198 protein-coding genes, 1 tRNA gene and 4 pseudogenes (1 of these 203 running past the window's edge) are annotated in these 228663 nt (G+C 65.7%); 113 read left to right on the top strand and 90 right to left on the bottom strand.

Annotation, left to right across the window (positions count from 1 at the left end; translation table 11 throughout):
- Positions 1–397 precede the first annotated feature (397 nt).
- On the top strand, positions 398–1072 hold the full coding sequence (locus VAPA_RS23440) for a glutathione S-transferase (protein WP_021012496.1): 675 nt from the start codon (positions 398–400) through the stop codon (positions 1070–1072).
- 10 nt (positions 1073–1082) lie between these two features.
- On the opposite strand, the gene VAPA_RS23435 is transcribed toward VAPA_RS23440, so the two are convergent.
- Positions 1083–1553, bottom strand: coding sequence for a YqaA family protein (locus tag VAPA_RS23435; protein ID WP_021012495.1), 471 nt, complete (start codon positions 1551–1553; stop codon positions 1083–1085).
- A gap of 181 nt (positions 1554–1734) precedes the next feature.
- On the opposite strand from VAPA_RS23435, the gene dusB reads away from it, so the two are divergent.
- The 3 genes from dusB to purH are packed head-to-tail and all read left to right on the top strand — an operon-like array spanning position 1735 to position 4674.
- Positions 1735–2793 (top strand): tRNA dihydrouridine synthase DusB, encoded by a 1059-nt coding sequence (gene dusB, locus VAPA_RS23430; RefSeq protein ID WP_021012494.1) that lies wholly within the window; start codon positions 1735–1737, stop codon positions 2791–2793.
- Between the two features lie 20 nt (positions 2794–2813).
- Entirely contained in the window at positions 2814–3050 is a 237-nt protein-coding gene (locus VAPA_RS23425) for a Fis family transcriptional regulator (RefSeq protein WP_007838304.1), read from the top strand.
- Between the two features lie 16 nt (positions 3051–3066).
- On the top strand, positions 3067–4674 hold the full coding sequence (purH, locus tag VAPA_RS23420) for a bifunctional phosphoribosylaminoimidazolecarboxamide formyltransferase/IMP cyclohydrolase (protein WP_021012493.1): 1608 nt from the start codon (positions 3067–3069) through the stop codon (positions 4672–4674).
- A gap of 173 nt (positions 4675–4847) precedes the next feature.
- Here the strand turns inward: purH and VAPA_RS23415 are convergent, their stop codons facing one another.
- Positions 4848–5744 carry a LysR substrate-binding domain-containing protein gene (locus VAPA_RS23415; protein ID WP_041946220.1) on the bottom strand — a complete coding sequence of 299 codons (897 nt, stop codon included), beginning with the start codon at positions 5742–5744 and terminating at the stop codon, positions 4848–4850.
- A 159-nt stretch (positions 5745–5903) separates the two neighbouring features.
- Here VAPA_RS23415 and VAPA_RS23410 point away from each other — a divergent pair, with 159 nt between their 5' ends.
- Both VAPA_RS23410 and VAPA_RS23405 read left to right on the top strand, forming a co-directional pair.
- Positions 5904–6881, top strand: coding sequence for a Bug family tripartite tricarboxylate transporter substrate binding protein (locus tag VAPA_RS23410; RefSeq protein ID WP_021012491.1), 978 nt, complete (start codon positions 5904–5906; stop codon positions 6879–6881).
- A gap of 45 nt (positions 6882–6926) precedes the next feature.
- A complete protein-coding gene (locus VAPA_RS23405; RefSeq protein ID WP_021012490.1) occupies positions 6927–8327 on the top strand; it encodes an amidase family protein in 1401 nt (466 codons plus the stop codon).
- A gap of 11 nt (positions 8328–8338) precedes the next feature.
- Here the strand turns inward: VAPA_RS23405 and hemL are convergent, their stop codons facing one another.
- Both hemL and thiD read right to left on the bottom strand, forming a co-directional pair.
- Entirely contained in the window at positions 8339–9625 is a 1287-nt protein-coding gene (hemL, locus tag VAPA_RS23400) for a glutamate-1-semialdehyde 2,1-aminomutase (protein ID WP_021012489.1), read from the bottom strand.
- The gene (gene thiD / locus VAPA_RS23395) at positions 9625–10590 is read right to left on the bottom strand and encodes a bifunctional hydroxymethylpyrimidine kinase/phosphomethylpyrimidine kinase (protein ID WP_021012488.1); all 966 of its coding nucleotides are present in this window, start codon (positions 10588–10590) and stop codon (positions 9625–9627) included. Before thiD ends, hemL begins: the two co-directional genes overlap by 1 nt.
- A 110-nt stretch (positions 10591–10700) precedes the next feature.
- On the opposite strand from thiD, the gene VAPA_RS23390 reads away from it, so the two are divergent.
- From VAPA_RS23390 to VAPA_RS23365, 6 genes are all read left to right on the top strand, one after another.
- Positions 10701–10871, top strand: a complete 171-nt coding sequence (locus tag VAPA_RS23390; RefSeq protein WP_007838397.1) for a rubredoxin — start codon at positions 10701–10703, stop codon at positions 10869–10871.
- Positions 10872–10952: 81 nt separating this feature from the next.
- Positions 10953–11351: a response regulator gene (locus VAPA_RS23385; RefSeq protein ID WP_021012487.1), complete on the top strand. Its 399-nt coding sequence runs from the start codon at positions 10953–10955 to the stop codon at positions 11349–11351.
- A complete protein-coding gene (locus VAPA_RS23380; RefSeq protein WP_015867389.1) occupies positions 11352–11717 on the top strand; it encodes a response regulator in 366 nt (121 codons plus the stop codon).
- A 19-nt stretch (positions 11718–11736) separates the two neighbouring features.
- A complete protein-coding gene (locus tag VAPA_RS23375; RefSeq protein ID WP_021012486.1) occupies positions 11737–12270 on the top strand; it encodes a chemotaxis protein CheW in 534 nt (177 codons plus the stop codon).
- 42 nt (positions 12271–12312) lie between these two features.
- Complete coding sequence (locus VAPA_RS23370) at positions 12313–14625, top strand: methyl-accepting chemotaxis protein (protein ID WP_021012485.1); 2313 nt, start codon at positions 12313–12315, stop codon at positions 14623–14625.
- A gap of 188 nt (positions 14626–14813) precedes the next feature.
- Positions 14814–20909 (top strand): hybrid sensor histidine kinase/response regulator, encoded by a 6096-nt coding sequence (locus VAPA_RS23365; RefSeq protein WP_021012484.1) that lies wholly within the window; start codon positions 14814–14816, stop codon positions 20907–20909.
- A gap of 27 nt (positions 20910–20936) precedes the next feature.
- On the opposite strand, the gene VAPA_RS23360 is transcribed toward VAPA_RS23365, so the two are convergent.
- Positions 20937–21569, bottom strand: coding sequence for a helix-turn-helix transcriptional regulator (locus tag VAPA_RS23360; protein ID WP_230558923.1), 633 nt, complete (start codon positions 21567–21569; stop codon positions 20937–20939).
- Between VAPA_RS23360 and VAPA_RS35255 the strand changes: the two genes are divergently transcribed.
- Together VAPA_RS35255 and VAPA_RS35250 are read left to right on the top strand one after the other, a co-directional pair.
- The gene (locus tag VAPA_RS35255; RefSeq protein ID WP_230558922.1) at positions 21550–21768 is read left to right on the top strand and encodes a hypothetical protein; all 219 of its coding nucleotides are present in this window, start codon (positions 21550–21552) and stop codon (positions 21766–21768) included. The genes VAPA_RS23360 and VAPA_RS35255 overlap by 20 nt on opposite strands.
- On the top strand, positions 21762–22340 hold the full coding sequence (locus VAPA_RS35250; RefSeq protein WP_230558921.1) for a hypothetical protein: 579 nt from the start codon (positions 21762–21764) through the stop codon (positions 22338–22340). Before VAPA_RS35255 ends, VAPA_RS35250 begins: the two co-directional genes overlap by 7 nt.
- On the opposite strand, the gene VAPA_RS23350 is transcribed toward VAPA_RS35250, so the two are convergent.
- Complete coding sequence (locus VAPA_RS23350) at positions 22291–23838, bottom strand: cryptochrome/photolyase family protein (RefSeq protein ID WP_021012481.1); 1548 nt, start codon at positions 23836–23838, stop codon at positions 22291–22293. The genes VAPA_RS35250 and VAPA_RS23350 overlap by 50 nt on opposite strands.
- Between VAPA_RS23350 and VAPA_RS23345 the strand changes: the two genes are divergently transcribed.
- The 7 genes from VAPA_RS23345 to VAPA_RS34080 all read left to right on the top strand — a co-directional run bounded on the left by VAPA_RS23345 (position 23839) and on the right by VAPA_RS34080 (position 29383).
- Positions 23839–24438, top strand: coding sequence for a YqgE/AlgH family protein (locus tag VAPA_RS23345; protein WP_021012480.1), 600 nt, complete (start codon positions 23839–23841; stop codon positions 24436–24438).
- A complete protein-coding gene (gene ruvX / locus VAPA_RS23340) occupies positions 24438–24887 on the top strand; it encodes a Holliday junction resolvase RuvX (protein ID WP_021012479.1) in 450 nt (149 codons plus the stop codon). Before VAPA_RS23345 ends, ruvX begins: the two co-directional genes overlap by 1 nt.
- Complete coding sequence (pyrR, locus tag VAPA_RS23335) at positions 24884–25381, top strand: bifunctional pyr operon transcriptional regulator/uracil phosphoribosyltransferase PyrR (protein ID WP_021012478.1); 498 nt, start codon at positions 24884–24886, stop codon at positions 25379–25381. Before ruvX ends, pyrR begins: the two co-directional genes overlap by 4 nt.
- 85 nt (positions 25382–25466) lie before the next feature.
- Positions 25467–26429: an aspartate carbamoyltransferase catalytic subunit gene (locus VAPA_RS23330; RefSeq protein WP_021012477.1), complete on the top strand. Its 963-nt coding sequence runs from the start codon at positions 25467–25469 to the stop codon at positions 26427–26429.
- Positions 26426–27709: a dihydroorotase gene (locus VAPA_RS23325; protein ID WP_021012476.1), complete on the top strand. Its 1284-nt coding sequence runs from the start codon at positions 26426–26428 to the stop codon at positions 27707–27709. The genes VAPA_RS23330 and VAPA_RS23325 overlap by 4 nt, the downstream gene beginning before the upstream one ends.
- Before the next feature lie 16 nt (positions 27710–27725).
- The gene (locus VAPA_RS23320) at positions 27726–28472 is read left to right on the top strand and encodes a lysophospholipid acyltransferase family protein (RefSeq protein WP_021012475.1); all 747 of its coding nucleotides are present in this window, start codon (positions 27726–27728) and stop codon (positions 28470–28472) included.
- 692 nt (positions 28473–29164) lie between these two features.
- The gene (locus VAPA_RS34080) at positions 29165–29383 is read left to right on the top strand and encodes a hypothetical protein (RefSeq protein ID WP_021012473.1); all 219 of its coding nucleotides are present in this window, start codon (positions 29165–29167) and stop codon (positions 29381–29383) included.
- Positions 29384–29491: 108 nt separating this feature from the next.
- On the opposite strand, the gene VAPA_RS23315 is transcribed toward VAPA_RS34080, so the two are convergent.
- On the bottom strand, positions 29492–29764 hold the full coding sequence (locus VAPA_RS23315; RefSeq protein WP_021012472.1) for a DUF4242 domain-containing protein: 273 nt from the start codon (positions 29762–29764) through the stop codon (positions 29492–29494).
- Between the two features lie 128 nt (positions 29765–29892).
- Here VAPA_RS23315 and VAPA_RS23310 point away from each other — a divergent pair, with 128 nt between their 5' ends.
- Positions 29893–30840, top strand: coding sequence for an AraC family transcriptional regulator (locus VAPA_RS23310; RefSeq protein ID WP_021012471.1), 948 nt, complete (start codon positions 29893–29895; stop codon positions 30838–30840).
- Positions 30841–31349: 509 nt separating this feature from the next.
- Here the strand turns inward: VAPA_RS23310 and VAPA_RS34920 are convergent.
- The 3 genes and pseudogenes from VAPA_RS34920 to istA form a co-directional block, all read right to left on the bottom strand.
- Positions 31350–31473 (bottom strand): annotated as a pseudogene (locus VAPA_RS34920) (class II aldolase/adducin family protein); the annotation flags it as partial.
- A gap of 179 nt (positions 31474–31652) precedes the next feature.
- Positions 31653–32417 (bottom strand): IS21-like element helper ATPase IstB, encoded by a 765-nt coding sequence (gene istB / locus VAPA_RS23305; protein WP_021012468.1) that lies wholly within the window; start codon positions 32415–32417, stop codon positions 31653–31655.
- Positions 32414–34027, bottom strand: coding sequence for an IS21 family transposase (gene istA, locus VAPA_RS23300; protein WP_021012467.1), 1614 nt, complete (start codon positions 34025–34027; stop codon positions 32414–32416). The genes istB and istA overlap by 4 nt, the downstream gene beginning before the upstream one ends.
- Positions 34028–34197: 170 nt before the next feature.
- Between istA and VAPA_RS23295 the strand changes: the two genes are divergently transcribed.
- Positions 34198–34824: a site-specific integrase gene (locus VAPA_RS23295; RefSeq protein ID WP_196232524.1), complete on the top strand. Its 627-nt coding sequence runs from the start codon at positions 34198–34200 to the stop codon at positions 34822–34824.
- Between the two features lie 138 nt (positions 34825–34962).
- On the opposite strand, the gene VAPA_RS34580 is transcribed toward VAPA_RS23295, so the two are convergent.
- The 6 genes from VAPA_RS34580 to VAPA_RS23270 all read right to left on the bottom strand — a co-directional run bounded on the left by VAPA_RS34580 (position 34963) and on the right by VAPA_RS23270 (position 43242).
- On the bottom strand, positions 34963–35538 hold the full coding sequence (locus VAPA_RS34580) for a hypothetical protein (protein ID WP_155248093.1): 576 nt from the start codon (positions 35536–35538) through the stop codon (positions 34963–34965).
- The gene (locus tag VAPA_RS34575) at positions 35463–36413 is read right to left on the bottom strand and encodes a hypothetical protein (protein WP_021012465.1); all 951 of its coding nucleotides are present in this window, start codon (positions 36411–36413) and stop codon (positions 35463–35465) included. The genes VAPA_RS34580 and VAPA_RS34575 overlap by 76 nt, the downstream gene beginning before the upstream one ends.
- A gap of 24 nt (positions 36414–36437) precedes the next feature.
- On the bottom strand, positions 36438–39677 hold the full coding sequence (locus VAPA_RS34075) for a type ISP restriction/modification enzyme (RefSeq protein WP_021012464.1): 3240 nt from the start codon (positions 39675–39677) through the stop codon (positions 36438–36440).
- 304 nt (positions 39678–39981) lie between these two features.
- Positions 39982–41328 (bottom strand): phospholipase D family protein, encoded by a 1347-nt coding sequence (locus VAPA_RS23285; RefSeq protein ID WP_021012463.1) that lies wholly within the window; start codon positions 41326–41328, stop codon positions 39982–39984.
- Between the two features lie 126 nt (positions 41329–41454).
- Positions 41455–42165, bottom strand: coding sequence for an NYN domain-containing protein (locus VAPA_RS23280; protein WP_041946217.1), 711 nt, complete (start codon positions 42163–42165; stop codon positions 41455–41457).
- Positions 42166–43005: 840 nt separating this feature from the next.
- A complete protein-coding gene (locus VAPA_RS23270) occupies positions 43006–43242 on the bottom strand; it encodes an AbrB/MazE/SpoVT family DNA-binding domain-containing protein (protein WP_021012460.1) in 237 nt (78 codons plus the stop codon).
- A 247-nt stretch (positions 43243–43489) separates the two neighbouring features.
- On the opposite strand from VAPA_RS23270, the gene VAPA_RS23265 reads away from it, so the two are divergent.
- Positions 43490–46639: an SIR2 family protein gene (locus VAPA_RS23265; RefSeq protein WP_230558920.1), complete on the top strand. Its 3150-nt coding sequence runs from the start codon at positions 43490–43492 to the stop codon at positions 46637–46639.
- 46 nt (positions 46640–46685) lie between these two features.
- On the opposite strand, the gene VAPA_RS34570 is transcribed toward VAPA_RS23265, so the two are convergent.
- Positions 46686–46856 (bottom strand): hypothetical protein, encoded by a 171-nt coding sequence (locus tag VAPA_RS34570; protein WP_196232523.1) that lies wholly within the window; start codon positions 46854–46856, stop codon positions 46686–46688.
- A gap of 558 nt (positions 46857–47414) precedes the next feature.
- Between VAPA_RS34570 and VAPA_RS23260 the strand changes: the two genes are divergently transcribed.
- A complete protein-coding gene (locus tag VAPA_RS23260; protein ID WP_021012456.1) occupies positions 47415–48275 on the top strand; it encodes a tyrosine-type recombinase/integrase in 861 nt (286 codons plus the stop codon).
- Between the two features lie 153 nt (positions 48276–48428).
- Positions 48429–50051: a GIY-YIG nuclease family protein gene (locus tag VAPA_RS34070; RefSeq protein ID WP_080666829.1), complete on the top strand. Its 1623-nt coding sequence runs from the start codon at positions 48429–48431 to the stop codon at positions 50049–50051.
- Between the two features lie 14 nt (positions 50052–50065).
- On the opposite strand, the gene VAPA_RS35450 is transcribed toward VAPA_RS34070, so the two are convergent.
- Together VAPA_RS35450 and VAPA_RS35445 are read right to left on the bottom strand one after the other, a co-directional pair.
- A complete protein-coding gene (locus tag VAPA_RS35450) occupies positions 50066–50191 on the bottom strand; it encodes a helix-turn-helix transcriptional regulator (protein ID WP_268977782.1) in 126 nt (41 codons plus the stop codon).
- Positions 50192–50400: 209 nt separating this feature from the next.
- Positions 50401–50523 (bottom strand): hypothetical protein, encoded by a 123-nt coding sequence (locus tag VAPA_RS35445; RefSeq protein ID WP_268977781.1) that lies wholly within the window; start codon positions 50521–50523, stop codon positions 50401–50403.
- Between the two features lie 251 nt (positions 50524–50774).
- Between VAPA_RS35445 and VAPA_RS23250 the strand changes: the two genes are divergently transcribed.
- Complete coding sequence (locus VAPA_RS23250) at positions 50775–50966, top strand: hypothetical protein (protein WP_329604090.1); 192 nt, start codon at positions 50775–50777, stop codon at positions 50964–50966.
- Positions 50967–50979: 13 nt separating this feature from the next.
- Here VAPA_RS23250 and VAPA_RS34065 read toward each other — a convergent pair whose 3' ends face one another.
- Both VAPA_RS34065 and VAPA_RS23245 read right to left on the bottom strand, forming a co-directional pair.
- A complete protein-coding gene (locus tag VAPA_RS34065; protein ID WP_021012451.1) occupies positions 50980–52821 on the bottom strand; it encodes an AAA family ATPase in 1842 nt (613 codons plus the stop codon).
- Between the two features lie 422 nt (positions 52822–53243).
- Positions 53244–58421, bottom strand: a complete 5178-nt coding sequence (locus tag VAPA_RS23245) for a RecQ family ATP-dependent DNA helicase (protein ID WP_041946215.1) — start codon at positions 58419–58421, stop codon at positions 53244–53246.
- Between the two features lie 139 nt (positions 58422–58560).
- Here VAPA_RS23245 and VAPA_RS23240 point away from each other — a divergent pair, with 139 nt between their 5' ends.
- Positions 58561–59703 carry a protein NO VEIN domain-containing protein gene (locus tag VAPA_RS23240; RefSeq protein ID WP_021012449.1) on the top strand — a complete coding sequence of 381 codons (1143 nt, stop codon included), beginning with the start codon at positions 58561–58563 and terminating at the stop codon, positions 59701–59703.
- A 158-nt stretch (positions 59704–59861) separates the two neighbouring features.
- Here the strand turns inward: VAPA_RS23240 and VAPA_RS23235 are convergent, their stop codons facing one another.
- Positions 59862–60134 (bottom strand): helix-turn-helix domain-containing protein, encoded by a 273-nt coding sequence (locus VAPA_RS23235; protein WP_021012448.1) that lies wholly within the window; start codon positions 60132–60134, stop codon positions 59862–59864.
- Between the two features lie 253 nt (positions 60135–60387).
- On the opposite strand from VAPA_RS23235, the gene VAPA_RS23230 reads away from it, so the two are divergent.
- The 8 genes and pseudogenes from VAPA_RS23230 to VAPA_RS35545 all read left to right on the top strand — a co-directional run.
- Positions 60388–60960, top strand: a complete 573-nt coding sequence (locus VAPA_RS23230) for a helix-turn-helix domain-containing protein (RefSeq protein ID WP_041946214.1) — start codon at positions 60388–60390, stop codon at positions 60958–60960.
- 1208 nt (positions 60961–62168) lie between these two features.
- Positions 62169–62429 carry an excisionase gene (locus VAPA_RS34050; RefSeq protein ID WP_329604088.1) on the top strand — a complete coding sequence of 87 codons (261 nt, stop codon included), beginning with the start codon at positions 62169–62171 and terminating at the stop codon, positions 62427–62429.
- A gap of 27 nt (positions 62430–62456) precedes the next feature.
- A complete protein-coding gene (locus tag VAPA_RS34045; protein ID WP_021012443.1) occupies positions 62457–63272 on the top strand; it encodes a hypothetical protein in 816 nt (271 codons plus the stop codon).
- A gap of 13 nt (positions 63273–63285) precedes the next feature.
- Positions 63286–63700, top strand: a pseudogene (locus tag VAPA_RS23220) (cupin domain-containing protein); the annotation flags it as partial.
- A 517-nt stretch (positions 63701–64217) separates the two neighbouring features.
- Entirely contained in the window at positions 64218–64769 is a 552-nt protein-coding gene (locus tag VAPA_RS35240) for a hypothetical protein (protein ID WP_021012441.1), read from the top strand.
- The gene (locus tag VAPA_RS23210; protein ID WP_021012440.1) at positions 64762–65868 is read left to right on the top strand and encodes a relaxase/mobilization nuclease domain-containing protein; all 1107 of its coding nucleotides are present in this window, start codon (positions 64762–64764) and stop codon (positions 65866–65868) included. The genes VAPA_RS35240 and VAPA_RS23210 overlap by 8 nt, the downstream gene beginning before the upstream one ends.
- A 90-nt stretch (positions 65869–65958) precedes the next feature.
- Positions 65959–67057, top strand: a pseudogene (locus VAPA_RS23205) (IS5 family transposase).
- A gap of 512 nt (positions 67058–67569) precedes the next feature.
- Positions 67570–67719, top strand: a pseudogene (locus VAPA_RS35545) (helix-turn-helix transcriptional regulator); the annotation flags it as partial.
- Here VAPA_RS35545 and VAPA_RS23195 read toward each other — a convergent pair.
- Entirely contained in the window at positions 67661–68701 is a 1041-nt protein-coding gene (locus VAPA_RS23195; protein ID WP_021012439.1) for a PDDEXK nuclease domain-containing protein, read from the bottom strand. The pseudogene VAPA_RS35545 and the gene VAPA_RS23195 overlap by 59 nt on opposite strands.
- Here VAPA_RS23195 and VAPA_RS23190 point away from each other — a divergent pair.
- Positions 68686–71001: a TonB-dependent receptor gene (locus VAPA_RS23190; protein WP_021012438.1), complete on the top strand. Its 2316-nt coding sequence runs from the start codon at positions 68686–68688 to the stop codon at positions 70999–71001. The genes VAPA_RS23195 and VAPA_RS23190 overlap by 16 nt on opposite strands.
- Before the next feature lie 168 nt (positions 71002–71169).
- Here the strand turns inward: VAPA_RS23190 and VAPA_RS23185 are convergent, their stop codons facing one another.
- Positions 71170–73260 (bottom strand): sensor histidine kinase, encoded by a 2091-nt coding sequence (locus VAPA_RS23185; protein ID WP_021012437.1) that lies wholly within the window; start codon positions 73258–73260, stop codon positions 71170–71172.
- A gap of 28 nt (positions 73261–73288) precedes the next feature.
- Between VAPA_RS23185 and VAPA_RS23180 the strand changes: the two genes are divergently transcribed.
- Entirely contained in the window at positions 73289–74002 is a 714-nt protein-coding gene (locus tag VAPA_RS23180; protein ID WP_021012436.1) for a response regulator transcription factor, read from the top strand.
- A gap of 130 nt (positions 74003–74132) precedes the next feature.
- Positions 74133–74948 carry a response regulator transcription factor gene (locus VAPA_RS23175; RefSeq protein ID WP_021012435.1) on the top strand — a complete coding sequence of 272 codons (816 nt, stop codon included), beginning with the start codon at positions 74133–74135 and terminating at the stop codon, positions 74946–74948.
- A gap of 98 nt (positions 74949–75046) precedes the next feature.
- Here the strand turns inward: VAPA_RS23175 and VAPA_RS34560 are convergent, their stop codons facing one another.
- Positions 75047–75208, bottom strand: coding sequence for a hypothetical protein (locus tag VAPA_RS34560; protein ID WP_155248090.1), 162 nt, complete (start codon positions 75206–75208; stop codon positions 75047–75049).
- 348 nt (positions 75209–75556) lie between these two features.
- Positions 75557–76390 (bottom strand): response regulator transcription factor, encoded by an 834-nt coding sequence (locus VAPA_RS23170; RefSeq protein WP_021012434.1) that lies wholly within the window; start codon positions 76388–76390, stop codon positions 75557–75559.
- Between the two features lie 401 nt (positions 76391–76791).
- On the opposite strand from VAPA_RS23170, the gene VAPA_RS33630 reads away from it, so the two are divergent.
- The 6 genes from VAPA_RS33630 to VAPA_RS23140 all read left to right on the top strand — a co-directional run bounded on the left by VAPA_RS33630 (position 76792) and on the right by VAPA_RS23140 (position 88198).
- Positions 76792–82401: a tandem-95 repeat protein gene (locus VAPA_RS33630; protein ID WP_021012433.1), complete on the top strand. Its 5610-nt coding sequence runs from the start codon at positions 76792–76794 to the stop codon at positions 82399–82401.
- A gap of 72 nt (positions 82402–82473) precedes the next feature.
- Positions 82474–83808 carry a TolC family outer membrane protein gene (locus tag VAPA_RS23160; RefSeq protein ID WP_021012432.1) on the top strand — a complete coding sequence of 445 codons (1335 nt, stop codon included), beginning with the start codon at positions 82474–82476 and terminating at the stop codon, positions 83806–83808.
- Positions 83805–85997 (top strand): type I secretion system permease/ATPase, encoded by a 2193-nt coding sequence (locus VAPA_RS23155; RefSeq protein ID WP_021012431.1) that lies wholly within the window; start codon positions 83805–83807, stop codon positions 85995–85997. Before VAPA_RS23160 ends, VAPA_RS23155 begins: the two co-directional genes overlap by 4 nt.
- Entirely contained in the window at positions 85994–87226 is a 1233-nt protein-coding gene (locus VAPA_RS23150; protein ID WP_021012430.1) for an HlyD family efflux transporter periplasmic adaptor subunit, read from the top strand. The genes VAPA_RS23155 and VAPA_RS23150 overlap by 4 nt, the downstream gene beginning before the upstream one ends.
- 55 nt (positions 87227–87281) lie before the next feature.
- Positions 87282–87725 (top strand): outer membrane protein assembly factor BamE domain-containing protein, encoded by a 444-nt coding sequence (gene bamE, locus VAPA_RS23145; protein ID WP_021012429.1) that lies wholly within the window; start codon positions 87282–87284, stop codon positions 87723–87725.
- 83 nt (positions 87726–87808) lie between these two features.
- Positions 87809–88198: a hypothetical protein gene (locus tag VAPA_RS23140; RefSeq protein WP_041946212.1), complete on the top strand. Its 390-nt coding sequence runs from the start codon at positions 87809–87811 to the stop codon at positions 88196–88198.
- Between the two features lie 408 nt (positions 88199–88606).
- Here VAPA_RS23140 and VAPA_RS23135 read toward each other — a convergent pair whose 3' ends face one another.
- The gene (locus VAPA_RS23135; RefSeq protein ID WP_021009208.1) at positions 88607–89302 is read right to left on the bottom strand and encodes a DAPG hydrolase family protein; all 696 of its coding nucleotides are present in this window, start codon (positions 89300–89302) and stop codon (positions 88607–88609) included.
- Between the two features lie 111 nt (positions 89303–89413).
- On the opposite strand from VAPA_RS23135, the gene VAPA_RS23130 reads away from it, so the two are divergent.
- Positions 89414–90073, top strand: coding sequence for a TetR/AcrR family transcriptional regulator (locus tag VAPA_RS23130; RefSeq protein WP_021009207.1), 660 nt, complete (start codon positions 89414–89416; stop codon positions 90071–90073).
- 263 nt (positions 90074–90336) lie between these two features.
- A complete protein-coding gene (locus VAPA_RS23125; protein ID WP_021009206.1) occupies positions 90337–90858 on the top strand; it encodes a P-loop nucleotide/nucleoside kinase family protein in 522 nt (173 codons plus the stop codon).
- 422 nt (positions 90859–91280) lie between these two features.
- On the opposite strand, the gene VAPA_RS23120 is transcribed toward VAPA_RS23125, so the two are convergent.
- Positions 91281–91829, bottom strand: a complete 549-nt coding sequence (locus VAPA_RS23120) for a DUF1003 domain-containing protein (protein ID WP_021009204.1) — start codon at positions 91827–91829, stop codon at positions 91281–91283.
- 347 nt (positions 91830–92176) lie between these two features.
- Here VAPA_RS23120 and VAPA_RS23115 point away from each other — a divergent pair, with 347 nt between their 5' ends.
- From VAPA_RS23115 to VAPA_RS23085, 6 genes are all read left to right on the top strand, one after another.
- Positions 92177–92800 (top strand): tyrosine-type recombinase/integrase, encoded by a 624-nt coding sequence (locus VAPA_RS23115; RefSeq protein ID WP_021009202.1) that lies wholly within the window; start codon positions 92177–92179, stop codon positions 92798–92800.
- Between the two features lie 581 nt (positions 92801–93381).
- Positions 93382–93618: a hypothetical protein gene (locus tag VAPA_RS23105; protein ID WP_051255351.1), complete on the top strand. Its 237-nt coding sequence runs from the start codon at positions 93382–93384 to the stop codon at positions 93616–93618.
- A 310-nt stretch (positions 93619–93928) separates the two neighbouring features.
- A complete protein-coding gene (locus VAPA_RS23100; RefSeq protein WP_021009199.1) occupies positions 93929–94219 on the top strand; it encodes a hypothetical protein in 291 nt (96 codons plus the stop codon).
- A 120-nt stretch (positions 94220–94339) separates the two neighbouring features.
- Positions 94340–94792: a hypothetical protein gene (locus VAPA_RS23095; RefSeq protein WP_021009198.1), complete on the top strand. Its 453-nt coding sequence runs from the start codon at positions 94340–94342 to the stop codon at positions 94790–94792.
- A 73-nt stretch (positions 94793–94865) separates the two neighbouring features.
- Positions 94866–95420, top strand: a complete 555-nt coding sequence (locus tag VAPA_RS23090; RefSeq protein WP_021009197.1) for a hypothetical protein — start codon at positions 94866–94868, stop codon at positions 95418–95420.
- A 194-nt stretch (positions 95421–95614) separates the two neighbouring features.
- Entirely contained in the window at positions 95615–96019 is a 405-nt protein-coding gene (locus tag VAPA_RS23085) for a hypothetical protein (RefSeq protein WP_155248089.1), read from the top strand.
- Between the two features lie 168 nt (positions 96020–96187).
- Here the strand turns inward: VAPA_RS23085 and VAPA_RS23080 are convergent, their stop codons facing one another.
- Both VAPA_RS23080 and VAPA_RS23075 read right to left on the bottom strand, forming a co-directional pair.
- Positions 96188–96409: a hypothetical protein gene (locus VAPA_RS23080; RefSeq protein WP_041946209.1), complete on the bottom strand. Its 222-nt coding sequence runs from the start codon at positions 96407–96409 to the stop codon at positions 96188–96190.
- A gap of 270 nt (positions 96410–96679) precedes the next feature.
- Positions 96680–96922: a ParB N-terminal domain-containing protein gene (locus VAPA_RS23075; protein WP_021009193.1), complete on the bottom strand. Its 243-nt coding sequence runs from the start codon at positions 96920–96922 to the stop codon at positions 96680–96682.
- A 210-nt stretch (positions 96923–97132) separates the two neighbouring features.
- On the opposite strand from VAPA_RS23075, the gene VAPA_RS23070 reads away from it, so the two are divergent.
- A complete protein-coding gene (locus VAPA_RS23070) occupies positions 97133–99481 on the top strand; it encodes an AAA family ATPase (RefSeq protein ID WP_021009192.1) in 2349 nt (782 codons plus the stop codon).
- Positions 99482–99527: 46 nt separating this feature from the next.
- Positions 99528–102041 (top strand): DUF4238 domain-containing protein, encoded by a 2514-nt coding sequence (locus VAPA_RS23065; RefSeq protein WP_021009191.1) that lies wholly within the window; start codon positions 99528–99530, stop codon positions 102039–102041.
- 302 nt (positions 102042–102343) lie between these two features.
- Here VAPA_RS23065 and VAPA_RS23060 read toward each other — a convergent pair whose 3' ends face one another.
- Positions 102344–103765, bottom strand: coding sequence for a serine hydrolase (locus VAPA_RS23060; protein WP_230558918.1), 1422 nt, complete (start codon positions 103763–103765; stop codon positions 102344–102346).
- Positions 103766–104726: 961 nt separating this feature from the next.
- On the opposite strand from VAPA_RS23060, the gene VAPA_RS23055 reads away from it, so the two are divergent.
- The 6 genes from VAPA_RS23055 (at position 104727) to VAPA_RS34555 (ending at position 116040) form a co-directional block, all read left to right on the top strand.
- Positions 104727–105854, top strand: a complete 1128-nt coding sequence (locus VAPA_RS23055) for a VWA domain-containing protein (protein ID WP_021009187.1) — start codon at positions 104727–104729, stop codon at positions 105852–105854.
- Positions 105854–107923, top strand: a complete 2070-nt coding sequence (locus tag VAPA_RS23050) for an SWIM zinc finger family protein (protein ID WP_021009186.1) — start codon at positions 105854–105856, stop codon at positions 107921–107923. The genes VAPA_RS23055 and VAPA_RS23050 overlap by 1 nt, the downstream gene beginning before the upstream one ends.
- A 93-nt stretch (positions 107924–108016) precedes the next feature.
- Positions 108017–111844 carry a DUF4132 domain-containing protein gene (locus VAPA_RS23045; RefSeq protein ID WP_021009185.1) on the top strand — a complete coding sequence of 1276 codons (3828 nt, stop codon included), beginning with the start codon at positions 108017–108019 and terminating at the stop codon, positions 111842–111844.
- Positions 111845–111887: 43 nt separating this feature from the next.
- Positions 111888–113009: an ATP-binding protein gene (locus tag VAPA_RS23040; RefSeq protein WP_021009184.1), complete on the top strand. Its 1122-nt coding sequence runs from the start codon at positions 111888–111890 to the stop codon at positions 113007–113009.
- Positions 113000–115561, top strand: a complete 2562-nt coding sequence (locus VAPA_RS23035) for a DUF5682 family protein (RefSeq protein WP_041946208.1) — start codon at positions 113000–113002, stop codon at positions 115559–115561. Before VAPA_RS23040 ends, VAPA_RS23035 begins: the two co-directional genes overlap by 10 nt.
- Positions 115558–116040, top strand: coding sequence for a hypothetical protein (locus VAPA_RS34555; protein WP_155248088.1), 483 nt, complete (start codon positions 115558–115560; stop codon positions 116038–116040). The genes VAPA_RS23035 and VAPA_RS34555 overlap by 4 nt, the downstream gene beginning before the upstream one ends.
- 216 nt (positions 116041–116256) lie before the next feature.
- Here the strand turns inward: VAPA_RS34555 and VAPA_RS23030 are convergent, their stop codons facing one another.
- From VAPA_RS23030 to VAPA_RS23015, 5 genes are all read right to left on the bottom strand, one after another.
- Entirely contained in the window at positions 116257–116583 is a 327-nt protein-coding gene (locus VAPA_RS23030) for a type II toxin-antitoxin system RelE/ParE family toxin (protein WP_021009181.1), read from the bottom strand.
- Entirely contained in the window at positions 116580–116861 is a 282-nt protein-coding gene (locus tag VAPA_RS34910; protein WP_196232522.1) for a YlcI/YnfO family protein, read from the bottom strand. The genes VAPA_RS23030 and VAPA_RS34910 overlap by 4 nt, the downstream gene beginning before the upstream one ends.
- Before the next feature lie 255 nt (positions 116862–117116).
- Positions 117117–118346, bottom strand: coding sequence for a tyrosine-type recombinase/integrase (locus VAPA_RS23025; protein WP_021009180.1), 1230 nt, complete (start codon positions 118344–118346; stop codon positions 117117–117119).
- Between the two features lie 175 nt (positions 118347–118521).
- Positions 118522–118596: transfer RNA gene (locus VAPA_RS23020), tRNA-Arg, on the bottom strand.
- Positions 118597–118648: 52 nt separating this feature from the next.
- The gene (locus VAPA_RS23015) at positions 118649–118885 is read right to left on the bottom strand and encodes a hypothetical protein (protein ID WP_021009179.1); all 237 of its coding nucleotides are present in this window, start codon (positions 118883–118885) and stop codon (positions 118649–118651) included.
- Between the two features lie 314 nt (positions 118886–119199).
- Between VAPA_RS23015 and VAPA_RS23010 the strand changes: the two genes are divergently transcribed.
- The 4 genes from VAPA_RS23010 (at position 119200) to VAPA_RS22995 (ending at position 123270) form a co-directional block, all read left to right on the top strand.
- The gene (locus tag VAPA_RS23010) at positions 119200–120225 is read left to right on the top strand and encodes a Bug family tripartite tricarboxylate transporter substrate binding protein (protein ID WP_021009177.1); all 1026 of its coding nucleotides are present in this window, start codon (positions 119200–119202) and stop codon (positions 120223–120225) included.
- 117 nt (positions 120226–120342) lie between these two features.
- Positions 120343–120867, top strand: coding sequence for a tripartite tricarboxylate transporter TctB family protein (locus VAPA_RS23005; RefSeq protein WP_021009176.1), 525 nt, complete (start codon positions 120343–120345; stop codon positions 120865–120867).
- Positions 120868–120888: 21 nt separating this feature from the next.
- Complete coding sequence (locus tag VAPA_RS23000) at positions 120889–122418, top strand: tripartite tricarboxylate transporter permease (RefSeq protein ID WP_021009175.1); 1530 nt, start codon at positions 120889–120891, stop codon at positions 122416–122418.
- Positions 122419–122433: 15 nt separating this feature from the next.
- Positions 122434–123270, top strand: a complete 837-nt coding sequence (locus tag VAPA_RS22995) for a cytidylate kinase family protein (RefSeq protein ID WP_021009174.1) — start codon at positions 122434–122436, stop codon at positions 123268–123270.
- Positions 123271–123283: 13 nt separating this feature from the next.
- Here VAPA_RS22995 and VAPA_RS22990 read toward each other — a convergent pair whose 3' ends face one another.
- The gene (locus VAPA_RS22990; RefSeq protein ID WP_021009173.1) at positions 123284–123892 is read right to left on the bottom strand and encodes a Crp/Fnr family transcriptional regulator; all 609 of its coding nucleotides are present in this window, start codon (positions 123890–123892) and stop codon (positions 123284–123286) included.
- Positions 123893–124048: 156 nt separating this feature from the next.
- On the opposite strand from VAPA_RS22990, the gene oxc reads away from it, so the two are divergent.
- The 11 genes from oxc to VAPA_RS22935 all read left to right on the top strand — a co-directional run bounded on the left by oxc (position 124049) and on the right by VAPA_RS22935 (position 136245).
- Positions 124049–125887, top strand: coding sequence for an oxalyl-CoA decarboxylase (oxc, locus tag VAPA_RS22985; protein ID WP_021009172.1), 1839 nt, complete (start codon positions 124049–124051; stop codon positions 125885–125887).
- 26 nt (positions 125888–125913) lie between these two features.
- Positions 125914–127185 (top strand): formyl-CoA transferase, encoded by a 1272-nt coding sequence (frc, locus tag VAPA_RS22980; RefSeq protein WP_021009171.1) that lies wholly within the window; start codon positions 125914–125916, stop codon positions 127183–127185.
- A gap of 73 nt (positions 127186–127258) precedes the next feature.
- On the top strand, positions 127259–127696 hold the full coding sequence (locus VAPA_RS22975; RefSeq protein WP_021009170.1) for a PAS domain-containing protein: 438 nt from the start codon (positions 127259–127261) through the stop codon (positions 127694–127696).
- Positions 127696–128943 carry a formyl-CoA transferase gene (gene frc, locus VAPA_RS22970; RefSeq protein WP_021009169.1) on the top strand — a complete coding sequence of 416 codons (1248 nt, stop codon included), beginning with the start codon at positions 127696–127698 and terminating at the stop codon, positions 128941–128943. Before VAPA_RS22975 ends, frc (VAPA_RS22970) begins: the two co-directional genes overlap by 1 nt.
- 304 nt (positions 128944–129247) lie before the next feature.
- The gene (locus VAPA_RS22965) at positions 129248–129577 is read left to right on the top strand and encodes an HAD family hydrolase (RefSeq protein WP_021009168.1); all 330 of its coding nucleotides are present in this window, start codon (positions 129248–129250) and stop codon (positions 129575–129577) included.
- 8 nt (positions 129578–129585) lie between these two features.
- Entirely contained in the window at positions 129586–130755 is a 1170-nt protein-coding gene (sucC, locus tag VAPA_RS22960; protein ID WP_021009167.1) for an ADP-forming succinate--CoA ligase subunit beta, read from the top strand.
- A gap of 233 nt (positions 130756–130988) precedes the next feature.
- Positions 130989–131888, top strand: a complete 900-nt coding sequence (gene sucD, locus VAPA_RS22955) for a succinate--CoA ligase subunit alpha (RefSeq protein ID WP_021009166.1) — start codon at positions 130989–130991, stop codon at positions 131886–131888.
- Between the two features lie 39 nt (positions 131889–131927).
- The gene (locus VAPA_RS22950) at positions 131928–132701 is read left to right on the top strand and encodes a fumarylacetoacetate hydrolase family protein (RefSeq protein ID WP_021009165.1); all 774 of its coding nucleotides are present in this window, start codon (positions 131928–131930) and stop codon (positions 132699–132701) included.
- A 42-nt stretch (positions 132702–132743) separates the two neighbouring features.
- Complete coding sequence (locus tag VAPA_RS22945; RefSeq protein ID WP_021009164.1) at positions 132744–133757, top strand: 2-dehydropantoate 2-reductase; 1014 nt, start codon at positions 132744–132746, stop codon at positions 133755–133757.
- Positions 133758–133834: 77 nt separating this feature from the next.
- Positions 133835–135250: a pyruvate kinase gene (gene pyk / locus VAPA_RS22940; protein WP_021009163.1), complete on the top strand. Its 1416-nt coding sequence runs from the start codon at positions 133835–133837 to the stop codon at positions 135248–135250.
- A 65-nt stretch (positions 135251–135315) separates the two neighbouring features.
- Positions 135316–136245: a LysR family transcriptional regulator gene (locus VAPA_RS22935; protein WP_021009162.1), complete on the top strand. Its 930-nt coding sequence runs from the start codon at positions 135316–135318 to the stop codon at positions 136243–136245.
- A gap of 65 nt (positions 136246–136310) precedes the next feature.
- Here VAPA_RS22935 and VAPA_RS34905 read toward each other — a convergent pair whose 3' ends face one another.
- The gene (locus tag VAPA_RS34905; protein ID WP_196232521.1) at positions 136311–136472 is read right to left on the bottom strand and encodes a hypothetical protein; all 162 of its coding nucleotides are present in this window, start codon (positions 136470–136472) and stop codon (positions 136311–136313) included.
- Between the two features lie 350 nt (positions 136473–136822).
- Here VAPA_RS34905 and oxlT point away from each other — a divergent pair, with 350 nt between their 5' ends.
- A complete protein-coding gene (gene oxlT, locus VAPA_RS22930) occupies positions 136823–138148 on the top strand; it encodes an oxalate/formate MFS antiporter (RefSeq protein ID WP_021009159.1) in 1326 nt (441 codons plus the stop codon).
- Between the two features lie 43 nt (positions 138149–138191).
- Here the strand turns inward: oxlT and VAPA_RS22925 are convergent, their stop codons facing one another.
- Complete coding sequence (locus tag VAPA_RS22925) at positions 138192–138428, bottom strand: hypothetical protein (RefSeq protein ID WP_021009158.1); 237 nt, start codon at positions 138426–138428, stop codon at positions 138192–138194.
- A gap of 114 nt (positions 138429–138542) precedes the next feature.
- On the opposite strand from VAPA_RS22925, the gene VAPA_RS22920 reads away from it, so the two are divergent.
- Positions 138543–139397: a LysR family transcriptional regulator gene (locus tag VAPA_RS22920; RefSeq protein ID WP_021009157.1), complete on the top strand. Its 855-nt coding sequence runs from the start codon at positions 138543–138545 to the stop codon at positions 139395–139397.
- Here VAPA_RS22920 and VAPA_RS22915 read toward each other — a convergent pair.
- From VAPA_RS22915 to VAPA_RS22885, 7 genes are all read right to left on the bottom strand, one after another.
- A complete protein-coding gene (locus VAPA_RS22915) occupies positions 139394–139696 on the bottom strand; it encodes a hypothetical protein (RefSeq protein ID WP_021009156.1) in 303 nt (100 codons plus the stop codon). The genes VAPA_RS22920 and VAPA_RS22915 overlap by 4 nt on opposite strands.
- A gap of 76 nt (positions 139697–139772) precedes the next feature.
- Positions 139773–143855, bottom strand: a complete 4083-nt coding sequence (locus tag VAPA_RS22910; protein WP_021009155.1) for a translocation/assembly module TamB domain-containing protein — start codon at positions 143853–143855, stop codon at positions 139773–139775.
- Positions 143856–143869: 14 nt separating this feature from the next.
- Positions 143870–145801, bottom strand: a complete 1932-nt coding sequence (locus VAPA_RS22905; protein WP_021009154.1) for an autotransporter assembly complex protein TamA — start codon at positions 145799–145801, stop codon at positions 143870–143872.
- A 73-nt stretch (positions 145802–145874) separates the two neighbouring features.
- Positions 145875–147062 (bottom strand): vWA domain-containing protein, encoded by a 1188-nt coding sequence (locus tag VAPA_RS22900; RefSeq protein ID WP_015867239.1) that lies wholly within the window; start codon positions 147060–147062, stop codon positions 145875–145877.
- A gap of 25 nt (positions 147063–147087) precedes the next feature.
- Positions 147088–147684, bottom strand: a complete 597-nt coding sequence (locus tag VAPA_RS22895) for a GNAT family N-acetyltransferase (protein WP_021009153.1) — start codon at positions 147682–147684, stop codon at positions 147088–147090.
- Positions 147685–147711: 27 nt separating this feature from the next.
- Complete coding sequence (locus VAPA_RS22890) at positions 147712–147963, bottom strand: hypothetical protein (RefSeq protein WP_021009152.1); 252 nt, start codon at positions 147961–147963, stop codon at positions 147712–147714.
- Positions 147960–148814: an AAA family ATPase gene (locus tag VAPA_RS22885; RefSeq protein ID WP_021009151.1), complete on the bottom strand. Its 855-nt coding sequence runs from the start codon at positions 148812–148814 to the stop codon at positions 147960–147962. The genes VAPA_RS22890 and VAPA_RS22885 overlap by 4 nt, the downstream gene beginning before the upstream one ends.
- 162 nt (positions 148815–148976) lie before the next feature.
- Between VAPA_RS22885 and VAPA_RS22880 the strand changes: the two genes are divergently transcribed.
- Positions 148977–149669, top strand: a complete 693-nt coding sequence (locus VAPA_RS22880; RefSeq protein ID WP_021009150.1) for a c-type cytochrome — start codon at positions 148977–148979, stop codon at positions 149667–149669.
- A gap of 69 nt (positions 149670–149738) precedes the next feature.
- Here the strand turns inward: VAPA_RS22880 and pcaG are convergent, their stop codons facing one another.
- The gene (pcaG, locus tag VAPA_RS22875) at positions 149739–150347 is read right to left on the bottom strand and encodes a protocatechuate 3,4-dioxygenase subunit alpha (protein ID WP_021009149.1); all 609 of its coding nucleotides are present in this window, start codon (positions 150345–150347) and stop codon (positions 149739–149741) included.
- 19 nt (positions 150348–150366) lie between these two features.
- A complete protein-coding gene (gene pcaH / locus VAPA_RS22870) occupies positions 150367–151092 on the bottom strand; it encodes a protocatechuate 3,4-dioxygenase subunit beta (RefSeq protein WP_021009148.1) in 726 nt (241 codons plus the stop codon).
- 107 nt (positions 151093–151199) lie between these two features.
- Here pcaH and VAPA_RS22865 point away from each other — a divergent pair, with 107 nt between their 5' ends.
- On the top strand, positions 151200–152195 hold the full coding sequence (locus VAPA_RS22865) for a LysR substrate-binding domain-containing protein (protein ID WP_047787520.1): 996 nt from the start codon (positions 151200–151202) through the stop codon (positions 152193–152195).
- Between the two features lie 111 nt (positions 152196–152306).
- Here the strand turns inward: VAPA_RS22865 and VAPA_RS22860 are convergent, their stop codons facing one another.
- Positions 152307–152738: a DUF1841 family protein gene (locus tag VAPA_RS22860; RefSeq protein WP_021009146.1), complete on the bottom strand. Its 432-nt coding sequence runs from the start codon at positions 152736–152738 to the stop codon at positions 152307–152309.
- Positions 152739–153019: 281 nt separating this feature from the next.
- Here VAPA_RS22860 and VAPA_RS22855 point away from each other — a divergent pair, with 281 nt between their 5' ends.
- From VAPA_RS22855 to VAPA_RS22825, 7 genes are all read left to right on the top strand, one after another.
- Positions 153020–156070 carry a hypothetical protein gene (locus VAPA_RS22855; protein ID WP_021009145.1) on the top strand — a complete coding sequence of 1017 codons (3051 nt, stop codon included), beginning with the start codon at positions 153020–153022 and terminating at the stop codon, positions 156068–156070.
- Positions 156071–156149: 79 nt separating this feature from the next.
- Complete coding sequence (pal, locus tag VAPA_RS22850) at positions 156150–156653, top strand: peptidoglycan-associated lipoprotein Pal (protein ID WP_021009144.1); 504 nt, start codon at positions 156150–156152, stop codon at positions 156651–156653.
- A 78-nt stretch (positions 156654–156731) separates the two neighbouring features.
- A complete protein-coding gene (locus tag VAPA_RS22845) occupies positions 156732–159803 on the top strand; it encodes a glutamate ligase domain-containing protein (RefSeq protein WP_021009143.1) in 3072 nt (1023 codons plus the stop codon).
- A complete protein-coding gene (locus VAPA_RS34030; RefSeq protein ID WP_021009142.1) occupies positions 159800–160081 on the top strand; it encodes a hypothetical protein in 282 nt (93 codons plus the stop codon). The genes VAPA_RS22845 and VAPA_RS34030 overlap by 4 nt, the downstream gene beginning before the upstream one ends.
- Positions 160082–160161: 80 nt before the next feature.
- The gene (locus VAPA_RS22835; protein ID WP_021009141.1) at positions 160162–162006 is read left to right on the top strand and encodes a peptidase domain-containing ABC transporter; all 1845 of its coding nucleotides are present in this window, start codon (positions 160162–160164) and stop codon (positions 162004–162006) included.
- A 38-nt stretch (positions 162007–162044) separates the two neighbouring features.
- Complete coding sequence (locus VAPA_RS22830; protein ID WP_021009140.1) at positions 162045–163361, top strand: HlyD family type I secretion periplasmic adaptor subunit; 1317 nt, start codon at positions 162045–162047, stop codon at positions 163359–163361.
- Positions 163358–164911 (top strand): TolC family protein, encoded by a 1554-nt coding sequence (locus tag VAPA_RS22825; protein ID WP_021009139.1) that lies wholly within the window; start codon positions 163358–163360, stop codon positions 164909–164911. The genes VAPA_RS22830 and VAPA_RS22825 overlap by 4 nt, the downstream gene beginning before the upstream one ends.
- Before the next feature lie 27 nt (positions 164912–164938).
- Here VAPA_RS22825 and VAPA_RS22820 read toward each other — a convergent pair whose 3' ends face one another.
- The 16 genes from VAPA_RS22820 to VAPA_RS22755 all read right to left on the bottom strand — a co-directional run bounded on the left by VAPA_RS22820 (position 164939) and on the right by VAPA_RS22755 (position 181551).
- A complete protein-coding gene (locus VAPA_RS22820; RefSeq protein WP_021009138.1) occupies positions 164939–166372 on the bottom strand; it encodes a sigma 54-interacting transcriptional regulator in 1434 nt (477 codons plus the stop codon).
- 18 nt (positions 166373–166390) lie between these two features.
- The gene (locus VAPA_RS34025) at positions 166391–168400 is read right to left on the bottom strand and encodes a TadG family pilus assembly protein (protein WP_021009137.1); all 2010 of its coding nucleotides are present in this window, start codon (positions 168398–168400) and stop codon (positions 166391–166393) included.
- Between the two features lie 13 nt (positions 168401–168413).
- Positions 168414–168905 (bottom strand): TadE/TadG family type IV pilus assembly protein, encoded by a 492-nt coding sequence (locus VAPA_RS22810; protein WP_021009136.1) that lies wholly within the window; start codon positions 168903–168905, stop codon positions 168414–168416.
- 5 nt (positions 168906–168910) lie between these two features.
- Entirely contained in the window at positions 168911–169378 is a 468-nt protein-coding gene (locus VAPA_RS22805) for a TadE/TadG family type IV pilus assembly protein (protein WP_021009135.1), read from the bottom strand.
- Between the two features lie 30 nt (positions 169379–169408).
- On the bottom strand, positions 169409–169702 hold the full coding sequence (locus tag VAPA_RS34020) for a DUF3613 domain-containing protein (protein ID WP_230558917.1): 294 nt from the start codon (positions 169700–169702) through the stop codon (positions 169409–169411).
- Between the two features lie 126 nt (positions 169703–169828).
- Positions 169829–170761, bottom strand: coding sequence for a tetratricopeptide repeat protein (locus tag VAPA_RS22800; RefSeq protein ID WP_021009133.1), 933 nt, complete (start codon positions 170759–170761; stop codon positions 169829–169831).
- Positions 170758–171723: a type II secretion system F family protein gene (locus VAPA_RS22795; protein WP_021009132.1), complete on the bottom strand. Its 966-nt coding sequence runs from the start codon at positions 171721–171723 to the stop codon at positions 170758–170760. Before VAPA_RS22795 ends, VAPA_RS22800 begins: the two co-directional genes overlap by 4 nt.
- Positions 171720–172700, bottom strand: coding sequence for a type II secretion system F family protein (locus tag VAPA_RS22790; protein ID WP_021009131.1), 981 nt, complete (start codon positions 172698–172700; stop codon positions 171720–171722). Before VAPA_RS22790 ends, VAPA_RS22795 begins: the two co-directional genes overlap by 4 nt.
- Positions 172693–174009 carry a CpaF family protein gene (locus VAPA_RS22785; protein WP_021009130.1) on the bottom strand — a complete coding sequence of 439 codons (1317 nt, stop codon included), beginning with the start codon at positions 174007–174009 and terminating at the stop codon, positions 172693–172695. Before VAPA_RS22785 ends, VAPA_RS22790 begins: the two co-directional genes overlap by 8 nt.
- Before the next feature lie 8 nt (positions 174010–174017).
- Positions 174018–175301 (bottom strand): AAA family ATPase, encoded by a 1284-nt coding sequence (locus tag VAPA_RS22780; protein ID WP_021009129.1) that lies wholly within the window; start codon positions 175299–175301, stop codon positions 174018–174020.
- 35 nt (positions 175302–175336) lie between these two features.
- Entirely contained in the window at positions 175337–176704 is a 1368-nt protein-coding gene (locus VAPA_RS22775; RefSeq protein ID WP_021009128.1) for a type II and III secretion system protein family protein, read from the bottom strand.
- A gap of 49 nt (positions 176705–176753) precedes the next feature.
- Positions 176754–177743, bottom strand: coding sequence for a Flp pilus assembly protein CpaB (gene cpaB / locus VAPA_RS22770; protein ID WP_021009127.1), 990 nt, complete (start codon positions 177741–177743; stop codon positions 176754–176756).
- 74 nt (positions 177744–177817) lie between these two features.
- Positions 177818–178336 carry an A24 family peptidase gene (locus VAPA_RS22765; RefSeq protein WP_230558916.1) on the bottom strand — a complete coding sequence of 173 codons (519 nt, stop codon included), beginning with the start codon at positions 178334–178336 and terminating at the stop codon, positions 177818–177820.
- A gap of 4 nt (positions 178337–178340) precedes the next feature.
- Entirely contained in the window at positions 178341–178529 is a 189-nt protein-coding gene (locus tag VAPA_RS34015; protein ID WP_021009125.1) for a Flp family type IVb pilin, read from the bottom strand.
- A gap of 416 nt (positions 178530–178945) precedes the next feature.
- Positions 178946–180364 carry a L,D-transpeptidase family protein gene (locus VAPA_RS22760; protein WP_041946204.1) on the bottom strand — a complete coding sequence of 473 codons (1419 nt, stop codon included), beginning with the start codon at positions 180362–180364 and terminating at the stop codon, positions 178946–178948.
- Entirely contained in the window at positions 180364–181551 is a 1188-nt protein-coding gene (locus tag VAPA_RS22755) for a tetratricopeptide repeat protein (RefSeq protein WP_047785825.1), read from the bottom strand. Before VAPA_RS22755 ends, VAPA_RS22760 begins: the two co-directional genes overlap by 1 nt.
- Before the next feature lie 351 nt (positions 181552–181902).
- Between VAPA_RS22755 and VAPA_RS22750 the strand changes: the two genes are divergently transcribed.
- The gene (locus VAPA_RS22750; RefSeq protein ID WP_230558915.1) at positions 181903–182622 is read left to right on the top strand and encodes a response regulator transcription factor; all 720 of its coding nucleotides are present in this window, start codon (positions 181903–181905) and stop codon (positions 182620–182622) included.
- 154 nt (positions 182623–182776) lie between these two features.
- Entirely contained in the window at positions 182777–183793 is a 1017-nt protein-coding gene (locus VAPA_RS22745) for a Bug family tripartite tricarboxylate transporter substrate binding protein (protein WP_021009121.1), read from the top strand.
- A 104-nt stretch (positions 183794–183897) separates the two neighbouring features.
- Here VAPA_RS22745 and VAPA_RS22740 read toward each other — a convergent pair whose 3' ends face one another.
- The gene (locus VAPA_RS22740) at positions 183898–184683 is read right to left on the bottom strand and encodes an IclR family transcriptional regulator domain-containing protein (RefSeq protein ID WP_021009120.1); all 786 of its coding nucleotides are present in this window, start codon (positions 184681–184683) and stop codon (positions 183898–183900) included.
- A gap of 153 nt (positions 184684–184836) precedes the next feature.
- Here VAPA_RS22740 and VAPA_RS22735 point away from each other — a divergent pair, with 153 nt between their 5' ends.
- Genes VAPA_RS22735 through soxR form a run of 5 tightly spaced genes read left to right on the top strand, consistent with a single transcriptional unit; the run spans position 184837 to position 188922 of the window.
- Positions 184837–185538 carry a 3-oxoacid CoA-transferase subunit A gene (locus VAPA_RS22735; RefSeq protein ID WP_021009119.1) on the top strand — a complete coding sequence of 234 codons (702 nt, stop codon included), beginning with the start codon at positions 184837–184839 and terminating at the stop codon, positions 185536–185538.
- Entirely contained in the window at positions 185535–186182 is a 648-nt protein-coding gene (locus tag VAPA_RS22730; protein ID WP_041946203.1) for a 3-oxoacid CoA-transferase subunit B, read from the top strand. Before VAPA_RS22735 ends, VAPA_RS22730 begins: the two co-directional genes overlap by 4 nt.
- 30 nt (positions 186183–186212) lie before the next feature.
- Positions 186213–187418 (top strand): 3-oxoadipyl-CoA thiolase, encoded by a 1206-nt coding sequence (gene pcaF, locus VAPA_RS22725; protein ID WP_021009117.1) that lies wholly within the window; start codon positions 186213–186215, stop codon positions 187416–187418.
- Positions 187418–188392: a Bug family tripartite tricarboxylate transporter substrate binding protein gene (locus tag VAPA_RS22720; protein WP_021009116.1), complete on the top strand. Its 975-nt coding sequence runs from the start codon at positions 187418–187420 to the stop codon at positions 188390–188392. Before pcaF ends, VAPA_RS22720 begins: the two co-directional genes overlap by 1 nt.
- 47 nt (positions 188393–188439) lie before the next feature.
- Positions 188440–188922 (top strand): redox-sensitive transcriptional activator SoxR, encoded by a 483-nt coding sequence (gene soxR / locus VAPA_RS22715; RefSeq protein WP_021009115.1) that lies wholly within the window; start codon positions 188440–188442, stop codon positions 188920–188922.
- Here the strand turns inward: soxR and VAPA_RS22710 are convergent.
- A complete protein-coding gene (locus VAPA_RS22710) occupies positions 188903–189154 on the bottom strand; it encodes a hypothetical protein (protein ID WP_021009114.1) in 252 nt (83 codons plus the stop codon). The genes soxR and VAPA_RS22710 overlap by 20 nt on opposite strands.
- 201 nt (positions 189155–189355) lie before the next feature.
- Here VAPA_RS22710 and VAPA_RS22705 point away from each other — a divergent pair, with 201 nt between their 5' ends.
- Positions 189356–189928, top strand: a complete 573-nt coding sequence (locus VAPA_RS22705) for a thioredoxin family protein (RefSeq protein ID WP_021009113.1) — start codon at positions 189356–189358, stop codon at positions 189926–189928.
- A gap of 87 nt (positions 189929–190015) precedes the next feature.
- Here the strand turns inward: VAPA_RS22705 and VAPA_RS22700 are convergent, their stop codons facing one another.
- On the bottom strand, positions 190016–190756 hold the full coding sequence (locus VAPA_RS22700; RefSeq protein WP_021009111.1) for a response regulator: 741 nt from the start codon (positions 190754–190756) through the stop codon (positions 190016–190018).
- 200 nt (positions 190757–190956) lie between these two features.
- On the opposite strand from VAPA_RS22700, the gene VAPA_RS22695 reads away from it, so the two are divergent.
- The 3 genes from VAPA_RS22695 to VAPA_RS22685 are packed head-to-tail and all read left to right on the top strand — an operon-like array spanning position 190957 to position 194629.
- A complete protein-coding gene (locus VAPA_RS22695) occupies positions 190957–191376 on the top strand; it encodes an organic hydroperoxide resistance protein (protein WP_021009110.1) in 420 nt (139 codons plus the stop codon).
- Positions 191377–191425: 49 nt separating this feature from the next.
- Positions 191426–192799: an ATP-binding protein gene (locus VAPA_RS22690; protein ID WP_021009109.1), complete on the top strand. Its 1374-nt coding sequence runs from the start codon at positions 191426–191428 to the stop codon at positions 192797–192799.
- A 21-nt stretch (positions 192800–192820) separates the two neighbouring features.
- Positions 192821–194629 (top strand): cytochrome c biogenesis protein DipZ, encoded by a 1809-nt coding sequence (locus VAPA_RS22685; protein WP_021009108.1) that lies wholly within the window; start codon positions 192821–192823, stop codon positions 194627–194629.
- 43 nt (positions 194630–194672) lie between these two features.
- On the opposite strand, the gene VAPA_RS22680 is transcribed toward VAPA_RS22685, so the two are convergent.
- The 5 genes from VAPA_RS22680 to rtcR all read right to left on the bottom strand — a co-directional run bounded on the left by VAPA_RS22680 (position 194673) and on the right by rtcR (position 198897).
- Positions 194673–194924, bottom strand: a complete 252-nt coding sequence (locus tag VAPA_RS22680) for a hypothetical protein (protein WP_021009107.1) — start codon at positions 194922–194924, stop codon at positions 194673–194675.
- A gap of 142 nt (positions 194925–195066) precedes the next feature.
- A complete protein-coding gene (gene lhpI / locus VAPA_RS22675) occupies positions 195067–196014 on the bottom strand; it encodes a bifunctional Delta(1)-pyrroline-2-carboxylate/Delta(1)-piperideine-2-carboxylate reductase (protein ID WP_021009106.1) in 948 nt (315 codons plus the stop codon).
- On the bottom strand, positions 196011–196847 hold the full coding sequence (locus tag VAPA_RS22670; RefSeq protein WP_021009105.1) for an alpha/beta hydrolase: 837 nt from the start codon (positions 196845–196847) through the stop codon (positions 196011–196013). The genes lhpI and VAPA_RS22670 overlap by 4 nt, the downstream gene beginning before the upstream one ends.
- 54 nt (positions 196848–196901) lie before the next feature.
- Positions 196902–197240, bottom strand: coding sequence for a VOC family protein (locus VAPA_RS22665; RefSeq protein ID WP_021009104.1), 339 nt, complete (start codon positions 197238–197240; stop codon positions 196902–196904).
- 46 nt (positions 197241–197286) lie between these two features.
- Positions 197287–198897, bottom strand: a complete 1611-nt coding sequence (gene rtcR, locus VAPA_RS22660; RefSeq protein WP_021009103.1) for an RNA repair transcriptional activator RtcR — start codon at positions 198895–198897, stop codon at positions 197287–197289.
- 87 nt (positions 198898–198984) lie between these two features.
- Here rtcR and VAPA_RS35440 point away from each other — a divergent pair, with 87 nt between their 5' ends.
- From VAPA_RS35440 to rtcA, 5 genes are all read left to right on the top strand, one after another.
- Positions 198985–199107 carry a hypothetical protein gene (locus VAPA_RS35440; protein WP_268977779.1) on the top strand — a complete coding sequence of 41 codons (123 nt, stop codon included), beginning with the start codon at positions 198985–198987 and terminating at the stop codon, positions 199105–199107.
- Between the two features lie 481 nt (positions 199108–199588).
- Positions 199589–200740, top strand: coding sequence for a slipin family protein (locus tag VAPA_RS22655; RefSeq protein ID WP_021009102.1), 1152 nt, complete (start codon positions 199589–199591; stop codon positions 200738–200740).
- 38 nt (positions 200741–200778) lie between these two features.
- Positions 200779–202002, top strand: coding sequence for an RtcB family protein (locus VAPA_RS22650; RefSeq protein ID WP_021009101.1), 1224 nt, complete (start codon positions 200779–200781; stop codon positions 202000–202002).
- Between the two features lie 56 nt (positions 202003–202058).
- A complete protein-coding gene (locus VAPA_RS22645; protein WP_021009100.1) occupies positions 202059–202436 on the top strand; it encodes a zinc-ribbon domain containing protein in 378 nt (125 codons plus the stop codon).
- Positions 202433–203470 carry an RNA 3'-terminal phosphate cyclase gene (rtcA, locus tag VAPA_RS22640; RefSeq protein ID WP_021009099.1) on the top strand — a complete coding sequence of 346 codons (1038 nt, stop codon included), beginning with the start codon at positions 202433–202435 and terminating at the stop codon, positions 203468–203470. Before VAPA_RS22645 ends, rtcA begins: the two co-directional genes overlap by 4 nt.
- Positions 203471–203495: 25 nt before the next feature.
- Here the strand turns inward: rtcA and VAPA_RS22635 are convergent, their stop codons facing one another.
- Positions 203496–205139, bottom strand: a complete 1644-nt coding sequence (locus VAPA_RS22635) for an adenylate/guanylate cyclase domain-containing protein (protein ID WP_021009098.1) — start codon at positions 205137–205139, stop codon at positions 203496–203498.
- A 30-nt stretch (positions 205140–205169) separates the two neighbouring features.
- On the opposite strand from VAPA_RS22635, the gene VAPA_RS22630 reads away from it, so the two are divergent.
- On the top strand, positions 205170–205913 hold the full coding sequence (locus VAPA_RS22630; RefSeq protein ID WP_021009097.1) for a Crp/Fnr family transcriptional regulator: 744 nt from the start codon (positions 205170–205172) through the stop codon (positions 205911–205913).
- A gap of 12 nt (positions 205914–205925) precedes the next feature.
- Here the strand turns inward: VAPA_RS22630 and VAPA_RS22625 are convergent, their stop codons facing one another.
- Positions 205926–206402 (bottom strand): DoxX family protein, encoded by a 477-nt coding sequence (locus VAPA_RS22625; protein ID WP_021009096.1) that lies wholly within the window; start codon positions 206400–206402, stop codon positions 205926–205928.
- Between the two features lie 227 nt (positions 206403–206629).
- On the opposite strand from VAPA_RS22625, the gene VAPA_RS22620 reads away from it, so the two are divergent.
- A complete protein-coding gene (locus VAPA_RS22620) occupies positions 206630–207388 on the top strand; it encodes a sulfite exporter TauE/SafE family protein (protein ID WP_021009095.1) in 759 nt (252 codons plus the stop codon).
- A gap of 15 nt (positions 207389–207403) precedes the next feature.
- Here VAPA_RS22620 and VAPA_RS22615 read toward each other — a convergent pair whose 3' ends face one another.
- The 5 genes from VAPA_RS22615 to VAPA_RS22595 form a co-directional block, all read right to left on the bottom strand.
- Positions 207404–207763 carry a DUF1428 domain-containing protein gene (locus VAPA_RS22615; protein ID WP_021009094.1) on the bottom strand — a complete coding sequence of 120 codons (360 nt, stop codon included), beginning with the start codon at positions 207761–207763 and terminating at the stop codon, positions 207404–207406.
- 64 nt (positions 207764–207827) lie between these two features.
- Positions 207828–209318 carry a DHA2 family efflux MFS transporter permease subunit gene (locus tag VAPA_RS22610; protein ID WP_021009093.1) on the bottom strand — a complete coding sequence of 497 codons (1491 nt, stop codon included), beginning with the start codon at positions 209316–209318 and terminating at the stop codon, positions 207828–207830.
- A gap of 36 nt (positions 209319–209354) precedes the next feature.
- On the bottom strand, positions 209355–209774 hold the full coding sequence (locus VAPA_RS22605) for a VOC family protein (protein ID WP_021009092.1): 420 nt from the start codon (positions 209772–209774) through the stop codon (positions 209355–209357).
- Positions 209775–209792: 18 nt separating this feature from the next.
- Positions 209793–210320, bottom strand: a complete 528-nt coding sequence (locus VAPA_RS22600) for an SRPBCC family protein (RefSeq protein ID WP_021009091.1) — start codon at positions 210318–210320, stop codon at positions 209793–209795.
- 45 nt (positions 210321–210365) lie between these two features.
- Complete coding sequence (locus VAPA_RS22595; RefSeq protein WP_021009090.1) at positions 210366–210803, bottom strand: VOC family protein; 438 nt, start codon at positions 210801–210803, stop codon at positions 210366–210368.
- Between the two features lie 127 nt (positions 210804–210930).
- Here VAPA_RS22595 and VAPA_RS22590 point away from each other — a divergent pair, with 127 nt between their 5' ends.
- Complete coding sequence (locus VAPA_RS22590; protein ID WP_021009089.1) at positions 210931–211593, top strand: TetR/AcrR family transcriptional regulator; 663 nt, start codon at positions 210931–210933, stop codon at positions 211591–211593.
- 15 nt (positions 211594–211608) lie between these two features.
- Here VAPA_RS22590 and VAPA_RS22585 read toward each other — a convergent pair whose 3' ends face one another.
- The 6 genes from VAPA_RS22585 to VAPA_RS22560 are packed head-to-tail and all read right to left on the bottom strand — an operon-like array spanning position 211609 to position 218366.
- Positions 211609–212100 carry a MarR family winged helix-turn-helix transcriptional regulator gene (locus VAPA_RS22585; RefSeq protein ID WP_021009088.1) on the bottom strand — a complete coding sequence of 164 codons (492 nt, stop codon included), beginning with the start codon at positions 212098–212100 and terminating at the stop codon, positions 211609–211611.
- 40 nt (positions 212101–212140) lie between these two features.
- Positions 212141–213898: an acyl-CoA dehydrogenase family protein gene (locus VAPA_RS22580; protein ID WP_021009087.1), complete on the bottom strand. Its 1758-nt coding sequence runs from the start codon at positions 213896–213898 to the stop codon at positions 212141–212143.
- Positions 213899–213920: 22 nt separating this feature from the next.
- Positions 213921–214910, bottom strand: a complete 990-nt coding sequence (locus VAPA_RS22575) for a Bug family tripartite tricarboxylate transporter substrate binding protein (protein WP_021009086.1) — start codon at positions 214908–214910, stop codon at positions 213921–213923.
- Between the two features lie 45 nt (positions 214911–214955).
- Complete coding sequence (locus tag VAPA_RS22570; protein ID WP_021009085.1) at positions 214956–215720, bottom strand: SDR family NAD(P)-dependent oxidoreductase; 765 nt, start codon at positions 215718–215720, stop codon at positions 214956–214958.
- Between the two features lie 22 nt (positions 215721–215742).
- The gene (locus VAPA_RS22565) at positions 215743–217596 is read right to left on the bottom strand and encodes a feruloyl-CoA synthase (RefSeq protein ID WP_021009084.1); all 1854 of its coding nucleotides are present in this window, start codon (positions 217594–217596) and stop codon (positions 215743–215745) included.
- A complete protein-coding gene (locus VAPA_RS22560; RefSeq protein ID WP_021009083.1) occupies positions 217593–218366 on the bottom strand; it encodes a crotonase/enoyl-CoA hydratase family protein in 774 nt (257 codons plus the stop codon). The genes VAPA_RS22565 and VAPA_RS22560 overlap by 4 nt, the downstream gene beginning before the upstream one ends.
- 104 nt (positions 218367–218470) lie before the next feature.
- On the opposite strand from VAPA_RS22560, the gene VAPA_RS22555 reads away from it, so the two are divergent.
- Positions 218471–219337, top strand: coding sequence for an amidohydrolase family protein (locus tag VAPA_RS22555; RefSeq protein ID WP_021009082.1), 867 nt, complete (start codon positions 218471–218473; stop codon positions 219335–219337).
- On the opposite strand, the gene kefC is transcribed toward VAPA_RS22555, so the two are convergent.
- Both kefC and kefF read right to left on the bottom strand, forming a co-directional pair.
- Complete coding sequence (gene kefC, locus VAPA_RS22550) at positions 219338–221203, bottom strand: glutathione-regulated potassium-efflux system protein KefC (protein WP_021009081.1); 1866 nt, start codon at positions 221201–221203, stop codon at positions 219338–219340. It lies immediately after the preceding gene.
- Between the two features lie 2 nt (positions 221204–221205).
- Positions 221206–221946, bottom strand: a complete 741-nt coding sequence (gene kefF, locus VAPA_RS22545) for a glutathione-regulated potassium-efflux system oxidoreductase KefF (RefSeq protein ID WP_021009080.1) — start codon at positions 221944–221946, stop codon at positions 221206–221208.
- A 90-nt stretch (positions 221947–222036) separates the two neighbouring features.
- Here kefF and VAPA_RS22540 point away from each other — a divergent pair, with 90 nt between their 5' ends.
- The gene (locus VAPA_RS22540) at positions 222037–222657 is read left to right on the top strand and encodes a ParA family protein (RefSeq protein WP_021009079.1); all 621 of its coding nucleotides are present in this window, start codon (positions 222037–222039) and stop codon (positions 222655–222657) included.
- A 67-nt stretch (positions 222658–222724) separates the two neighbouring features.
- Positions 222725–223195 carry a MaoC family dehydratase gene (locus tag VAPA_RS22535; protein WP_041946201.1) on the top strand — a complete coding sequence of 157 codons (471 nt, stop codon included), beginning with the start codon at positions 222725–222727 and terminating at the stop codon, positions 223193–223195.
- An 8-nt stretch (positions 223196–223203) separates the two neighbouring features.
- Here VAPA_RS22535 and trmL read toward each other — a convergent pair whose 3' ends face one another.
- Together trmL and VAPA_RS22525 are read right to left on the bottom strand one after the other, a co-directional pair.
- Complete coding sequence (trmL, locus tag VAPA_RS22530) at positions 223204–223665, bottom strand: tRNA (uridine(34)/cytosine(34)/5-carboxymethylaminomethyluridine(34)-2'-O)-methyltransferase TrmL (RefSeq protein ID WP_021009077.1); 462 nt, start codon at positions 223663–223665, stop codon at positions 223204–223206.
- 29 nt (positions 223666–223694) lie between these two features.
- Positions 223695–224411 carry a ComF family protein gene (locus tag VAPA_RS22525; protein ID WP_021009076.1) on the bottom strand — a complete coding sequence of 239 codons (717 nt, stop codon included), beginning with the start codon at positions 224409–224411 and terminating at the stop codon, positions 223695–223697.
- 23 nt (positions 224412–224434) lie between these two features.
- Here VAPA_RS22525 and VAPA_RS22520 point away from each other — a divergent pair, with 23 nt between their 5' ends.
- The 4 genes from VAPA_RS22520 to ctaD all read left to right on the top strand — a co-directional run.
- Positions 224435–225349, top strand: coding sequence for a class I SAM-dependent methyltransferase (locus tag VAPA_RS22520; protein WP_021009075.1), 915 nt, complete (start codon positions 224435–224437; stop codon positions 225347–225349).
- A 168-nt stretch (positions 225350–225517) separates the two neighbouring features.
- Positions 225518–225994, top strand: a complete 477-nt coding sequence (locus VAPA_RS22515; RefSeq protein ID WP_021009074.1) for a DUF2244 domain-containing protein — start codon at positions 225518–225520, stop codon at positions 225992–225994.
- Positions 225995–226054: 60 nt separating this feature from the next.
- Positions 226055–227233: a cytochrome c oxidase subunit II gene (coxB, locus tag VAPA_RS22510; RefSeq protein WP_021009073.1), complete on the top strand. Its 1179-nt coding sequence runs from the start codon at positions 226055–226057 to the stop codon at positions 227231–227233.
- Between the two features lie 46 nt (positions 227234–227279).
- Positions 227280–228663, top strand: the 5' portion of a protein-coding gene (gene ctaD / locus VAPA_RS22505; protein ID WP_021009072.1) for a cytochrome c oxidase subunit I. The gene runs 248 nt beyond the window's last position; the window shows 1384 of its 1632 coding nt (coding positions 1–1384); the start codon lies at positions 227280–227282; its stop codon lies beyond the right edge, outside the window.

The following is a 228663-nucleotide window of genomic DNA, read 5'->3' as shown; positions in this document are numbered from 1 at the left end:
AATGTCGGTGGGGGTCATTTGTTGGACCGGAGTCTGTGATGAGCGCTGGCGAATTCCTGCTCGATCAGACCGAGGACGGCCGCACCCGCGTGGAGTGCCGCTTCGCTGACGAGACGCTGTGGCTCTCGCAGGCGGGCATGGCGGCGCTGTTCCAGACCAGCAAGCAGAACGTCGCCAAGCACCTGAAGGCCGTCTTCGGCGAAGGTGAGCTGGACGCCGATTCAGTTGTCAACCAGTGGTTGACAACTGCCGCCGATGGCAAGGCTTACCGGGTCGCGCACTACAAGCTCGAGGCCATCTTTGCCGTGGAGATGGCAGACGCGCATGCGCTACGCTCGCGCCGAGCCTGCGCATTGCGGAAAGCTCTAATAAACACTGGTAACCGGAACCATCCACCATGCTCACCGTCCACCACCTCAACAACTCGCGCTCGCAGCGCGCGCTCTGGCTGCTCGAAGAACTCGGCCTGCCCTACGAGATCGTCCACTACCAGCGCGATCCGCAGACCATGTTGGCGCCCGCTTCGCTGCGGGCCGTGCATCCGCTCGGCAAGTCGCCGGTGGTGACCACGGACGACGGCCTGGCGCTGGCGGAGTCGGGTGCGGTCATCGAAACGCTGATCGAGCGCCACGGCAACGGCCGGCTGGCGCCCGCGGCGGGCACGCCGGAGGCTGTGCGCTATCGCTACTGGCTGCATTTCGCGGAAGGCTCGGCCATGTCGCCGCTGCTGCTCAAGCTGGTGTTCGACAAGATCGAGAACAGCAAGATGCCCTTCTTTGTGAAGCCGATCGCGAAGATGATCTCCGGCAAGGCCAAGGCGGCCATCGTCATGCCCAACATCGAGAGCCACCTGGATTTCATGGAAGCCGAACTCGGCAAGAGCGAGTGGTTCGCCGGCAACGAGTTCACCGGCGCCGACATCCAGATGAGTTTTCCGGTCGAAGCCTCGCAGGCGCGCGGCGGCCTCGATGCGAAGCGGCCCAGGCTCATGGCGTACCTGGAGCGCATCCACGCGCGCCCGGCCTACCAGCGCGCGCTCGAACGCGGCGGCCCCTACGGCCTGCTGAGCTGAAGCGTTCGCCTCAGGACGGGAACACGTAGAGCAGCGCGACCGTCATGCAGACATAGCGCAGGAACTTCCCGATGGCCATGTAGCCCAGGCATGGCCAGAAGGGCAGCTTGAGCCAGCCCGCCACCGCGCACAGCGGATCGCCCACCAGCGGCAGCCAACTCAGCAGGCAGGCCTTGGGTCCGAGCCGCTCCAGCCAGCCCAAGACCCGCACATGATGTTTCGAGTGCGAATATTTGTCTGCCACCTTGTGGGCGCCATAGCCCATCCACCAGTCGACCGCACCGCCCAGCGTGTTGCCCACCGTGGCCACCAGGATGGCCGGCCAGAACATTTCGGGATTGAGTTTGAGCAGGCCGAAAAGAATCGGCTCGGAGCCTACCGGCAGCAGCGTGGCCGAGACGAACGCCGCGATGAACAGCGTGGAGAGTCCGTATTGCGGAAGCGCGAGTAGCGCCAGAAGTGCGTCGAGCCAGGCTTGCATAAGGTGAAATGAGTCGACGCAGTATAGGCAGCGGGCCTTCTGCGGCAGGTCGGAGAAGGCGCCGTGCATGGCGGGTGTCCCCGCGGTACCGCGCGCGCAAATCGTTTCAGCGGCCGGAATCGCGCGTGGCTACAATCGTGCCTCATTTTTCAGCAGCCGAACTCGCGACGCTTTCTCCTTCATGACCTTGCAGATCGGCACCCACACGCTGGAAAACCGCCTGTTCGTCGCGCCCATGGCCGGCGTGACGGACCGGCCGTTCCGCATGCTGTGCCGCGAACTCGGCGCAGGCTATGCGGTCAGCGAGATGGTCACCTCGCGCAAGGAACTCTGGAACACGCTCAAGACCTCGCGCCGCGCCAACCACGACGGTGAGCCCGGTCCCATTGCGGTGCAGATTGCCGGCACCGATGCGGCCATGATGGCCGAGGCCGCGGTCTACAACATCGAGCGCGGCGCGCAGATCATCGACATCAACATGGGCTGCCCGGCCAAGAAGGTCTGCAACAAGTGGGCCGGTTCGGCGCTGATGCGCGACGAGCCGCTGGCGCTCGAAATCGTGCAGGCCGTGGTCGATGCGGCGCAGCCATTCAACGTGCCGGTCACGCTCAAGATGCGTACCGGCTGGAGCGAGGAACACCGCAATGCGGTGAAGCTCGCGCGCGATTTCGAATCGGCCGGCGTGCAGATGCTCACCGTGCACGGGCGCACCCGCGAGCAAGGCTACAAGGGCAGCGCCGAGTACGACACCATTGCTGCCGTGAAGGCCGCGGTGCGCGTGCCGGTGGTGGCCAACGGCGACATCCGCTCGCCCGAGAAGGCGCGCGACGTGCTCGCGGCCACCGGCGCCGACGCCGTGATGATCGGCCGTGCGGCGCAGGGGCGGCCCTGGATCTTCCGCGAGATCTCACATTTCCTGGCCACGGGCACGCACCTTGCACCGCCGCTGGTCGCCGAAGTCCGCCGCCTGCTGCTCGACCACCTGGTGGAGCACTACGCGCTCTACGGCGAGTTCAGCGGCGTGCGCACCGCGCGCAAGCACATCGGCTGGTATGTGCGCACGCTGCCGGACGGCGAAGCCTTCCGTGCGCGGATGAACACCATCGAAGACTCTGCCGCGCAGCTGCGCGCGGTCGGCGATTATTTCGACGGGTTGGCGGACCGCATGGACCGCATGCCCGTGCACCAGGCGGCCGAAGAGCTGTCCGGTGAAGAAGAGGCGGCCTGCGCCGCCGATTGAGAGGAAGAGAAGAAAAAAGCATGAGCAAGAAACACATCGAGGACTGCGTGCGCACCAGTCTGGACAGCTACTTTCGCGATCTGCGCGGCACCGAACCCGACGGCATGTACGAGATGCTCGTGCGCGTGGTCGAGAAGCCCCTGCTCGACGTCGTGATGACGCGCGCCGAGGGCAACCAGTCGAAGGCCGCGCAATGGTTGGGCCTGAATCGCAACACGCTTCGCAAGAAGCTGGTTGAACACAAACTTTTGAAATAACTCCACGGCATATCCCATGGCCCAGACCGCACTCATCTCCGTCTCCGACAAAACCGGCATCCTCGAATTCGCGCAAGCGCTGCATGCGCTGGGCATCAAGCTGCTGTCCACGGGCGGCACTGCCAAGCTGCTGGCCGATGCCGGCCTGCCCGTGACCGAAGTGGCCGACCACACCGGCTTTCCCGAAATGCTCGACGGCCGCGTGAAGACGCTGCATCCCAAGATCCACGGCGGCCTGCTCGCGCGGCGCGACCTGCCCGCGCACGTCGCGGCCATCAAGGAACACGGCATCGACACCATCGACCTGCTGGTGGTCAATCTCTATCCCTTCGAAGCCACGGTGGCCAAGGCCGGCTGCACGCTGGAAGACGCGATCGAGAACATCGACATCGGCGGCCCGGCCATGGTGCGCAGCGCGGCCAAGAACTGGAAGGACGTGGGCGTGCTGACCGACGCCTCGCAATACCCCGTGGCGCTGGCCGAACTCCAGGCCGGCGGCAAGCTCAGCGACAAGACCAAGTTCGCGTTCTCGGTGGCCGCGTTCAACCGCATCGCCGACTACGACGGCGCGATCAGCGACTACCTCTCGGCCATCGACTTCGACGCCAGCATCGGCCAGCCTTCGCCCACGCGCTCGATGTTCCCGGCGCAGAGCAACGGCCGCTTCGTGAAGGTGCAGGACCTGCGCTATGGCGAGAACCCGCACCAGCAGGCCGCGTTCTACCGCGACCTGCATCCGGCGCCCGGCTCGCTCGTGTCGGCGAAGCAATTGCAGGGCAAGGAGCTCAGCTACAACAACATCGCCGATGCCGATGCCGCATGGGAATGCGTGAAGAGCTTCGACGTGCCCGCCTGCGTGATCGTCAAGCACGCCAACCCCTGCGGCGTGGCCGTGGGCAAGGATACGGCCGAAGCCTATGGCAAGGCCTTCAAGACCGACCCGACCTCGGCCTTCGGCGGCATCATCGCCTTCAACCGCCCGGTCGATGGCGAGACCGCGCAGGCCATTGCCAAGCAGTTCGTCGAAGTGCTGATGGCACCGGGCTACACGCCCGAGGCGCTCGCGGTGTTCCAGGCCACCAAGGTCAAGCAGAACGTGCGCGTGCTCGAGATCGCGCTGCCGCCAGGCGGCACCACCGACTGGGACAACGGCCGCAACCTCATGGACGTGAAGCGCGTCGGTTCCGGCCTCTTGATGCAGACCGCCGACAACCACGAGCTCGCGGCGAGCGACCTCAAGGTGGTCACGAAGAAGCAACCCACGCCCGAGCAGCTGCAGGACCTGCTGTTCGCATGGAAGGTCGCCAAGTACGTGAAGAGCAACGCCATCGTCTTCTGCGCCGGCGGCATGACCATGGGCGTGGGCGCGGGCCAGATGAGCCGTCTCGACTCCGCGCGCATCGCCAGCATCAAGGCCGAGCATGCGGGCCTGTCGCTGAAAGGCACGGCAGTGGCGAGCGACGCCTTCTTCCCGTTCCGCGACGGCCTCGACGTGGTGGTCGATGCCGGCGCGAGCTGCGTGATCCAGCCGGGCGGCTCGATGCGCGACCAGGAAGTGATCGACGCCGCCGACGAGCGCGGCGTGGTCATGGTGCTGTCGGGCGTGCGCCACTTCCGGCACTGAGCCGGCGGCCCTGCGGGGCCATCGCACACAAGGCCAGGGTCGCTCACGCGGCCCTGGCCTTTTTTGTTGTTGCCCTCGATGGCGCGAGTACCCGCTGAACGACACCAAGGGCACTCGGCAGCGAGGGGGTCATGGAGGGCGTCTTTGCCATCTTGCGAAAACGATGACATCGTTCAGGCAGTCCGCGCCAGGTATTTGCGAAACAGCTCGGCCAGCCGCAGCGCCGCCAGCGACAACGGCTTGCCGCGCGGCGAGACGATGCCCAGTTCGAGCGGCGGCACCGGCATCGCGAGCGGCACGCGCTCCACCAGCTCGGCGTAAGGCGACATGCTGAGCATGCCGGCCGGCCCGACCATCAACGCGTCGCTGCGGGTGAGCAGGCCCCAGCTCACGCCGAACGACGCCACCTCGATGCGGTGCTCCGGCAGCGGCAGGCCCTGCTCGGCGTACTGCTCGAGCAAAAAGGTGTGCTGGCTGCCCGGTGCCAGATGCATCAGCCATTCGGCGCCCGCCACCTCTTCCCAGCGAGTGGCGCGGTTCAGCGGATGGCCGCGCCGGCAGAGCACCGCCATCTCGATCATGTCGAGCCGCTCGAACGCGAAGTCGGCTTCGAGCGCGGCGGCCACCGGGCCCGCCACCGCGAAGTCGATCATGCCCTCGCGCAGCAGCGGCAGCACCTGCGGAATCAGGCCATCGTACAGCTTGAGCTGCGCATGCGGCATCGCCTTGCGAAAGGCGCGCACGACCTCGGGCAGCACGCCCAGGAACACCATCGGCGTCACCGCGACGGCCACGCGTCCGTGCTGGCTGCCTTGCAGGATGCGGATGTCCTGGCGCGCGAGTTCGAGCTGCTGGTGTGCGAGCCGCGCACGCACGGTGAGCTGGCGGCCGCATTCGGTGAACTCGATGCCGCGCGAACTGCGCAGCACCAGTTGCGCGTCGACCTCGGCCTCGAGTTCGCGGATCGCCTTGGTCACGGCCGCCTGGCTCAGGTGCAGGCTGCGCGCGGCGGCGCGGATGCTGCCGGTGTCGGCCAGCCGCAGCCAGGCCTTGAGCTGGTGATCCTTCATGCGGCGCATTCTGCCGGCCGGCACCACCGGGTGATCCCCAGACAAACACAGGTTGTCATCGTGACAAGCGATTGTCTTTTCCGGCGAGCGGCCGGTTCCTAGACTTCGTGCACCGGTCGTCTCATCGTGAGCGGCGGGCTTCTCACAGGAGATACCTTCGTGCCTGCACTGTCATTCGCGTGGACCCGCCGCACCATCCTGGCCGGGTTTGCCGCCATCGCCTTCGGCGCCTCGGCCCAGTACCCCGAGCGCCCGCTGAAGTTCATCGTGCCCTACGCCGCGGGGTCGGGCGTGGACGTCGCCATGCGGCCGGTGGCCGACGCGATGGGGCGCGAACTGGGCCAGGCCATGGCGGTGGACAACCGCCCCAGCGCCGGCGGCATCGTCGGCACGCAGGCGCTGGCGACCTCCGCGCCGGACGGCTACACGGTCGGCTACGGCAACCTTGTCACGCTGAGCATCAACCCGGCCTTCTTCTCGAAGCTGCCGTACGCGCCCGAGAAAGACCTGGTGCCCGTCGGCCTGATCTCGAGCAATGCCTACGTGCTGATCGTGCGCAAGGACCTGCCGGTGCGCACGCTGCAGGAGCTGATCGCCTACGGCCGCGAGCATCCCGGCAAGCTCTCGGCCGGCTCGCCCGGCATCGGCAGCGCCGGCCACCTGACCGGCGAGCTGCTGAAGGCCGAGACCGGGCTGACGATGGTGCAGGTGCCCTACAAGACCGGCACGCAGGCGGTCGGCGACATGGTCAACGGCCAGCTCGACGTGACCATCGAGAACATCTCGGCGGTGCTGCCGTTCATCCAGCAGGGCCGCGTCAAGGCGATTGCCGTGACCAGCGCGAAGCGCGCCGGCGTGCTGCCCGAAGTGGCGACGGTGGCCGAAAGCGGCTTGCCCGGTTTCGAGGTGGTGGCCTGGGGGGCGCTCATGGCGCCGGCGGGCACGCCGCGCAAGACGGTCGACCGGCTCAACACCGCGCTGCGCGCCGCGCTGGCCAACCCGGCCGTGGTCCGGGCCAATGCTGCACTGTCGATCGAGGCGCTGCCTTCGAGCCCCGAGGAGCTCAGCGCGCTGATGAAGCGCGAGAAGCCGCGCTGGGCCGATGCCGTGCGGCGCGCAGGCGTCAAGGGCGACTGACGGGCGACCCAGCCACCGATTTCATTTTTCTCAAGGAGACAACGCATGCAACTCTGGCAACTGGAAGCCGCCGACCTGGCGCAGCGCATCAAGGCACGCGAGGTCTCGTGCGTCGAGGCCGTGCGCAGCAGCCTGGCGCGGCTCGATGCGGTGAACCCGCAGCTGAACGCTGTGGCCGACTGCTGCGCCGACGAAGCGCTGAACGCGGCAGCGCTGGCCGACGCGGCGCTCGCGAACGGCGAGGCGACGGGGCCGCTGCACGGCGTGCCGGTCACGATCAAGGTCAACGTCGACCAGCGCGGGCACGCCACCACCAACGGCGTGGAGGCCTACCGCAGCGTCGTGGCCACGGAAGACAGCCCGGTGGTGGAGAACCTGCAGCGCGCCGGCGCGATCGTGGTCGGCCGCACCAACACGCCCGCGTTCTCGATGCGCTGGTTCACCGACAACGCGGCTCATGGGCGCACGCTGAATCCGCACAACGCGGACGTCACGCCGGGCGGTTCGAGCGGCGGCGCGGCGGCGGCGGTCGCGGTCGGCATCGGTGCCATCGCGCACGGAAACGACCAGGGCGGATCGATCCGCTACCCGGCCTACGCCTGTGGCGTGTACGGCCTGCGCCCGAGCTTCGGGCGCGTGCCGGCCTTCAATCCCTCGGGGGGGAGCGAGCGGCCGATGGTGGTCCAGCTCACATCAGTGCAAGGGCCGCTGGCGCGCAGCGTGCGCGACCTGCGGCTGGCCTTCGCCGCGATGGCGCAGCGCGATGTGCGCGACCCGTGGTGGGCCCCGGCACCGCTCGAATCAGCAACATCGGGCCGCCCCATCAGCGTGGCGCTGTGCACCGAGCTGCCCGGCTACGCCTGCGACCCCGAGGTGGCCGATGCGTTGCAGCGCGCGGCGCGCCTTCTGGAGAGCGCCGGCTACCGCATCGAACCCGCGCAGCCGCCGCGCCTGCGCGAGGCGGCCGACCTCTGGCTGTCATTGACGATGGCCGACAGCCGGCTGCTGGTGGAGGAGGCGCTCCTGCGCGACGGCGACGACGCCATCCGCCAGTCCTACCGCGCCATGGACGCGCACGCGCCCCAGTTCGACATGGCCAGCTACATGCGCGCCCTGGCCGCGCGCACGGGCTTGATGCGCGAATGGGCGCTGTTCCTGCAGCGCCATCCGCTGCTGCTGATGCCCGTGTCGTGGCGCAATCCGTTCCCGGTCGATGCCGACCAGCGCGGCAGCGCCGCGATGCGGGAGATTTTGGATGCGCAGAGCCCGCTGCTGTCCACCGCGATCCTGGGGTTGCCGGGGCTGTCGGTTCCCATGGGCATGCGCGGGCGCCTGTCCACGGGCGTGCAGCTCGTGAGCGACCGTTTCCGCGAAGACCTGTGCCTGGCCGCGGCCGAGGTGCTCGAAGCCGAGGCCGGGCCGGTGGCCGTGGTCGACCCCGCCTGAGCGGGTGCGCGTCAGCGCTTGCTGAAGATCTCGTGCGCTGCCGCAATGGTCGCCGCGATGTCGTCCTCGCCATGCGCGGCGCTCACGAAGCCGGCCTCGTAGAGCGCCGGGGCGATGTACACGCCGCGGTCCAGCAAGCCGTGGAACAGCGTGTTGAACTTCGCGTTGTCGGTGGTCATCACGGTGGCGTAGTTCTGCGGCAGCTCGTTCATCAGGAAGAAGCCGAACATGCCGCCTTCGCTGTCGGCGTTGAAGGGCAGTCCTTCGGCCGCGGCGGCAGCCTTGAGGCCGTCGACCAGCGAACGCGTCTTCTTGCCCAGCGCTTCATAGAAACCGGGCTTGGCGATCTCCTTCAGCGTGGCCAGTCCGCATGCGGTGGCCACCGGGTTGCCCGACAGCGTGCCGGCCTGGTAGACCGGGCCGAGCGGCGCGAGCTGCTCCATGATGGCGCGCGGGCCGCCGAAGGCCGCCAGCGGCATGCCGCCGCCGATGACCTTGCCGAGCACCGTGAGGTCGGGCGTGATGCCCAGCACGCCCTGCGCGCCGTGCAGGCCGACGCGAAAGCCGGTCATCACTTCGTCGAACACCAGCAGCGCGCCGTGCTGCGTGCACAGCTCGCGGCAGCGGGCGGCGAACGCGGGCGTGGCGCGCACGAAGTTCATGTTGCCGGCAATCGCCTCGATCATCAGGCAGGCGATGTCGTTGCCATGCAGCGCGAAGGCTTCTTCGAGCTGCGCGGTGTTGTTGTACTCGAGCACCAGCGTGTGCTGCGTGACCTCGGGCGGCACGCCGGCCGAGGTGGGATGGCCGAAGGTGGCGAGGCCGGAGCCGGCCTTCACCAGCAGTGCGTCGGCGTGGCCGTGGTAGCAGCCCTCGAACTTGATGATGTGCTTGCGGCCAGTCGCGCCGCGCGCCAGGCGCAGCGCGCTCATGGCGGCTTCGGTGCCCGAGCTCACGAGCCGCACCATCTCCATCGACGGCACCAGCGCCAGGATGGCCTCGGCCAGCTCGATCTCGCGCTCGGTGGGGGCGCCGTAGGAGAAGCCCTCGAGCACGGCCTTCTGCACCGCCTCGACGACGGCCGGATGGCCGTGGCCCAGGATCATCGGGCCCCAGGAACCGATGTAGTCGATGTAGCGCTTGTCGTTGGCGTCCCAGAAATAGGCGCCCTCGGCCCGGCGGATGAAGCGCGGCGTGCCGCCCACGGCCTTGAAGGCGCGCACCGGCGAATTGACGCCGCCGGGAATGACCGCGCGGGCGCGCTCGAAAAGAATGTCGTTTTGGTCAGCGTTTGGCATCAGTGTCGGGTGTCGTGAGGTGGCAGGGCAAAGTCTGGGGGCGCGTCGGGATCTTCATCGTCGTCTTCGTCGTCCTCCGGCTCGGCCCAGAACAGGCGGTCGGGCAGCACGTGGCCCATGCCGGGCCGAAAGCCCGCGTCGAGGCAGCGGTCCATGTAGGCCAGGGCTTCGGTGGTGGCGGCCACCAGGTCGGTGCCGCTCGCGAGCAGGGCGGCCAGTGCGGCCGACAGCGTGTCGCCCGCGCCGGCGAAGACGGCTTCGAGCCGCTCGTATTTCTCGCTGGCGAGCACGGACTGCGGGGAGGCCAGTACGTTGTCGATGAACTGGTCGGGCAGCACCATGCCGGTGACCAGGGTGTAGGGCACGCCGAACTCGCCGGCGGCCTTGGCGATGTCGCGCGCGCCGGGCGGACGCTCGCCGCTCCAGTCGGGAAGCAGCCAGCGCCACAGCGTACTGTGGTTTCCAACCAACACTGTGGCCTGGGGCAGGAGCAGTTCGCGAAAAGCGTCGAGATAGCCCTCGATCAGGTTTTCGTCCCACCAGGAAAGATTGGGCATGTAGGCCACCAGCGGCACCTCGGGATAGTCGGAGGCGGTCTCGGCGATGGTGCTCAGGGCCTCGGGCGTCCCGACGAAGCCCACCTTGATGAGCTGGACCTCCACGTCCTCGAGGATGGCGCGCGCCTGTTCGGCGATGGCTTCTTCCTCGAAGGCGAAATGGTCGAATATCTCGGCGGTATCGCGCGCATAGGCGCCCGTGACCACCGGCAGCATGTGCGCGCCGACCGAGGCCATGGCCAGCGCATCGGCGCCCAGGCCGCCCGCGCCGCTCGGGTCGCTGGCATTGAAGACCAGCACGCAGGGCGGGTTCAGGTCGCGCTCGGCCACCTCTTCGGCTTCCTGCGGGGGGTCGTTAAGATTGCCCGGTTTGCGGGCGCTGTCTGCTGGATGTAAGTAGATGGTCATACGCCGGGCGGAATCCCTGGATGGTGGCATAGGCGCGACGTTTACCGCCTGCCAGTGAGATACGCATAGATACACTCGTTGCATTTAATGAACAAGGACTTTAAGCTCCGATGAATACGAAAACTTGGATGTGCCTGATTTGTGGGTGGATCTATGACGAAGCGGTTGGTGTACCGGAAGATGGCATCGCGGCAGGCACGGCCTGGGCGGATGTCCCGATGAACTGGACCTGTCCTGAGTGCGGTGCGCGCAAGGAAGACTTCGAAATGGTTGAAATCTGAAGCATGACATAGGGCTACGCGATTTGCGCCGATGTACGGCGCGGCGGGCATCCAAGTCTCATCTCAGCAGGAGCGTGTGCAATGGGGCCGAATGGATCAGGTTACAAGGTGCTTGTCATCGACGACAGCAATACGATCCGGCGCAGTGCCGAAATATTTCTGAAGCAGGGCGGGCACGAGGTTCTTCTCGCGGAAGACGGCTTCGACGCGCTCTCCAAGGTTAACGACCACAAGCCGCATCTGATTTTCTGCGACATCCTGATGCCGCGCCTGGACGGCTACCAGACCTGCGCCATCATCAAGCGCAACGCTCATTTCTCCAATGTTCCGGTCGTGATGCTTTCTTCGAAGGATGGCGTCTTTGACAAGGCTCGCGGCCGCATGGTCGGGTCGCAAGACTACCTGACCAAACCTTTCACCAAAGACCAGCTGCTGCAGGCCGTGCAGCAGTTTGGCATCGTTCAACAGGAAGTGCAGTAAATGCCCATTCGAAAAATCCTCGTCGTCGACGACTCCAAGACGGAACTGGTGTTCCTCTCGGACCTGCTCCAGAAGAACGGCTTTGCCGTCAAGACCGCCGAAAACGCCGAAGACGCCATGCGCCGTCTCGAGGAGGACCAGCCCGACCTGATCCTCATGGACGTCGTCATGCCCGGCCAGAACGGCTTCCAGCTGACGCGCGCCATTGCCCGCGATCCGCAGTACGCCGCCATTCCGATCATCCTGTGCACCAGCAAGAACCAGGAAACCGATCGCGTCTGGGGCATGCGCCAGGGCGCCCGCGACTACATCGTGAAGCCGGTCAACGCGGCCGAGCTGATGTCCAAGATCAGCGCGCTGGCCTGAGCAGGCGCCTGCCGAGTCCATGGCCAATCGCGACGCTCTCCGAGCCTTCCAGTCCCGGCTTGCGAGCCGCCTGCAGGCTGCGCGCACGACCGGCGTCGCCGCCGCGTGGCTCGCGGTCGAGGCGGGCGAGGGCAAGTACCTGTTCCCACTCGGCCACGCGGGAGAAATCTTCCCGTGGACGCCGCCCCAGCCCGTGCCCTACACGCAGCCCTGGTTCCTGGGCGTTGCCAACCTGCGCGGCGGCCTCTATGGCGTGGTGCACCTGTCGGCATTCGCCTCGGGCGCGCCGGACAACACGGCCGCCACCGAGGCGGCCCGCATGCAATCGCGGCTCGTTGCCTTGAACGAGCTGCTCGAAGTGAACTGCGCACTGCTGGTCGACCGGCTGGCGGGACTGCGCGGCGCCGAGGCCTTCACGGCTTCGGAGCCGCCGGATGCGCAAGCACCCGTCTGGCTGGGGCATCTTTACACCGATGCGGCGGGCGAGCGCTGGCAGGAAGTCAACCTGCAGGCGCTTTCGCAGCAGCCCGAGTTTTTGAGTATTGGCGCCTAGTGCTTCCGCACAGCCCAAAGACAACCACCTGAAGGACCGACCGTGAGCTCGATCGCCGACAAGTTCAAGAAATTACTGCCCGCGAACAGCGGCAACGACAAGGCCCGCGTCGACGGCTCCGGTTCCATATCGCTCGACGACGTCGACACGGTTCAGGCGCTGGAGGAAAAGACCGTCCGGCTGGCCCGCAAGGACGGCGCGCCGGCCGCGCCGCTGCCTGCCGGCTTTGCCGACGAAATGCTCGGCGGCAGCGAGGCGGCCAACGAGGCGGCATCGCCCGAAGGCGCCCAGGCCCAGGCCGCGGGCGGCCGCGCGGGTTCGAACCCGGCGCGCCAGCAGCGCATCCTGGCCATCATGCTCGCGGTGGTGGTGCTGCTGCTGCTGCTGGTGGCCGGCTCCGCCATTCTTCGCGCCGAGCGCCTTGCGCAGCAGGTGGCCGCCACCGGCCAGTCGCTGATGCAGTCGCAGCGGCTCGCAAAATCGATCTCCCAGGCGCTCGTGGGCAGCGCCCCCGCGTTCGTCGAGGTGAAGGACAGCGCCGACGACCTCACGCGCCGCGTGCAGGGCCTGACCAACGGCGACGACGCCCTGCGCCTGGAGCGCGTGGGCAACCAGTACGACGAGGACATGGCCAAGATCAATCCGCTGGTCGTGCGTGCCGATGCCAGCGCCAAGGTCGTGCTGGCCCAGCGCCAGATCCTGACCCAGGTGGGTGCCGCGCTGCGCGACATCAACCAGCAGTCGTCCGCGCTGCTCGAAATGACGGAAACCGTCGCTTCGCTGAAGATGCAGCAGAACGCCACGCTGCCCGAGATTTCCGCAGCCGGCCAGCTGGTGATGCTGACCCAGCGCATCGGCAAGTCGACCAACGAATTCTTCACGGTCGAGGGCGTGAACCCCGACGCCGTGTTCCTGCTCGGCAAGGACCTGAACACCTTCCAGGAAACCACGCGCGGCCTGCTCGACGGCAATGCGCAGCAGCGCTTCCCCGGCTCGAAAGACCCGCAGACCCGCGAGCAGCTCGCAGCCATTCTCAAGACCTACGAGCAGATGCGCACGCAGGCCTCGGCCATTCTGGGCAACCTGCAGGGCCTGGTGGCGGCGCGCGAGGCGCAGGCGTCCATCCTGACCGACAGCGAACCGCTGCGCAAATCGCTCGGCGAACTGCAGGACAAGCTGTCCGCGCGCACCGGCCTGGGCGCCGGAACGATCGTGATGCTGTTCGTGCTCTCGCTGGCCGCCCTGGCCCTGGCCGGCGCCATCGGTTTCGTGCAGGTGCGCGAAGGCCGCGAACGTGCCGCCGTTGCCGAGCGCGAGCGTCTCTCGGCCGAACAGGCCAGCGAAGAGGCCGGCCGCATCAACAACGCCAACCAGGCCGCCATTCTTCGGCTGATGAACGAACTGCAGACGGTGGCCGAAGGCGACCTGACGCAGGAAGCCACCGTGACCGAGGACATCACCGGCGCCATCGCCGACTCGGTGAACTACACGGTGGAAGAACTGCGCTTGCTGGTGGGCAACGTGCAGAACACGGCAACCCGCGTGGCGCAGACCACGTCGCAGGTGGAAAGCACCTCGACCGAGCTGCTCGCCGCCTCGACCGAACAGCTGCGCGAGATTCGCGAAACCGGCCAGTCGGTGGTGACCATGGCCGAGCGGATCAACGGCGTGTCCTCGCAGGCACAGGAGTCCGCCACGGTGGCGCGCCAGTCGCTGCAGGCTGCGTCTTCGGGCCTGCAGGCCGTGCAGAACGCCATCGGCGGCATGAACTCCATCCGCGACCAGATCCAGGAAACCTCCAAGCGCATCAAGCGCCTGGGCGAGTCGTCGCAGGAGATCGGTGAAATCACCGAGCTGATCTCGGACATCACCGAGCAGACGAACGTGCTGGCACTGAACGCCGCCATCCAGGCCGCATCGGCCGGTGAAGCCGGCCGCGGCTTCTCGGTGGTGGCGGAAGAAGTGCAGCGCCTCGCTGAACGCTCCGCAGACGCCACGCGCCAGATCTCGGCGCTGGTGAAGGCCATTCAGACCGACACGCAGGACGCGGTGGGCGCCATGGAGCGTTCCACGCAGGGTGTGGTCGAAGGGGCCAAGCTGTCCGACAATGCCGGTACCGCGCTGTCCGAGATCGACCGCGTGTCGCGCCGGCTTGCAGACCTCATCGAGCAGATTTCGCAGTCCGCCTCCCGCGAAGCCGATTCGGCCAACGTGGTGGCCGCCAACATCCAGCACATTTTTGCCGTGACCGAGCAGACCGGAGAAGGTACCCGCAACACCGCCCAACAGGTGCGCGAGCTGTCGCAGATGGCCGAAGAACTGCGCCGCTCGGTGGCCCGTTTCAAGATCGCCTGATGAAGCTCTCCCCCAGTCTTCGCGCACTTCGTGTCGCTTCGCCAACCCCCTTCCGGGGGCAACACCAGCAGCCCGGCAAAGCCGGTTCTGCGGTGTTTCACGAACGAACGATGGCAGAGGCTTCGTGCATTCGGGGCGCGCAGCGCCCAGTGGAAAACTGACAGTCAAGAAAACGGCGAGCATCCAACGTGTCGACTCAAACCCCTGCCACGGCCCCCCTCGCTGGCAACGTGCCGGCCACCGAAGACCTTGGGCCGCTGGCCTGGGTTCTGGGAGAAATCCAGAAATCCCTCGACAGCGTCGGCAAGTCGCTGCGGCGCTTCGTGCGCGACGTGGGCAATGCATCGGAACTCGAAAGCGGCCCGTTGCAGATGGCCCGCCAGCAGTTGCATCAATCGGTCGGTGCGCTGCAGATGGTGGGCAACAACGCGCCGGCGCTGGTGCTCGGCGCCATCGAATTCGCGGTGCAGGGCTTCATTGCCGAGCCGCAGCGCTGCACCGACAGTGCGGTCCAGAAGATCGAGCGCGCCGGCTTTGCCGTCACCGATTTCCTCAACGCGCTGCTGGCCGGCAAGGCCGTGTCGTCGGTCGCGCTGTTCCCGCAATACCGCGACGTGCTCGAACTGGTCGGCAACGAGCGCGTGCATCCGGCGGATCTGTGGAGCATTGCCTGGCGCTGGGTCGAAGTCCGGCCCGCGCTGACGCAGGCCGCGGTGTCCTATGACCCGGCCGTGCGTTCGCGGCTCGACCGCGAAGTGCTGCAGCTGGTCAAGACCGGCGACCCGCAGGCCGCCCGGCGGCTGCAGGCGCTGTGCCTGGGGCTCGGGCGCGGTGCGCTGCTGCCCCGCGTCGCCAGTTTCTGGACCCTGGCCGCGGGCTTCTTCGAGGCCCTGGCGCTGTCGCTGATTCCTGCCGATTCCTACGTGAAGCGCGCCGCTTCCCGCGTGCTGCTGCAGTACGCCACGCTGGCGCGCGGCGACAGCGTGGTGTCCGACCGCCTGGGCCAGGACCTGCTGTTCTTCTGTGCCCAGGCCGTGCCTGGCGCGCAGGACGAAGCCGCCACCCTGCGCACCGTCCGCACCGCCTGGGGCGTGGCCGGCGAGCAGCAGGTCGACTACACGGTCGAGCAGTTCGGCCGCTACGACCCGCTGGTGCTGGCGCAGGCGCGCAAGCGCATCGAAACCGCCAAGGAAATGTGGTCGGCGCTCTCGGGCGGCGACATCACCCGCACGCGCCAGGTGGCCGACACCTTCGCGCAGCTCGGCGAGTCGCTGCAGAAACTCCATCCGCCCATCCTGCCGATGGTGGATGCGCTCACGCACGCGGTCGAGGCCTCGGTGCGCTCCAGCCAGCCGCCCGATACCGAGCTGGCGATGGAAGTCGCCACCTCGGTGCTCTACCTGGAAGCCGCGCTCGAAGACCTGGACCCGAGCGATCCGCAGCTCACCTCCCGCACCCTGCAGCTGGCCGGCCGCATCGAGCGCGTGCGCGAAGGCGGGCATTCGGAGCCGCTCGAGCCCTGGATGGAGGACCTGTATCGCCGCGTGAGCGATCGCCAGACCATGGGCACCGTGGTCGACGAACTGCGCAGCCACCTGAGCGAGCTCGAGAAATCGCTCGACCAGTATTTCCGCCGCCCCGCCGAGAAGGGCCTGCTGCGCACCGTGCCGAGCCAGCTGCTGCAGATGCGCGGCGTGTTCTCCGTGCTGGGGCTCGACCAGGCCGCCGGCACCGTTCAGCGCATGCGCGACGATGTCGAGCAGATGCTGGTGGGCAACGCATCGCCGGTCGAGGAGATGCAGAGCTTCGACGCGCTCGGCAACAACCTGGGCGCGCTCGGCTTCCTGATCGACATGCTGGGCTACCAGCCGGCGCTCGCCAAGCGACTGTTCGTGTTCGACGCCGACGCCGGCGAACTCAAGCCGCTGATGGGCCGCCAGGCCGACACCGGTGCCGCGGAGACTGCGGCTCCTGGCGCTGCGCCCGCAGGCGCCGAAGCGGTGCTCAGCATCGAGGAGGTCGATGCACAGATCGCCTCCAAGCTCGCCGCGCTCGCCACGCCCAACCGCAAGGCGAAGGTGTCGCCCATCGAGGAATTCAGCCGCAAGGCCGACAGCTGGACCCACAAGATCGCCGGTCCCGCGGCCCTGCCCGATACCGAGGTGACCGAGCTCGAAGAAGACGACCTGCAGAACATCTTCCTCGACGAAGCCCGCGAGGTGGTGCAGAACGGCCTGGCCGCCATCGACGAGCTGGGCGGCCACCCCGACGACACCGAGGAGCTCACCATCCTGCGGCGTGCATTCCACACGCTCAAGGGCAGCTCGCGCATGGTCGGCCTGACCGACTTCGGCGATGCCGCCTGGTCGTTCGAGCAGGTGCTCAACACCTGGCTGGCCGACCAGCGCGCCGCCACGCCCGACCTGCTCACCGGCACCCGCAAGGCACTCGAGGAGTTCAGCCAGTGGGTCGAGGCCATTGCGTCCGGCGCCCAGCACGGCTGGCAGTCGGCGCATTTCAGCCGCGTGGCCAATGCCCTGCTGGCGGGCGAACCCGTGCCCACCGCCCCGGCGTGGGTGGCCGATGCCGACGCCCTGGCCGTGGCCGCACGCCACATTGCCGCGGAGCCGCCCCCGGCCGCTCCCGCTCCGATGCCGGAACCCGCGCAACTGCCGGAATTCGCCCAACTGCCGGAGCTGCCGGAGCTGCCGGAGCTGCCGGAGCTTCCGGAGTTGCCCGACCTGTCGCTCTCCCCCGCAGCGCCGGTGGAAACGGCGCCCGCTGCAGAACCCGAGCTGCCGCCACTGACGCCGCCGGCCGCTGCAAAGCCCGATGCCGACGACGACTTCGCATCGACCGATTTCCTCGACTTCGAATCCAGGCCGGCGCCGGCCACCGAACCGCTCGAGACCCTGGCCGAGAGCGGCGATTTCGATTTCCTGGCGCCCGCAAAGGTGCAGCCGCCGGTCCAGTCCATCGCTCGCTTCACGGCGGAACCCGCCGGCGAGCCCACGCCCGAACCCGCCGCGCCCGAATCGCCGGCCCTGGAGGGGCTGCCCGACCTCGACTGGACGACCGAAGTCGTGCCAGCGAGTGCGGACGAACCCGCCGCGCCCGCCGAAGAACCGGCACCGGTGCCGCCGGAAGAATCCGCAGCGGTGCCCGCGGAAGAACCCGTGGCCGCGCCGGCCTTGCTGCTGGAGCCGGAAGAACAACCCGCCGTTGCCGCAGCTGACGAAGCACCGGCCGCGGTTGCGGAACCTGCGTCCGCCGTCGCCGAAGAAATCGCCCCGCCGCCCGAGGCCGAGGAAACCGCCGAAGCCGCCGCTGCCTCCGGTGCCGAAGACCAGGTCAAGGTCATCGGGCCGCTGCGCATCGGCATTGCGCTCTACAACGTCTACCTCAACGAGGCCGACGAGTGGTCCAGGCAGCTCGCCACCGAAGTGGGCGAGTGGGCGCTCGAATCGCACGAGCGGCTGTCCGACTCGACCGTTGCCCTCGCGCATTCGCTGGCCGGCAGCTCGGCCACGGTCGGCTTCCACAGCCTGTCGGGCATGGCCCGCCTGCTCGAAGCCGCGCTGCAGCATCTGCAGATGCAGGGCAGCGGCTCGCGCGAGCAGGGCGTGGTGCTGGTGGCCGCGGCCGACGAGCTGCGCCGCCTGCTGCACCAGTTTGCCGTCGGCTTCCTGCGCGAACCGTCCGAAGGAACGCTCCAGGCGCTGCGCGACATTGCCGCCGCGCCGATGCCGGCCGAGGCGGCCGCGCGCGTCGAAGCCCGCCCGCTCCAGCATCTGGTGGCGCAGGGCGACGTGGCCGACGTGGCGCTGGACGATTCCGAAGACGCCATCGACATGGCCGATGCGGTCGACGTCGACCTGTTCCCCATCTTCGAGGAAGAGGCCGCGGAGCTGCTACCCCAGCTGGGCCAGGCGCTGCGCCAATGGGCGCACCACCCCGACGACAGCGCGCCGCGCGCCTCGGTGCTGCGCACGCTGCACACGCTCAAGGGCAGCGCCCGGCTGGCCGGCGCCATGCGCCTTGGCGAGCGCGCGCACCGCATGGAGTCCGAGATCGAAGTGCTGGGCACCCAGGGCGGCGCCGACCGGGCCGAAATCGAAAAGCTGCTCACGCGCCTGGATGCGCTGCAGGCCACCTTCGACGCCCTGCGCGCCGCGGACGATGCCACCCAGGCCGAAGTGGCCCAGCTGGTGGCGGCGGCCTCCGTGACCTCGCCGGGCGTGCAGCTGGTGCAGGTTCCTGCCGAATCGGGCGTGTCCGCCAACGACGAGACACTGGCCGCCGGCGAGGAGAGCGCCAGCCCGGCCGCGGAAACCGCCGCCGTGCCATCGCTCCTGCCGCGGCCGGCCCCCGCGCTGCTGGCGCCGCTGCGCGCGGTGTCGAGCCAGGCCGTGCGCATCCGCACCCAGCTGCTCGACCGCCTGGTGGCGCAGACCGGCGAGGTCATCATCACGCGATCGCGCCTCGAGGCCGAGCTCGGCCAGCTGCGCGGTTCGCTCTCCGACCTCACGGGCAACCTCGACCGCCTGCGCCAGCAGCTGCGCGACATCGAGGTGCAGGCCGAAAGCCAGATGCAATCGCGCCTGGCGCAAGCCAAGGATTCGCAGCAGAGCTTCGACCCGCTGGAGTTCGACCGCTTCACCCGCGTGCAGGAACTCACGCGCATGATGGCCGAGTCGGTGAACGACGTGGCCACCGTGCAGCGCACGCTGCAAAAGACGGTGCAGGCCACGGAAGACGACCTCAGCGTGCAGGCGCGCCAGACGCGCGAACTGCAGCGCGGCCTGCTGCGCACGCGCATGGTGGAGTTCGAGGGCATTTCCGACCGCCTCTACCGCGTGGTGCGCCAGGCCTCCAAGGACACCGGCAAGCAGGTGCGCCTGGACATCGTCGGCGGCTCCATCGAAATGGACCGCGGCGTGCTCGACCGCATGACGCCTGCCTTCGAGCACCTGCTGCGCAATTGCGTGGCGCACGGCATCGAGGACCCGGCCGCGCGCGAAAAAGCCGGCAAGGACGCCAACGGCCTGATCGTGATCGACCTGCACCAAGAGGGCAACGACGTCTCGGTGAGCTTCCGCGACGACGGCGCCGGCCTCGACCTCGGCCGCATCGCCGAGCGCGCCCGCACGCTCGGCCTGCTCGCGCCCGGCCAGGAACTGTCGCCCGAGGAAGCCACCGAGCTGATCTTCAAGCCCGGCTTCTCGACCGCCGGACAAGTGTCCGAGCTGGCCGGCCGCGGCATCGGCATGGACGTGGTGCGCGCACAGATCGCGGCGCTCGGCGGCCGCATCGAGACACACAGCGTTTCAGGCCAGGGCACCACCTTCAAGCTGGTGCTGCCGCTCACTACCGCGGTGACGCACGTGGTGATGCTGCGCGCGGGCGAGGTGTCGATCGGCGTGCCGTCGAACCTGGTCGAGCTGGTGCAGCGCGTGAGCAGCACCGAGCTCGAGGCGGCCTATCTGCACAACACCCATCCGTTCGGCAGCGAGCAGGTGCCCTTCTACTGGGCCGGCGCATTGCTGCAGGCCTCCGCGCGCAGCGAGCATCCCACGAGCCGGAACAACACCGTCGTGATCGTGCGAAGCGCGGCGCAGCGGGTGGGCCTGCATGTGGACGAAGTGCTGGGCAACCAGGAAGTCGTGGTCAAGAACCTCGGGCCGCAGCTGGCCCGGCTGCCGGGCCTGGCGGGCATCTCGGTGCTGGCTTCGGGCGCGGTGGCGCTCATCTACAACCCGGTGGCGGTGGCCGCGGTGCATGGCGAACAGGCGCGCGAGCGCCAGGCCGCCGCGCTGGCCGCGCCGGCGCATGCCGCCGGAGCCGACCACGGCGCACCGCAGGAACCGTTGCCGATGCTGGCCCCGGTGGCGCCGCAGGTGCCGCTGGTGCTGGTGGTCGACGACTCCATCACCGTGCGCCGCGTGACGCAGCGCCTGCTGCAGCGCGAAGGCTATCGCGTGTCGCTCGCGGCCGACGGCCTGCAGGCGCTCGAACGCCTGCAGCAGGAGCGACCGGCTGTGGTGCTTTCGGACATCGAGATGCCGCGCATGGACGGCTTCGACCTGGCGCGCAACATCCGCGCGGACGATTCGATGGCGGGCCTGCCGATCATCATGATCACCTCGCGCATCGCCGAGAAGCACCGCGACTACGCGCGCACGCTGGGCGTGAACCACTACCTCGGCAAGCCCTACTCGGAAGAAGAGCTGCTGCGCCTGGTGCGCAGCTACACCAGCGAGCCTGCCGCGCTGGCGGTGGCCTGAGCCGGGCCGCGGCCGGCGTCCCGGAGCCTATGGCGCGAGCAGCGCCTTGCGCACCAGGTCGACCTGCCGCGTGCAGCCCATCTTCGCCATGAGCGAGCCGACCTGGCTGCGCACCGTGTGCACCGACACGCCCTGCGCGCCGGCGTGCTGCTTGGGCGACTGGCCCGCGATGAGCGCGGCCAGCACGCGCGCCTCGGCAGGGGTGATGCCGAAGGCACTGCAGAGGCTGTCGATCGAGGGCAGCGCCTGCGAACGGCCGAGGCGGATGCGTGCCAGTACCAGCACCTCGTCGCCCAGGCTCAGCTGCGGTGCGGCGCGTGCCAGCTCCAGGTGTTCATGGCTCGCCGATCCGCCGGGAATGGGCAGGCAGACCCGCTGATGCGATTGCGCCGCCAGACGCAGGCCGGCCGCCAGCGCCTGCTGCGTCTGCGCATCCGGATGCCAGAGCCGCTGGCCGCGCAGGCGCGGCGAGCGGCTCGTGCCGAAGAATTCCTGCGCGCCGGCCGATGCGCGCAGCACCGTGCCCGCGGGTGTCACCAGCAAGACCGCCTCGCCGAAGGCCGCGAATGCGGACTCGGCGCCGCCGAGCCTCAGCTGGGCGCGCTCGTCGCGGCGCGCCAGCCCTTGGCGCAGCGCATGGGTGACGGCGGTTGCCCTCATCGATCCGGACGCCACCTTCCCGGCCGGCTCGCGGCTGCGCCATCGCCGCGGGGTGGAGCTGACGCAGCCCTGTTCGATCAATCTCGCCAACCCCAGCGAGACGACCGGCTTCGCCACGCTGGAGGCGTTGATCGCGGCCTTTCCGGCCTCGGGCGCGAGCCTGCCTGCCGGCACCGGCACCATCACCTGGGAGTGCTGAACGAGCAGCAGACGCGCCTGCTTCGCGCGGCCTTCACCGGCGCCGGCACGGTGCAGTACTACGCCTGCAACTTCGATCCCGTCACCAGTGCGTACGACACCTGCGCGGCCACCGAGACCGGCACGGTGGAGATCCGCACCGAGGGCGGCGCGCGCGTGCTGGTCTTCAATGGCGGCCATCCACCGACCGGTGTGGGGTCGCTGCGCACCTTCGGCGAGTACGGCGGCGCGGTCTATGTGGTGCGCGGAACCAAGTCCGACACCCAATACAACGTCAACAGGACCTCGCGCATCACGCTCAAGAACGGCCGCCAGGTCGATGCCCAGTTGCAGCTGCAGGCCGCCGGCGGCACCTGGCGCACGCTGGCGCAGAACCCCGGCGATCCCTGTGTCGGCATCCCGACCCCGACGCAATGGCGCCGCGTGGAAAGCGGGGTCTACGAACTGCACTTGCAGGGCAGCAAGGCGCTCACCGGCTGCCGCGACAACCTCATCACCTTCCAGCAGCTCGACGCGGGCACGCTCAGGGGGCGCTCCGACGCCGGCGCGGAGATCGTGCTGACGCGCCGCTGAGCGGCGGCTGGTCGGCGCCGTGCACCGCGGCATAGCGCCGCAGCGTCTGCTCGCGCGCCTCGGCGTGGTCGACCACCGGCTTGGGGTAGGTTTCGCCGAGCTTGATGCCGGCGGCTTCCAGTTCCACCGGCGATGCCGTCCAGGGGGCGTGGATCGCGGCGTTCGACAGCCCCGCGAGCTGCGGCAGGTAGCGCCGGATGAACTTGCCTTCGGGGTCGAAGCGCTCGCTCTGCGTCACCGGATTGAAGATGCGGAAGTAGGGCTGGGCGTCGCAGCCGCTGGAGCTGGCCCATTGCCAGCCGCCGTTGTTCGAAGCCAGCTCGAAATCGTTCAGGTGCAGCGCAAAGTAGCGCTCGCCGCGCCGCCAGTCCAGCCCCAGGTCCTTGCAGAGAAAGCTGGCCACCACCATGCGCAGGCGATTGTGCATGTAGCCGCTCTGGTTGATCTGCAGCATGGCCGCGTCCACCAGCGGGTAGCCCGTGCGGCCCTGGCACCAGGCCTCGAACAGCTGGTCGGCGTGCTTGCCGTGGTGCCACTGGATCTTGTCGTACTCGGGGCGGAAGCTCTTCGATTCGCCGCCCGAATGCACGTGCGGGAAGTGCACCAGGATCTGGAAATAGAACTCGCGCCAGATCAGTTCGCCGAGCCAGCTTGTCGCACCCGCGTCGCCCTGCAGCGAGAGCTGGTGCGCGACGCCCGCCAGCTGCCGGATCGACACCGTGCCGAAGCGCAGGTGCACGCCCAGGTAGCTCGGGCCCCGCACCGCCGGAAAATTGCGCGCGGCGTCATAGCGGTCGATGCGCTGGAAAAAGTCCTCGAACAGCGCGGCGGCACCCTGGCTGCCGGTGGGAATGTCGAGCTCGGAGAGATTGCTCCTGCGAAAGCCGATCTCCTCGAGCGAAGGCACCGGCGTGCGATGGGCCTCGGGCGGCGGCGCCAGCGCGTCGGCATGGCTGCGAACCGGGTAGGGCTTGAGGAAGAAGGAATCCACCTTGGCCAGCCAGGCCCGCTTGTAGGGCGTGAACACCGTGTACGGCTGGCCTGTTTTCGTGAGCACCTCGTCGCGGTCGAAGACGGTGGAGTCCTTGTAGGTGTGGAAGCTCACGCCCGCATTGGCCAGCGCACCGAGCACCTGGGCGTCGCGCGCCAGCGCGTCGGGCTCGTCGTCGCGGTTGGCGAAAACGGCCTGCACGTCCAGGCCGTGGGCCAGCGCCGGGATCTCCTCGATGGCGTCGGCGTGCCGCACGATCAGCCCGCCGCTCAGCGCCCGCAGCTCTTCGTCGAGCTCCGCCAGCGATTCCCGGATGAACTCCACCCGCCGGTCGACCCGGGGCAGCGGGTCCAGGATGGCCCGGTCGAACACGAAAACGCACACCACCTGCCGGCAGGCCCGAAGGGCGTGGTACAGGGCCGCGTTGTCGTCCACGCGCAGGTCGCGGCGAAACCACATGAGCCCTTTGGGATAGGTCTTGTCGACGGCCAGTAAAATCGGCGGCATATGGCTGCCGATTCTGCCCCGATGAACCTCACGCATCACTTTCTGATCGCGATGCCGGGGATGGAAGATAAAACTTTCAACCGCAGCGTCGTCTACCTTTGCGAACACAGCGAGCGCGGTGCGCTCGGGCTGGTGATCAACAAGCCCAGCGACATCAACCTGAAGGTGCTGTTCGAGAAGATCGAACTCCACCTGTCGCGTCCCGAGCTCGGCGACGCCCCCGTTTTCCAGGGCGGGCCGGTGCAGACCGAGCGCGGCTTCGTGCTGCACGAGCCGGTGTTCGCCCATGCCGACAAGCCCGAGGAATCGGTCTACGCATCGACCATGACCATTCCCGGCGGCCTCGAAATGACCACCTCCAAGGACGTGCTCGAGGCCCTGGCCACCGGAGCGGGCCCGCGCAAGGTGCTGGTTTCGCTGGGCTATTCGGCCTGGGGAGAGGGGCAGCTCGAATCGGAACTGGCCGAGAACAGCTGGCTGACCGTGGGCGCCGATCCGGCCGTGATCTTCGATACCCCGGTCGAGCAGCGCTACGACAGGGCGCTGCTGCTGCTGGGCCTGGAGGCCTGGAAACTGTCGCCGGAAGCGGGACACGCGTGATGGCCGCTGCCATGCCAGACGCTCCCGTTCCCCCCGCTGCCCCTGTTGCCGTTGCCGTTCCTTCCCACTTCCAGAGCTTCCTGGCCTTCGACTTCGGCCTGAAGCGCACCGGCGTCGCAAGCGGGAACCGCCTGCTCGGCGCCGCCACCCCGCAGGCCACCATCAAGGCCGAAGGCGATGCCCGCTTCGCGCAGGTCGAGGCCCGCATCAAGGAATGGCAGCCCGACGCGCTGGTGGTCGGCGTGCCTTATCACCCCGACGGCGCCCCGCATGAGAACACCCGCCGCGCGCAGAAGTTCGCGCGGCAATTGCGTGGCCGTTTCAATCTCCAGGTGTTCGAGGTCGACGAGCGCTACAGCACCACCGAGGCGCTGGCTTCGGGCGCGCGCGACGCCGATGCGGCCTCGGCCTGCATCATCCTGGAGCAATTCTTAAGGAGTCTTCCGTGAGTTCAATACCCGATGCCGAAGCGCTCTACACAGACCTCTTGGCCGGCGTGAAAACGCTGATGCGCGCCGACACCAGGCTGGTGGGCATCACGTCCGGCGGTGCCTGGCTGGTCGAACGGCTGCAGAAGGACCTGGGCCTGCCCGGCGCGCCCGGCATTATTTCGTCGGCCATGCACCGCGACGACTTCGCGCGCCGCGGCCTCTCGGCCAGCGCGCAGACCGCGCTGCCCTTCGACGTGAACGGATGCGACGTGCTGCTGCTCGACGACGTGCTCTACACCGGCCGCACCATCCGAGCCGTGCTCAACGAGCTGTTCGACTTCGGGCGCCCGGCCTGCGTGCGGCTCGCGGTGCTGGTGGACCGCGGCGGGCGCGAACTGCCGGTGGCGGCCGATTTCGCGGCCGCGAAACTCACGCTGCCCGACACGCAGCTGCTCGCGCTCGCGCGTGCAGACGACGGCGTCTTCAGCCTCAAGGTCGAGGAAAACTTGTGAACCCCCACACTCATCACTTCGTGTATTCGTTGCCCCCCGAGGGGGTGCGGCCCCCCCTTGGGGCGGCCCGGCGGGAGGCCTGCTGATGCTCTACAAGCGAAATCCGCAGCTCAACAAGAACGGCGAACTGATCCACCTGCTGTCGATCGAGGGCCTGCCCAAGGACATCGTCACGCACATCCTCGACACCGCCGCCAACTTCACCAGCGTGAGCGACCGCGAGGTGAAGAAGGTGCCGCTCTTGCGCGGCAAGAGCGTGTTCAACCTGTTCTTCGAGAACAGCACGCGCACCCGCACCACCTTCGAGATCGCGGCCAAGCGCCTGTCGGCCGACGTCATCAACCTCGACATCGCGCGTTCCTCGGCCACCAAGGGCGAATCGCTGCTCGACACCATCGCCAACCTGAGCGCGATGGCGGCCGACCTGTTCGTGGTGCGCCACAGCGAGTCGGGCGCGCCCTACCTGATCGCGCAGCACGTCGCGCCGCACGTGCACGTGGTGAACGCCGGCGACGGCCGCCACGCGCATCCGACGCAGGGGCTGCTCGACATGTACACGATCCGCCACTACAAGAAGGATTTTGCGAACCTCACGGTGGCGATCGTCGGCGACGTGCTGCACTCGCGCGTGGCGCGCTCCGACATCCATGCACTCACCACGCTCGGCTGCGCCGAGGTGCGCGTGGTCGGCCCCAAGACGCTGGTGCCCGGCGACATGGCCGGCATGGGCGTGCGCGTGTGCCACACGCTCGAAGAGGGCATCAAGGACTGCGACGTCATCATCATGCTGCGCCTGCAGAACGAACGCATGAGCGGCGCGCTGCTGCCCTCGTCGCAGGAGTTCTTCAAGACCTACGGCCTCACGCCCGAGAAGCTGCAGCTGGCGAAATCGGATGCCATCGTCATGCATCCGGGGCCGATCAACCGCGGCGTGGAAATCGACTCCGCGGTGGTCGATGGAAAGCAGAGCGTGATCCTTCCGCAGGTCACCTTCGGCATTGCCGTTCGCATGGCCGTGATGAGCATCGTGGCAGGTAACGAAGCATGAACATACTGATTTCCAACGGGCGAGTGATCGACCCCGCATCAGGCATCGACAAGAAGACCGACATCGCCATTGCCGACGGCAAAATCGCCGGCATCGGCCACACCCCGGCCGGCTTCAGGGCCGAGCGCACCCTCGATGCTGCGGGCTGCATCGTCGCGCCCGGCCTCGTCGATCTGGCCGCACGCCTGCGCGAGCCCGGCTACGAGCACGAAGGCATGCTCGAAAGCGAAATGGCCGCGGCCATTGCGGGCGGCGTCACCAGCCTCGTGTGCCCGCCCGACACCGACCCCGTGCTCGACGAGCCCGGCCTGGTCGAGATGCTCAAGTTCCGTGCCGAGAAGCTGCAGGGTGCGCGCCTCTTCCCGCTCGGCGCGCTCACGCGCAGCCTAGCGGGCGGCGTGCTCACCGAGATGGCCGAACTCACCGAGGCCGGCTGCATCGGCTTCAGCCAGGCCGACGTGCCGCTCGCCGACACCCAGGTGCTGCAGCGCGCGCTGCTCTACGCGAGCACCTTCGGCTACACCGTGTGGCTGCGCCCGCAGGACCGCGACCTTGGCAAGGGCGTGGCCGCCAGCGGCCCGCTGGCCACGCGCCTGGGCCTCTCGGGCGTGCCCGTGTCGGCGGAAACCATTGCGATCTTCACCATCGTCGAGCTCATGAAGAGCACCGGCGCGCGCGTGCACCTGTGCCGCATCTCCAGCGCCGCGGGCGTGGCGCTGGTGCGCGCGGCCAAGGCCCAGGGCCTGCCGCTCACCTGCGACGTGAGCATCAATTCGCTGCACCTCGCCGACACCGACATCGGCTACTTCGACAGCCGCGCGCGCCTCAATCCGCCGCTGCGCCAGCAGGGCGACCGCGATGCGCTTTCGGCCGGGCTGGCCGACGGCACCATCGATGCGCTGGTGTCCGACCACACGCCGGTCGAGGCCGATGCCAAGACGCTGCCCTTTGCCGAAGCCGAACCCGGCGCGACGGGCCTCGAACTGCTGCTGCCGCTCGCGCTGCAGTGGGGCGAGCGCAGCGGCGCGGGAATCGTGCGCGCGCTGGAAGTGATCACTTCCGCGCCCGCGCGGCTGCTGACGGTTGCCGATGCAGGCACCGGCATCGGCCGGCTGGCCGAAGGCGGCGTGGCCGACCTGTGCGTCTTCGATCCGGCCCTCGAATGGCAGGTGCAGCCCGAAGCGCTCAAGAGCCAGGGCAAGCACACGCCGTTCGCGGGCTATCCGCTGCAGGGACGTGCGCGGCATACCCTCGTTGCTGGCCGCGTGGTCCACGGCTAAAAGGGGCCGCGTCTCGATGGTTCATTCACTGAAGGCCTGCTGGCGCCTGCTGCATGCGGTGGGGCACGCGCTGGGTGGCTGGTGGACGATCCGCTTCACCTTTCCGGGCCTTTCGCAGGCGGAGCGCAACCTGCGCGTGCAGCAGTGGTCGCAGCGCCTGCTCGAGATCATGGGCATCGCGCTCAAGATGCAGGGCATGCCGCCCGCGCAGGGGCCGGTGCTGCTCATCAGCAATCATCTCTCGTGGCTCGACATCACGGCCATCCACGCCGCCTGCCACGTGCGCTTTGTCTCGAAGGCGGGCGTGAAGCACTGGCCGCTGATCGGCACGCTGTCCACCGGCGCGGGCTCGCTCTACATCGAGCGCGAACGCCGCCGCGATGCGCTGCGCGTGGTGCACCACATGACCGAGGCGCTGTGCGAGGGCGACCTGATCGGCGTGTTCCCCGAGGGCACGACGAGCGACGGCCGCGGGCTGCTGCCCTTTCATGCCAACCTGCTGCAGGCCGCCATTTCTTCCGGCGCGCCCGTGCTGCCGGCCGCGCTGCGCTTTGCCGATGCGGCCACCGGAGAAACCAGCCAGGCGCCGCGCTACATCGACGACGACAACCTGCTGACCTCGCTGTGGAACACGCTGCGCGCGCCGCCGCTGCTGGCCATCGTGCGCTTCGGCGAGCCGCAGTCCCCGCATGGGCGCGAGCGCCGCGCCTGGGCCCAGGCGCTGCACGAAGACGTGCAGCAGCTGCGCCGCGAGACGCACTAGACACGCCGGCAGGCACCGACAAAAAAAGCGCTCCCGAGGGAGCGCTCAACGACGCACGGAGGCGTCGTGAGGAGGAACCGGAGTTCGTCGTTCTTTCTTCAAAGGATGCCGAAGATCTTCAGGCCGATGATCACGATGAGCGGCACGCCGCAGAGCCAGAGGATGATGCTTTTCATGATCGAGGTCGTCGTGGAGTAGGTAGGCATCGACATTCGCCGTGCTGGCGGCCGCTGCTTGCGGGAGAAATCAATCCGTGCGCGTGGGCGAGTGCCTACAGGGCCGCCTGCCGAGGCGCTGGCTATGCCCGCCATGAGAATTGCCAAACCCGCTCGGGCCCGAAGCGTTGCACCATGAAGGCTCTACGCTGGAGAACCTGATGAGAATGCTTAGGAAAATCGTGGGCGGCGCCATCTCCCTTGCGGGAGCGGTGGTGCTCGTGGCCCGGCACCTGTGACGGCGGCTTGCCGGCACCGTGGAAAGCGGGGGCGCACTCGCCGCGCCGGCCGCATGAATACTATGGTTTGCGGATAAGCGCATAGCAACACTACTGCCCGAGGGGCCGTGCAAGCGCATCGGCATTCGGCGCCCATAATCCGCCTGCGACCGCGCCAGAGGCCGCATCGATACCCCAGGCTCCAGTCCTTTCGAGACGAGCCAGCCACATTCTTTTCTGGCTTTCACGGGATGACATCATGAGCGCATTGCAGATGTTTCTACCGGCGTCCGAGCCAGCGCGCAGCGAGGCGCTGGAGCAGATACGAAAAACGCACCACCTACCACGCCATCTCGTGAGAGGCCCCGGGCGCAGAGGACCGGGCGTGCTGGTCGGGCCATTGCAGAGCCAGCAACAGGCGTCGTCGCAAGGCTTGCAAACCGTGGCTGTGCCGGAAAGCCAGCAGCAGATCGAATGAAGCCGTTGCCTTCCTGATCCGGGCCGCTTGGGGTTCGCCCAAGCGCCCCCATCTTTCCCGCTGCACGGACTCGGGCGAGACACGCATCTCGCGCCACCCCCGCTCGCCTCACTCGGCCGTGGCCGGGTCAATCACGCTGTACACCCGGTCCACCCGGTCGGCCGGGAAGCCGCCGAGTTCCGCGTGCCGGCGCACCAGGGCCTCGTCGGTGGCCTGGTAGACACAGTAGATCCGGTCGTCGGTCACGTAGCTGTGGACCCACTGGATGTCGGGACCCATGCTGCCCAGCACGCCGCAGGACTTTTGCGAGATGGCTTTCAGGTCCGACGGGGTGAACTTGCCGGCGCCGGGGATGTTCCGCTCGATGAGGAATTTGGGCATGGCGATACTCCTGTCTAGAATTGGTCAAAGGCGACCAACACCTATGGTGCCGACGCAAGGCACCCTCGTATTGCCCGCTTCGCCGGACTTATTGACTGAAACCCCGCCCTCGCTTGCCGGAGGTGACCATGGATGTCCTGTCGGACGTGCTTCGGACCATCCGCCTGGAGGGCGCGCTGTTCCCGAACGGGGACATGCATGCGCCCTGGTGTTTCAAGGTACCCAGGGGCGTGCACATCGCGCAGCTGCTCAAGCCCGGCGCGCAGCGGCTGGCCATCTGCCACCTGGTGCTGCAAGGCGAATGCTGGGCCCAGGTCGACGGAGGGGAACCGATCCATGTGTACGCCGGCGAGGTGATCGCCGTGCCGCATGGCGATTCGCATGTGCTGGGCAGCGGCCTGCACCATGCGGCGGTGGACGTGGAACATGTGGTGAGTCCGCGGGCGCCCGAACTGGAGCGCATCCGCTACGGCGGCGACGGTGACCGCACGGTGCTGGTGTGCAGCTGGTTCGCATACGAAGGCGACGCGCCCAACCCCCTCATGGCGAACATTCCGCGCCTGTTCACCGCGTCGTTGCGCAGCAGGCCGGCAGGCCCGTGGATCGAGCAGTCCGTCAACTTCGTATTGGGCGATGCGGCTTCGCGCACGCCCGGTTCGGAGATGGTCGCCGCCAAGGTGGCGGAGGTGTTGTTCGCCGAAGTGCTGCGCGGCTACATCGAATCCATGCCCGCCAACAGCCCTGGCTGGCTGGCGGGCCTGCGCGACCCCCACGTGGGCCGCTGCCTGGCGCTGATGCACGGCGAGCCCGCACGCAACTGGACGGTCGACGCGCTGGCGGACCGCTTCGCCGAACTGGTGGGCGCGCCGCCCATGCACTACCTGACGCGCTGGCGCATGATCCTGGCCGCCGGCATGCTGCGCAAGGACCAGGGCAACCTGGCGCGCATTGCCGAAGGTGTCGGCTACGAGTCGGAAGCCGCTTTCAACCGCGCATTCAAGCGCGAGTACGGGTTGTCGCCGGGGGCTTGGCGACAGAACGGGGCGCGGGTTTCGATGCCGGATGAGACGCCGTGATGCGGGGCGTTGGTGCTTCGACAGGAATCGCAGGCATGTCAAAAATCCGCATGAATACTGGATTCTTTAGGCTGGCAGAAAAAAGATACCGGCAAAAGTACCGATAAATTTCAATGCATGTCTTGGGTGCATGTATGAGAACGCTTGGAGCCGATTTTGTCGGTGCTGCGATCGACGGGACCTACGAGATCAAGCTGTACTGATCTTCCGCGTTCATTTCGACCCGCCGATCTGCGTCAGGAACGCGCGCGCCGCATCGCGCGTGGGCAGGAACTTGATCATGCCCCAGCCGCGATCTGCTCGCGGCTGGGTTTTCAAGAGGATGCGCGATACGCTGGTGCCTGATGCTCCTTTCGACCCGGCCCGAGGCGGCCGGCCAGCGAGGGGGCGGTGGGATCTAGCCCCAGCTTTAACTAAGGCTTTGGCTGCTCAGCCTGTCTCGGAGAATCAATGACTTACCGCTGCGAGCCACGGTTTGTGAATCGCCCCGAGGCGATTCAGTACGCCGTTCTCTGTGCGCTCACCACGATGCCAGTTCTGGTGTGGGAGTGCAGCACGCAATGGATGTCTTCACGCGCGGCATGCTGCGCTGTGGATCACAAAGCCGGCCAGGTTCACCGCGCAGGGCGACTCGATGCCCTTGTACATCCAGGACCCGGTTCGGCACGTGCTGGTGAAGCGCACCTTCCAAGGTATCCGCCGACTCCAAGGCGTCAAGCAGCGGCAGGTGGCTGCCCTCGTCAAGGCCCCGATGGCCACCCCAAACTGCTCCACTTATGGCCGGTCAAACTGCTCCAGGCAGGACGGTCGGATTATGACGATTCGGGCGTGATGGCGATGCGCGCGGCGGCCTCCTTCAGGCGGTAGCTTTTGCCCTCGAACTCCAGCATTGCGCAGCGGTGCATGAGCCGGTCCAGGATGGTGGTGGCCATGGTGGCGTCGGCGAGGTACTTTCCCCAGTCCTGCACCACCCGGTTGGAGGTGATGACAATGGCGCGGCGCAGTTTGTAGCGCTGGTGCACGATGGCCTGCAAGAGTTCGGCGCTCACGTCGGCAATGCGCCGGGCCAGGAACAGGTCATCAAGGACCAACAGGTCCGGCTCGATCCAGCCCTTGAGCTGTTCGGCCTGCTGCGCCGTGCTGGCCAGCCCATATCGGGCGAACTCGGAGTCGGCCTCCACGTAGCGCACGTCATAGCCCTGCAACGTGGCCTGGTAGGCCACAGCCTTGGCGATGTGCGACTTCCCGGTGCCGGGCTTGCCGACGATCAATGCGTTGGCGCCCTCGCCGACGAACTTCAGGGTGTGCAACTCGAAGCAGGCGTTGCGCGGCAGCTTGGGATTGAAGCGCCAGTCGAAGTCCGCCAGCGTCAGGCGTTCGGCCAGGCCTGAGCGCTTGAAGCGGCGCTCCATGAGGCGCGAGCGGCGCCGGTCGAGCTCGTCTTGCAGCATGGCGGCCAACGTCTCCAGGAAGGGCTGCTGGGCGGCCTGGGCCTGCATCACGCGGGTGGACAGGGTGTCGGCGATGCCGGACAGGCGCAGCTCGCGCAGGGCGCGTTCGATCTCGGTCATGTTCATGGCTGGGCGATCTCAGTGGTGGGGGTGGGAGAGGTTGTGCCGCCCGAGGTGGCGGTGGCGGCGTGGGCGAACAGATCGCCGTATTCGTCGGCGCTGCGGATGAGCGCGTGCTGCTGGGTGAGCGTTGACGCCGACTGTGTCGGCGTGCCGGCCTGCAGGGCGGCCAGGGCGTCGGCCACCAGCCGCTCGGTGAGCGCCTTGACGTGGCGGTAGCTGTGCACGCCTTGCTCCATGGCGCCCGCACAGGCCGCGTCGATAAAGTGGTTCGGGTAGCGCTTGGCCAGGTTGACGATGCCCCACAGCTTGCGCTGGCCCACGCGTCCCTCGATGGCGAACAGCATCTGGCACAGCCGCGAGGCCTGCGCCCCGATGGCTCGGGCCTGGGCCAGGATGTAGCGCGTCTCGCGCGAGGGGTTGAACACCCGCTCGGCCATGGGCAGCACCACGCTGCCGGGGCGATCGACCCGCTCGTGGGTGCGCAGCAAGGCTTGCGTGCGCAGCTCGCGGATCTCGATGCGCCGCTCGAACAGCCGCACCAGCACCTTGGTGCCAATCGGGGCCGGACGCGCGGCGTAGCTGCTGTGGTCGATGCGCACGCAGCTGTCGTCGCAGACCGTGCGCTGCACCTCGGTGAAGTACTGCATGCGCGTGGCCGGCAGCGGCTGCAGGTGGGCGCGCTCCTCCTCGAACATGGCCTGCACCTGACGCCGCTCGGCGCCGTGGATGCGCGAGGCGGCCCACTTGGACTCCCAGTGTTCCAGGAAGGCGTTCTGCTCTTCGATGGTCTCGAAGCGCCGGCCCTTGAGCGCGGTGGCCTGGGTGTGTTGGATCGCGTTCTCCACCGTCCCCTTGCGATTCGGATCCCGGACCCGGGCCGGGTCGGCCACCACCTCGTAATGAGCGAGTGTGGCCGCGTAGACCGGATTGAGCGCGGGCTCGTACAGGTCGGGCTTCAAGACGCCTTCCTTGAGGTTGTCGAGAACGACGTAGTGGGTGGACCCGCCGAAGTAGGCCCAGGCCTGCTCGTGCAACTCAGCCCAGACTTGCTGGCTGGATTTCCAGACCACGCGGCGGAAGCTACGCCGCGAGTAGCGCAGCGTGGCCACGAACAGGCGGGGTTTGCGCCAGCGCTCGGTGCCCGGCATCCGCGTGGGGGCGCCTTCACCGTAGTCGACCTGCATCTCCTCGCCGGGCGCAAAGCTCAGACGATCGAACTGCTCGGGCTCCTTGTGGCGAAGCTGGGCGCAGAAGCGTTTGACCGAGTTGTAGGCGCTGTCAAAGCCGTGCAAGTCGACCAGGTCCTGGTAGATGGCGGTGGCGTTGCGGCCCAGGCGCAGTTGCGCGTCGATGAAGGCGCGGTGGGGTTCGCACTTGGAGGTGGCCAGCGGCGGCGCTACCGGCCTTGAAGTCGGTGGCCAGGGTGGAGCAGTTTGACTGGGAAGGTCGGTGGCCACCCCGGGGCAGTTTGCCGGATCGGCGGCGAAGCGCTGCTGGTAGGTCCGGATGGTGTGGCGCGAGATGCCGGTGATGCGTTCGATCTCGCGCTGGGTGGCGCCGCCCTTGAGCAGCGTCCAGATGGTGGTTTGCAGATGTGGCTTCAAGACGTTCACTCCGTTGTTCCCTCGCTCAGAGGGGGTGGAAATTAACGTCCTGCCTGTCGGGCTTCGCGGCGCCCAACGCACCGTGTTCAATGCGTCAGATCACCCGGGCCAGGGTGGAGCAGTTTGGGTGGCCATAAGTGGGGCACTTTGGGTGGCCGCCGGGGGTCAAGGACGATATCGTGGAATTGCTGGTCACCATCGCCAAGCAAAAGCCTTTGAAGGCGGCCCGTGACAAGGCCATCTTGTTGCTGGGCTTCGCATCGGCTTGCCGCCGCTCGGAGTTGGTGGCGTTTCGGGTAGAAGACATCACGCCGCACGCGCACGGGCTGGAACTGCTGATCCGACGCTCCAAGACGGACCCCGAAGGAGAGGGGCGAACGGTATTCGTGCCGATGGCGCATTCCGAAGCGCGGTGTCCGGTGCATGCACTACGCGCCTGGCTCGATCTGGCCGGCGTTGGTGAAGGGCCGCTGTTCCGTCGGGTGAATCGGCACGATCAATTGGTGGGCGCTGAAGCCCTTATGCCGCAGTCGGTTGCTCTGGTGATCAAGACCGCGGAGAGCCGGGCCAAGGGGGCCGAAGCCGCGAAGTCATTCTCCGGTCACTCCTTGCGCGCCGGCTTTGTGACGGCCGCCTCGATGGCTGGATTCCAGGCCCACACGATCATGGGTCAGACGGGCCATCGAACTCTGGAAATGGTCATGCGGTACCAGCGGAAAAGTTCACAAGCTGCAGATTCCGAGCCTGCTGTGAAACAAGGTTTCTCTGTCGACCGACAAAAAAGACTGCGGCGCCAAGCGATCTAACTCCGTGTTTCAGATTACTTCAACCGACTTAGGTGCTGGTATTGGTCTTATGACGGCCTACATGAGCGATCACCACTTTTCCCTCATCCCGGACCCATGCAAAATGAATCGACAAACAGGTGTCCGCTTGCTTCGCTCCTATAATGATGTGGGATGAAATATCAAGACTTGTGCCGTTGTAGCTGGTCGTATATTCTTCCCCCCCCATTTGCCGCGTGAGGTTTGAGATACCTTATCGGCATAGTCAAAGCCGTATTCCTTGAAGAGCTTCTTCAAAGGCCCATGAGATTTTCCGGATTGAAGTGCGTCAAGCCATTTTGCGGCTACTTCATCGATTGCTTGAAGGGCTTCTAGTACACGAACAGGTTGGCGATAAGGGGACGTTTGGGCGGAGTCCATCGCTGATTGGAGATAGACAAGATTGGTCGTTTCAGCTTGAGCTTGAATCAATGCCTTGGCGACAGTATCGGGTTCAACTGCCTGTATCGGCGCACGGTCAACGGATGCTTCTTTAAGAAGGGAAGGCACAGTAAAAGCGGTGGTCGACAGCGCGACCACATTAGCCTTCAATGTTTCATTTTCAACGCGCAGTTCAGCGCCCGCCTGTTGGGTTTCTTTTAAAAGAGCTTCAACTTTGATCAGTTCTTTGAGTAGCGCGTCGGCATCGTTTCCGGCAGAACTTCTCCGTTCTTCACGATCCTCAGCGTCAGCCAACTCACGAAATCGACGACCTGGAACGGCTCAACATGCCGAAACGCTGCTGCCTCGGCCACGGTTTCTACAATTTCCTTGAAGAGCGCGTTGATGCTAGCCTCGTCTTTGAGCATCCAAGGCATCCAACTCCTGTGATGAAATTGATCGTCATCTTTCTTAAAGCGCGGCCAATAGAGGCGAACAGCTCCCGCATAGCACGACAAGGTCTTGCCGATTTCCTCGGTCAGCCTATACGCCGCCCATCGATCAGAGAGTTCAAAAACCTTCGCGATCCCGGCCAAATTTTCTGCAAGTAAATTTGCGTCCACGAGAGGTCTGTCAGATTCGAGCCGTCGAGAGACGACAACTATTGGAAACGGTCGTGTGGGGTTTAATAGTAGGCTTGTCAGGACGTCCACGTCCTCAGCAGTAATTAACTCTGCCGCCAAATGATACGGATGGCCGCCGATGTGTGTTGATCTGAGCCGCGAGACATTGCGAATCAGTCGAGGCGCACCGAACTGGTATCCGGCAGGAAAAATCTGAAAAGTTCGGCCTCGTACGGCCAACTCCAAAGACATAACAAGTCCTATCGATTCATAAACGGCGGAAAGTCGTACAGTCCACCCCAAAGTCTGGTCGTAGTCGTCCGGATATTCCCAAAGCAAATCCAAAAGGACCGACTCGGGCCGATTTTTCAGTGTTCTTCCTTTGACTGAAAGTCTGTGGTGCGGCTTAGGAGTGATTTCAAAATCTGCAGTGGAGGCGGTTGGCCAGTCAATGGTGATGCGAAGACGTCTGTACCAATTTTGAATCCACGTGCCAACCATATCCAGTGCGGCGGTTGCATCAGTTTGCTCTCGAACTGTTAATGTTGTGGTGTAGACAGTTCGCATGTTGGGTCGCCTTATCTCTCTGATTCAAGCAAGCGGCCAGACGGGTGCGGTCTCTTCGATTTCATTTTGTATGTCAATCGTTAGCTTGAGTGCAGCAAGGAGGGCTTGATATGCCTGGAGTTCAGCGAACGTAAGCATATGGCCTTTACGATCCTTAAGCCACTTGAACGCAACTTGATAGCTTCCAACACGATACTCCCAAACCGCTTTTGCTACAGCTTCGAAGTATTGGGTGCCATTTATGAAAATTCGACCAACTACCTCATTGGATATATTTCCCGTTGCAGTGACGTCATCAGCAATAGGTGTAAACCGAGGGTTGAGCACAGTGTTGTCGCCCCCTACAGGATAGGTGGATGACCAAGACGCCTCTTCGATACCGAGATGCAGTTTTGCCAACTTTTCTCCCAAACGACAGAACGTTTTAAAAATTTCAACGTTTGATATCAGAGGGATGCGAGCGAAATCTCGCTTCAGTTGATTGGCGTAGCGGAGCCGATAGCCCGGGGCATATAGCACAGCGTAGGCGTAGTAGTAGACGTCTTCTGGTCCAAAGGTCGATGCAAGATCTCCAGTACCGTGCTCAATGTATGTAAGGCCGAGATTTTTCTCAAGGCCGGCCAGAAACTCAGGCGCTAGGTTTGCTCTGCAGGAGGTTGTGCCTGCAAGACTCGCCTCCTCCAGCAAACTTGCGTTCTCATTGATCGTGAATAGGTAAAGAGGGAACAGATAACCCCGTTCCTTGGTCCGATTGGAAACGTAACAATCATCGATAATCGTGTTCGCTGCCAAAACGTGTTCCCATGGCTCATTCGCAAGTTGCCGAACAGTTGCAAGCCCAAGATTTTCGCCGGCCAACATGTGGTTCATAACGCGCTCGCGACGATGGACGGCTACGTGGGAGTTGTAGACTGTCCAGCGCTTGTCGAAAGGCCGATAGAGTACGGGTTTAACCTGTGATTTCCAATCTTGCTTGGGAAGCTCGGTCTTTGCATCTGCATAATTCCATTGGTCTTGTTTGCAGAGCTTGAATATCTGTCGTGCTTCCTCTTCATTGTTTGTGGAAAGCAGGCGCCCAACTTTTTCGATGGCTTGAGGCTGAGTCCACGAAATGGCGAAATCATCGTGGGTCGTCACCATCCCCGGTGCGGGATCACCATTCTGATTGAAAATTTCCGGCAAGCTCCAGAACGCCGCGAATTCATCCTTGTGTTCGTCGTTGTGCGGGACAAAAAAGTTCGCAGGAGCGGCCGGTACAATTTCAGTCCAGTCAGTATTGAGAATGTCATGGCTATTTAGCCACTCATACTTGCTTTCGCGAACGCCGTAGAGATGAGCATGTCTGAAAATAGGCTTCGCAGATCGCTTTGTTCGCTTCACCAGGATAGCGATTGAAACGCCTTGCTGAATATCGAAGACATTCTCATCTTTGCTGCCATCCGGTGCTTTCTCCTTCTTTTTTGTATTTCCGTGGAGATCCAAAAAATAAAGATCATCAAAGCTGTGCGATAGACTCGCCCGCATGTCGAGAAATGTCGGATTGTCCAAGTACCCGTGATTCGTCACGAACGCCAAGATCCCGTACCCAGTTTGATCGATTCTCCATTGAGAGAATCGAATAAATTTCACGTAGTCGTCGGATAGCCACTTGCCTTGGCCCGGCTTCTTAAGCACAGCACTCTTCTTGTAGTCCTCTACCAGACCACGAATCCATGCGCCTTTATTGACGCTATGTCCGGAGTAGGGCGGATTTCCAAGGACCACCATAATCGGCGCACTCTGCTTCACCTCGCCGGCTTGGGCTGCTTCTTCGGCAAGCCATTGGGTGAAGAGCGGGAGGCCGGCTAGCTCATGAGCCTTTTCTAGGGTGTTCGTCAAATAAACACGAAGTCGCTCCTCGGTTGCAAAGTCATAACCAGTGTTTTTGAGTTGCAAGCCGAGCTTCATGTGAGCCACGGCATAGGGTGCCATAAGTAGCTCAAACCCGTAGATGCGAGGCAAAAGATGTTCAGCCACGTATCCTGGCCACATCCCGGCATTGCCTTTGAAAGATTCGTAAATCTTCTGAATAACACTAAAGAGGAAAGTGCCGGTACCAGCCGCAGGGTCAAGGATTTGAACGCGGTGGGTTTGCACCTCCTCTGTTGCGACAGCCCCTTTGGGTGTCAGCTTTCCGGTCGTACGTTTGATCACTACCTTGCTGTTGTCAGCTAGTCCTTTGGGAAGTGCAAAATCTTTTTTTAGAACAGCGTCAACCGACTGGACGATATAGTTAACTACTGGCTCCGGGGTGTAATAAACGCCTCGCGACTCTCGAAGTGCAGGGTCGTAGGCGGCGAGAAACGTCTCATAAAAATGTACAACCGGGTCTTCTTGCATGGTAGCTTTGCCAAAATCGGCAAGCACCGCGCTCATGTCGGCTTTCGCTAAAAGGTCGGCGAGGTCATCCACTGCCCAGGCGATACGGTCATCCAAGTCAGCCCCAGCTATGTTGGAGAACAGTCGGCGAAGAAATGGATTTGTTTTGGGCAGTTCGTAGGCTGCACCTTGTCGCGTGAAAAGTGTGCCTTCGTCGTGGTTGCAACGGGCGGCAAAAAGCCCGTAGCAAATCGTTTGCGCATACATGTCGGCAAACTGCTGTGGTGTCAGGTCATCACCCAGTAGTACTTTGCGAAAACCTTCATACTGGGTATGGAGGTCTCCATTTGCTTTGCCTTCCTCTTGGGAAAAGGCCTTGCCTATGAGATCGCGGATCAAGCGAGCCATTTGAGCCATGCGTTTTGCTAGGTCGCGTGGGCTTGAGATGCTCGGAAGATTGGATGCCAAGAAGGCTGCTAGAAGGGCCTCTGTCTGCGCTATGCCTTCTGCGTTGGACTTCAACACGCCGTTTTTCTGCCAAGACGCAGCACGTGTGGTCTGGACAAGCTCGCCGCTTCGATACAGCCGAAACTCAAGGTAGTCGGTCAGAACAAGGTTGCGTAGACTTGATCGATAGCGCTGAAGCTGTTCGTCGCCCTCGACCGCGTTCAGATCCTTACCGACATCCTTCGCTTCGATGTACCCGATGGGTACCAACCCTGCTTGGGCCTGTCGGGAAACAATGTAATCCGGAGCTCCGCAGGCAATGCGTTTCGGCTCGTTTGTGGCAACTACATCGCCTGCCGACTCTATGAGGTTTTGAAGTGCGCCTCGGTGTGTATGTTCCGTGGCGTTGCCAGCCTTGAGGTCACTCGATACTCTGGCCAAATAGGTCTTGAAATCCATCCTCACTCCTGGGGTGCTTGTTTTTCCGGTGACTGCTAAGCCGATCTATCATCGTCGATGCGGGCGCGTTGCACGCTTCTACCACCGGGAGGCGGGTGGACTGCGTGGCCGCTGGTTTGCAACTCCGCGCTGGCAAACGAAAACTACTTTATTGTCGATAGCTGGCTAGCCGTACTGGCAGGGTTTCAAAACGCGACGTTGAGCCGGCTTTACAGCGCCATTTCGCATGCCTTCTTGAAGTGCGGAGCGAGTGGCCTTTCCATTGCAGAATGCTGCTCGATCATCGTGCTTTTGTCAGGATCTCTTAGACGCCCCGAACTGGGTAGCCGAGGGCTCGCAGGCCCTTAAGTGTGCGGTCGTTGCGCGGCGGGTAGTCGTCCGCACGAGCCCAACCAACAACCTCGCCCCAAGTGCTGAACTGCAGCCAGGGAAGACGCCACTGCGAGGTTCGTGCCGCATTCCAGATCCGGCGTTCGACGGCGCCGGGACCCCAAATGACGTACTTGAATACCTCTAGCGGTGTGTGACCTGCCTCGGTGCGTGTTTCCCAAAGCTGCCCCGCGTGGGCGAGCGCCTTTGCGTGTCGGTCTTGCCGTTCTGCAGATAGACCAAGTTCAACATTGTCACGTTTGCTCGCGTAGTCGGTGAAGGCGTGCACCATCGACATGGCGGATGAAAACTCCTCGCTAGTAAGCGTTGAAAGCCTGTCCTTCGCCAGCAATGCCCGGAGTTTTGGGGCCCAGTTGAACAGGGTGTTTCGCTCACCTTCATAGTCGAAGTCAGCGGCTTTCCACCAAGCGAGCGCTTCTCTTAGTGCCGCTGCAGGGTTGGCACTATTTTTTGCAAACGCAGCTTTAACGCGCTCTCCGCCTCTGTGGCCCTCGACAAATCTATAGTAGTAGGCGTGGACGAACTGGTCCGCCTGGGCGCCGGCGGGCGTGTCGGCAGGAATCCAAGACGGGCGATTGCTCTCAAGCACGAGATGATCGGCGATGTCGCGCAAGGCTTGCAGTGATTCGCGCCAGCGCCGCTCGAATTCCTGATAGCCCCGCTCGACCGCGCTCTGTTGGTCGACGCTTGCAAGACCTTCGCCCTTGGGAAAGAAACGTGGGGCCTTCTGCTCGAACTCGTACGCGGCTGCGCTGGCTGCCTTTGACAGCTTCTGCAGATCCAGCAAGTGCTTGTGGAATGCCTCGTCGATGACCTCGCCCCGTGCGTCAATCACGTCAAAGAGCGTGCGCAATTCTTCCATCATGGAGGTCTTCTCCATGTCTTCTTCGCGCAGAAATGTGCCAGCCTCGATGTTGGACACCCACGCTCGGTCGGTCATATTGGCAGAGCCGATGTAGGCACCGACACCCACCCACCAGATTACCTTGGCATGGAGAATGTCCGGCACCATACGGCAGGTGAAATTCGGACTCTTCTGATCGAGGAACCATCGAACTACAGCCGGATGAACTGGCACGGTGTGGTCGTATCGGCCGTAGTAGGTGAGAGGCTTGCCTAATCGTTGACAGGCCTCAAGCAGCGCAAGATTATCTCGACCTGCGTATGCAATAGCGGCGCGCACCTCACTGCATTCGGACGTGTGCTGTGCAACCAAGTTATGAAGCCGCCTCTTGTTAATCGCGCCGGCGATGAGTTCCATTGGGTCGTTAGGATGTAGTTGAGGTCGCGCTAACTTGAATCTTTCAAAAAAGTTCAAGCGTATTTCGGGCAAGAGTATTTGCGCTTGGATTCTGGGGCCAAAAATCGCGTCTCGTTGGGAAGAGCTTCAATTCAATCGCACTTCGACGTGCACAAATCCTGTGCCGTCGGGTGCGTCCACGACATCGAGGTATGGCTGGGCACGCACCAGCTCGCTGAGCTTCTTGAACCCATAGTTTCTCGGATCGAACGACGTATGCGTCTTGCTCACGAGGCCGCCGACAGTGGATAGCCTGGACCATCCACTGTCTCTGACCGTCTCTCGAATGGCATGCGTCAGCAACTCTCTGAGGTCGGGCACATCGGGAACCTGCACCGGCGCTGCGGCTTCGACGGGGCGTTTCAGAACCTCGAAGAAGATGAACTTGTCGCACGCGGCGATGAAGGGTTCCGGTGTCTTCCGCTCGCCCAGGCCGTACACGACCTTGCCGGCCTCTCGAAGTCGCGTCGCGAGGCGGGTGAAATCACTGTCGCTGGACACCAGGCAGAAACCATCGACATTGCCTGCGTAAAGGAGGTCCATCGCATCGATGATGAACGCCGAGTCCGTCGAGTTCTTTCCCTGCGTATAGGCGAACTGCTGGATGGGCTGGATCGCATGACGGCGAAGGTGAGCCTTCCACCCGACCAGGTTCTGTGTAGTCCAGTCGCCGAACGCCCGCTTGACCGTAGCGGTGCCGAATTTGGCCACCTCTTCAAGCAGTTCTTTCGCTACCGAGGCCGAGGCGTTGTCGGCATCGATGAGGACCGCCAGCCGGGTGGTATCTGTGCTTGCCAAGTTGCTTCTCGCCCGAGTACTGAAGGGGCACCGATTCTCGGTGGCAATTCCGTGGATGGGAAGCAGATCGAGTTCTTGCGGGGACAACGCATACCAAGCCTGAACACGCGAGCGACCTAGGTAGTCGAGTTACCCAGCCGGCCCTCGGTTGCTCCCGCAGCGCCCGTCGCTGATGGCCGGTCACGGATGCCAGCGGGCGACGCCTCTCTTTCAAGCACGACAAGAATAAGCTGTGGATCGGGTCAGATGGGTCAGTTTAGGGCGGGTGGCGCTGAACGAGAAAACACTGGATATGGTGGGTTGCGTGGATTGCAAACACTAGATATAGTGTTTTTCGCAATGACCAGCGCTTACGCCGCTGAAAGGAATGGATATGGCCAACAACTCTAAACAGACGTCCTCGCGCGTCGCCTCCGTGGCTGGCAAGACGCTTCAGAGCGGATCTGCGAGCGCGGTCCAAAAGTCGCTTGCCGGCTCGGCTTTGCGGCAGGCTGGCTCGTCGGCGCAGACTGGCGCCGCGACGGAACAAAAGGCCTCTCGCGCCTTGGATAGTTCCAAGTCTGCTTCGGTAACCAGGACGCTGGCGGGCAGCGTGGTGTCACAGTCCAACCGCTCGCGCTAGGTGGTTCGCGGCTGGTGACGTTTCGCGCGAAGTTAAGCGACGCGTGCAGCCGCTGGCAAGCAGGGTTTTATCGGTTCACCAGCAAACCAGTGGACCGACCAACATCGTAGCCCGCAACGCGAGGTTCAATGCATCTTGTGCCTTCCCTGCGGGCGTTCGACCGATGAACCAAAGTCCGCTCGGCGGCTGCGATTCGAGAATCAGTTCAAGCATTCGCCTCACCATTGCGTTTCCTTGGCCGCAGCGGCGGGCAATATGGTCTCTGCTGTGCCCACCTCCCCGTCGGCGGTCGGCGAGTGGGCTGGCTGTACGTTCTTCACGGGTCGCACGCGGATGTCGCCCGAGTCGAGCAGGCGCACGTAAACGTAGTCCCCTGGCTTCAAGCCAGCGGCCTGCGCCACCTCGCAAGGCAAGCGAAGGCCGAGGGAATGCCCCCAGCGTGTAATTTTCATCATCTTGGCTCCTTTCGCGCAATGACTAGCCATTGCGTAGCGCCGAAATTGGCAAGTGGCTCGATGGCGATTGCGCACTTCGCATACTCGACCGGCGCCTTCTCCTGGCCTTCGCGGGACGGTTTAGGGCATGTTCAGGGCCACACACAAGCGCAGCCGCAAGGTCAGGGTTGGTATAACGCGCGTTGATCTTTCCGATTGATGCCCAATGACAAGCAACCCGCCGGATCACGTGAACCCAACCCCCTCCATGAGCGTGGACGCCATGATTCGGTCCATCGGGGTTGCGCGAGATCGGCCACTGCTGGTGTTCTTGGGTGCTGGAGCTTCCATGAGTTCCGGCATGCCATCGGCCACACAGTGCATCTGGGAATGGAAGCGGGAAATATTCCTGACCAACAACCCCGACGTCGAGAAGACCCAGTTCAGCGAGTTGTCCCTGCCGTCAGTAAGGCTCCGGATTCAAGCCTGGCTGGATCGCCAGCGCCGCTATCCGGCACTGGATCATCCTGACGAATACAGCACCTACATCGGCGAGTGTTTCGCAAGAAGCGACGACCGCCGAATCTACTTCGAGAAATGGGTGAAGAGATGTTCGCCGCATCTCGGCTATCAACTGCTGGCGGAACTCGCGCGGCAAGGTTTGGTGGCATCGGTCTGGACAACCAACTTCGATGCCTTGGCCGCTCGCGCCGCGACCTCCATCAATCTGACCGCCATCGAGATCGGCATCGATAGCCAGCAGCGTCTGTATCGGGCGCCTGGAGAGGCCGAACTCGCCTGCGTCTCACTCCACGGCGACTATCGATACGATCCGTTGAAGAACACGGCCCCCGAACTCATCAAGCAGGAGAAAGAACTGCGCGAGTCACTGGTGCAGGCCATGCGAACTCACACCGTTCTCGTATGCGGCTACAGCGGGCGCGATGAAAGCGTCATGGCGGCCTTTTCGGACGCCTACGATGCGGCGCATTTCAAAGGCCATCACCCGCTGTTCTGGACGCAGTATGGCGACTACCCAGCATCGGAGCCGGTCGCCGGACTCCTTGCATCGCCCCTCGATCAGGAACCGGCGAAGTTCCACGTGCCCGGAGCTTCGTTCGACGATCTGATGCGACGTATTGCACTGCATGTGTCGGACGGCGAGGCACGCGAGCGTGTGCGCAAAATTCTGGAAAATTTCAAGACAGCGCCGGTCAACCAGAAGTTGCCCTTTGCCCTGCCGTCATTGCCCGTCACCGGTCTGGTCAAAAGCAACGCCATTCCGCTCATTCCGCCGGGCGAGTTGATCGAGTTCGATCTGGTGCGGTGGCCGCCGTCAGGTGAAGTCTGGTCGACCTTGAGAGAGATTGGGGATCGACATGGCTTCGTGGCTGCACCCTTCAGAGGCAAGGTCTACGCGCTGGCCACCATCGAGCAGTTGACCCAGGCGTTCGCTGACAACGTGAAGGATGGCGCGTTCAATCGGGTGCCGCTGAACAATGACGATCTCCGCTACGAGGATGGCACCGCCAACCAACTGATGCGCAGAGCGACTGTGCTTGCCTTGGCCGGGAAGGCTGGCTGCGCTAACGATGGCGACGCCATTGTCTGGGACACGTCGCGATCCAAAACGGAGCGCCTGGACCGTCAATTGTGGACGGTGTACGACGCCGTCCTGCTTCAGATTAGGCCTCTTGGGACGAAGCTCGCGCTGGTGCTCAAGCCCACACTCCGAGTCACTGACAGCACTGGTGAAGTTGCACCGAAGGAGATCGAACGCGCGGTCAAGGTCCGCGTGCTCGGGTACCAGCACAACAAGGAGTTCAACCAGGCGACGGACTTCTGGCGAAAGCGCTTACTGCCATCGCGTGACCTGCTAGTCCGCTTCCCCGATCTCGACGGCGGCATGACCTTCACCATCTCCGGCCGCCCGATCTTCGCGCGACTCACGGACGAGCGAACCGAGACCGTCACGCTGAATGATGCGCAGGAGCGCTCGGCCTCTCAAGTTGGCCTGCAACTCGCCGAGCCCAAGCTGGTATTTGCCCGAACCGTCGGCACTGGGCCTGCAACGGACACGCTTCCCGTTCGCGGTCTTTTGCAGAATCGGCCGTTCGATGCCAATCTGACCGACCTCGGCATTGCCACAAATCTGCGAATCGCGGTGATCGCGCCCGCCCGCGATGCGCGCCGTGTCCACGACTACTTGGGCCAGCTTCATCAGCCCATCGATCCCACGAAATGGGACGCTGACTACTTGATGAGGTTCCCGGGCTTCAGCAGCGCATTTAAATGCCCGCTGGACATTCCACAACCAGGTCAGGCCGCCTTCGTCACGTTGGATGAGCCGCATGACGAATCGCCGCAATCTGCGCGCACGCTCGCAGGCCGCATCACCGCGGCCCTCTCCGCATTGCGGGCCACGGAAAACCCAAGCGTCACCATCATCTACATACCCGCCAGATGGCATGCCCTTCGAGCGTTCGACCTTGAGAGCGAACAGTTCAACCTTCACGATTTTGTGAAGGCCGCGGCCATCCCGGCTGGTTGCTCCACTCAGTTTCTCGAAGAAAGCACTCTCGCCAACGGTCAGCAATGCCGCGTTCGATGGTGGTTGTCTCTGGCTGTGTACGTGAAAGCCATGCGCACCCCCTGGGCCCTCACCGGCCTTGATAGGGATTCCGCCTTCGTGGGCCTCGGCTTCAGCGTCCGCCGAAAGATCGACGGCGAAGGCCATGTCGCGCTGGGCTGCAGCCACCTCTACAGCCCCAATGGTCACGGCCTTCAATTCCGCCTGAGCAAGATCGACAACCCGATCATGCTGCGCAAGAACCCCTTCATGAGCTTCGACGACGCGCGAAAGCTTGGGGAAGGCATCCGAGAGCTGTTCTTCGACGCCCACCTACGCCTTCCCAATCGCGTCGTGGTGCACAAGCAAACGCCTTTCCTGAAGGAGGAGCGCGAGGGGCTGCAAGCTGGCCTGGAGGGCGTGGCCTGCGTCGAGTTGTTGCAGATCTTCGTCGATGACACCTTGCGGTACGTGGCATCGCGCCCGATGCCCAATGGCGACTTCGAGATTCACGGCTATCCGATTCGACGCGGCACAACGGTTGTAGTGGACGATCAGACAGCATTGCTGTGGGTGCACGGAACCTCTACCGCTCTCAACCCTAGGCAATCCTACTTTCAGGGGAAGCGCCGAATTCCGGCCCCGCTCGTGATGCGCCGCCACGCCGGCACTAGCGATCTCATGATGCTGGCCGATGAAATCCTTGGCCTGTCCAAGATGAACTTCAACAGCTTTGATCTCTATGGGCAGTTGCCCGCAACCATCGAAACCTCTCAACGGGTCGCGCGCATCGGTGCCCTGCTTGATCGGTACACCGAGCGTTCGTATGACTACAGGCTTTTCATGTGACTGCCCGCAGTAGCACCCGAAGCACATTGTCCTCGGGCATCGGCGCTTAGGCAGTCAGGCCATCACACGTACCGTCCTGGCGACCAATAGCCGCCCGCTCGATCAACCAGTCCGGCACCGGCACGATGTTTTCGACCGTCAGGATCTCCGACAGGTCGAGTTCCGGCAGCCGCTCCGGTCGACGGTCGCTGAGGATGTCCACCCCGACCTTCGACATGATGGCGCGGGAGTGCCTGGATATCGTCGACGCTGACAGCAACTCGCGCAGGTCGTGCTTGTGCAGCCACAGGAGGTCCGTGATCAGCTCCGCATTCGTGAGCAGCTTTTTCTCGTCTGCGGTGAGCAGCGGCTGTCCACATCGCTGCTCGTGCTTCCCCGATGCGGGCGGCGGTGAAAATCAAAAACAGGAACAGTTGCGCCGCATCTCCGTCGAGCGTTTGCAGGTCAAAGCAAAACGATGGCATCTCGCCGTAGGGAAGCGCTGGGTGGTGCTGCACCTCTTTGACATCCGCCGGCGCTGCCAACAGTTGGTCAAGAAATCCTTTCCAGCGCGCCGGATTGTCCCCTGCCCGACGCCGCGACACGGTCGCCCAAGCGAGGACTGCTTCGATTCGCCCGCGCAAGCGGCTGGCTGTTTCTGTTTTGCCCTTCCAGAGCCAACTACACCGCCGGCGGAAAGCAGAATACAAAGACCTATGGCCTCTATCCAAGGCTGAGCCTGGCCGATGCGCGGAAAGAGCACGCAGCGGCTCGCGAGGGACCTCGGGCCTCCGCGGTGGCGCCGACCTTCGAAACCGTGGCGCGCGACTGGCTCAAGGCGAAGCTGCCGACCCTCTCAAACAGCAAGCATCAAGTTCAGGTGCAGAACACGCTTGAGCGATACGCGTTCCCGCTGCTGGGCTCGCGGCCCATCGACGCCATTCCGCGGTCGGAGTTGGTTGCGGCGGTGCGGGCTGCACAGGCCGGTGGAAAGATCGAAACTGGGCATCGCGTCGCGAGCCGAATTTCGGCAGTATTCGACTTTGCACAGGACACGGGCCTACTTCCGCAACACGGTGCAGCGGGACTTACGCGCGTGCTCATTGCGCGTAAGACGAAGAAGCCAATGGCGAGCATTCCGGCGGAAGAGGCCGGCGAGTTGATGCGGGCCATCGAGGGCTACGAGGACTCCGTAACGCGACTCGGCCTGCAGCTATTGGCGCATACGTTCGTTCGCGTGGGCGAGCTGCGCCGCATGTTGTGGGGAGAACTGAAGGAAAGGGGTGCAGTGTGGGTGGTACCCGAGGCACGCATAAAGATGCGCATTCCCCATGTGGTGCCTTTGTCGCGGCAGGCGCAGCCGATTCTTGCGATGCCGCGGAAGATGACTGGGAACGGCTCGCTTGTGCTCGATTCTTCGATCCACCCCGGACATCCGCTGTCGGAGAACACGCTTCTATTTGCCTTATACCGTCTTGGCTATCGTGGTCGTATGACGGTGCACGGCTTTCGAGCTTTGGCATCAACGGTGCTCAATGAGCGGTCTGGTTTTCCGCACGATGTAATCGAGCGGCAGCTCGCTCACAAGGAAACCGATGCGGTGCGTGCGGCGTACAACCGGGCGGAATACCTCACGCGGCGGCGCGAGTTGATGTAGTGGTGGTCTGATTGGCTGGAGGCCTCTCAATCTCCAGATGCTAGTTCCTAGTCATCTTTCGATGAAGGAATCTAAGCACTATGGGGCGTGCTCTAAAGTAGTATCACTCGATTAAATTGGACGGAGAAAAACTTGGCATCTCACCAAGATCGCATGGCAGAAATCGGATTTTGGACCGTGCCTCCGGAAGGGTCGGATCGCAGAAAGATGCTTGATGCCTATGTGGAAAAACATAAGGACGACCCGAAGCGCAAGAAGCTGATCAAGGAGATGTTCGAAAAGGCGACTGCGCTAGTCACCGTTCAAAAAGAGAGCGGCGCTGGTTTTTCTGCGGACCGACAATTGAGAGAATACAACTTGGAGTATAACGGCCGAGTGTTTAAGGGCTCTTTGCGCGATTTGCCGAGTTCCTTCAATGTGGCCGAAGCTTTTAATAAATTTCTTCCGCGGACGGCGACATTTGAATTGAGAGAGGAGTGCGATCATCTTTTTTCATTTCAGCATTTCATTGACTGGGTTACTAGTGGCGCCGCAGACCAATTTCCTTCGGAAATAGAAAACATCTTGCCGGAAGGAAAAATTCACTCATATAACTCTGTCGATAAGCCCTCCGGTCTGCTTTTTCGCACTGAAGGAAGTGAGGAGTTTGGATTTTCTTCAATTTCACTTATTAGGGTGGAAAAGGAGGTGAGCGTACTGCTTGTAGCGGGTCAGAAATGCAATCTCGAAGAGCGAACGCAGATAATTCGCAAAGATTGGGAGTTTTATGAAGCACTCTCCCATCGGACCCATATTAGGCCTGCTGAGGATTTGGTATTGTGCGCCGAGCCCTTGGCTGAAGATCCTGAGCTATGGAAGACTGTTATTTTGCTCCGGTTCGATCTTGAGACAAAGACTGTCGATGCTCAATATGTCTTTAATGACTGCGGGTCCACGTATTCGGGAAGGACGGACGACTTTTCGGCATTTGTCGATGGAAAAGGGAAATTCTTTTCAGAAGAAATAAAGGGGCGCTACGAGCGTTCCGCAAGTGCCATGCAAGAGTACGCGACATTGATTGAGCTGTGCAAAACCTGCTTGCTGTTGCCAATCTTCTTCGAGGCCCATAATGATAGCCTTGAGATTGAACGCCATCCGACCTCCTTTAGAGAATACAGATCGCATTTAAAAAACAAGAAGATTCTTGAGCGCGTTGATCCCAAGTTTTGGATCACCTATCGGGATGTGCGGCTCATACGAGGACCGTCAAATCGTTCGCCTGATCGAACGGCTTTCACCGCCCCCGAGTACAAAGTTGAAACGAGCGGCTACTGGAAAAAGTTGCCTATCGATGTAGAGGGGCGAGACAAAGTAGGCCGCCCGATCCATGGCCGAACTTGGGTTAGTCAGATTCATTCTTGGGTGGAGGATTCACCTCGGAATTCAACTGTGTTCGCTTCTCGCGAGGGGGGCGAAATTCCTGGTGCCAATCCAGGATTTATATACGTTATGCGCTCCGCGGCGCATCCTAAAGATGTCTTCAAAGTCGGACTAACACGCCGAACGTCGGATGAGCGTTCGGGGGAATTGTCGAGAAGCACAAGCTCCCCTGACCATTTTCTTGTCGTAGAAGAATGGGCGACTGGTGACTGCGTGCAAGCCGAAAAACTGATTCACGAAGAACTGGAATCGTATAGATTCAATCCAAATCGAGAATTTTTTAAGGCGCCGTATCGCACAATTTTTAAAGTGATTGACAAGGTGATTTCAAGCCTTGAGGGCGGTGTGGAGCCCTGAAGACCAGGCGCTACTTAACTAGAAACCACGTCCACAAATCCTCGCAAGTCCGAGACGCGCCACCGAGTGATGCCCGCAATTTTCACCGGCTGTGGGAGCTGCTTGAGCTTCACCTTGTTCCAGAAGGTGGAGCGGTCCATGGAGAGCATCCTTGCAGCCTCTGCTGCTGGGACGAGAAGTTTTTCGTTCACTTGAGTTTTCTGATTCTTGATTGAGGTTGGAATGCACGGCGCGCACACTGCGGGGAAAGGCTTCGTAGGGATGAATTCCGGTAGGCTCATGAGGCTTCCTTACTCGTGGGCAAGTTCGGAGAAGGACGAAGGGTGGAGTCGGTGTTGGTGGCCGCCAATCATGCGAGGGGGCGCTGCATCTGCAACTCGAGAAAGCGGTTGCGGAACTGCTCGCGCCAGTCCTTCCACGTCGCGGCTTCGCGCTCAGGCGTGTCGAGACGAATCCAATCGACGGGTGCCATGGGCTGTCGTTGTAGATGCGCATGAACGCTTCTCCCGCCGGGTCTCCGAAGGGGCACCGGACGACAGCAGGCCGCGAACACCATCCTGAGCACACCGCCTGCCGTGCCTGGCAACGCCTGTGCGAGTGCGCAGGTTCGCGTCGATGGATGGTTGAGGGGAGGGCGCAGCCATAAAGCGTTGTGTGCTCCTGGCAGCTGTCTTGGCCCTTGCTGGCCCACTCGCCGCGTGCGGTGTTGCCCCGATTCAAACGGTGAAGGTGCCGATCCCGGCGGAATGCAGCGTGGAGGTGCCTGCGCGGCCCGCCATGTCGACCGAGGCGCTGTCGCCCGGAGTGGACCTCGACAGATTCAGCGCCTCGGCATTGGCCGAGATCGAACTACGGGAAGATTACGAAATCAAATTGCGCTCTGCTCTCGCCGGATGCACGCGGCCCTTGAACTAATCACGAGACCGGACTAGTCCAAGGCACGTTCTAGCACCAGTCGCAAGTCCGGTGCCATTTCAAATCCCTTTGGAATGCGAAAGTTACTTAAGGAATGCTCGTCGAAACCACTCTTCTTGACGATGGTCTTGAGCGCTTTGTGTAAATTCTTCCCGAGCACAGTGGAGGGTGTTTGTCCACCTAGGCCCGTCCAAAGTGTTTCGCTGTTGGGGCTTCCACCGTCCGGGTAAAGCAATCGCCTAATTAACTCTCGTTTGTTCTTAAACAGTTGCTTAGAGCCGGAAACATTGACTGCCGCCTCTTGAATCCAAGCCGAGGCTGTAGCCAAGTCGACACCGTAAAGTGCGGAGATATATTCGGGTTGGCAATAATACGCTTCGACATCTACATGCTTGGTTACCCATGTAAATGTGTTTTTATTTGGGTAGTTCTTCGCCCAAAGGTCACTCTCCTCCTCGCTCATGAAATCACAATCTCGATGCAATACAATATTGAGTCGAATTTCTCCTTCATTCATTAGTCCTTCTAGCAGTGGTTGTCTTGGGAGATTGTCCACGCCGAAGCATTTGCAGACGGATATTTGCCTGGTTAAGTGGGGCCACTGTCGCAATATTGAACGCACCGCTTGATCGTCTTCATCTTCAATAAATAAAATAACGGACTTATCAAGAGCGCCCCATCCCATAAGAGCTCGAATTGACTTTTCGTCTTCCGAAACGACCTCGCCCCAGCGCATCCACACCAATTGTGTGGCGGCTGAGGCTGCTCGAACAATGTGTTGGCTGTGAGTGGTTAGGATAATCTGCGTGCCGAACTCTTGCGAGGCTGCTTCTAGCGCTTCGATAAGGCGCTCTTGTTTGTCAGGATGGAGGTGCGCATCAGGCTCATCCACAAGCAGCAAGCGGGGACGAAATAAGATGAGATACGCAAAAATTTGCAGGACTTGCAATATGCCCGTGGCTAGGCTCTCGAGTGGTTGAGGAGGTACGCCGATTCCTTCCTCGACGTAGCTTGCGTTGATGTGTATATCTTCACGTTCGTCGAAAGAAACGATTATTCGAAAATACGGATGAATCAAACTCAATAATTCATTGAGCCGGGCCAGGCGGGCAACTGCCGCATCTTCGGATTCCGCCCCTTGCCTGAGTGCCAGATTATAAAGAACGTTCCTAAGGACTCCGCCAGCATCACCACTCGCAGCGTGGCGCCTCATTAATGGCTGAGCAAGGATAGTTTCCCGCTCCGCTAAACCGGCCAGCCCAGGTATATAAGCGGTGATTGGCCGCTGCCGTTGTTTGAACGGCGTTACTGCCACCCCCCCGTCAATATGCGCGGATATGGCGCCTTTATTTCTTGCCGCCCATATTTTTACAGTAGCAACTAAGGGCTGAACGCCGGGCGCAGTATCGTGTACGAATGCTACTGAGGTGTGGGTTTGGTTGTTGCCCGACCCGAGTTCGGCAAAGTAGGCCGTTGAGAGCGGTTTGCTCGAAGGCAGGTAGTCCAAACGGTCAAAAGAGATAACTTCTTTTGTATTTTTGGGCGTAATGTAACTAGCCGCTCTTGCGGCCCAGTGAATAGCCTGCAGAACAGAAGATTTTCCTGAGCCATTTGGGCCAACCAAAATGGTGACGTCGCCAAGAGGAACGGTTGTTTGTCTAATTGTTTTGAAATTGCCAATTGCAATTTCTTTGATCTTATTCCAATCACTTGTTTTTGGCTTCGATAGCTTTGCAGATTTTTTCGCCTCAGCAACTAAATGAAGCGTCGCAGACAATTTGGCTAAGGCCTCCTGTGTGCTACTGGCTAATAGTGAGCAGATTTTTGTCAAAGCAGCCAGTCGTACCTCGTCCATACACGCTCCACTCGTCGACGCCTAAATCGCGGCAGAGGATTCTGCTTTTTCGCACGTCGTGTCCAAGTGTAAGTGTGTCTTGAAATTTCTACCGCAACCGCCTATCCATACAAACGCGAGGGCGTGTAAATGTCTTAAATTGAAGCCACTGGGTAGAAGAGGTCGAATTGCGCTCGCGGGTCCGGCGGTCCTGCGGGCGCTTGCCCGAAGGGCGCGGTGCATGGATGGGGGCGAATCGCCGTGGTGCTGTTGCCCCGAGCAGTGGCCTCTCGACGCTGCCGAGCCGAGCGCCGGGCGGTTGAGGTATTCATGTGATGCGGCCACCTCAGCGAGCTGGTTTTCATTGCCATGGATTCTCCGGTTCAATGTCTAAACTGACGGTCTAAATTCAGGTCGCCTTCGCTATCGGCTACCGGACGTCGTCAATCGTCAGCAACTGGCGTCGCGGATGGCTCCGTAATCCGGACTTCCGCGAGCGGCGTTTCCCAGTGATCGACTTGCAGCGCCGGCCAGTACGCCTCGGGCGTCTGAGACCGGGTTCGCACCATGACTGCAATGACGGAGGAGACCCCTTGCTGGAGAGGTGCCGCATCCACGCTTGCGGCCAGCCGGCCAACGATCTGCCCAGAGGTCGAGTGAACGAATCGGCCTTCTATCTCGACGACATCTCCGGTCCGCAAGGCCGCGATCGCTCGATGAACTGGCTGAGCCGACGACGCCCGTCCAGCAAATCCAATGTCCATGCTGGCCGGGCCGAGCATGATGTAGCGGCGTTCCAGGTCCGCTCGATGTTGTGGGCGGGCTCCGGGCAACTGGTCGTGGACGCCGTTGACGGTTCCAAGGTCTACGAGATAGGGGTTGCGTCCACCCTCTGCGCGCATCAGGGTCAACGATTGACGGGCACGGGTCATCGCCACATAGAGAAGTCGTCGTTCATCTTCTTCGTCCCAACGCCAGTCGGCGCAGTCCATCACGATGACGTGGTCGAACTCCAGGCCCTTGGCGCCATGTGCAGTCATGAGCTTGATGGCGCTTGCGCGGCCATCCCGTCGCATTTCGCCGGCGGCTTCGTAGAACAGGTCGAGCGCTTCGGCTGCTGGAACGATGTCTGCCTGCAGTGTGGCGGCGACGTCATCGACGATGTCGAGGAGATCCAGCAGCGCGGCGTTTCTGGGCTGGGCGCGTTGCAGATAGTCCAGGGACCTGCGCAGCGCGCTGAGTCGCAACATGCGCAGCTGTCGCCGCCTCAGTGCCTGGGCCAAGGCCCAGCCTTCGCGCGTCCGCATCAGCGCGATCTGCCCTTTGGCCGCTTCCGGGCCGGTGATCTCGCAGGGCAGGCCTTCGACATCGCAAATGACCCTCATCTTTTCCAGCGGAGCGTGTGTGCGGCAGAGCACCGCGATCTCCGAGAGCTTGACCGTCGGATCGAGGCGCCGGAGGCGCTCGATCTCCGCGTGGACCAGTTGGACCTGAAGGTTCGGGTCTGCCGGACTGGTGATCAACCGTACCGCGCCGCGGCTTTCCTGGTCGATCGCGGCCCAGCGCCCGCCCGGTGGATCGTCCTTGCGCCGAGCGTCGATCCGGATGGGGTGATCGACCTTCATGCGATTGGCACCGCGCTGGATCACATGGTTCGCGGCCGAGATGATGTTCTGGGTGGAGCGGAAGTTCTCGACCAGGTAGGTGAGTTCCCCTTCATAGTCGGCCCGGAAGCGCCGTATGAACTCGATGTTCGCACCCTTGAAGGAGTAGATGTTCTGGTCATCGTCTCCCACGGCCATGATGCTCAGCTTGGTGTCGGCGTCTGATCGCCGGCGGCCGGCAAGGGCGCTGACCAGCGCGTACTGCTGCGCGTCGATGTCCTGGTACTCGTCGACGAAGATGTATTCGTAGCCCTGCAGCAGGCGATCGCGGACTTCGTCCGCGTCGATCAGGGCCGAGCTCTTGCCTTCGAGCAGATCGATGGCGTCCTGGAGCATCTTCTTGAAGTCGACACTGCTGGAGGTGCGCTCCGCCCCGGCCAGACTGGTTCCGGTCAAGCGCAGCGCCATCGCGTGGTAGGTCATGACCAGCACGCCGCGTGCATCGTCTCCGGCGAGCGCCATCAGTCGGCGGCGCAGCTGGATGGCCGCCCCCCGGTTGTAGGCCAGCGCGATGATGCGCCCCGGATGCACGCGCAATACGCGCAGCAAGTAGGCGATGCGGTGGACGATCACCCGCGTCTTGCCGGACCCTGGACCCGCCAAGACCAGGTGATTGCCTGTCCGGGGCTGCGTGACCAGGGCTTGCTGCACGGGGTGCTGCAGGTCATCAACAATGCGCTGGTAGGATTCGTCCGTGGTCTTGCGCTCCAGCAGGTCCGTGCGTCCGCGGAAGAATTCCTTGACGAACTGCTTATGGGGCAGGGTGAAGTAGGCCTTGACCAGATCAAGCGCTTTCGCCGGATCTTCTGCGCCGAGCTTGGCGTACTCGTGCATGACGTGCGTCTGCAGCGTCCGTTCCTTGTAGAACTCTTCCAGAGGCGCAAACGATGCTTGGTTGAACCGCCTGGCGGTGTCCTCGTCCATCTGGATGGTCATCGCAGAGCGGAAGACGGACCTGCCTTTGTCCAGTTCGAGCACACGCGTCTGGTGAAGGTAGAGCAGCGCATTCTCCAGCCCCACTTCGGGCTCGCGCAGCTGGGTCTTCAGAACCAGATCGTCACCGAGCGCATCGATCAGTGCCTGGGCCTTGCACTCCACCAGGCATGCGCCTTTGACGCCTTCCGGCACCTCTGCAAGCAGCCGCGTGAGCGTGACTTGGGCGACGGCACGGCGCAGTTCGCAGATCCTGCGGATCTGGGACCAAGGCCGACGCAAGGTGACGCGCAGGGTGTCGTCGCCCAGCGACTGCAGCTGGATCATGCTGCGCTTGTCGTTGCCAGAGCCGAAACCGTTGGCCATGGATCGCAAGCAGGCCCGGACCTGAGTGGGGTCGAGTTGCCCCTTTTCGTCGTCGAGCTTCAGACGTTCGCGCAGCTCCGTGCAGACCGCTCGGAGATTCAGGTGTTGTTGCGCTTCGTCCTGATCCGCGTCCGGGGCGTTTTCGGCCATGAGCTCGATGAGCGCCTTCTCCATGGCACTCAGATATTCGAGGCGGGAGGCGGACGCGCCCCTCACGCCACGCATCAGGCGCACCGTCAGTCCGAGGTCATTGACCAGGATGCCCAGCTTGGCCAGCTGGTGAACGATGCGAAAGCACTCCTCCGGTCGGATGCCCGCGTCGAGCATGAGCTCGTCGGTGCTGAGTCCCTCGGGCGTGTCGGAGCGGAACAGGGCAGTGGCGACAGCGAGAAACTTCTGCTGAACGCTGGCGGAAAAATCCGCCTTGTCGATGCGCTCCTTGGCTTCCTGCAGCGAGGCCACCCGAAGACTGGCAGGGAAGACCTTGGTGGCGTTCTCGTTGCGCTTCAAGAAGCCATGGCGCTCAAGCCACGACAGCGCCGTGGTGACCTTGGTGGAGGCGTCGGGGGCATCGACTTCGATGCCGGTCCCGACGCTCTGCGCGAGCAGCTCTTTCGCGGAGATGACGATCTCGTCTTTTCCCAGCTTCTTGGCCTGGAAGCGCAAGGCACGCAGCAGTCCAATGAAATCTCGCTGCGACAGCTGGGAGGTGGAGGACAGGCGGAATTGGGTTTCCACGTCCTTGGGGTCGAACAGCAGGACGCATTTGGCTTCGTCCCCATCGCGCCCGGCTCTTCCAGCTTCTTGGAGGTAGTTCTCCAGGGAGCCGGGAATGTCGGCATGGATCACCAGCCGAACGTTGGGCTTGTCCACGCCCATGCCGAACGCGTTGGTGGCGGCGATCACCTGCAGTTCGCCGTCGAGGAAACGTCGCTGGGTCTCCTTGCGCAAATCAGCGGCGAGCCCGCCGTGGTAGCAGCCGCATGCGATGCCCTGTTGCGCGACGATCTGTGCGATGGTCTCGGCGCTCTTGCGCGTGGCACAGAAGACCACGGCGGCATGGTCTCGTCGCAGGCCGTCGCGCAGCAGTTCCACGATGCGCTGCGGCTTCTCGCCGCCCGAGGTCGGCACCACGGCATAGGACAGGTTGGTGCGCTCGTGGCCACCGAGGAATGTCTCCAGCTTGATCTGAAGGCCTTCCTGGAAGTGGTCGCACAGGTCGTCGATGACGTCCGGCTTGGCGGTGGCGGTGAAACAGGCGATCGGTGCCTGACCGGGAAACTGCTCCCGGATGAAGCGCGAGACGTACAGATAGTCCGTGCGGAAGTCGTGCCCCCACTTGGAGAGACAGTGGGCTTCGTCGAACACCCAGGCCGCGATCTCCCGCATGCGGATGGCTTCGACGAAAGTCTTGCTTCTGAATTGCTCGGGTGAGACGAGCACGATGCCGATGTCGCCCCGGCGGATGCGGTCCAGCACATCTCGCCGTTCCAGTGGGGTGAGCATCCCGTTGACGGTTGCCGCGCATTGGATGTCGGCTTTCATCAGGTTGTCCACCTGGTCTCGCATGAGCGACTGCAGCGGAGAGATGACGACGGTCAGCCGCCCTGAGCGGCGGTAGTGGACGAGGGCGGGGAGCTGGTAGCAGATGGATTTGCCGCCGCCGGTGGGCAGCACGGCCAACAGGCTCTCGCGTGCCAGTCCGGCATTGACGATCGCACGCTGCAGCGATGAGCCATCGGCGGTTGTCGGGTGCGGCCGGAAGCCCGGCTTGCCGAACAACGAGGACAGCAGCGCCTCGGGGTTGTGGTTCTGGCGGCAATATGGGCAGTTGGTCTGGCCGCAGTCGATTTCCCGCAGCTCGGCAATCAATTGCCTGACGGCGGGCAGTTCGTGGAAGACCCAGTGGGGAAGGATCGAGTTTCCTCCCGAGACGCGGATCCAGCCCAGGGCGAACGCGATCGACCAAGGATCGTGGCCGTCGAAGGAAGTCGCGATGTCGGCGACCAGCGCCTGCAAACGGGTGGCGCAGCAGCGACCCGCAAAACGGCTGGCAACGATCGGCCCGACCGCCTCGCCAGCGGGAGCGGTCTCCTCACGCACTTGTGCCAACAGCGTCGCCATGCTCTCGTCGCTGCGAAGCAGAAAGTGCAGCAATGCCAGCCACCAAGGCTCTTGCTCGTTCGTCTCCAGCAGCGCTTCGACGGCCTCTTCGAACACGTTGAGCGCGATCCGGGCGTCCTTGGTCGGGTTGTTGCGTTCGTCGGAGAGCAGCTTGTAGCCCTTCACCAGCCGGTGATAGGGGTTGCTAGGGAAGGCGAGGGCGGACAGCTCCAGCGTGTCGAGGACGGGCCAGCGCAGACATTCCAGCTGCGGGAGCTGCTCGCGCATCAGAGGGATGTCGTGGCGCCTGATGTTGTGGCCGAGAAGAACCTCGCCATCTCGGGCAAAGCTGTTGAGGGATACCGCCACCGCGGCTGCCTTGGCAGGAGAACAGGTGCTTCGGTAGGTATCCGTGCCGTCAGATCGGACTGCGCCGACAGCAAAGATCTGGTCGCCCTTCTCGGGATGGGCCTCCACGTCGACGGAAACTATTCGACCCTCGGCAGCGATGCGCCGAGCACGTGCATGCAAAGAGTCGAGGACGGGCGTTTCCAATGAAGGCCAGCGATCAGCAGCAGGTGAGAGTAAGACGTTGTAACATAAGTGTTGCTTCCACGTTGGCAGGAATGTCTGCCACGTGGCCATCTTGGTCGGTCGGTATTTATCCCGCTGAGGCGGCTCTTCCCAAACGCTGATGGCTGTTGAACTTTCGCGCCTCCAAAGTCCCGCTGCCATTCAAGCCGCACTGGACGAGTTTTCCCGCGTCGGTCGGACGGCGTTTCTGGCGCGATACGGGTTTGGAAAGTCGCGCGATTTTCTGGTTCGCGATGGGAAGACCGGACAGTTGTGCGATTCCAAAGCCATCGTGGGAGCCGCTTTCGGCCATCAATTTCCCGACGAGGGCCCGCTTAAACCTGCGGACTTTTCCGGCGGTGAGGCCACGGTCGTTCCCAAGCTGCAGCGCCTCGGCTTCGAGGTCGTGCGCATCGGCGAGGACTGGACCTCGGACGAGGTGCAGGCCACGGTCACTTCTTATTTCGAGATGCTCCGTCTGGAAGCGGCGCAGCAGCGCTACACCAAGACGGAGTTCAATGCGGAGCTTCGCCAGCATTTGCGCGGGCGTAGCAAAGGTTCGGTTGAGCTGAAGTACCAGAACATCAGCGCCGTCTTGCACGACCTCGACCTGCCCTTTGTCCGCGGCTACAAGCCTCGTAGCAACGCGCAACTCCTGTTGCGGCAGGCGGTCCAGCAATTCGTCGTGGATCAACCGGGTCTGGTGTCCCAGGTTGTCGATGCGATGGAGGAGATCAAGACGCCGGGCCAGCAGGTTTTTCACGCCTCCTTGGTGGGACCTCCGAACCTTGAGACCGTGGTGGAGGTGGCCGGGCGAGGGCCCAAAGTGAGGTTCCCGCGCAAAACGAACTGGGCTCAGCGCGACGAAGCGAATCGAAATCTTGGCCGTGCCGGCGAACAGTGGGTCATCGGGTTCGAACAGCGGCGGCTCGCAGACGCGGGGCATCCGGAACTGTTCCAGCAGTTGGACTGGGTTTCGGACCGTCTCGGTGACGGGATCGGCTACGACATCCTTTCGCATGAGCGGCCCGGCGAGCATCGCTTCATCGAGGTCAAGACCACCAACGGTGGCCACGCCTCCTCCTTCATCATCAGCCGCAATGAGTTGGACTTCGCCGCAGAAGCCGAAGAGGCGTTTCATCTCTATCGTGTGTTTCAGTTCCGCGAGGAGCCGAAGCTCTACATCCTCAAGGGCAGCCTGGCGGACCAGGTTCATCTGGAACCCATTGACTATCGAGCGTCGTTCCGGCGTTTGGTTGGGTGATCTTCAATGACTGAAAAGCCTTGTCCCTTTTGCGGCTTGCCTGCTGAGCGTGTCTTGGGGCAGAACGCCGACGCGCTCTGACTTCGGAGCCGTCAGCGGCATCTACAGAGATGGCTTCAATCAGAGGAGCGATTGCCCTGGATGATCGGCGAGATCTCCTACTCGGCCGCCGACTTAGTCCGCAGCTCTTTCTTGTAGCGCTTCATCAAGGAGGTCATGAGCTCTGCCGGATCTACTTGAAGTCCATTGCACAAGAAGATGAGACTGGTCAATGAAGGGCTGGTAGTGGCCGTCTCCAATTTGGCAATGAATGTGCGATTCAGGCCCGACGCAAAACCGAGCTCTTCCTGATTGAACCCGCGCACTGCCCGCCGAGCCTTCAGCTCGGCCGCAAAGGCTTTCAGTAGTGCGGGATCCTGCGTTGATCGCATGCAACGAATCTCGCTGCATGGACTTCTTTATGCACCCGCTTGTATGGTACATAATGAGTTGCACCGCCGCGCTTTAAGCCTTGAATGAATCGCTTCTCGTGCCGGTTGCCTCAGTTGCCAAGCTTCCCAGCTTTACCGCTGCCAACGAGTTCAAATGACGCGTCGACAAGTCGCTTCGCCTCTGCCAATGGCCCGACCCCTGCGGTTGCCGGTCTCGGTCACGCGAGCCCGACCGCGGCAACCCGCACCTGTCGTGCGCAGCCTGTCCGCCGCCCGCATCGGCGCGCAGGTGAGGGCGCTGCGCATGGCGGCCGAGGTGTCCGGCGGGAAACTGGCGAAGACCTCGGGGATTTCTTCCTCGATGCTGTCGCGCATCGAGCGCGGTCTGGTCTCGCCTTCGGTGGAGACCCTGGAGCGTCTCTCGAATGGTTTGGGCGTGCCGACGTCGCGGTTCTTCGGGGACCAGGCGCGGCGCACTGACTTTTGCCATGTGCGCGCAGGACATGGTGTCTTGGTCGATCGCATCGGCGCCGTGGCGGACTACCGCTACGAGCTGCTGGGCCATCTGCTGTCGGGTAACCTGTTTGTGGAGCCGTACCTGGTCACATTGCTGCCCGGTGCCGATCCCTATGTGACCTTCCAGCATCCGGGCCTCAAGTTCCTGTACTTCCTGTCCGGGGAGGTCAGCTATCGCTATGGCGGCAGGACCGCGGAGGTGAGGGCAGGTGATTCGCTGCTGTTCGATGCGACCGCACTCCATGGGATCGAGGCCATTCAGACCCAGCCGGTCTCTTACCTGTCAGTGGTGTTCACGCTGCGAGAGTAGGCTGTTCTTGGCGGCCCTGGCGCGCAGCGGGGGACGCGGATGCCCATTCGACAGTTCCCCCGAATTCGCTAGGTGCCGAATTCGCCTCTCTGTCCGGCTCTATTTCTCGGTGTTCGGCATGCCGAACATTGAGAAAATCTCGAACGGTAGTAACAGCGGAGGTCTTCTGTTTGATGGAGCCGTGAGGAAATGCATGCAACGGCCGTGTGGGCTCGCTGTGCGAGCAGAATGAATTTTCGGGTTCGGTAGCCTGGACGCGGCGGTCGCGGGACGACGTCGAAACTCCGAGGGCAAAGTCCTTGTGCGGCCATGAGGGCGGGAATTAACCGGACGCTGCTGCGCGTCGCATGAATCCTCTGCGCCGAAGCATGCCTCCCTGTCAACTACCATAATCATGCGACCTCGATAGTTCTCACTCCACGTTAACAAGCGATTTTTATATGGGGACATTCCCGGGCTTCGTGGCATCGCATGTGCATTGGATTGGTCAAGCGCCTCACACTGCGCCTGCAGTCAATCTGGCTGCGCCACCAAGAGGAGATGCTTATGGCAGGAGTTGGAACCACGGCCAAGACCGGCGAACATTGCCCGGAGAGCGGAATTTGGCAATCAATGGATTCGCCATCGACCACAGCCCCTATTGCCAAAGGAAATGTGATGCCACCGCATAACAACAAGGCGGTTACCTGGAAGCTCACGCAGTTGGCGTAGCGTCATCGAGCCGAGCGATAGGGGTCGCCGGCTTTTTCCCCCTTCAATCCACCATCTGGGGAAGTGTTCCTTCGTAGCAGGGAGTGCGCTGCTGGGGCTTGGCCACCGCGGGATGCGCCGCTCGCAGAATTACCGGTCGTGCGCATGACCGTTGATGCGCCGGCATCTGCAGCCGCGGTCGCCTCGGGCCGGTCGAAATTCCTGCGGTTCTCGCCCAAGTGGCTAGTAGCTGCTAGCAATTCGGTGGCATACCCCGTCACTTTGGCCCTGCACTCGGAGGCAATCACCCTCCATTGTTCACCGGACCTGTGAGAAAGTTGCCCACGGCTGTGTCGTGACGACTGACTGCGAGTGATGTGCGCCCAACAGTAGCCGTCAAACGGCTGGATTATTGAGCGGCCAAGCGTTCGGCAATGCCACGTGCCCCAAGGCTTCGCACCGCTCCCAGGATTTCAAGCTGAGCCGCCCGTGGACGCGCCTTGCCTTGTCGAAAGCTCATGCGGCAGGATCGGCCCGATGATCTCGATCAAGGAGCCCTTGGAATGCCTCGCAAAATTACATTACCTGCGTGGGCTGCCCAGCAGTTCGATCCTGCGCCGACCGAAAACACACTCAGGGCCTGGGCGCGTAGCGGGCGGATTGTGCCGGCGCCATTGAAGATAGGCCGAACCTACTGGGTTGAGCCGACAGCAAAGCACATTGCTGAGGTCATGGCAGACAACCGATTGGTGAGCCGGCTTCGGCTATCAAAGCCATGAGATACGCTCTGGGAAAAGGAGAGAGAGATGGACGAAAAAGCGGCTCGCACCATTCAGGCCATCATCGTGGACGGCACATTTACTCTGGCAGGCTTGGCAGCGGCGGCACTTGGCATCTGGTACGTCTGGGAAGGAAATGCCGGACTGGCCGCTACGGGGCTCGGAGGAGGTTTGGTGCTCCTGTTCGCTGCGACCATCCACCGCTTCGAGTCGCTGAAAGGCCTTGGCATGGAGGCCAAGACCAAAGAACTGAAGTTCCAAGTTGACAAAGCGGAACATGCTCTCGCGCAATTGCGGGATCTCGCGGAATTCACCGGAACAAATCTCCTGCGGATGGTCAGTGCTGGCGGCCGGCACGGCAGCGCTACCAGCATGGACAACTCCTATAAGGTTTCGCGAGACGTGAAGAAGCTATTTGCGGACGCGTCAAGTAAACCACAGACCGTTCGCACGGCACTCGAATTCTGGGCCCGATACGCAGCCATTGACATGTTCTCTACGAAACTTCGGGACATGCAGAGCACGTTCGAAAGTCGTATTCGACAGATGGGGGAAGACGCAGCCAAGCTCCAAGGAGATGACTGTGCAGACCTTGTGCGTCGCAGCCAAGCTCTCCGCGAGTTTCAACTTGGCGCGCAGAAAGGGCTTGGCTCCTGGGAGCTTCACGAGTTTCCGAGCCGGCTGCGGCGGATTGTGGAAGAGGCGCCTGATCTTTTATCCGTCCAAAGAGAACAGTGGCGTGCCGATTTCGCACCTGCGATTACTCAACTCCAGTACCTCGCGGACAACCTGGACTATCGGGACCACGAGTACTGGGGCGAGATTTCGCGTAAGCGCGGTTAGCCGCCATCGGCCGTTGGAGCGCCTCGCGCAGGGCCTGCATGTGCCGACCCCACGCTTCTTCAGTGATCAGGCGCGGCGCACTGACTTTTGCCATGTGCGGCAGGACATGGTGTCTTGGTCTATCGCATCGGGGCGGTGGCGGACTACCGCTACGAGCTGTTGGGCCATCTGCTGTCGGGTAACCTGTTCGTCGAGCCGTACCTGGTCACGCTGCTGCCCGGCGCAGATCCCTATGTGACCTTCCAGCATCCGGGCCTGAAAGTCCTGTACTTTCTGTCCGGGAAGGTCACCTACCGCTTGGCGCGAAGTCGGTTGCTGTGAGGGCAGGTGACTCGCTGCTGTTCGATGCGACCGCACTCCATGGGATCGAGGCCATTCAGACCCAGCCGGTCTCTTATCTGTCGGTGGTGTTCACGCTGCGAGAGTAGGCTGTTCTGAGCGGCACAGCCGCGCTGCGGGGGCGATGCGAATGCCCATTCGATGGTTCCCCCGCGAATTCGCTGCGTGCCGAATTCACCTCTCTGTCCAACTCTATATCTCGGTGTTCGGCATGCCGAACACCGAGAAATCCTCGAACGGTAGCAACAGCGGAGGTCTTCTGCTTGATGGAGCCGTGAGGAAGTTGATGCGGCCGTGTGGGCTCGCTCTGCGAGCGAGATGGATGCTCGGTTTCAGCAGCCCGGACGCGGCGGTCGCAGGACGACGTCGAAACTTCGAGGACAAAGTCCTCGTGCGGATATGAGGGCGGGATCGTTCCGTCTACCTCCGTAATGTTCGGCATGCCGAACATCGATGGGGGGATCCGAATGCCGATCGACGGCAACGTTCCGGAGCCGCGAAACGGCGAGGTGAGTTCGACGCTGGAATTCCGAGGGCAAAGTCCTTGTGCGGCTATGAGGGCAGGATAGACTGACGTCAGACATTGTTAACAGCCATGGCGTTGCGATGACTAAGACCTCTCTGTCGAGCGTGATTGGGACCCGGGTGCCGCCCGAAACGAAGGCTCGGTTTGCCGCGCTGGCTGCGCGCCATGAACTGAGCGAGTCGGGGCTGCTCGCCAAAATGGTCAACGAAGTGCTGAGATCCAACAGCGCGGGGTCGTGCGATTCGACTGCCGACGGTGTTGCAGCGGATCGCATCACGCTGCGGTTTCGCACCGGCGATCGAGCGCTGGCGACACAGCGAGCCCATTCCCGTGGAATGAAGACAGCCAGCTACCTCGCCCTGCTGATCCACAACCATGTGCGTGACACGGCCGTGCTGCCGCCGAACGAACTCGATCACATCAAAGTGACCGGCGCCCGACTGGCCGCATTGGGGCGGCAGCTTCGAATGTTCGGCATGCCGAACACGCTGCCCGAGCCGGTGGCACCGGACCTCGGCGAAACGATCGCGCGGGTCCGGCGGGAAGTCGAGGTGGCACGCGAAGCCACGGCCGCCATCGTGTGGCGCAACCTCCTCAGCTGGGAGACCGGCGCGGGGAGCCGCCATGCCTGAACAGACGGCGCGCATCGGACGAAGCGGCCGCGGCGCGGCCGATGCGCCGCGCGACATGACCCTGGACATCGTGAGCTACGGTCGGCGTGGACCCGGCGGCACGCTGCGCCTCGGCGCCGACCAGATCGCGCAGATCCAGCGCACGGTGGGTCGCGCGCCCGAGGTGATGGTGAAGGTTTCCGGCGGCGGACGGGACGTCGGCGGCGTCGAGGCCCATCTGCGCTACATCGGCCGGCACGGCAAGCTGCCGATCGAAACCGACGAGGGGCTGGCGCAGCAGGGCCGAGGTGCAGCCAAGGAGATCACGGCCGACTGGCAGCTTGAGCTTTGCAGAAGCCAGTACAAGCCGAAACCCGCTCCGGGGCAGAAAGACACGCGTGCGAAGTTGGTCCACAACATCGTCCTGTCCATGCCCGCCGGCACGCCGCCGGACAAGGTACGGGCTGCCGCCCGCGTCTTTGCGCGCGAGAACTTCGCGCTGCAACATCGCTATGCCATGGTGCTGCACACCGATCAGCCACACCCGCATGTGCACCTGGTGGTCAAATGCGAGCACGAGTTCGAGCCTGGCAAGCGCCTCTACATCCGCAAGGACACGCTGCGGCAATGGCGCGAGCAGTTCGCCGCACTGATGCGAGAGCAGGGGGTGGCGGCCAATGCCACACCGCGGCAGGTGCGAGGGCAGACGCGCAAGCCCTACAGGGATGCGATCCATCATCGGCTGCGCGCGCTCCGGGCATTCGGCCAACTGCCCCCGAACGACCGGGCCAGGCATCGGCCGCCGAAGACTTCGACCTTCATGCGCGCCAAGCTGGAGAGCGTGCTCCAGGCTCTGAGGTCGGGGCGAGGCGCCGCGGATGACGGACAAGAGAAGATGCGAAACACCCGGCGGGAGGTGGTCGCAGACTGGTGCGCCACAGCAGATGCGCTTCGAAGACGGGGCGAGGCTAATTTGGCAGCCGAGGTGGATCGCCTTGTCGACCGCATGCCTCCTGTACAGACAGATGGGCAGCGCATGGCTGAGCGCTGGAGGGAGACCGAGAGAATTCGAGCGCTGGAGCGTTCGGATGCCAAGTCACCTGGGGCACCTGCTCGGTGAGCCTAGCAGGCTGCTGAAATACCTCCCTTGAAGGGTCGCCCGAAAGCGGGCCTGAGGCGTTGTCTTTGCAGACCCACAAAACCTGCTCCGATGCGCGGCCCTGACACATTCACCGAAGGTTTGTTCACCATGAGACGGCTGGACGACTTCGTTCCCGCCGACCATCCGCTGCGCCGCATCCGGGTGATGGTCAATGAGGCGCTGGCCAAGATGGACGAGTTGTTCTCTCGGATGTACGAGGCCGACATCAAGGGCGGCCGCCCGAGCATCGCGCCGGAGAAGCTGCTGCGGGCGATGCTGTTGCAGATCCTGTTCAGCATCCGCTCGGAGCGCCAGCTCATGGAGCAGACGCAATACAACATGCTGTTTCGCTGGTTCATCGGCCTGGCGATGGACGACGCGGTGTGGGTGCCGACGGTGTTCAGCAAGAACCGCCAGCGCCTGATCGAGCACGACGCGGTCGTCGCCTTCTTCAACGAAGTGCTGGAGACGGCGGAGAACAAGGATTGGTTGTCGGGAGAGCACTTCAGCGTCGATGGCACGCTGATCCAGGCCTGGGCAGGACACAAGAGCTTCGTTCGCAAGGACGGTGACGACGATGCCGGCAGCGGCGGGGACTTCAAGGGGCAGCGACGCAGCAACGAAACGCACGAGTCGAAGACCGATCCCGATTCGAGGCTGTACCGCAAGGGCAAGACTGCCAGCGAGTTGCGCTACATGGGGCACACGCTGACCGACAACCGTCACGGCCTGGTCGTCAACGCCATGGTCACGCAAGCCGACGGCTTTGCCGAACGCGAAGCGGCCAAGGTCATGCGTCAGGGACGCACGTCAAGCCACCGCGAGCCCGGATACCGAGGTCACGCTCGGTGCCGACAAGGGCTATGACGCGGCCGAGTTCATCGAGGCGCTGCATCGCATGAACGTCACGCCGCATGTGGCGCAGAACAAAGCGGGGCGTCGTTCGGCGGTGGCCGACGAGATCGCCCGGAGCGAGGGCTATGCGATCTCGCAGCGCAAGCGAAAGCTCATCGAGCAAGGCTTCGGCTGGGCCAAGTTCGTCGGCCCCATCCGGCAGGTGATGGTGCGCGGCATCCAGAAGGTCGACCAGTTGTTCGTGCTGACGATGGCCGCCTACAACCTCGTGCGCATGCGGACCTTGGCAGAAGTCCGTCCGTTGGCCTCGTAGCGGGGCAACGAGAGCCGAAAACGGGCCCTCGAAACGGGAAAACGGCGACGGCAGCGAACCTGGAACGCAGAAATCGCCCAATCGCCTTCTTCAGGCCGCAGGATGTCGTCGGCGCGCTTGGTACTTCAGCAGCCTGCTAGGACTCTCGGGCCGACGAAACCTAACGCAGGGCGGTGGCTCTGCGCTTCCAATGAGCGCTGTCGACTTCACTGGAGGGTTGCAGTGGCAGTCTCGCCGCCTGAGCGTGGTGGCTGCTGTGCCCCGGCCGGCGCTTTGCCCCTACCAAAGTTGCTAGTTGTCTGAAGTCGCGAGTCGTTGGACGCTCGGCGCATCCATGCGGGAGACAGGTTTCGGGGGGCGCTGGATTGGACTGCAACTGGCGAACTGAGTCCGGAGGACAACGCCGCTCTGGTTTCGGTGCCGGTTGTGCTCTCGTCCGGGTTCTTCGGGCCAGAAGTTCACCGTTGGTACGCACCGCCGCTTGAAGGCTGAATCTAATTCAAGGAGTTGTCATGCAATTCGAACCCCATGCCGATCACCGCCATGTTGATCTGTCGAGCGTGGCAGGCCCCGCGTTTTTTCGCATGGCCGATGTGGTGCGCATCACCGCACTGAGCCGCGCCACCGTGTATCGAAGAATTGCCGAAGGCAAGTTCCCGCCTCCCGTGCACTTGGGAGGACACGCCTGTGGATGGCCTCGTGCAGCGCTCGAGCGCTGGGTCGAAGATCCGGAGGGGTACTCGGAAGCTTCCGGGACCCGCTGATCTCGAAATTGGAGCCTGGCCACGTCCTGGCTGGTTGGCGTCTACCGGGCAGGATCAGGCCGATGGGCGCTTCTTCACCCGCCTGCCGTTCATGTTGTTTGTCCAGCCACTTCAGGTACAGCTCCATCTGGCCCTTGTGCGCGGCCTTGAAGCGGCCGAGTTTGAGTTCGATGGCCACGGGGCGACGCAGCCGGCGGTGGAAGAACAACAGGTCGAAGTAGAAGTCTTCCCCGTCGATGACCATGCGTTTTTGCCGTTCGACGAACGCAAAGCCGCGCGCCAGCGCCAGGATGAAGGCTTCGAGCTGGCGCAGGAGGGCGGCTTTCAGGTCGGCTTCGTCGTGGCCTTGGTGCAAGCCCAGGACGTCCAGAAAGTACGGGTCCTTGAAAATCAGCGCCGGTGATGCGGCCAGTGCGGGCGACCGGGCGGCGGCGATTTCCGTGCGCTCGAAGGCCTTGCGGCCGATCTGGCGGTTCAGCTCCCGCACACGCCACCCGTCCTGCACAGCGTGCTGGGCATCAAAGGCGCGGGCCTCGGGTGTCTTGAGCGCCACGATGGCTACCAGGCGGCTCCAGCTCAATGGTGTCGACAGCGTCGACACAATCTCCACTTCAGGGAAAGCCTCTGCGAACTTCACCATTCGGCGCAGGTTGCGGGATTCGAACCCGCGGCCGGATTCCTGTGCCAGCTGCTGGCCCAACGGGTCGAGCAAGCGGGCGCCGTAGCCGGCACGCTCGCCGCCCAGCACTTCGGAGGCCAGGCGCTGCCCGGCGGTCCAGTACAGCCGGGTGAGCTCGGCATGGACCGCGCCGGCCAGGCGCTGGCGGCTGGCGGTGATCAGCGCGCGTCTACTAGAGTACGCGCATGTCCTTCTGCCCATGCGATCTCCTCGCCCGTTCCCTGGCCGTCAGCGCGCTCGCCCTCGGGTTCGCCGTGGCGGCCCATGCACAGCCGACGCCCTTGGACGATGGCGAAACGCTCCCCGCCGTCACCGTGGATGCCAGGGGCCGTTCGGAAGCCGCCCAGCAAGTTCCGATCCCGCTGACCTCGATCGATGGCGAGGCCCTCGAGACGCAGCAAAGCTGGCGGCTCGAAGACCTGCAGCAATGGTTGCCGAGTACCAGCATCACCTTCGGCGATCCGCGGCAATCGGCCATCGCGGTGCGCGGCGTCGGCAGGAATCCATCGAACGACGGCCTCGAGGGCAGCACGGGCATCTACCTCGACAACGTCTACCTGGGCCGCGCGGGCATGGCGACATTCGACCTGCTCGACATCGAGCGCGTGGACCTGCTGCGCGGGCCGCAAGGCACGCTTTTCGGCAAGAACACGACCGCCGGCGTGCTGGCGTTGCACACGCGTGCGCCGAGCCGCGAGACCGAGCGCAGCCTGCAACTCTCGATCGGGCAGCGCGGACTTGCGCAGGGGCAGGCCATCTTCTCGGGCGCCCTGTCGGAAGAGACGGCGGGCCGGCTGCTGGTGTACGGCACCCATGAACGCGGCAACATCGAGAACATCCACGATGGCGGCAGCGTCAACGGAGGCCATCGATCCGGCATTCGCGGCCAATGGCTGCTGCGCCGTGGCGACGCCTTCAGCCTGCGCCTGATCGCCGATGCGCACCGCGAGCGCTCCACGTACGGCACCCGCGTCATCTATTCGTTGGGAAGCGGACCGGCGGCGGCCCGCGCACGGGCCGGCGGCGCCACCGGCATCGTCACCGACCCGCGGCGCTATGCGGTCAATACCGACGGCGTGGAGCGCGTCGATCTCGACCAGGGTGGCGTGTCGGCCGAAGCGAGCTGGAAGCTCGGGTCCGGCGCCACCGTCACGTCCATCACCGCCGGCCGTTCATGGAAGTTCGTGCCGACGGCCAACGACAACCTCAATGTCCCCGTGCTGATCGACGGCGGCTCCCGCGTGCGCCAGCAGCAGTTCTCGCAGGAGCTGCGCTACGCGGGGCCCACCGGCGGTGCGGTCGACTATGTGGTGGGCGCGTTCTACATGCGCCAGCGCATGCGCAACGAGATATTCACCGTGTTCGGTCCGCGGGCGGACATCGTTCTGCAGGGAACGTCCTTGCCGGTGCTCGCCAACGCGAGCACCGTGAGCTTCGGCGCGCTCGACACGGAGAGCTTCGCGCTCTTCTCCCAGGCCACGTGGCACGCCACGTCCAGGCTCGACCTCACGGCCGGCCTGCGCATCACGCAGGAGCGCAAGGACGGGCGCACCCATCGCGGCGACTCGACCGGTGGTGCCGCTGCCACCGCGTTCCTGCGCAATCGTCCGATCGTGCTGGGTGCCTACGACACAGGCCCGCTGGCCATCCGGAAGACCAGCCCGTCGGCGCTCCTGGGTGCGAGCTACCGGCTGGATGACGACGTGATCGGCTACGCGAGCTTTTCGCACGGCGAGCGGTCGGGCGGGATCAATCTGGCGGGGCCGGGTGCCGCTCCCGGCCCGCTCGGCGCCTCGTCGCTGATCATCGGGCCCGAACGTGTCGACAGCCTGGACGTCGGCGTCAAGAGCAGCCTGTGGAATGATCGCCTGACACTGAACCTGAGCGCCTTCCTGGCAGGCGTGCGCGGCTACCAGACGTCGATGTTCGTGCCCGCCGGCGCAGGCGCGGGCAACTACGTCGAGATCCTCACGAACGCGGGCGATCTCCGCAGCCGGGGACTGGAGCTGGATGCCACTGCGCGACCGGCGCGCGGGCTGACCGTGTGGGCCAACGCCGCCTTCAACGATGCACGCTATCGACGCTATGAGGACGCGCCTTGTCCGTCGGAACGCGCGTTCGTGCCGCAGGGGCGCTGCAGCCTGACCGGACGGCAGGTGGCCGGGACGCCGCGCTGGACATTCAACGTGGGCGCCGAATACCGCAGGCCCGTGAGCCCCACCACCCAGCACTTCGTTTCAGCGGCGTACGCGTGGCGGTCCGCACAGGACGGCACGCTCGACGGGTCGGTCCACTCGCGCATCCCGGCCTATGGCCTGCTGAACCTCGCCACCGGTTGGAAGGTCGCACGGGGCAATGAAATCTGGAGCATTTCGCTGTGGTTGCGCAACGCGCTCGACAAGAAGTATTTCCCGACCGTGGCCGCCACCGCGAACGGTGCCTACGTGGCATCGGTCGGGACGCGGCGCACCCTGGGACTGACAGTCCGGCTGGACTACTGACCTGCTGGATTCCGCCGATCTCTGACCCCAGTACCTGCACGAACCTGCTGCACGGACAGCCGGAAGGCATTGATGTGAGAACGCCTGTGCGAGGCGCTTGGCCCTTCCCAAGGCCGCAGTCGGTGCGCAGGCCGTGTTCGTTCCCGTTCCCGCATGCCGTGCGACGGATCACGTGACTGGTTCGGACGGCGCAGCCGGAAGCGCGAGGCGGAATGTCGACCCGCTGGTGCCTGTTTCGTGCAGTGTCACGTCGCCGCCATGGCGCCTCGCGATCTCGCGCGACAGGTGAAGCCCCAGTCCGGTGCCGGCCACTGCGCTCGCCGTTTCGGCGCGGAAATATTTCTCGAAGATGCGGGCCTTGTCGGGCATTGCGACGCCGGGTCCGCGGTCGATCACGTCGACCTGCACGATGTCGCCCGTGTGCCGCAGCACGACATGCACCGGTCGCTCCGGCGGCGAGTACTTCAATGCGTTCTGCATCAGGTTCTGCAGCGCGATCTCGAGCAGCGCTCGATCGCCGCGCACCTTGGGCAGGGGTTCGCGCACGTCGATGGACAGGCGCGAAGCGCCGGGAAAGTGGAAGCTCTCGCACAGGCCACGCGCGAGCGCCGCCATGTCGACGACTTCGAGGCGAAGCATCCGGTGCTCGGGCTGGAGGCGGTCGGCCAGCAGGATGTTCTCGATCAGCATGGTCAGGCGCTGCACGGCGCGCCGGATCCGCTCGGTGCGCTGCTTCACCACCGGCTCCCCGCCGAGCTTCGAGATGTCGAGCGATTGCGCCGCGCCGTCGATCACTGTCAAGGGCGTGCGGAACTCGTGCGACACCATCGAGACGAACTCGCGCTGCTGCACGATCGCCTGGCGCTCGACCTCGAGCGACTCACGCAGCCGGGCCTCCAAACGGGTGCGGGCCGCGATCTCCTCATGCAGCGCGGCATTGGTCTGCTGCAGTTCGGCGGTGCGTCGCACGACCGTGCCTTCGAGCGCCTGTTCAGCTTCCAGCCGCACTGCGAGCACGCGCTCGCGTTCGGCGCGGTAATCGCGCTCGGCGCGCCGCGTCCGATCGGCCACGGCCACGTTCAGCAGGACGAGGTGGCACAGGGTGCCGAGCCAGTAGATGCGATCGGGCGTCGCGCCGGGCACCTGGTCGCCGAGCCAGAGCTTCAACAGCCCGTAGAGCCCCAGCACCGTTCCCACCGCGAAGGCCGAGGCCGGAAGCAGGTACTGGAACTGGCGCCGCACGAAGAGCAGGTAGCAGACGAAGACCGCGCCGAACAGCGTGGACGCGGCGCTGCCCGCGCTGACCCAGGGGGCGATGGCGGCGTGATGGCCGGCCAGGGCCAGCACGAACGCAACGAAGTTGTACACCACGACCGCGTTGAAGAAATGTGCCGCGGGCGGCCAATGGCGCCGGAACTGGAAGATGCGCGCCATGAACGCGGTACCCACCATGTTGAAGAAGCAGTTGACGACCAGCAGCGTCTGCGCAACGCGTTCGGGGCGAGCGTCGAGGAACCACTGCGCTGCGAACCCCTGGCGGTTGACCGACAGCGCCGCGATGCAGAGCACGTACAGCGCGTAGTGGGCGTAGAGCCCGTCCCGCAGCCAGGCCCCGAAGATCAGGTTCATGCAGACGGCGAGCAGGACGGCGCCGAGCAGCACGCCCATGATGGTGTAGTCGGCCGTGCGGTCGCGCTCGAAGCCAGCGGGCTGCCACAGGTCCAGTTCGGCCCGCAGCGAGGGTCCGTCGTTGCGCAGCCGCAGGAAATAGACAGCCGGCTCGGTCGAAATGTCGAGCGGGAACACGAAGTTGTGGTCGGGGATCTCGCGCGCCGCGAACGGGCGGGCGTCGCCGAGCGGCGTCTCGACGAAGCCGCCGCGCCCGTCCGGTGCATACAAGGTGGCTTCGTGGATGCGCGGCGGTCGCACGCGCAGCAGCCATCGTGCGGGCGCGTCGACCGTGCGCGCGAGCGAGAAGCGCAGCCACACGGCGTCGCGGCTGAAGCCTTCCTCCACCGGCCCATCGAGCGGCGCGAAGCCGCTTCGCTGCGCCCCGCGCGCGACGTCGGCGATACGCCACCTGCCCGAGGGGTCGCGCTGGATCTCCAGGTCGCCGGAGAGTGGGATGCCGCTGTCGAGGCCATCGGAAGCCGACAGGACCACCGCTCGGGCCGGCATCGCCAAGCACCACAGCAGCAGGAACAGAAGAACAAGCAGGCGGCCCGGACCCGCCCGGGTGGTTTCGACGTCGAGGCGCATTGGGACGCGACTTTATACTTTCCGCGCCATGCCATCCCCGAGCCCGCGTACCGGTCCTCTCGTCCATGTGATCGAGGACGACGAAGACATCCGTGCAGAAACCGTCTTCGCACTCGGAGAGCTCGGCTTCGACGCGCAGGGCTTCGGCGACGCCCCGTCGTTCTACAAGGCGTTCGCGGTCCAGCCCTGCGACATCGCGGTGGTGGACATCGGCTTGCCAGGCGAGAGCGGCCTCGCGGTCGTTTCACATCTGCGCGCAATGCAGCGACGGCTCGGCCTGGTGTTGGTGACCGCGCGGGGCGAGCTCGAAGACCGGCTGCTGGGGCTGCGCGAAGGTGCAGACGCCTACCTGGTGAAGCCGGTGAACATGCTGGAATTGGCGGAGACGCTGAACGCCGTCGGTCGGCGGCTCACGGTCGCACCGCAGGGGAACGCAGCGACCTTGCCGCCCGCACCCGCCGCCTGGCGCCTGCTCGAGGGCGACTGGATCCTGGGCGACCCCGAAGGCCGGCAGATGGCCCTCACCACGAGCGAGCGCGCCTTCCTCGGCTGCCTTTTCGGGCAGCGCGGCACGGCGGCGAGCCGCGACGACCTGATCCGCGCGCTCGGTGGCGACGTGTTCGACTTCGACGAGCACCGCATCGATGCGATCGCCAGCCGGCTGCGGCGCAAGGCCGCGAAGCTCGGCATGCGCCTGCCGCTGCATTCGGTGCGCGGCACAGGGTACGTGCTCGCGATCTGACGCTGCCGGGGCTGCCGAGCTCGCAGGGGCCAGGCACATGGTCAGGAACCGTCAGAAAAGGTCAGGAAGGGCGCATGAAACAAACGATCGGGGCTTGGACCATGCGGCACGCGCAACGCGCCGCATTTTCATGTCCTACTGGTTCCAATCTTCCAAGCCTGCGCACATCATGGTCATCGACGACAACGTCGAGGAACTCCAGGTGCTGCTTGCCGCGCTGCGTGGCGCCGGCCATCGCATCAGCCTTGACTTCGACGCGCTCGGAGGCTATCGCCGCGCCGGGGAGCTGCAGCCGGACTTGATCCTGCTTGACGCGCACTTGGGGGCCACCAGCGGCTTCGAGGCGTGCCGGCTGCTGAAGGCGGACCCCACCACCGCGCACATCCCGGTGATTTTTCTCACCGCCGGTGCGACGCTCGAGGAGCGGCTGACCGGTCTGCGAGAGGGCGGCGTCGACTACATCCTCAAGCCCTTCGAACCCGAAGAGGTGCTGGTCCGCATCTCGGTCCATCTCGCGCTCGCACGCCACGGCGCGCAACCGCCCGACGGTGCCGCCGAGGCGCCCCGCAGGCCGCTGGCGTCCGGAGACGAAGCACCCCACGACCTGGACCGCGTGATCGCCAGGGCTGCGCAGCGGCTCATCGAGAGCGACCTTGCGAACATTCCACCGCTGCCGGCGCTCGCCGCGCGCGTGGGCACGCACGAGAAGCGGCTGACGCGGGCGTTCCGTGCCCACACGGGGCGCACCGTGCTCGAGTTCGTGCGCGAGGAGCGGCTGTCGCGCGCGCAGCATCTGCTCGCCCAGACGCCGCTCAGCATCGAGGACGTGGCGCATGCGATCGGGTTCTCGGGTGCCGCGAACTTCACGACGGCGTTCAAGGAACGCTTCGGCAGCACGCCTGCGGCGTATCGGCGGCTGGGTCGCGACTGCGCGTGCGCCGCCTGAAAAGCGGCGTTGCGCTCGGCAGCGCATGGCTGCGTTCGATGCGACGCCACGCCCCTCGGTACGCAACGCCATCATCGGCCCGATCCGGCCCGTGCGCATCACACGCAATGGCTGTACAGGCGCCCCGGCGGCAGGTCGATCGGCAGCGGCGGAATGCGACCGCAGCGGTGCGCAACATCCGTCGGGTCGGACACGCCGGCCTGCGTGTGCGTCCCACGCGGCTTGCCCGTCGCGCGTGCGCAGCGAATGAAAGTCGACATGCGGCAGCCACGTCACGTCGAGCCCGAGCCGCGCGGTGCGCACCTCCTGTGCGTCGTTGACCAGCCACAGGCGCAGCCAGACCGCCGCTGCCGGGGATCCCCGCACCCGCTGGCCTGGCGGGCGCGAACCCGTTCGCGCCACCGGTCGGCAAGGCGCGCGCCGCGCTGGCCGAGGGGCGGGCCGTGGGGTCCTCCAGCACTTCGGCGGTCCGTTCGACGACAACCTCGCCCCGGCCGAGCGCGCTCGCCTTGACCGCTTCCGCTGCGCCGGCAGCGCAGACCCCCAGGCCCAGCGTCAAGCCCGGCAGCAGGCCGCTTGCCCGTCGGGGTGTGCGCGCAGCGGGCGCGTCACGCGTCGGGGGCGCGGCGGGCCACGCCGGCCTGGCGGCAGGCGGACGGCGTGCAGTTGAAGTACTCGCGAAATGCCGTCGCAAAATTGGCGGCGCTCGAGAACCCCACGGCCGCGGCGATCTCCTCGATGCGCATGGCCGATTCGCGCAGCAGGCGGTGCGCCTCGTGCAGCCGTGCCTCGCGCACGAACTCGAAGACCGTGCGGTTCGCGAGTTCCCTGAACACGCGCGACAAGCGCTTCTCGTGCGTGCCCACGCGCGCAGCCAGTTCGCGCAGCGGCGATACCTGGCGCAGGTCGGCGAGGATCAGTCGCTCCGCCGCCTGCATGAGCATGCGGTCCGTGCCCGGGCCTGGCGCGCCGTCACCGTTCGTCGCAGGCCGCTCGGGTGGGGCCGCAGATGGTGGGGCAGGGGCCATGCGCGACCTGCGGGATTCGGCCAGTGCCAGATGAATTTCGACCCGGGCCATCCCCTCGGCCGGATCGAAGGGCTTCACGATGTAGTCAACCGCGCCGGCCCGCAGGCCCGTCAAGCGCGCTTCCAGGCCGGCCGACGAGGTCAGGAAGATCACCGGAATGTCCGCCGTGGCCGGGTCGGCCTTCAGCAGGCGGCAGGCGGCGAACCCGTCGGTGCCGCCCGGACCCACGTCGAGCAGCACCAGGTCCATCTGCAGTGTCGTCGCGCGCCGGTAGCCCTCCATCGCGTCGAAAGCGTGGGTGATGCGGTAGCCGGCGCCCCGCAGCGTTTCCAGCAAGGGCTTGAGTTCGTCGACGCCTTCGTCGACCACCAGAAGATGAACGCTCCGGGGCTCCGGGGGTGACCAATATGACATGGAAGAACGGGCACGGCCGTGGGACCGCGCTCTCTGGGTGAAGGCGATGAAACCAGGAAATTAACTGGTAATCATTCTCACCATTGCCCGCCTGCTCCGGTTTTGCTCACCGGCGAATTGGCCACTTTATCTCGCAATTTGTGTGAAGTAATTGACGTTTGGATACCTTTGTAAACGGTTGTCCGATACGGCAAAAGCGGCGACCTCTCCGGCAAAAGCCCGGCTCGCCCCCCGCACCAAGAATCCCGCCTCGTGCAAGCGCAAGCCGCGTGACCCCGGTCGGGTCCTGCCGGCGAGTCCTCGAGAGCCCCGGCACTCGAGATTTCCCCAATGTGCGACCCAGGTTGTTCGTCCAGGACGAAGGCGCCCCGGGGTCTGAAGTCAAGAAGCAAGGACAAATCATGGAAGCTGTTTACAAGTCTGGTGGCGCATCCCGCAAAGCGGCGGCAGACGCCCCTCTGGTTCTGGATCGCCCATCGATCGTGTCACTGAAGATCGCGCCCGAGAGCGTGCTCAGGTTCGAGCGTCGCGGCGGCGACCTGGTGCTCGTGTTGCAGGGCGGCCAGGAAGTCGCCGTGCGGGGCTTCTTCGCCGAGTACCCTGACGGCGGCCGCAACGACCTCGTGCTCGAAGACGGCGCCGGCGTGCAGTGGTGGGGCCAGTACACCGCGCCCTGGAAAGACTTCCACTTCACCGAAATCGAATGGAACGACGCCGGCGCCGCGCTGCTGCCCGACGGTGTGCCCGGCTGGCTGCTGGGTGCGCTCGGCGTGCTGGGTGTCGGTGCCGCCGCGAGCGGTGGTGGCGGCGGCGGCGGTGGCGGCCCGGCCTTCATTCCGCCGCTGCTCCCGCCGCAGAACCGCGGCCCCGAAGGCAAGGCCGAGCCCGTCGCCACCGAGCAGGACAAGCCCATTTCCGGGCAAGTGCAGGCCACCGACCCGGACCGCGACACGCTGAACTTCACCGTCGCCAAGGGCCCCGAGCACGGCACCGTCACCGTCGACCCGTCCACCGGCCAGTTCCTCTACACGCCCAACCCCGGCTACGAGGGTCCCGACAGCTTCGAAGTGACCGTCAGCGACGGCAGGGGCGGCACCACCACCGTGACGGTGCCCGTGACCGTCTCGCCCGTCAACGACGCGCCCACGGCGCCCGACTACACCGAGACCACGAACGAAGACACGCCCGTGAGCGGCCGTGTGACCGGCAGCGACATGGACAGCGGCGACACGCTGACCTACGTGAAGGGCAGCGACCCGGCCCACGGCACGGTGACGGTCAACCCGGACGGCACGTACACCTACACGCCCGGCGCCAACTTCAACGGCACCGACAGCTTCACCGTCACGGTGAGCGACGGCCACGGTGGCACGACCACCAGCACCGTGACCGTGACCATCAACCCCGTCAACGACGTCCCCGTGTTCGTCGACGGTGGCGGCACCCCGGTGAACACGACAGACGGCTACGTCTTCGGCTACGACGAGAACCGGCCCGCAGGCACCGTGCTCGGCACGGTCCGCGCCACCGACGTCGACAGCGCGACCGTGACCTACAGCATCCTCTCGGGCAACGACGACGGCTACTTCGCCATCGACCCGGTCACGGGCGCGATCAGCCTCACGCCGGCAGGCGCTGCGGCGTTCGTGAACGACTACGAGGCAGGCGCCAACGCGCACGCACTGGTGGTCGGCGCGAGCGACGGCACGGTCACCACGAACATCCCCGTCACGCTCAACGAGCAGAATATCAACGACGCACCGACGGCGCCCGACGACACCAAGACCACGGACGAAGACACGCCCGTCAGCGGCCAGATCATCGGAAGCGATGCCGATGGCGACACGCTGACCTACACGAAGGGCAGCGACCCGGCCCACGGCATGGTGACGGTTAACGCCGACGGCACCTACACGTACACGCCCGGCGCCAACTTCAACGGCACGGACAGCTTCACCGTCACGGTGAGCGATGGCCACGGCGGCACGACGACGAGCACCGTGAACGTGACGGTCAACCCGGTGAACGATCTGCCCACGGTCCCGGACTACACCAAGACCACGCCCGAAGACACGCCCGTCAGCGGCCAGGTCATCGGCACCGACGTCGACGGCGACACGCTGACCTACGTGAAGGGCAGCGACCCGGCCCACGGCACGGTGACGGTCAACGCCGACGGCACCTACACGTACACGCCCGGCGCCAACTTCAACGGCACCGACAGCTTCACCGTCACGGTGAGCGACGGCCACGGTGGCACGACCACCAGCACGGTGAACGTGACCGTCAACCCGGTGAACGACGCCCCCGTGTTCGTCGACGGCGGCGGCACGCCGGTGAACACGACGGACGGCTACGTCTTCGGCTACGACGAGAACCGTCCTGCAGGCACCGTGCTCGGCACGGTCCGCGCCACGGACGTCGACAGCGCGACCGTGACCTACAGCATCCTCTCGGGCAACGACGACGGCTACTTCGCCATCGACCCGGTCACGGGCGAGATCAGCCTCACGCCGGCGGGCGCTGCGGCGTTCGTGAACGACTACGAGGCGGGCGCCAACGCGCACGCGCTGGTGGTCGGCGCGAACGATGGCACGGTCACGACGAACATTCCCGTCACGCTCAATGAGCAGAATATCAACGACGCACCGAAGGCGCCCGACGACACCAAGACGACGAACGAAGACACGCCCGTCAGCGGCCAAATCATCGGAAGCGATGCTGATGGCGACACGCTGACTTACGTGAAGGGCAGTGATCCGTCGCATGGCACGGTCACAGTCAATGCCGACGGCACGTACACCTACACGCCCGGCGCCAACTTCAACGGCACCGACAGCTTCACCGTCACGGTGAGCGACGGCCACGGTGGCACGACCACCAGCACCGTGACCGTGACCATCAACCCCGTCAACGACGTCCCCGTGTTCGTCGACGGTGGCGGCACCCCGGTGAACACGACAGACGGCTACGTCTTCGGCTACGACGAGAACCGGCCCGCAGGCACCGTGCTCGGCACGGTCCGCGCCACCGACGTCGACAGCGCGACCGTGACCTACAGCATCCTCTCGGGCAACGACGACGGCTACTTCGCCATCGACCCGGTCACGGGCGCGATCAGCCTCACGCCGGCGGGCGCCGCAGCCTTCGTGAACGACTACGAGGCAGGCGCCAACGCGCACGCACTGGTGGTGGGCGCGAGCGACGGCACGGTCACCACGAACATCCCCGTCACGCTCAATGAGCAGAACATCAACGACGCACCGACGGCGCCCGACGACACCAAGACCACGGACGAAGACACGCCGGTCAGCGGCCAGATCGTCGGCAGCGACGTCGACGGCGACACGCTGACCTACGTGAAGGGCACCGACCCATCGCATGGCACGGTCACGGTCAATGCCGATGGCACCTACACCTATGTTCCTGGCCCGAACTTCAACGGCACGGACAGCTTCACCGTCACGGTGAGCGACGGCCACGGCGGCACGACGACGAGCACCGTGACCGTGACCGTCAACCCCGTCAACGACGCCCCCGTGTTCGTCGACGGCGGCGGCACGCCGGTGAACACGACAGACGGCTACGTCTTCGGCTACGACGAGAACCGGCCTGCAGGCGCCGTGCTCGGCAGGGTCCGCGCCACCGACGTCGACAGCGCGACCGTCACCTACAGCATCCTCTCGGGCAACGACGATGGCTACTTCGCCATCGACCCGGTCACGGGCGAGATCAGCCTCACGCCGGCGGGCGCTGCGGCGTTCGTGAACGACTACGAGGCGGGCGCCAACGCCCACGCGCTGGTGGTCGGCGCGAGCGACGGCACGGTCACGACGAACATCCCCGTCACGCTCAACGAGCAGAACCTCAATGAAGCGCCGACGGCGCCCGACGACACCAAGACCACGGACGAAGACACGCCCGTCAGCGGCCAGATCGTCGGCAGCGACGTCGACGGCGACACGCTGACCTACGTGAAGGGCAGCAACCCATCGCACGGCACGGTGACGGTCAACGCCGACGGCACCTACACCTATGTTCCCGGCCCGAACTTCAACGGCACCGACAGCTTCACGGTCACGGTGAGCGACGGCCATGGCGGCACGACCACCAGCACGGTGAACGTGACCGTCAACCCGGTGAACGACGCGCCATCGGCCACGGTGACTGCGCCCGAGGCTGTCTCCGAAGGCAGCCTGCCCGGCGGCATTCCGGCTGCGGGAGAGCCGCCGCTGCAATCGACCGGCACCATTTCCATCGCGGACCCGGACAGCGCGGCCAGCGACCTGTCGGTGTCGCTGAGTGGCCCCAACGGCGTCACCTCCGGCGGCCAGCCGGTGTCGTGGACCTGGGACGCGGACACGCACACGCTCACGGGCAGCGTCACCGTCGGCGGCGTCACCACCGAGGTGATGACCGTGGCGGTGGGCAATGTCGCTGCCACCGGCACGGGGCAGTTCGAGGCGGGCTACACCGTCACGCTGAAGGCGCCGATCGACCATCCGCCGGGCAACGGCGAGGGCGTGTCGAACCTGCACTTCGAAGCCGTGGTGAGCGATGGCCAGGCCAGCGGCGCGCCGGTGGGCTTCGATGTGCCCGTCAAGGACGATGCGCCGGTGCTCGTGAGCGGCGAACAGGCCGTCGACGTGGCGCCGATCGATACCAACCTCATGGTGATCCTGGACCTTTCCGGGAGCATGGGGCAGGAAACCCCGACACGCCTCAGCCGCGCGAAAGAGGCGGTCCAGAATCTGATCGACGGCTACGACCTGTACGGCGACGTGCGGGTGCAGCTCGTCACCTTCAGCACGACCGGGGCGTCGCAGCAGGCCTGGATGACGGCGGCCGAAGCCAAGGCGCTGGTGCAGAACCTGCAGGCTTCCGGCAGCACCAACTACGATGCGGCCCTGGCTGCGGCGATGAACGGCTTCTCGGCCACCGGCAAGCTCGACGGGGCCCAGAACGTGTCCTACTTCCTCACGGACGGCGAGCCGACCCTGGGCGACGGCAACACGGAGCAGTTGGCGAACAGCAGCAACAGCAGTACGGCCGACAGGGGCATCCAGGCCGGGGAAGAAGCGATCTGGACGAACTTCCTCAGCACCCACCAGATCAACTCGTTCGCACTGGGCCTGGGCTCGAGCCTGAACGCGGCGGCACAGGCTTTCATCGACCCCATCGCCTACAACGGCAGCACCGGCACGAACACCAACGGCCAGATCGTCACCGACACGAGCCAGCTGAACGACATGCTGCAAGGCACGATCAGCGTGCCGCCCACGGTCAGCAACCTGCTGACCGGCGGCCTCGGCGGCTCGTCGGGCTTCGGCGCCGACGGCGGCCATGTGTCCGAGCTGAGCATCGACGGCACCACCTACGCCTTCGACAGCAGCACGGGCCTGATGACCAAGACCGGCCCCGCCGCCGGCAGCGACTACAGCTACGACGCGGCGACGCACCAGGTCACCATCGCCACGGCGCAGGGCGGCAAGCTGGTCGTGGACTTCGACTCGGGCGAGTTCAGCTACCAGGTGGCACCGCGCACCAGCGGCTCGCGGAACTACGACGAGACGCTCAGCTACCAGGTGGTCGACCGCGACGGCGATGCGAGCAACGCGGCCACGCAGACGCTGCACGTCAACTACACGCCCGCAGCCGGTGCGGCGGGGGCGGCAGCGCTCTTCACCTCGGCCGACTCGCTGGGTCTGGCCGGCGTCGAGGATGTGACGGTGTCGCTCGAGCAGCAGCAACCGCAAGATGCGCCGCATTTCCCCTTCGCCGACAGCCCGTGGGGGGGCACGCAGCTGTCCGACATGCTGCATGCCTACAACGCGGCCGAGTCGCTGCAGGCGCTGTTGCAGGCCGCGTTCCCGCCGGCCTTCGCGAGCACGCAGGCATCGCCCACGGGGCTGGCCCTGGCGTCATCGGCCGACTCGCTCACGGCCTACGCACCGCCCGTGGCCCCTTCGCTCGACGACGAGCTTCACATGGGCCTCGCGCTTCACCACTGACCGACCGGGGCGTCGGCGCCGCTTGCGGCGCCGACACCTGGTGGTCCACACGCTGTCCGCACGTTCTTACGCATGTCTGCTTCCCGTCTTCTTCCGTCCGCCGCCGCGGGCCTTTTCTTGCTGCTCGCCGGAACGGGGGCGTTTGCGCAAGCGAGCGCCGCCACCCCGCTGGGCATGACCGAGGCGGTGCGCCTGGCCGCCACATCGCACCCGACCGTGCGCAACGCCGTCGGGCAAGCGCTGCAGGCGGGCGAGGGCATTGCGGACGCGCGCTCGGGCTACTACCCGCAGGTCAGCGCGGGCCTCAGCGCACGCACGGGCAACCGCCAGCTGCAGACCGACGGGCGCCGCCAGGTGCACCAGGCCTCGCTGTCGGTGACCCAGATGCTGTACGACTTCGGCAAGGTGTCGAGCGCCGTGAACGAGGCCGAAGCCTCGGCCACGGCCGCGCGCGCCAAGCTGCTGTTGGCGGTCGACGACGTGGTGCGCGACACCGCCCAGGCGTGGATCGAAGTGCATCGCCAGCAGGCGCTCGGCGAAATCGCGCAGGCCCAGGTGAAGGGCGTGCAGTCGCTGGCCGGCCTGGTGGGCGAGCGCCAGGCCAAGGGCGCGACCAGCCAGTCGGACGTGGCGCAGGCGCAGTCGCGCCTGGAGGCCGCGCGTGCCCAGCAACTCAACACCGCGTCCCAGGCCGAGCGCTGGCGCCTCAACCTCATGCATCTGACCCAGGGCCGCATGCCGGTCGACATTGCCGGCGAAGCGTCGGCGCCGCTCGCGAGCGCCTGCGCCGCGCACCCGCAGACGGCCTTGCCCGCACCGACCGTGCAGATGGCACAGGCCGAGCGCGACATGGCACAGGCCGCGCTGCGCGGTGCCGATGCGCAACTGCTGCCCACGCTGTCGCTGAACGCCGGCGTCAACCGGGGGCTCGAATCCGGCGCGCGGCTTGCCGGCCAGTCCGCCACCGAAAGCACGCTCACCGTGAACTTCAGTGCGCCGCTGTACGAAGGCGGGCGCAGCCAGGCCCGCCAGCGCGCCGCCGCGCACGCCGTCGAGGCGGCCGAGGCCGCGCTGGGCTATGCACAGCTGAGCGTGCGGCAGCGGCTCGAAGACGCGCGCGTGCAATCGCAAGGCCACGCGCAGCGCCTGCCCGTGCTCGCCGCGCGCGTGCACAGCACGCAGCGCACGCGCGACCTGTACCGCGAGCAGTACTTGCAGCTGGGCACGCGCTCGCTGCTCGACCTGCTCAATGCCGAGCAGGAGTTCCACGGCGCGCGCTTCGAACAGGCCGAGAGCGCGCACGAAGTGCAGCGGCTCGCAGTCGAGTGCCTGTACCAGTCGGGCCGCCTGCGCGAAGCCTTCGGGCTGGTCGATGCGGGCGACCTCGTGGCCGGAGGCCGGCCATGACCGCCACCACGATGCCCGAGCTTTCTGCCGCGCGCGGCCCCGAGCTGCTCGCCGGCTGGGTCGACGCCGTGCTGGCCGTGGCCGCCCACTACCACCTGGACACCTCGCGCGAGCGCATCCGCGGTGCCGCCGCGTGGAGCGACCACGAAGACCTCGGCGAGCGCGTGCGCCAGATGGCCCGCCAGGCCGGACTCACCGTGCGCCAGGTCGCGCCGCGCCTGGACACCCTGAGCCCCTGGCGGCTGCCCGTGGTGCTGCAGCTGCGCGACGGACAGGTGGCCGTGGTCACCGCCATCTCGGCGCAGGGCCTGCGCGTGATGCTCGGTGGCGACCAGGGCGCAGAAACTGTCTGCACGATCGACGAGCTGCAGCCCGCGCTCGAAGCCATGGCCGTGCTGCGGCCCGCGCAGTCCGCGCCCGACTCGCGCGTGGACACCTACATCCGCCCCGTCGAGCCGCACTGGCTGCGCCAGATCGTGCTGGCGGACTGGCGGCCCTATGTCCACATCCTCGTCGCATCGCTCGCCTACAACCTGATGGCGCTGGCTGGCACGCTGTTCTCGATGCAGGTGTACGACCGCGTGGTGCCCGCGCAGTCGCTGCCCACGCTGCATGTGCTGTTCGGCGGCGTGCTGCTGTCCATTGCGTTCAGCTGGGTCATGCGCGGCGCGCGCATGCGCATCACCGACGTGGTGGGCAAGCGCGCCGACCTGCGCATTTCTGACCGCGTGTTCGGCCACGCGCTGCGCGTGCGCGGCTCGGCGCGCCCGCGCGCCACCGGCACCTTCATCTCGCAGCTGCGCGAGCTGGAGCCCGTGCGGGAAATGCTCACGTCGACCACCGTGGCGGCCGTGGCCGACCTGCCGTTCTTCTTCGTGTTCTGCGTGCTCTTCTGGTTCATTGCCGGCTGGCTCGTGCTCGTGCCGCTGGCCGCGTGCGTGCTGCTGCTCGTGCCCAGCCTGCTGGCGCAGCCGCGCCTGCGTGCGCTGGCCCAGGCGGGCATGCGCGAATCGTCGCTGCGCAACGCCATGCTGGTCGAGGCCGTGCAGGGCATCGACGACATCAAGGTGCTGCAGGCCGAGCCGCGCTTCCAGAACCAGTGGAACCACTACAACGCCGTCAACGCCGACTCGGGCCTGCAACTGCGCGCGCTGCTCAATACCCTGAGCAACTGGACGCAGACCGTGCAGGGCGGCGCCTTTGCCTTCGTCGTGTTCTTCGGCGCGCCGCTGGTGATGGACGGCCACATGAGCACCGGCGTGCTCGTGGCCGCGTCGATCCTGTCGACCCGCATGCTCGCGCCGCTGGCCGGCGTGACGCAGGTGCTCAACCGCTGGCAGCAGGCCAAGGTGGCCGGCGAATCGCTCGATCAGCTCATGAAGCTCCCGGTCGACCACCCGCCCCATGAGACGCGCGTGCACCGGCCCGCCGTGCAGGGCGACTACACGCTGCGCGACGCCGCCTTCAGCCACGACGGCCAGACCACCGCGCTGCACGTGAAGGCGCTGCACATCGGCCCTGGCGAGCGCATTGCCGTGCTCGGGCGCAACGGCGCGGGCAAGTCGACGCTGCTGCAAGCGCTGTCGGGTCTCATCGAACCGCGCGCGGGCAGCGTGGTGCTCGACGGCGTGTCGATGGCCCACATCGACCCCGCCGACGTGCGCCGCGACGTCGGCCTGCTCGCGCAAGACGCGCGCCTGTTTCACGGCACCCTGCGCGAGAACCTCCAGATGGGCACGCCCCACGCCACCGACGCCGAACTGATCGCCGCGCTGCAAGCCACCGGCGCCTGGGCCTTCGTGTGCCGCCTGCCCACCGGGCTGGACCATCCGCTGCTGGAAGGCGGGCGCGGCCTCTCGGGCGGGCAGCGCCAGAGCCTGCTGCTCGCGCGGCTCATGCTCCGCCGCCCCAGCGTGCTGCTGCTCGACGAGCCCACGGCCTCGCTCGACGAAGTGGCCGAGCGCGAAGTGATCGAACAACTGCGCGCTCTGTCCGCAGGCCGCACGCTGGTGCTGGCCACGCATCGCCCGGCCGTGCTCGATGCGGTGGACCGCATCCTCGTGGTGGACGGCGGCGCCGTCGTGCTCGACGGGCCGCGCGACCAGGTGATGGCGCGGCTGCGCCAAGGCGCGGCGGCATCGCGCGAGACAACGGCCCTCGCGGGCCGCGGCAAGGAGGCACAGGCATGAACGCCGTGACATTGACCAAGGCACCGGTGCCTGCGCAGGTATCCACCGCCACCGTGTGGGGCCCCGGCGGCGCCGGCGACTTCGACGAGGCGCGCGCCAGCGGCTCCGCGCGCGTCGTGTGGTTCGTCGCGCTCTTTCTGCTCGCGTTCTTCGTGTGGGCCTGGTGCTTCGAGATCGACGAAGTGTCCAGCGGCATGGGCAAGGTGATTCCCAGCTCGCGCGAGCAGCGCATCCAGTCGCTCGAAGGCGGCATCCTTGCCGAGCTGCGCGTGCACGAAGGCCAGATCGTCGAGAAGGGCGAGGTGCTCGCGCAGCTCGACCCGACGCGCGGCGAGTCGAGCGTGGAAGAAACTGCCGCGCGCTACCGCGCCGCGCTGGCCAGCAGCGTGCGCCTGCGCGCCGAGGTGGAAGGGCGCAGCACCCTTCAGTTCCCCGCCGAGCTGAAGGCGTACGCGCAGCTGGTCGACTCCGAAAGCGCGCTCTTCCGCTCGCGGCAGGGCAGCATGCGCGACACCGCTTCAGGTCTGGGCCAGGCGCTTGCGCTCGTGCGCAAAGAGCTCGACATCACCCGCTCGCTGCAGGTGAGCGGCGCGGCCAGCAACGTCGAGCTCATCCGCCTGCAACGCCAGGCCGCCGACCTGGAGCTGAAGATCTCCGAGGCGCGATCGAACTACATGGTGCGCAGCCGCGAGGAACTCGCCAAGGCCGATGCCGAGGTGAAGTCCTTGTCGTCCGTGGTGCGCGGGCGTGCAGACTCGCTCGAGCGGCTCACCCTGAACTCGCCCGTGCGCGGCATCGTCAAGAGCTTGCAGGTCACCACCATCGGCGGTGTCGTGCCGCCCAACGGCTCGCTCCTGACCCTGGTGCCGCTGGACGACCAGTTGCTGGTCGAGGCGCGCATCTCGCCTCGCGACATCGCCTTCATGCGGCCCGGGCAGGAGGCGCAGATCAAGGTCACCGCTTATGACTACGCCGTGTACGGCGGCCTCAAAGGGCGTGTGGTGACCATCGCACCCGACACGCAGCGCGACGAGGTCAAGCCCGAGATCGTGTACTACCCCGTGCTCGTGCGCACCGACTCCGACGCACTGACCGACAAGGCCGGCCGCCGCATGCCCATCGTGCCCGGCATGGTGACCACCGCCGACATCCGCACCGGTCGCAAGACCGTGTGGGACTACCTGACCAAGCCGCTGAACAAGGCGCGCGAAGCCATGCGCGAGCGCTGATTCGCGCGCGCTCATCTCTCCCAAGAATCCCATCCGACCCAAGAGGACGCCAGCCATGAAAAAGACCCCGCACGCATCACCCACCGTTGCCGCCTTCGCGCTCGCCGCCGCGCTGCTCGGCGCCGCCACACATGTGGCGGCGCGCGATAACCCCGTAGACCCCGTGAGCAACCCCGACAAGCTGGACTATCGCGACGTCGAGGCGCGCCGCCCTGACTTCAAGGAGCCCTTTCTGCGCGACGGCATCGTGTCGCGGCCCGAGCGCTTTCGCGAAATCAAGCCCGGGATCAATCAGGCTCAGGTGCTCGCCGTGCTCGGGCAGGCGCTGAGGCAACAGCGCGGCGCGCTCGGCACTGAGTGGGACTACCAGTTCAAGTTCCAAATGCCGCAATCGGCCAACTACCTCGTATGCCAGTACAAAGTCGTGTTCGACGACAGCCAAACCGTGCGCAGCGCCGCGTGGCGCCGTCGGCAATGCCTGGATCTGATCCCGCACTGAACTGCCAGCCGGCGATCGGGCCGTCGAATCCTCGCCTGGGTCAATCGTGGCCTTGGCTTGTGCCGTTTGATGCAAAACCTGCAGTGCGTCCCTACGAAGCCTTCGTGTACGGACACTCTGCAGATGAGCCGAACAAGTTGGCCGAGCGTTGCTTGGAGGTGATCGAGCACACGCTCAAGAGCGTCGAACGCGTCGCAGCCTGCTTACGGGCCGCCGAACTGGAACATGGCATCGGAATCGCAGCCATGACGCGCACGGAAATCGCCGACGCTGCCGAATGGCACCGCGCCAAGCTACAAGGTCTGCTGGCTGTGAAGCTGCGACGCACCAGGTGTGGTGATCTCCAACTGGTGGAAGACCTTCACCTGGTCGTGCGGATCAAGCCCAGACTCACCGCCGCACCAATACCCGCAGTGCCCGTCTTCTCGCCAGGTGACTTGGTTCACCCGAGGCCAAATGATCAAACTGGCTGAGTCGGCACGTTGTATTTGCATTTTGCCGCTGATTGTTCGCATGCCCCTTTGGGGAGATGCACCATGATCCGTCGCACCCAGCGGCTTCGAAGAAACCTCTTCCGATCGAGCAACATCGCGCTGTGGTTGTACGCCGTGTTGAATTCCGCCGATCTCTGACGCGTGTCAGGCAGTTGGCGGTGTTGAGATTTGAAGTGTCACGGCTTGACCATGATCCGGACTTCATGTTGTTCGTCGGCGTTGCGAGTGAGTCGGACCACCTGCCGCCGCACGAGCTTCGCAGTCAGTGTGCGCCAGCCTGGCTAGACGTGCGCGTGCCACTGGTCGGGTCTTCGACATGGCACGCATCGCTGTGTTCAAGAGCGTAGTGAGCTGAGGCTTGCGTATGTATGTACGCACGGCGCCCGATTACCAGGGCAGCGGCGCGGCCTCGCCGTTGGCGTGCTCGCCGTAGTACAGCGACGGCAGGAAACGCGAGAGGTACGTGAACTCCGAATAGCAGTGGCGCAGCAGCCCCAGTCCCAACTCGTCCGGCAGGTCGACCGCCGGTTGCGCGCTCGACTGCCCCAGCAGGAAGCGGCTGCGCAAGACGCAACCAAAGGGCGTGTCGCGGGCCAGGTGAATCATCTGCCCATCCTGCGGATCGCCGTTGGCGTCCAGCGCGATGTGCTCGCCAAAGCCGATGCGCGCATAGACCGCCGCCGACGCGCGCTTCTGCGCGAAGGCCAGGTCGAGCTGTTCGGCGTCGAACAGCTCGCGCGGGTCGTGGAACTTCAGTTGCGCGGCCACCGGCGGAATATCAGCCAGCGACTCCACCGCGCGAATGGACGCGCCGATGTAGCTTTCGCCTTTCTTCCAGTGCTTGTCCCAGCCGCGATGCTCGACGTGGTCGTGCGGATGCCACCACTTGATGTGCTGTGTGGTCTCGAAGAACTTGAACCACCAGTCGAGCATACGTCCGGTGCAGCCATGAAGATCGGTGCGCACCGCCACGACGAGGCAGCCGCTGGGCAGCCGGGAGATGCCGGTCTCCAGCCGCAGGGGCGTGATCTGCAGCAGGTCGTCGATGCGGGAAATCTCTGGATGGAAGGGATGCTCGATCATGTGTTTTCCGATCATTTCTTGAAGAGGAAAAATGATCTTACATTAAAGAAACGTATGTCGTTTCGTTAAACTGGATAATGCCCCACGGAAGGCTCCGCAACGAAAGACCGCATGGAACACGCAACGAAACCCACCGCCCGGCCACGCGGGCGGCCGGCAAGGCCCGAGCACGAGATGGGCGAGGCTGCAGTGGCCGCCGCCACCTGGCTGCTGCTGAACGAAGGCTATGCCGCCACGACGATGGAGGCCGTGGCCAGGCGCGCCGGCCTTGCCAAGAAGTCGCTCTACCGGTTCGCGGCCAACCGCGAAGACCTCGTGGCGCTGGTCGTGCGCAGTTGGACCGACGAATTCAAGCCCGTGCTGGCGACCGAAGTTCGCTCACAGGCGGACGTGTTGCCCGCGCTGGCGGAAATACTGCGGGTGATCGCGGCGCGCGTGCTGTCGGCCGACGCGGTTGGCCTGTTCCGCCTGCTCACCACCGACTTTCCGTCCAAGGCGGACCTGCTGGAGGTGTATGAACGCAATGGCATCGAGCGCGGCCGGCGGATGCTCGGCGACTGGCTCAAGCGCCAGCACAAGAACGGGCTGCTGCAGGTGAACGAACCCGAAGCGGTGTGCGACCTGATGCTGTCGATGGTCGTCGCAGAGCCCTTGCGGCAGATGGCGCTGGGCGTGACGCCATCAGTGCCGGTATGGGACCCGGCGCCGCGCATCAAGGCAGCGCTTCGTCTGATGAACGGAGTGGCGTTCTCGGTGACGACAGGCGCCTAATGTAGGGCTGTTACGGCCAACAGCGGAAGTACGAATCGAACCTCTGGCCTGACCTTGGTGCATAGGCGTCCCACGCGAACGGATTGCTGAGACCTCTGGAACTCGCTATCCTTGCTCTCCATGGCTTGCTCGCAATTCGCGTCCATTATTCGCACCATCCGAAGGATGGTGGGTTAGCGCGCGGCCTGAGTAGCCAAGCAACCCGCCCCATGAGGCGGGTTTTTTCTGTCTCCTGGGGCTCCTCAGAGTTACAGGAGATTGGAATGCTCGAAACCGAAACTTCGCGGACTGCCGCCGCTTCTTCCTTGCCAGGGGTCCTGCACATGATCTGCGGGAAGATCGCTTCCGGAAAGTCGACGCTCACCAAGCACCTCGCAGCGCAGCCGAAGACGGTTCTCATCAGCGAGGACGATTGGCTCGCACGCCTTTACCCGAACGAGATTCAAGCCCTCGCGGATTACGTGCGCTGTGCCGGTAGATTGCGCGAAGCGATGTCGGGCCACATTGCAGCACTGCTCGCGGGGGGCACGTCCGTCGTACTCGACTTCCCCTCGAACACCCCCACCACAAGAAATTGGGCCCGAGGCCTTTTCGAGAAAGCTGAAGCAGCGCATCGCCTGCACTACCTGGAGGTTCCCGACGAAGTTTGCAAGGCGCGCCTGCGTGCTCGCAACCTTTCGGGGGAACACCCGTTCCAAACAACCGATGCGGAGTTCGATCAAATCACCAGCCATTTCATCCCGCCTGGGGCGGAGGAAGGCTTCAATATAGTTCGCTATGGTTGAACATGTGGCCGTCGGCTCTGCCGCCGCGCATTTGAAGTCGGCCGCAAAAGGCAGAATACGGCCACAAGCGGGTGCTCACGACCGTCTGGTCCGGGCGTGCGCATCTTCGGCCCGCACCCATTGCGGTGGAACTCGGACTTCATTGAAGTCCCGTGTCGGGCGCCACGAAGCAGGTGCCACAAAGGGCAGTGGCGACACGCGCTCGGAGCGAGACCGGATTCAGGTTCGACCGATGCGACTGCCATGTGATGCTCCCATTCAGCCCAGTGCAGCCCCCCGGGTTCGCCCCGGCGTAGCGCCTGTGCCTTGCGCTACGGCTTGGTGAAGAAGGAACTCGACCGCCTGTTGCACGACGCGGTGGCTCGCCAGACCTGCCCGTCGTACGACTCAACGTGGCGTGGAAGCCGCGGCCGTAGCGCGACTCAGGTCGGGCGTGCCGACAACCCTTCGATCCGCCGGGTCAGGGCGTGCACCGCGTCGGTCAGCGCCAGCAGTTCACGTTCCTTCAGGAGGTCGATCTTCTCGTGCAGCAGTTCGATCTCCAACTCCGCCTTGACATTGATTTCGTAGTCGGTTTCGGCGTGGCGCCGGTCCTGCTCGGACTGCCGGTTCTGGCTCATCATGATTACCGGCGCGGTGTAGGCCGCCTGGAACGACAGGAGCAGGTTCAGAAGGATGAACGGATACGGGTCCCAAGCGCCGTTCCCGGTCATCGCGTTGCCGACGATCCACAGCACGATGGCCGTGCTCTGGAAGATGATGAAGCGCCACGACCCTACGGTCGCGGCCACCGCGTCGGCCAGGCTTTGACTGCGAGTCGGTTCGCGTGGAAGGAAATGCTCGGGAGCCGTCGGCGGCTTGGCCGATTTGGCTTGCCGGTGGGCGCGTCGGTGCTTGCGAAGCGACTCCAGCCGAAGCCGATCTTCGGCTGCCAGGATCGTCGCATTTGGGGTGAGGTGTTTGTCGTTCATACGGGCTCCGATGGTGAAGTCAAGGGCGATGTCGATGGCCCGCGTCCGCCAAACGCCGCAAGCCCGGTTGCATCATGGGGCAGACAGCACGTGGATGTTTGAAGACACCGAGAAGCGTTGCACTCGTGCCCACGCCAGTGCATTCCTAGCCGCGGCTGGGTGCGCCGGCGCGCGGCTTGCGAGGGCATCAAACCGTCGATCGAATTCGACTGGACGTTGACTCCTTGACCCGCCGAGTTCCACCGACAGCTATGCGGCGCCAAATCTGGACGAGCGATCGTCTGTGATGGGCCCAGCTGAGACCCTTGGCGCAAAGTGTCGGTCCCTAAACTGCATAGGAGATCGACATGGACGCTTGCACAATCGCTGCACCGCGCTCCCCCTGGAACAAGGACAAACTCGTCGGGCAGAAGCGGCCATTCAAGCTCAAGGAAATCTGGGCGATCCGGACACGGCTCCAGTTGTCATGCCGAACTCGCGACCTTGCGCTCTTCAACCTCGGTATCGACAGCAAGCTTCGAGCCTGCGATCTGGTCAAGATACGAGTGCGCGACGTGGCCAATGGCGATAGGCCGGCGGCCCGCGCGAACGTGATCCAGCAGAAGACCGGACGACCGGTCCAGTTCGAACTCACCGAGCCAACCCGCACTGCGGTGTCCGGTTGGATTCATTCGGCGCATCTTCGTCCCGAAGACTTCCTCTTCCCGAGCCGGGTTCATGCATCGCCACACCTCGGGACACGGCAGTACGCGCGCATCGTGGATGGCTGGGTGGAGGAGATCGGCCTGGATTCTGCCGACTACGGCACCCATTCGATGCGCAGAACCAAGGCTTCCTTGGTCTACCGCCGCACTAGGAACCTTCGCGCGGTGCAGTTGTTGCTCGGGCACACCAAGCTTGAAAGTACCGTGCGCTACCTGGGGATCGAAGTTGAAGACGCCCTGGAAATAGCCGAACAGACGGAAGCCTGACCTTCTCTGGTGCCCCAAGGCAACGGGGCGCCGGAGAGGGCAGAATGCGGCCAGCAGCGGACGCTTGCAAAGCATACTAAACGTGATGAGTAGATACGACGACAACCCATTTTTGAGGCTCTTGGACTGCTACATCCTGAATGCTATTGGAGAACTCGACGACGACCAACGAGACGTCCTTGTCGCTCTTGAGCCCAAGCTCCATCAAACACTTGGTGCGAGCGGTTCATGGCATGAGGTAGTCGCGACACAGATGGGTTTCGTCGATACCGTCCCCGACAAGATTCGTGCTTTTTGGCTCGGTTACATCGAAGCCGCGAGGGTGCAGGGACTCCCAGCCGTACCCGGCGAGTTCGTGAAGTCATTCGTGAATCAGAACTTCCCACATATGGAAAGCGGAGACTCTGCTCTCCATTAGCCGTATTTCTCTACGTCTGCTTCGGAGAAAAACGTGGGACTGCTTTGGGCCCAAACCTCCAACGCCGTGACCGGCTACAGTCGGCCAGAACCGGACATTCGCAGGGCCTCGCGTTGCTGCTGCAAGGTCTAAAACTTCAATAATTCACGAAAATCACACATCGATGTCAAGCTTGGTGGAAGGTAGTCGGATCCAACTGATCAACGTAAACCTTGAGCGGGTTGGCCAACGGGATTGGATGAACGAACGCGAACCTGGTGTCGGCGACGTTGCAGTGGTGGAGGAAGTGTTCGTAGTAGACACGGTGCCTTTTGTCAGATTGGTCTGCGAGCCTGAAGCCGGATTTCTCGTGTGGCGTGCTGATATCCGGGAAGATGGCTTTGAGTACGTCAAGATGTAGTTGCCCGATGTATTCGCGGGCTGTTTTTTGGGAGGGTGATTTCATGAGGTTTGAGCTGTACCTGCCTCAGGAAGCGCCACGCGATGCGTTGGTCCTAACCGAGGCTCGCGTAGACGTGTATGACGCCCGCGTCGATTCAGTCAGGGTATTTGAAAACGCTTTTAAGAGCGCCGTATCGGGTCTACGGTAGCGTGCGCCCAACGGCTACAGTCGGCCAACTGCGGACTTTCGACTCCAGCTCCCGAAGCCCGTGCGCACTGACTGGTAGTCTCAGAACTCCAACAGAGCAGCGAAAGGAGTCTTGCTGAAAATGCCTAGCAATCCCGAGATTGTTGTATCCATCGTCGCCGGCGTCTTCCTCCTTATCTTCGGGGAGGCCATCGCGAATATCTTTGGACTGCTTGTGTTCGCCATCTTGACACTCGGTTTCATCAGAGTGCAGGGCCCAGAAGACCGCGAACGGGTCTTTCCATGGCATGGCTTCGCAAGGAATGAAGCCGGCAAACTCCTCGTTCAGACTGAGATGGCAGGAGGAATCGGAATGATTACGGGAATAGCTGTGTGTGTGTTTCTTTGGCGGTACGGGGTCTTTACGCGCTAGCGGCCATAAGCCGACCTTCGTGATGCCTGTTCAATTTTGAGGGTGGATGCTCGGTCGGCCTGGCCGGCGACGGCTAAAGTCGCTATCCATCGACCGGCCTGGAAAATCTGTCGCAAGAAAATGACTCTGCCCAAACTGCTCGGGAAAAAGCTCAAGGACGACGAGGTGCTCCAGCTACTGGAGGACTGTCAGGCGGGTCCGGTCACTTACGAATTTGACCGCCTGCATGAGGGCACGCCGGATTCATACTGGCTCGAAGCTGCCGACGAGGGCTTCGCGATTCGGTTTGACGAGCAGCAAACGCTGAAGACCATCCATTGCTACGTCGTGCCTGTGGATGGCTTCTCGGCAGTCGATGCCGGGCTTCTAGGGGTTCCGCTTTATGCCACGCGCGACGAGGTGCAGCATGCATCGACCGACATGGGCCTTCGCGTAGTTACGGGTGATGCGGATATTCCCGCGCTCCGTCTTCAAACGGCGTGGGCGCGCGTTGAGGCGGAGGACTTTTGGACACACTATGAGTTTCGGGCCGGAGTTTTATGCATGGTGAACCTGTCCCTCCCTCGTCGGTAAGCGGCCAGCACCGGACATAGCCCGGTGAGCTCAAATTAGCTAGTAGAAACCTGCAAACAATAGCTCCTTGACCATGGCTCCCGACTTCGCCTTCCACTATCTCAGCTCGCCTCTTGGGGTGGGGCTCCTTCTCGCGATCCTTGTGCTCCCGACTGCCTTCGTTCGCGGCGTCGCCAAGCGGTCATTCCAGCGATTGGGGCTTCGCTTGATCGCTCAGGGCTACTGCGCAGTCATCGCTGCGAGTTTCGTGCTGTCAGTGCTTGTGGTTCTCCTCGGCGGAGGCAGCATGGAAAGAGCCCAGTACGTGTTCATCTTGTCTCTCATCTTTGTGCTGCCGTTAGCGTCGTGTGTTGTGATGCCCATCTCCGTTGGCCTTGCTCGCGTGGGTGCAGCGACGGTTGCGCTGATGGCCGCAGCTGGCGTCATGTCGGCGCTCGCTCTTGGGGCCTTGAAAGCCGCATATCCTTCAAACGAATGGGGCCGCGCGCATCGCTTCGAAGCGTTTATCGACACCACCCTCACAGTCGGTGCCATCGCGACTGTCGTGTTCTGTGCTTTCGCTCTTGGCGCGCGAATGCCACTCTGGCGCTTCCCACCGCGCCTACCTGAGGGATCAGAAACGACGTAGCCTCAAGGCGGAATTCGGCCAAGACCAGTCGTTCGTGCAAGGGCACAATCCGGTCAGGAGGTATGGGCGCGAAGCGGAAGTTCGTAGCGCTCGATAGCTGCCGTTCAATTCCCGCATGGTCGCGCAATATGGCACCGGGTACGGTGCGCACGCCAGAATAGATGGTCATTGCCTGTCAAAGGAGGAGCCCTGTCTTGCCTTACTCCATGATTGTTTTCGTCCCCCCGGTGTCTGAAGACGATGAAGCTGCTGTGGAAATGATCCTCGACTATGACGACGATCCCAAAAACGAAGGGCTTCCACTCGATCGACGCCTGCATGCATTGATTGATGAGCTTGCGCAGATCTACCCGCGCTCTGCGTCTCTCCCGCCGGAGCGGTGCGACGAATGCATTTGGGCGGAGGAGCCGCTGGAGCTGAATGGCCGTGGCCGTCTGTGCCACTTCGCCCTTTCTGGCCGACACGACATCGATCCGCTGATAGAGCGGATTTCAGAAGTAGCTCTCCGACGTGGCCTCGTCGTCTTCGATCAGGATCGTTTGCGCAGACCGTCCAAAGCGGACTTTGGAACAGATACCGACCCTGGAATTCTGCACTGACGGCGACCTAACAGGTCAAGAAGGGGCCGTAGCGCGAGCGCGGCAGAATGCTCCGTTGGCAGCACTCGGCCACAACCAGTCGTTCGCCGTACCGGCACAATGCGACGAAATCCGGCCGTGCTGTGGCCGGGAGGCGTTATGAACGACCCAGTTCGCATCAAACAGCTTTCATTGGCTCACGCGCATCTCCGCTCTGCAAAGCGGTACGTTTCCCTGCGCCTGCCATTGGGCATACCGGACAACCATGTCGCTCTGGCGGAGGTCGAGAAGAAAGTTCCCGAGGAAGTACTCGTCCAGTGCATGGACCTCCTGGCGGCGTGCGGTGTTCAGGAGTGCCCCCGAGGCGGCTTCTGGCGAGATATGGAACGAGCGGCTGAGACGCTTGGTCACATGGAGCGAGCCTCAACGTACCGTGCCCGCTTCCTATTCACCCTGGGTAGTCCACCCGACGAAACGAGCGGGGTACGTGATGGCTAAGATTTCCGTCTCGGGGCACGAAGCTCTGAAACGACGACGGGCTACAGTCGGCCAAGTCCTGACGCTCACGAACGACCGCTCTACGGAAGTTCAACCGATGGGGCGCCGTCCGGCTCGCGATCTGGCGGTTCAGCGCCCTGGCTCAGTCGCAGATCTCGTAGGGGTCGTCCACAGGATGGCCGGCTAGAAGATCATGGATGTGGTCAGGCAGTCGTCACCGAAGACGTTCTTAGCTGCGCTCGCCGGCCACGATCTCGTAAGGTCGATTCCCGGGATCGATCGCACGAAGATGGGCTGGATGACCCGGCCCACTGCTCGCAGCCCCGCCTCCAGGTCGGCCATCTCGTCCGGGTCGAAGCATTCGCAGGGGTCCTTACCCTGCACGATGCGGCGCAAAGCCAGGGTGAGGCTGACAGGTGTGGGCATGGCGGCCCCGGTGTGGATGAAACCATGCTCCCGGGGAGCAATCCGCGTTCACGGGCGCGCCCACTTGCCCCGCTGCCAGGGGACAATCAGCGTCCAGAACGCCTCAAGCGAGCGGGCGACAGACCATCCGTCATGGAGCGGCCCCGATGCAGGCTAGCGTCTACAGCACGAGAGGCGCTCCGGCACGAGACGGAGAACTAGGGAGATCGGATGAGGATTGCACGCCTTGCGAAGGCCCACGGCTATCGCATTTTTCGGGACTTCAGCTGGCCGGCGACGGGCCTTCACGACTTCAGCCGCTACAACGTCATCTACGGATGGAACTGTGCGGGGAAGACCTCGCTGTCCACCATCTTCCGGCACCTCCAGCGCAAGCAGCCGCTTTCCGAGGGCCAGGTGCAAGTGCTCGTCGACCAGGCGATCGTCAACGGCGCTGACTTCGGCACCGCGCCCCTGCCCGCGTTGCGCGTCTTCAATCGGGATACGGTCGACCGCAGCGTCTTCGAGTCCGCCGGCCAGCAACTGCCGCCCGTGTTCTTCCTCGGGGAGGATGGCGTCGAGAAGCAAAAGCAGATCGAGCAGCTCACGATCAAGCTGAACACGGCGCTGGAACAGGCGGTCGAGCATCGCGGGGACGAGGCCACCGCCAGCACGGCTTTCGAGTCGTTCTGCTCCGAAGAAGCCAAGGGCATCAAGAACCTGCTGACGGTCGCCGGCGGTGGACCGTACAACAACTACAACGCTGCCAACTTCAAGGCGGACCTCGCGAGCCTCGCCCAGGCCAACCCCGAGCCTGCCATGCTGTCGGAAACCGACCGGAGTAAGCACCTCGACGCGAGGAACGCCGCCATCATGGACACCGTCGAGGAGCCATCGGTGGGTTTTCCCGATCTTGTTGATCTGACCAACAAGACGCGAGCGGCGCTTGAGCGCTCCGTCGTGTCAAAGGTGGTGGATCGGCTGGCAGCCAACCCGAGCCTTGCCACCTGGGTTGGCTCCGGCCTGACCCTACACACCGGGGAGAACGCGACCGACACCTGCGAGTTCTGCGGCGGCCCGTTGAAGCCCGAACGCGTCGAGCAGCTTGAAGATCACTTCAACGACGAGTTCAAGCGATTCCAGTCAGAGCTTGGCCAGTTGATCGCCGAGGTCCAGAAGGCCCAAGCGTTTCAGAAATCGCTGGAGATCCCGCCCAAGGAGGCGCTTTACGCCAACCTGCGCACCGCCTACGACGAGGCGCTCAAGTCCCTCAACAGCCAGGCGAGCATGATGTCGTCGGCGCTGGATGTCCTGCTTCGAGCACTGCACGCCAAGCGGGATGAGCCTTTTAAGAGCATGGAGCTGATGCCGTTCATCAGCAGCCACAAGCCTGATGACGCACCGGCCAGCGGGTGGAAAACGCTCTTCCGTGGCCTGTACACCGGCATGGCGGTCGTCGGCGCGGCGCTCGGGCAAACCGCGTTCGCGAAACTCAGCGAGTTGATCACCGAGCACAACCGCCAGACCGCGAACTTCGAGACCATCGTCGCTAACGCGAGAAAGTCGCTGGCCCGCGATGAGCTGCTCCGCGCCCTGCCCGACTGGAGGACGAGATCCGCCGCGGCCTCCACCGCGACTGCCGATCAGAAGACTGCGACGGATACCGCCAATGACCTCAAAAGGCAGATCGCCGCGCTGGAGCAACAGGTACGCCAGCACCGGCGGCCCGCCGAGGAGCTGAACAAGGAACTGGCCTCGTACCTCGGGCGCGACGAACTGCGCTTCGATGTGGAGCAGAACGGCTACAAGATCATGCGCGGCGACCAGCCCGCGCTGCACCTGAGCGACGGCGAGCGTACGTCCATCGCGTTCCTGTATTTCCTGAAATCTCTTAAGGGCACCGACTTCGATCTGGAGAACGGCGTCGTTGTCATCGATGACCCCGTCTCCAGCCTCGATGCGAACTCCCTCTTCAGCGCGTTCGGCTACATGAAGGCCCGGACGGCTGCGGCGGGCCAGCTGTTCGTCCTGACCCACAACTTCACGTTCTTCCGTCAAGTCCGGCTCTGGTTCGACAAGCTGCCGCAGCAGAACAAGAAGGATGCCGTGCTCCACCCCGCGAGGTTCTACATGTTGTCCACGGAGGTGAAGGACGGCACGCGCGGCGCGAAGCTCTCCGAGCTAGATCCCCTGCTCAAGGGCTACGAGTCCGAGTACCACTACCTCTTCAAGCGTCTGCAGGAGGAGTCCAAGAAGCCCAACGCGCCGGCGCTGGAGGCGTACTACGCGCTGCCCAACATGGCCCGACGCCTGCTTGAGGCGTTCCTCGCCTTTCGGGTTCCTCACCAGACCGGCGACCTCTACAAGCAGCTCGACGCCGTCGACTACGACAACGCCGCCAAGACGCGCATCCTGCGGTTCCTGCACGCCTTCTCGCACCTGGACCAGATCGCGGATCCGGAGCACAACCCGTCGATGCTGGCCGAGACGCCGTCGGTGCTCAGGGATCTGTTTGCCCTGATCGAGCACAGTGACGCGGCTCACTTCAAGAGTATGAACGACCTCGTCGCGAGCGCATGAGGCGCCCACGCCCACCGTGGTCGTTGGCGCCCAAGGGACAATCAGAATGCCGAACGACCCAAGTGAGCGGATGACCGACCAGCAGACCCGGAACAACCACTACGTCCCGCAGTGGTACCAACGCGGCTTCCTCGCCCCGGGCCAGTCTCGTCTCTTCCACCTCAACTTCGATCCGGACCGCAAGACGCTGCCTGATGGCCACCAGGTTCCGCGCAAGGCGCTCCACGAATGGGGCCCTGTGAATTGCTTCGTGGAGTACGACCTGTATTCCACGCACTTCGGCTCGATCGTCAACGACGACATCGAGAAGCACCTGTTCGGCGCCATCGATGACCAAGGTGCCAAGGCGGTGCTCGCCTTCGCGAAGGGCGATCACGCCGACGTCCATGACTCGTTCGAGGACTTCTTCGAGCACATGGCCGCGCAGAAGCTACGCACGCCCAAGGGGCTGGACTGGATCCGATCGTGCTACGGCAAGTTGGACCAGATCGACCTGATGGTGGAAATGCAGGCCCTGCGGACCATGCACTGCACGATGTGGGCCGAGGGCGTGCGGGAGGTCGTCTCGGCGGCTGACTCGGACGTGAAGTTCATCGTGACGGACCACCCGGTGACGGTCTACAACCCGCAGATCGATCCCACGGCGCCGGACTGCGCCTATCCGTTGGACCCGATGGTGGCGTTGCTTGGCACGCAGACCGTGTTCGTGCTGGACGCCAACACGTGCCTGATCTTCACGCACCTCGAATATGCCAAAGCGCCCGACCGGCAAGACCTGACGCGCCTTCGCACGAACGCCCGGCACCAGGGCATGGGCATGGTGCGCACGGACGCGTTCATCCGCGACCGTCGCCTGACCCGCGACGAGGTGATCGCGATCAACCACCTGCTCAAGTCGCGCGCGAAGCGCTGCATCGCGGCGGCCCACAAGGATTGGCTTTACCCTGAGCGGCGCTACCGCGGCACGTGGACCGAGATCGCCCAGGTGCTCATGCCGAAGTCCGACCTCTGGCAGTTCGGCGGCGAGATCTTTGTCGGCTACAAGGATGGCAGCTCCGGGTACTGGGACGAACACGGCCGCACGTCCAAGGTCCACGAGTTCCTGACCCGCAAGTCGCCGCGCAAGAACATCGCGGCCAACGACTACTGCGGCTGCGGCAGTGCGTACCCCTTCAAGGACTGCTGCCAGCGCCTGCCCTTCGCCGAGCGCCCGCCGTGGGAGGTCTACGGCCTGCGCGAGCGCAACCTGATGTTCTGCAATGTCGTCACCGGCATCCTCGGCATGCAGGATGGTGCGACCTGGGATGACGTGCGCCGCACCCTGAGCGACGACCAGGTCCAGCGCATCAACGGCGCCTTCTCGTCCCTCTGGCCTGACGACACCGACCTCGCCGCGCTGCTGCCGCGTCCCCACCCCAAAAAGCTGCGCTCGGTCTTCCTCGGTCTGGCCGATCCACGCACGGTCGAAGCCGCGGTGCTGGGCTGGCTGCCATACGTCGATGAGATCGTGCTCGTGAACCCGTTCTTCGTGGCGCGGAACTTGAAGCCCGAGTTCAGTCCCATCGACTCGCCCGCCGGCCACAAGATGCAGACGCTCAAGAACGTTCTGCTGCTGTTCAAGCTGGAGCCGTACATCCGTGCCGGCCTCGTCCATTTCGTGCCGGATCCCGGCGAGGTCTGCGCCCCTCTCGGCCAGCACGTAAGGCAAGTGTTGACCCGCCGCACCGCCGGGTGGAAGCCGCCCGAGGGCGGCCTGCACCAACGGCTCAAGCTCGCCGAGGACGAGGGTCGCCGGATGATCCGGATGCTGCCGCAAGACTCCCTGCGCCGCCACATTGCCAAGCACGCACCCGACGCTGGCGACGCGATGGTGGATCAGATGGTCGCGTACTTCCGGCGCCAGGCCGAGGCCGACCCATACCTGCTTCTGCAGCCGCTGGCCGTGGGAGAAGCCGGTGCGCAGCACCAGATCTACAAGGGCCTGAACCTGGAGTCCGCGCTCTACCTGGCCACTTTGACCGGATCGGTGATCCACGTCGATACCGACGCTCACTGGGAACAGCTGCTGATGGACGCACAGCCCGCAGGCGCGGCGTCACAGCACGGCTGGGCGCCCGTTCGACAGGCCCTGGCGGCGATCACCTTCCCGGTGGACCTGAATCCGGTCCGCGTGGCTGAGCGGTTGACCGAGCGAGAACTGCCGCCCATCAATGCGCTGCTGCGACGCCTGGCTGATTCGGTCGTGTCCCCGGGAAAAGGCGCCACACCCCAAGCCCTGGCCACGCAGCTGCGGCAGGCCCGCGGCAAGGCTGAGCGCAAGGATCCCGCTATCGACGACAACAACCTGCTCACAGCGCGGTTGGAGCTGCATGTGCCGCCGGCGGGCTTCTTCCGCCACGAGGTGCAGCGGCTGCTGGTGATGTTCGCGGGCGCGACCCGGCCCCGTTCGGTGCCGTATGCGCTGCGCCTCGTGTTCGATGAAGCCGACGACGCAGATGCTCCGGAGCCGGCCAGTGGAGCTGGCGGAATCCCCGCCCCACACGCAGCGTTGCGCCGATAAAGTAGAGACCGCAGCCCACCTTGAATTGCGTGTGTACTGTCATTTCTACGGCGCGCATCAGCGCGAGCTAATCTCTGAACGGCAGGTTTTAGGCGCCCAGTCCATGCAACCCGAGGGCTGGAATGGGCCCGTTGCGGTAGTTCGCCAATGCAGAAAGCAGACATCAACCTCAATGGTCGCGGCGCGCGGCTTAATTCGGCTGTCCGCGATACAGCGGAGTGAGTCATTGGCCAAGGGCTCTTGCGTCGCCCAAAGCAGCTATACGCGTCCGTGAGAGTTGTCGCAAGAATCCCGCCGTGGAGTCAATCGCAAGGCTGGAAGCGTACGCACGGGGGAACGGCGCGGATAGTAGTCAAGAAGTTTTCTCCATCGATGCGCTCGGCTCGAAACTTTACATGGGTGCCCTCGCGCAACCCAGCCAGAATCGATTTGTCGCGAACACTGAAGCGCAGAGTCGTGAACGGCAAATTTGCCCGCGGCACGACCTTCAAGTGCACATATACACGCGCACCTCCATCTTCCTCGGTCACGGAGCGAAATGTGGCGCGCGTCTCGACCGGTGCGACTTCCTGCGCCGCTGCAACGGATGGGGCGGACGACTCTGCTAGTTCGCCCTCGTGTTCCCGAGTTGCCGCCACCACTAGCTGCAGGAGGTACCGTTGCGCACGACCGATGCTCCCATCGTCGTACTCCCCGGCGGTCATCACAACCACCATGTCCAGGGAAGGGACGATGAACAAGCGCTGGCCGCCGTTGCCCTGTGCTGCATGCCAGCGGACCTCCTTGCCGCGGACAAATACATTCCCGGACCACCAGTGGTAGCCGAACTCCTCGCCCGCAGCGCAAGGAGAAAGCAGCGTGCGCACCCAGGCCTGCGGAACAATCTGCCGACCCTGCCACTCGCCCCCTTGCAGCATGAGACGCCCCAGCCGCGCGAGGTCACGCGGACGCAACCGCAGACCGGTGAATGCCCGTGCGCGGCCACGCAAGTCTCCTTCCCACTCCCAGTCCCGGATGCCGAGCGGCGTGAACAGCCATTGACCGGCGTACTCCTGCAAGCTTGAGCCGGTTTGTTTCTCCAGGAGTTGTCCTAGCACGGCGGAGAGTCCGCCGTTGTAGTTGAACAGCGTTCCAGGGGGCGCTGCGAGCGGCCTTTCAAACACGTAGCGGGGGCGGTTACCCCGCCAGAGGAGACCTTTCTCGTCATTCGCCCAGCGGCTATAGCCGCCGCTTTCGTCCCAAGTCAGACCGCTGCGCATGCAGAGCATGTCGGCCACCGTGATGCGCTCGCGACCACCGCTGCGCAGGTCGGCCAGGTCAGGCAACAGGTCAAGAACGGGGGTGGTGAGCGGAGGGACGACGCGACTGCCATCGGTGATGCCCCAGAGCACAGCCACCACTGACTTCGTTATGGAGCGGACATCATGGAGCTGGTCTTTATCGAACTGCGTCCGGCTTGCCCATATAGAGTAGGTGGACCGGTCCGCTCCAGTTCTATAGGCATCGATCACTAGTTTGCCGTGACGTTCGACCACAAGAGCGTGCCGATTGCGCGTGCTCTCAACGAAAGTCCGCACCGCATCACAAAGAAGGTCGGGACTGAAACCCGCGAGACGCGGTTCCTGTTCGATGCTCCAGCCGTCGCGGCCAGGTAGAGGTGTGCCGCAAGGTTCAGCCGTAGCCGCACGCCCCGCTGCGGATGCGCCACACAGGGCGACGAACATGGCAAGCGCACCCAATCTCAAGCGCAAGTGACTCTCCTCCATAGGCGCCGCGTGACTCCGGCGGAACTCCTCGGCCCGACGCCGATGCTCATGTCTGCTCCTGGCCGATAGTGTTGAAAAACTCCCTCGGGCAAGTCTTGGCCGCGTTTTCGAGGGTACTTCGCCCCTTGCCGTGGGTGAGATCGTCGATCCTAGGCCGTTCTATGAGGTCGATTTTTCAATCACCGCAGGATGCCCAGCAACCTTCGAGTTTTTCAACACAATCGGCCGACTGTAGCCTCACGACGACCGGTCAGCGCAAAGGGCCCGAACGAGACATTCCGGGCTGCTCCAAAGCAGCCGCACGGCGAGCCGCAACTACCGCTCGCTCGACAGCCCGCGGCTACCCAAGGGAGATGCCCTTGCCCACCATGCATTTGTTGAACGCGTAAAGAGCCGGCATCTCGCCTTGATAGCACACGCTGTTTTGCACGCGGCCGGAAATGGGGTTGTAGTGGGCATCGAAGCTTTGGTCATCGAGCCATCTGAATATTGTGGGGGTGGGACGGCTCGGCCGACCTGCACACAAGCTTCGATGGCAGCTTTCAGGGTGGCGATTTCCTGTGGCCCCAACGCTGTTGGTGACGGCGGCACGCTCGGCGCCTTTGTCGCTTGCGTTGCCTGCATTGTTTCAACGGCAGCAACGCGGTCGTACATGCCCGTTGCTGCCGCCGCTCCCGCAAATCGACGATCACTGTGTCGCCGCCGATTTCCGCGGCCTGGTACCGGCCGTCGGGCGAGGTGAATGCGTAGGCCGCCACTTGCCCGGACAGATGTGCGATCAGTGCAACGGACGGATGAAGCCTGGTCATGAGGAAAAGAGACGAGGAAGGCGTGAGCATGACGCGCGCTGCCGTCGGATAAGCTGCCGGCGCTCCTCCCCCGACTGTTCCTTCCACCCGTCCTTGCGAACGCATTGCGCATGTCGTCCGAAGAAACCCTGCGCCGCTGGCGCCTGATCCTCGGCCGCTATGCGGCGCAACCCCTGTCGCAAACGCAGTTCTCGGCGGGCGACTGGAAGCTCGACCAGGCGCTCGAATATCTCTACGGCCGTGAATACGAAGGCCGCGGCCTGGCCCGGCCGAGCGGCGGGCCGGGTTCGCTCGACCCGAGCCAGTTGCGCGCGGTCGACTGGCTCAACCGCTCGCGGAGTCTCTTTCCGCAAGAGGTGTTCGAGCGCATGCAGACGCAGGCGATCGATCGCTACCAGCTGACCGACCTGCTCTCCGACCCGGCGGTGCTGCGCTCGCTCGACGCCACGCCCGGCCTCGCCAAGGCGCTGCTGGGCATGCGCGGGCGGCTGTCGGGCCAGATGCGCGACGCGGTGCGCGAGGTGATCCAGAAAACCGTCGACGAGATCACGCGCAAGCTCAGGAACGACTTTGTCAACGCGCTCGTCGGCCGGCGCAACCGGATGCGGCGCTCGCACATCAAGAGCGCGCAGAACTTCGATGCGCGCGCCACCATCGCGGCCAACCTGAAGCACTACGACGTGGAGCGCAGGCAAATCGTCATCGAGCATCCGCGCTTCAATGCGCGCGTGAAGCGCAACCTGCCCTGGGACGTGGTGCTTTGCGTCGACCAGAGCGGCTCGATGATGGATTCGGTGATCTACAGCGCCGTCATTGCCGGCATCATGAGCTCGCTGCCCGCGGTGCGCGTGAAGCTGGTGGTGTTCGACACCAGCGTGGTCGATCTCACGCACCTCGCGCACGATCCGGTCGAGGTGCTGCTCACGGTGCAGCTCGGCGGCGGTACCGACATCGGCCGTGCGGTGGCGTATTGCGAGTCGCTGGTGGGCAACCCGCAGCGCACGGTGTTCGCGCTCATCAGCGACTTCATGGAAGGCGCCGCGCCCGGGCCGCTCCTGGCCGCGGTGCAGCGCATGGCACAGTCGCGCGTCAAGCTGCTCGGGCTGGCCGCGCTCGACGAATCGGCCAACCCCGTGTACGACCGGCAAATGGCGCAGCGCCTGGCCGACAAGGGCATGCACGTGGCGGCCCTCACGCCCACGCATTTCGCGCAGTGGCTCGCGGAAGTGATGAACTGATGGCCTGGTACGACGGCTATCGCGCCTACGACGACGACACACTGGCCACGCTCGCCAACCCTGGCTTGCTTCGGCGCGCCGCAAAGGACGTGGAGGCGGGCAAGATCGCATGGGCAGAGCAGGGCACCGAAGCTGGGGTGGTGACGGCCGACGGCCAGCGCGTGCAGCTCGATGCACGCGGCCCGCAGCAGGCGCGCTGCGACTGCCCGGCACCGGGCATCTGCAAGCACATACTTGGCGCGGCGCTGTGGCTGCGTGCATTGGAGCCGGTCGCGCCAGGCCGGCCAGCCGGCGCGCGTTCAGACGAGCAGCAAGACAGACAGGCACCGCCCGGTGCCGACCCGCTCGCGGAAATCCTCGCGCTCGATGCGGCGGCGCTTTTCAAGGTCGCGGGCGTGGCTGCCGTGCGCCGCGCCGCAGCCGCCGCCAGCAGCGTCGTCGAATGGCGGGTGCAGGGCGGCGCGCTCGTCATGGACTTGCCCGAGCTCGGCGCCTCGTGTCGCTGGGTGGCGGGCGCGGGCTATGCGGGCATGGTGTCCGAGGTGCCTGCCGCGGAACGCAAGGCGGTGCACCTGATCGCCATTGCCGCGCTGCGCAGCGCGCACGGGCAGCCCTTCGCATGGCCCGAGAGCGCGCGGCCTGCGCCGGTCGAAGACACCGTGCGCCTCGGCGAGCGGGAGCGTGCGTTCCTGCTGCAGGTGGAGTCGATGCTGGAAGAGCTGCTGACAGGCGGCCTCTCGCACGTGAGCGAGTTGACGTCGGCGCGCCTCCTGGCACTCAACATGTCCGCGCGCGGCGAAGGCTTGCCGCGCCTGGCCGCCTTGCTGCGCAACCTTGGCGGCACGGTCGACCTGCTGGTGCGGCGCGACCACCGCGCCGAGGAGCGCGACGCCTTCGCGTTCATGGCGCGCATCCATGCACTGTGCGCTGCGCTCGCGCGGGCCGAGGGCGAACTCGCCGTGGCACTGCGCGGCCGGCTCAAGCGCGACTTCGACGAATCGGCCGCTCTCGACCTGCTGCCGCTCGGTGCGCACTGGTGGCAGACGCGCGGCGGCGCGCGCGGGCTCACCGTGGCGTTCTGGGACTTGGCGGGTGCGCGCGTGCTGCAGGCCTCGCTCGCACGGCCCGATGGAAGCGACACCGCCTTCACGCGCAGCAGCGCATGGTCCGCAAACGCGCTGTGGTCCGGCGCGGGCGCCGCGCAGAGCGTGTGCGAAGCGGCCCTGCGCCTCGAACACCCCCGCCTCGCCGAAGACGGCCGGCTGGCGCTCGGCGGCGCCACGCGTGCCCAGCCCCTGCCTGCGTGGACGGCCGACGACCCGCGCCTGAAGTCGATCGGCTGCGGCAACTGGTCCGAACTCGGCGAGGGCCTGCGCGCCGCCACCGGCCTTGCGGCCGAGCCTTTCGATGCAGTGCTGCTGCGGCCTTCGGACACGCGCCCGCCCGTGCTCGACGAAGCACAGCAGCGCCTCGACTGGCTGGTGCAGGACGATGCGGGCCAATGGCTGCGGCTTGACATCCCCGTTGGCCCGGAGCACCGGCAGCGCATCGACAACCTCGACCGCCTCGCCGCGCGCCGTGCCCCAGTGCATGCGGTGCTGGTGCGCATCGAGCGCTCTGCCGCGAGCACCGAACTCATGCCCATCGCCGTGCTGAGCAGCAACGCGAAGAAGGCGCTGCAAACGGTGTCGCTCGACTTTGCCGACGAGGTTGCGCGCACCACGTCGCTCGCCAACCGCATCCTGCGCATGCTCGAGGCACGGCAGCAGCAGCGGCAGGCGGCGCCCGTGGGTGCGCCCACGCTGGCGGCGCGCCTGCTCGCTCCAGTGACAGAAGTGACCGAGACGCAGGCCGCCACCGGGCGCATGGCACTGACCGCGGCACAGCGGCAGCGCCTGCACGATGCACTCGACCGCGCAGGCTCTGTCGGCCTGGAGGTGCTGTCGAGTGCGCTGCGCACGCACCTTGCTGCGCCGGCCGCGGTGCCGTTGCTGAAGCTGGGCTTTCTGTGCCAGTTGCTTGGCGAACTCGACAGCTTGCCGGAGCAAAGGAAAGCGCAGCCGGCTTAGAACCTTTGGCTTCGGTTGTTCTGCAGGCCGCGAACTGGCCGAAGCGTCACGCCCACCTGCCAAAATCAGCGCGCAGGAGAACGAGGAGAACGCATGGGATTTCTGGACAAGATCTTGGGCGCCGTCACGGGCAGCGCCGGCACCGCAGCCGCCAACGGCCTGACGCGCGAGCAGGCGCAGCTGTTGAAGCAGGCCTTCGAGCCGCTCGAAAAAGCAGGCAAGGAGCTGCCCCAAAAGGGCGCCGCGTTCCTGGTCGACGGCACGCAGGAAACCGTGCTGCTCGACCTGCAGGCTGCCAAGTCCTTCGAGCCAGGGCAACTGCTCGGAGCCCCCGGCCGCCTGCGTTGGGGTTTCAGCAACTACCAGAACAAGGCGCTGGAGAAGATCGGCAACCAGAGCCTCGAGCAGCGCGGCCGCTTCTACGCCAGCGTGGATGCCAGTGCTCCTGCGCTCGACGTGCTGGTGCGACTGGGCAAGCTGCTGGCTGCAGCCGACGGCGGACAGTCGCTCGAGCATCCCGGCGCGCCGGTGCCCGACTGGCTCCAGTACCTCATCAACGACGCGGTGTTCGCGAGCTTCAACAAGAGCAGCTCCAGCAACGCTGCCGAGCGCGATCTCGCCAAGCAGCGGCCCGCGTGGAACGTGCATCTCATTGCGGCCTTGCTCGCGCACGAAGGACTCGATCCGCATATCGCCCTGCAAGAGGTCTTCGAGCGCAAGGGGCTGGACAGCTGGTACCACGACCGGCTCGACGGCCTGGTCGAGGCCCCTGCCGTCGCCGACTACATGCGCAGCCAGCGCGATGCCACCGAGGCGTTGCCCGCAAAGCTGTCGGCTGCGGGCCGCGTTCTGCTGGCCAGGCGCATCGGCAAGGACAAGGCGCTTTTGAACGACTTTGCGCCGCTGTTCCTGCGCCTGGCCATCGACGGCAGCAAGACGGTGCGCGCCGAGGCGACGCCGCACCTCGAAGGCATTGCCGAGGCGCAGCGGCTCGAACTCCTGGGGCAACTGCTGAAAGACGGCGACACCACGCAGCGCACGCAGGCCGCCGAACTGCTTGCGCGCCTGCCGGGTGACGCCGCGCGCGCGTTGCTCGACGTGGCGGCCGGCACCGAGACCAGCAAGGCCGTGCAGCAGGCCATCCGCTCGGCCATGTCGCGGCTCGACGCCGCGGGCGACGCGGGCGAGCTCGAATTGCCCGAGCCGCCGGCCTGGCAACCCTTCGAGGACATTCCGCTGGGTGAAGAGGCGGTGCAGTTGCTCATTGCCAACCGCATCGAGCTGCTCGAGAAGAACCGCGTCGCGGCCGAGGCCGAGATCGAGGAGAACAAGGCCTCCAAGCAGACCTACCGGTACAAGTGGCGCCAGGACAACTACGCCGCCCACAAGAAGCTCACCGACGAGGACATGCGCGTGGCCGTGCGCGTGCTCAACGGGCAGGGCAGCAAGAACGACCAGAACCGCGCGAAGAACGGCCAGCTGCAGCAGGTCGTGGGTTTCGGCAATCGCCTGCAGTCGATGCCGGGGTTCGGCATGCCGCACCTGATCCGCTGGCTGGCCGTGTCGCGCCACTGGACCAGCTTCTGGTTCGACGACGGCTTTCACAAGTGGCTCGGCCGCCAGCCCGTGGGCTCGGTCGACCTGCGCGCGCTGGCCGAGCTGCTCAAGCGCTCCGGCATGCCGATCGACGATGTGGCCCACACCGCGCTCTTTCAATACTGGAACCAGGCCTCGGCGGTCGACGTGCTGCCGGCCGACCGTGTGTGGCCCTTCTTCGCGGAGCACCCCGAGTACATCGACGAAGGCCTGGGCCTTGTCGCGCCGCCAAAGCGCGAAGGCCGCCAGACCCAGCTCGACCTGAATGCCACGCTGCGCACGCTGGCGGTCTTTCCGACCGTGCAGGCACGCTGGCTGCCGCGGGTCATGGAATTGGCGCTCGGCGAAGGCAAGACGCACCGCGCAGCCGCGCAGAAGGCACTGTCGATGCTGCCCGACATCGGCCGGCGCGTGGTCGAGTCGCTCGGCGCCACCAAGAGCGAGGTGCGCATCGAGGCTGCCAACTGGCTGGCCGAGCTCAAGTACGCCGAGGCCGTGCCCGCCATCACCAAGGCGCTCGAGAAGGAAACCCGCGAGACCGTGCGCGCGGCCTACCTCACGGCGCTCGAGGCGCTGGGCGACGACATCTCCGCGCGCCTTGCACCGGCGATTCTTCTGGCCGAGGCGAAGAAGGGCCTGAAGGCCAAGCCCCCGGCGGGCCTTGCGTGGTTCTCTCTCGACGCGCTGCCCGCCTGCAGATGGCTGGACGGCAGCCCGGTAGAACCCGAGATCGTGCGCTGGTGGGTGGTGCTCGCCTGCAAGCTCAAGGAGCCGGGCGGCAACGCGCTGTTCACGCGCTACCTCGGCCTGCTCGATGCGGCCGGCCGCCAGGCCGTCGGCAGCCTGGTGCTGCGCCAGTTCATTGCACACGACACGCGCCACCCCACGCTCGACGAAGGCATTGCGCATGCCAACGCCCATGCACCGCAGCGCTACCAGGGCAACCAGCAGCGCTACCAGAACGCAAAGGCCGAGCACAAGCAGTACTACGAAGCCGACTTCCAGAAGACGCAGGAGCAGGTCTTCGAGGAGTGCAAGCGCGAGAAGATGAGCGAATACCTCGGCAGCGCGATCGGCGAAAAAGGCACGCTTGCCCTGACCGCCTATGCGCCGGGGCACGAGGTCGTCACGCTGCTGCAGCAGTACATGCGCGACCATTACCAGCGCCGCTCGCAGATCGAAGCCATGCTCGAAGGCGTGGCACCGGGCAACGACCCGGTGGTGATCCAGTTGCTGCTGGGCATATCGCGCCGCTATCGCACTGCCTCTGTCCAGGAGAAGGCGCGCGCGCTGGTGCAGCAGATTGCCGACCGCAACGGCTGGACGCAGGACCAGCTCGCCGACCGCACCATTCCCACCGCGGGCCTGGACGACACCGGCAAGCTCGAGCTCGCGTACGGCGACCGCATCTTCACCGTGGTGCTCGACGCCGCGATGAAGCCCGAACTGCGCAACCCGGAAGGCAAGGTCGTCAAGGCCCTGCCCGAGCCGCGCCAGAACGACGACCCCGTGCTCATCAAGGATGCGAAGGCCCAGTTCTCGACCAGCAAGAAAGAGCTCAAGCAGGTCATCGATCTGCAGTCCGCGCGCCTGTTCGAAGCCATGTGCACCGGCCGTATCTGGCCGCAGGCCGAGTGGCGCGAATACCTGCACCGGCACCCGATTGCCGGGCGGCTGATACAGCGGCTCGTGTGGCTCGAACTGGACGCGGAAGGCGCGGTGCGCGGCAGCTTCCGCCCCACCGAGGACGGCAGCCTGATCGACACGCAGGACGACGAGGTCGAGCTTGCGGCCGACAGCCAGCTGCGCCTGGGCCACGCCTCGCTGGTCGACGAAGGCACAGCGGCCGCGTGGAACAGGCACTTCAAGGACTACAAGCTGGTGCCGCTCTTCGCGCAGATGACGCGCAAGCCGCCGGCGGTTGCGTTCATCGACGACAAGGGCCAGCCGGTGAGCGAAATCAACGACCGGTTGGGCTGGATCAGCGACACCTTCACGCTGCGCGGCAGCTTTGCCAAGCTCGGCTACCAGCGCGCGCAGGCCGAGGACGGCGGCTTCTTCTACCAGTACACCAAGGAGTTTTCGTCGGCCGGCGTGCGCGTGGCGATCGAGTTCTCGGGCAACACCTTGCCGGAGGAGAACGTGCCCGCGGCGCTCAAGACACTGGGCTTCGAGGACATGAAGACCCGCGGCTACAGCGACCGGGCACTGCCGCTGTCGAGCGTGCCGCCGGTGCTCCTGGCCGAGGCCTATGCCGACTACCTGGCCATCGCACAGGCCTGCGCCGGGTTCGACGCGGGCTGGGAAAAGAAGATGCCGTGGTAAGCCGGCCGCGCCGACCCGCAGAAAAACCAGCAGCAACATCATCATGAGCACCGGCACATCACCGTCTTCTTCCCCCGCGACCCAGGCCGTGCGCCTTGCCCCCGAGGCGCGCTATGCGGACGAGCTCGCGCGGCTGCATGCGGCCGACACCGATGCGCGGCCCACCGGATGGAAGCTCTCGCCGCGCGCGGTGCGGCGCTTCATCCTCGGCGACGAGAAGCTGCAGGTGAGCCGCAAGTTCTACGGCGACGATCCGCTGGTCGACCGCGCCATCGTGACGCTCATGGGCCACCAGGGCCTGATGCTGGTGGGCGAGCCGGGCACCGCGAAGTCGCTGCTCTCGGAGCTGCTTGCAGCCGCCGTCAGCGGTGATTCGGGCCTCACGGTGCAGGGCACCGCCGGCACCACCGAAGACCACATCAAGTACAGCTGGAACTACGCACTGCTGCTGGCCGAGGGGCCGAGCCAGCGCGCGCTGGTGCCTTCTGCGCTCTACCAGGCCATGCGTGCGGGCAAGCTGGTGCGCTTCGAGGAAATCACGCGCTGCCCGCCCGAGATCCAGGACGTGCTGATTTCGTTGATGAGCGACAAGCAGCTCATGATTCCGGAGCTGGGCGACGATGCCCGGCTCTATGCACAGCGCGGCTTCAACATCATCGCCACGGCCAACCTGCGCGACCGCGGCGTGCACGAGATGTCGTCCGCATTGAAGCGTCGGTTCAACTTCGAAACGGTCAAGCCGATCCGGGACCATTCGTTCGAGGTCGAACTGGTGATGGCTCAGCTGAAGCGCGAACTCGACGGTGGCGGCGAGTCGCCGGTCGAGGTGCCGCGCGACGTGGTGGCGCTGCTGGTTACCACCTTCCAGGAGTTGCGCGCGGGCCAGACGCAGGACGGCGCCGCCATCAAGGGCCTCGATGCCGTGATGTCCACCGCGGAGGCCGTGAACGTGGCTTATGCGGCGGCCCTGCAGGCGCGCCATTTCAACGGCGGCCGGCTCACCGTGCGCGAGATCGCGGGCCAGCTGCAGGGCGTGGTGTTGAAGGACAGCACCGACGATGTGAAGCGCGTGCGCCACTACTTCGACACCGTCGTGCGCGAACGCGGCAAGCGCGACGCGCAATGGAAGACCTTTCACGACGCGGCACGTGCGCTGTGGCAGTAGTTGCAGAAACCGGCAGCGTTCTGCCTGCCGGGCTGGAGGCCGCGCGCGGCCGGCTGTTCGGCGAGGACGGCGGGGGCGTGTTCTTCGTGCCCGTGAGGCACCACAGCCCGGCCTGTGCATTCGCATTGAGGGCGCTGCTGCGCGAGGTCAGGCCGGCGGCTGTGCTGATTGAAGGACCGGACGACCTGAACGCACTGCTGCCGCTGCTGCAGCACCCGCAAACCACCGCCCCCGTTGCATGGCTGTGCCAGAGCACCCGGCAGGTTCCGGTCGATGACCCCGACTCGGAAGAGAAGACGCGCACGGAGTCGCGCACGTCGTTCTTTCCGTTTTGCGACTACAGCCCCGAGTGGATTGCGGTGCGCGAAGGCGCGGCGCTCGGCGCGCGCCTGGGGCTGATCGATCTTCCCTGGAGCGACAAGGCCTGGCATCGCGACGAAGGCGACGAAGGCGATGCACGCGACGCAGCGCGCAGCCTGATGGAAGAGCGCCATTTCGCGCACAGCCGCTACCTCAACGCCATGGCCGCCCAGCTCGGCTGCGTCGACCATCAGGAGCTGTGGGACCGCCTGTTCGAACTGCGCACGTCGGCCGCTCTCGGCCACTGGCGCGCCTTCTTTTCCGACGTGTTCAGCTGGTGCGCCATGGCGCGGCTCGACTACGAGCCCGAGGTGCTCGAGGCCGAGCTGAGCCTGCCGCGGGAGCGCCACATGGCGGCGCACATCCGTCGCTGGCGCGACGAAATCGAGGGGCCGATCGTGGTCGTCACCGGCGGCTTTCACACGCTCGAGCTGGTCAACCAGTGGCAAAAGGCCCAGCCCTCGAAGGCGCCCGCCGGCAAGGACGCACCAGACAACGCATGGCTGATCCGCTACAGCTTCGAGCGGCTCGACGCGCTCAACGGCTATGCCTCGGGCATGCCGTCGCCCGGCTATTACCAGCAGGTGTGGGAACGCCTCGAGGCCGGCGAGGCCGACCCCTTCACCGCAGTGGCGCTCGACAGCCTGACCCGCTTTGCGCGCCAGACCCGCGCGCAAGACGATGCCGATGCGGTGTCTACAGCACTGGTGCAGGCCGCCGCCGCGCAGGCCATGCGGCTCGCGGCGCTGCGCGGCAATGCCGGTCCGGGCCGGCAAGACCTGCTCGATGCCATCCGCTCCTGCTTCATCAAGGGCGCCATCGACGAAGGCACGCGCGGCTTTACCGCCGACCTGCGCAACTTCTTGAGCGGCACGCGCATCGGCGACGTGCCGCCTTCGGCAGGCTCGCCGCCGCTGATCGAGGACGCGCGCAGGCTCGCCCGCCAGGCCGGCGTGCGGCTGGACGACAGCACCGCGCGCATGGCGCGGCTGGATCTCTATCGCAAGCCTTCGCACCGCGAGCGCAGCCGCTTCTTCCATGCCATGACATACCTCGACACGGGGCTCGGCACCTGGCTCGCGGGGCCGGATTTTCTTGGCAACAGCCGTTTGCATTTGCTGTTCGAAGAGTGGCGCGCCGCCTGGTCGCCGCTGGTGGAGGCGCGGCTGATCGAGCTGGCGGGCGATGGCGCCAGCGTGGAGGCCGTCTGCATGGCCAAGCTGCGCAAGGAAGAGATCGCGCTGTCCGACGAGGGCCGCGGACGCAGCGCGAGCGCGGCCGTGGCGCTGTTGCTGCGCGCCTGCCTGGTCGGGCTGCAGTCGCGCCTGCCCCAGCTGCTCTCGATGCTTTCCACCCACCTTGACGAAGATGCCTCGCTCGGCTCGGTGGTCGAGTGCGGGCATCGGCTCGTCACGCTCTGGCGTGCGCGGGAGCCGCTGGGCGTGCAGCAGCATCCACAGCTGCGCAGCCTGCTGGAGCGCGTGTGGCCCGCGGCGCTGTTCCTGCTGCCCGACGTGGGCGGGTGCCCCGAAGAAGGTGAGGCGGGCGCGGTGAAGCAACTGCTTTCACTGCGCGAGCTTGGGCGCCTGCTGGCCTCGCTGCAAGGCGAACCGGGAGAAGCCGGTGACGGTGCCATCGACCTCGACCTGCTGCGTACGCAACTCGAACGATTCGCGACCGGTGCGTCGGCCGCGCCCGCGGTGGCCGGCGCTGCTTCGGCCCTGCTGTACCTCGATGGACACTGGGACGAGAACGCACTCGATACCGTGGTGCGGCAACGCTTCGGCGCGGGCGCACAGCCGCGCGAGGCGGTACGTTTTCTCAACGGGGTGATGGCCGCGGCGCCTGAACTGCTGCTGCGCCTGCCCGCGCTGCTCGAAGGCCTCGACGGCCTGGTGCAGGGCTGGGACGCCGAGGCTTTCGTGGCGCATCTGCCCGATCTGCGGCAGGCCTTCACGCGCCTCAAGCCGCAAGAGACGTCCGACCTGGCCGGCCGTATTGCCGCGCTGCATGACATGGGCGAAACAGAGGGCCAGGCGCTCTACCAGATGCACTACGAAACCACCGAACAAGACCTGCACGAAGGCGCGCAACTGCAGCTCGCGCTGGCCGAGTGCATGCGCCGCGACGGGCTTGCCGCGTGGCTGACGGCCCCGGAGCACAAGAAGAACAACATCGAAAGCGCGACATGACCATCGATCTCCAGACGCTCAGGCGAGCTTTCCCTGAGAGGGAGCACGGGGGGCAGTTTGTCGTGTCGCCTGACACCTTCGTTGCTCGGTCCGAATTCAGTCATGTGCAGTCGACTGGTGGAGCGATCCAACGGGCATCATTCTTCGGCCCCGCTTGGCCGGTAAGCAGTCATTCGAGAGTAAGCGCGATGCAAACGTCGACACCTTTCCGAGATCGTTTCTGTCCCAAATGCAAGAGCGAAGCGAGCGTCGTTCTCAAAACATTGCTCATTGGAAAGCAGAGTCCGCTTGAAGAAAAAGCTGGTGGCCGCAGGCCGGATCAGCTCGCAACAGATGAATGCCTGTCCGAGTCGCTGCAGCCCGTTCCGCTTGATCAATTTGTCGCTGCTTGCTATTGCACGAGCTGTGGCATCGGGTTCGTCCCCGAAGATCTCATCAAGCCAACTGTGATTGCGTCCAGAAATCGAACGAGAACTTGATTCGACGCGCGACCTTTTCTCAGGTTTCGGCCACTTCCAGACGTTGACGACGGTTGGCGCTCGGGCTGCCTAATCAGCAGTAGGGTTCTGATGAAAACCTTCGACCTCTATGCCCGCGTCTATGTGGCTGCCAGTGGCGGCAGGTCAGCCTGACTCCAGTCACAGACCGGTTATTCAGTCCGGGTCGGACCACAGCGACCTACAGCCGCATTGGGCTCAGTGGTAGTCCTCTTCGCGCTGATGACGAATTGCCAACACCCTGACTTCCCGCCCTGGAAGGATTTCGTAGAGGGCCACATAGCCTGTGGAACCAAGGCCTACGATTAACTCTCGGCGCGTTGTACGCCTGCCGTCGCTCGCTTTCCGATACGCCCAAGGATTCTCGGCCAGCCGCTTCTTGATACTGGTGCGAAGCTGGTGCAGTACATGCTGAGCATGATCCAGTTCCTCCAAGGTCTCTGACCGTGCGACGAGGAACTCAAACAACCGCTCAAGGTCATCCTCGGCTTGCGGGGTCATCTCAACCCCGAACAACTCAGTCACGTGCCGGGGCCTTGCAATTCGCGACGTCGTGCATCAATGCGGGCCTGGACGCGGTCAAACACTTCGTCCACGGGGTGTGAAACACCGGTTCGCAGGTAGTCCTGCCAAGCGGACTCGCCACGCGCATGGAAGTCCGTTTGGACGCGACGGAAGTCAACTGCTCGGCGCACGGCATCGGCCACAAAGGTGCTGATGGTTTCCTCTTCACCCAGGACCGCTTCGAGCTCGGCACGCAGTTCCGGCTCAACGCGAACGGCAGGTAAGGTGCACGATTTCATGGCCGTAAGCGTAGCACATTTGTAATGCGTTTGCCACTTTGTCCCGGCGCCGACATTGGAAGGTGACTTCGAGTGTCTAGTCCTGGCTGAGCCGGCGGTAGTCAACGCGCGGCGTCGGAACGGGCGCGCGGCGCGCTGCGAGCAGCACAGTAGTTCGCGGCAGGCGTCCGAAGCGGTTTGCCGCAGACTGCGGCGCACCTGCGCGATGTCGTGGCACTCATCCAGCTGGCTTGGCAGGAGCGCGCGGACTTGGCGCTATGTCATCTGGCGCGGCTTCAAGGGAGTCACGTCGGCACCGATGCGCAGCTTGTCCAGGTAGTCCGCCCAGCGCTGCATCATTTCCCGGCGCGCGGGGAGATGTGCGGTGCGGTTGTACGCACGACCGTTGGTATCCCTGACCACGTGGGAGAGCTGGTGCTCGATGAAGTCCACGCGCTCGCCAAGCACCTCATCCATGATGGTCCGCGCGGTTGCCCTGAAGCCGTGGGCCGTGTGGACTTCAGCGCTGTAGCCCATCCCGCGCAGGGCGGCATTGATCGTGTTCTCGCTCATGGGGCGTTCCCCCGTCCGTATGCTGGGAAACACGAACCGTCCATGCCCCGTGATCGGGTGGAGGTTGCGCAGGATCTCCACCGCCTGGGTGGCCAGCGGCACGACGTGGTCGACCTTCATTTTCATCTTCGGGCCGGCGATGCGCCACTCGGCCGCGTCCAGGTCGATCTCGGCCCATTCCGCGGTGCGCAACTCGCCAGGCCGGACAAACAGCAGCGGGGAAAGCTTCAGCGCGGCAACGGTCGTGGGGTGGCCGCTGTAGGCATGGATCGAGCGCATCAGGTCTCCGACTCGCTTGGGCTCGGTAATGGCGGCGAAGTGCTTGGTCGCTTTCGAGGCCAGAGCTTCGCTCAGATCGGCGGTCACGTCCCGCTCTGCCAGCCCTGACACCACTGCGAAGCGAAACACCTGCCCGCAAAGCTGCTTGACGCGATGGGCGGTATCGATAGCGCCGCGTGCTTCCAGCTTGCGGACCACTCGCTCCAGAATGTCGCGCGGACCGATGGTGGACATGGGCATCTTGCCGATGAAGGGGAGCACGTCCTTCTCGAGCCATGTCTTGACCTTGAGCTGCGTTCCGCTCGCTCGTTTGGCCGCGGTCTTTCCCAGCCACTCGCGCGCAACCGTCTCGAACGTATTCGCCGCCGCGTCGGCCAGGGCTCTCTTTTTTTCGCGCTTGGCCGCGCTCGGGTCGGTCCCGTCTGCCAGCAGCTCGCGGGCGGCGGCGCGGCGATCCCGAGCCTTGGCCAGCGAGACCTCCGGGTAGGTTCCCAGCGCCAGCGTCTTCCGCTTGCCGGCGAAGGTGTAATCCATTCGCCAGTATTTCCCGGCAGTCTTCACCAACAGGTACATGCCGGCGCCGTCGGCATATTTGTCGCCGTTGGCCTTCCCGGTGGGCTTCACCTGCCTAACAAACGTGTCCGTCAGCGCCATCTCTACTCCTTAACGGTATCTCGTCACGGGGATTTCCGGGATACCGACAAAAATGACGGTATTTCCGGGTGATGGGATGCTATGCCGCGTGTCGCCGCGAGGCAAAGAAAAACCCGCTACGCCTAGGGAGCGTGCGGGTTTTTGATGTCGGGAGAGACGCCGTGAATCGGGTCCTTGGTGCCTTCGACAGGAATCGAACCTGTATCTGAGTCTTAGGAGGACCCCGTTCTATCCATTGAACTACGAAGACGGAGGGCGGCCCGGACTTTACCAGTTCGGGGCGCTACCGCGCAGCCCGTTGCTCAGCGCAGGCCGATGCGCGAGGCGTGCCAGCGCAGCACGTCGGCGCGCAGCGGGTCGGAGGCTTCGATGCGGTTGGCGCGCACCTGCAGTGCGCGCATTTGTTCGACTTCGTCGATCACCTTGCTGGGGCGGAGCAAGGCCTGAACGAGCACGCTGGCCTCTTCGGCAAGCGCCTTGAGCGCGCCAGCCAAGCCACCGAATGCGCTCGTGCTGGACGATCGGTCAAGGGTAGACATACGGGAACTCCTGGGATTTGGTTGGTCGGGAACAACCGCTATTTTAGGGTTTACCCGAATCCTCCCTGGATGCAAGGAAAAAAGCGCACGCCATCGGTGCTGCTGCATGCGTTTGCCTGCGTGCCGTTTCCCTCGATGGCTCGCAGGCCAAGCCTCGTTCGCCCGTCGCTCGGCGCGGGCTAACCCCAAGACAAAATCTTTGAAAAGTTGACCATGGTCAAGCAGGCTGAGTTCTTCCTGCGCGCACCATCGGCCCTGTTCGCATCTCGGCTCAGATCCACCAAAAAAAGAGCGCACCTTACACAGGAGACAACATGATGAAGAACTTCTTTTCGCGCACCCGCGCTTGTCGGGCAAAAGTCTTCACCGCGGCCATGTTGGCGCTCGCGGTCGCCACACCAGCCTCCGCATGGGAACCCACCAAGCCGGTGGAGTTCGTGATTCCGGCGGGCACCGGCGGCGGCGCCGACCAGATGGGCCGGCTGCTGCAGGGCATCGTCATCAAGTACAAGCTGATGAAGGAGCCGCTGATCGTCGTCAACAAGTCGGGCGGCGCGGGTGCCGAGGGCTTCCTTGCCGTGAAGGAAGCCAAGGGCGATCCGCACAAGATCATCATCTCGCTGTCCAACCTGTTCACCACGCCCATGGCCACCGGCGTGCCCTTCAACTGGAAGGACATGACGCCGGTCGCGATGATGGCGCTCGACCAGTTCGTGCTTTGGACCAACGCCGAACAGCCGTACAAGAACGCCTCCGAGTTCATTGCGGCGGCCAAGGCAGCGGGCCCGAGCAAGTTCAAGATGGCCGGCACCGGCTCCAAGCAGGAAGACCAGATCATCACGGTGGCGCTCGAGAAGGCCACCGGCACCAAGTTCATCTACGTGCCGTTCAAGGGCGGCGGCGAGGTGGCGGTGCAACTGGTGGGCGGCCACGTGCAATCGACCGTCAACAACCCGATCGAGGCAGTGGCCCAGTGGCGCGCGGGCAAGCTGCGCGCGCTGTGCGTGTTCGACGACCACCGCATGCCGTTCAAGGCCAAGGTGACGGAGACGCAGTCGTGGAACGATGTGCCCACCTGCAAGGAAGCCGGCGTTCCCACCAAGTACACCATGCTGCGCGGCATCTTCATGCCCGCCGGCGTGACGCCCGACCAGCTCGCCTTCTACGTGGACCTGCTGACCAAGATCGCCGCCACGCCGGACTGGAAGGAATACATGGAGAAGGGTGCCTTCAACCCGACCTTCATGACCGGCGACGCGTTCACCAAATGGCTCACGGAAGCGGAAGCCACGCACCGCACGCTGATGACGGAAGCCGGCTTCCTGGCCAGCAACAAGTAGCAATCATCGAGCGTCGCGCGGCGCTCCTCGCCTGAAGAGACGGCCGCCCGCGGAGGGGCGGCGGGCGGAGCGCTGCACTTTGGTTTTCACGGCATACACACGAACGATGGGGACTCCATGGAGCACGACGAGAATTCAGCAGACGGTCCGGTGCGCACGGGCGTAGCGACCAACGTGGTCGAGGCAGTGGTTGCACTGGTCCTGGTGGTGATAGGGCTGGTGGTGATCTACGAGAGCCAGAGGCTGGGCTCCGGCTGGACCAGCGACGGTCCCGGCGCGGGGTACTTCCCCTTCTACATCGGCGTGATCATCACCATTTCCGGTGCCGGCATCCTGTACCAGGCCCTGCTGGGCAAGAACAGGAAGACCGAGGTCTTCGTCGACTCGGTGCAGCTCAAGCGCGTGCTGTCGGTGCTGCTGCCGGCCACGGTCTACGTGATGGCGATTTCATTGCTCGGCCTCTATGTGGCATCGGCGATCTACATCGCGCTGTTCATGGTGTTCCTGGGCAAGTACTCGTGGGTGAAGAGCGTCATTGCGGCGCTGGCGGTCAACACGGTGTTCTTCTGCATGTTCGAGGTGTGGTTCAAGGTGCCCCTGTTCAAGGGCGCACTCGATCCCCTCCGGTTTCTCGGCTACTGAATCTCACGGAGCAAATGCGAAATGGATGAAATCAGTGCCCTGATGCAGGGCTTCTCGGTAATCCTCACGCCGATGAACATCGGCCTGATGTTCGTCGGCATCATCCTGGGGGTGCTGATCGGCGTGCTCCCCGGGCTGGGCGGCGCCAACGGGGTGGCGATTTTGCTGCCCCTCACGTTCACGATGTCGCCGACCTCGGCGATCATCATGCTGTCGTGCATCTACTGGGGGGCGCTGTTCGGCGGAGCCATCACCTCCATCCTGTTCAACATCCCGGGCGAGCCGTGGTCGGTGGCCACCACCTTCGACGGCTATCCGATGGCGCAGCAGGGCAACGCGGGCGCCGCGCTGACCACGGCCTTCACCTCGTCGTTCGTCGGCGCGCTGCTGGCGGTGATCATGATCACCTTCCTGGCGCCGCTGGTGGCCAAGTTCGCGCTCAAGTTCGGCTCGCCCGAGTTCTTTGCGGTGTACCTGCTGACCTTCTGCAGCTTCGTGGGCATGGGCAAGGGCTCGCCGTTCAAGATCCTGGCGTCGATGGCGCTTGGCTTCGCGTTGGCGAGCGTGGGCATGGACACGGTCACGGGCCAGCTGCGGCTCACCTTCGGCCAGTCGGAGCTGATGCGCGGCTTCGACTTCCTGATTGCGGTGATCGGCCTGTTCGGCATCGGCGAAATCCTGCTGTCGATGGAGGAGGGCCTGAAGTTCTCGGGCAAGAGCGCGAAGATCGATCCCAAGGTGGTGCTGCAGACCTGGAAGCAGCTGCCGCAGTACTGGGTGACTTCGCTGCGCAGCTCGCTGATCGGCATCTGGATGGGCATCACGCCCGGCGGTGCGACACCGGCCTCGTTCATGGCCTACGGCCTGGCCAAGAAGATGTCCAAGCGCGGCTCCAAGTTCGGCACCGGCCAGATGGAAGGCGTGGTGGCCCCTGAGACCGCGGCGCACGCCGCGGGCACCAGCGCACTGCTGCCGATGCTGGCGCTGGGCATTCCGGGTTCGCCCACCGCCGCGGTGCTGCTGGGCGGCCTCCTGATCTGGGGCCTGCAGCCCGGACCGCTGCTGTTCGTCGAGCAGAAGGACTTCGTCTGGGGCCTGATCGCCAGCATGTACCTGGGCAACATCGTGGGCCTGATCGTGGTGCTGAGCACGGTGCCGCTGTTCGCGTCGATCCTGCGCATTCCGTTCTCGATCATTGCGCCGGTGATCATCGTGATCTGCGCCATTGGCGCCTACACGGTGCACAACGCGATGCTCGACATCTGGTTCATGCTCGGCTTCGGCGTGGTGGGGTATCTGTTCAAGAAACTCGATTTCCCGCTGGCGCCGCTGGTGCTGGCGCTGGTGCTCGGCGACAAGGCGGAAGACTCGTTCCGCCAGGCCATGTTGGTCTCGCAGGGCGACGTGATGATCATGTTCTCGAACCCGCTGGTCGGCGGCATCACCACCCTCGCGCTGCTGCTGCTGTTCTGGCCGCTGATCTCCAAGGTGCTGGCTTTCGTCAAGCCCAAGAAGCCCGACGAGTTCGCCGTCGAGCGCCCGGTGGACTGAACGGAGAACAACGACATGCCAGTGATCGCACTCACCCAGGAGATGGGTTCCCTCGCCAAGGACGTATCGCTTCGGCTTGCCGAAACGCTCGGGCTGGAGGTCATGCGCCACGAGACGATCGAGCGCGTGGCCGACCGCATGCAGGTGCCGACCAGCTTCATCGGTCGCCTGCGCGACGGCAAGGCCGGCTTCGTCGAACGGCTCACCGCCGACCGGCGCAGCCTTGCGCTCTACACGGCCGAGGAACTCTTCGCGCTGGCCGATCGCGGCAACGTGGTGCTGCGCGGCTGGGGCGCGACCTGCCTGCTGCGGACGGTGCCGCACGTGGTGTGCGTGCGCATCACGCGCTCGATGAAGAAGCGAGTCGAATGGCTGATGGCGCACCTCGAAACCGACGATGCCGAGTTCGCCGAAGCCGAGATCCGGCGCAGCGACGATGCGCACGCGGCGCGCATGCATGCACAGTTCGGTGTGACATGGGGCGACCCGGTGCTCTACGACCTGGTGCTCAACACGGATCGCCTCTCGGTGGACAGCTGCGTGGCGCAGATCCGCGCGCTGGTGGAGCGCCCGGAGTTCGCCGAGACACCGGCCTCGCGCGCGCTGTTGGCCAACATGGCGCTCGCGGCGCGGGTGAAGTCGGCGCTGAAGGACAACGAGGCGACCGGCGACATCCGCGTGACCGTCGAGGCCGACCAGGGCAAGGTAACGCTGAGCGGCATCGTGCTCGATGCGCAGGAGCGCGTGCTCACGGAGGATGTGGCTTCCAAGGTCGACGGCGTGAGCGGCGTCGACAACGCGCTGCGCCTGATGACCGTTCCGCGCCGCTTCGCGTCGGCGAAGCAGACCTGAGTACGGCGCCTGCCTAGATCTTTCCGCGTTTTCGGAGCCGGCTCAGGGTTTCTGCGGAGAGATTGAGATACGAGGCCAATTCCTTGCTTGGAATGCGGTCTTCCAGCTCGGGGTGCTTGCGCATGAACCGGTGCACGCGGCCCGGCGCGTCGAGCAAGTGAAGGGTGATGGTGTGCGCCATGATTTCGCTCATGCCGCGCATCACGCAGTACTCGAACAGTTCCTTGGTCTCGGGGTGGCGGTTCAGGAACGCGATCCATTCCTTCAGCGGCAGGCTGGCCACCCGGGCCTTGGTGACGCAGACGATGCCGTAGGGCGTGGGCGTGCCCAGCCGCAGCGCCGCATAGCTGGTTTCCATGTCGTGCGCATCGGCAAAGCGCAGGATCATTTCCTTGCCCTCGGGGTTGCTCACCACCCGCTTGAGGATGCCGTCGAGGATGAAGTACTGCTCCATCTCGCGCACGCCCTGGTGCAGCAGGAAATCGCCCTTGTTGCCGTCCACGATGACGAGATGGGTTTCCAGCTCGGCGCGATCGCTCTCGCTCAAGTCCTTGAGCAGGATGTTCTGCCGGAGCTGCGCGCGAATGATGTTTTTCTCCGGGTGGTTTTCCAACAACGTCATGGGTCCCGTCTTGCTCGAATGCGCAACAACAACTTCTGGTTCATCTGGCCGGTGCCGTTTTACGGAAAGTTGACCGAGGTCAACGCCCGAAAGCATGCCCCCGAATCATAGTCCCGGCTCGGGCCTCGGCCATTCACCCAAGCAAGAAGGAGAGACATGTCTTCAGTAAGAACGGACAAAGAGGCATCCACGACCCTGGACGACGCCCTCAAGCCCAAGAACAGGGCGAACGACGGCGATGCGGTCGTGCTCGCCCTCAAGCAGCCCACGGAGGAGGCATCGCCGGCGCACGAAACGACCATCGATGGCTTCCACCTGGTCATCGATGCGTTGAAGCTGAACGACATCGACACCATCTTCGGCCTGCCGGGCATCCCCATCACCGACCTCACGCGCATGGCGCAGGCAGAGGGCCTGCGGGTCATTTCGTTCCGCCACGAGCAGCATGCGGGAAACGCCGCCGCCGCGGCCGGCTTCCTCACGCAGAAGCCCGGCATCTGCCTGACGGTGTCGGCCCCCGGCTTCCTGAACGGCCTGACGGCGCTGGCCAATGCCACCACCAACTGCTTCCCGATGATTCTCATCAGCGGCTCGAGCGAGCGCGAGATCGTCGACCTGCAGCAGGGCGACTATGAGGAGATGGACCAGCTCGCGATCGCCAAGCCGCTGTGCAAGGCGGCCTTTCGCGTGCTGCACGCCGAGGACATCGGCGTGGGCATCGCCCGGGCGATCCGCTCGGCGCTGTCGGGCCGCCCGGGCGGCGTGTACCTCGACCTGCCGGCCAAGCTGTTCGCGCAGACCATGGACGCCGAGGCCGGCCGCCGCTCGCTCATCAAGGTGGTCGATCCCGCGCCGCGCCAGATTCCCGCGCCCGACGCTGTGAAGCGCGCGCTCGACCTGCTCAAGGGCGCGAAGAAGCCGCTGATCCTGCTGGGCAAGGGCGCAGCCTACGCCCAGGCCGACGCCGACATCCGCGCACTGGTCGAGAAGACCGGCATCCCCTACCTGCCGATGTCGATGGCCAAGGGCTTGCTGCCCGACACCCATGCGCAGTCGGCCGCTGCCGCGCGCTCCTACGTGCTGCAGGAAGCCGACGTGGTGATGCTGGTGGGCGCGCGCCTCAACTGGCTGCTCTCGCACGGCAAGGGCAAGACCTGGGGCCAGGACAAGGGCGCCAAGCAGTTCATCCAGATCGACATTGCGCCGACCGAGATCGACAGCAACGTGGCCATTGCCGCGCCGGTGATCGGCGACATCGGCTCCTGCGTGGCGGCGCTGCTCGCGGGCGTCGATGCCAAGTGGGCCAAGCCGCCGGCCGAATGGACCGGCGCCATCGCCGAGCGCAAGGACAAGAACCTGTCGAAGATGGCCGCCACGCTGGCCGCGCGGCCCTCGCCGATGAATTTCCACAGCGCGCTCAGCGTGATCCGCGACCAGGTGAAGGCCCGGCCCGATGCCATCGTGGTGAACGAAGGCGCCAACACGCTGGACTTCGCGCGCAGCATCGTCGACATGTACGAGCCGCGCAAGCGCCTGGACGTGGGCACCTGGGGAATCATGGGCATCGGCATGGGCTTTGCCGTAGCGGCCGCGGTGGTCACCGACAAGCCGGTGATCGCCATCGAGGGCGACAGCGCCTTCGGCTTCAGCGGCATGGAGGTGGAGACCATCTGCCGCTACAACCTGCCGATCTGCATCGTCGTGTTCAACAACAACGGCGTCTACCGCGGCACCGACGTGAACGGCAGCGGCACCGCCGACGTGGCGCCCACCGTGTTCGTGAAGAACGCGCGCTACGACAAGCTGATGGAAGCCTTCGGCGGCGTGGGCGTGAACGCCACCACCGCGGATGAATTGCAGAAGGCGCTGGCCGAGGCCGTCGCCTCCCGCCGTCCGACCCTGATCAACGCCGTCATCGACGAGACCGCCGGAACGGAAAGCGGCCGGATCACCAGCCTGAATCCGAGCACGGCAAAGAAAACGCAGCAGCAGTAATCCAAGGCAACCCAGGAGATATCCATATGAGCAACAAACCCCTCAACGGCATCAAGATCATCGACTTCACGCACGTGCAAGCCGGTCCGGCCTGTACCCAGATGCTGGCCTGGTTCGGCGCCGACGTGATCAAGGTCGAGCGCCCGGGCGCCGGCGACGTCACCCGCAGCCAGCTGCGCGACATCCCGAACGTCGACGCCCTGTACTTCACCATGCTCAACAGCAACAAGCGCTCGATCACGCTGGACACGAAGAAGCCCGAGGGCAAGGCCGTGCTGGAAAAGCTGATCCGCGAATCCGACGTGCTGGTCGAGAACTTCGGCCCCGGCGCGCTGGACCGCATGGGCTTTACCTGGGAACGCATCCAGGAACTGAATCCCAAGATGGTCGTCGCCTCGGTCAAGGGCTTCAGTGAAGGCCACCACTACGAGGACCTGAAGGTGTACGAGAACGTGGCGCAGTGCGCCGGCGGCGCCGCCTCCACCACCGGCTGGTGGAAGGGCGAAAACTCCGTCCCGACGATCTCGGCCGCCGCGCTGGGCGACTCCAACACCGGCATGCACCTGGCCATCGGCATCCTGACGGCCATCATCGGCCGCCAGCAGACCGGCAAGGGCCAGAAGGTGGCCTGCTCGATGCAGGATGCCGTGCTCAACCTGTGCCGCGTGAAGATGCGCGACCAGCAGCGCCTGGACAGCGTGGGTTACCTGGAGGAATACCCGCAGTACCCGCACGAGATGGAGGCGTTCAAGGACAAGGTGGTACCGCGCGGCGGCAACGCGGGCGGTGGCGGCCAGCCGGGCTGGATCCTGAAGTGCAAGGGCTGGCAGACCGACCCCAACGCCTACATCTACTTCACGGTGCAGGGCCACGCCTGGGACCCGATCTGCGACGCACTCGGCAAGCCCGAGTGGAAGACCGATCCGGACTACATGACCCCCAAGGCCCGCCAGCCGCACATCGACCAGATCTTCGCCACCATCGAGGACTTCATCAAGGACAAGACCAAGTTCGAGGCGGTGGACATCTTCCGCAAGCACGACATTCCTTGCGCCCCGGTGCTGTCGATGAAGGAACTGCTGCACGACGAGTCGCTGCGCAAGAGCGGCTCCATCGTCGAAGTTCCGCACAAGGAGCGCGGCAGCTACTGGACCATCGGCAGCCCCATCAAGTTCTCGGACCTCAAGCCCGAGGTCACCGCATCGCCGCTGCTGGGCGAGCACACCGAACAGGTGCTGGCGGAGCTGGGCTATACCAAGGCGCAGATCGACAACCTGAAAGAATCGAAGGCCGTCTAGCGGATCCACCCCAGCTCGCCGCCTGACGACAGGCGGGCGGGCTGGGAATTGACATGAAGCGCCAGAGGTAAACATGCAAGCGAACGTTGATTTCAAGCAGCTCGTCGAAGGCGCCGGCGACGCGATCATGGTGTGCAATGCGCAAGGAGCGATCACGCTCTGGAACCGCGCGGCCGAGCGCATCTTCGGCTTCACCGAAGCCGAGGCGCTGGGCCAGTCGCTCGACATGATCATTCCCCAGCGCCAGCGCCAGCGGCACTGGGACGGTTATCAGAAGACCATGGAAACCGGCATCACCAAGTACGGTGCCGACCTCTTGCGCGTGCCGGCGCTGCACAAGGACGGGCACACGCTGTCGATCGCCTTCACGGTGTCGATGCTGTTCTCGCAGAGTCGTGAAGTCACGGGCATCGTCGCCATCGTGCGCGACGAAACCGTCCGTTTCGCCGAAGAGCGTAAATTGCGCGCTCGTCTGCAAGAAGCAGAGGCCACGATCAAAGGAGACAGCTGATGAGCAAGGCACTTGAGGGCGTTCGCATCCTCGATTTCACCCATGTGCAATCCGGTCCCACGTGCACCCAGCTGCTGGCGTGGTTCGGCGCGGACGTGATCAAGGTGGAGCGCGCCGGCGAAGGCGACGCAACGCGCGGCCAGCTGCGCGACATTCCCGGCGTGGACAGTCTCTATTTCACGATGCTGAACCACAACAAGCGCTCGATCACGCTCGACACCAAGAAGCCCAGGGGCAAGAAGGTGCTCGATTCGCTGATCAAGACCTGCGACGTGCTGGTGGAGAACTTCGCGCCCGGCGCACTCGACCGCATGGGCATCACCTGGGCCCACATCCAGGAACTCAACCCGCGCATGATCGTGGCGTCGGTCAAGGGCTTCGGTCCCGGCAAGTATGAGCATTGCAAGGTGTACGAGAACGTGGCGCAGTGCGCCGGCGGCGCGGCCTCGACCACCGGTTTCGAAGACGGCCCGCCGGTCGTCACGGGCGCGCAGATCGGCGACAGCGGCACCGGCCTGCACCTGGCGCTGGGCATCGTGGCGGCGCTCTACCAGCGCAACAGCACGGGCCGCGGCCAGCAGGTGCTCGCGCCCATGCAGGACGCGGTGCTCAACCTCTGCCGCGTGAAGATGCGCGACCAGCAGCGGCTGGAGCGCACCGGCACCATGCACGAATACCCGCAGTACCCCGACGGCAAGTTCGGCGACGCGGTGCCGCGCGCGGGCAACGCCTCGGGCGGCGGCCAGCCGGGCTCGATCCTCAAGTGCAAGGGCTGGGAGACCGACCCCAACGCCTACATCTACTTCATCACGCAAGGGGCGGTGTGGCCCGCGGTGTGCAAGGTCATCGGCGAAGAAGGGTGGATCGACGACGAGGCCTACGCCACGCCGGCCGCGCGCCTGCTGCACCTGAAGCCGATCTTCGCGCGCATCGAGCAATGGACCATGACCAAGACCAAGTTCGAGGCCATGGACATCCTCAACCAGTACGACATTCCGTGCGGGCCGATTCTTTCGATGAAGGAAATCGCCGCCGATCCGTCGCTGCGCGAGACCGGCACCATCGTCGAGGTCGACCACCCGACGCGCGGCAAGTACCTGACGGTGGGCAACCCCATCAAGATGTCCGACAGCCCGACCGAGGTGACGCGCTCGCCGCTGCTCGGCGAGCACACCGACGAGGTGCTGATGCAGCTGGGCTATACGGCCAGCGACGTGGCGGCGCTGCGCGCCGAGGGCGTTATTTGACCACCCCCGAAGCGGCTCACTTCGTGTAGCCGCCTCCCCCTCGAGGGGGCAACACCGGTGGCCCGGCGGAGCCGGTCCACGGTGTTCCCGGTATGGGGCGGGGGCGTTTGGGCTGCGCGGTAATTGAACGGTGCAGGAGCGCAATGCCTGTAAGAGGAGAATTGCGGTCTTCTATGTATAACTTATCGTGAATGCGTTCAATAAAATAGTTTAACTATTATTTATCGATCATCGAATCTACATTTTGATCATGCCGATCCACAAAACATTTGATGCCAGGCATTCAATTTCTAGGAGAAATTTCATGATCGATGATTTGCCAGTTCAATACTGGAGCAGCGAAACCGAGCGCAACGCCTACAACGCGGCGTTCTACGAATTGGGATTCCGCTGGCACTGGGACCGCGAAATCTATTGCCAGCTGCTGCGCGAGAGCCAGGATGGCGTCGAGCGGGTCTGCCAGTACCTGAGCGCTCATCAGCCGCATCTTCTGCGCGCCTACGACGCCAAATTCCTGGCCGAGGTAATCGAGCAGAAAAAGGAAGAGCATCAAAAGCGCGAGCTGGATGCCGGCGCCATGAAAAGGCGCTATTTCAATTGGGCCGAAACCCGCGGCGCCGAACTCGGCGCCTGAAAGCCGCCATGAATATCCACGAATACCAGGGCAAGGACGTATTGCGCAAATACGGCGTTCCCACGCCGCGTGGATATGCGTGCTTTTCGCCCGACGAAGCGGCCGATGCCGCCGCGCGGCTCGGCGGCAGGGCCTGGGTGATCAAGGCGCAGATCCATGCCGGCGGCCGCGGCAAGGGCGGCGGCGTCCGGCTGGCATGGTCGGCGGCCGAAGTGCGGCGCCATGCCGACGAGCTGCTCGGCATGACCCTGCGAACGCATCAGACGGGCCCGCAAGGCCGGCTGGTGGAGCGGCTGCTGGTGGAGGAGAGCGTCGAGATCGAAAAGGAGTTCTACCTTGGCATGGCGGTCGACCGCGAATCGCGCCGCGTGGCCTTGATGGCCTCGAGCGAAGGCGGCGTGGACATCGAGGACGTCGCGGCGCGCACGCCGGAAAAAATCCGCAAGCTGTTCATCGACCCCGCCACGGGTGTGAAGGCAGCCGAGGCGGACGGGCTGGCGCGCGACATCGGCTTCTCGGGGAAGCTGCTGCCGCAGGTGCGCACGCTGGTGCAGAACCTCTACCAGGCCTTCGACGCCTGCGACGCGTCGCTGGCCGAGATCAACCCGCTGGCGCTCACGCGCGACGGCCGCGTGTTGGCGCTGGACGCCAAGTTCAACTTCGATCCGAATGCGCTGTTCCGCCAGCCCGAGATCGCCGCGATGCGCGACCTCGACGAGGAAGACCCGGCCGAGGTCGAGGCCTCGAAGTTCGATCTTTCCTACATTGCGCTGGACGGTGACATCGGCTGCCTGGTGAACGGCGCGGGCCTGGCCATGGCCACGATGGATTCGATCAAGCTCTATGGCGGATCGCCGGCCAACTTTCTCGACGTGGGTGGCGGCGCCACGGCCGAGAAGGTGACGGAGGCCTTCAAGCTGATGCTGCGCAACCCGAACCTGCGGGCCATCCTGGTCAACATCTTCGGCGGCATCATGAAGTGCGACGTGATCGCGCGCGGCGTGGTGGCTGCGGCGCGCGAGGTTCAGCTGGCCGTGCCGCTGGTGGTGCGCATGAAGGGCACCAACGAGAGCCTGGGCAAGACCATCCTCGGGCAGTCGGGCCTTCGGATCATCAGTGCGGACGACATGGCGGAGGCGGCCGGGCTGGTGGTGGCTGCTGCTAGGCGGGGGGCCTAGGACCCATGAAGTCTTTTGTGCATCGCGTTGTGTTTGGCTTGCCTTGTTCGGGGCGCGCTCCCGCCGACGGGGTACGCGGCTCCGCGAATGTCCTCCGGCCTGCGGCCTCCCCCTTAATTTTGCTGCGCAAGGCACCCCATCGACGGGAGCGTTATGCGAAGCGGTCGTTGATCAGCGATACACCGGTGGCCTGTGCACGCGCCCCGAAATAGAACAAGGGCAGGAGACCTGAAATGTCGATCCTCATCAACAAGCACACCCGCGTCATCACCCAGGGCATCACCGGCAAGACCGGCCAGTTCCACACCGCGATGTGCCGCGACTACGCCAACGGCCAGAAGTGCTTCGTCGCCGGCGTGAACCCCAGGAAGGCAGGCAAGTCGTTCGACGGCATTCCGGTGTTCGGCACCGTGGAGGAAGCCAAGGCCGAGACCGGCGCCACCGTGTCGGTGATCTACGTGCCGCCTCCCTTCGCGGCCGCGGCCATCGACGAGGCGGTGGATGCCGGACTCGACCTCGTCGTGTGCATCACCGAAGGCATTCCGGTGCGCGACATGATCCGCACCCGGTACCGCATGGAGGGCAGCAAGACCCTGCTGCTCGGGCCCAATTGCCCGGGCCTCATCACGCCCGAGGAAATCAAGATCGGGATCATGCCCGGCCACATCCACCAGAAGGGCCGCATCGGCGTGGTGTCGCGCTCGGGCACGCTGACCTACGAGGCCGCGAGCCAGCTCGCGAGCTTCGGCATCGGGCAGTCGACCGTGGTGGGCATCGGCGGCGATCCGGTGGGCGGGTTGCGGCACATCGACGTGCTGAAGATGTTCAACGACGACCCGCGCACCGACGCCGTGATCATGGTCGGCGAGATCGGCGGCAACGACGAGGAAGTCTGCGCGCGCTGGATCAGCGAGCACATGCGAAAGCCCGTGGTCGGGTTCATCGCCGGTGCCAGCGCGCCGCCGGGCAAGCGCATGGGCCACGCGGGCGCCATCGTCTCCGGCGGCAAGGGAACCGCGCGGGAAAAACTGGCGGTGATGAAGGAGTGCGGCATCCACGTGACCGACAACCCGGCCGAGATGGGAAAGCTGCTCGCGTCGCTGGTGATCCCCGACTACCTGCCCTTCGACTGAACGCAGAACCATTCCAACAGCAACCAAGGAAGGCGAGACATGCAGCAGCAACAACGATGGGTCCGTTTCGAACACGGCGGCGAAACGGGCTTCGGCACGCTCGAAGGCGATGCCGTGCATGAGCACCGCGGCAACATGTTCGATCGTCCCGAGCCGACAGGCCGCGTGTTCGTGCTCTCCGGCGTGCGGCTGCTCACGCCCACAGAGCCGACCAAGGTCATCGCGCTGTGGAACAACTTCCACGCGCTCGGCGAGAAGCTGAAACTGGCGGTGCCGGCCGAGCCGCTGTACCTGCTGAAGGCGCCCAACTCCTACCTTGCGCCCGGCGCGCCCATCCGCAAGCCGCTGTGCGATGGCAAGGTGGTGTTCGAGGGCGAGCTCGGCATCGTCATCGGCAAGGCGTGCACCGCCGTGTCCGAGGCGGATGCGCTCGGCCATGTGTTCGGCTACACCTGCGCCAACGACGTGACGGTGGCCGACATCCTGAACCGCGACGCCTCATTCGCCCAATGGGTGCGGGCCAAGGGCTTCGACACCTTCTGCCCGATGGGCCCGGTGGTGGCCACCGGCCTCGATCCCGCCACGCTCACCGTGACCACGCTGCTCGACGGCGAGGTGCGCCAGAACTACCCGATCAGCGACATGCGCTTTTCGGTCCAGCAACTCGTGAGCCTGATCTCCCAGGACATGACCCTGCAACCCGGTGACGTGATCCTGTGCGGCACCTCCATCGGCGTCGGCTCGATGAAGCCCGGCAGCCTGGTCGAAGTGGAGATCGGCGGCATCGGCAGGCTCGGCAACCGCTTCGGCTGAGACCGACCCGCGCCGGAAGAATCAACAACCTTGGGGATCGACATGAAGATAGCAGTCATCGGAGCGGGCGCGATCGGCGGCCTGGTGGGCGCGAAGCTCGCCCTGGCCGGCGAGGACGTGACGTTCATCGTGCGCGGGAAGAATCTCGACGCCATCGCCACCAACGGATTCAAGCTCATCGGGGCCGATGGCACGGAACAGGTCGCGCGCAATGTCAAGGCCACCGACCGCTACGACCAGGCCGGGCCGCAGGACATCGTCATCCTCGCGATGAAGGCGCACCAGGTCGAGGCGGTGGCGAACGACGTGCCCAAGCTCTTCGGGCCCGAGACGGTGGTGGTGACGATGCAGAACGGCATCCCGTTCTGGTACTTCCACAACCACGGCGGCGCGCTGGCGGGCACGCCGGTGCGCAGCGTCGATCCCACCGGGATGGTGGCCGCGAAGATCCCGGCCGGGCGCGTCATCGGCTGCGTGGTGTACCCCGCCTCCGAGCTGACGGCGCCGGGCGTGGTGAAGCACATCGAAGGCGACCGCTTTCCGGTCGGCGAACTCGACGGCTCGTCGAGCGAACGCGTGAACCGCGTCTCGGCCTGCCTGGGCGCGGCCGGCTTCAAGGCGCCGGTGCTCGACAACATCCGCGCCGAGATCTGGCTCAAGCTCTGGGGCAACCTGACCTTCAACCCGATCAGCAGCCTGTCGCATTCCACGCTGGTCGACATCTGCCAGTACCCGCCCTCGCGCGAGCTGGCTGCCGCGATGATGCGCGAGGCGCAGGCGGTGGCCCACAAGCTGGGCATCGAGTTCCGCGTGACGCTCGACAAGCGCATTGCCGGTGCCGAGAAGGTCGGCAAGCACAAGACCTCGATGCTGCAGGACGTGGAAGCCGGGCGCGCGCCCGAGATCGATGCGCTGGTGGGCGCCGTGGTCGAGCTGGCCCGGCTCACCGACACGCCAACGCCGCACGTCGACACCGTGTATTCCCTCGTCAAGCTGCTGGCGCGTACGATGGAAGAACAGCGCGGCCGGGTTTGCCTTCACGAGATGACGGGCTAGCTCCACTCAGGCTGCGCAATTCGGCGCCGAGGGGCGCCGGTCGTGCGCTGTGATCGATCGATGAAATGGAACGGATGATGCGACGTACACGCAGCGCGAAGATTGTGGCCACACTGGGGCCTGCCACCAGCGACGAGCCGGCCATTCGTGCCCTGTTCGAACGCGGGGTGGACGTGTTCCGGCTCAACTTCAGCCACGGAACGCAGCATGACCATGCGCGCCGCCTCGACACCATCCGGCGGCTCGAGAAGGAGTTCGGCCGGCCCATCGGCGTGCTGCTCGACCTGCAGGGGCCGAAGCTGCGGCTGGGCACCTTCGAAGGCGGCCGCGCGCAGCTCGACGCTGGCGCGCATTTTCGCCTCGACATGGACGCAACCAGCGGCAATGCGCGCCGTGCGCCGCTGCTGCATCCCGAGATCTTCGCGGCGCTCCAGGTGGGCACCGATCTGCTGCTCGACGACGGCAAGCTGCGGCTGCGCGTGGACAGTTACGGCGCCGACTTTGCGGAGACCACGGTGCTGGTCGGCGGGCCCATCTCCGATCGCAAGGGTGTCAACGTGCCGAGCGTGGTGCTGCCGATCTCGCCGCTGACACCCAAGGACCTCGACGACCTGGCCTGCGGCCTGGCCATGGGCGTGGACTGGGTGGCGCTGTCCTTCGTGCAGCGCCCCGAGGACATCGAGGAGGCGCGCGCCATCATCGGCAAGCGCGCGTGGATCATGGCGAAGCTCGAGAAGCCCGCGGCCATCGACCACCTGGACGCGATCGTCGACCTGTGCGACGGCGTCATGGTGGCGCGCGGCGACCTCGGCGTGGAGCTGCCGCCCGAGCGCGTGCCCGAGCTGCAGCGCCTCATCGTGCGTGCCTGCCGCAAACGCGGCAAGCCAGTGGTGGTGGCCACGCAGATGCTCGAATCGATGATTGCCGCGCCGGTGCCCACGCGCGCCGAGGTGTCCGACGTTGCCACTGCCGTGTACGACGGCGTGGACGCGGTGATGCTGTCGGCCGAATCCGCTTCCGGAAAGTATCCGCTGGAGGCCGTGGCCATGATGGACCGCATCATCTCGCGCGTGGAGGCCGATGCGTCGTACCGTATCGGCATCGACGCCACGCATGAGGCATCGCTGTCGACCACGGCCGATGCGGTGTGCGCCTCGATGCGCCAGGTGGCCGCGCTGCTTGCGCCCGCCGCCACCGTCACCTACACCTCGTCGGGCTTCACCAGCCTGCGCGCGGCGCGCGAACGGCCGGCCGTGCCCATCCTCAGCCTCACGCCCGATGTCGCCACGGCGCGCCGCATGGCGATGGTGTGGGGCGTGCATGCGGTGCTGGTCGACGACGTGCACGACGTGGCCGAGATGATCGAGCGCGCCTGCCGCAACGCCTGCACCGAAGGCTTCGCGAGCAGCGGCAACGACGTGGTGGTTGTCGCGGGCCTTCCGTTCGGGCTGTCGGGAACGACGAACCTGCTGCACGTCGCGCGCATACCCTAGACCCTCCTTGAGAGCGGCCTCGGGCGCAGTACGATGCCCGCTCGATTGCAGCCACCCTTTTCCGAATGAAGCACGCGACCCTGCGCCAGTTGAAAGTCTTCGAAGCGGTCGCGCGGTTGCTGAGCTTCTCGCGCGCCGCGGAAGAGCTTCACCTGACGCAGCCGGCGGTCTCCACGCAGGTGCGCAAGCTCGAGGAACACGCAGGCAATGCGCTGTTCGAGCAGTTCGGCAGGAAGATCTACCTGACCCCCGCCGGCACGGAGCTGCTGCAGATCAGCCGCGCCATCATCCAGCAGTTCGAGGCGGCCGAGAACGCGATGCTGCAGTTCAACGGCGTCTCGGGCGGTAAGCTCAACGTGGGCGTGATCAGCGCGGGCGATTACTTCTTTCCGCGCCTGCTGGTGGAGTTTGCGAGCCGGCATCGTGGCGTCACGCTGAACTTCACGGTGCACAACCGCGAAGGGCTCATGACCCACATCGCGGAGAACCTCACCGACCTGGCGATCATGGTGCGACCACCGACGGACCTGGACACCGTCAACCAGCCCTTCGCGCCGCATCCCTACGTGATCGTCGCCGCGCCCAGTCATCCGCTGGTGGGCGTGCCGCGCATCCCGCTGGCGCGGCTCATGCGCGAACCCTTCGTGGTGCGCGAGAAGGCCTCGGACACCTGGCATTCGATGGAGGAGGGTTTCGGCGGCGACCTGAGCGGCATCAACATCGCGATGGAGATCCGCAGCACCGAAACCATCAAGCAGGCGGTGATCGCGGGCATGGGCGTGAGCTTCGTGTCGGCTCACACCATCAGCCAGGAGATGCGCGCCGGTAGCCTGCGCGTGCTCGATGTGCAGGGCTTTCCTCTGATGCTCAACTGGTACGTGGTGCACCGCCGCAGCAAGCGGCTGCCGCCGGTGGCGCAGGCCTTCAAGGACTTCCTGCTGGCCGATGGACCGGCGCTCATCTCGCAGATCGTGCCGTTCGACGCTGCGGCTTGATGGATGAAGAAACATGCGGGAGAAATGCCTTGCGCATTCTCCCGAGGGGCTCGAGGCCCGGGCGATCAGCGTGCGCGGACGCCTGCTGCGGAACGCTGCAGCGCGGCGCGCGCGGCCTTCGCGAAGATCACGATGGGCATCGCGGCGATGAGGCTGCGCAGGGTCTCGTTCGTGCCCAGCGAAGCGGTGTTCTTGAGTGCGTTGGAATTCACTGCGGTGTTGTTCATGGGGCGCTCCGAAAAGTTGAAGTGACTGCTTGTGATTATAGGGTTTACCCCTAATACCGGCAAACCCCCTCTGGCGAGTGCGCACATGCATTGCCTGCTGGGGAAATCACGGGTTCATCGGGAGGCCGAGGTTGGATGGAACTTGACTGCGGTCAAGAGCTTTTGAGGCGCTACGTCCGACAGTCATTCACCCGCACAAGGCAGGTGGTTCGGCTGCCGATGCGCATCGATTGCGTGCTGTACGGCGTGGCATGGTCCGCGTCTTGTCTCATGTGCCGATCACTCGCGACAGACCGGGCCGCACCGACATCGTCGGACCTCAAACACAACATGAAGACAAAGGACAACCCATGACTCGGCCAACCACCTCGATCGCCGGTTCCAACCCGGCGCTCTATTCCCCCGCAGGAACGCACGGCGCCACCGCGACCCGATCGGAGGCCTATCGATGGGGCCAGCTGCTGATCGGCATCGTGTGCATGGCGATGATCGCCAACCTCCAGTACGGCTGGACGCTGTTCGTCAATCCGATCGCGGAGAAGCACGGCTGGAGCCGCGCCGCCATCCAGGTGGCCTTCACCATCTTCGTGCTCACGGAAACGTGGCTCGTGCCCATCGAGGGCTATCTGGTCGACCGCTTCGGTCCGCGGCCCGTGGTGCTGGTGGGCGGCATCCTGTGCGGCCTGGGCTGGGTGATCAATTCGGTGGCTTCCACGCTGCCGCTGCTCTACATTGCGGCGGCCATCGGAGGCATTGGCGCGGGTGCGGTGTACGGCACCTGCGTGGGCAATGCGCTGAAGTGGTTCCCCGACCGGCGCGGCCTTGCGGCGGGCATGACGGCCGCGGGCTTCGGCGCCGGCTCGGCGCTGACCATCATCCCCATCTCCGCGATGATCCGCACGAGCGGCTACGAGTCGGCCTTTCTCTACTTCGGCATCGGACAGGGCCTGATCGTCTTCCTGCTGGCCTGGGCGCTGACCCGCGCGCCCGACCATGCCAAGAGCTCGAACAGCCGCAACGTGCAGCAGTCGCAGCGCGACTACGCACCCTCCGAGGTGCTGCGCTCGCCGGTCTTCTGGGTGATGTACGCGATGTTCGTGATGGTGGCTGCGGGCGGGCTCATGGCTACGGCCCAGCTCGCGCCGATCGCGCAGGACTTCAAGATCATGGACGTGCCGGTGAACATCATGGGCCTCGTGCTGCCCGCGCTGACCTTCGCGCTCGCGATCGACCGCGTGCTCAACGGGCTCACGCGGCCCTTCTTCGGCTGGGTGTCCGACAAGATCGGTCGCGAGCAGACGATGTTCATTGCGTTCGCGCTCGAATCGGTGGGCATCCTGATGCTCTATCACTACGGCCACAACCCGATCCTCTTCGTCGTGCTCACCGGCATCGTGTTCTTTGCCTGGGGCGAGATCTACAGCCTCTTTCCATCGACCTGTGCCGACACCTTCGGCTCCAAGTACGCGGCATCCAATGCCGGCATGCTCTACACCGCCAAGGGCACGGCCTCGCTGCTGGTGCCGCTCTCCAGCGTGCTCGCGGCAGCCACCGGCAGCTGGCAGGCCGTGTTCATTGCCGCCAGCGCGGTCAATGCGGCCGCGGCGCTGATGGCGTGGTTCGTGCTGCGCCCGATGCGGCGCAAGCACATCGAGCAGAGCCGGCTTTCCTCGTAATTCGCTCACAGGTTGCGGCAAGCAGCCGCGCCGCTCGCCGCCTTCAGCGCAGGCCGATGCGCGAGGCGCGCGAGCGCAGCACCTCGGCCCGCGCCGGATCGGTGGGCTCGATGTCGTCAGCCGCCACCTGCAGCGCACGCATCTGCTCCACCTCGCCGATGATCCTGTTCGGGCTCAGCAGGGCCTCGGCCAGCATCAAGGTTTCGTCGACAAGCGCCTTGAGCGCATCTACAAGGCCTTCGGCTGCGCCGGCATGGAATGGCTCGCGAAGAGTGGGCATCGATCAACTCCTGGTTGCTTTGGATGCCTTTATCTTGGGCCTGCCTTCGCATCAAGTAAAACGATATTAATTGCCAGTTGAGTGCAAAATTAATGCACTCAAACAGGATGCGGCATGGACATCAACCTGGCCCGGACTTTCCTCGAGATCGTGGAGACGCGCAGCTTCCAGCGCGCCGCGGAGCGGCTGCACGTGACGCAGACTTCGGTGAGCGCGCGTGTGCGGACACTCGAAGAGCTGCTGGGCCGGCCGCTCTTCGTTCGCAACAAGGCGGGCGCAGTGCTCACTGCGGCCGGCGAGCGGTTCCTGCCGCACGCCACCATGCTGGTGCAGGTGTGGGAGCGCGCCCGCCATCAGGTCGCGGTGCCCAGCGGAAGCCGCGCCGTGCTCGCCATCGGATGCGAGATCAGCCTGTGGGACCCGCTGCTGCTGCAATGGCTGCTGTGGATGCGCACGGCCGCGCCGCAGCTGGCCATCCGCACCGAGGTCGGCTTTCCCCATGACCTGCTCGACAAGGTGGCTGCGGGCGTGCTCGACATTGCCATTGCCTACGCGCCGCAGCAGCGACCCGGCCTGCGCGTGGAACTGCTCATCGAGGAGAAGCTGGTCATGGTCACGACCGCGCAGCATCCGCGCGTGCCGCGGCCGGCGGACTATGTGTATGTGGACTGGGGCCCGGAGTTCGCGGCGCAGCACGGCCTTGCGTTTCCCGAGCTCTCCAACGCCGCGGTGAGCGCCGGGCTCGGACCGCTCGGCCGCGAGTACCTGCTGGCCGCGGGCGGCACCGGCTACTTTCGGCACGACGTGGTGCGCAGCCACCTCGAATCGGGCCGGCTGCGCCGCGTGCCCGGCACGCCGGAATTTCTCTATCCGGCCTATGCGGTGTATGCGGTGGGGGCGGACGCCGCCATCGTCGATCCCGCGCTCGCGGGCCTGAGGCAGGTGGTCAAGACGAAGCCGGAGGCCTAGGTGGCCAGCATGTGCCTTGCGCGTTCCACGCGCTCTTCGTGCGACTGGAGCAGCGACTCGTAGTAAAGGCACAGCGGCATGGCAACGAACACCATGCCGGCGACGTAGATGATCAGGCCCATCAGCGGAAAGTCGTCGCCTCCCCAGTAGGGAATGGACGCCACCACGGCGCCTGTTGCAATGGCTGCAATCACGCACTGGAGCGCGTTGCGCAAGAACGTGGTTCGCGAGTAGCCCGGCGGGTCGTACTTCTGACGGTCCAGCGTGGAACACTCGCCCTTGTCTCCATCATCGTGCATCGTCGTTCCTTGTTAGAAGGGCGTTAACGATTTTTAACCCTGCGAATTACCGCGGTCAAGGCGGCAGACCCGGACCTCAGTCGTACTTCAGCGTGTAGATCAGGTCGAGCCCGCTGGTCTGGCCGGCCTGTCCGCGCAGCGTGAGGCGCTGCGTCAGGTCGTAGAAGATGAAGATGGTGCCGAAGGTGCCGCCCAGGCTGCGTTCGTAGGTGAGATAGAAATCCTTCGACAGCCGCTTGCCGAGCGTGACGGCCGACTCGCGCAGGTCGCCGCCGTTGCCGGGGCCCTTGAAGCCGAGTTCGTCGAGGCCGAAGCGGCTGGCCAGGCTGCCGCCGCTCGTGCCCTTGCTGACGTGGCCGATCAATGCGAGCGCCGCCTGCTGCAGCAGCGCCGATTCGCCGCCGCTGGTGGCCGAGGCGCGGCCGAGCACCACCCATGACAGCGCCTCTGCGTCGGGCAGCGCGGGCTCGGAATAGAGCTTGACGCGCGGCGACTGCGCGCTGCCCGTGATCTGCACGCCGGCGCGCTGCGAGATGTTGGGCCGGATGGCCAGGATGTCGAGCGCGGGATTGTCGAAGGGCCCGTTGAAGCGGGCCACGCCGGTTTCCACGTCGAGCTGCTGGCCATAGGCGCGGTACTGGCCCCGCACGGTCTTCACTTCGCCGGTGATGCGCGGCGGCGCATCGAGGCGGGTGCTGCGGATCTCCAGGTCGCCTTCGAGCCGCGTGGTGATGCCGCGCCCCTGCACCGCGAAGTCGTCGCCCAGGTCGAAGTTCACCGCGATGTCGGGCGGCTTCGCGGTCTGCGGCTTGGCGGCCTGCGCCTCATTGCGCGCGGCATCGCGCCGCGCCTGCTCGGCCATCTCGCGGTCCTTGGCGGCGGAGCGCACCACCACGTCGGTGCCGAGGCTCGGCGCGGTCTCGTCGGGCAGGATGATCACCGCGCGGTCGGTCCTGAGCTTGCCGCGCACGTTGAACTGGCCGCCGTCGAGCCGCGCCTGCAGGTTGCCCGAGAGCGTGACCTGCCGGTCGGTGCGAACCAGCACGCGCAACGCGCGCAAGTCGGCCTGCAGCGCCATGCGGATGCCCGTGCCCGATGCGCCGGCCGCGCCCCAGGCCATGTCGCCGCGTGCCGAGAGCGAGCCGCCATCGCTCGCGGCTTCGCTGGCCGCGGTGCTGCGGTTGCCGCTCTGGCCCGCGATGCGCACCGTGCTGCCGGTGCCGCCCTTGAGCGTGAATTCGGTGATCTCGATGCGTTCGCCCGTGAGCGTGGCGCGCAGGCGGCCGTCGCGCAGGTCGAGTCCTTCGACCGGCGCGCGCAGTGCGAGCTTGTCGGCGCCCAGCGTGCCGTTCCAGCGCGGCGCTGCGCGGTTGCCCGAGAGGGCGGCATCGGCGTCCAGCGTGCCCGCCACGCGCCAGCCGGGCGGCGCGAGCATCGACCACACGCCGAGGTTCGGCAGCGTGGCCTTGACGTTGCCGGCCAGCTGCGCATCGGGCGCCCATTGCCAGCCGCCTGCGCGCTGCTGCATGCGCGTGTTGAGCTCGGCGTTGATCTTGCCCGCACGTTCGCTGTCCCAGGCCAGCGTGGCGCGCACGGCCTCGCCTTGCGCGTCCAGCCGCAGTTCGGCCTGGCGCAGGCCTGCCGGCGTGCTGGGCGCGGTCGTTCCTTGCGCGGTGGCGGAGTTCATCGTGCGCTCGCTGGCCGTGCCGGTGCCGCGGCTCGTGATGCGCGTGACCAGCGCGGCCTCGCCCGCCTGCACGCGGATGTCGCCGCTCTGGCGCGCGAGCCGCGCATGGGCGCGCAAGGTGTCGCCGGCGTCGATGTCCCAGTCGCCGTCGAACATGAGGTCGCCGCTCACGCCGAGCTCGTTGAAGGTGGCGCTGGCGCCGAAGGCTTCGGCCCAGGCCATCGGAAGGCCCTGCAGCTTGCCTTGCGACTGCACGCGAAAGGCCTGGTTGGGCGCCACGCCGCTTCGGCTGAAGCGCAGCGGCTGCCATTCGATGCGCACGGTACCTGGTGCCGGCCCGCGCAGCGTGGCGGCGGCGGCCGAGGCTTCGAGATCGAGGCGGCTGGCGGTGCCGCTTCCGCTGGTCTTGATGGTGGCGGTGACCTCGCGGCCGAGCTCCAGCGTCCAGGGCGCGCTGGCCGTGGCGGGCCGCGCGCTGTCCTGGGCCTGCAGGCGCAGGCTGGCGAGCGCCGCGCGCCATTGGTTGGTGCCCGCAAGGCCGCCGCTGGCGCGCGCGTCGAGCGTGAGCTTCTGGGTGCCGGTGGTGGCTTCGCCCTGCAGTGCGAGCGTGGCCTGGGCCAGGCTGCCGGCAAGGTCCGCGCGCAGGTCTTTCAGCTGGACCGTGGTGGCCGCCGCATTGCCAGTTGCAGCCGGCATGCGCAGCTCGAGGCGCGGCACGCCGAGCGATGCCTTCAGGCTGGGTTCGACGACGCCGCGCTGGGCCGGCGCATTGGGGTTCTCGAGCCGGCGCTGGATGGTCTGCCAGCCGCCCTGCCAGCTGGCGTCGAGCCGCGCGGAGCCCTTGGCGGTCTTGCCCGCGAACACCTTCGACAGTTCGGGCAGGGCTTCGATCCAGCGCTGCACGGTTTCGGCGTCGTCGATGCGCGCCTTGATGTCGCCGGCTCCCTGCGCCGGTGCGATGCGGCCTTCGAGCTGCGCGACGCCGCCCGGCAGTGCGAGGTCGAGCTTGCCGCTCGCAGCCTGCTCGGCCACGCGCACCTGCAGCCGGCCCTCGATGCTGGCGCGCTCGGCTTCGAGGCGCAGCGTTCGCAGGTCCAGCACCTGGTTTTTCCACTGGCCTTGGGCGAGCACGCGGCCGAGGCCGAAGCCGGGCATGGCCGCGCTGCCGGCGCCGCCTTCGGCCCGCAGCGCCAGTTCGAAGCCGATGGTGTCCTCGCGCTGCTGCGCCGTGGCCGTGCCGTTGATCGGTGCGCCCGAAAGCTCGCTGTGCAACAGGCCGGGCCGCACGCCGCGCACGGTGGTGCGCGCCTGCCACGGCGCGGGCGCGGGGCTCCAGCGGCCTTCGGCGTCGATGCGCCCGCCGCCCGCGCGCAGCGTGGCTTCCGGAATCGTCCAGTTGGTGCCGTCGAAACCCACGCGCGCCTCGACCTGTTCGAGCGGCAGCGCGCCCTTGTCCCAGGGCCCCGGCAGCGCGTTGCGGATACTGGCCGAGGCCTGCCAGGCGGCGGGGCCGGTGGCCGCGTCGGGCTGCAGCTCGACCGTGCCGGTCAGGCGGGTCCGCGGCGCGCCGGGCCAGAGGCTGGCCGCGTCGACGTTGCGCAGATCGGCCTTGGCATCGATGACGGGCTGCGGCAGCCAGGGTGCGATGCGGGCCTGCAGCTTGGCTTCCATGGGCGCCTCGGCATCGGGCTCGGCCGGCTTCAGCTCGGCAGCCACCTGCAGCCGCGCGTCGGTGCCCGCGAGGTTGCCCTTGATGGCGGCTTCGGCCAGCACCTCGATGCTGCGGTCTTCGGCCAGCGGTGCCTTCACGCGGCCGTCCAGCGTGGCGCCGAGCGCCATGGGTGCCGGCCCCTGCAGCTTCACGCGCGCGCTGTAGTGGCCGTCGGCAATGTCGACGCCCTTGACCTCCAGTTGATGCTCTGTGCCGGTGTAGCGGTAGCTGCCCTTGAGCTGGTTGGCCTGGAGCGCGGGCGGACCGGCCCAGCGCAGTTCGTCGATGCGGAACGGCAGCTCGACCTCGATGGGCAGCGCGAGCTGTTCGAGCGGCTCGGTGGGCGTGTCGCTCGGCGGGCCGCGGCGCTCGATCAGCAGCCGCGCCGCGTGCACCTCGCCGAGCTGCAGCTTGCGCTGGAACAGCGGCGCCAGCTGCCAGCCGACGTCCGCCTCTTGCACCTCGACCGCCAGTTTCTCGCTTTGCCAGCGCAGCCAGCCGATGCGCCCGCCGGTGCGCAGCGAGCCCGTGACTTCGCGGCTTTCGAGGGTCTGGCCGGCGGGCAGGTAGCGCGCGGCCTTGGCGAGCGCGAAGGCCAGCGACTGGTTGGAACCGATCCACCACCACGCACCCGCGCCGATCGCGAGCACCAGCGCGAGCAGGCCCGCGACCATCCACCCCAGCGCACGCAGCGCGCGCCGCGTGCGCGAGCGTCGTGCGCGCACAGGAGGCTTGGGCTGGGGTTCGGCGTCGGTCTGCATCGATGGGGGAACGGTCAGAAAGTGAAGCCCAGGCGGAAGTGCAGGCGGAACTTGCGCGTGTCCACGCCGTAGGCGAGATCGGCCTGCACCGGCCCGACCGGGCTGCGCCAGCGCGCGCCCACGCCCACGCCGACCTTCGGCTTGAGTTCGCCGGGCTTGTCGGCCACGGCACCGGCGTCGACGAACACCACGCTCTCCCATTCGGTGAGCTTGTCGTTGTAGACGAAGGGCCGCTGCCATTCGGCGCTCACGACGCCGAGGTAGCGGCCCGCCACGATCTGGCCGTCGCTGCGCACGGTGCCGATCTGGCGGTAGCTGTAGCCGCGCACCGTGGTGTCGCCGCCGGTCAGGAACATCAGCGTGGAGGGAATCTGCGCGCTCTCCTTGGCGGCCACCGCGCCGGCTTCGGCGCGCAGCTGGAGCCGGCTGCGGCGCGCCAGCGTGGCGGCGTCCTGGCCCTCCGCGAAGCCGAGCGGCACCACGCCGAGCCAGCGCGCATAGGTGCGCGTGAAAGGCAGGCGTTCGCCGGTCAGCGTGTAGCCAGCGCCGAACTCGAGCGCCAGGCCGAAGCCGCGCGTGGGCCTGGCGTTGTCGTCGAAATAGCGCCCGGTCCAGCCCCAGTTGGCGCTCACGGCGGAGGCCGAGGGCGGGGCGTTGGTGCCGCGGTTCTGTGCGTAGTCGTACTGCAGGAAGTAGCTGCGGTCGATATGGCCGCTCGACTTGCTGCGCCCGCTGCGCAGGCGGCCGCTGTCGACCACGTAGCTGCCGGAGGTTTCGCTCTTGAGCCCGGCGCCCGCGAACCATCGCCATCCCCGGTCATTGGGAATGGCGTTCCACTCGGTGCCCAGCGACTTGATGTCGCGGTCGACCGACAGGCGCGACACGGCGCGCCAGCCGAGCAGCGGCAGCCGGTTGTGGATGTGGTCCACCGACAGCCGCGGGCCGTTGTCGGTGGTGAAGCCGGCCCCCAGCACCACCTTCTGCATGGGGGCTTCGCGCAGCTGCGCAATCACGGGCGCTGCCAGCGGCGTGCCGCTTTCGGTGTCGAGCGTGAGGAACACCGAGTCGTAGTAGCCGCTGCTGGCCAGGCGCTGCTGGGCGTCGAGCAGCTTCTGCTGGTCGTAGTCGGTGCCGGTGGGAAGCTGCGCGATGCGGCGCGCGCCATCGGCGTCGTAGCGCTCGGTGCCGCGCAGCACGAGCGGGCCGAAGCGGTACGCGGGCCCCGACTGGTAGGTGACGCTGAGGCGGGCCTCCTGCCGGTCGGCATCGACCTCGGCCCGGCTCATTTCGACGCTGCCGGTGGGAAAGCGCCTGGCCGTGAGGCTGCGCAGGGCGATGGTCTTGGCGTTGTCCCAGCCCTGCTGCGTGAAAGGCTGGCCCGCCCGCAGCGCCCAGGCGGTGCGGATCGAATCGCGCTGGGCCTCGGCGGTGGGATCGTTTGCAATCGCGCCGCCGTAGCTGATCTGCACGTTGCTCACGCGGGTGAGCTCGCCGGGCTCCACCGTGATGACGATCTCGCGCGGCGCCTTGGTGCCTGCCGGGGTTTCGTTGAGCTCGAGCGTCAGCGTGGGCGTGAAATAGCCCAGCGTGCCGAGCAGTTCGCGGGCGTTGGTCTCCGCTGCCACCATGAGCCGCGAAATCTCGGTGGCGCCCAGGTCGTCGAGCGTGCGGTAGCGCTGGATGTCCAGGTGCAGCGCGAGATATTCGCGCACGGCATCGGGCCCGCGGACGTCGACGGTGAAGGCGTCGCGCCGCGGCGCGCTTCTTTCGCCGTCCTTGCGGCCTTCGTCGGCCGGCGCGTCACCGCTGCGCACCAGCGCGGGGGTGGCCGTGTCCTGGGCGGTTTCCTTTTTCGGCAGCAGGCTGCATCCCTGCAAAAGCAGGACGCCGCAAAAAAGCAAGGCCGGCAACCACGCCGGCGCAATGACTGGAACCACCCTGAGCATGGGCGGATTTTGACAGCAAGGCGCGCCGGCTCCGGAAGCAGCCCGAAACAGGACCGGGCCCCGCACGCCGCCTTTACTTCGAAAGCATTCGCATTGCTTCTTCGAGGCCCCGCAGCGTGAGCGGGTACATGCGGTTGGACATGAGCTGCTGCATCACCGCGATGCTCTGGCGGTATTGCCACACGCCCTGCGGCTCGGGGTTGATCCAGGCGAACTTCGGGAAGGTGTGCGTGAGGCGCTGGATCCACTCCGCGCCGGCTTCCTCGTTGTTGTATTCGACGCTGCCGCCGGGCTGCAGGATCTCGTAGGGGCTCATGGTCGCGTCGCCGACGAAGATGAGCTTGTAGTCCTTGTTGTACTTGCGCAGGATGTCCCAGGTCGCGAACTTCTCGGAGAAGCGGCGCTTGTTGTTCTTCCACATGAAGTCGTAGACGCAGTTGTGGAAATAGAAGAACTCCAGGTGCTTGAACTCGGTCTTGACGGCCGAGAACAGCTCCTCCACGCGCTGGATGTGCTCGTCCATGGTGCCGCCCACGTCCATCAGCAGCAGCACCTTGACGTTGTTGTGGCGCTCGGGCCGCATCTTGATGTCGAGGTAGCCCGCATTGGCCGCGGTGGAGTGGATGGTGTCGTCCAGGTCCAGCTCTTCCTCGTGGCCCTCGCGCGCGAACTTGCGCAGGCGCCGCAGCGCCACCTTGATGTTGCGCGTGCCGAGCTCCTGGCTGTCGTCGTAGTCCTTGTAGGCGCGCTGGTCCCACACCTTCACGGCGCTCTTGTTCTTGCCCGCGCCGCCGATGCGCACACCCTGCGGGTTGTAGCCGCCGTGGCCGAAGGGCGAGGTGCCGCCGGTGCCGATCCACTTGTTGCCGCCCTCGTGGCGCTCCTTCTGCTCCTCGAAGCGCTTCTTGAGCGTTTCCATGAGCTCGTCCCAGCCCATCTTCTCGATCTTGGCCTTTTCCTCGGCCGTGAACTCGCGCTCCAGCGTCTTGCGCAGCCAGTCGAGCGGCACTTCCTTGGTGAAGTCGGCCAGCATTTCCACGCCCTTGAAGTAGGCGGCGAAGGCGCGGTCGAACTTGTCGTAGTGCTTCTCGTCCTTGACCAGCGCGGTGCGCGAGAGGTAGTAGAAGTCGTCCAGGCCGAAGGCGCCGTCGGAGTTGGGGCCCACCACGTCGGCCTGCAGCGCCTCGAGCAGCGTGAGGTATTCCTTGACGGAGACCGGCAGCTTGGCCGAGCGCAGCGTGTAGAAGAAATCGATCAGCATGGTCGGGCTTTCCTTGAGCTTGTCTTCAGCTTCGCGGCTTGTCGAGCAGGTAGAGCAGCTGGGCCTTTACCTCGGGCCACTCGCCCGAGTGCAGGCTGTACATGACGGTGTCGCGGATGGTGCCGTCGCGGCGCATGGCATGGCCGCGGATCACGCCGTCTTTCTTCGCGCCGAGCCGCTCGATGGCGCGCTGCGAAGCGAAGTTGAAATTGTCGGTGCGCCAGCCCACCACGTTGCAGCCGAGGGTATCGAAGGCATGGGTCAGCAGGAGCAGCTTGCAGGTGGTGTTGACGTGCGTGCCCTGGCAGCGCCTGGCGTACCAGGTGTAGCCGATCTCCACGCGCTTCACGGCCGGCAGGATGTCGTGGAAGCTCGTGGTGCCGAGCACGGTGCCGCTTTCGGCTTCGGTCACGGCAAACGCAAAGCGGTGGCCGGCTTCGCGCCCCTGCAGCGCGGTTTCGATGTAGGCGCGGGTTTCGTGCGGCTCGGGCACCGAGGTGACGCGCAGCTTCCAGAGTTCGCCGTCGGCCGCGGCGGCGCGCAGGCCTTCTTCATGGCCGAGCGACAGCGGCACCAGGGCCAGGTCGCGGGCCTTCAGCGTGACAGGTTCGACGAACGCCATCTTCAATACCCCCAGCGATTGTTCTTTTCAGCCTCTCGGCTTGCCGTACTTGCGGTCGTACCAGGCCCGGGCCAGCTGCACGCCGCCACCGCCGCCCACGCCGATCAGCAGGATGCCGAAGATCTCGCGGTTGCCGTAGCCGTTGGGGCCGAAGGCATCGAGCCCCAGCTTGAGCCCGATCCAGCGGCCGAGCAGCGCACCCGCCACGAACAGCACGGCCTGGGCCACGCCCAGCTTGAGCAGCTGCCCGACCGGATGCGGCGCCTGCTGCTGGCTCATCGATTGTTGCGCTGCATGAAGACGAGCTTTTCGAACAGGGTCACGTCCTGTTCGTTCTTGAGCAGCGCGCCCACCAGCGGCGGCACGGCCACCTTGTCGTCCTTGCTCTGCAGGGCCTCGAGCGGAATGTCCTCGGCCACCAGCAGCTTGAGCCAGTCGAGCAGCTCGGAGGTGGAGGGCTTCTTCTTGAGGCCGGGCAGGTTGCGCACGTCGTAGAAGGTCTTCATCGCGGACGTGAGCAGCTCCTGCTTGAGGCCGGGGAAGTGCACCGCCACGATGCTCTTCATCGTTTCCGCGTCGGGGAACTTGATGTAGTGGAAGAAGCAGCGGCGCAGGAAGGCGTCGGGCAGCTCCTTCTCGTTGTTGGAGGTGATGAACACCACCGGCCGGTGCTTGGCGCGGATGAGCTCGCGCGTCTCGTAGCAGTAGAACTCCATGCGGTCGATCTCGCGCAGCAGGTCGTTCGGGAATTCGATGTCGGCCTTGTCGATCTCGTCGATGAGCAATGCCACCGGCTGGTCGGCCGTGAAGGCCTGCCAGAGCACGCCCTTGACGATGTAGTTCTGGATGTCCTTGACGCGCTCGCCGCCGTCCACGTCCTTGAGCTGCGAGTCGCGCAGGCGGCTCACGGCGTCGTATTCATAGAGGCCCTGCTGCGCCTTGGTGGTCGACTTGATGTGCCACTGCAGGAGCGGCAGGCCGAGCGATTGAGCCACTTCCTCCGCCAGCATGGTCTTGCCCGTGCCGGGCTCGCCCTTGACGAGCAGCGGTCGTGTGAGGGTGATGGCGGCGTTGACGGCCAGCATCAGGTCCTGAGTGGCGACGTAGTTGTCTGAGCCCTTGAATTTCATGAGTGAACGCGAGCAGGATGGAGGAGGCGGGGTGGAGAAAAGAACACACTCGATTCGCTTCGCGCAGCCACTTGGGCAGCTTGAAGGGGTTCCCGGGGGACCCTTGCATATAATCGAATGTTGATTCGAAAAACTGTATCTCCACGAGATTGTGCGCGCAAAATGAACAAGTTGTTGACCACGATGTTTGCCTTCGCTGTCGCTTGCGTGACGGTCTCGGCGCAAGCCCAGCAAGTCACGGGCAATGCCCAGGAGGGCGCCAAGAAGGTTGCCATGTGCGTGGGCTGCCACGGCATCATTGGCTACCAGGCCAGTTTTCCGGAGATCCACAAGGTGCCGATGATTGCCGGCCAGAGCGCCAGCTACATCACCTCGGCCCTTACCGCCTACAAGGGCGGCGATCGCAAGCACCCCACCATGCGCGCGATTGCCGACACCCTGAAGGAGCAGGACATTGCCGACCTGGCCGCCTACTACAGCCAGCTGGGCCTGAAGGAAGGCGACGCACCCCCGGCCGCGCTCGCCAAGCCCATGCCCGAGAACGTGCTGGCCCTGGTGTCGCGCGACAAGGACAACAGCTGCACCAAGTGCCACGGCGCTAACTTCAACACGCCCAATGACGGCACGGTGCCCAAGCTGGCCGGCCAGCATGCCGACTACCTCTTCGTGGCGCTCAAGTCGTACCGCGTCAAGAACAACCTGCACCTGGGCCGTTCGAATGCGGTGATGGCACAGCAGGTCGAGCCCAAGAAGTTCACCAACGCCGAACTCAAGACGCTCGCCAGCTACATCAGCTCGCTGCCCGGCGATCTCAAGACGGTGCCGGAATCGCGCATCCATCGCGCCGCGCAGTAAGCGTCTCGGGCGCCCCATGAAGAAAGCCCGCATCGAGCGGGCTTTCTTGTTTGCGGGGCCGGTTCTTGTTCAGACGTCGAAGAACACCGTCTCCTGGGGGCCCTGCATCCGGATGTCGAAGCGGTAGCTCACTGCGCCGCCTTGCTCCACGCGCTCGGCAATCAGCGTGTGGCGGCGCTCGGCCGGCACGCTGGCCAGCACGGCGTCCTTGGCGTTGGCTTCGGCCTCGTCGCTGAAATACACGCGCGTGAACGCATGCAGCAGCAGGCCGCGCATCAGCACGATCGCATTGATGTGCGGGGCTTCGCCCGGCGATTCGGCGCCCGGCTTCACGGTGTGGAACACGAAGCGGCTCTGCGCATCGGTGCCCGTGCCGGCGCGGCCGAAGGCGCGAAAGCCCATCTCGCGCGCCTCGGCGGGCGTCTGCGGATAGCGGCCTTCGCCGTCGGGCTGGCTGATCTCGACCAGCGCATCGCCAATGGGGTTGCCGTCGCCATCGATCACGCGGCCTTCGAGGCGGATGCGCTCGCCGGTGGCGTTGTCCAGCGCCACGACGGCGTCGAAGGGCTGGTCGAAGTCGTAGCCGTACTGCGTGGCGGTGAGGCCGTAGGCGAAGTAGGGGCCCACGGTCTGGGAGGGGGTCTGGCCGAAGTCGGCTTCCTGTGCGGTCATCAACATGGTGTGTGCTCCTTCTGGCTCAGCGGTTCTCAAAGGGTGTTTCGTCGGCGCCGCGCAGCACGATGTCGAACTGGTAGCCCAGCGCGTAGCCTTCCTCGGTGATGTCGAGGCTGAAATCGGCAATCAGCCGGTTTCGGTAGCGCTCGGGCGTGCCGGTGACCATGGGGTCGTACTGCAGCAGCGGATCGCCGGGGAAGTACATCTGCGTGACCAGCCGGCTGGCAAAGCTCTGGCCGAACAGCGACATGTGGATGTGCTGCGGGCGCCAGGCGTTGGGGTGGTTGCCCCAGGGATAGGCGCCGGGCTTGATGGTGAGGAAGCGGTAGCGGCCCTCGCTGTCGGTCAGGCAGCGGCCCGCGCCCAGGAAGTTGGGGTCCAGCGGCGCGTCGTGCTGGTCGACCTTGTGCACGTAGCGGCCGGCGGCATTGGCCTGCCAGAGCTCGACCAGCGTGTTGGCCACGGGGCGGCGGCGCTCGTCGAGCACCTGGCCGGTGAGGATCATGCGTTCGCCCAGCGGCTCGCCGTTCCTGCGCGCATTGCGCGTCAGGTCATGGTCGAGCTCGCCGATGCTGTCGTGGCCGTAGACCGGCTGCTGCAGCTCGCCGAGCGAGGCCTTCAGCGGGACCAGGGGCTTCTGCGGGCCGCGCTTCGCGGTCGACTTGTAGCCGGGGTAGATGTACGAGGGATGGGCTTCCCAGTCGCGGGGGGTGAGGATGGCGGGGGAAGCCGATGTTTTCGTCAACATGTCGTTGTCTCCTGTCGTGGGACGAATCGAATCTGGAAACCGAACTTTAGAAGTCCCGTTCGATGATGTAAATTGAAGATTGGTCTGTTTTACATAACTCACAGTAATTGAAAACCTCCGCCGATCTTCGCCAGGACTTTGTGCGCAACGTGCAGCTGCGCCACCTGCGCTGCCTTGTCGCGGTGGCGCAGGAGCGCCATCTCGCGCGCGCCGCGGAGCGGCTGTCGCTGAGCCAGCCGGCGGTGTCCAAGACGCTGGCCGAACTGGAGGCCATCGTCGGGGCGCGCCTGGTCGAGCGCGGCAAGGCCGGGCGGCGCGGCGTGCAGGGTCTCGCGCCGGCCGGCGAGCAGTTGCTGGTCCACGCCCTGCGCGTGCTCGAGGCCATCGACGCCAGCGCACAGGCGGTGGCGCCGGCCTCCGGCGAGCGCGTCGAGCGGCTGCGCATCGGCGCACTGCCGAGCGTGGCGCCGGCGCTGCTGCCGCTGGCGCTCGCACGCTTTCGCGAGCGCTGGCCTTCGGTGCAGGTGGTGGTGAAGAGCGCGGCCAACCCGGTGCTGCTGGACGAGCTGCGCGCCGGCGAGCTCGACCTGGTGGCGGGCCGCATGAGCGATCCGCGGCTGATGGGCGGGCTCAGCTTCGAGCTGCTCTACACCGAGCCGCTGGTGTTTGCGGTGCGCGCCGGCCATCCGCTGGCGTCGCGGTCCACCCGGGCGGTGTCGGTGCAGGCGGTGCTGGACTTTCCGCTGGTGGTGTATGGCGAGGGCACCATCCCGCGCCACAACACCGAAAGTTTTCTGTCGGCCCGCGGCCTGGCGCTTCCGGCCCACGCACTGCAGACGCTCGACGTTGCGGTGGCGCGCGGCCTGGTGGCGGTTTCCGACGCGGTCTGGATCACCCCTCTTGGCGCCGCGCGCGGTGAGTTGGCCGACCAACGGCTGGTTCGCCTGCGCATCGAAACCGCAGGCACCGACGAACCCGTGGGCCTGCTGCTGCGCAGCGATGCCGAGCCTTCGGCGCTGCGCGGCGCCATGGCCGCGCTGCTGCGCGAAGGCGCGAAGCAGCAGGGCGCACCTCCCCAGTCCACAAGGAAACGCTCGGCTTGAAACGCGCCCGGTCGTGAGACACCGTGGAACCGGCTTCGCCGGGCCACCGGTGTCGCCCCCGGTAGCGGGTGGGAGCAGCGGCACGAAGTGCGCGAAGCCTTGGGGGCGAGCCTATTTAGTTGCGCGGCGCTGCACGCAGGCCACGTAGCTGTCGCCATCCGGCGGACGGCCGGCGCGCTGGCTCTCCCACATCATCTGGCCCAGGCACTCCATGGCTTCGTGATGCGCATCGAGCAGCGAGCCGCGCCGGGCGGCCAGCAGTTCGACGGCCTGGCGGATTCCCCGCGGCTGGTCGATGGAGCATTGCTCGCTGATCGAAAGATGCATCGACAGGTGCAGGAACGGGTTCTCGCGCCCGTTCGAACCGTCGTACACGCGGGCCACCGCGGCATCGGCGTCGGCCAGGTCCTCGTGGTATTCGGGATGCGCGTCGATCCATCCCGCGGCAATCGTCTCGAGCGCTTCCATCGGCAAGCCTTGCCGGTGCTTCGCGTACACGTCGCAAAAGAAGCGGCGCACGTCTTCCTGGGAGGGATTGAACATATCTATATGGAGAAAGCTGGAAAAAAGAGAAGGGAAATCCGCGTGCCCGCAGCCTCGAAAGGCGTCCGATGTTCCGGTAGCGGGACGTTACATCGTTACGTAACGAACAGCCAAAACGGCGCCCAAAGGGCTGTTTCCATCGAGCGCACGTGCATCGCGTTTCAGAAAAATATCCATAGAAATCAATAGCTTGTGCTGTTGGTGGGTCGGTGGCTCAAAAGAGTTGGCGGCACGGCACGCTAGTTGCCCCTGTACATGCATCTTTTGTCACAGAGGCTGTCATGAACGCACCACAAGCACCGACCAATTCGACCGAAGGACTTGCCGCCAGTGGCGTTGCTCCTGTGGTCATCGCCCAAGCCACCAGCACACCGCTCGGCGCACCCGCAGCGATCGGCTCGTCGGCGCCTGCCGCCGCCGCGGCCCCCGCCAGCGTGGGCACATTGTCCAATGCTACGCCGGGTGTCGCGGTGATGCGCGAGGGTGTCCGCATCCCGGTGGACGGCAACCAGACCCTGATCGCGGGTGACCGCGTGATCGTTCCCGAAGGCGGCCAGGCCAACGTGCTGTTCCCCGGCTCGGCCACCAACAAGGCGCCGCTGGCCGGCGTCTTCACTGGCGGCACCGATGCCACCATCGGCTCGACCAAGCTGCCCGGCGGCCTCGAACAAGTGAATGTGGACGTCGCCTCGGGCGACCTGCAGGTGACCCCGCCGGACAGCGACGCCGATGCGGCCGCACTGGCCGTCACCAAGAAGCTCGCTGCCGGCAGCGGCATCGGGCTCGGCGAATTCGCGCTCGGCGCACTGGGCGCCGCTGCGCTCGGTGCTGCGCTGGGCGGCGGTGGCGGTGGCGACGGTGGAGTGATCCCGTTCTTCGCCGGCGGTGGTGGTGAGAGCGATGCGGATGCAGACGCCGACGCGGATGCTGATGCGGATGCCGACGGTGATGCCGATGCCGATGCCGATGCTGACGCTGATGCCGATGCCGATGCTGATGCTGATGCTGATGCTGATGCCGATGCCGATGCCGATGCTGACGCAGACGCTGATGCCGACGCAGACGCAGATGCCGACGCAGATGCCGACGCAGATGCCGACGCAGATGCCGATGCCGATGCCGATGCCGATGCCGACGGCGACAGCCTGCTCGATCCGGGCGACGGCGCAGCCGGCGGCCTGGTCGGTTCGATCGGGGACGCCGCGGGTCTCGGCGACTCGCTCGACCCCGTGCTCGGCGTGGTCGACGGCGTGACCGATGTGGTCGACGACGTGCTGGCTCCGGTGCTCGGCTCCGACTTCTCGGAGAACGATCCCAACCAGTTCGATCCGGCGGACGATTTCGTCGAAACCGTGGCTGGGGGCGTGGGCGGCGTGGCCAGCCCGATCGTCGACGGCCTCCTGGGCGAAGGCGCAACGGGCGCCCTGGTCGATCAACTGGTCAAGCAGGTCGACTACGTCACCGACGCCCTGCAGAACGGGCTGGACAACCTGGTGGGCGATGAAGGCATCGTGAGCGGCCTCACCGGCAGCCTCGGCCTGGACGGCGCCCTCGACGGCCTCGTGGGCGAAGACGGCGTGGTCGGCAACGTGGTGGAAGGCCTGCTCGGCCAGGGCAGCCTCCTCGCCGGGCTCGTCGGCGAAGAGGGCCTGGTTGGCGGCTTGCTCGCCGAAGGCGGCGCGCTCGACGGCCTCATCGGTGAGGGCAGTGCCATCGGCAGCCTGCTGGACAACGTGATCGGCGACGAAGGCATCGTCGGCGGCCTGCTGGGCGACGACGGCGCCCTTGGCGGCGTGCTCGGCGGCGTACTGGGCGAAGAGGGCCTGCTGGGCGGCCTGATCGGCGAAGGCAGCCCCGTGGGCAGCCTGCTCGGCGGCGACGGCGTGGTCGGCGGCCTGCTTGGCGGTGACGGCGCGCTGTCCGGCTTGTTGGGCAGCGACGGCCTCTCCGGCGGCCTGCTGGGCCAGGACGGCCTGGTGGACAACCTCCTGGGCGCCGACGGCGCGGTAAGCGGCCTGCTCGAAGACAGCCCGCTGGGTGGGTTGCTCGGGGGCGAAGACAGCCTGCTCGGCGGCCTGACCGATGGTGTGCTGGGTGAAGACGGCCTGCTCGGCGGTGTGCTTGGCGACGACGGCTTGGTCGGTGGCCTGCTCGGCGAAGACGGCTTGCTCGGCAGCGGCGGCGCAGTCGGCAGCCTCCTTGCCGAAGACGGCCTGCTCGGTGGCGTGCTCGGCGACGATGGATTGGTCGACAACCTGCTGGGCGATGAGGGCCTGCTGGGCGGTGTGCTCGGTGAAGACGGCTTGCTGGGTGGCCTGTTGGGCGAAGAGGGCCTCGTGGGCAATCTGCTGGGTGGCGATCTGCTCGGCGGTGATTTGCTGGGTGGCATCCTGGGTGAGGACGGTCTCCTGGGCGGCCTGCTTGGTGGCGACCTCCTGGGTGGCGACTTGCTCGGCGGTGACCTGCTCGGCGGCGTGCTGGGTGAAGACGGCCTCGTCGGCGGCCTGCTCGGTGGCGATCTCCTGGGTGGCGATCTGCTCGGAGGTGACCTGCTGGGTGGCGTGCTGGGCGAAGACGGCATCGTCGGCAACCTGCTCGGTGGCGATCTCCTGGGTGGCGATCTGCTCGGCGGTGACCTGCTGGGTGGGGTGCTGGGTGAAGACGGCCTCGTCGGCGGCCTGCTCGGTGGTGATCTCCTGGGCGGCGATCTGCTCGGCGGTGACCTGCTGGGTGGGGTGCTGGGTGAAGACGGCCTCGTCGGCGGCCTGCTCGGTGGTGATCTCCTGGGCGGCGATCTGCTCGGCGGTGACCTGCTGGGCGGTGTGCTGGGTGAAGACAGCCTCGTCGGCGGCCTGCTCGGTGGCGATCTCCTGGGTGGCGATCTGCTCGGCGGCGACTTGCTGGGTGGCGTGCTCGGCGAAGACGGCATCGTTGGCGGCTTGCTCGGTGGTGACCTCCTTGGCGACGACGGCCTCGTCGGCAGCCTGCTCGGCAGCGACGGCCTGCTTGGCGGCCTGCTGGGCGGCAGCGGCCCGGTGGCCAACATCCTGGATCCGGTGCTCGACACGGCAAGTACCGCCGGCGAGGCGCTGGCGCCCGCTGTCGCCGCTGTGTCCGAGGTGGCAGAGCCCGTGACCGACATCCTGGCCGGCGCAACCCCGACGCTCGCCCCGGCGATCGAGACCGTCCACAGCCTGGTGCACACCGTGGAGGACGCCGCTCCGATCGTGACCGACGTGGTGACCCCGATCACCAGCCTGGTGGATCAGGCCGCCGGCACCGGCAGCGTTCTCACCCCGGTGACGAACATCCTGCACGGCCTGCTGGGTTAAGGAACAAGAGCAGTAGAGGAGAAGAAAAACAACGCACCAGGGCCAGGCCGCCGCGGCCTGGCCCGCGAAAGGAATTGATATGAAGAACAGCAGCTACCGGATACTGACCATCGTCGCCCTCGCAGCAAGCCTTGCCGCTTGCGGAACGGCCTCCAAGAGCGGACGCGAGGACGCCACCTACTACTACTCGAACAAGGCGGCCCCGGTGGCGAAGGTGGAACCACCCCCGCCCGCACCGGTGCAGAACGGCCCCGTCGCGCTGAAGATCGTGTACTTCGACTTCGACAAATACGACATCAAGCCGCAGTACCGCAACGTGGTGGAAGCGCATGCGAGCTATCTCAGGAACCGTCCCGCGAGCAAGGTGGTGATCGAGGGGCACACCGACTTGCGCGGCGGCCGCGAATACAACCTCGCGCTGGGCCAGCGCCGGGCCGAATCCGTGCAGCGCGCGCTCACGCAGCTTGGCGTGCCGGGCGAACGTATCGAGGCCGTCAGCTGGGGCATTGAAAAACCCGCGTCGCTCGAAACCACCGAGGAGGGCCATCAGCTCAATCGCCGAGCCGAATTCAGCTACCGCTGAAACACGGAGAAACGCGATGCCTTCGATGGGAGTTCCCGGTCCGGGTGCGACCGGCCTCCCGCATTCGACTGGGGCCGAATGATGTCCTTCTCCGACCAGCTCCATGCCTGCCACGAGCGCCTGGTCTCGGTGTGTGCGGCGCTGCCGGCGCCTTATCCGGCCTTTACGCTTTTCTTCTCGGTGAGCGACGGGTCGCAGCGCGCGCACATGGTGCACGCGCGCGCGGCCGATTTCGAAACTGCGTGGCACGAAGGCGCCGAGGCCGTGGAGCGCTGGGTGCGCGACTGCGGCATCGTCTCGCCATGGCTGCGCATCGACTGGGTCGAGGGCGCGAGCCCGATGGACTGGGCGCAGTTCAAGGCCCAGCTCGCCGGCGTCAAGCGCAACTATTTCCGCCTCGGCCTGGCCTTCGACCAGGACTTCGAGACCGCGTTCACCGAGCAGGAGCTCAACGCCAACGCCATGCTGAGCGGTGATTCGACCATCGCGCATGCGGTGGTGAATGCACGCAACTTCGAGGCCTATGGCCAGGCGCGCTTCGCACGCGCGCTCACGCTCGAGCTGCCGGCCGACCAGCGGGTCTACCTGCTCGCGACGGTGGGCGTCTTTTGCCAGGCCGACTGCGTCGTGCACAAGCTCGTGGGCACGGGGCTCGATGCCGGGCGGCGCCAGGCGCCGGCGCTCACTCCGCAGTCGGCGCTCGACCTGGTGCGCAGCGGCGCGTCGTACCTCGCGCGCCAGGTGCAGGACGACGGGCTGTTCGTGTACGGCTACTTTCCGTGCTTCGACCGCCGTATTCCCACCTACGACGCGATGCGCCACGCGAGCGTGCTGTGCGCCATGATCGAGGCGTGGGAGCTCATGCGCGACGACAAGCTGCGCTTGGCCATCGACCGCGCGCTCGACCATCTCGCGAACACGCTCATTCGCAGCTACACGCTCGCCGACGGCACCGAGCTCGCTTTCCTCGTCGACACCGGCGAAGAGATCAAGCTGGGCGGCAATGCCGCCTGCGTGCTGGCCCTGGTGAAGTACTGCGAGGCGACGGACACGCGCGACTGGCTGCCGCTGCTGGAGAAGCTGGCGCTGGGCATCGCATCGCTGCAGGATGCCGCCACCGGCAGCTTCAGCCACGTGCTCCATGCCGGCGACCTGCGCGTCAAGCAGGCTTCGCGCGTCATCTACTACGACGGCGAGGCCGCCTACGGCCTCATGCGCCTGTACGGCCTCACGCGCGATGCACGATGGCTCGCCGTGGTCGAGAAGGCCTTCGACCACTTCATTGCAAGCCAGCACTGGCAGGCGCACGACCACTGGCTGAGCTGCTGCGTCAACGAACTCACGCGCTGGAGTCCGCAGGAAAAGTACTTTCGCTTCGGCCTGCAGAACGTGGCCGGGTACCTGGACTTCGTGCTCGACCGCAAGACCACCTTCCCGACGCTGCTCGAACTCATGCTCGCGGCCCAGCAGATGCTGCAGCGGCTCGAGGCCACGCCCGCCATGCGGCACCTGCTCGACGAGCTCGACACCGAGAAGTTCTACCGCGCGCTGGAGTACCGCGCCCACTACCTGCAGAACGGCTTCTTCTGGCCCGAGATGGCGATGTACTTTCGCCGGCCCTCCACCATCGTCGGCTCCTTCTTCATCCGGCACCACGCGTTCCGGGTGCGCATCGACGACGTGGCGCAGTATGTGTCGGGCTTCGCGGCCTATCGACGCTACCTGCTGGAGCGTCCGGCGGTGCCCGGCACCGGCAGCGCGAGAGACGACGGCGCGGCCTGGACCGCGAGCGAAATGGCGCGGGTGACCGGCGGCGAATGGGTGGTGCGCCCGGAAGACGGCTGGCGCGCCAGCGGCGTGACGCAGCGCTCTTTCCTGCGCAAGGGCCGCGTGGTGTTCGAGCACCAGACGCGGCCTTCGAAAACGCCGCTGGCCGCGGTTGCGCTCAAGGGCGTGCTGCAGCCCGCGGCCGCCGTGCTGTGCACCGATCCCGCACCGCATCTCGACAAGCGGGTTCCCGTGCTCCAGGTGCCCGACGTGCTGCAGGCCGTGCTTGCGCTGGGCGCGCATGCGCGCACCGAGTTCACGGGGCGCGTCTGCGGCGTGCTGGGCAGCGGCACGGCCGGCAGCACCGTGGCCGCGATGCTGGCCGACGCCCTGGCCGTCTGGGGTGAAGTCGGCCGGCCCGAAGGCAACGTCAGCCTGCCTTCGGGCATGGCCTGGAACCTGACCTGCATGCCGCGGCACGCGGCCTACTGGGTGCTGGAGATGGGCTCGCCGCACATGCTGGCTTCGACGCAGCTGGTGCGGCCGATGCTGGCCGTGGTGACGGGGCTTTCGGCCGCTTCGCAAAAGCACCGCGGGCCTTCGGAGGCCGCCGCGCGCATGGACAGCCGCATCTTCGAGGGCATGGCGCCCGGCGACAGCGCGGTTCTGAACCGCGACCTTCCTGAGTTCGCGACCTTCGCCGAAGCCGCCATGGCGCACCAGCTCCAGATCGTGACCTATGGCGAGCACAAGGACGCCGACGTGCGGCTGCTCGCGTTCGACCACGGCGAGGTGCAGGCGCAGGTGCTCGGCGAGCCGTTCCAGCTTCGCCTCAACGCGCCGGGGCGCCACATGGGCGTGAGCGCCGTGGCCGCGCTGGCGGCCCTGCAGGCGATGCGCCTGAAGCTGGCCGCCGCGGTCGAGCCCTTCGCGCACTTCGAGCCGCCGGGCGGGCGCGGTGCGCTGCACACCATCCATATCGGCGGGGGCAGCTTCAAGCTGATCGACGAGACCTACGACGCCAATCCAAGCTCGATGCGCGCTGCGCTCGAACTGCTGTCGCAGGCGCCCTGCGAGCCGGCACGGCGCGTGGCGATCCTCGGCGACATGCAGGAGCTCGGCCCCGCCGCGCAGCGGCACCACCTCGACCTCGAACCCGAGCTGCTGGCATCCCAGCCCGACCGCGTGCTGCTGTGCGGCCCGCTGATGCGGGCGCTGCATGCGCGCATCCGCACCAAGGTCCGGTCGCACTGGTTCGTCGATGTGTCCGATCTGTCGACCGCGCTGGGCGGTCTGCTGCAGCCGGGCGACTGGGTGCTGGCCAAGAGTTCCGCCGGTATTGGCCTGTCCAGGCTGGCCCGGGTTTTGAAAGCATTGCCATGAAACTGAACGTTCATCCGTCTCTGCCCTATCAACGCCGCGCCGCGCCGCAGCGCAGGTGGTGGTTGGGCTGGCTGCAGCTGCTCTGCGCATGGCTGCTTTGCATGTTGCTGTGCGCCAACGTTGCGCTGGCGCTGGCCCAGGGCTTGCCGAAGCAGGAGGCGACCCCGGTCGCGGCAAGAAAAGCGGTGGACTGCAGCCTGCCCGTGGAGGCCGCTGCGGCCCACGCGGAATCGGTGTCGCACACACTGCGACGTATGTCACGCTGCAGCGGGGCGTAAGAATTGATTTTGCCTTGTAACTGCGAGGTAACAGTCGATAATGACGCAGGCGTCATTGCCGGACGGATCGGCCCTTTCCCATGATCAAGTTTCTCTTGCCCAGCCAACTGGTGGCCGAGGTGCCCGAAGAATCAGGTGCGAGCCCGTACGCGGGTGCCCTGCACACTGCGTTCCGGGCCGCCTATCCCCTGGTCAAGAGCGCGGCCTGGCGTTCGCTGCCCATCAGCCTCTTTGGCCTGCTGCCGTCGATCTTCCTGCTCCAGGTGTACGACCGCGTGCTGTCGCGAAGCGGCGTCTCCACGCTGGCCGCGCTGGTGTGCGGCATCCTGTTCTTCCTCTGCATCGAGTTCTGGCTGCGCACGGGGCGCTCGCGCCTGCTGCGCAATGCGGGCGCCATCATTGACCACGGCGTGTCGGGTGCGCTGCTGCATTCGATGCTGAACCGCCCGCTGCGCGCGCTCGAGGCGCGCCCGGCCTCGATGTGGCACCAGTTCTTCCGCGACGTGGCCTCGGTGCGCGGCACCGTCACGGGCGGCCTGGCGCAATCGATCTTCGATCTGCCGATGGCGGTCTTTGCACTGGCCGTGATCGGCATCGTGGCCTTGCCGGTCCTGCCGGTGGTGGTGCTGTTCCTTGCCATCATGGTCTTCCTTGCCTGGTGGTGGGCCGACGAGGTGCGCAGCGGGCGGGTCGAGGAAGTGCAGCGCGGCCGTGGCCTCGACCGCATGACCTCGGAAATCTGCAACGCGCGCGAAACGCTCAAGACGCAGTCGAACGACGGCCCCACCATCGAGATGTGGCGCCAGACCTACAACGCCTGGCTGAGCGAAAGCTTCAGCAAGAACGGGCAGATCGAAACCGCGCGCGACGGCACCACCGTGCTGATGATGGTCTTCTCGGTCATCGTGGTCACGGTGGGCGCCATTTCGGTGATGGAGCAATGGATGACGGTGGGCGGCCTGGTCGCCTCCAACATGCTGGCCCTCAAGGCGCTGCAGCCGGTGGCCGGCCTGGTCTCGAGCTGGCGTTCGCTGGCTGCCGCCAAGGAAGCGGCGAAGCGGCTCGAGAAGGTGCTCGGCGAGCCGGTCGAAAAAGCGCCCACGGGCATGACGCTGCCGCAGCCGCTGGGCCGTGTCACGCTGAAGGACGTGAGCTTCAGCTTCACGGAAGACGCGCACAGGCCGGTGCTCGAGAACGTCGACCTCGACATCGGGCCGGGCGGCCTGCACGTGATCGTCGGGCGCAACGGCGCCGGCAAGTCGACGCTGGTCAAGCTGCTCTCGGGCCTGTACACGCCCACGCGCGGCGTCATCAGCATCGGCGAGTACGACCTCTCGCAGTTCGGCCGCGAAGAGCTCTCGCGCTGGATCAGCTATCTCTCGCAGGAGGTCTACTGGTTCGGCGGCCCGCTGATCGACACCATGCGCCGCACGGCCCCGGGCCAGACCGACGAGCAGGTGGTGGCGGCCTGCAAGCTCTCGGGCGCGCACGACTTCATCTCGCGCATGCCCGACGGCTACCGCACCGTGGTGGGCGAGGGCGGCACCGGCCTTTCGGTGGGCGAGCGGCGCAAGCTCGCGCTGGCCATGAGCTTCCTGCGCAAGCCCTCGGTGCTGGTGCTCGACGAGCCCAGCAACGACCTCGACTTCCAGAGCGAGCGCACGCTGCTTGCCACGCTGCTCGCGGTGGCCAAGGTGCGCACCGTGGTGGTGGTCACGCATTCGCTGCGCATCGTGTCGGCGGCCAGCGTGGTCTATCACGTGACGGGGCAGGGCAATGTCGAGCAGGGAACAGCCGCCGTCATGGTGCCGAAGCTCTTCGGCGTGAAGAAGGCACTGGTGGCGCTCCCCGATTCCACCGCGGGCGACGACGATGCCGAGGCGCATTCGCAGCAGGGTGTCGCCGCCAACCGTTCCATGGCTTGAGCAGCCGATCGATTCGAAGAGTAATTGGGGACCGCGACTTGAAATCAGATTTGCCGCAGATACTTCAGGACGAGGATCAGAAGCGCGCAGCGCACACATCGCCCGAGGGCAGGCGCCGCCAGTGGGTGATTGGCGGGGTGGTCGCGGTGCTGGCCGTTGTCGGCCTGGGCTTTCCCATGGAAACCGTGGTGGTGGCGCCGGGCCGCGTGATTCCGTCGGACCGCGTCAAGTCGATCCAGCATCTGGAAGGCGGCATCGTCAGCAACGTGCTGGTCAAGGAAGGCGACAGGGTCAAGCAGGGCCAGCCGCTGGTGGAGATCGACCTTGGCGGCAGCGGCCTCAATTTCGAGGAGCTCACCGCGCGCTATGCCGCCACCCAGGCCACCCGCATCCGGCTCATGGCCGAGAGCCGCGGCCAGCCGCTCAAGCGCGAGAGCTTTGCCGCCGACATCGACGAGAGCGTGCTCGACGGCGAGACCGGTGCCTACGAGGCGCGCGCGCTCGAGCAGCGCGGCGTGATGGCCGGCGCGGTGTCGGGCCTGGAGGGGGCGCGTAGCAAGCTGCTCGAGCAGCAGGCCAAGGTCAAGGGCCTGAACGACCGCCTCGCATTGATGCAGAAGGAACTCGAGATCTCGGAACAGCTGCTCAACGAAAAGCTGGTCGGACAGGTCGAGGTGCTTGAGAAGCGGCGGCAGGTCGAAGGCGTGCGAAGCGAGCTGGCCGTGGCACGCCAGGGTGCCATTTCCGCGAGCGCCGCCATCACCGAGGCGCAGGCCAAGATGGCCGAGGCCGAAGGCCGCTTCCGGCGCCGCGCGTCCGACGAACTGGCCACCGTGGAGCGCCAGTTCGCAAGCCTGAACGAAGACCTCGCGCGTGCACGCACCCAGCGCTCCCGCACGATGGTGAAGGCGCCCGCCGACGGCATCGTCAAGGGGCTACGCAGCGCCAGCCCGGGCTGGGTCATCAAGCCCGGCGAGGCCATCATGGAAGTGGTGCCCGACAAGGACGAGGTCATGATCGAGGCGCGCCTGAATCCGAACGACCGCGGCTTCGTCGAGGTCGGCCAGGCTGCGCGCGTGAAGATCACGGCCTACGACTACCTGCGCTACGGTGCGGTCGAAGGCAAGGTCACCCTGGTGGCCGCCGATGCCGACCGCGACCCGGCCATCGCCAACTCGGCGCCGTACTACCGCATCCTCATCAGCACCGACCAGGCCTACGTGGGGCGCGAAGAAAACCGCGTCACCGCCGGCATGGAGTCCGAGGTCGACCTGAAGGTGGGCACCGATCCGTTCATCTGGTACATCCTTCGTCCGGTGCTCAAGCTGCGGCGCGAAGCCTTCCGCGAACCATGATGGGCAGCAACGTGGCTGGCCGGCGCCGAACGGGCCCCGGTGTTCTTTGCGCAGTGCTGTGCGCGAGCTTCGCGCTTCCTCCTGGCGCCATCGCGCAGGAGGCGCCGGCGCAGCTTGTGCCGGCGCGCCGCCTTTCCGCGCCATCGCTCGGCGCCGCGAGCTATGCGCAGCGCGTGAAGCAGGCGCTCATTGCGTTGTCGCAGGACTACCCCGAAGTGCAGACCGCGCAAGCCGCCGCCAACACCAGCAGCTTTGGCGTGGATGCCGCCAAGAAGGCCCGCTACCCGCGCTTCAAGATGGGCACCGCGTCCGGCACCTACAACAGCGGCGCGGACAACGCCAAGACCGAGAACTACACCGTGCTGACCGCCGAGGCGCGCCTGAGCCTGATCGACGGCGGCGCCATGAATGCGGCGGTGCGTGCCGCCGAGGCCGGCAACCAGGCCGACGACGAGGCCGTCGTGACCACCTCGCAGAAGGTGGTGCTCGATGCGCTGACCGCCTACCTGCAGGTGCAGCGCTTCGATCTCAAGAAACAGATCGCGCGCAAGTCCACCGAGGTGGTGGCCGAGCTTTCGAAGGCCGAAGCCCGCCGCGTTGCGCTTGGCGCTGCCGGCGAGAACGACCTGAACATGGCGGCTGCGCGCCGCGCCAGCGTGGCCGCGCGCGAGTCCGACTTCCAGGCGCAGCGCGACGAGGCGCTGGCCAAGTTCAACACCTACTTCAGGTTCACGCCCAATACCGACTCGCTGCCCGTGCTGGCGGCGCCCGCGTTCTGGCGCATCGCTTCGCAGGAAGAGGCCTTGCGCCGTGCCGAGGAGCGCAGCACCGAAATCGCCGAAGCCAAGGGCCGCGTGGCACGCGCCCAGGCCCTGGTCGACCAGCAGGAGGCCAGCATCTGGCCGACCGTGGACGCGGTGGTCGTCAAGAGCAAGGACCCGCGCGGCGTGTCGCCGCAGGACCCGACGCGCGCGGCCTTCGAGCTCAACTGGAACTTCGGCAACGGCTTCGACCGCCAGCTGCGCCTGAAGTCGGCCCTGGCCGAAGTCGCCAACCAGGAAGCCAAGCTCGAAGGCGTGAAGCTCAATCTGCTGGAGCTCACCTCGGCCTCATGGGCGCGCACCGTGTCCGGACGCGAGCGCGAGCGGCAGCTGATGGAAGCCGTCAGCACATCGGGCCAGGCCTTTCGCGGGCGCCGCCGGCTGATGGAATTCGGCCGCGAAACACTGCCCGCCGTGCTCGACGCGCAGCTCGACTACTACAACCTGCTGTTCGACTACGTCGACGCCGTGTTCGACCTGCGCATCACCGAGCTGCGCCTCGCGCGCACCACCGGCGAACTGCGCATCGACCCCGATGCGAGCAATGCCTGGATCGACCGCATCTTCGGCCCGCCGAACCGCCCCGCCTTGAGCGAAGACGGCCTGCTCACCGCGCTGTGCATCTCGAGCAACGCAGGCTGCGCCAGCGAGCCTGTCACCGACCGCGGTGCCACCGCAACCGCGGCGAACCCGCCGCTGCGCCGGGCCGCACGGCTGGCGAACCGCTGATCGCTAGTCAGTCAGACCAAAGCGAGTTCAGACATCCTCGGGGATGCCTGGCTCGCCGTCGAGGATCTGGTACTTGCGCATCTTTTCCCACAGCACCTTGCGGCTGATGCCCAGGTGCTGCGCGGTGTCCTGGCGCTTCCAGTCGTTGATCTCCAGCGCCGCGATGATGCGGTTGCGCTCGCTGCTGTTCCATCCCTTGCGGTCGCCGTTGCTGTCGAGCGCCACGCCGTTCATGGTGCCTCCGCCATGGCCGTTGCGCTCCGCCGCGCCTGCTGCCAGCGTCGGCGTGCCGCGCGTGAGCGCAATGGCGCGCTGGATCAGGTTCTGGTCCCAGCTGTGCAGCTGCCGCGCAATCACGCCCACCCGCTCGGCCAGGTTGCGCAGCTGCCGCACGTTGCCGGGAAAGTAGGTCTCCGCCACCGCATCGCTGAGCCAGTGCGGCGTTTCTCCAAGCGTCTCGAGTTCGTCGCCCAGCACATTGGCCAGCAGCGCCTTGAAGATCGCGATCTTGTCGATCTCCCCGCGCTCCTCCAGGCTGGGCACGTGCAGCTCGATCACCGCGAGCCGGTAGAACAGGTCGGCGCGGAACTCGCCGCTTGCCACCATCTCGCGCAGGTTGCGATTGGTGGCCGCCACCAGCCGAAAGTCGACCCGGATCGGCGCCGTGGCGCCCAACCGCGTGACCGCGTTGTCTTCCAGCACGCGCAGCAGTTTCACCTGCTGGTAGCGCGGCAGATCGCCGATCTCGTCGAGGAACAGCGTGCCGCCCGTGGCCTGCTCGAAATAGCCGCGGTGCGCATGCACGGCGCCGGTGAACGAGCCCTTGGTGTGGCCGAAGAAGAGCGATTCGAACAGGCCATCGGGAATCGCGCCGCAGTTCACCGCCACGAACGCGCCCTTGCTGTAGTGCTGGTGCCCGAGGTGGAGCTGCTGCGCGATGCGCTCCTTGCCCACGCCCGTTTCGCCGCGCACCAGCACGCTGTGGTTGCAATCGGCAAAGGCAGTCACTTCGGCCAACAGCGATTTCATCGCATCCGAATGCGCCACCAGCACATCGGGCGCCTGCGGCGCCACGTCGCGCGCGCGCAGCTGCCGAACCAGCTTGGCCACCATTGTGCGCAGCTCGGCGCAGGTGAAGTCGTAGGGCAGCACGTGCAGGTACTCGGGCGGATACGTGCGCGAATCCCGCTCCCGCGAGGCCGCCGCCACCCAGATCACCGGCATGCCCTGCAGCAGCTCGGTGGCGTGCGCCAGGCCACCGCTGTCGATCACCGTGACACTGAGGATGGCAACCGAAGGCCGAAGCGCAGTGCCGCGGTCCTGCTGCGGCGGCGGCAAACCATCGGCCCGGATCACCTCCACGTCGAAGCTCGCCATGCACCGCGCGATACGGTCGAGGATGTCGGCCTTGCCTTCCCAGACAAAGAGGTCGAGTTCGTCGAAGTTGGAGGGGGAGCTCATCTCGAAGGAATCGGCATTTCAGTAAACAAGCTCGGCACTACCGGCGCATGTCAGTCGCGAGCCCACTTCGGTTTGTGCCAAGTTTGTTCCAAGCACATCACGAAGCAGAGTATTGACGAGCGGATCGAGCAAGGGGGTAAGCACGCCGGATATCACGCCCTGCAAGACGTCAATGACTGTACCCAGGACATTGGTCAGGGCCGTAAGTACGCTTTGCAAGCCCCCATTGGGGCTTCCTGTTGGTGGAATGGGATTCAGAAGATTGAGTCCCTCAAGGGTGGAGCTCAAGCTATTAACGATGTTCTGCGATGAAACGGGGAGGTATGGCGTCTCACGTTCCAGATCCGCGAGATCTGGTGGGTCTGAAAAGACCTGTGCTGCAGTCGTTTCAGCAACAGGTATTTCCGCTTTGATCCCGAGCCCGCCGCCATAAAAGGCTTTGCGATGTGCCTCGTCGCAGGACACAGGAATTAGGCCAACCAGAAGGCGAGTGCACTTGAGAGACCCGATGTCGATTATGGGAACAGAACTCACGGCCGGTGGAGCATTTGATGCAAAGACCTTGTTCTTGGCATCTTCGGCAGAGTCCCCCATTTTCCCGATGCGAAGCGTGGCTGCTGCTGTTGTTGTTTGGGTCACCAGAGTCTTGGCCGCGGCAGGGCAGCTGAAATCCGTGACGCGAGACTCGCCACCTCCTGCATCGAGGTTGATGTCCAGGCGCAGTGGTGCAGGAAGGATATCAACGTCAGTGACGTCTTTCGTGCATGCGATCAGGCAACTAAGAACGTCGGCAAGGACATCCAGCTTCAGACTCAACAAGCTATTCAGAAGATCTGTGACGGGCGAGATCAGCGTCGTTACCGCATTGACCAGATTCGACACACCATTGAGCGCAGGCAACTCAATGGAAACCAATGTCCGAATCTGAGCTGTTCGCACATAGATTTGATTGGGGCCGGTAGGATCAAGTTTGGCCAGCGCAGGATTACCAATGGCAGAGACTTGAGGAGGTTCGATAACCCTCAGATTGGTCGTGACCGTCAAGGCGCCCGGAACGGCGAGAGGGATGCTGGCCACCAGCGCATTCTTGCCGTTCGCAATCTGAACGACTCCCTGAATCAGCTGAAACAATTGAAGGTCGGCATTGAGCCCGGCGGCCGTTGAACCGGTCTGCACACCGAGCAAATCTCCAAGCTTGACAACGACCGGTGAGGCTTCTGCGGCGAGTTGAATCAGGCCGAGCGCCTGGATTGCTGCGGTTGCCGTACTGCCGCTTTTCTCTAGCGCGTGGATCATTGCCTTGATCAGAACGCCGACACTGACGTCCGTGCCAAGAACTTGGTCGTACTTGCCGACACCGATGCCAAGGTCGATGCCGAGTTGGTCCACGAATGTGAGCAACTTGATATTCGTATCGACGAGTCCTTGCCACCCTCCGATTCCAATGGCGAGGCTTCCACCGCCGAGAAGACCACCAAAGACACTATTCAGTAAGGCCGAACGCGTCGAGTCTACAGTCAAGAGGGTGCTGCGAATCGACAGCAATGCGGCGGGATCTCGCAGTGCAGCGAGCGCTTCGACACTAATCGTCTTGCCTTGATTTCCCGAGATTCCGGAGAGAAGAAGCGGTGGTGCTCGCGAGATGCTGACGCGAACCGCATTGAATTTCTCGCCACCAATGGGAGCGCCGAAGTGAGGTGCAGTAGGCCGTAGCGACGGATCCCAGCGCCCGCATGTTATGTCCGAGGCAGTGAGCGCAAAGCCCGTTGGCAGATTCTGCGAAGCGTTATTGATTGCAGCGGAAATGGCATCAACACAGCTGTCCGGCTGAATCGACTGTGCTCCGGCCAGCGCTGCCAAGTCCGCAGATTTCTGAAACTCGCGTTTCATGTAGAAGAGGTAACCCAATTCCGTTCCGACCAATGTGATGATGATCAAGCTCAACGCAATTGCAGTGTTAATGAGGACCGAACCTCGATTGCGTCGGTGCGCTGCTTGGCGGAAGGCGGCGATGGATCTCGTAGTCATCTTGTTGGATATCTCACGACGGTCGAAGCGCCGCGGTGGCGCTGCTCCGTAAGTTGTCCGGCACCCAACTGGTATCCAGCAACGACACAGAAGGCAGGATGCGATTGTTCTTATAGAGGTAGGTGACAGTCACTACACAACTCGTAGCGCCCGGCGTGGCCGAGCAAGGGGTGACCGTGACGTTGGTAGAGAGCCAAGTCTTTCTGCTGGCCATGTCGGCATTGAAGGAGATGGGAACGACAAGTGAGCGCGCAAGCGAATCGAAAACGACTTGGCGAACGCTCTCCTGATCCGGTGGTTGCGGCAGCAGCATCGCCGCGCGTGCGCCATCTTCTGCGGCGCGTGAGACGGCTTGCTGCGTGTAGAAGATCGCGCCAAAGGTCACCAGTCCGTACATCACAAGAAAGAGAAATACGAAAACGAAGGCGAACTCGATAGCGGCAACACCGCGCTGGAGGCCGAGAGCGGTGGTTCTGGTACGCAGTCGGATGCTTGTGGCGGACATGACTTTCACCTCAACTCAAGCAGCATGCTCGCTTTGCCGGCGATCTGGGTCGGCACGGCGAAGCTCGGCAAAGGAGGCAGCAGCGATCCAAGGTTGTTGGCTTGTACGAGAACTTCGACTTGGCATCGTTGGCTCCATGACGGTCCGCAAGTGATAGGGGAGCATTGGTTGACTCCTTCAACTCGACAGATCTGTGCCGACACGGTGGGCTTCACTACTTGCGGCATCCAGTTGCTTTGAGAGGTTGCGACATCTGCTGCGTGCTTTCTTCGGTCCTCCAGACTGCTCTGATATTGAAGCGCCGCTCTCGCGCCGTCTTCGGCCGCGTTCTGCAGGCCGAGCCGGAACGCGAACAGCATCCCGTAGCAGATGACGGCATAGAGGATGCTGAAGAAGACCATGAACACCACCGCGAACTCAATTGCATACACGCCGCGCTGGCGGCGTGGTGAGAGTGCGCGGATGGTCTTCATTGGGCGCAATGAGTCAGGTGCTGTGGCGGCTTACTTTGCGCCGCCGCTACCGGCGGTGGTCTTGACCGTCGAACTCAAACGTTCCGGTATCGGAAACTCGAAACTCTTCAGATAGCGTTCATAGCTACGCTGCGCCACGCTTCCCCCGATGGGGCGCGGTGTTTTGGACGCGATATCGCCACTGCGCTGCCAAGCCAGCAAGCCTTGGGTGGCGTCACCCACTTGTAGCGGCGCATAGTCAAGCTCCTCGGCATCCTCTGCGTTCGCGGCTTCGTTCTGAGGCGGATTGGTCGACGCTTTAGGCGTGGCCTGCGTGGTTTCCACCGTGGAAGAGAGGGGCGAACCGGAAGTTGCCGCGCTCTGCGCCATCGCTGCTGACGAAAAGGCAAGAATTGCGATGAGCCAGCTGCATGCTGACAAGGCGCGGAAAACGGTGTCGATTTTTTTTGTTCATGGTGTACCTCGCGAAGTCGAGATCGGTGACAGGGTTGTCGAGGGGGCGTTTGCTGCTGGATTCGACTGAATGGCGGTGCGCACACCAATCATGTTGGACGAGCGCGAGGCCTTGAGCACGAGTGGCGGAGCAACTTCGTCGCGGACTGTCATCCCGGTAGCGAGGGCTGAGGTGGCAGTCACAGCACCGCCACGACGGAGTTGCTGCGCGGCCTCCTTGATCGCCAGACGTGCGGCGGGAGACATCCGGTTCGCATCCATCATGGCGGCCGCCTGCTCTTGCTGATTGCTGAGTTCGAGATACAGCGCAAGATTGGCCTGTGCCTGTGCACTGTCAGGGCGAAGCTGCAGAGCCTGCATCAGCGGAAGCCGGGCTTCGTCGATCGAGCCCGCACGCAATTGGGCATAGCCCAGGTCGCTCAGCAGCAAGGCATCTGTTGGCGCTCGGTGCTGGGCTTGTCTCAGAAACTGCACAGCTTCGGGGTAGTTGCTGCGCGCTCCGGCCAGGAGTCCTAATCCACGGTAACCGGCCCCCTCAAGCGGTGTACCCATCAGCCGCTTGTAGGAAGCTTCGGCAGCGGTGGCCTGCCCCGTTTGGCGCAGCGCTTCCGCGCGCACGCGTGTGGACTCGGGCGATACGCCCCACCGTCGTTCGAGTGCGTCGATGTGCGCGAGCGAGGCAAACCACAGGTCTTCCTTCTGCATCTGCTCGACGAGCTTGAGATAGGTCGCTTGGGTGTCTACGGTCGCCCCTGCCTTCGTGTCCGCAGCCGCTTCGGCGGCCATGCGTTGTTGCGCGTCCGCACTGGCGGCGTACTGATCCTTGATGCTCGTGCAGCCGGTGAAGACGAGAACCACGGCGCCTGCGGAGGCGAAAGCCAGCAGGCGACGCACGGCGGGCGAGCACATGCAAAAGTCCAGCGTTTTCATTTGGCGACAGCTCCCAGTGATCGGAATATCGCGATGAAGCCCGGTCCTGCCGTGACGATGACCAGCGCCGGCATCAGCGTGGACACCATGACGGCGGTCATCTTCACCGTGATCTTCCCGATTTTTTCCTTCATTTCGGAACGCCGGTGCTCGCGCAGCCGGTCGCTGAAGATGCGCAACGGTTCCTGCACGGCGCCGCCGTGCCTGTCGACCTGCACCAGCAAGGACACGAGCCCTCGGAGGTTCTCGTTCTTGTGCAAGGTCGCGAGGCGCTGCAACGAGTGCTCGCGGCTGCGACCGCGGCTGTACTGGTTGTTGGCCAAGGTCAGCTCGTAGCCGAGCACGCGCAGCACGTGCGAGAAGTCGCTGGCCATGATCTGCAGGCTCTGGTCCAGGCTCAGCCCAACGCCTTGGAGAAGGCGCAGCAAATCGATAAAGAGCGGAAGCTCCTGATTCGCCCGCTCGCGCCGCGTGGCAGCAAAACGGCCGAGCACCCATTTCGGCGCCATGAAGCCAATGGCGAACGCGGCCGCAAGGACGATAACGACGGTGCGCTGTGAATGGCCCGCGCTCCATAGAAGATAGGCGAGAAATGGAAGAAGGAGCGCAAGAAAGACACGGGCCACCAAGAAGACCAATTGCGCCCGCTTCGAGGAAAGACCACACTGGTCGATGAGATTGCGGTCTTCATCTGCCACGAGCGTCCGGCCGAGCCGTGAATCGAGCCAGTGGAACGGTAGCTCGATATCGGACTTCGTCGAGGCGCCAGCCTCTCCCTCCACATCGGCGGGAGCTTTCGACAGGTCCGGAGCTTCCACGACTTGATGAATGGCGCGGCCGATAACCTTTCCGCTGCGCGCGCGACGCAGTTCGGCCGCAATCAGTGCGCCTGCTCCTGCCATGAGCCCTAGCGCGAGTAACGCCAGGCTAAGAACGGCGAGTTGATTGGGCGACAACGTCATGACAGCCTTGCCAATCGATAAAGGAGGGCGGCGCCGATCAGCTGAAGGCCCGCCGAGGAGAAGATCAGCATGCGACCTGTATCGTCATTCCACATCCCTACGAAGTAGTCGGGATTGGCCATGATGAGGAAGGCGCCCACGCCCACGGGCAGCAGCCCCAGGACCCACGCCGAAAGGCGGGTTTCCGATGACATGGCAACCAACTCGTGCTCCGCCTGCTCGCGGTCGCGCATGAAGTTGCCTACACGCTCCAGCAGCAGATCGGCGCGGCCGCCATAGCGTACACCCAGGCCGAGGATGGAGGCCAATAGGAACATCTCGTCGATGCGGACACTGCTGGCTGTCTGGTGCAGCGCGCGGTCCAATTCCATGCCCGCGCGCACCAGTGATGCCGCGCGTTCCAACTGGCCGCGCAATGGAGCCTCCGTGGTGGCAATTGCCAATTGGAACGCCGCCTGAGTGGAGTTGCCGATGGTGATCAGTCGCACCATCGCGTCGATGTATGCAGGCAACTGACTGACCAGCTTGCGGCGGAACTTCTGCAGCCGCAACCAGATTGCGAAGACCGCGAGGAGTGCCAACAAAGTGAGCGCACTCAACCCCGCAATCCAGCCGCCGAACAGACCGGCAAGTGCGGCCAGTGCCACGACGACGGCCAAGCCCAGCGCGATCACGCGCGGCTCGATCACGCCAATCAGGCGGTCGGGCATGGCCTTTTCAAGAAGCCCAACGGGTTCAGAAGCCGCGGCGCTTGCATCGGTCTCGAGCCACGGGTCAGTCATGAGCCCATCGCTGGGCAGATCCCTCAAAGGCATGGGCGCTTGCACTGCAGCCGCGGTGCTGGCCAGAATCTGCTGGTTCAGATGCCGTCCTGCCGCCTGGCGTGCCTGGCGCCCTTTCGCCCATTGCCACAGCAGCAGCCCCGCGGCTGCAAGCAGCAGCGCGATGCAAGCCACCGTCAGCAGGACCTTAGCCACGGTTGTCTCCCTGCTGCGCGCGCGCCAGCGACTGGCGGAAGCGCGTGATCTTGGGCGAATGCGGTGCTATGCCCAGCGATATCCAGCGATCGCGCTCCTCGCCGTCGGGCGACGTGATCGGCTCGTAGCGGTAGAGCTCCTGCATTGCGACCACGTTGTCGTTGACGCCGGTGACTTCGCTCAATGAAAGGATGCGGCGCTGCCCGCTCGAGAGGCGTCCGATCTGCACGATGAAATCGATGGCATTGGCAATCTGCCGGCGCAGGCTTACTTCGCTGCCCTGGTAGCCCGCAAAGCCCGCGAGCATTTCAAGGCGGTAGAGGCATTCGCGCGGCGAGCTTGCGTGGATGGTGCCCATTGAGCCTTCGTGGCCCGTGTTCATCGCCTGCATCATCTCGATCACCTCGGCGCCGCGCACTTCGCCCACGATGATCCGGTCGGGCCGCATGCGCAGGCTGTTGCGCAGCAGGTCGCGGATCGACACCACACCCGTGCCGTCGAAGCCGCCGGGGCGGCTTTCGAGCCGGACGACGTGGCTCGTGCCCAGCGACAGTTCCGCCGTGTCTTCGATGGTGATGACGCGCTCGCGCGCGGGAATGAAGGTGGCGAGCGCATTGAGCAGCGATGTCTTGCCCGAGCTGGTGCCGCCGCTCACAAGGATGTTGCAGCGCGCACGCACGGCAATCTCCAGCAACTGCGCCATGCCTGCGTCGAAGGTGCCGAGCTTCACCAGGTCGGCCGGCGTGAGCGGCTCCTTGCGGAACTTACGGATCGAGACCGAGAGTCCGTCGATGGCCAGCGGCTCGATGATCACGTTGATGCGGCCGCCGTCGGGCAGGCGCGCATCGACCATCGGGTTGGATTCGTCGAGCCGGCGGCCCAGCGGTGCGAGGATGCGGCGCACGATGCGCATCACATGCTCCGCATCGGCAAATCGCACGGTCTCGCGCTCCAGCATGCCGTGGCGCGATACGTAGACGTTCTGGTAGCCGTTGATCAAAATGTCTTCGACCGCGGGATCGTTGAGCAGATCTTCCAGCGGCCCGAAGCCCGCAAGTTCCTTGGTCAGTGCATCGGAGATGAGCTGCATCTCGCGGTCGTTGATCGGCACGCGGCGCAGGCGAACGAAGCTGTCGACCTCCAGTTCGACAAACTGCTGGATCGAGGCACGAGACCAGCGGCCGAACTCCGCGCCAAGCTCTTCGATGCGGCTCAGCAGATGGTCATGCGTCCAGCTCTTGATGTCCTGGAACTGCTGGGAATTGATGAACGCCTGGTCGTCGTCGGCGAATTCGAGATCGTTGGACATGGGGCGGTTCAACCTTGACTAGAGCTTTTCCAGAAGCCGGCAATTTGGGACATTCGCGCGACCCAGCTGGATTCCTTGGCTGGCGCCTGGCCCGCTTCGGACGTGTATTCCTGGTTCAGTCCGCGTGCGAGGCCGGCTACGGCCTGCGAATACGCGTCGTTGCGTGCGGTGCGCACCAGCATTTCGCCGCGGCTCGCTGCCGCCAGGAGTTGCGTGCTGCGCGCCGGCAGGACATGGTGCAGCGGCAGTTCGAGCCGATCGGCAATGTCCTTGGCTGGCAGGCCGACGTGGCCGTCGAACTTGTTGACCACGAGCGACAGCCGATCGGTATCGATGCCGCGGGTGCGCAGTTCCTTGAGCATGTTGGCCGTGGAGACGATGGCACCGATGCTCTGGTCGCACACCACCCAACTGCGCTGGGCGGCCTTCACGGTCTGGGCGACAAAATCGAGCGTCGAAAAACCGCCAAGGTCGGCGATCTGGAAATCGTAGAAGTCGCCGAGCCGCTTGATCAGCGCCACCGAATCCGCATGGGAGATCTCGCGCACTTGGGCAAGACTCGCGGGCAGCGGCAGTACGGCCACGCCGCTCGTGTGGTGAGCCAGTGCGGTGTGCAGCAGCGTCTGGTCGAGGCGGCGCAGGTTTCGCACGCCATCGACAAAGCTGAAGCCGCTTTGCGTGTCGAGATACAGAAGACCATCGCGAGCCGGCAATCCGAGGTCGAGCAGCGCCACTCCGCGGCGCGTGTTGCGGCCGTGAGAAGGCGCGGCCGCCTGGGACAGCTGGTCGTTGAGCATCAGTGACAGGCTGGCCGCGAGCGTGGTCACGCCAATGCCGGGTCTGGCGCCAAGCAGCGCAAGCGTGCATCCGCGGGCGCGGCTTTGCAGACTGCTTTGCCGATCGAGAAGCTTGCGCAGCGTGTTGACCGCATCCGTTGGCGGTGCGCTCATGTCGACGAAATCGTCCACACCGGCGCGCAGCGCGGCGAGCATGGAAGCCGGCTCGGCCGAAACGCCAGTCGCCAGCACCGGCAGCGTGGGCCACTCGCGCTTGAGGCGCTGGTGAAGCTCGCTTGCGGCAGCGGCGTGGTCGCCCGAGAAATCGAGAAAGACCGCCGCCGGGCTGAGCATGGCAATGCGCTCGTCGATCGACTTGGCCTCGGCGGGAAGGATCACCACCGCGCCCAGTTGGCCGAGTGCGTCGGTCAGCCACGTGATGTGGCTGCTGTTCGGCGATGCGAAGAGGTAGGTCTCCGCACCGGTTTCAGGAAGGTTGTCGCGTGGAGCGTTCATGGCATCGGCCACAGGCTTTGCGTGGTTTGTTTCCGTCAACGCGAGAAGCCCGGCACCGTCGTGCCTGAAGCCGGCCCCAACAGATGCACGCGCCACACCGGGCCATCGCGCTGCTCGGCACCACCTGGCAGGTACGGGGCGAGATCGGTGCCACGCGCGATGGGCTTCACCAGGTGCGGCGTGACAAGGATCACCAGTTCCTTCTCGCTCATCTGATACTTGTTCTGCTTGAAGAAGGTTCCGAGCACCGGAATGTCGCCGAGCAGCGGCACCTTGTCGGCGTTGGAGGTCGTGGTGCGGCTCACGAGGCCGCCAATGATGAAGCTCTCGCCGTCGCCGAGTTCCACCGTGGTGTCGGCCCGGCGCGTGCTGATGGCGGGCACTGCGACACCACCGATGCTGAGCGAGTTCGTGTAGTCCAGATCACTGGCCTCGGGCGCCACCTTGAGCACAATGCGGTCGTTCGACAGTACGGTGGGCGTGAGGGTGAGGCCAATGCCGAAAGGTTTGTATTCGATGCTCGTGGTGCCCAGGCCCTGCGGTGCGGGCACGGGCAGTTCGCCGCCGGCCAGGAAGCTTGCGCTCTGGCCTGAGAGCGCCACCAGCGTCGGCTCGGCAAGCACGCGGGCCATGCCGTTGCCCTCGAGGAATCCGACGTTCAGGCCTAGTCCCGCCTTGCCGAAGTTGAACAAGAGGCTGAAGGCTTGTGCGAGCGGGTTGTTGTATTCACCGCTGATCGAACCATCGCTCCCGAACGTTGCGGAACGCAGCGACGACGGTGTGAACACGCCGAAGCTGAAACCGTTGGAGTTGGCGCGCGTGCTGAAGATGTTGAGGCCGGCCTGCTTGAGCACGCTGCGGTTGAACTCGACAATCTTGACTTCGACCTGCACGGTGTTGCTTCGCACGTTGACGACGGAGCGGTCGACCAACGCCGATTTTTCTCCGCCGGCGGCCATGGCCGCATCGCGCGCTTCCTGGTGCGCAGTCATGCTGTTGAGCGAGCCGGAGAGCGTGGAGGCGCGGCGCCGCACTTCGAGTGCATAGACCGTCGCGGTCGGCTGGCCTTTTTCCCAGATCATGAGCGTGGTCCGGCCCGCGGCCTTGCCGGTCACGATGAGGCGCGCGGCCGGCGAGTTGGGCGATTGGCGGGTGAGCGCGACGCCGGCGACGGTCTCGTCGGCAATGGCCATGCGCTCGATGCCCTTGATGATCAGCAGTTCCTTTTGCGTGCCGGCGTCGATCCGCAGTTGCAGTGCAGGACGGGCAGATGCTGCTTCTGCTGCGTCGGCCGCTGTGGCCGCCACGGGCCATGCCCCCTGGGCCAGCAGGCACAGCACCGCGAGCGTTGGACGCAGAGGACGTGCCGGACCGGCTGTTTTCGCGCGAAGGGCGATCGTCATGGTGTTCGTTTCCTGCGTGGCGTGCATGGGCGTGCCACTTGTTTGCTGATCAGTAGTTGATGGTTTCGCTACGGTCGCCGCGAATCACTTCGACCTTGAGCCCGCCGCGTGTTCCGCCAGTGGCGGTCGTCGCAACCCGCGCAGAAGCGACGGCCGGAGCGCGCACGGCGCCCGGCTTGCCGCCGGTCACGAAGTCGGCCGTGGTGACGCCAGCCTGCGCGCGGTCCAGACCTTCAAGCGGTGGGCGGCGCGGTTCGCCGGCTTTCGGCGGAAGCGGCTGCAGCGCGGTGGGCAACTCGGCAAAAAGCTTTGGATCGGGTTCCGACATGTCGGTGGGGTTACGCAGCGCCAGCAGCAAGCGGCCGCTGTTCTCGGCGAGCGTCAACCGGTTGATGTCGTCCACCGGCACTGCGAGCACCGCCGTCCGGGCTGACTCGGCGCGCTGGGCCTGCTGCTGCGCGGCACCGTTCTTGTCCATCTTGGATGGCAGGCCATCGACGGAAGCACTGCCGTAGGCCAGCACGCGCTTGCGCGACAGGAGCAGGCGCGCCTGGCTGCGGTCGATGTCCTTGCTGTCGGACTTGAGCATCAGGAACACGTCGACGAAGTCGCCGGGCTGGACCTTGTTGCCCACACCCATGGTCTCGTCGGCCTTGATGGCGATGGCACGCTCGCCTTCGGCGACGCGCAGGGCCAGGCCGGAAACGAGCTGGCCTTCGAGAAGCGGCGAGCCTTCGCCCAGGTCGATCACGGGTACACGACCTGCGAGCGGCGCAGTCTCCTGGAACGCGCCCGCGGGATTGATCGTCAGGTGCTCGATGCGAAGTGCGTCGGCTGGAATTGCCTGGCCCGCAGGCAGCGGCTTGGCTGCGACGACCACCGCAAAGGTCTGCGCTTGGGCGGCCTTGCCGGGAGCGGTTGCGGACGGTACGACGGCAACCGGCGGTGGGGGCTGGCGGCTAAGCATCCATGCATAGCCGCCGAGCGCGAGGGCCAGGAGTACGAGGATGGCGGCGACTATTTTCGTGAGATTGATCATGAGCGGCGGACTGAAGAAGAGGAGCAAGCAACCATGTGGGACGGGAAGGGCCTGCGAGACAGAGATTGCAGCGGCTAACTCTGTCGCCCCCAAACAATCCATGCCGCAGTGGCCATTGCGAGATAGGCCGCATAAGGGATGAAGCGCGTGCGAATGCCTGACGACGCGATGTCATCAGGGGCCTGCGATCGGCCCCTAAGTGCCACGGCAACCTTGGGAAAAACAGCCCAGCGTTTCAATACGAGCCAGAGCACGCCGTGGGCTCCGGCAAGCAAGCTCGCAGCGATCCAGATCGGCATGAGGCCCGGCAAGCCCACCCAAAGCCCGAGAGCGCCTGCGAACTTCACGTCCCCTGCTCCCATGAGACCGAGGACATAAAACAGCAGAAGAAATCCGAACCCGATCGCTGCGCCCAGAAAGGCTGCAGTCCACGAAAGTCCGAAAGGCTGCCGGTCAACAACCAGTGCTGCCAAGGCCAGCGCGGCCCCGCCAAGCACCAGCCAATTGGGGACGCGGCGCTTTCGGAAATCGTAGACGGCAACAAACAACAACCAGACAAGAAATGAAGACTCGGCGAGAAAGTGCAGAGACAACGTTTTAAGTAGCGGCGCCGCCCAGCGTCGTGGAAATTCGCGAAAACACGCCACGAAGTGCGGCGGCGAGAGTCCCATCGGTATTGCTGAAAATTGCAGCCAAAACAATAGCCATCAACCCCGCAATAATTCCATATTCAATTGCAGTAGCACCTTCTTCATCGCGCAGAAAACGAGTAATAGAGCGAAGCATGATTTCCCTTTAAAAAAGTGTTAACAAGAGAGGCTGGCCAGGTGGATGTTATACAGCGTAACTCCGTGTATCAACAACCGTAACCCGTGGGTTCGAGGCCTTCCTGTGCTAGGCCATACGGTCTAAGCAGGAAGGCGGCCAGCCCTTCGCCGTCCTCAGGAAGACCTACGCTTGGGAGCAGAGGTAACAGTCCTGAGACACATTTTTCCCTCTGACACGATGTGTGCGCATCCCATGAATGGGGGAACAACGTTACGTGCCAGCGGAACATTCGAACGGCGTTTGTTACGGGAACAAAGTCGTTACGCGTTACGTAGCACGAGAGTTGTAACTGAATGCATAACGCCCAAGATAGGCGTGGCGTCCGTGCAAAAAGTCACACCTGTGGGGTACCTACCCCGGCTGCCGAGAGGGTCTCAGCCGAGGATTTCTTCGTGGAAAAGCTTCCACTCGCTGCCTTGGCGCAGCCAGTACTGGCGCCTGGTGCGCCCGCTTTTCTCGCCTTCGAAGACTTCGCCGAAGGTGGCGACCATGGTGTCGTCGCCGTCGCGCCAATGCAGGAAGGACATGTCCTTGAACTGCACGCGTTTGCCCTGGGCGTATTCCACTTCGTCGTGGAGCACCGAAAAACCGTCGATGTTTTTCTTGCTGTTGCGCTGGAAATCGGGCAAATAGAATTTCTTCAATTGCGCTTCATTGCCATTGGCCCTGGCATCTTTCCAGGCCGAAATTGCGCTGGTGAAGGTCTGGGCTTCCTTTTCGGCCTGCGGGCGCGAAATCCACTGCAGGCTGGGCGCCGTGACCACGGGGGTGGCGCCGATCTGCACCTTGCGCAGCAGCTGCTTCAGGTCGGGGTTGGCCATGACGACGCAGCCGTCGCTGGCCAGCGGCGCGCGCGAGAACTGCTGGGGCGGGGTGCCGTGTAGCCAGATGCCGCTGCCGGTCTTGCCGCGCCGCACGTCGTAGGGGTTGGGGTAGTTGATGGGCAGCGCGCCGGCGCCGTAGAAGTCGCGCAACGACTTGGGGTCGAGGCTGCTGGTGACGTAGTAAACGCCCAGCGGCGTGCGCGCATCGCCCTCGGTGGCCTTGCCGATGCCCGACTTGCCGACCGACACGTAGTAGTCGGCCACCAGCTGCAGGCCCTTGTCGGAGTTCTCGAGCAGGTAGAGCCGCGAGCGCGAGGCGTCGACCGCAATGGCATAGCGGCTGCGCGTGGACAGCGCCAGGAACTGCGAAGGCACGGTACCGGCCGGCGGCCTGTCGCGCAGGGCCTGCAGGCGCCGGCGGGATTCCTCGCGCAAATCGGCCATGGCCGGATCGCTGCGCAGCCGCGCGATGCCGGTGGCGTCGGAAAAGGCGTGCGCGGGCGGCACCTGCGTGGCGAGCAGGTCGGCATAGACGAGCTGCGCGAGCTGAAAGTTGGGATAGTCCCGCACCAGGTCGCGGGCCTTGGCCAGCGCGGGCCGCGCCTGGCCGCGGCCGAACAGTTCGTAGACCGCGATCAGGCGGGCTTCGGCGCTGCTGGCCTGCTGAATGGCTGCGGCGGAAGATGCAGCCGCCGCCTTGTTGCGGGGAGTGCCCTTGGCTGCGGCGGTTCTTGCGTCTGCCGCGGCAGCCTTTTTTGTCCTGGCTTTGGCTTCCCTGGCGGCCGGGCGGCTGTGCGCAGCCTTTGCCTTGGCGCTGCTGGTTTTCGCGCTCGCGGGCTTGGTCGATGCGGCGGCCGCGCCGGGTGTTGCCAGCAGCAGGGCCGATGCCGTCATGAACGCGGCAAGCATGTTGGCGCTGCGCCGCAGCGAAGGGGGCCGAAGCCGGCTGCGCCGGACGATATCTGCCACTACCCGCCGACGCTTTCCTTGCGAATGTGCCACTGGTTGCCGGCGCGCTGCAGCTCCAGCGTCTTGCGGCTCGAGATGTTGAGGTTGTCGGCGCGATAGATCTGGCGGAACTTGGCGGTTGCGGCCTGCCCGTTGACGCTGATCACCAGGTTCTCGATGTTCACGCTGATGCTCGACTTGCCGACGATGCGCGCACGGCGTTCTTCTTCCCAGCTCTTGCGGCTTTGTCCGCCGCCGGGGTTGAACTCGGAGCCGTAGGCGGCAAGGTAGCGGTCCATGTCCTGGCCGGCCCATGCGGCAGCCCATCCGCGCACGGCCGATTCGACTTCGGCCGTCGAGGTGGAAGAGGACGCAGCGGCCGGTGCCGGCGCAGGCGCGGGCGCGGGCGCCGCTGGCACCGGAGCAGCCTCGGGTGCCTTGGCCACCACCGTGGGCGGCGGCGCAACGGGCGCCGGCGCTGCTGCGGGGGCCGCTGCCTTGACGGGTGCCGGCGCCGGTGCAGGCGTGGGCGCTGGCGCGGCAGGCGCCTTTGCGACGGGCGCGGGTGCCGGAGCGGGCGCTGCAGCCTTCGCGGCCGGCGCTGGACGGGGCGTTGCCTCGGGCGTCGCCGCCGCCACCATTGCGGCCGACTTGCCGCCAGCCGGCGTTGGCGTGAACAGGGTGCGGATCACCGCCAGCTTGGGCTGCACCGCGGTGTTGTTCTGGTCGAGTTGCAGCGCCTTGCTGTAGGCCTGGCTGGCCAGCCGCGCATACACGTCGCCGAGGTTCTCTTGCGCCGTGGCATAGCTCGGGTTGGTGCGAATCGCGCTTTCGAGCGCGCCGCGTGCCTTGTCGAACTGGTTCTGGCTGGCGTAGATGACGGCGAGGTTGTTGTACGGCTCGGGCAGTTCGGGCGCGTCCTGCGTGAGCTGGGTGAAGGCGGCAATGGCCTCGGCGCGCTTGCCGGTATCGAGCTGGATCACGCCCTTCAGGAAGCGCATCTGCGGGTCTTTCGGCTTGTCCTTCAGGAACGCATCAGCGCGGGTCATGGCCTCGTCGAGCTTGCCGGCTTGCATGAGCCGATCGACTTCATCGTGCTCTACCGCGGCGAGCACGGGCAATGCCATGCCACAGGCGGTGGCCAGGAGCAGGGCACGCACGGTGGGAGAAAAGCTGAAGCGCGCGCGCGGCAGGGGGCTCTTGGGCATTGCGGACAAGACCTCGTGTGGGGGGAAGGGAAGATGCGGCAGGGATTGTAAGTGGGGGAGTAACCTTCAGACACAGTGCGGGCACTCGAAATGGCCGTGCGGGGCGGCGGCGCGCTACGTAACGCGCGCAGCCGCCGATGCGTAACGCAGGGCCCCAAACGGAGGTTGCAGCCGCGCCTTCCCAGCCCCCGGGAAGCGGGTGTGCACGCGGTTCGCCAATGAAAACAAAGTACTGCATGCGGCGCGGCGCGGAGCGTCGCCTTCGGCGCTTCGGCCGGGCATCGTTCATGCAGTGTTCAAGGCAAAGATCATCCATCTCGGCTCGCCTTGTGCGGCCGAAAGAAAGTGCGCGTGTCCCATCCGATATTCCCCGGCGGCCCTGGTGCCGGCATGCGTGGTGGCGCCCTCATCGTCGAGGGCAGCCGGAGCGTGTCCGAGCGCATGCGGCGCATCCTTGCCACGGTTGCGCCGGGCTTGCAGCTGGCGATCGCGTCGACGCAGGCCGAGGCCTGCTCCATGCTGGCCGCGCAGGCCTTCAGGTTCGTGCTTGTCGGCATGGATGGGCCGGATGGCGATGGCGCGGCATTGATCCGCCACGTGCGCAGGGATCTTCCACACATCGAGGCCATCGCCATGTCGGAAACCGACGATGCCTGCCTGGTGGCCTCCGCCATTGCCGCGGGTGCGGTGGGCTACCTGCTGACCGAAGCCGACGATGCCGAACTTGCGTTCCTGCTGCGCGCCATCGAACGCGGCGGCGCGCCGGTGGACCCGCGCGTGGCGCGCCGCATCCTCGGCTTGTTTGCCGCCTCCGCCCGGCCGGAGCCGATCGCCATCCAGCCCCTGCCGGCCGTTGAGAACCCGGCGCGGGGCAAGCCGCTGCTGTCGCCGCGTGAACTGAAAGTGCTGCGTCTGATTGCCCAGGGCTGGAGCAACCGGCAGATCGCCGAGTCCGTGTCTCTTTCCGTGAACACCGTCGAGTTTCACGCCAAGAACATCTTCCGCAAGCTGTGCGTCAAGTCGCGGACGCAGGCGGTTCATCAGGCAATGCAGCAGGGCCTCTTCAACTGACGCGAACCGGGGTGAACCGGCGCGCAGAAGTCGCGGCAGGGCCCTGCCTGCAACGCGGTCAATGGCTTGCGCAATGCAGCATGATCATGTAACGTTATGTAAGTGCAATGTGAACAATGTTGCCGGACTCCCTCCCACTCTTTCTGGAGCCATCTTGAAGATCACCAAACGCCGCTTGCTCGAAGGCGGCGCAGCAGCAGTTGCCGCATCGCTTTTTGCACCCGGTTCGTGGGCCCAGCGCGCCGGCACGGCCGCTGCCGGCGGCGACTCCGCCTGGCCGACCAAGCCGGTTCGCATCCTGGTGGGATTTCCCGCCGGCGCATCGCCCGATCTCGCGGCCCGCGCCATCGCCGAGCCGCTGTCGAAGATCCTGCGCCAGCCGGTCACGGTCGAGAACAAGCCCGGCGCCAGCGGGAACCTCGTGGCCGACCAGGTGGCCAAGGCGACCGACGACCACACCATCGGCGCGCTGATCAACGGCAATCTCACCATTGCCAAGCTGCTCAATCCCAAGCTGAGCTTCGACCCCGAGAAAGACTTTGCGCCGGTCGGCATGATCGGCACCGCGCCGCTGGTGCTGGTGGTGTCGGGCAACGCCCCGGGCAAGACATCGGCCGAACAACTGCTGTGGGTGCGCAACCTCGGCAGCGGCGGCAAGTACGGCACGCCGGGTGTGGGCACGGTGGGCCACCTGGGCATGGAGCTCATCAAGAGCCGCGCAGCCATCACCGCGCAGCACAAGCCCTATACGGGCAACCCGCAGGTCATTGCCGGCCTGCTGGCCAACGAGATCCAGCTGGCGTTGCTGCCGCCCGGCCTGGCAATGCCGCACATCAAGTCGGGAAAGATCAAGGCCATCGGTGTGACCTCGCCCGAGCGCAGCCCGCTGGCCAGCGAACTGCCTACGATCCGCGACGCCGACGTGCGCGGCGCCGACCTCGAGATCTGGACCGCGCTGGCCGCACCCGCCGGCATGAAGCCCGCGGCCATCGCCAGGCTCAATGCCGTGCTGGTCGAGGTGCTCGGCTCGCCCGAAGTGAGCCAGGTGCTGCTGAAGACCGGCTGGCAGGCGCAGCCCGGTTCGCCCGACGCGCTGGCCAAGCGCATGCGCGCCGACACCACGCGCCTGGGCGGCGTGATCATCATGAAGGGCATCCACTCAGAGGCTTAGGACGCCCCCCGAAGCGCCTTCGGCGCCTCCCCCCCACGTGGGGGCGCACCCGGCGGCCCGGCAAAGCCGGTTCCGCGGGTGCACTTGATGAGGCCGCTTTCTCTTTACAGCAGTTGTGAGACCTTCTTTGCGGCATCCATCAGCGCCGGCAGCATCGTCTCCTGCATCACCTTGGCGCTGGTGCGGTTGGCCTGTCCGCTGATGTTCAGCGCGGCCACCATGCGGCCCTGGCGGTTGACGATGGGCGCGGCCACGGAGATCAGGCCTTCTTCCAGCTCCTGGTTCACCAGGCACCACTGCTGCCTGCGCGCCTGCGCCACCTTGGCCATGAGGGCGTCCACGTCGGTCACCGTGTGCTTGGTGAGCGCCTGGCGATCGGAGGCCTCGAGCCGCGCGCGCACCTCTTCGTCGTCCAGGTCGGCCAGCAGCAGCCGGCCGAGCGAGGTGCAGTACGCCGGCAGCCGCGAGCCCACGCCCAGGCTGATGTGCATGATCTTCTTGGTCGGAACGCGCATCACGTAGACGATGTCGGTGGCGTCCAGCACCGCGGCCGAGCAGGACTCCTGCACCTGCTGCACCAGCGCTTCCATCACCGGCTCGGCGCGGTTCCAGATCGGCATCGAAGAAAGATACGCAAAGCCCAGGTCGAGGATGCGCGGCGTGAGCGTGAAGAGCTTGCCGTCGCTCACCACGTAGCCCAGCGTCTGCAGCGTGAGCAGGATGCGCCGCGCGCCCGCCCGCGTGAGCCCGCTGGCGGCTGCCACCTCGCTGAGCGTCTGCCGCGGCGCGCTTTCGCTGAACGAGCGGATCACCTGGAGCCCGCGCGCGAACGACTGCACGTAGCTGTCGCCGGGGGCGGGCGTTCCGGTTGGTGGAGTGTGGGTTGCCATTTGGAACGATCCTCTTTAGAATTCATTATACGAACAAATGTTCTTCAGACGAACAAATCGGCGATTCGCAGAATCGACCGGTCGGGTCGGATGGTTCGGGCAGGTCGTTCGCACGGTTCGATTTCTCTTTCCTCACTCCCGGAGACAGGCTTCATGATCAACAAGATCGCGCGCTCGGTCGCCGATGCCCTTGCAGGCATCCAGGACGGCGCCACGGTTCTCATCGGCGGCTTCGGCACCGCCGGCATTCCCGGCGAACTCATCGACGGCCTCGTCGAGCAGGGCGCCAAGGACCTCACCGTCGTCAACAACAACGCCGGCAACGGCGAAACCGGCCTGGCTGCGCTGCTCAAGGCCGGCCGCGTGCGCAAGATCATCTGCAGCTTTCCGCGCCAGGCCGACAGCCAGGTGTTCGACGGGCTCTACCGCAGCGGCAAGATCGAACTCGAGCTCGTGCCCCAGGGCAACCTGGCCGAGCGCATCCGCGCCGCGGGCGCCGGCATCGGCGCCTTCTTCTGCCCCACGGGCTACGGCACGCAGCTCGCGGGCAACCGCGAAACCCGCGAGATCGACGGCAAGCAGTACGTGCTCGAGTACCCGATCCACGGCGACGTGGCGCTCATCAAGGCCGAGCGCGGCGACCGCTGGGGCAACCTGGTCTACCGCAAGGCCGCGCGCAACTTCGGCCCGGTGATGGCCATGGCCTCGAAGAAGACCATCGCCACCGTGCACGACATCGCCGAGCTCGGCACCCTCGACCCGGAGACCGTCGTGACCCCGGGCATCTTCGTGCACCAGGTGGTGCGCATCGAACGCGTGGCCACCCAGGCCGGCGGTTTCAAGAAGGCAGCATGACCATGACCTACACACGTCGCACCAAGGACCAGCTCGCAGCCCGCGTGGCGCAGGACATCTTCGACGGCGCCGTCGTCAACCTCGGCATCGGCCAGCCCACGCTGGTGGCCAACCATCTGCCGAAGGGCCGCGAGGTCATTCTGCAAAGCGAGAACGGCATCCTCGGCATGGGCCCCGCGCCCGAGGCCGGCGAAGAAGACTACGACCTCATCAACGCCGGCAAGCAGCCCGTCACGCTGCTGCCGGGCGGCTCGTTCTTCCACCATGCCGACAGCTTCGCGATGATGCGCGGCGGCCACCTCGACATCTGCGTGCTCGGCGCGTTCCAGGTGTCGGCCACCGGCGACCTTGCCAACTGGCACACCGGCGAGAAAGACGCCATCCCGGCGGTCGGCGGCGCCATGGACCTGGCCATCGGCGCGAAGCAGACCTGGGTCATGATGGACCTGCTCACCAAGCAGGGCGCGAGCAAGCTGGTGCCGGAATGCACCTATCCGCTGACCGGCATCGCCTGTGTCAAGCGCGTGTACTCCGACCTGGCCACGCTCGAATGCACGCCCGAGGGCCTGAAGCTCGTCGACCTGGTCGATGGCCTCAGCCGCGAGGAGCTCGAGAAGCTGGTCGGCCTGCCGATCGCCGCGTAACCCGTTCACCCCATTCCAGAGACAACTCACATGACCACCCAAGCCTTCATCTGCGACGCAGTCCGCACCCCCTTCGGCCGCTACGGCGGTTCGCTCAGCAGCGTGCGCACCGACGACCTCGGCGCCGTGCCGCTCAAGGCGTTGATGGAACGCAACAAGAACGTCGACTGGCAGGCCGTGAGCGACGTGCTCTACGGCTGCGCCAACCAGGCCGGCGAAGACAACCGCAACGTCGCGCGCATGTCGGCGCTGCTGGCGGGCCTGCCGCTCGAGATCGGCGGCGGCACCATCAACCGCCTGTGCGGCTCGGGCCTCGACGCGCTCGGCACCGCCGCGCGCGCCATCCGCGCCGGTGAAGCCGGCCTGATGATTGCCGGCGGTGTCGAAAGCATGAGCCGCGCGCCCTTCGTCATGCCCAAGGCCGAGAGCGCCTTCAGCCGCAACAACGCGGTGTACGACACCACCATCGGCTGGCGCTTCGTCAACAAGCTCATGAAGGCGCAGTACGGCGTCGACTCCATGCCCGAGACGGCCGAGAACGTGGCCACCGACTACAAGATCGAACGCGAGGCGCAGGACCTGATGGCGCTCAACTCGCAGCTGCGCGCCGTGGCCTCGCAGAAGTCCGGCTTCTTCGACGCCGAGATCGTGCCCGTGACCGTGCCGCAGAAGAAGGGCGACGCGATCATCGTCAGCAAGGACGAGCATCCGCGCGAAACCAGCCTCGAGTCGCTCGCCAGGCTCAAGGGCGTGGTGCGCCCCGACGGCACCGTGACGGCCGGCAATGCCAGCGGCGTGAACGACGGCGCCTGCGCGCTGCTCCTGGCCAACGAAGCCAGCGCCGCCAAGCACGGCCTCACGCCGCGCGCCCGCGTGGTCGGCATGGCCACCGCCGGCGTGGCGCCGCGCGTGATGGGCATCGGCCCCGCGCCGGCCACGCAGAAGGTGCTGGCGCTCACCGGCCTCACCATCGACCAGATCGACGTCATCGAACTCAACGAAGCCTTCGCGGCCCAAGGCCTTGCCGTGCTGCGCCTGCTCGGCCTCCAGGACAACGACCCGCGCGTCAACATCAACGGCGGCGCCATCGCGCTCGGCCACCCGCTGGGCGCCAGCGGCGCCCGCCTGGCCACCACCGCGGTCAACCAGCTGCACAAGGGCGGCGGCCGCTATGCGCTGTGCACCATGTGCATCGGCGTGGGCCAGGGCATTGCCGTGATCCTGGAACGCGTCTGATGGATCGCGCCCGACGCGGCCTGCTGCTGGGCCTGTTGGCGGCGGCAGGGCTGCCCGCGCACGCGCAGAACGACGCCCGGCCGATCCGCATCGTCGTGCCCTTTGCGGCCGGCGGCGGCAACGACGTGTTCGCGCGCCAGATGGCCAAGGGCCTGGGCGAGCTGCGCAAGCAGGGTGTCATCGTCGACAACAAGCCCGGCGCGGGCGGCAACCTGGGCGCCGAGCAGGTGGTGCGCAGCGCGCCCGACGGCAGCACGCTGCTGCTGGGCCACACGGGGACCGTGTCGATCAACCCGGCGCTCTACAAGGGCCTGAAGTTCGACGCGCGCAAGGACCTGCTGCCCGTGGCCATGTTCGCTTCGTCCGCGCTGGTGCTCGTGGTGCCCGCGGCATCGAAGATCCGCACCGTGGCCGACCTCGTCGCGGAGGCCAAGGCCCGGCCGGGCCTGCTCGACTACGCCTCCAGCGGCAGCGGCACCGGCGGCCACCTGACCGGCGAGCTCTTCGCGCAGCGCACCGGCACCCGGATCAATCACATCCCCTACAAGGGCACCAACCCCGGCCTTACCGATCTGGCGGGCGGGCAGGTGCAGATGATGTTCAGCGTCATTCCGCCCGCGCTCGCGCTGGTCAAGGGCGGACGGCTGCGCGCCATTGCGGTCACGGGCGCAAAGCGCCTGCCTTCGCTGCCCGACGTGCCCACCGTGGCCGAGTCGGGCCTGCGCGAACTCGCGGGTTTCGAGAGCACGCTGACCTACGGCATCCTCGCGCCGCGCGGCACGCCCGACGCTTTCGTGAAGGAGCTTTCGGCGCAGATGCTCCAGGTGGCGGGCAGCGCTGAATTCCAGTCGCGCCTGGGCGTTGAAGGCGCGGTGCCGCTGCTCGGCGGCCCGGCCGAATACGCCGCCCTCATTGCGAGGGAAAGCGCCCTGTGGGCCGGCATCGTCAAGGCTTCCGGCGCCACCGTCGAGTGAGCACGCGGCCTCTCAACCTCAACTAAAGTCGAGGTCGAGAGGTCTCGATGAAATCCAAGCCAGCAGAACCGCCGCACGATTTTCCCGCCACGCTTTCGGTGGGCGAGGTCGCGCAGCGCAGCGGGGTGCCGGTGTCCACCCTTCACTTCTACGAAGCCAAAGGGCTCATCGCGAGCCACCGGGCGCCGAGCAACCACCGCCGCTATGCGCGCGACGTGCTCCGGCGCGTGGCGTTCATCCGCGTCGCGCAGCGGGTGGGCATTGCGCTGGCCGACATTGCCGATGCCCTTGCGACGCTTCCCACTTCGGCTGCGCCCAGCCGCGCTGACTGGGCGCGGCTTTCCGCCGGCTGGCGCGCAGAGCTGGACGAACGCATGGCCCAGCTCAAGAAGCTGCGCGACACGCTGGACGACTGCATCGGCTGCGGCTGCCTGTCCATCGACCGCTGCCGCCTGCGCAACCCGGCCGACAAGCTGTCGTCGGAAGGGCCCGGCGCCCGCCGCCTGGTGATCAGGCGCGCGGAAGACTGACAGCCGGCGGCTCTCCGTCGGCGGGGAGCAGCGACATCAGCGCGGTCTTCTCTGCCGAAGACATCGCCAGCGCCAACCGGCCGAACTCGGCGCGGTAGCAAGGCAGCATCAGCGCCGCCGTCAGCGCATGGACATCGTTGTTGCGCGCGAGGTACGCATGGCATGCCGCAATGCTTCGATGGATGCCGAGCGCCTGCGCGACACGGCCGGAGGGTTGCTGGTCATAGTTCATGCAGCGCAATGTGCAGCCTCAACCTAACTTGAGGTCAAGCGGAAAATCGATGAAGTGCGGGCCGCCGTCCTGTGAAACGTAGTGTGTCGGTTTCGAGCCTCGACACAGAGGCATACGCAATGCGCGCCGTGCGGCCGGTGGGCGGAAAACAATCCGACCGTCATCAACCCACGCCGTTGCGCATCGCCCAAAGGAACCACCATGAAGCTCTTCCGCATTGCCATTGGCGCGGCCATCGCCGCATCGGTGGGCGCCCTGACGTTTGCGGCGCCGCAGCTCGGCGGCCACACGCCTGCGGACGTGGCGCGGCCGGCGCCGGAGTTCCGGAACATCGACACATGGCTCAACTCGCCGCCGCTGAAGCTCCAGGAGCTGCGCGGCCAGGTGGTGCTGGTCGACTTCTGGACCTACACCTGCATCAACTGCCTCAACCATCTGCCCTACGTGCAGCAGTGGCATGAAAAGTACAAGGACAAGGGCCTGACCGTGGTGGGCGTTCACACGCCGGAGTTCGCGTTCGAGAAATCGACCAGGAACGTGAGGGACGCCATCCAGCGCCTGCAGATCAGGCATGCGGTGGCGCAGGACAACAGCTACGGCACCTGGAAGGCCTTCAACAACCAGTACTGGCCCGCGGTGTACCTGATCGACAAGGAAGGGCGCATCGCCTACTCCCACTTCGGCGAGGGCAGCTACGCCGCCACGGAGAAGAAGATCCAGGCGCTTCTTGCGGGGCCTTTTCCTGCCGCCGCCGCGAGCGGGGCCGCTAAATGAAGAAGCTCTGGTTCGCGCTGCTGTTCCTCGCGGGCGGGCTGGCGCACGAGGTGCGCAACCCGGCCAGCTGCCAGTGCATTGCGTCGGTCAGTCTCTCGCCTCGACGGCCGAAGCGAGGACGTAGCCTTCGCTGCGAACGGTCTTGATGTAGCGGGGCTCGCGCGCATCGTCGCGCAGGCGCTGGCGCAGCCGGCTCACGAGCAGGTCGATGGAGCGCTCGAAGAGCTCGGCTTCGCGGCCCTGGGTGAGGCTCAGCAGCTGATCGCGGCTCAGCACCTTCTGCGGATGGTCGAGGAACACGCGCAGCAGCCGGTATTCGGCGCCGCTCAGCGCCACCATCACGCCGCCGTCGTCGATCAGGTGGCGCGCCACCGTGTCGACCTGCCATTCGCCGAACCCCAGCTTCTGCGAGGCCTCGACGGTGCCCATGTTCGGCGGCAGCATGCGCGTGCGGCGCATCACGGCGCGCAGGCGCGCGAGCAGCTCGCGCGCGGAAAAGGGCTTGGCCAGGTAGTCGTCGGCGCCCATCTCCAGGCCCAGGATGCGGTCGGCTTCCTCGCTGCGCGCGGTCAGCATCAGGATGGGCGTGGCCTTGTACTTGCCGGTGCGCAGGTCGCGGCAGAGCGTGAGCCCGTCTTCGCCGGGCAGCATCAGGTCGAGGATGATCAGGTCGAACGGGCCCGACTCTTCGAGCGCCGCGCGCATGTGGCGGCCGGTGGGCACCGCGACCACGCGCAGGCCGTTCTTCACCAGGTAGGTCGTGAGCAGTTCGCGGATTTCCCGGTCGTCGTCGACGATGAGGATGTGGTCGGAGGTCTTTGGCGTCATGGCAGTGAGCAAAAAGGGTGAGTGCGGGAAGCGCCCGCAGCCGCAATGTAGCCGCCCGCCCGCTTCGGACCGGCGGTTTTGTATTCGCAAGTATCTGGCGCGGCGGGCGCCGTACACAGGCATACGCAATGTGCGCGGGCAGGGGGGAGGCGGGCCAACAATCCGTGCGTTCCGAACCCAACTCACCCAAGGAAACCACCATGGCCCGCATCGAAAAAGTTCTCTACACCGGCAAGACCCGCACCTCTTCGGGTGGCCGCGACGGCGAGGCGCGCAGCTCCGACGGCCGCCTGGACATCAAGCTCTCGTCGCCCGGCAGCGCCGGCAGCGGAACCAACCCGGAGCAGCTGTTCGCGGCCGGCTGGTCGGCCTGCTTCATCGGCGCCATGGGCAAGGCGGCAGGCAGGATGAAGGTCGCATTGCCGCCCGACCTGGCCGTCGATGCCGAAGTCGACCTGGGCACTGCGGGCAGTGAATACTTCCTGCAGGCGCGCCTGAACGTGAGCCTGCCGGGCCTGGACCGCGAAGTGGCGCAGGCCCTGACGGACGCGGCGCACCAGACCTGCCCCTATTCAAAGGCCACCCGCGGCAATATCGACGTTTCCATCCACCTGGTGTAAACCGGCCGCGGCGCGCACGGCCGCGCTGCATGAATAGAAGAAGGTGTCCATGTCCACTCTCGCGAATCCTCCCGCGAACCCGGCCGGCGCTGTGCGCGGCTGGCGCCGGCTGCTGCCCGGCTCGCTGTTCTACCGCGTGACGCTGATCATCGTGGTGGGCCTGGCGATCGCGCAGCTGCTTACCTTCGCGGCGATCCGCTACGAGCGGAACATGGCGCTGCGCGAGCTGATGATGATCGGCATCGAGCGCGACATCGCGAGCTCGGTCGCCATCCTCGACCGCCTGCCCGCGGCGGAGCGCGCCGGCTGGCTCGACCGGCTGGAGCGGCGCAACTACCGCTTCGTGCTGGGCGGCAGCGCAGAGGGCACCGAGCCCGGCTCGCTGCAGTCGCGGCAGTTTGCCGCGGCCATCGTCGATGCAATGCGCCCGTTCGAGATCGTCAAGGTCGGGGAGGTGGCCTGGCCGCCCGAGGGCTTGCAGATCCAGGTGCGCCTGAGCGACGGTTCTTCCGTGGTCGTTCATGCCATGCGCGTGGGCATGCCGGTGTCGGGCTGGGTGATGTGGCTGCTTGCGGCTCAGCTGCTGGTGCTGGCCGTGTGCGCCTGGTATGCGGTGCGGCTGGTGACGCGGCCGCTCGCGCAGCTTTCCGCGGCGGCCGATCAGCTCGGGCCCGACCTGAAGGGCCGCACGCTCGCGGAAGAGGGCCCCACCGAAGTGGCGCATGCGGCGCGCGCCTTCAACGCCATGCAGCAGCGCATCGCCGGCTACATGTCCGAGCGCGTCGAGATCCTCGCGGCCATTTCGCACGACCTGCAGACGCCCATCACGCGGATGCGGCTGCGCACCGACCTGATGGACAACGAACACGACCGCGAGAAATTCCGCCAGGACCTCGACGCCATGCACTCGCTGGTGCGCGAAGGCGTGACCTACGCGCGCACGCTCCACGGCGCCGCGGAGCCGCCGCTGCGCATCGATGCCGACGCGCTGCTCGAGAGCATGGTGGCCGACTACGAAGACGTGGGCCAGCAGGTGCGGCTCGAAGGCAGGGCCGGCGCGCCGATCGTGAGCCGCCCCCATGCGCTGCGCCGCATCCTGATGAACCTGATCGACAACGCGCTGAAGTTCGGCAGCGATGTGCGCCTGTGCGTGCATGCCGAAGACGGCCGGATGGTGGTGAGCGTGCTCGACAACGGCCCGGGCATTCCGCCGGACGAACTCGACGCCGTGCTCAAGCCCTTCTACCGCGTCGAGAGTTCGCGCAACCGCAGCACCGGCGGCACCGGCCTGGGCCTGGCCATTGCACACCAGCTGGCCATGGCCATGGGTGCCGAGCTCACGCTGAAGAACCGGGCGGAAGGCGGCCTCGAAGCCCGGCTCACCATGGCCGCCGCGCCCGCCCGCGCCACCCTCCAAGGCTGAACCCACCTTCCCCCAAACATCATGCTCATCCTCCTCATTGCCTACCTGGGCGGGGTGCTCACCATCCTGAGCCCCTGCATCCTGCCGGTGCTGCCTTTCGTGTTCGCGCGCGCCGATCGCCCCTTCCGCTCGCATGGGCTGCCGATGCTGCTGGGCATGGCGCTGGCCTTTGCCGCCGTGGCCACGCTGGCGGCGGTGGGCGGCGGCTGGATCGTCGCGCTCAACGAATACGGGCGCCATGCCGCCATTGCCATGCTCGCGCTGTTCGGCGTGACCTTGCTGTTCCCAAGCGTTGCCGACCGCATCAGCCGGCCGCTGGTGGCGCTGGGCATTCGCATGTCGGAGCCGCGCGGCGATGGCGGCGCGGCACCGGCCCCGGTGTTCTCGCCGTTGTTGCTGGGCGTGGGCACGGGGCTGCTCTGGGCGCCGTGCGCGGGGCCGATCCTCGGCCTGATCCTGACGGGCGCGGCGCTCAATGGCGCAAGCGTCGGAACCTCGCTGTTGCTGCTGGCCTATGCGGCCGGCGCGTGCACCTCGCTCGCGGCCGCGCTGCTGTTCGGCGGCCGGCTGTTCTCCGTCATGAAGCGTTCGCTGCATACCGGCGAATGGGTGCGGCGCGCCGCCGGCGCGGCCGTGCTGGCGGGGGTGGGCGCCATTGCACTGGGGCTGGACACGGGCCTGCTCGCCCGTCTTTCCCTGGGCACCACCTCGGCGCTGGAGCAGGCGCTGGTGGACAGGATCAAGCCGCGCAATGCGCAGCCGGCGCGCGAGCCGCAGGCGGAGCCGGTCGCGCTGCGCGAAGACGCTGGCCTCGTGCGGGTGTCGGAAAGCCGCACGGCGCCGGTGCCCGCGCGCGAACTCAAGGTCGAAGGCCGCTTCCCTTCACTGGCCGGCGCCACCGGATGGCTCAACTCCGCGCCGCTCGCGCCCGAGGCCCTGCGCGGCAAGGTGGTGCTGGTCGACTTCTGGACCTACTCGTGCATCAACTGCCTGCGCACGCTGCCCTACCTTCGTGCATGGGCCGAGAAGTACAAGGACGCGGGGCTGGTGGTCATCGGCGTGCATTCACCGGAGTTCGCGTTCGAGAAGCAGCCGGCCAACGTGCGCAAGGCCGTCAGGGACCTGGGCATCGGCTTTCCGGTGGCGATGGACAACGATTTCGCGATCTGGCGCGGCTTCGACAACCAAGCCTGGCCCGCGTTCTACTTCATCGATGCCGAGGGGCACATTCGCCACCATCAGTTCGGCGAGAACCGCTACGACAAGGCCGAGCAGGTCATCCAGCAGCTGCTGGCCGAGGCGGGGCAGACCCGCATCGCCGCCGGGCTGGTGGCGCCGCTGGGGCAGGGTACCCAGGCCGCGCCCGGCGCCGAGCCGGCGCTGTCCGGCGAAACCTACCTGGGCCACGAGCGCGCGCACGGCTTTGCCTCGCCCGGCGGCATCGCGCGGGACCATGCGAAGGTCTACCAGCCCGCGTCTTCGCCGCTGCGCACCAACCAGTGGGCGCTGGCCGGCGACTGGACGGTGGAGGCCGAGCGCGCCGTGCTGAACAGCGCCAACGGCCGCATCGCCTATCGCTTTCAGGCGCGCGACCTGCACCTGGTGCTGGGACCGGCGGCCAATGGCAAGCCGGTGCGCTTCAGGGTGCTGGTGGACGGAAAGCCGCCGCTTGCGGACCACGGCTCCGACACCGATGCGCAGGGCCACGGCGTGATCGATGCACAGAAGCTGTATCAGTTGGTGCGGCAGGCGGCGAGCGGGAGGGAGCGGCTGTTCGAGATCGAGTTTCTCGACGCCGGCGCGCAGGCCTACGCGTTCACTTTCGGTTGAGCGCTGACGCGGCTCGGGCGGGGCGAGTGGCCGAGCCTGCGTGTCAGGCGGCCCAGGCGCTCAGCGAAAGCCGCCGCAGCATGTCGGTCTGGCGCGATTCCTCGGCATCCCGCAGGCTCTTGGCCGCGCGGGCAGCCACGTAGCTGACGTACAGCGTCTCGATGGCCTTGGCCCAGTCGTGCATCTTCTGGGACACCGCGCTGGTCGAAGTGGCCGAGGAATCCTCGGCCGGACAGGCGGGCACCTCGAAACCGGCTTTGCTGAGGATGGTGGCTTTCTGAAAAATGGTGAGCATGGGGCGGGCCTCCGGGCCTTTGGGTATGGGCATCAGGTTAACGTTGGCGCAAGAGGCGTGCCATCAGCTGCATGACGTATGTGTCTGTCGGTAAATGGCTCTCTCCGCGTGCCGCCGGCCGCTGTTTTCTAGGCCTTAAGCCTTAGGCCGCGACCGATTCGGCGTGCTGCCAGACCAGCGTGGCGGCCGCCAGGTCTTCGAGCGCGCTGCCCACGGCCTTGAAGACGGTGCGCTCCCCGCTGCCCGTGCGGCCCGGGCGTTCGCCCCGGCAGAGTGCGGCCAGCGTGCCTTGCACCGCATCGGCGCGCAGCGTGCCGGCCGCAATGGCGTCGAGCAGCTCGCCCGCCTTCTGCAGTGCCTCGGTGGTGTCGACGAAGGTGCGCGCACCCTCGAAGCAGCGCACGTCGGCCTCGCGCATGGCGGGCGTGAAGCTGCCGATCAGGTCCAGGTGAGAGCCCGGCGCCAGCCATTCACCGTGCACCAGCGGCGCGGTGGCCAGCGTGGCGCAGCTGACGATGTCGGCCTGGCGCACGGCCGCTTCGAGCTCGGTGATGGCCTGCGCGTTGAACCCTTCGGCCCGCCATTGCGCGGCCAGGGCCTGGGCGCCTTCGGGCCGGTGGTTCCACACGAATACCTCGTCGATGGGCCGCACGCTCGCATGCGCGGCGGGCAGCAGCCGCGCGATGCGGCCGGTGCCCAGCACCAGCAGCCGGCGGGCATCGGCGCGCGCCAGGAACGAGGCGCCCAGCGCCGATGCGGCGGCCGTGCGGCACGCGGTGAGCTCGTTGCCGTCCATCAGCGCCAGCGGCACGCCGGTGTGCGCGTCGTACAGCACATAGGTCGCATGCAGGCCGGGCAGGCCGCGCGCGCTGTTGCCCGGAAAGACGTTGATGGTCTTGATGCCCAGAAAGCCCGCATCGCTCCACGCCGGCATGATGAGCACGGTCCCCTTGTCGGCGCCGGCGGTTTCGATGCTGTGCACATGACGCGGCGGCACGTGCGCCTCGGCCGCGAAGGCCGCGCGCAGGGCGGGCACGAGCCGCGCAAAGGCCAGCGGCTCGCGGGTGGTGGCTGGGTCGAAATGCTTCATGGTTGGCGTGGACGCAGCGAGGCGTCGAAGAATTCCACCAGCGCCTGCTGACAGGTGGCGCCGAAGCGCTCGGTCATCGGTTCGAGGTGGCCGGCGCGGGGCACCTCGAGCAGGCGCTTGGGCTCGCGCGCGGCCTCCAGCAGGCGCCGCGAATGGGAATGCGGAATGATCAGGTCGGCCGTGCCGTGGATCAACAGCAGGGGAATGGGTGCGACGGCGGCGACGTATTTCGATGCGGCGTAGTCGTCGCTCACCAGCAGCCCGGCGCCCGGGAGCTTCTCGTTCGCAATCGAGGAATACGAATAGAAGGTCGATTCGATGGCCGCCGCCTTCACGCCGGTCCGGTTGCCCGAGCCCAGCACCGCAATCGCGTTGGCGCCGCCCAGGCTCTGGCCGAAGACGAGGAGGCGCCCGGGGTCGACATCGCCGCGCGAGCGCACGTGGTCGAGCGCGGCGCTGGAATCCTCGAACACCCCCTTGGGCTCCGGCTTGCCGGCCGATTCGCCGTAGCCGCGGTAGTCGAACACGAACACGTTGAAGTCCTGCTTCGGCAGCCAGGCCACGAAGCGCCAGTGCGTGCTCATGTTCTGGGCGTTGCCGTGAAAGTGAACCACCGTGCCTTTGGCTTCCTTCGGGTTCTGCCGGCTCACGGCAGGAATGAACCAGCCGCTGAGGCGCGTGCCGTCGGCGCTGGCGAACTGCACCGCCTCGTAGCGCAGCCCGAGCGCGTCGGGCGTTTCGTAGCGCACGCGGTCGGGGTAATAGAACATCGACTGGACGCAGCCGGTGAGGAAGGCGGGCAGGGCGGCGAACAAGGCCAGCTTCCAGTTCATGGGGAGTGCTTTCCGTGGCGCCCGGCCGCGCGGGGCGTCTTGCGGATCGGCCGCTCAGGCCTGCTGCCGGAATGCAAGGTGGTAGCCGTTGCAGTCCACCACCGCGAACTCGCTGGAGCCGTACGGCATCTGCTGCAGCGGCCACGCGATCGAGGCCTTGTCCTTGACGGCGGTGTAGTAGGCCGCCGCATCCGGCACGGCGAAATAGAAGGTGCCGGAGCAGGTGGGCGGGCTCTGCCAGAGATCCTGCTGGGTGAAGATGAGCTTGCCGCCCTGCTTCTCGACCGTCAGGGTGCCCTCTGCCGAATGCGCAGCCGCGAAGCCGAGGACATCGGCGTAGAAGCGCTGGGTCTGGGCCAGATCGTGGCAGCGCAGGAGCAGTGTCAGCGACATGGGTTTCCTTCCTTGGTTGGATGCGGCCGTCCCGGCGGAGGATAGCTCAGCCCGCGGCGATGCGGCTCCATTCGAGCCCGTGCTTGGCCAGGTACTTGCGCAGCCGGTCGGCATCGTTCACCACGCTGCGTTGCGCGCGGGAGGCCTGGAAGAGCTGCCGCCCCGCATCCGACAGGCTGCGCGAGTCGCGGCACACGCGCACCACCGCTTCGAGCTGCAGCCGGTCGAACAGGTCGAGCGCGGCCGCGCGGTCATCGCCGAGCAGGCTGCCGAGGTCGACGTCGGCGGCGCCTGCGCCTCGCTTCGCCGGGCCTTCGCGGTTCCACAGCCAGCGCAGCCGCGCGATCTCGGCCTCGACCAGCGCCACCGGGATGCGCCCGCCATCCGCCAGCGTGGCCAGCCGCGTCACGCTGGCCGAGAGGTCGCGGAAGTTGCCGCACCACAGTGCCTCGCCGCTCTGCGCGAAGCGCAGGTAGGCCGCGCGCGCCTCGGCGTTGAAGCGCACCACGCGGTGGTTCTCGGCCGCATGGATGGCCAGCAGGTGGTCGATGTTGGGTTCGATGTCCTCGGGCCGCTGCGCCAGGCCGGGCAGGCCGTAGGTCCAGAGGTTGATGCGCGCGAACAGGTCTTCTCGGAAACGCCCCTCCGCCACGTCGCTGCGCAAGTCGCGGTTGGTGCCGGCGATCAGCTGGAAGTCGCTCTCCACCTCCTTGTCGGCGCCGACCGGGAAGAAGCGCTTCTCCTCGATGGCCTTGAGCAGCATGGCCTGCTCGTCGAGCCCGAGTTCGCCGATCTCGTCGAGGAACAGCACGCCCTGGTTCGCCGTGCGCAGCAGTCCGGCCCTGTCGCTCGCCGCGCCGGTGAAGGAACCCTTCCTGTGGCCGAACAAGGTGGAGGCCGCGCCGTCGCCGCGCAGCGTGGCGCAGTTCACTTCGACGAACGGCCCGGCCATCTGGTGCCGCGCCTGCTTCAGCTCGAACATGCGCCGCGCCAGGAACGACTTGCCCGCGCCCGTCGGCCCCACCAGCAGGATCGGCGCGCGCGAACGCACGGCCACGCGCTCGATCTCGTCGATCAGCGCGTTGAAGCGCGCATTGCGCGTGGCGATGCCGCTCTTCAGGAAGGCGACCGCGTCGCGCTGCTCCGCATCGAAGCGCCGCGCGATCACGTCGTAGCGCGACAGGTCGAGGTCGATCAAGGTGTACTTGCCGGCCTCGCCTTCGCGCTGCTTCCTGGGCGGCGAGGTCTGCGCGAGCACGCCCGGCACCACGCGCGATTCCGAGAGCAGGAACATGCAGATCTGCGCCACGTGCGTGCCGGTGGTGATGTGCGTCCAGTACTGCTCGCGCTCGGTGTCGAAGGTATAGGCGCGCGCCCAGTCGTACAGGCGCGTGTAGACCTCGCCGAAATCCCACGGGTCCGCGAGGTCGAGCGGCACGAGGTTGACCGTGGTCTCGGGCGACACGGTCGCGATGTCGGCCTTCACCACCTCGGCCAGCGCCTTGTGCTTGTGCGTGTAGAGCAGCTCCATGCGCGAGACGACCATGTCCTCGTGCTGCGCGAGCGAGACCGTGGGGCGCCACTTGTTCCAGCGGCCCGCGCCGTGGCCGGCGTCGAGCTGGGTACCGAGGAAGCCGATGACGACGACTGGTTTCATGGATAAAAAACTAGCTGAATTTCTATACTGATTGGAATGCTATCAGGGTCGAGGGTGAAGCGATGCGCGAACAAAAGAAAAAACTTCATGAATATCAATGACTTGCATTGCTTCTCAAGAAATTTCGGCGCCGACCGGCATCACCTGGCACGCCGGCTGCAATGGATGAACCGTCCGGATGCAGTTCATCCGCTCGCAGGTGCCGTATGAAAGCGGCCCGGTGCCGCAGGCCAGATCCTGTCTTGGGTCCGCGGTATGCCGCTGTTGAACTGGCTGGCGACTGAACTTGATTCAGTTCTGCTCATGGTTGAGCACCGTGCTAACCACATGGCGTTGCGGGTTCGATTCCCGCGAAAAACCCGGCAGTGCTTGCACTGCCATCTGATGGGGCGAAAGCCCCCCGCCCCGGCACACCGGAGCGTGCGGCGCAGGGCGAAGAGGCCTTGCGGACGCGCGACACCGTGCCAAGCGCACGCGGCTTGCGCATCGCGCGTGCGGCAAGGAACTGCGTGCAGTCATCTGACGGCGAGGGAGGTGACGGCGTTGCACATGCGACGCAGGGCACGGACCGAACCCTGCGACCGCTGCACGAAAGCCTGGCCCACCGCAGTGCCCGCCGCCTGCCCTTTCGAGGGCCTGGATTGAACTAACGAAACGAACAACTGAACCGAACAACGAGTGGGAGAAAAAAATGCTGGGTTTCAATCAATACACCGTCAAGAAGAACGAACGTGCGCTGCTGCTGCGCAATGGCGACTTCGAGCAACTGCTCGGCCCGGGAAAGCACCGGGTGTTCTCGGGCTTCGATGCCCTGAAGCTGGAGCGCTTCTCGCTCGCCGAGCCGGCCTTCGACCACGAGCTGGCCGACTACTTCCTGGCGCGCGAGCCCGAGCTGGTCGAACGCGAGTTCGTGCAGGTGTCGCTGGGCGAAACCCAGGTCGGCCTGCGCCATGAAGACGGTGTGCTGGTGCAGATCCTGCCGCCTGCCACGCGCAAGTTGTACTGGCGCGGCCTGCGCGAGCAGCGCGTGGACGTTGTCGACGTGGCGGCCGATGCGCGCCTGCCGGCTGAATTGCTGGCAAAGCTGCAGAGCGTGGCCCTGCGCCCACGCGCGGTGCAAGGGCTCGACGGCGTGCTGCTGGTGCAGGTGCCCGAGTTCCATGCCGGCGTGCTGACGCTCGAAGGGCAGATGCAGGCGATGCTGCCGCCGGGCAACCACGGCTTCTGGCGTTTCAACCGTCAGGTCGCGGTGACTTGCGTGGACCTGCGTTCGCAGATCGCCGAGGTGAGCGGCCAGGAGATCCTGACCCGCGACAAGGTGGGGCTGCGGCTGAACCTGTCTGCGGTATGGCGCTTCACCGACGTGCGCCAGGCGCTGGCGCAAATGCCCAAGCCGGCCGAACATGTCTATCGTGAACTGCAGTTCGGCCTGCGTGCCGCGGTAGGCGAGCAGACGCTGGACGCACTGTTGGAGAACAAGGCGGCCATCGATCAGACGGTGTTGGCGCAGATGCGCGAGCGGCTGAAGGATTCGGGCGTCGTGCTGGAGAGCGTGGGCGTGAAGGACATCATCCTGCCGGGCGAGATGAAGACCATCCTGGCCCAGGTGGTGGAGGCCGAGAAGTCGGCCCAGGCCAACGTGATCCGCCGCCGCGAGGAAACCGCGGCCACGCGGTCGCTGCTGAACACCGCCAAGGTGATGGAGGGCAACCCCGTCGCGTTGCGGATGAAGGAACTCGAGACGCTGGAACGCGTGGCCGAACGGATCGACAAGATCTCGGTGGTCGGTGGTCTGGACCAGGTGCTCAACGGATTGGTGACGCTGCGGCCGAACGCATCTTGAGGAGCACTGAAGAACGAACGATGGAAGAGAGAAAAAAAATGAAACAGAACTACAAACTGCACGAAGTGGCCAACGGCGTCCCCGTGAAGATGTGGACGAACGGCGTGCCCGTGGAAGACGAGGCGCAGAAGCAGCTCGAGAACGCTGCGCGCCTGCCCATCGTGTTCAAGCACATCGCGGCCATGCCCGACGTGCACTACGGCATCGGCGCCACCGTGGGCTCGGTGATCCCGACCTTCAAGGCCATCATCCCGGCCGCAGTGGGCGTGGACATCGGCTGCGGAATGATGGCCTGCAAGACCACGCTCAACGCACGCGACCTGCCCGACAACCTGGGCCCGCTGCGCGCGGCGATCGAAAAGGCCGTGCCGCACGGGAGCAATCCCAAGCGCATGGGCCGCGACAAGGGATCGTGGGAAACGCCGCCCGATGAAACCGATGCCGCCTGGGCGAAGCTGGTGGATGAGTTCGACCTGATCTGCGAGGACTACCCGCGCATCAGGAACACGAACAACCACAAGCACCTGGGAACGCTGGGTACCGGCAACCACTTCATCGAGGTGTGCCTGGATGAAGCGGGCGCCGTGTGGTTCATGCTGCACTCGGGTTCGCGCGGCGTGGGCAATGCCATCGGTACGCACTTCATCGAACTCGCGAAGAATGACGCCGAACTGCACCAGCGCAACCTGCCTGATCAAGACCTGGCGTACTTCGAGGAAGGCGCCAAGTACTTCGGCGACTACGTGCGCGCGGTAGGCTGGGCCCAGAAGTTCGCGCGCGCCAACCGCGAGGTGATGATGCAGCGCGTGGTCGCGGCCGCGCGCAAGGTGATTGCCAAGCCTTTCGAGGCGCACGTGGAAGCGGTGAACTGCCACCACAACTACGTGAGCCGCGAGACGCACTTCGGCGAAGACGTGCTCGTCACCCGCAAGGGCGCGGTGAGCGCCAAGGCCGGCGAGCTCGGGATCATTCCCGGCAGCATGGGCGCCAAGAGCTACATCGTGCGCGGCAAGGGCAACCCCGAGAGCTTCATGAGCTGCAGTCACGGCGCCGGTCGAAAGATGAGCCGCACCAAGGCGAAGAAGCTCTTCACCATAGCCGACCAGATCGCCGCGACCGAGGGCGTGGAATGCCGCAAGGACGTCGACGTGATCGACGAGATCCCGATGGCCTACAAGGACATCGACGCGGTGATGGAAGCGCAGAAGGACCTGGTGGAGGTGATCTACATGCTCAAGCAGGTGGTGTGCGTGAAGGGATAGGCAAAGGCCGCGGGCGATTGCCCGCGGCCTGGCATTGAGGAAGAAGAAGAGGGGCCATGAAAAGCAACAAGCAACGCCGCGCCGAAATCAAGGCACATCGGCTCGAACGCGCCGCGCGCAGGGTGGCCGAACAACGGCTGTCCGCCGGCGAGCGGCCGGTGGCTGGTGCCGGCCTGGTGGTCGCCGATACGGCGCTGCTGGCCGCGCACAACAATACCTACGGGCTGCTGCCCACGTTCTATGTGGACAAGGCTTTCACTTGCCGCGACTGCGGTGTCGGCGAAGTGTGGACGGCAAAGCAGCAGAAGTGGTGGTACGAGGTGGCGCTGGGAAACATCAACAGCACGGCGGTGCGCTGCCGTGCCTGCCGGCTCGCAAGGCGCGCGCTTCTGCGCTCCGGCGCGGCCGCGGCGCAGGAAGGAGGCCGCGCATGATCGAGCTCGACGGTTCGCAAGGCGAGGGCGGCGGGCAGATCCTGCGCACCAGCCTGGCCCTGTCGGTGGCTACGGGCCAGCCCGTGGCCATCGAGAAGATTCGCGCGGGCCGCGTCAAGCCGGGCCTGATGCGCCAGCACCTGGCGTGCGTGAATGCCGCAGCCCGGATCAGCGGCGCGCAGGTGGAAGGGGCCGAGCTCGGTTCGCAGTCGCTGCGCTTCGTGCCCGGGCCGGTGCGCGCGGGCGACTACCGCTTCGCGATTGCCAGTGCGGGCAGCTGCATGCTGGTCCTGCAGACGGTGCTGCCGCCGCTGCTGCTGGCCGATGCGCCGAGCCATCTGCATCTGAGCGGCGGAACACACAACCCGATGGCGCCACCCTTCCATTTTCTGGAACGCGCCTTTGCGCCGCTGGTGCGCCGCCTGGGCGCGGACCTGCAGCTGGTGCTGCGCCGCTGCGGTTTCTATCCCGCCGGCGGCGGCGAGGTCGAAGCGACCATCGTGCCGGCCGCCGCTGGGCTGCGGCCTTTCGATCTGGCGACCCGCGGCGCGCTCCTGTCGGGCCATGCGGAGTGCCTGGCGCCGGGGCTTGCGCGCCACGTCGCCACGCGCGAGCTGGAAACGCTGGGCAAGGCCATGGGATGGTCCGGCGAGCAGCTGCGCACCGGAACGGCGCGCCAGAACGAGGGGCCCGGCAACGCGCTGCTTGCCACGCTGGCGTACGAGCAGGTCACCGAGGTCTTCACGGCCTTCGGCGAAAAGTCGCTGAGCGCCGAGCAGGTGGCGCACGGGCTGGTGAAGGAGCTGCGCGAATTCCAGAACAGCCAGGCGGCCGTGGGGCCGCACCTTGCCGATCAACTGGCCCTGCTGCAGGGGCTGGCGGCATGGCGAAGCGGCCGCGGCGGCACCTTCACCTGCAGCGAAGTGACCGAGCACACGCGTACCAACTGCGCGGTGATCGAACGCTTCCTGCCGGTGCGCTACGCCATCACGCAAGCGCCCGGTGCGGCCACCGTGAAGGTGGCGCCGGCCTGAAGCGCACCGCGTTTGCCGACGGCTGCTACTCGGAGCAGATCACCGCAAGCGGCTCGGAGCGGCCGCGCACGGCCAGCATTTCGACCTGTCCCCCCGCATGCGCGAAGCCGGCCTGCTGCGCGGCATACACCGAGACCACCAGGCGCGATGCGGCCGTCTTGGAATGGTCCTGAAGCCGGCTCGCGGTGTTGACCACTTCGCCGATCGCGGTGAAGGTGGTCGTGTCGAGGTAGCCCACTTCACCCACCGCCGCGCGTCCGGCGTGCAGGCCCATGCCGAAGTCCAGCGGCTGGCCGAACTGGGCTTCGAAGCCTTCGCTCCACGCATCCATGCGCTGGCCGATGAGTTCGGTCGCGCGCAGCGCCTGCCGGCAGGCAGTGGGCAGGTCGGTGTCGAGCCCGAAGATCGCCATCACGCTGTCGCCGATGAACTGGTTCGGCACGCCGCCGCATTCGCGCACCGCGGCGCCCACGGTGGCGAAGTAGCGGTCGAGCACATAGGCCAGGTCGAAGGGCCATTGCCCTTCCGACAGCCCCGACCAGCGCCGCAGGTCCACGAACAAGATGGCCACGTCGCGCTCGCGGCCGAAGCTGCTGGCCGGCGCCGGCTGCCTTCCGTGGCTTGCCGGCGCGAACAGCGGGATGACCTCAATGTCGCCTCGCGGGCGCAGCTGGCAGGCCAGCCGCACACCGCCCGGTGCGCGCACGCGCTCGAGCGTTCGCTGCTCGTCGCGGTCGGGCGGGTCCGTGTGCTGTGCGGGGCCGAGCACGCGCACGCGGCAGGTCGAGCAGCGTGCCCGGCCGCCGCACACCGAGAGATGGGCGATGCCGTGCGAGCGGCTCGCCTCCAGCACGCTCCAGCCGCGCGGCACGTGCACCGTGCGGCCGGGGTAGCGCAGCGCGATCGACAGCCCGCGCGCGCGGCGCGCGAACCAGTTGCGCGCCCCGTACGCCGCCAGCAGGGCGGCCAGGCCGAGCGCGTAGAAGAGCTTGATGCGGCCTTCCGCCGTGTCGAGCGCACGGCCCTCGGCCGGGGTTGGCAGCGCCGCAGGCGGCACGCCGGTCCACTGGAACTCGCGCCCCATCGAGACGAAACCCATCATCGCCGCGAGCGGCAGCACGACGGCAATGGCCAGCAGCAGATAGGAAAAGCGGCGGTAGGCCGGCCGCGCCCGCAGCGCGAAGTGGATGCCGAGGCAGCCATGGGTCCAGGCCGCAAGCAGCATCGTGAACTGCGCGCCGGCGCCCGGCAGGCTCCACAGGCCCGAGACCACGCGGACGTAGGAACCCTCGATGCCGTAGGCGAGGTAGGCGCCGCGCATGGCGGTCAGGTGGGTGGCCAGCAGCAGCGGCAGCACAAAGCCCAGCAGCACGCGCAGGCCCTCGAGCGGCGGCATGCGCAGCGTGCGGCGCTCCCACAGCGCGGCCACGGCCAGCGCCAGGTGCACGCTGGCCGCACCATACAGCAGCAGCGTGCCCGGCAGGCTGTGCCAGAAGACCTGCACGCCGCGCAGCACCGACTCGGCCGCCGCGAAGGAGGCGATGCCCAGCGAATGGTTCAGCAGGTGCGCCGTGACATAGGCCATCAGCACCAGCCCGCTCGTCCATCGGAGGTTGCGCCGGGTCGGCGATCGCGGCAGCAGGGCGATGGGTGGAGAGCGTCTGTCCATGAAGGGCTTCGAAGGGGGCACCCGAGCATAATGCGCGCGCCCCTACCCACCGGCATGGCCCCAACTTCAAGCACCCCCCGTTCCAGCCTCGCGCTGCGCCGCATCGCGCTTTTCGAAGGCCTTTCAGACCAGCGGCTCGACCTGCTCGCGCAGCAATGCCTGTGGCACAGCGTCGAGGCCGGTAAACCCCTGCTGCTGCGCGCCGAGCAGCAGGGCGAGGTGTTCATGCTGGTTTCGGGCCGGGTCCGCGTGACCACTTATGCGGCCAATGGGCGGCAGGTGACTTTCAGGGATTCGGAAGCCGGCGAGCACTTCGGCGACATTGCCGCCATCGACGGCGGGCCGCGTTCGGCCGACGTGGTCACGCTGCTGCCCAGCGTGCTTGCCAGCCTCGACCGCGCCGCCTTCCTGGGCCTGCTGCGCGAGGAGCCGCTGGTGGCCGAGCGGGTGATGCAGCGGCTGGCGTCATTGGTGCGCCAGCTGTCGGAGCGCGTGATCGACCTGAGCACGCTGGGGGTCCAGAACCGGCTGCATGCCGAGTTGCTGCGCCTCGCGCGAACCGCGGGCGTGGCGTACAACCAGGCGCGGCTGGAGCCGGCGCCCAGGCATGCGGCGCTGGCGAGCCAGATCAGCACCAACCGCGAGCAGGTGACCCGCGAGCTCAACGTGCTGGCGCGCAGCGGCGTGTTGCAGAAAGAGGGCAAGGCCCTGCTGGTGGCCGACGTCGCCCGGCTCGAGGCGATGGTTTCACAGGTACGAGGCGACGCCGGCTGAGCCGGCGGAGGCTCAGTTCCAGCGGCCGCGCAGACCGCCGAGGCTGAAGCGGCCCGCGCCCAGCAGCACCACTGCCAGCGCGCCGAACAGGTACAGGCCTTGCAGCTCGAGCGCCCAGCCGCCCTGCTTGGTCAGGGCGAACAGGTCGGCCATGTGCACCAGGCCAAAGGCTGCGAGCATGTTGATGACGACCACGCCGGCGGCGGCGCGGGTCCAGAAGCCGGCGATCATGAGCAGCGGCGCCACGATCTCGCCCACGTACACCAGGTAGGCCAGCCCGCCCGGCAGGCCGGCCTTCACCAGCATCGCGCTCACGAAGCCCACGCCGGCGGAGATCTTGAAAATGCCGTGCAGCAGCACGAGCACGCCGATCGCCACGCGCAGCAGCAGCTTGCCGGAATCGTCCAGCGTGGCGGGGGAGACGGAGGAAGCCTGCGAAGGTGCGATCGGCGCACGCGCGGAGTTGGCGGCTACGGCCTGGGTGTTCATGGCGGATCCTGAAAAAAATGGGAGGGCCGCCGCGGGGTGCGGCGGTTGTACTTGCAGTGTGCGGAGCCGCCGCCTGCCGGTATGTGCGTTTACGCACAGTTTCCGAAGATGGCCCATGGCCGCGTAAGTGCCGTGCCGCGGCGCCTGCAGGGCCCGCGCCATCCTGCTACGCTCGCACTGCCCGCCAGCCGACTCGGCGGGCTTTTTTCTGCGCCGTTTCCTTCCCCATGGTCTTTCCCCTCATCACCGATCCGCATTTCTATGCGGTTGCCGTTCCCGCCGTGCTGCTGCTGGGCATCAGCAAGAGCGGCTTCGGCGCCGGCTTCGGGTCATTGGCGGTGCCGCTGATGGCGCTGGCGGTCACCGTGCCGCAGGCCGCGGCCATCCTGATGCCGCTGCTGCTGTTGATGGACCTGCTCGGCCTGGCCGCCTTCCGCAATGACTTCGACCGCGCGCTGCTCAAGTTCCTGATTCCCTTCGGGCTGCTCGGCACGGTGATCGGCACGCTGCTTTTCCGCACGCTCTCGGCCCACACCGTGGCGGGCATCGTCGGCGTGTTCACGCTGCTGTTCCTGGCGCAGCGGCTGGTGTTTCCGCCCAAGCCGGACGACCCGCTGCCCTCGCGCGCCGTGGGTGCGGCGCTCACCGCGGTCTCGGGGTTCACGAGCTTCATTGCGCATGCCGGCGGGCCGCCGATCAATGCCTACGTGATTCCGCTGCGGCTCAAGCCGGTGGTGTTTACCGCCACCATGGCGTACTTCTTCTTCGTGGTGAATTTGAGCAAGTGGATCCCCTACGCATGGCTCGGCCTGATCGACCTGCGCACGCTGGCCACTTCGCTGGCGCTGATGCCCCTGGCGCCGCTCGGCGTGTGGGTGGGCATTCGCATTGCCCGGCGCATCGATGCGACGTGGTTCTATCGCTTCGTGTACCTGGGCATGCTGCTGACCGGCCTCAAGCTCGTCTACGACGGATTCTTCGCCTGAGGCCGGGGTCTCAGGTCAGAACTCGACGATCGACTTGAACCCGCCGAAGATCATCCGCTTCCCATCGAAGGGCAAGGTCTTGGGGTCCATCGCGGCAAGGCGCGGGTCGGCCATCACCTTGGCGTTGACCGCGTCGCGGTGCTTGCGCGACTTGTAGATGATCCACGAGAACGCCACGGTTTCGTCGGCCTTCTGTTTCACGCTCTGCGGAAACGAAGTGAGCTTGCCGGGCTTCACGTCGTCGGCCACGCACTCCACGTATTCGAGTGCGCCGTATTCCATCCAGATCTTGCCCGCCTTGCGCGCCAGCTTGCGGTAGGCCTCGATGTTGTTCGAGGGAATGGGAACGATGAAGCCATCGACATAGCGAGCCATTGGAAGTCTCCTTGAAAGAAACGGAAGAAAGGAAAGAAAAAGGGGCCGCCGGCCGGGCGGGCCCTCAGGACGCCGCTGCACGGTTGGCCGTGCCTGCGGATGCCGCGGCCCCCTTGTTGTTGTCTTTGTTGTTCTGGGTGGACCCTGGCGATGCGGTGCGAAGCAGCACGGCCCCGAGCAGCCCCGCCACGGCCGCGAAGACCGCCCCGATGAGGAACGCGAGGTTGTAGCCGCCGGTGAGCGCGAGGGCAAGCGTTGCGCCGGCCGCCTCCATCGACGCGGTGCGCGCAACGGCGGCGCTGGCCAGCACCGCCAGGCCCAGCGCCCCGCCCATCATGAAGGCCGTGTTGACCACGCCCGAGGCCAGACCCGACTCGGTCGGACTCACCTCGCTCATGGCCGCGAGCAGCAGCGGATTCAGCGCCATGCCCGCGCCGAGGCCGAGCAGCAGCATGCCCGGCAGCACGTCGACCACGAAGCTGCCGTTCACCGGCGCTCGCGCGAACAGCGCGAGCCCGATGGCCGCCAGCCAGAGCCCCACGGACAGCGGCCTGCGGATGCCGAAGCGCATCACCAGCCTGGCCGAGATGCCCAGCGAGAACACCGCCATGATCAGGTTGGCCGGCAGGAACGCCAGGCCGATCTGCATCGGCGTGTAGCCCAGCACCAGCTGCATGTAGAGCGCGGAAATGAAGAACCACGCGAACATGGCCGCCGCCCACAGCACGCCCACCACGTTGGAGACCGAAACGCTGCGCAGCCGGAACAGGCCCAGCGGCATCAGCGGATGCTGCACCCGGGCCTCGATGGCGATGAAGAGCACCATCAGCACCACTGCCGCACCCAGCAGGCCGAGCGTCTGCGCCGACTGCCAGCCGGCCTCGTTGCCGTTGACGATGGCATACACCGCGAGCATCAGCGACAGCGTCACCGCCACCGCGCCGGCCACGTCGAGCTTTTCGCCATGGGCATGGCCGCGCGCGGAGGGCAGCAGCGCAATGCACAGCGCATACACCGCCACGCCGATCGGCAGGTTCACCAGGAAGATCCAGTGCCAGCTCAGCGTGCTCGTGAGCAGCCCGCCCAGCAGCACGCCGATGCTGCCGCCGCCCGCGCAGACGAAGCCATAGACGCCCATCGCCTTGGCGCGGTCGGCCGGCTCGGTGAAGATGTTCATGATCAGCGAGAGCGCCACCGCCGAGACCACCGCGCCGCCCAGCCCCTGCACCGCGCGCGCCGCGACCAGCAGGGCCTGAGAGTTGGCGAGGCCGCAGGCCAGCGAGGCCAGCGTGAACAGCACGAGGCCGATCAGGAAAAGCCTGCGGTGGCCGTACAGGTCGCCCAGCCGCCCGCCCAGCAGCAGGAAGCCGCCGAAGGTCAGCATGTAGGCATTCACCACCCAGACCAGCGAGGTCTCGGTGAAGCCGAGGTCGGTGCGGATCGAGGGCAGCGCCACGTTCACGATCGTGGTGTCGAGCACGATCATCAGCACGCCGAGGCACAGCACCATCAATGCGAGCCAGCGCTTTCGGTTGTTGTCGAGTGTGTCGGTCATGAAGAGCGATTCCTGCAAATTGCGAGTGAGGTGGATTCAGACCAGCGGCTTGCCGCCGTTGATGAGCCACGGCGTGCCGAAGCGGTCGGTCACCATGCCGAAGCCCTCGACCCAGAAGGTCTTGTCGAAAGGCATGGAGACGGTGCCACCCTCGGCAAAGGCGTCGAACACGCGGCGCGCTTCGGCGACGGTCTCGAGGGTCAGCGCAACGCCGAAGCCTTTCATGCCTTCGTAGGTCTGGCCGGGCACGGTGTCGGAGGCCATCAGCATGCCGTCGCCGTAGGCCAGGGACGCATGCATGATGCGCCTCTTGGCGTCGGCGGGCATCTGCTCGGTACCGGGCGCTTCGCCGACGGTCATCATCATCTGCATGGTGCCGCCGAGCGTCTTTTCATAAAAGCGCATGGCCTCGGCCGCGTTGCCGTCGAACGTGAGGTAGGCGTGGATGGGAGACATGGTGTTTCCTTTCGGTGGTTACTTTTCGGAGGCCGTCTTGAGGTTGGCAAGGCCGGTTTCGAAGTCCTTGCCGATCATCTGGTCCATGTTGAAGAAGATGCCCATGAGCTTTGCGATGTAGGGGCTCGGGCCGTGCATGGCCCAGGTCACCTGTGTCGCGCCGTCCTCTGGCTGCAGCGTGAACTCGGCCATGTTGCGAGCTTCGAAGGGCTTGATGAAATCGAGCCGGATCGCGATCTTCGAAGCCGGCGTGGACTCGGCGATTTCCATGCGGCCCGCGCCCGCCTTGTCGTTGCCCTCCCACGCGTAGGTCGCGCCCTGGCCGGCCGGTGCGCCGCCGAAAGTGCGCTTCATGGCCGGGTCCAGCTTCTCGTAGGGCGACCACTCGCCCCAGCGGTGGAAGTCGTTGATCAGCGGAAAGATCTTCTCGGCCGGCGCCGCGATGCGCGCCGTGCGCTCGACGCGAAAGCTGCCGGGCCGGACGGCGGCGTAGATGAGCACGATCGCGATCAGCGCGACGACGGCGAGGGCGATTTTCTTGAGCATGAGGGTTCCTGGAGCGGGGGGCGGACCGTCGCGATTGATGATGGATTACTGGCCGGCGTGCACCACCAGCAGCCAGCCCACGCCGAAGCGGTCCGCGAGCATGCCGAAGCTGGAGCTGAAGAAGGTCGGCGTGAGCGGCTGCATCACCTGGCCGCCATCGGCCAGCGCATCGAACCACTGGCGCGCCTGGGCGTCGGTGGCGGCGGTGAGGGCCAGCATGACGCCCTTGAACTCCGGCTGGCCCGAGCACCGGCCGTCGGAGGCCATCAGCTCGGTTTCGCCGATGCGCACCACCGCGTGCATCACCTTGTCGGCCGCCGGCGCGCCGCCGCCGCAGCTGGCGTCGGCATCGGACGAGGGCGGCATTTCGGGCGCCTCGCTGTAGCGCATGAGCTGCACGACTTCGGCGCCGAGCGCCTTCTTGTAGAACGCGAGCGCTTCGTCGCAGCGGCCTTCGAAGGACAGATAGGACTGGACTTTCATGGCGTTTCCTTGGACTGAGGATGAAAGGATGCGCAGAGACCTGCGCGCATACGGAATAACTAAGTTTGTGTACACCGTCCACAAAGAATAGCAGACATAATGGACACTGTCCACATGGAGATTCCTGATGAGCCCCCGCATCGTCCCGCCAGCCCCCAGCCCGCCCGCGGCCCGCAGCACGTACCGCCACGGCGACCTGCGCCGCGCGCTGCTCGATGCGGGCATCGAACTGGCCCGTGATGGCGGCCCTGATGCTGTGGCGCTGCGCGAGGTGACGCGGCGCGCGGGGGTGGTGCCCAATGCGGCGTACCGCCATTTCGCGAGCCGGCGGGAGCTGCTGCTGGCGGTGCGCGCGGCCGCGCTGTCGGCGGCGGCCGGGGCCATGGAAAAAGAGCTGGCGGTGCTGCCCTGCGACCAGCCGCCCGCCGACTTCGCGCGGGCGCAGGTGCGGGCCATCGGTACGGCCTATCTGCGCTTTGCCCAGGCCGAGCCGGGCCTGTTCCGTACCGCCTTCGTGGTGTCGTCGGAAGACGCCGAAGGCGAGGTGGGGCCGGGAAAGGCGGGGGCCAGCGGCAAGGACCCGTTCCAGCTGCTGGGCGCTGCGATCGACCGGCTCGTGGAAGCGGGTGCGCTCGACCCTTCGCACCGCCCGAACGCCGAATACCTGGCCTGGTCGGCCGTGCACGGCCTGGCGCTGCTGATCATCGAAGGACCGCTCAAGGGCATGGATGCGCAGTCGAGCCACGCGCTGGGGCAGCGGCTGATCGACATGGTGGAGCGGGGGCTCTAGCCTGGGCGGCCGAGGCTACAGATAGATCTTCTGCAGCAGCCGGATCAGCGTTTCGCGCTCGCGTACCGTGAGCCGGGCGCTGGCGTCGGCCTCGAGCTGCGTCACGGTCTGCTCGGCCTCGCGAATCAGCTTTTCGCCGGCTTCGGTGAGGTGCAGCCCCACCGCGCGGCCATCGTGCGGATGCGGGCGGCGCTCGATGAGCCCGCGGCTGTCCAGCGTGGCGACCAGGCTCACCAGGTTGGGCGGCAGGATGTCGAGCGTGTTGCAGAGCTGGCGCGAGGTGGCGCCCGGGTTGTGCGCCAGCAGCGACAGCACCGAGAAGTCGATCTGCTTGAGGCCGTACGGCGCCATGCGCTCGGCGAACACGCCGCTCACGATCAGCCAGGCGCGGCGTGCGTTGTAGCCGACCAGGGCTTCCAGCACCCGGGCATCGAGCCGGTCGGGCTTGCCGTTGGCAGCCGTGGCCGGCTCTGCTTTTGCGGGACTGTTTTTGGATGGACGAGGCATGGCGCAAGCGTAACCCGCGACCGGCCTTGCCGGTCGCCTGCTAGCTCGCGGATGCCGGAGTTTTTGCGGCGTCGTGCGACATGGCGATGCCCTCGCAGGCGCGCTTGACGATGCCCAGCCGCATGTCGAATTCGGGCAGCACCCAGCGCCGGAACGCCGCTGCCGGGCCTGTCCTGGCGGCGCGCTCGGCCTCCGATGCCTCGGCCGCGTCGATGCGCGCCCAGGCCCAGGCCATCATCGCGAGCATCACCACGCGCAGGTAGTCGTCGGCCACTTCGTACGGCAGCACGGGGTTGGCGTGCGCGGCCATCGCGATGGTGGTGCCCAGGTAGCGCAGCTGCGCGAGCCGGCGCTGCGCGTCGGCATCGGCCTCGCGCGAGGCGTCGAGCGCGTCGCGCAGTTCGAGCAGCACGGCCGACATCCCGGCGCCGCCGTCGGGCAGCACCTTGCGCACCAGCAGGTCGATGGCCTGGATCTCGTTGGTGCCCTCGTAGATCATGGTCACGCGCGCGTCGCGCACGATCTGCTCGATGCCCCATTCGCGCACGTAGCCGTGGCCGCCGAACACCTGCAGGCATTCGCTCGCGCCATGGAAGGCCTGGTGCGTGCACGCGGCCTTCAGGACGGGCGTGACCAGCGAGCACCAGCGCTGCGCGCGTTCGCGCGCCTTGGGATCGGCGTCGTGCGAGGCCATGTCGAGCATGAGCGCGCTGCGGTAGGCGAGGGTGCGTGTGCCGTCGATCCAGGCGCGCTGCGTGTCGAGAATTCGGCGGATGGCGGGATGCTCGGCGATCAGGTCGGCCGCTTCGCCGCCCCGGCTTGCCGGCACCGCGCCGGGGGCGCGCATCTGGCGGCGCTCTGCCGCATAGGCGTCTGCCTTCTGCCAGGCCGCGTCGAGCAGGCCGATACCTTGCAACGCCACGTGCAGGCGCGCCGAATTCATCATCACGAACATCGCGGCCAGGCCGCGGCCGGGCTCGCCGACCAGCCAGCCGGTGGCGCCGTCGAAGCGCATCGTGCAGGTGGGGCTGCCGTGCAGGCCCATCTTCTCTTCGATACGTTCGCAGTGCACCGCGTTGCGCGCGCCGTCGGGCAGCACCTTCGGCACGAGCGCCAGCGACAGGCCCTTGGGACCGGCGGGCGCATCGGGCATCCGGCACAGCACCAGGTGCACGATGTTCGGCGTCAGGTCGTGTTCGCCGCCGGAAATGAAGATCTTGCCGCCGTTCACCCGCAGGCTGCCATCGGCCTGCGGCACGGCGCGCGTGCGCACCTGGCCCAGGTCGCTGCCCGCGTGGGCTTCGGTCAGGCACATGGTGGCAAGCCATTCGCCGGTCGCGATCTTCGAGAGGTAGCGTGCCTTCAGTTCGTCGCTGCCGTGGTGCTTGAGGCAGGCATAGGCGCCGTGCAGCAGGCCGGGCGCCATCGTGAGGCCGTGGTTCGCCGCGCTCAGCCATTCGTAGAGGATGGCTTCGAGCACGGCCGGCAGCCCTTGGCCGCCGTCTTCAGTCGCGGCCGACAAGCCGGGCCAGCCGCCATCGACGAAGGCCTGGTAAGCCTCGCGGAACCCGGGTGGCGTGACGACCTCGCCGTCGGCGAAGCGGCAGCCGATCTCGTCGCCGTCGCGGTTCGACGGCGCCACCGCCTCGGCCACGAAGCGCGCCGCCTCCTCGAGCACCTGGCTCTGCAGCGCCTCGTCGACTTCTGCGAAGGGCGCCAGCGCGCGCAGCCTCGGCGGCGCATCGAGCACTGCGTTCAGGATGAAACGGCTGTCTTCGGGGCGGGGCCGGTAGTTCATTGGTGGTGCGTGCGGGGCAGTGTCAGGACTCGGCGGTGAAGCCGATCTTCTTGACCAGCGGGCCCCAGCGCTCGTATTCGGACTGGAGCGATTTCTTCATGTCCTCGGGCGAGGAGCCGTGGGCGACCAGGCCGACCGACAGCAGGCCCTCGGCCACGGCCTTGTCCTTGAGCGCGGCCTGGATCGCGGTGCTCGCGGCGGCGATGACGGCGGTGGGCGTCTTCGCCGGCGCGAAGAAGCCGAACCATTCGTCGGCCACGATTTCCGGGAAGCCCTGCTCGGTGAAGGTGGGCACATCGGGCAGGTAGGCCGCGCGCTGTGCGCCCGAGGTGGCGAGCACGCGCAGCTTGCCGGCCTTGGCGAAAGGCAGGTAGTCGCCCACGGGCGTCATGCTCGAGGCGATCTGCCCGCCCACCACGTCGTTGATGGCCGGCAGCGAGCCGCGGTAGGGAACGTGGCGCAGGTCGGTGCCGGTGTTCAGGCCCAGCAGCGCACCCAGGAAGTGCGGCGTGGAGCCCGCGCCCGGCGAGCCGTAGCTGGCCTGCCCGGGGTTGGCCTTGGCCCAGGCGATGTAGTCCTTCAGCGTCTTCACGCTGGCCGGCACCATCGGGCCGACGGCCAGGCCGTGCGTCATCACGGCGCCGATGGAAACCGGCGCGAAATCGGCGATGCCGTAGCTCAGCTTGGTATAGATGTGCGGGTAGGTCGACAGCGCGGAGGCCTGCGCGAGGCACAGCACCGAGCCGTCGGCCGGCGAAGTCTTGAGCGTGTCGAGCGCAATGCGCCCGCCCGCGCCGGGCTTGTTCTCGACCACCGCGTTGATCTTCGAATAGGGCGTGTCGCCCAGCTTCTCGGCCACCCGGCGCGCCACGCTGTCGCCCGCGCTGCCGGCCGGAAAGCCGTAGTAGATCTTGGCCTGCTGCACGGCCTGGGCGAGTGCGGCAAGCGGATGCAGGGCGCCGAGCGCGGCTGCGCCGCCGAGTGCCTGCACGAATTGGCGTCTGTTGGTCATGGTGTTGTCTCCTTGTTTTCCGGGGCGGTTTGCTGGGGCTGAAAATCAGCGCGGCGCCATGCGCAGGGCGCCGTCGAGGCGGATCACTTCGCCGTTCAGATGACCGTTGGTCACGATATGGCAGGCCAGCTCGGCAAATTCCGAAGGCTTGCCCAGGCGCGGCGGAAACGGGATCGATGCGGCCAGCGATTGCTGCACGGCTTCGGGCAGCTCCATCAGGAGCGGCGTGGCAAAGAGGCCCGGCGCCACGGTGCACACGCGGATCGCGTGCTGCGCGAGGTCGCGCGCCATCGGCAGCGTCATGCCGACCAGGCCGCCCTTGGAGGCGCTGTAGGCCTGCTGGCCCACCTGGCCGTCGAAGGCCGCGACGGAGGCGGTGAAGAGCATCACGCCCTTCTCGCCGTTGTCCAATGCCTCGAGCTTGGCGCAGCGTGCGGCAAAGAGGCGCGCCATGTTGTAGCTGCCGACCAGGTTGATGTTGACCACACGCACGAAGTCTTCGAGCGGTGCGGGATTGCCGTCCTTGCCGACGATGCGCTTGGCGCTGCCGATGCCGGCCACGTTCATCAGGATGCGCGCGGTGCCGTGCGCGGCCTCGGCCTTGTCGAGCGCGGCATTGACGCTGTCGGTGTCGGTGATGTCGCAGGCGCAGGCGACGCCGCCGATCTCGGCCGCCACCTTCTCGGCGAGCTCTGCATTGCGGTCGAGCACGGCCACCTTGGCGCCCAGGCGCGCGAGTTCGCGCGCGGTGGCTTCGCCCAGGCCCGATGCGCCGCCGGTCACGAGTGCGGCTTGTCCTTCGATCTTCATGGTGTGTGTCTCCTCGGATGGTTCAGCGGGGCTTCAGGGTGAAGGGCAGGGTGTCGGCATGCAGCGCCTCGACGATCTCGGCGCGGTGCTTGAGCACGGCGCGCTGGTTGATGGAGCCCTTGTCGGTCACTTCGCCCTTGTCGATGGAGGGCGGCTCGGCCATCAGGTGCAGCCGAGCGATGCGGTTGGCGCTGCCGGTGCCCATGGCCGCCAGCGCGCTGGCCACCTGCTGGAAGTGCGCCTGCACCGGTGCGCTTTCGAGCACCTGCTGCATGGCGGCGCCTTCGGGCAGGCCGGCCAGCTGCCGCACCTTCTGCGTCGGAAAGACCAGCGCGCCGACTTCCTTCAGGTTGATGCCGGTCAGCACCGCGTCCTGCACATAGGGCGCGCCGGCCGCGATGATCTTCGCGCGCAGCGGGCCCACGCTCACGAAGGTACCGGTGGCGAGCTTGAAGTCTTCGGCGATGCGGCCGTCGAAGCGCAGCCCGCGGTGGATGTTCTGGTCGTCGATCCACTTCACCGCATCGCCGGTCGAGAAGAAGCCCTCTTCGTCGAAGGCTTCGGCCGTGGCCTCGGGCGCGCGCCAGTAGCCGGGCGTGATGTTGGGGCCGCGGTAGCGCACCTCGGTCTTGCCGTCGACCTCGATCAGCTTGAGCTCGATGCCGGCCGCGGGCAGGCCCACGTCGCCCGACTTGACCTCGGGCCCCGTGACGTAGAGCGCGAACGGGCCCGACTCGGTCATGCCGAGGCCCGTGCCCATCACGATGCGCTCGCCGACTTCGGACTCCTGCGTTCTGTGCAGGCTGTCCCACACGGGCTGCGAGAGCGCGGCGCCCGAGTAGAAGAACATCTTCACGCGCGACAGCAGGTTGCGGCGCAGCACCGCGTCGGTTTCCATGGCGTGCGCAATGGCCTCGAAGCCGGTCGGCACGTTGAAGTAGATGGTGGGCGCGATCTCGCGCAGGTTGCGCAGCGTCTCGGCCATGCCGCCGGGCGTGGGCTTGCCATCGTCGATGTAGAGCGTGCCGCCGTTGTCCAGCACGATGCCCACGTTGTGGTTGCCGCCGAAGGTGTGGTTCCAGGGCAGCCAGTCGACCAGCACCGGCGGCTCCTCGCCCAGGGCGGGAATCGACTGGCGCAGCTGCTGCTGGTTGGCGCACCACATGCGGTGCGTGTTGATCACCGCCTTGGGCATCTTGGTGGAGCCCGAGGTGAAGAGGAACTTGGTGATGGTGTCGGGGCCGGTGGCGCGCATCGCGGCGTCGATGGCGGGCGTGGCGGTCGTGGCGGCCAGCGCATCGAACGCTGTGACCGCGCGGCCTTCGGGCGCGCCTTCGGCGATCACGACTTCGGTGTCGGCGGACACGGCGGCTGCAATGGCACGGCCGTAGCGCGCGGCGTCGGCTGCGAACACCAGGCCCGGCGTGAGGGTGTCCAGCACGTGGCGCAGTTTCTCGAAGTCCTGGCTCACCACCGAGTAGGGCGGCGACACCGGGCAATACGGCACGCCCGCATAGAGGCAGCCGAGGGCCATCAGGGCGTGTTCGATACCGTTCTCGCTCAGGATCGCGACCGGGCGCTCCGCACTCAGGCCGCGGTCGAGCAGGGCCTGGCCGATGCCGCGCGCCTTCTGCAGCGCCTCGGCGTAGCTCACGCGAATCCAGTCGCCGGTGCTGCCGTCGGCCAGGCGTTCGCGGCGGGCGATGAAGGTGCGCTCGGGCGTCTGCTCGGCCCAGTGCGCGAGGCGGTCGGTCATGCGGTCGCGATAGGGCGCGAGCTGGGTTTCGGCCCGCAGGTACTGCGTGCCCGGCGCACCTTCGCGCAGCACGGCGCGCGTGACGCCGAAGGCCAGCGGACGGTATCGGATCGTGGTCATCCCTTGCTCACCTTCGCGCCGCGGCCTTCGAGGAAATCGCGCACGCGCTCCTTGGCTTCGGGCGCGGCCTGCACGATGCCGGACATCAGCGCCTCGGTGAAGAAGCCGTGGTCGGCCGACTGCTCGGCGATGCGCGGCAGCGCATGCATCAGCGCGTAGTTGGTCAGCGGCGCATTGGTGGCCACGCGCCTGGCAAGTTCGAAGGCCTTGTCGAAGGCCGTGCCTTCATCGACCAGGTACTGCGCGAAGTTGGCGCGCTCGCCGTCCTCGGCGTTGTAGACGCGGCCGGTCATCATCATGTCGGTCATGCGGGCCACGCCGATCAGCTTGGGAATGCGCACCGAGCCGCCGCCGCCCACGAAGATGCCGCGCGAACCTTCGGGCAGCGCATAGAAGGTGCTGCGGTCGGCCACGCGGATGTGGCAGGCGCTCGCCAGCTCGAGGCCGCCGCCTACCACCGCGCCGTGCAGCGCCGCGATCACCGGCACCGGGCCGTGCTGGATCAGCTCGAGCGCGCCGTGCCACAGGCGCGAGTGCTGCATGCCCTGGCCCGCGTCGCGCTCTTTCAGTTCGCTCAGGTCGAGGCCGGCGCAGAAGTGCGGGCCCTCGCCGTCGAGCACCGCGGCGCGCACCGTGGAAGGCAGCGTCTCGAAGGTGTTGCGCAGCGCGAGGATCAGGCCGTCCGACAGCGCATTGCGCTTGGCGCCGCGCGTCAGGCGGACGATGGCCACGTCGTCGCGGATGTCGAGTTGGAGGTCGGGATTGGTCATGATTGCATTCGAGTGTGAGTTGGATTATGGTTATGATAAATAATCAATTCAAGGCACTTGAGCCCCCCGATTCCTAGGGACTTACCCGTACTGGAGACAACGACATGGACCACCAGAACCTGATCGCCATCGACATCCACACCCACGCCGAAGTGAGCTGCTGGAACCCGTTCGACAACTACGGCGAGGAATACGACCGCGCCGCCGACAAGTACTTCGGCTCCAGCGGCCGGCCCACCATTGCCGAGAGCGTGGCCTACTACCGTGAACGCAAGATCGGTTTGGTGATGTTCATGGTCGACGCCGAATCGAACATGGGCCGCCGGCGCATTCCGAACGAGGAAATCGCCGAGGCTGCGCAGCAGAACAGCGACATGATGATTGCCTTCGCCAGCATCGATCCGCACAAGGGAAAGATGGGTGCGCGCGAGGCGCGTCGGCTGATCGAGGAGCACGGCGTGAAGGGTTTCAAGTTCCACCCGACGGTGCAGGCTTTCCACCCTTACGACAAGATGGCCTGGCCGATCTACGAGGTGATTGCCGAGCACAAGCTGCCGGCCATCTTCCACACCGGCCACAGCGGCATCGGCTCGGGCATGCGCTGCGGCGGCGGCCTCAGGCTGGAATACAGCAACCCGATGCACCTGGACGACGTGGCCATCGACTTCCCCGACATGCAGATCGTGATGGCGCACCCCAGCTTCCCCTGGCAGGACGAAGCGCTGAGCGTGGCTACGCACAAGCCCAACGTGTGGATCGACCTGTCGGGCTGGAGCCCCAAGTACTTTCCGAAGCAGCTGGTGCAGTACGCCAACACGCTGCTGAAGGACCGCATCCTGTTCGGCAGCGACTACCCGCTGATCACGCCCGACCGCTGGATGAAGGACTTCGAGGCGGCCGGCTTCAAGCCCGAGGTGATGCCGGGCATCCTGAAGGGCAATGCGGTCAGGCTGCTGAAGCTGGAGGGCTGACTAGCCGTCAGCTTCTTCTTTCTTCCGTTCCTCTTCCTCCCCGATCCGGTCCCAGTCGCGCCCCGAGCGGCGCTGCCTTTCCTCGCGTTCGCGCGCCATCTGTTCCTCGAACTGCTGGCGGCCCGCCTTGTTGGCCGCGATCAGCTTGGCGCGGTCCTTGTAGTGCGGGTAGATCTCGTCGCTGAGCTTGATGTTCCGGCGGCGGAACCGCATGGCCGACTCGCGCGCCTCGTGCGCCGGCCAGCCCAGCGCCTCGAGCGTGGTGCGCGCGCTGCGCAGCGACGACTCGAACACCTCGCGTTCGACATCCGTCACGCCGCGGTCGCGCAACTGGAAGAGATGGGTCACGTTGCGGGCCCGCGCGATGATGCGTGCCTGCGAAAAGTGCTCCTTCACGAGGTCGACGATCTCGAGCGACTGCTCGATGTCGTCCACCGCCACCACGATGGCCTTGGCCGTGCCGGCGCCCGCGGTGCGCAGCAGGTCGAGCCGCGTCGCATCGCCATAGAACACGCGAAAACCGAACTGGCGCAGGCCTTCGACGGTGTCGGCATCGTGGTCGAGCACCGTCACGCGCAGGCCCTGCGACATCAGCATGCGGCCGACGATCTGGCCGTAGCGGCCGAAGCCGCAGATCAGCACCTTGGCATCCTGCTGCTCGGAAATTTCTTCGAGCTGCGGGCCGTTGCTGCGGCTGTAGCGCGGCAGCACGAACTTGTCGAGCAGCACCAGCAACAGCGGCGACAGCAGCATTGACAGCGCCACCGCGCCGATCAGGAGCGAGGTGATCTCGGGCGGCAGCACGTCGGGCCCCGCGGCCTGGAACACCACGAACGCGAACTCGCCGCCCTGCGCCAGCAGCAGCGTGAACACCGGCCGCTCCTGGTAGGCCAGGCCCATGGCCTTGGCCAGCGCGTAGATCACGGCCAGCTTGATGGCCATGAAGCCGACCACCAGCATCGCCATCAGCCCCGGGCTCGCAATCAGCACGCCGAAGTCGATCGACATGCCCACGGCGATGAAGAACAGGCCCAGCAGCAGGCCCTTGAACGGCTCGATGTCGGTTTCGAGCTCGCGCCGGTATTCGCTTTCCGCCAGCAGCACGCCGGCAAGGAAGGCGCCCAGCGCCATCGACAGGCCCACGAACTGCATCAGCGCCGCGATGGCCACCACCAGCAGCAGCGCCGCGGCGGTGAAGATCTCGGGCGTGTCGCTGCGCGCGATCCAGCGCAGCAGCGGGCGCAGGGCAAGCCGGCCGCCGAGGATGATGCCGGCGATCACGCCGACGATCTTCAGCGCTTCCAGTGCGCGGTCCAGCCCGCTGAGCGACTGTTCGGCCGCCGTGGCGCCTGCCAGCAGCGGCAGCAGCGCCAGGATCGGGATGGCCGCGACGTCCTGGAACAGCAGGATCGAGAAGCCCGCCTGGCCGCTCGGCGTCCTGAGCAGGTTGCGTTCGCCGAACACCTGCAGCGCAATGGCCGTGGACGAAAGCGCCAGGCCCAGCGCGGCCACCAACGCCACGCGCCATTCGGCGCCCACGGCCCAGCCGACGGCAAACAGCACCGCGGCGCAGCTCAGCACCTGCGCGGTGCCCCAGCCGAAGATCGGCCGGCGCAGGTTCCACAGTCGCTTGGGTTCGAGTTCGAGTCCCACGAGGAACAGCATCAGCACCACGCCGAACTCGGCGAAGTGCAGCACGTCTTCCACGCTGGAGACCAGCCCCAGCCCCCACGGGCCGATGGCGATGCCGGCCACGAGGTAGCCGATGATGGAGCCCAGGCCCAGGGCCCTGGAAAGCGGCACCACCAGCACGGCGGCGCCCAGGTAGATCAGGCTGTTGGTCAGCCAGGCGGGTGCGTGTTCCATGCTCAGGCCAGGCCTTCTTCGTTGTTCTTTTCTTCGTTGGCGGCGGACATGGAGGCAAGGCCCCGGGCCGTCGCGGAGTGGAAGGCGCCGGACGCCACCTTGTCCATGTCGTCGGGTTCGGCCGGGCGGTCGGTTTCGGGGACGGGACAGGCCACGCAGGTGTCGAGTTCCTCGAGCTCGGGCCATCGGGGGTAGCTGCCGAGCCGCTGGGTGAACACGTCGACGTGCGCCGCCACCTCGGCCTCGGCGGCGCCGCGTGCGCCGTGGAAGACCAGCGGCGGCAGGAAGCGCATGCCGCAGAGCGCCGCGGTCTGCTCGTAGGGCGGCAGGAAGGCGTCGAAGAAATGGCGGTGGTAGCTCTGGGGGTGGTAGCTCGCCTCGGGGCTTCCCGTGGTGGCGACCAGCCAGAAGTCCTTGCCCTGCAGGGCCGTGCCGCCGGGCCCGTAAGCCCATCCGTAGCTGAGCACGTCGTCGATCCAGAGCTTTTGCAGCGCCGGCATCGAATACCACTGGATCGGGTGCAGCAGCACCACCAGGCTGGCCTTCGCGAGCCGGGCCTGTTCGGCTTCGACGTCGATCGCGAAGTCGGGGTAGCTGCCGTAGAGGTCGTTGACGTCCACCCCCGGCACGCCGCGCGCGGCGGCCAGCATGCGCCGGTTCACGCGCGAGTCGCGCCAGTGCGGATGGGCCGCGAGCACGTAGATGCCGCCGGTGTCGCCGGCGGCCGATGTTGTTGTCGTCATGCCGCGAACATAGCGCAAGATTGGCTCTCCCCCAGTCTTCGCGCACAGGCACTACGATGCGGGCCTATTCCCGCTCTGGAGGAGAACTTCATGCCGGTGGTTCTGGTCGCCAACCCCAAGGGTGGCGTGGGCAAGTCGACGATCGCGACGAACATCGCGGGCTACTTTGCGAGCCGCGGCCATGCGGTGATGCTGGGCGACGTGGACCGCCAGCAGTCGTCGCGCCTCTGGCTGGGCCTGCGCCCGCCGCAGGCGCGGACCATCGCCACCTGGGAAGCCACCGGCGACAGCGCCGTGGTGCGGCCGCCGCGCGGCACCACGCATGCCGTGCTCGACACGCCCGCCGGCCTGCACGGCTGGTGCTTCAAGGAGGTGCTGGCGCTGGCCGACCGGGTGATCGTGCCGCTGCAGCCGAGCATCTTCGACATCTATGCCACGCGCGATTTCCTCGACCGGCTGATGGAGCAGCGCCGCGCCGAAAAGACGAGGATCAGCCTCGTGGGCATGCGCGTGAACGCCCGCACCCTGGCGGCCGACCGGCTGCACGAGTTCATCGCCGGCCTTGGCGTGCCGGTGCTGGGCGAACTGCGCGACACGCAGAACTACGTGCAGCTCGCGGCGCGCGGCCTCACGCTGTTCGACATTGCGCCGGGGCGCGTCCAGCGCGACCTGGAGCAGTGGCAGCCGATCTGCGAATGGCTGGAAGCCTGAGCCCCCGGTTTTCCCTGAGCCTGCTTGTCGCAAGCCCGACAGCCGCGCCGCCGGCCTTGGCGCCAGAATGCCCCGCATGACCATAAAGACATTCCAGACGCTTCAGGATCTTGCGGCCTGCGTCGGCCAGGAAGTTGCCGTGAGCGACTGGATCACCATCACGCAAGAGCAGGTGAACCAGTTCGCCGAGGCCACGGGTGACCACCAGTGGATCCATGTCGACGTCGAGCGCGCCAAGGCCGGGCCCTTCGGCGGCCCGATTGCCCATGGCTTCCTGACGCTGTCGCTGCTGCCGCGCTTCTATGAGACGGCGCTCGAGGTGGTCGAGTCGCGCATGGGCGTGAACTACGGGCTGAACCGGGTGCGCTTCATGTCGCCCGTGCCGGTGGGCAAGCGGCTGCGGGCGCGCATGAAGCTGCTCACGGCGGAGCCGATCGCCGACGACGGCATCCAGATGACCTGGGAAACCACGATCGAGCTCGAAGGCGCGGCCAAGCCGGCCTGCGTGGCCGAATCGGTGGTGCGCCGCTACCGCTGAAAAGCGGCTCAGCCGAACCCGTTCTGGCGCCAGGCCTCGAAAACGGTCACCGCCACGGCGTTCGAGAGATTCAGGCTGCGCTGCCCTTCGCGCATCGGCAGCCGCAGGCGCTGCGGTTCGGCAAAGCCATCGCGCACCGCGGGCGGCAGGCCGCTGGTTTCCGAACCGAACACCAGCCAGTCGCCCGGCTGGAAGCGCACGTCGTGCACGGCGCGCGTGCCGCGCGTGGTGAGCGCGAACATGCGCTCGGCGGCCGGCCGCTCGGCATCGAGCAGCGCCTGCCAGCCGGCATGGCGTTTCACCTCGGCATATTCGTGATAGTCGAGCCCGGCGCGGCGCAGCAGGCGGTCGTCCATCGAGAAACCCAGCGGCTCGACCAGGTGGAGCGTGCAGCCGGTGTTGGCGGCAAGGCGGATCACATTGCCCGTGTTCGGCGGGATTTCGGGCTGGACCAGGACGATATGGAACATGCGCCGATTGTCGCGGCGGCGCGGGCCGCTCAATGCGGCGGATCGGTGCGCGCGAACACCAGGGCCGTGACATGCACCGCGCCCGCCAGCCGCAGCGCCGCAGCGGCCGAGAACAGCGAGGCGCCGCTGGTCATCACGTCGTCGACCAGCACCACGCGCCGGCCTTGCAGCTCGTGGGCGCGCAAGGGCTCCACCGCGAAGGCGCCGCGCAGGTTGTGCAGACGCTCGGCGTGCGCGAGGCCGCTCTGCGCCGGTGTTTCGCGGGTGCGCAGGAGCGGCGTCGCGTCGGTCTTGGCGGCGGCCAGCTGGCGCGCCAGTTCGAGCGCCTGGTTGAAGCCGCGCTCGCGCAGCCGGGCCGGTGCCATCGGCATGGGCAGCACCCGGTCGCATTGCTCCAGCGCCGGCTCCACCCACGGCACGCTGCGCATCAGCGTGGCGAGCGGCCCGGCCCAGCCGGCCTCGCCGCGAAACTTGAATTGAGCGGTGCAATCGGGCCATGGCCACGCATAGGTGCAGGCTGCGAAGCAGGCATCGAGCGGCGGCGGATCGCGCATGCATTCGCTGCATCGGGCCACGCCCTCGGGCACGGGCAGGGCGCAGCTGCCGCAGCGCGCGGCCGGCGGCGCGAAGCGGGCCACGCAGGCATCGCAGACGCGGCGGGAAGGCCATGCGCAGCACACCTCGCACTGGCTGGGCAGCCGTGCGAGCAGAGAGGTCAAAGGCCGATCGGCCCAACGGCTGAACATGGGCTCAATATACTCACGGCCCCATGGCCACCGACCCCGCAAGAAGACCGCCGACCATCGATCCCACGGCGGCCGCGCGCTGGAGCCGGCTCGCGCCTGCCGACGGCTCGCCCTGGCTGCACGAGGAAATCGGCCGCCGCATGGAAGACCGGCTGCAATGGATCAAGGCGCAGCCGCGCACCTGGGCCGACTGGGCGCCGCTGCGCGGCGGCCTCGAGGCGCATGAGCTCGTGGCCCGGCGCTACCGCGAAGCCACCTGCTTCGTGATCGAACCCGAAGCGGACCTGGCCGCCGCGGCCGGCGAGGCGCTGGCGGCGCCCTGGTGGAGCGCGCGCCGCTGGCAGGGCGGCAAGGCGCGCTTCGATGTGCCGCCCGAAGACGGCGTGGACCTGCTCTGGGCCAACATGTCGCTGCACATGGCGGCCGATCCAGAGGCGCTCATCGCGCGCTGGCACCGGCTGGTGGCGACCGACGGCTTCCTGATGTTCTCGTGCCTCGGCCCCGACACGGTCCGCGAGCTGCGGGCGCTGCACGCGCGCCTGGGCTGGCCGGCCGCGGGCCACGAATACACCGACATGCACGACTGGGGCGACATGCTGGTGCACGCCGGCTTCGCCGAGCCGGTGATGGACATGGAACGCATCGTGCTCACTTGGGCCACGCCCGAGGCGGCGCTGGCCGAGCTGCGCACGCTCGGGCGCAACCTGCATCCCGCGCGCTTCCCGGCGCTTCGCGGCAAGGCATGGCACCAGGCGCTCAAGCATGCGCTGCCCGAGCTGGCGCCGGCGCAGGAGGGCGGCGGGCGCATCGCGCTGACCTTCGAGGTCATCTACGGCCATGCCTTCAAGCCCGCGCCGCGCGTGGCGCTTTCGGCCGAGAGCGCGGTGTCGCTGCGCGAGATGCGCTCGATGCTGCAGCGCGGGCGGCCCGGCGCCTGATCGGCGCGGGCGGCCAGCTGCGCATCCGCGACCGGGCGCCTGTGTCTACCCGCTACAATCCGCCGTTGCGTGAAACTCGCGGGTAGTGTTCCGCGAACGAGGTCTGTCCGATCCTGTGGAGACAAGGGGTTGGGCAGCCGTCGACGCACCGATTTGCTGAACTCGCCCGTGTCGAATTCCGTGTTTCGTTTTGCCACTGTTTCAGGCCAGAACATCCACTGGTTCCTGAAGCGGAACTGCTCGGTGACGCCGAGCCAGCTGGGCTGGCTCTACGCCTCGCTGTGCGTGGTATCGCTCGGTATCGGCGCGGTCTTCTGGATGCTCGGTGCGCCGCTGGTGCTGCCTTTTGCCTGGCTCGAACTGGCCGCGGTGGGTTTTGCGTTCATGCTGTACGCACGGCACGCGACCGATGGAGAACGGATTGCGCTGCAGGGCGGCCGGCTGGTGGTAGAGCTCGAGAACGGTGGAGACTACGAGCGCACGGAATTTCTGCCGCACCAGGTGCGGATCGAACCGCAGGCCGGCGATCGTTCGCTGATCGAGGTCTCGGGTCAGGGTCGATCGGTCAGGGTGGGGCGCTATGTACGCCCGGAGTTGCGAGCCGCATTGGCGCGCGAGATTCGCATGGCGTTGCGTGGCGCCTGAGGGCTCGCGCGGCGCTGCACGGTTGGGTTTGTTGAAAAAAATTGAAGAAACGTGAACACGATGAAGAGCATTTGGCGCAATAAGTACAGGCCGGCGAATCTGTTGCTGGCGGCCGGCGCGGCTTTCAGCGGCGCGGCGCACGCAGTCAACGATCTGCCCGGCGGCCCCTCGGTGCGCCAGCTGAATCTTCCGCTGGGCGTCACCAAGATTGCGCAGGAACAGCACTTCCTGCACACGGTGATGATGATCCTGTGCACGGTCATCTTCGTTGCCGTGTTCGCGGTCATGTTCTATTCGATATGGAAGCACCGCAAGTCGGTCGGCCACAAGGCGGCCAACTTCCATGAATCGGTGGTGGTCGAGGTCATCTGGACCATCGTGCCCTTCATCATCGTGATCGTGATGGCGCTGCCCGCCACCAAGGTGCTGGTGGCCCAGAAGGACACCACCAACGCCGACCTCACGATCAAGACCACCGGCTACCAGTGGAAGTGGGGCTACGACTACCTGAACGGCGAAGGCGAGGGCCTGGCCTTCATCTCCACGCTCGACAGTTCGCAGCGCGCCATGTCCGACGCCGGCGCCAAGGGCGCCATGCCCGACGACTACCTCTTCAAGGTCGACAACCCGCTGGTGGTGCCGGTCCAGAAGAAGGTCCGCATCATCACCACCGCCAACGACGTGATCCACGCGTTTGCCGTGCCACAGCTCGGCATCAAGCAGGACGCGGTTCCCGGCTTCGTGCGCGACACCTGGTTCCGCGCCGAAACCGTGGGCGACTACTACGGCCAGTGCCAGGAGCTCTGCGGCAAGGAGCATGCCTACATGCCGATCCACGTGAAGGTGGTCTCGGCCGCCGACTACACGGCGTGGGTCGATGGCAAGCGCAAGGAAGCCGCTGCCAAGCTCGACGATCCAGGCAAGGTCTGGGCCCTGCCCGACATGATGACGCGCGGCGAGAAGGTCTATGCCGCCAACTGCGCGGCCTGCCACCAGGCCAACGGCAAGGGTGCCGGCCCGATCAAGCCGCTGGACGCCAGCCCCAAGGTGGTCGACGCGGACCACAAGGTACAGCTGATGGTGCTGCTCAACGGCCAGAACAATGGTGCGATGCCCTCCTGGAAGCAGCTGAGTGACACCGACCTCGCAGCGGTCGCCACCTATACCAAGAACAGCTGGTCGAACAAGACGGGCCAGCTGGTGCAGCCGGCCGAAGTTCTGGCCCTGCGCGGCAAGTGACCGTGCCCCAGCGCCCCGCGACGAAGAAATTGCAAGGAACAACGAAATGAGTGCAGTCCTCGACCCCCACGGTCACGCCCACGACGGCCACGCACACGACGAGCACCACGCAGCGCCCACCGGCTGGCGCCGCTGGGTGTTCGCCACCAACCACAAGGACATCGGCACGCTCTACCTGCTGTTCAGCTTCACCATGCTGATGGTGGGCGGCGTGCTCGCGCTGCTGATCCGCGCCGAGCTGTTCCAGCCCGGGCTGCAACTGGTGAATCCGGAGCTGTTCAACCAGTTCACCACCATGCACGGCCTGATCATGGTGTTCGGCGCCATCATGCCGGCCTTCGTGGGCTTCGCGAACTGGATGATCCCGCTGCAGATCGGCGCATCCGACATGGCGTTCGCGCGCATGAACAACTTCAGCTTCTGGCTGCTGATCCCCGCTGCGCTGATGCTCGTGGGCTCGTTCTTCATGCCTGGCGGCGCACCCGCTGCGGGCTGGACGCTCTATGCGCCGCTCACGCTGCAGATGGGCCCCTCGATGGACGCCGGCATCTTCGCGATGCACATCATGGGCGCCTCGTCGATCATGGGCTCGATCAACATCATCGTCACCATCCTGAACATGCGCGCCCCCGGCATGACGCTCATGAAGATGCCGATGTTCTGCTGGACCTGGCTCATCACCGCCTACCTGCTGATCGCCGTGATGCCCGTGCTCGCAGGCGCCATCACCATGACGCTGACCGACCGCCACTTCGGCACCAGCTTCTTCAACCCCGCCGGCGGCGGCGACCCGGTGATGTACCAGCACATCTTCTGGTTCTTCGGCCACCCCGAGGTCTACATCATGATCTTGCCGGCCTTCGGCATCATCAGCCAGATCGTGCCGGCGTTCTCGCGCAAGCGGCTGTTCGGCTATGCCTCGATGGTGTACGCCACCTCGTCGATCGCGATCCTGTCGTTCATCGTCTGGGCGCACCACATGTTCACGACCGGCATGCCGGTCACGGGCCAGCTCTTCTTCATGTACGCGACCATGCTGATCGCGGTGCCCACGGCCGTGAAGATCTTCAACTGGATCGCCACCATGTGGCAGGGCTCGATGACCTTCGAAACCCCGATGCTGTTCGCGGTGGGCTTCATCTTCGTGTTCACGATGGGCGGCTTCACCGGCCTCATCCTGGCCATCGCCCCGATCGACATCCAGCTGCAGGACACCTACTACGTCGTGGCCCACTTCCACTACGTGCTCGTGGCCGGTTCGCTCTATGCCATGTTCGCGGGCTACTACTACTGGGCGCCCAAGTGGACCGGCGTGATGTACAACGAAACGCGCGGCAAGATCCACTTCTGGTGGTCGCTGATCTCGTTCAACGTCACCTTCTTCCCGATGCACTTCCTGGGCCTGGCGGGCATGCCGCGCCGCTATGCCG

It is taken from the genome of Variovorax paradoxus B4 (assembly GCF_000463015.1).
In the GTDB taxonomy this organism is placed as follows: Bacteria; Pseudomonadota; Gammaproteobacteria; order Burkholderiales; family Burkholderiaceae_C; genus Variovorax; species Variovorax paradoxus_E.
Note: the sequence above shows the minus strand (reverse complement) of the source record. Positions and strands in the feature narration are given on the sequence as shown.

Excerpts from the sequence above, each read along its gene's own strand:
- VAPA_RS23440 (WP_021012496.1), top strand. The coding sequence starts at position 398 with ATGCTCACCGTCCACCACCTCAACAACTCGCGCTCGCAGCGCGCGCTC.
- VAPA_RS23435 (WP_021012495.1), bottom strand. The coding sequence starts at position 1,553 with ATGCAAGCCTGGCTCGACGCACTTCTGGCGCTACTCGCGCTTCCGCAA.
- dusB (WP_021012494.1), top strand. The coding sequence starts at position 1,735 with ATGACCTTGCAGATCGGCACCCACACGCTGGAAAACCGCCTGTTCGTC.
- VAPA_RS23425 (WP_007838304.1), top strand. The coding sequence starts at position 2,814 with ATGAGCAAGAAACACATCGAGGACTGCGTGCGCACCAGTCTGGACAGC.
- purH (WP_021012493.1), top strand. The coding sequence starts at position 3,067 with ATGGCCCAGACCGCACTCATCTCCGTCTCCGACAAAACCGGCATCCTC.
- VAPA_RS23415 (WP_041946220.1), bottom strand. The coding sequence starts at position 5,744 with ATGAAGGATCACCAGCTCAAGGCCTGGCTGCGGCTGGCCGACACCGGC.
- VAPA_RS23405 (WP_021012490.1), top strand. The coding sequence starts at position 6,927 with ATGCAACTCTGGCAACTGGAAGCCGCCGACCTGGCGCAGCGCATCAAG.
- hemL (WP_021012489.1), bottom strand. The coding sequence starts at position 9,625 with ATGCCAAACGCTGACCAAAACGACATTCTTTTCGAGCGCGCCCGCGCG.
- thiD (WP_021012488.1), bottom strand. The coding sequence starts at position 10,590 with ATGACCATCTACTTACATCCAGCAGACAGCGCCCGCAAACCGGGCAAT.
- VAPA_RS23390 (WP_007838397.1), top strand. The coding sequence starts at position 10,701 with ATGAATACGAAAACTTGGATGTGCCTGATTTGTGGGTGGATCTATGAC.
- VAPA_RS23385 (WP_021012487.1), top strand. The coding sequence starts at position 10,953 with ATGGGGCCGAATGGATCAGGTTACAAGGTGCTTGTCATCGACGACAGC.
- VAPA_RS23380 (WP_015867389.1), top strand. The coding sequence starts at position 11,352 with ATGCCCATTCGAAAAATCCTCGTCGTCGACGACTCCAAGACGGAACTG.
- VAPA_RS23375 (WP_021012486.1), top strand. The coding sequence starts at position 11,737 with ATGGCCAATCGCGACGCTCTCCGAGCCTTCCAGTCCCGGCTTGCGAGC.
- VAPA_RS23360 (WP_230558923.1), bottom strand. The coding sequence starts at position 21,569 with ATGAGGGCAACCGCCGTCACCCATGCGCTGCGCCAAGGGCTGGCGCGC.
- VAPA_RS23350 (WP_021012481.1), bottom strand. The coding sequence starts at position 23,838 with ATGCCGCCGATTTTACTGGCCGTCGACAAGACCTATCCCAAAGGGCTC.
- VAPA_RS23345 (WP_021012480.1), top strand. The coding sequence starts at position 23,839 with ATGGCTGCCGATTCTGCCCCGATGAACCTCACGCATCACTTTCTGATC.
- ruvX (WP_021012479.1), top strand. The coding sequence starts at position 24,438 with ATGGCCGCTGCCATGCCAGACGCTCCCGTTCCCCCCGCTGCCCCTGTT.
- VAPA_RS23330 (WP_021012477.1), top strand. The coding sequence starts at position 25,467 with ATGCTCTACAAGCGAAATCCGCAGCTCAACAAGAACGGCGAACTGATC.
- VAPA_RS23325 (WP_021012476.1), top strand. The coding sequence starts at position 26,426 with ATGAACATACTGATTTCCAACGGGCGAGTGATCGACCCCGCATCAGGC.
- VAPA_RS23320 (WP_021012475.1), top strand. The coding sequence starts at position 27,726 with ATGGTTCATTCACTGAAGGCCTGCTGGCGCCTGCTGCATGCGGTGGGG.
- VAPA_RS34080 (WP_021012473.1), top strand. The coding sequence starts at position 29,165 with ATGAGCGCATTGCAGATGTTTCTACCGGCGTCCGAGCCAGCGCGCAGC.
- VAPA_RS23315 (WP_021012472.1), bottom strand. The coding sequence starts at position 29,764 with ATGCCCAAATTCCTCATCGAGCGGAACATCCCCGGCGCCGGCAAGTTC.
- VAPA_RS23310 (WP_021012471.1), top strand. The coding sequence starts at position 29,893 with ATGGATGTCCTGTCGGACGTGCTTCGGACCATCCGCCTGGAGGGCGCG.
- istB (WP_021012468.1), bottom strand. The coding sequence starts at position 32,417 with ATGAACATGACCGAGATCGAACGCGCCCTGCGCGAGCTGCGCCTGTCC.
- VAPA_RS34575 (WP_021012465.1), bottom strand. The coding sequence starts at position 36,413 with ATGCGAACTGTCTACACCACAACATTAACAGTTCGAGAGCAAACTGAT.
- VAPA_RS34075 (WP_021012464.1), bottom strand. The coding sequence starts at position 39,677 with ATGGATTTCAAGACCTATTTGGCCAGAGTATCGAGTGACCTCAAGGCT.
- VAPA_RS23285 (WP_021012463.1), bottom strand. The coding sequence starts at position 41,328 with ATGGAACTCATCGCCGGCGCGATTAACAAGAGGCGGCTTCATAACTTG.
- VAPA_RS23270 (WP_021012460.1), bottom strand. The coding sequence starts at position 43,242 with ATGATGAAAATTACACGCTGGGGGCATTCCCTCGGCCTTCGCTTGCCT.
- VAPA_RS23265 (WP_230558920.1), top strand. The coding sequence starts at position 43,490 with ATGAGCGTGGACGCCATGATTCGGTCCATCGGGGTTGCGCGAGATCGG.
- VAPA_RS34570 (WP_196232523.1), bottom strand. The coding sequence starts at position 46,856 with ATGTCGAAGGTCGGGGTGGACATCCTCAGCGACCGTCGACCGGAGCGG.
- VAPA_RS34070 (WP_080666829.1), top strand. The coding sequence starts at position 48,429 with ATGGCAGAAATCGGATTTTGGACCGTGCCTCCGGAAGGGTCGGATCGC.
- VAPA_RS35450 (WP_268977782.1), bottom strand. The coding sequence starts at position 50,191 with ATGGACCGCTCCACCTTCTGGAACAAGGTGAAGCTCAAGCAGCTCCCA.
- VAPA_RS35445 (WP_268977781.1), bottom strand. The coding sequence starts at position 50,523 with ATGGCACCCGTCGATTGGATTCGTCTCGACACGCCTGAGCGCGAAGCC.
- VAPA_RS34065 (WP_021012451.1), bottom strand. The coding sequence starts at position 52,821 with ATGGACGAGGTACGACTGGCTGCTTTGACAAAAATCTGCTCACTATTA.
- VAPA_RS23240 (WP_021012449.1), top strand. The coding sequence starts at position 58,561 with ATGGCTGTTGAACTTTCGCGCCTCCAAAGTCCCGCTGCCATTCAAGCC.
- VAPA_RS23235 (WP_021012448.1), bottom strand. The coding sequence starts at position 60,134 with ATGCGATCAACGCAGGATCCCGCACTACTGAAAGCCTTTGCGGCCGAG.
- VAPA_RS34050 (WP_329604088.1), top strand. The coding sequence starts at position 62,169 with ATGCGGCAGGATCGGCCCGATGATCTCGATCAAGGAGCCCTTGGAATG.
- VAPA_RS34045 (WP_021012443.1), top strand. The coding sequence starts at position 62,457 with ATGGACGAAAAAGCGGCTCGCACCATTCAGGCCATCATCGTGGACGGC.
- VAPA_RS35240 (WP_021012441.1), top strand. The coding sequence starts at position 64,218 with ATGACTAAGACCTCTCTGTCGAGCGTGATTGGGACCCGGGTGCCGCCC.
- VAPA_RS23210 (WP_021012440.1), top strand. The coding sequence starts at position 64,762 with ATGCCTGAACAGACGGCGCGCATCGGACGAAGCGGCCGCGGCGCGGCC.
- VAPA_RS23190 (WP_021012438.1), top strand. The coding sequence starts at position 68,686 with ATGTCCTTCTGCCCATGCGATCTCCTCGCCCGTTCCCTGGCCGTCAGC.
- VAPA_RS23195 (WP_021012439.1), bottom strand. The coding sequence starts at position 68,701 with ATGGGCAGAAGGACATGCGCGTACTCTAGTAGACGCGCGCTGATCACC.
- VAPA_RS23185 (WP_021012437.1), bottom strand. The coding sequence starts at position 73,260 with ATGCGCCTCGACGTCGAAACCACCCGGGCGGGTCCGGGCCGCCTGCTT.
- VAPA_RS23180 (WP_021012436.1), top strand. The coding sequence starts at position 73,289 with ATGCCATCCCCGAGCCCGCGTACCGGTCCTCTCGTCCATGTGATCGAG.
- VAPA_RS23175 (WP_021012435.1), top strand. The coding sequence starts at position 74,133 with ATGTCCTACTGGTTCCAATCTTCCAAGCCTGCGCACATCATGGTCATC.
- VAPA_RS34560 (WP_155248090.1), bottom strand. The coding sequence starts at position 75,208 with ATGTCGACTTTCATTCGCTGCGCACGCGCGACGGGCAAGCCGCGTGGG.
- VAPA_RS23170 (WP_021012434.1), bottom strand. The coding sequence starts at position 76,390 with ATGTCATATTGGTCACCCCCGGAGCCCCGGAGCGTTCATCTTCTGGTG.
- VAPA_RS33630 (WP_021012433.1), top strand. The coding sequence starts at position 76,792 with ATGGAAGCTGTTTACAAGTCTGGTGGCGCATCCCGCAAAGCGGCGGCA.
- VAPA_RS23160 (WP_021012432.1), top strand. The coding sequence starts at position 82,474 with ATGTCTGCTTCCCGTCTTCTTCCGTCCGCCGCCGCGGGCCTTTTCTTG.
- VAPA_RS23155 (WP_021012431.1), top strand. The coding sequence starts at position 83,805 with ATGACCGCCACCACGATGCCCGAGCTTTCTGCCGCGCGCGGCCCCGAG.
- VAPA_RS23150 (WP_021012430.1), top strand. The coding sequence starts at position 85,994 with ATGAACGCCGTGACATTGACCAAGGCACCGGTGCCTGCGCAGGTATCC.
- bamE (WP_021012429.1), top strand. The coding sequence starts at position 87,282 with ATGAAAAAGACCCCGCACGCATCACCCACCGTTGCCGCCTTCGCGCTC.
- VAPA_RS23135 (WP_021009208.1), bottom strand. The coding sequence starts at position 89,302 with ATGATCGAGCATCCCTTCCATCCAGAGATTTCCCGCATCGACGACCTG.
- VAPA_RS23130 (WP_021009207.1), top strand. The coding sequence starts at position 89,414 with ATGGAACACGCAACGAAACCCACCGCCCGGCCACGCGGGCGGCCGGCA.
- VAPA_RS23125 (WP_021009206.1), top strand. The coding sequence starts at position 90,337 with ATGCTCGAAACCGAAACTTCGCGGACTGCCGCCGCTTCTTCCTTGCCA.
- VAPA_RS23120 (WP_021009204.1), bottom strand. The coding sequence starts at position 91,829 with ATGAACGACAAACACCTCACCCCAAATGCGACGATCCTGGCAGCCGAA.
- VAPA_RS23115 (WP_021009202.1), top strand. The coding sequence starts at position 92,177 with ATGGACGCTTGCACAATCGCTGCACCGCGCTCCCCCTGGAACAAGGAC.
- VAPA_RS23105 (WP_051255351.1), top strand. The coding sequence starts at position 93,382 with ATGTCAAGCTTGGTGGAAGGTAGTCGGATCCAACTGATCAACGTAAAC.
- VAPA_RS23100 (WP_021009199.1), top strand. The coding sequence starts at position 93,929 with ATGCCTAGCAATCCCGAGATTGTTGTATCCATCGTCGCCGGCGTCTTC.
- VAPA_RS23095 (WP_021009198.1), top strand. The coding sequence starts at position 94,340 with ATGACTCTGCCCAAACTGCTCGGGAAAAAGCTCAAGGACGACGAGGTG.
- VAPA_RS23090 (WP_021009197.1), top strand. The coding sequence starts at position 94,866 with ATGGCTCCCGACTTCGCCTTCCACTATCTCAGCTCGCCTCTTGGGGTG.
- VAPA_RS23075 (WP_021009193.1), bottom strand. The coding sequence starts at position 96,922 with ATGCCCACACCTGTCAGCCTCACCCTGGCTTTGCGCCGCATCGTGCAG.
- VAPA_RS23070 (WP_021009192.1), top strand. The coding sequence starts at position 97,133 with ATGAGGATTGCACGCCTTGCGAAGGCCCACGGCTATCGCATTTTTCGG.
- VAPA_RS23065 (WP_021009191.1), top strand. The coding sequence starts at position 99,528 with ATGCCGAACGACCCAAGTGAGCGGATGACCGACCAGCAGACCCGGAAC.
- VAPA_RS23060 (WP_230558918.1), bottom strand. The coding sequence starts at position 103,765 with ATGTTCGTCGCCCTGTGTGGCGCATCCGCAGCGGGGCGTGCGGCTACG.
- VAPA_RS23055 (WP_021009187.1), top strand. The coding sequence starts at position 104,727 with ATGTCGTCCGAAGAAACCCTGCGCCGCTGGCGCCTGATCCTCGGCCGC.
- VAPA_RS23050 (WP_021009186.1), top strand. The coding sequence starts at position 105,854 with ATGGCCTGGTACGACGGCTATCGCGCCTACGACGACGACACACTGGCC.
- VAPA_RS23045 (WP_021009185.1), top strand. The coding sequence starts at position 108,017 with ATGGGATTTCTGGACAAGATCTTGGGCGCCGTCACGGGCAGCGCCGGC.
- VAPA_RS23040 (WP_021009184.1), top strand. The coding sequence starts at position 111,888 with ATGAGCACCGGCACATCACCGTCTTCTTCCCCCGCGACCCAGGCCGTG.
- VAPA_RS34555 (WP_155248088.1), top strand. The coding sequence starts at position 115,558 with ATGACCATCGATCTCCAGACGCTCAGGCGAGCTTTCCCTGAGAGGGAG.
- VAPA_RS34910 (WP_196232522.1), bottom strand. The coding sequence starts at position 116,861 with ATGAAATCGTGCACCTTACCTGCCGTTCGCGTTGAGCCGGAACTGCGT.
- VAPA_RS23025 (WP_021009180.1), bottom strand. The coding sequence starts at position 118,346 with ATGGCGCTGACGGACACGTTTGTTAGGCAGGTGAAGCCCACCGGGAAG.
- VAPA_RS23015 (WP_021009179.1), bottom strand. The coding sequence starts at position 118,885 with ATGTCTACCCTTGACCGATCGTCCAGCACGAGCGCATTCGGTGGCTTG.
- VAPA_RS23010 (WP_021009177.1), top strand. The coding sequence starts at position 119,200 with ATGATGAAGAACTTCTTTTCGCGCACCCGCGCTTGTCGGGCAAAAGTC.
- VAPA_RS23005 (WP_021009176.1), top strand. The coding sequence starts at position 120,343 with ATGGAGCACGACGAGAATTCAGCAGACGGTCCGGTGCGCACGGGCGTA.
- VAPA_RS23000 (WP_021009175.1), top strand. The coding sequence starts at position 120,889 with ATGGATGAAATCAGTGCCCTGATGCAGGGCTTCTCGGTAATCCTCACG.
- VAPA_RS22995 (WP_021009174.1), top strand. The coding sequence starts at position 122,434 with ATGCCAGTGATCGCACTCACCCAGGAGATGGGTTCCCTCGCCAAGGAC.
- VAPA_RS22990 (WP_021009173.1), bottom strand. The coding sequence starts at position 123,892 with ATGACGTTGTTGGAAAACCACCCGGAGAAAAACATCATTCGCGCGCAG.
- oxc (WP_021009172.1), top strand. The coding sequence starts at position 124,049 with ATGTCTTCAGTAAGAACGGACAAAGAGGCATCCACGACCCTGGACGAC.
- frc (WP_021009171.1), top strand. The coding sequence starts at position 125,914 with ATGAGCAACAAACCCCTCAACGGCATCAAGATCATCGACTTCACGCAC.
- VAPA_RS22975 (WP_021009170.1), top strand. The coding sequence starts at position 127,259 with ATGCAAGCGAACGTTGATTTCAAGCAGCTCGTCGAAGGCGCCGGCGAC.
- frc (WP_021009169.1), top strand. The coding sequence starts at position 127,696 with ATGAGCAAGGCACTTGAGGGCGTTCGCATCCTCGATTTCACCCATGTG.
- VAPA_RS22965 (WP_021009168.1), top strand. The coding sequence starts at position 129,248 with ATGATCGATGATTTGCCAGTTCAATACTGGAGCAGCGAAACCGAGCGC.
- sucC (WP_021009167.1), top strand. The coding sequence starts at position 129,586 with ATGAATATCCACGAATACCAGGGCAAGGACGTATTGCGCAAATACGGC.
- sucD (WP_021009166.1), top strand. The coding sequence starts at position 130,989 with ATGTCGATCCTCATCAACAAGCACACCCGCGTCATCACCCAGGGCATC.
- VAPA_RS22950 (WP_021009165.1), top strand. The coding sequence starts at position 131,928 with ATGCAGCAGCAACAACGATGGGTCCGTTTCGAACACGGCGGCGAAACG.
- VAPA_RS22945 (WP_021009164.1), top strand. The coding sequence starts at position 132,744 with ATGAAGATAGCAGTCATCGGAGCGGGCGCGATCGGCGGCCTGGTGGGC.
- pyk (WP_021009163.1), top strand. The coding sequence starts at position 133,835 with ATGCGACGTACACGCAGCGCGAAGATTGTGGCCACACTGGGGCCTGCC.
- VAPA_RS22935 (WP_021009162.1), top strand. The coding sequence starts at position 135,316 with ATGAAGCACGCGACCCTGCGCCAGTTGAAAGTCTTCGAAGCGGTCGCG.
- VAPA_RS34905 (WP_196232521.1), bottom strand. The coding sequence starts at position 136,472 with ATGAACAACACCGCAGTGAATTCCAACGCACTCAAGAACACCGCTTCG.
- oxlT (WP_021009159.1), top strand. The coding sequence starts at position 136,823 with ATGACTCGGCCAACCACCTCGATCGCCGGTTCCAACCCGGCGCTCTAT.
- VAPA_RS22925 (WP_021009158.1), bottom strand. The coding sequence starts at position 138,428 with ATGCCCACTCTTCGCGAGCCATTCCATGCCGGCGCAGCCGAAGGCCTT.
- VAPA_RS22920 (WP_021009157.1), top strand. The coding sequence starts at position 138,543 with ATGGACATCAACCTGGCCCGGACTTTCCTCGAGATCGTGGAGACGCGC.
- VAPA_RS22915 (WP_021009156.1), bottom strand. The coding sequence starts at position 139,696 with ATGCACGATGATGGAGACAAGGGCGAGTGTTCCACGCTGGACCGTCAG.
- VAPA_RS22910 (WP_021009155.1), bottom strand. The coding sequence starts at position 143,855 with ATGCAGACCGACGCCGAACCCCAGCCCAAGCCTCCTGTGCGCGCACGA.
- VAPA_RS22905 (WP_021009154.1), bottom strand. The coding sequence starts at position 145,801 with ATGCTCAGGGTGGTTCCAGTCATTGCGCCGGCGTGGTTGCCGGCCTTG.
- VAPA_RS22900 (WP_015867239.1), bottom strand. The coding sequence starts at position 147,062 with ATGCTGATCGATTTCTTCTACACGCTGCGCTCGGCCAAGCTGCCGGTC.
- VAPA_RS22895 (WP_021009153.1), bottom strand. The coding sequence starts at position 147,684 with ATGGCGTTCGTCGAACCTGTCACGCTGAAGGCCCGCGACCTGGCCCTG.
- VAPA_RS22890 (WP_021009152.1), bottom strand. The coding sequence starts at position 147,963 with ATGAGCCAGCAGCAGGCGCCGCATCCGGTCGGGCAGCTGCTCAAGCTG.
- VAPA_RS22885 (WP_021009151.1), bottom strand. The coding sequence starts at position 148,814 with ATGAAATTCAAGGGCTCAGACAACTACGTCGCCACTCAGGACCTGATG.
- VAPA_RS22880 (WP_021009150.1), top strand. The coding sequence starts at position 148,977 with ATGAACAAGTTGTTGACCACGATGTTTGCCTTCGCTGTCGCTTGCGTG.
- pcaG (WP_021009149.1), bottom strand. The coding sequence starts at position 150,347 with ATGTTGATGACCGCACAGGAAGCCGACTTCGGCCAGACCCCCTCCCAG.
- pcaH (WP_021009148.1), bottom strand. The coding sequence starts at position 151,092 with ATGTTGACGAAAACATCGGCTTCCCCCGCCATCCTCACCCCCCGCGAC.
- VAPA_RS22860 (WP_021009146.1), bottom strand. The coding sequence starts at position 152,738 with ATGTTCAATCCCTCCCAGGAAGACGTGCGCCGCTTCTTTTGCGACGTG.
- VAPA_RS22855 (WP_021009145.1), top strand. The coding sequence starts at position 153,020 with ATGAACGCACCACAAGCACCGACCAATTCGACCGAAGGACTTGCCGCC.
- pal (WP_021009144.1), top strand. The coding sequence starts at position 156,150 with ATGAAGAACAGCAGCTACCGGATACTGACCATCGTCGCCCTCGCAGCA.
- VAPA_RS22845 (WP_021009143.1), top strand. The coding sequence starts at position 156,732 with ATGATGTCCTTCTCCGACCAGCTCCATGCCTGCCACGAGCGCCTGGTC.
- VAPA_RS34030 (WP_021009142.1), top strand. The coding sequence starts at position 159,800 with ATGAAACTGAACGTTCATCCGTCTCTGCCCTATCAACGCCGCGCCGCG.
- VAPA_RS22835 (WP_021009141.1), top strand. The coding sequence starts at position 160,162 with ATGATCAAGTTTCTCTTGCCCAGCCAACTGGTGGCCGAGGTGCCCGAA.
- VAPA_RS22825 (WP_021009139.1), top strand. The coding sequence starts at position 163,358 with ATGATGGGCAGCAACGTGGCTGGCCGGCGCCGAACGGGCCCCGGTGTT.
- VAPA_RS22820 (WP_021009138.1), bottom strand. The coding sequence starts at position 166,372 with ATGAGCTCCCCCTCCAACTTCGACGAACTCGACCTCTTTGTCTGGGAA.
- VAPA_RS34025 (WP_021009137.1), bottom strand. The coding sequence starts at position 168,400 with ATGACTACGAGATCCATCGCCGCCTTCCGCCAAGCAGCGCACCGACGC.
- VAPA_RS22810 (WP_021009136.1), bottom strand. The coding sequence starts at position 168,905 with ATGTCCGCCACAAGCATCCGACTGCGTACCAGAACCACCGCTCTCGGC.
- VAPA_RS22805 (WP_021009135.1), bottom strand. The coding sequence starts at position 169,378 with ATGAAGACCATCCGCGCACTCTCACCACGCCGCCAGCGCGGCGTGTAT.
- VAPA_RS22800 (WP_021009133.1), bottom strand. The coding sequence starts at position 170,761 with ATGAAAACGCTGGACTTTTGCATGTGCTCGCCCGCCGTGCGTCGCCTG.
- VAPA_RS22795 (WP_021009132.1), bottom strand. The coding sequence starts at position 171,723 with ATGACGTTGTCGCCCAATCAACTCGCCGTTCTTAGCCTGGCGTTACTC.
- VAPA_RS22785 (WP_021009130.1), bottom strand. The coding sequence starts at position 174,009 with ATGTCCAACGATCTCGAATTCGCCGACGACGACCAGGCGTTCATCAAT.
- VAPA_RS22780 (WP_021009129.1), bottom strand. The coding sequence starts at position 175,301 with ATGAACGCTCCACGCGACAACCTTCCTGAAACCGGTGCGGAGACCTAC.
- VAPA_RS22775 (WP_021009128.1), bottom strand. The coding sequence starts at position 176,704 with ATGACGATCGCCCTTCGCGCGAAAACAGCCGGTCCGGCACGTCCTCTG.
- cpaB (WP_021009127.1), bottom strand. The coding sequence starts at position 177,743 with ATGATCAATCTCACGAAAATAGTCGCCGCCATCCTCGTACTCCTGGCC.
- VAPA_RS34015 (WP_021009125.1), bottom strand. The coding sequence starts at position 178,529 with ATGCTTCGCTCTATTACTCGTTTTCTGCGCGATGAAGAAGGTGCTACT.
- VAPA_RS22755 (WP_047785825.1), bottom strand. The coding sequence starts at position 181,551 with ATGCCCAAGAGCCCCCTGCCGCGCGCGCGCTTCAGCTTTTCTCCCACC.
- VAPA_RS22740 (WP_021009120.1), bottom strand. The coding sequence starts at position 184,683 with ATGGCAACCCACACTCCACCAACCGGAACGCCCGCCCCCGGCGACAGC.
- VAPA_RS22735 (WP_021009119.1), top strand. The coding sequence starts at position 184,837 with ATGATCAACAAGATCGCGCGCTCGGTCGCCGATGCCCTTGCAGGCATC.
- VAPA_RS22730 (WP_041946203.1), top strand. The coding sequence starts at position 185,535 with ATGACCATGACCTACACACGTCGCACCAAGGACCAGCTCGCAGCCCGC.
- pcaF (WP_021009117.1), top strand. The coding sequence starts at position 186,213 with ATGACCACCCAAGCCTTCATCTGCGACGCAGTCCGCACCCCCTTCGGC.
- VAPA_RS22720 (WP_021009116.1), top strand. The coding sequence starts at position 187,418 with ATGGATCGCGCCCGACGCGGCCTGCTGCTGGGCCTGTTGGCGGCGGCA.
- soxR (WP_021009115.1), top strand. The coding sequence starts at position 188,440 with ATGAAATCCAAGCCAGCAGAACCGCCGCACGATTTTCCCGCCACGCTT.
- VAPA_RS22710 (WP_021009114.1), bottom strand. The coding sequence starts at position 189,154 with ATGAACTATGACCAGCAACCCTCCGGCCGTGTCGCGCAGGCGCTCGGC.
- VAPA_RS22705 (WP_021009113.1), top strand. The coding sequence starts at position 189,356 with ATGAAGCTCTTCCGCATTGCCATTGGCGCGGCCATCGCCGCATCGGTG.
- VAPA_RS22700 (WP_021009111.1), bottom strand. The coding sequence starts at position 190,756 with ATGACGCCAAAGACCTCCGACCACATCCTCATCGTCGACGACGACCGG.
- VAPA_RS22695 (WP_021009110.1), top strand. The coding sequence starts at position 190,957 with ATGGCCCGCATCGAAAAAGTTCTCTACACCGGCAAGACCCGCACCTCT.
- VAPA_RS22690 (WP_021009109.1), top strand. The coding sequence starts at position 191,426 with ATGTCCACTCTCGCGAATCCTCCCGCGAACCCGGCCGGCGCTGTGCGC.
- VAPA_RS22685 (WP_021009108.1), top strand. The coding sequence starts at position 192,821 with ATGCTCATCCTCCTCATTGCCTACCTGGGCGGGGTGCTCACCATCCTG.
- VAPA_RS22680 (WP_021009107.1), bottom strand. The coding sequence starts at position 194,924 with ATGCTCACCATTTTTCAGAAAGCCACCATCCTCAGCAAAGCCGGTTTC.
- lhpI (WP_021009106.1), bottom strand. The coding sequence starts at position 196,014 with ATGAAGCATTTCGACCCAGCCACCACCCGCGAGCCGCTGGCCTTTGCG.
- VAPA_RS22670 (WP_021009105.1), bottom strand. The coding sequence starts at position 196,847 with ATGAACTGGAAGCTGGCCTTGTTCGCCGCCCTGCCCGCCTTCCTCACC.
- VAPA_RS22665 (WP_021009104.1), bottom strand. The coding sequence starts at position 197,240 with ATGTCGCTGACACTGCTCCTGCGCTGCCACGATCTGGCCCAGACCCAG.
- rtcR (WP_021009103.1), bottom strand. The coding sequence starts at position 198,897 with ATGAAACCAGTCGTCGTCATCGGCTTCCTCGGTACCCAGCTCGACGCC.
- VAPA_RS35440 (WP_268977779.1), top strand. The coding sequence starts at position 198,985 with ATGAATATCAATGACTTGCATTGCTTCTCAAGAAATTTCGGCGCCGAC.
- VAPA_RS22655 (WP_021009102.1), top strand. The coding sequence starts at position 199,589 with ATGCTGGGTTTCAATCAATACACCGTCAAGAAGAACGAACGTGCGCTG.
- VAPA_RS22650 (WP_021009101.1), top strand. The coding sequence starts at position 200,779 with ATGAAACAGAACTACAAACTGCACGAAGTGGCCAACGGCGTCCCCGTG.
- VAPA_RS22645 (WP_021009100.1), top strand. The coding sequence starts at position 202,059 with ATGAAAAGCAACAAGCAACGCCGCGCCGAAATCAAGGCACATCGGCTC.
- rtcA (WP_021009099.1), top strand. The coding sequence starts at position 202,433 with ATGATCGAGCTCGACGGTTCGCAAGGCGAGGGCGGCGGGCAGATCCTG.
- VAPA_RS22635 (WP_021009098.1), bottom strand. The coding sequence starts at position 205,139 with ATGGACAGACGCTCTCCACCCATCGCCCTGCTGCCGCGATCGCCGACC.
- VAPA_RS22630 (WP_021009097.1), top strand. The coding sequence starts at position 205,170 with ATGCGCGCGCCCCTACCCACCGGCATGGCCCCAACTTCAAGCACCCCC.
- VAPA_RS22625 (WP_021009096.1), bottom strand. The coding sequence starts at position 206,402 with ATGAACACCCAGGCCGTAGCCGCCAACTCCGCGCGTGCGCCGATCGCA.
- VAPA_RS22620 (WP_021009095.1), top strand. The coding sequence starts at position 206,630 with ATGGTCTTTCCCCTCATCACCGATCCGCATTTCTATGCGGTTGCCGTT.
- VAPA_RS22615 (WP_021009094.1), bottom strand. The coding sequence starts at position 207,763 with ATGGCTCGCTATGTCGATGGCTTCATCGTTCCCATTCCCTCGAACAAC.
- VAPA_RS22610 (WP_021009093.1), bottom strand. The coding sequence starts at position 209,318 with ATGACCGACACACTCGACAACAACCGAAAGCGCTGGCTCGCATTGATG.
- VAPA_RS22605 (WP_021009092.1), bottom strand. The coding sequence starts at position 209,774 with ATGTCTCCCATCCACGCCTACCTCACGTTCGACGGCAACGCGGCCGAG.
- VAPA_RS22600 (WP_021009091.1), bottom strand. The coding sequence starts at position 210,320 with ATGCTCAAGAAAATCGCCCTCGCCGTCGTCGCGCTGATCGCGATCGTG.
- VAPA_RS22595 (WP_021009090.1), bottom strand. The coding sequence starts at position 210,803 with ATGAAAGTCCAGTCCTATCTGTCCTTCGAAGGCCGCTGCGACGAAGCG.
- VAPA_RS22590 (WP_021009089.1), top strand. The coding sequence starts at position 210,931 with ATGAGCCCCCGCATCGTCCCGCCAGCCCCCAGCCCGCCCGCGGCCCGC.
- VAPA_RS22585 (WP_021009088.1), bottom strand. The coding sequence starts at position 212,100 with ATGCCTCGTCCATCCAAAAACAGTCCCGCAAAAGCAGAGCCGGCCACG.
- VAPA_RS22580 (WP_021009087.1), bottom strand. The coding sequence starts at position 213,898 with ATGAACTACCGGCCCCGCCCCGAAGACAGCCGTTTCATCCTGAACGCA.
- VAPA_RS22575 (WP_021009086.1), bottom strand. The coding sequence starts at position 214,910 with ATGACCAACAGACGCCAATTCGTGCAGGCACTCGGCGGCGCAGCCGCG.
- VAPA_RS22570 (WP_021009085.1), bottom strand. The coding sequence starts at position 215,720 with ATGAAGATCGAAGGACAAGCCGCACTCGTGACCGGCGGCGCATCGGGC.
- VAPA_RS22565 (WP_021009084.1), bottom strand. The coding sequence starts at position 217,596 with ATGACCACGATCCGATACCGTCCGCTGGCCTTCGGCGTCACGCGCGCC.
- VAPA_RS22560 (WP_021009083.1), bottom strand. The coding sequence starts at position 218,366 with ATGACCAATCCCGACCTCCAACTCGACATCCGCGACGACGTGGCCATC.
- VAPA_RS22555 (WP_021009082.1), top strand. The coding sequence starts at position 218,471 with ATGGACCACCAGAACCTGATCGCCATCGACATCCACACCCACGCCGAA.
- kefC (WP_021009081.1), bottom strand. The coding sequence starts at position 221,203 with ATGGAACACGCACCCGCCTGGCTGACCAACAGCCTGATCTACCTGGGC.
- kefF (WP_021009080.1), bottom strand. The coding sequence starts at position 221,946 with ATGACGACAACAACATCGGCCGCCGGCGACACCGGCGGCATCTACGTG.
- VAPA_RS22540 (WP_021009079.1), top strand. The coding sequence starts at position 222,037 with ATGCCGGTGGTTCTGGTCGCCAACCCCAAGGGTGGCGTGGGCAAGTCG.
- VAPA_RS22535 (WP_041946201.1), top strand. The coding sequence starts at position 222,725 with ATGCCCCGCATGACCATAAAGACATTCCAGACGCTTCAGGATCTTGCG.
- trmL (WP_021009077.1), bottom strand. The coding sequence starts at position 223,665 with ATGTTCCATATCGTCCTGGTCCAGCCCGAAATCCCGCCGAACACGGGC.
- VAPA_RS22525 (WP_021009076.1), bottom strand. The coding sequence starts at position 224,411 with ATGTTCAGCCGTTGGGCCGATCGGCCTTTGACCTCTCTGCTCGCACGG.
- VAPA_RS22520 (WP_021009075.1), top strand. The coding sequence starts at position 224,435 with ATGGCCACCGACCCCGCAAGAAGACCGCCGACCATCGATCCCACGGCG.
- coxB (WP_021009073.1), top strand. The coding sequence starts at position 226,055 with ATGAAGAGCATTTGGCGCAATAAGTACAGGCCGGCGAATCTGTTGCTG.